Source organism: Pseudomonas sp. J380 (genome assembly GCF_009827115.1).
Taxonomy (GTDB): Bacteria; Pseudomonadota; Gammaproteobacteria; order Pseudomonadales; family Pseudomonadaceae; genus Aquipseudomonas; species Aquipseudomonas paracarnis.
The window spans coordinates 5748123-5974504 of record NZ_CP043060.1; the positions used below are offsets into that span (position 1 = coordinate 5748123).

A 226382-nucleotide genomic window follows, 5' to 3' on the forward strand; every position below is an offset into this window, starting at 1 on the left:
GCCTGCTCGGCCTTACCCGGGCCCTGGGCATCGAGTACGCGTCCAAGGGCATCCGCGTGAATGCCATCGCCCCCGGCTATATCGAAACCCAGCTCAACGTCGATTACTGGAACGGTTTCCCAGACCCCCACGCCGAACGCCAGCGTGCGTTCGACCTGCACCCGCCCAAACGCATTGGCCAGCCGATCGAAGTGGCCATGACAGCACTGTTCCTGGCGACCGACGAGGCGCCCTTTATCAACGCCACTTGCCTGATGATCGATGGCGGGCGGTCTGTGATGTACCACGACTAAAGCGTTTTCCAATAACAAGAAGGAGGTGGTCCATGTTCAAGCAAACACTCGGTGCCGTGGCACTGGCAATGGCGTTCTGCGGCTGGGTATCGGCTGAAGAAGTGAAGATCGGTTTCCTGGTCAAGCAGGCCGAGGAACCCTGGTTTCAAACGGAGTGGGCATTCGCGGAAAAAGCCGGCAAGGAGCATGGTTTTACTGTGATCAAGATCGCCGTGCCCGATGGCGAAAAGACCTTGTCGGCCATCGACAGCCTGGCCGCGAATGGCGCCAAGGGTTTTGTGATCTGCCCGCCGGACGTGTCCCTGGGCCCGGCCATCGTTGCCAAAGCCAAGGTCAACGGTTTGAAAGTGATGGCCGTGGATGATCGCTTTGTCGATGCCAAGGGCAACTTCATGGAAGACGTGCCATACCTGGGAATGGCCGCGTTTGAAGTGGGCCAGAAGCAGGGCGCCGCCATGGCCGCCGAAGCGAAAAAACGCGGTTGGGACTGGAAGGACACCTATGCGGTGATCAATACCTTCAACGAACTCGACACCGGTAAGAAGCGTACAGACGGCTCGATCAAATCCCTCGAGGAGGCCGGTATTCCCAAGGACCACATCCTCACCGCTGCGCTGAAAACCCTCGACGTACCTGGCAGCATGGACGCCACCAACTCGGCCTTGGTCAAGCTGCCGAGCGGAGCGAAGAACCTGATCATCGGTGGCATGAACGACAACACCGTGCTCGGCGGCGTGCGCGCCACCGAAAGTGCCGGCTTCAAGGCCGCCAACGTCATCGGCATCGGCATCAATGGCACCGACGCCATTGGCGAATTGAAGAAAGCCGACAGCGGTTTCTTCGGCTCCATGCTGCCCAGCCCGCATATCGAGGGCTATAACACCGCGCTGGCGATGTACGAGTGGGTCACCACCGGCAAGGAACCGGCCAAATACACCGCCATGGACGAAGTGACCTTGATCACCCGCGCCAATTTCCAGGAAGAACTGACCAAGATCGGCCTGTGGAAATGAGCGGTGCAGCCCTGCGTTTCAATGGCATCGGCAAGGAGTTTCCCGGTGTGAAAGCCCTGGCGCAGATCAGCTTTGAAGCGCGGCCGCATTCGGTGCACGCGCTGATGGGCGAGAACGGCGCAGGCAAGTCGACCCTGCTGAAAATCCTCGGCGGCGCCTACATTCCGTCCAGCGGTACGGTGCAGATCGGCGCGCAGACCATGGCCTTCAAATGCGCCGCCGACAGCATCGCCAGCGGTGTGGCGGTGATTCACCAGGAGCTGCACCTGGTGCCGGAAATGAGCGTGGCCGAGAACCTGTTCCTCGGGCATTTACCCACGCGCTTTGGCGTGGTCAACCGGCGCCTGCTGCGCAAGCAGGCCCTGGCCTGCCTCAAGGGGCTGGCCGATGAAATCGACCCCGACGAGAAACTCGGGCGCCTGTCCCTGGGCCAGCGCCAACTGGTAGAAATCGCCAAGGCGCTGTCCCGTGGCGCCCATGTGATCGCTTTTGACGAGCCGACCAGTAGCCTCTCGGCGCGGGAAATCGACCGCTTGATGGCGATCATCACGCGCCTGCGCGAGGAGGGCAAAGTGGTGCTCTACGTGTCGCACCGTATGGAAGAAGTGTTCCGTATCTGCGATGCGGTGACGGTCTTCAAGGACGGTCGCTACGTGCGCACGTTCGAGGACATGAACACGTTGACCCACGATCAGCTGGTGACCTGCATGGTCGGTCGCGATATCCAGGATATCTACGATTACCGACCGCGTGAGCAGGGCGAAGTGGCGCTCAAGGTGGACGGCTTGCTCGGCCCCGGCCTGCGTGAACCAATCAGTTTCCAGGTGCGCAAGGGCGAGATCCTGGGCCTGTTCGGGCTGGTGGGCGCGGGGCGTACCGAGCTGTTTCGCCTGCTCAGTGGGTTGGAGCGCGCCAGTGCCGGCAGCCTGGAACTGTGCGGGCAAGCGCTGCAACTGCGCTCACCCCGGGACGCCATCGCCGCCGGGGTATTGCTGTGTCCGGAAGACCGCAAAAAGGAAGGCATCATTCCGCTTTCCAGCGTGGCGGAAAATATCAACATCAGCGCCCGTAGTGCCCATGCCTCGTTCGGCTGGTTGCTGCGCGACGGCTGGGAGAAGGGCAACGCCGAACGGCAGATCCAGGCCATGAAGGTCAAGACGCCGAGTGCCGAGCAGAAAATCCTGTACCTGTCCGGTGGCAACCAACAGAAAGCCATCCTTGGCCGCTGGTTGTCGATGCCGATGAAGGTCCTGCTGCTGGACGAACCCACCCGGGGTATCGACATCGGCGCCAAGTCGGAGATCTACCAAATCATCCATAACCTGGCGGCCAGCGGCATAGCGGTGATCGTGGTGTCCAGTGACCTGATGGAAGTGATGGGCATCTCCGACCGCATCCTGGTGATGAGTGAAGGCGCCCTGACCGGTGAGTTGCCCCGCGCCCAAGCGGATGAAGCGCGCCTGCTGCAACTGGCGCTGCCACAGTCGCGGGCTTGAATAAGAACAAGAGGGTTTGGCTATGTCTGAGGTAAAAACTGCAAAGGGTTTCTGGCCGGGTTTCAATCAGCGCAAATTTCTCGATGACTGGGTGATGCTGCTGGCGGCACTGGGCATTTTTGTGCTCAGCGCGGTGTTCATCGACAACTTCCTGTCACCGCTGAATATGCGCGGTCTGGGCCTGGCGATTTCGACTGTCGGTATTGCTGCGTGCACCATGTTGTTCTGCCTGGCCTCAGGGCACTTCGACTTGTCGGTAGGCTCGGTGATCGCCTGCGCCGGGGTGGTGGCGGGCATCGTGATGCGTGACACCGACAGCGTGGTACTCGGCGTGTCGGCGGCCTTGGCCATGGGCCTGGTGGTAGGGCTGATCAACGGCATTGTGATCGCCAAGCTGCGCATCAATGCGTTGATTGCCACCCTGGCGACCATGCAGATCGTACGTGGCCTGGCCTACATCTTCTCCAACGGCAAGGCGGTGGGGGTGATGAACGAAGGGTTCTTCGTGTTCGGCAACGGCCAGCTGCTGGGCGTGCCGGTGCCGATCATCATCACCGTCCTGTGCTTTGTGTTTTTTGGCTGGCTGCTCAATTACACCACCTATGGGCGCAACACCATGGCCATTGGCGGCAACCAGGAAGCGGCGTTGCTCGCCGGGGTCAATGTCGATCGCACCAAGATCATCATCTTTGCCGTGCACGGTTTGATCGGCGCCTTGGCCGGGGTGATCCTCGCGTCACGCATGACCTCGGGCCAGCCGATGATTGGCCAGGGTTTCGAGCTGACGGTGATTTCGGCGTGCGTGCTGGGCGGGGTGTCGTTGAGCGGCGGTATCGGCATGATCCGCCATGTGATTGCCGGGGTGTTGATTCTGGCGATCATCGAGAATGCGATGAACCTGAAGAACATCGATACCTTTTACCAATATGTGATTCGTGGCTCGATCCTGTTGCTGGCGGTGATAATCGACCGCATGAAACAACGCTAATGGTCGCCCTGTGAAGATCAAACTGTGGGAGCTGGCTTGCTGTGGCGAGCAAGCTTGCTTGCGCTGGGGTGCGAAGCGCCCCCAAAAGCCGGCTCCAGCTGCGCTGTCGAACGGGAGCAAGCTCCCTCGCCACAGCAAGCCAGCTCCCACTTTGGATCTCCTGTGTTCAGGAGGGCGGTATTTGCCATAATGCCCCCGCTTTCATACTTATAGGCCCGATATGCAGGAAAACGCCCACACCCCCGTCAAAGACGCCGCCCCCACCGGCACCCAGACCCTGTTGCGCGGCCTGGGCGTGGTGCAAGCGGTGGCGGCTGGTGCGCGGGATCTCAAGGAGATCGCCCGGCGCATCGGCACCACCCGCAGCACAACGCACCGCCTGGCCAGTTGCCTGGTGGACGAGCGTTACCTGCGCGTGGTGCCCCAGGTCGGTTATCTGCTGGGGCCCAAGCTGATCGAGTTGGGGTTCCAGGCCCGTGAAGAGTTGCCCTTGGTGAACCTGGCGGTGCCCTACCTGGATGAGTTGTCGGCGCTGACCGGCGATACCATTCACCTGGCGATTCGTGAGTACGACGAGGTGCTTTACCTGCACAAGAACCCCGGCCGCAATGGGCCGGAAATGCGCTCGCGGGTCGGCCATCGCATGCCGCTGGCGCGCACCGGTATCGGCAAGGCGTTGATGCTGGATGATTCGCCGCAGGAGTGGCAGCGCTTGTATGAGGCGAGCTTGCCGGCGGTGGGCAAGAGCCTGCAATGGCCGCAGCACCCGGAGCAATCCTGGGCGCAGTTCGAACAGCGCATGCATGAGTATGTCGAGGGTGGCTACGCGTTTGACCTCGAAGACAACGAGCCTTCGATCCGCTGCGTGGCCGCACCGGTGCGCGATGCCAGCGGGCGCATTGTCGCCGGCATCAGCATTGCCAGTACGGTGCCCTACATGCCGCTGGAGAAAATGGCCGAACTGATCCCTGTGATCAAACAGGTCGCAGCCCGGCTGTCAGCGGAGTTGGGCGCCAAGGCCTGATCAGGCTTTCAGGCTCGCCATGTCGATGACAAAGCGGTACTTCACATCACCGGCAATCATGCGCGCATAAGCTTCGTTGATCTGGCGAATGTCGAGCATCTCGATGTCGCAGGTAATGCCATGCTCGGCGCAGAAATCCAGGACTTCCTGGGTTTCGGCAATGCCGCCGATCAGCGAGCCGGCCAAGACTTTACGACCCAGCACCAGCTTGGCAGCGTTGACGGGTGGGTCCACCGGCTCGATCAGGCCGACCAGGATATGCACGCCGTCAAAGCGCAGCACATCGAGGTAGGGGTTCAGGTCGTGCTGCACCGGGATGGTGTCCAGCAGGAAATCGAAGTGCCCCGCAGCGGCTTTCATCTGCTCGGCATCCGTGGACACGATCACATGGTCGGCGCCCTGGCGACGGCCTTCCTCGGCCTTGCTGGCCGAGCGCGTGAACAACGTGACTTCGGCGCCCATGGCTTTGGCGAACTTGATGCCCATGTGGCCCAGGCCACCCATGCCGAGGATCCCGACTTTATCGCCGGCTTTCACGCCGTAGTGCTTGAGGGGCGAGTAGGTGGTGATGCCTGCGCACAGGATCGGCGCAGCGCTGGCCAGGTCGAGCTTGGCCGGGATCTTCACCACAAAGTGTTCACTGACCACGATGCTGTCGGAGTAGCCACCCATGGTGTTGCTGCCATCCACGCGGTCCGGCGTGGCATAGGTCATGGTCGGGCCTTCGAGGCAGTATTGCTCAAGGTCTGATTGGCAGGCTTCGCAGTGACGGCACGAGTCGACCATGCAGCCTACGCCCACCAGGTCACCGACTTTATGCGCAGTGACGTTGGCGCCGACCGCGGTGACTTTGCCGACAATCTCGTGGCCCGGCATCAGCGGGTACACGGCGATGCCCCATTCGTTGCGCGCCTGGTGGATATCGGAGTGGCACACGCCGCAGTAGAGGATCTCGATGGCCACGTCATCGACGCGCGGGCTGCGGCGTTCAAATGACATCGGGGCGAGGGGCGTGGTGGCCGACTGGGCGGCGTAACCGATGGCGGTGTACATAGTAAACCTCACAAAAGCTTGGACTGCAGAGGCGGCAAATTCTGCGCGCCGGCCTGGGGGCGCGAACATGGCAATTGCTCCGAGTCTCATGCCTATTCGTCCGGCAGTGCCAGAGCTTTGGATATATTGGCCGCCAGACCTGCGATGATGCTGTCATCCCTCATTCGCGAAGTTTTTTGCCATGCTGTTGACCCGCCATTTGGACGCCAATGCCACGCTGGTTGCCTTGATCGAAGGGCTCACGCCCCGCGACGGTTTTTCCCCGACTCACCTGCCCGGCGTGCAGGTGCTGCGCGCCAGTTGCGATGTGGCGCGTGGGCCGCAGATCTATGAGCCAAGCCTGATGTTCGTGGCCCAGGGCAGCAAGGTCGCCTACCTCGGCCCGCGCACGTTGGAGTATGGCGCCGGGCATTACCTGATCCAGGCGATGCCGGTGCCGTTCGAATGCGAGACCTTTGCCATGGCCCCCGAGGCGCCGTTGTATGGCGTGACGGTAGGCATCGACCGCGTGGTGTTGGGCGAGTTGGTGATTGCCATGGGCATGCAAGCCGGGCCGCCGCCGACCGCGCAGACCTTGGAGTCGATGAGTTCGGTGGTGCTGGACGATACGATGCGCGGCTGCGTCGAGCGGTTGTTGCAGTGCCTGCACGATCCGCTGGAAAGCCGGATCATGGGGCCTGCGCGGGTGCGCGAATTGTTGTTCACCGCTTTGCGTGGGCCTCAGGCCGATGTGCTGCGTGCGCTGGTGGAACAACAGGGGCAGTTTTCGCGCATCGCCACCTCATTGAATCACCTGCATGCCCATTACGCCGAGCCGCTGAATATCGAGACGTTGGCCGGGTATGCGCACATGAGTGCGTCGACCTTTCATGAGCATTTCAAACGCTGCACCTTGTTATCGCCGGTGCAGTACCTCAAGCGCCTGCGGCTATTGAAGGCCCAGCAGTTGCTGCTGGTGGAAGGCATGAGCGTGGCGCAGGCGGCGCACAAGGTGGGGTACCAGAGCACGTCGCAGTTCAGTCGGGAGTACAAGCGCTATTTCCTGCGCAACCCGGGGGAAGAGCGGGCCGCCTGACACCACGAGGTTATTGTGGGAGCTGGCTTGCCTGCGATAACGGTGGGTCAGCTATACATTTGGCACCTGAAGACCGCCATCGCAGGCAAGCCAGCTCCCACATATTGATCGATGTCGCCCACAAAAAAGGCTCCCATTTCGGGTAATGCCAGTCAGTTAAGAGCTAGAGCAGACAACCAGTGACTTGTGGCGAGGGAGCTTGCTCCCGCTGGACTGCGTAGCAGTCCCATTTTTGGGGCCGCTTCGCGCCCCAGCGGGAGCAAGCTCCCTCGCCACAGTTACCGATTCTGTCTTAACTGACTGGCATTACCCATTTCGGGAGCCTTTTCTGGTTAAGCGAACGACTTACATATTCGGGTAAGTCGGCCCGCCCGCGCCTTCCGGCGTCACCCAGGTGATGTTCTGCGAGGGGTCCTTGATGTCACAGGTCTTGCAGTGCACGCAGTTCTGGGCGTTGATCTGGAAGCGTTTCTCGCCGTCTTCCTTGGTCACCACTTCATACACGCCTGCCGGGCAGTAGCGCTGCGCCGGTTCATCATAGAGCGGCAGGTTGGTGCCGATCGGGATGCTTGGGTCTTTGAGCTTCAAGTGGCACGGCTGCTCTTCTTCATGGTTGGTGCCGGAGATGAACACCGAGCTCAGTTTGTCGAAGCTCAGCTTGCCGTCGGGTTTGGGGTAGTCGATCTTCTGGCTGTCTTTGGCCAGCTTCAGGCAGGCGTAGTCCGGTTTGGTGTCGTGCAGGGTGAAAGGGATCTTGCCGCCGAAAATGTTCTGGTCGAGCCAGTTGAAACCGCCGCCGATGATTGCGCCGAACTTGTGCACGGCCGGGCCGAAATTACGGCTGGCGAACAGTTCTTCATACAGCCAGCTGGCTTTGAAGCTGTCGACATATGTGGTCAGCTCATCACCGCCCTCGGATTCGGCAAACAGGCGGTCGGCCACGGCGTCGGCGGCGAGCATGCCGGACTTCATCGCGGTGTGACTGCCTTTGATCTTGGCGAAGTTCAGGGTGCCCAGATCGCAACCGATCAGCGCGCCGCCCTTGAAGACCATCTTCGGCAGCGAATTCAGGCCACCTTTGCAGATCGCGCGGGCGCCGTAGCTGACCCGCTTGCCGCCTTCCAGGTACTGGGCCAGCACCGGGTGGTGCTTGAGGCGCTGGAATTCATCGAACGGCGACAGGAAGGTGTTGCTGTAGGACAGGTCGACGATCAGCCCGACCACGACTTGATTGTTTTCCAGGTGATAAAGGAACGAGCCACCGGTGTTCTCTTTACCCATGATGTCCAGCGGCCAACCGGCGGTGTGCACCACCAGGCCCGGCTGGTGCTTGGCTGGGTCGATTTCCCAGATTTCCTTCAGGCCAATGCCGTAGTGCTGGGCGTCGGCGTCGCTGTCCAGGTTGAAGCGCTGGATCAGTTGCTTGCCGATGTGGCCACGGCAACCTTCTGCGAACAGCGTGTACTTGCCACGCAGCTCCATGCCCGGGGTGTACAGGCCGTCTTTTGGCTTGCCTTCACGGTCGACGCCGAGGTCGCCGGTGATGATGCCGCGTACCACGCCGTTCTCGTCGAACAGCGCTTCCTGGGCGGCGAAGCCTGGGTAGATTTCCACGCCGAGGTTCTCGGCCTGCTGGGCCAGCCAGCGGCACAGGTTGCCCAGGGAAATGATGTAGTTGCCTTCGTTGTGCATGGTCTTGGGCACAAAGAAGTCGGGCACCTTGGTGGAGGCTTCCGGGCTGCGCAGTACATAGATGTCATCGCGCACCACGGGCGTGTTGAGCGGGGCGCCGAGTGCTTTCCAGTCCGGGAACAGCTCGTTCAGGGCACGTGGTTCAAACACGGCACCGGAGAGGATATGGGCGCCGACTTCGGAGCCTTTCTCGACCACGCAGACGCTGATTTCCTTACCGGCTTCGGCGGCCTTCTGCTTCAGTCGGCAGGCGGCAGACAGGCCAGCCGGGCCAGCGCCGACGATGACCACGTCGAATTCCATGTATTCGCGTTCCACAGGCTATCTCCTACTCAAGGCTCAACAGGCTTTTTTTTCTAATGGGTGGAGGTTCGGTGTGGTTCTGCGCGAAGGCAGCACCCACCTGTCTCTCTAGGTGGCGCATTATATATAGACCACTGACAGCGTCCAATACAAACGTTTGTTTGAATTGCCTGCAGCCTAGATAAATCAAAGCAACGGGGCTTATGACTGACCATTTTGCCGTATTGACCAGAATAGGCGTTCCGGTCAAGATACGGTCGGTTTTGCGCTTCCCGTAGGCAGACTGCAGGTTTCAAGAGCACGTCCAAAGACAGGCCGAAGGCAATGAAGGTGATGCGCCCCCAAACGTTGGAGCGCAGTTTACACGCCACGATAAAGAATGACCTCTCAGTCACCACTGACGAACGGTCGTCATTTCCCGTGTGCAAGGCCACTGCCGAGGTCTTTGGAGGTGCCCTTGTGTGCCGATGAGCATCAACCGCCAGGTTCGCCTAGGCGACTTTCTTTTCACCGGAGAGTAACGAGGAATCCATGAAGGTTCTTGTAGCTGTCAAACGCGTTGTCGATTACAACGTGAAAGTTCGCGTCAAGGCGGACAATTCCGGCGTCGACCTTGCTAACGTCAAGATGTCGATGAACCCTTTCTGCGAAATCGCTGTGGAAGAAGCCGTACGCCTGAAAGAGAAAGGCTTGGCGACGGAAATCGTCGTGGTGTCCATCGGGCCGACCACTGCCCAAGAGCAGTTGCGTACCGCTTTGGCCCTGGGCGCCGACCGCGCCATTCTGGTGGAGTCCGCTGAAGAGCTGACCTCCCTGGCCGTTGCCAAGCTGCTCAAGGCCGTTGTCGACAAGGAGCAGCCACAACTGGTGATCCTGGGCAAACAAGCCATCGACAGCGATAACAACCAGACTGGCCAGATGTTGGCTGCACTGACCGGTTACGGCCAGGGCACCTTTGCTTCGAAAGTCGAAGTGAGCGGCGACAGCGTTGCGGTCACCCGTGAAATCGACGGCGGCGCGCAGACGGTTTCCCTGAAACTGCCGGCCATCGTCACCACCGACCTGCGTTTGAACGAGCCGCGTTATGCGTCCCTGCCAAACATCATGAAAGCCAAGAAGAAGCCTCTGGAGACGCTGACTCCGGACGCTTTGGGCGTTTCCACCGCCTCTACCAACAAGACCGTCAAAGTCGAAGCGCCGGCTGCACGCAGCGCGGGTATCAAGGTCAAGTCGGTGGCTGAACTGGTCGAGAAACTGAAAAACGAAGCGAAGGTGATCTGATCATGACTATCCTCGTAATCGCCGAACACGATAACAAGGTGCTGGCCCCGGCCACCCTGAACACCGTGGCTGCTGCCGCCAAAATCGGTGGTGACATCCACGTCCTGGTAGCAGGGCAGGGCGCCGGCGCTGTGGCTGAAGCCGCTGCGAAAATCGCGGGCGTGAGCAAAGTCCTGAACGCTGACAATGCCGCTTACGCGCATCAGCTGCCGGAAAACGTTGCACCGCTGGTCGCCGAGCTTGGCGCTGGCTACAGCCACATCCTGGCCGCCGCTACCTCCAACGGCAAAAACATCCTGCCACGCGTTGCCGCGCAGCTGGATGTTGACCAGATCTCCGAGATCATCTCGGTAGAAAGCGCCGACACCTTCAAGCGCCCGATCTACGCCGGTAACGCCATCGCAACCGTGCAGTCCAATGCTTCGGTCAAGGTCATCACCGTGCGTGCCACCGGTTTCGACCCGGTTGCCGCCGAAGGTGGCTCGGCTGCCGTTGAAGCCGTCTCCGCTGCCCACGACGCTGGCACTTCCAGCTTCGTCGGTGAAGAGCTGGCCAAGTCGGATCGTCCTGAACTGACCGCTGCCAAGATCGTCGTTTCCGGCGGGCGTGGCATGCAGAACGGTGACAACTTCAAACACCTGTACGCCCTGGCCGACAAGCTGGGCGCTGCGGTCGGCGCTTCCCGCGCAGCCGTTGACGCAGGTTTCGTACCCAACGACATGCAGGTCGGCCAGACCGGCAAGATCGTTGCGCCACAGCTGTACATCGCCGTCGGTATCTCCGGCGCGATCCAGCACTTGGCCGGTATGAAAGACTCCAAAGTGATCGTTGCGATCAACAAGGACGAAGAAGCGCCGATCTTCCAGGTCGCCGATTATGGCCTGGTGGCGGACTTGTTCGAAGCGGTACCTGAGTTGGAGAAGCTGGTCTAATCCAGCCGCTTCACTTATAAAGAGCCCGGTCTTATGACCGGGTTTTTTTTACTGATCGGGAGAGTCTTGCCATGGAACTGCGCCCCTGGGCCTTACTGCTAGGCCTTACGCTGCTGCCGAGCCTGACGCTCGCCGCCGGCAAGTGCGAGCGCCTGGTGATCACCGGCAGCCCGGACGCACCGCCTTTACTCTGGCGCGACCCCCAGGACCCTACGCACCTGATCGGCGCGACCGCTGACGTGCTGCAACAAGTGGGCAAGGAGCTCGGGGTGAAAATCGACCTGCTCTACGGCGGCAAACGCTCCCTGGCCCTAGATGAAGCACGCAGCGGGCGCATGGACATTCTCGCCGACGCACCGCTGAACCTGGGTGAACTGGACCACTTCGACTACATCCATCCGGCGCTGATGCAGACCGACTACCTGGTATGGACGCGCAAGGATTCAGCCGTGGTCTATTCCACCGCCGCCGATTTGCACGGCCACAAAGGCGCAGTCTCGGAACGTGCGCGTTTGAGCACGGAGTTCGAAACCTTCGCCAGCCAGCAACTCAACCTGCAACGCCTGCCCAATTTGACGCCGGCTTTCCAGAAACTGTTGCTCGGTGAGGTGGACTACGTGCTGGCTGGGCGCTATTCCGGCATGGCCATGGCCCAGACCCTGGGCATGAGTAATGACCTGGTGGCCCATGAGGTGCCTGTCGATCAGCCTGGCCTGTACCTGGCGATTTCCCACAACTCGGCCTGCAATGATCCTTGGCTTCGCGGACAGCTGACGAAAAAGATGACAGAATTGCCCGCCTCCGGTGCCGCTCAAGCCGCGCTGCAGCGCAATCTGGAGCGTTGGAAAGCGCAACTGCAACAACCTGTCGGCACCCCAACAAAGTAGGGATTTACAGTGATTTTTCGAGCTCTTTTCGCGGCCCTTGCCGTTGTCGCGCTGGCGGGATGCGCAACCGATCCTGCGCCGATCGAACAAATGCGCCTGACCCAGCAAGCCTTGGAACAAGCCACCGCGGTCGGGGCCAACACCGATGAATCCCCCGAACTGAAGCTGGCCGAAGAAAAATTCGCCCGGGCCAAGGGCAACATGGCCGACCAATCCTACAAGCGAGCGCGGATGCGCGCCGAGCAGGCTGAGCTGGACGCACGCCTGGCCGAAGCCAAAGTGCTGACCGGCAAGAGCCAGGAACAATTGAACGTGCTCAATACCCGTATCACTCGCCTGCGTAAGCAGCTGCAGTTGGGAGAAGCACAATGAGCCCGATGATCCGTGGCCTGAGCTGTGTACTGCTGCTGGGCAGCGTGGCCTTGGGCGGCTGTGCGAGCCAACCCACGAGTGAGCAGGCGTTGCAGCAGGCCGGCGATGACTTTCAAAAGGTCAAGGAAGACGCCAACGTGCTGCGCTTCGCGCCCAAGGACGTGATCCGCGCCGGAGAGTCCCTGGCCCGCGCCGATCGCCTGTCCAGCTACTGGGGCAGCGGCTCCGATGTGGTGCATTACGCCTACCTGAGCCAGCGCTACAGCGCCATCGCCCGAGAGCACACCCAGCAGGGCCTGAATGCCGAGCGCGGCACCCAACTGGAGTTGGAACGTCAGCGCCTGCAACTGGCCTTGCGCGAAAACAAGCTGGCCAGCGTGCAACAGCAGGGCAAGTGGGTTGAAGCGCAAATCGCCAGCCTCACTACCCAGACCGACCGTGGCCTGGTGATGACCCTGGGCGACGTACTGTTCGACACCGGCGAAGCGGAGCTGCAGAACTCGGCCAACCGCACGGTGCTCAAGATCGTGCAATTCCTGCAATTGAACCCCAAGCGTCGGGTGCGCGTCGAGGGCTACACCGACAACACCGGTGGCGAGCAGGAAAACCTGAAACTGTCCTGCGACCGGGCTCAATCGGTGGCCGACCTGTTGATGGACCTGGGTATCGATGACAAACGCATTGAGGTCGAGGGGTATGGCGACCAATACCCGGTGGAAGCCAATGCCTCCGAGCGTGGTCGTGCACAGAATCGTCGGGTGGAAATTGTGTTCTCTGACGAGAAGGGCCAATTGGGCGCAGCGCGCTAATAGCTGACGCAGATCCAAATTGTGGGAGCGGGCTTGCTCGCGAATGCGGTGGCTCAGTACTGGATGTGCTGACTGACACACCGCCTTCGCGAGCAAGCCCGCTCCCACATTTCGTTTCGGCGATGCCCACCCCAGCTCCCCCGGCAGTTTTTACTGTCACTCCCGCCCACGCTCGACTATTGTGGCAACTGTCCCCGTACACTTCTAAACTGTGCCGGTATGTATGTTTCACACAAAAATAAAATGCCCGTGAAATCGAGTGCTGCGTCATGACCAATCTGTTGCTTTACCAACGTATTGCCCAGCAACTGGCTGAGGACATCCGCCGCGGTGTCTACCAACCGGGGGAGCGCGTGCCGTCGGTACGCAAGATGAGTTCCCAGCTCAATGTGAGCCATGCCACGGTGCTGCAGGCCTACGCCAACTTGGAAGACCAGGGGCTGATTCGGGCGCGGCCGCAGTCGGGCTACTACGTGCACCAGACGCCAGCACTCACGGCGCCTACGCCTGATATCGCACGGGTCGAGCGCCCAGGGTTGGTCACCCGTAGCAGTATCATCCAGCAGGTGCTGGTCGAGTCGCGCCGTGAAGGGGTGTTTCCCTTGGGCGCGGCGGTGCCGAGTGTCGACTACCTGCCGGTGCGGGCATTGCATCAGCAATTGGCCAAGGTCACGCGTTTCCAGAGCCCACGAGCCTTCAGCTACATGTTCAGCCCTGGCTTTGAACCCCTGCGGCGCCAGGTGGCGATCCGCATGCGCGATGCCGGGGTGGTAGTGGACCCTTCCGAAGTGGTGATTACCCACGGCTGTGTCGATGCCTTGCAAATGTCGTTGCGCGTGCTGACGCGCCCTGGCGACCTGATCGCGGCTGAATCACCGACCTATTACGGCTTGCTGCAATTGGCTGATCTGCTGGGCCTCAAGGTGATCGAGATCCCCAGCGACCCCGCCACGGGCATGAGCCTGGAAGCCCTGCAACTGGCCGCCAACCAATGGTCGATCAAAGCGCTGGTGCTGACCACGCGCTTGAGTAACCCGCTGGGCGGCACCATGCCGGAGGAGCGGCAGAAACAGTTGCTGCGCCTGGCGTCGGACTTCGATATCCAGATTGTCGAAGATGATATTTACGGCGAGTTGATGTTCGAACTCGGCCGCACCAAAGCCCTCAAGGCCTACGACCGCCTCGACCGGGTGATCTATTGCTCAAGCTTTTCCAAGACCTTGTCGCCGGGCGTACGCATTGGCTGGATGATTGCCGGCAAATACCAGCAGGAAATCCAGCGCCTGCAGATGTTCAGCACGCACTCGGCATGCAGCGTCACCCAGATGGGCGTCGCGGCTTATCTGGAAAACGGTGGCTACGACCGTCATTTGCGCTACATCCGCCAGGAATACCGCAAGAACCTCAGCGCCTTCCAATTGGCGGTGCAGCAGTATTTCCCCGAGGGCACCCAGATGACCCGCCCGACCGGCGGCTTTATCCTGTGGGTCAGTTTGCCGGGGCGGGTCAATACTCAGGAACTGCATGTGCGTGCCCTGCAACAAGGCATCAGCATTGCGCCAGGGCTGATTTTCAGTAATACCGAACAGTTCAACCACTGTATTCGCCTCAATTGCGGCACGCCGTGGAACCGCGAGGCGGAGAGGGCGTTGATGACCCTGGGAATGCTTGCCAGCCAGCTGTGCCAAGAGGCCGCAGCGGGTTTTTGAGGCGAGCAAAGGGGACAAGACTGATCTGTGCCCTTGTCATGCCGCGCACAACAAGCGAGCATATGGCCTTCTGCCGTTAATGCTGTTGGCGATATGACTTCTATTTTTCGCGTTACGTTGATGCTTGGTCTGCTGAGCCTGTGCAATGCCGGTAGCGTGCTGGCTGCGGCGCCGGTGGCTGAAGGCAAGCCTGTTGTCGGTGCCGAGCAAAAGACCTCAGCCAAGCAGCCAACGCCTGCGAAAAAATCCCCTGCCGCGCAAAAGAAAGCCGCTTCGACAAAAAAGCGTGCACCCGTGGCGAGCAAGTCCAAGTCGGCCCATGAGGTCGCCCAGACCAAACTGCCACCGGCACAGTTGGACCTGTCCCTGCCTTCGGACATGGTCAGGCACTTGCAACCCATCGGCACCATGCCCAAGCCCAAGAGCGTGCCTCTGTTGCCGCCGATGTTTGGTGAAAAGCCCACCGACAACAGTGCGTTCCAGATCAACGGCCGCTTGCTCAGCAATGAGATGAAGCTGCAACTGCGTAACGAAGAGCGCCGTGATGTAGAAGGCGCTGCGCTGGATTTCGAATTCAAGCAATAAACTTTCGGGCCACAGGTGACCCAGGTTGCCGACCATCTGTCGCAGACTGGTCGGTCATTTTTGTTTTGTGCGAAAAACCCCTGTTGAGCCATTTTAAAACGGCTGTTTAAGGGCGTACTCTAGCCCGGCCATCCCTATTGAGTCGTCGAGGACCTGCTGGTCATGAAATGCCGTGAAGGCTGTGGCGCCTGCTGCATTGCCCCCTCCATCAGTTCGCCACTACCCGGAATGCCCCAGGGCAAACCCGCTGGCGTCCGTTGCGTGCACCTGTCGGTGGAACAATTGTGCCAGTTGTTCGGTCAACCGCAGCGGCCCGCCGTGTGCAGTGATTTCAAGGCCGATATTGAGGTGTGCGGCAACGACCAGGCCGATGCCATCCGGCTGATCGGCTGGTGGGAGCAGATGACGGCGGCTTGATGGGCTTTACTATCGGAACTTCAACAATAAGGAATACAACGATGGGTTCGCTGAAACGAGTGGCTGTGCTGTGCGGTTTTACGCTGTTGTTTGCGGCCACTGCCCAGGCTGAGGATTGGCAAGTCGCCAAGGACGAAGACGGTATCAAGGTGTCCCTGAGCGAGATTGCCGGTTCCAAGTACAAGGCCTATCGCGGCGTGACCGTGATCAAGGCGCCTTTGGCCAAGGTCCAGGCGCTGCAGGAAGATGTGGTCGGTGCTTGCGCATGGATCCATGAATGCAAATCCCAGAAACTCGTCGACAAGAAAGGCGACGAGGCCTGGACCTACACCCAGTTCAAGGCCCCGTTCCCCGTGACGGACCGCGACTCGTACATCCACGTCACCACCACCAAAGCCGCTGACGGCACCGTCACGCGCAAACTGGAAGGTGTGCCGACCTACAAGCCCGAAGCAAAAGGCTACGTGCGGGTCGCCCAGGTGGAGGGTTTCTGGAAACTGGTGCCAAAGGGCGATAACCAGACCGAAGTCACCTACCAGGTACACACCGAGCCAGGCGGCAGCGTGCCGTCGTGGCTGGCCAACAAGTTTGTGGTGGACGCGCCGTTTAACACCTTGAAAGCCTTGAAAGAACACGCTGAAAAATAAGTGCAGTTGATCCGGTGCCTCCGGCCTTGAGTGGAACGTTTGGCGAGCCCTCACGGTCCAGATAGAAGTAAGCCCACCTATGGGTTTTATCGAGGAGGCACCGATGCCGAAGTGGAATGTTTCTTTCATCAACGACCGCGGCGAGCCGGTAGTCGAGCAATTCGACTGCGAGCATGAGCCGACGCTGGAAGAAGCCGCACAAATGGTGCGCGTGCGTGTGTCGCCGGTGTTGGAAAAGCTGGACCTTAACGATCTTGCCGACCGTGTCCCCGACCCCACGGTCAAGAGCCTGCATGATCAGAATGGTATCAAGGACCTCAAGGTCGAACCCGCGGCCTGAACATTTTCTATAGACCCTTCAAGCCCCTCTGGTGGTGGTGACAGCTTCACGCTACTCTGCAATCGAGATCAGCGAATGAATCGCTAAGGTCTGGTCTTGTCAGCTACATGCTTGTTTTCCTGCGGTGTTGTTATGCCGTGGTGCCCGCGCCAGCAGGGCGCGGGGCTTCAGGAAGCACGGAAAGTCTATCCATCGGTGTGAGGAGGACGTTTCATGAGCACAGCCTATCAAGAAGACATCAGCACCAACGTACTGCGCCGCATGAAAGAAGGCGGCTTTGATTTCTCGCGCTTTCACCCCATCGAGTTCTACGCCATTTTCCCGGATGAGGAACGGGCGCGCAGGGCTGCGGGTCGATTTCGTGGGGAGTCCCTCAACGCCCAGGTCAGCGCGCGCGACGATGGCGCCTGGTACCTGGAACTGAGCAAAATCATGTTCGCAACCTACGACGGCATAGGAGACTTCGAGCAAGACTTTGAAGCGGTGGTCGAGCCCCTGGGAGGGATCATCGAAGGATGGGGCGTCAAGCAGGAGGTGCGTGGGTTACCCATGTAGTTGGTATTTATGAGCAGCACAGCGTATCGGCTGACCTTTGGGTCGGCCGATTTTGTTTGGGCTACCGTCGCAACGGAAACTGCCGTTTCAGGCGCAAAAAAAAGCCACCCGGATGGGGTGGCGGAAAGGGAAGACCGAGGAGTCATCAGTACACGAGTCAATACGTTACTGAATGTGCAAAGGGTTTGGCTGTAGGACACGTCCTGTTCAACCGATGTGGGCGATTATCCGCATGTGCAGGCGGGCAGTGAAATCAACTCTGACTATGCTGTTGATAGCCAAACACCGCATTGCAACGGAGCGTACGGCGTGGCCCAGGCAATTGCGCGCACCAGGACGGTGCGGCAAATCCCCTCGGATTATGCAACTGTTTGATTATCAAGTGTTTATGCCGCTGGCACGGGCCTTGCGAAGGTTCTTGCGTCCGGGTGACAAGGAGTACGGCATGATCCGCACTTATTACGATGAAATGTACGATGGGGCAGGGCAGGTTCGCCCCCATTATCGCGAGTTCGCCCGTTGGTTGGCCGACACCCCTGCCGAACTGCTGGCCCAGCGCCGGCGTGAAGCCGATTTGCTGTTCCATCGCGCCGGCATCACCTTCACCCTCTACGGGGACGAACAAGGCACCGAGCGCCTGATCCCCTTCGATACCATCCCCCGCAGCATTCCGGCGAGTGAATGGCGGGTTGTCGAACGCGGTTGCATCCAGCGGGTCAAGGCGCTGAACCTGTTCCTCACCGACCTGTACCACGACCAACGCATCATCAAGGCCGGCATCATCCCCGCCGAGCAGGTATTGGCCAACGAGCAATACCAACTGGCAATGCGGGGCCTGGACTTGCACCGCGATATCTATTCGCACATCTCCGGGGTGGACCTCGTACGCGATGGCGACGGCACGTACTACGTGCTCGAAGACAACCTGCGCACGCCCAGCGGTGTCAGCTACATGCTCGAAGACCGCAAGATGATGATGCGTCTGTTCCCCGAGTTGTTCGCGGCCCAGCGCATCGCGCCCATCGACCATTACCCCAACCTGCTGCTCGACACCCTCAAAAGCGCCAGCCCCCTGGATAACCCCAGTGTGGTGGTACTGACGCCCGGGCGTTTCAATAGCGCGTTCTTCGAACATGCCTTCCTGGCTCGGGAAATGGGTGTGGAGTTGGTGGAAGGCGCGGATTTGTTCGTGCGCGATGACCGTGTGTTCATGCGCACCACCGATGGGCCCAAGGCTGTCGATGTGATCTACCGTCGCCTCGATGATGCATTTCTAGATCCCTTGGCATTCAACCCCGACTCGATGCTCGGTGTACCCGGCCTGCTCGCCGCCTACCGGTGCGGCAATGTGGTGCTGGCCAACGCCATTGGCACCGGAGTCGCGGACGACAAATCGGTTTACCCGTTCGTCACCGAGATGATCCGCTTCTACCTCGATGAAGAGCCGATCCTGCAGAACGTTCCGACTTTTCAATGCCGTAAGCCTGACGAGTTGTCCCACGTGCTGGCCAACCTGCCCGACCTGGTGGTCAAGGAAACCCAGGGCTCCGGTGGTTACGGCATGTTGGTTGGCCCGGCCTCTACAACCGCAGAAATCGAAGCGTTCCGGGCGCGTATCAAGGCCAAGCCACACGCCTATATCGCGCAGCCGACCCTGTGCTTGTCCACCTGCCCGACATTTGTCGAAAACGGCATCGCCCCGCGCCATATCGACCTGCGCCCCTTCGTGTTGTCCGGCAAGGACACCCGCGTGGTGCCGGGTGGCCTGACCCGTGTGGCGCTGCGCGAAGGCTCGCTGGTGGTCAACTCGTCCCAGGGCGGCGGAACCAAAGACACCTGGGTGGTCGAGGACTGATGCCATGTTGAGTAGAACTGCCTCGGATTTGTACTGGATGTCACGCTACCTGGAGCGTGCCGAAAACCTCGCACGCATGCTCGATGTCAGCTATTCGCTGTCGCTGATGCCCCAGGACGGGCGCGGCGATGGCCTGCATGAATTAGCCATGCCGCTGTTGATCACCGGCACTCTGGACGATTACCACGAGCGCCATGGCCCACTGCACGCTGAACGTTTGCTGCATTTTTTTGCCCTGGACGCGGCCAACCCGGCGAGCATTTACAGCTGTCTGGGTGCGGCGCGGGCCAGCGCCCATGCGGTACGTGGGCGGATCACCGCCGACATGTGGGAAAACATCAACGCCACTTGGCTGGACATTCGCGATATCGCCCAGCAGGGGCTCAGCCATTACGGCATGAGCCGGTTTTGTGAGTGGGTCAAGGAGCGTTCCCATCTGTTTCGGGGCGCCACGTACGGCACCATCATGCGCAACGATGCCTTCCGCTTTATCCGCCTGGGCACCTTTATTGAGCGCGCCGATAACACCCTGCGCCTGCTGGATGCCCGCTACGAAATGGCCGGCGAACAGGCGGCGGCGGTCAGCGATGGTACGGCTCACGCGTATTACCAATGGAGTGCGTTGCTGCGCGCTCTGTCGTCGTTCGAGGCGTACACCGAGATTTATCGCGATGCGCCAGGCGCTCGGCAAGTGGCCGAGCTGCTGCTCTTACGCGCCGATGTGCCGCGTTCGCTGCGTGCTTGCAGCGAAGAGATCGACCAGATCCTCGCGAGCCTGCCAGGCCTCAATGGTCGCCCGGCCCAGCGCCTGGCCGCCGAGATGGATGCGCGCCTGCGCTTTACGGCCATCGACGAAATCCTCGAGGAAGGCCTGCATGCCTGGCTGACCGACTTTATCCCCTTGGTCCGCCAGTTGGGCGACGCCATCTACAGTTCCTACCTGGAGGCGGCATGAGACTCTCCATCAGCCACGACACTACCTACCACTACGAAGACCAGGTGCGCGCCAGCATCCAGTACCTGCGACTGACCCCTCATGACAGCGAGCGCCAGCACGTGCTGAGCTGGCAACTCGACCTTCCACGCCCCGTGCGGGCGCAGGTGGACCCGTTCGGCAACATCCTGCATGTGCTTACGCTGGACGAGCCCCATGACGCCATCATCATTGGCGCCCGGGGCGTGGTGGAGATCGATGAATTGCGCGAGGCCGAACACGAAAGCCAGTCTGCCTTTCCGTTCCTGCGCTCCACGCGCCTCACCGAGCCCGACGACGCCCTGCGCGGGTTTGCCGAGCAAAACTGCCATCAGCGTCGCGACCGCACGGCGCTTATCGACTTGATGCAGGCGCTGAACCACACCATGGTCTACACCCCCGGCGCGACTGACGTCGATACCTGCGCCGCCCAAGCCTTCGCAGGGGCCGCTGGGGTGTGCCAGGACCATACCCATGCGTTCCTGGCCTGCGCACGTAGCCTGGGGATCCCGGCGCGGTATGTGTCGGGGTATTTGTACACCGAAGACAGCGCGCACCTGGCCAGTCATGCCTGGGCCGAAGCCTGGCTGGATGACGCCTGGTACAGCTTTGACGTGACCAACCAACTGGCCCGGCCGGAGCGGCACTTGAAGCTGGCCGTCGGCCTGGACTACCTCGACGCCTGTCCGGTACGCGGCATGCGCCGTGGCGGTGGGCATGAGCAGATGCACGCCAAGGTATTCGTGGCGCCGCAGCAATGACCGATAACTGTCGGAGCAAGCTTGCTTGATCGTTCCCACGCTCTGCGTGGGAATGCAGCCCAGGACGCTCCGCGTCCCATAGCGTGATGCAGAGCATCGCAAGAGGCGTTCCCACGCAGAGCGTGGGAACGATCGACGGTGCTCTCAGGCTTTTCGCGAGCAAGCTCGCCCCTACAACTTGCGGCCCGCCATATGCCGCAGATACCCCACCAGCAAGTCCAACTCATTGTCTGGCAATACACTGGCTGTAAACGCCGGCATCTTCGCCTGTGGCCAATGCCTCAGGCTTTGCGGGTCGCGGATGTAACGCCTGAGAAAATCGCCGCTGAAATACTCGGTGGGGTTGTAGGGCACATTCAGGTCCGGCCCCATCTGGGCATCACCGCCGCCATTGAGGCGATGGCACGCGAGGCAGTTCTTCTGGAACAACGCGAAGCCTTGGTTGATCGGGTCGTTCGCCGCCAGCTTCGGGTCGGGCAATAACGCCGGGAAACGCTCGCCAACCGTCTGCAACTGTTTGAACCTGGAGACCTGGAACGGCCACTGTTCCGGGCTGATACGTCCGGCTTGAGGGTTGGTCCAGACCAGATAGAACGGTCCGGCGCTGGGCTTGCCCTGTGCCAGTGGTGGCCATGGATGGGCCGGGTCTTCCACGGCCAGCCAGGCGCGGGCGCCGTTTTTTTCCAGCAACGGCGCGGCGGCAAGTTCGGCGGCAAAACCATCAAGGGCAACGGCTTGCAGGTGGTTCGCAGATTTAAGGCCCGGCAAGAGCACCGCGAGGGGCACCGCACGATAGGTCATGTTGCGCTTGTAGGACACATCATCAACGATCTGCACCGTCTGAGCGTCGGGATCCTTGAGCAGCTCGGCGGTCTCCCAGGTTTTGTGGGTGTGGTCCAACTCGATGGTCAACTGTGCCGCCGCCGCAGGCAGGCTCAGCAGCAGGGCAAAAAGGGCGAGGATCGGTTTCAAGGCACAGGCCCGTTGCGAGAGAGTGAGGGCGCACACGATAACGGAAAACGGCAGGTAAAAAGACAGCCCCTGCAACAGGAGCGCTAAGCGCAATGTCCTGGCAGGTGCTGCCAAAAGCTGCAGGCCTGGTGCGGTGTGTGCACGGAAGCTGGGAGTGTCACCCAATAACCTTGGTTAAATTGGGCAAGATCAGAATCAAGGTGGTGGCGAACAGGATAAGTCCCGCCTGACGTACTTTCGATTGTTTGAACATGGCTGACTGCCTTTTCTTTTGTTGTTATTCCTGAGCGTCAAATGCGTGCCGTTGAAGTCAGTATCGCGAGGTGACGTTGCACTTTTCTTACAGCTGCTCCAGCAAAACCCGGCAGCAGCGTCTTACAGATTCAACCTTAGAGCGCCCGTTCTTTCTGGCTTAGACTCATTTCATATCAGCTAAGAAGTATTTGCGCTAAAAACGGCATGAGGCTTATTGCCACCTTGGCGCCAGCCCTAGGGCTAGACAGCTAAAACGATTAATCAGGCATTTCCCGTAGGTACCTACCGTTCGTCCGAGCGAGGGGGTCAAAAGCAATGAGCGCATCCGTCATTGAAACCGTGTCAATCGGGCCTAAGGTAGGGGCACACACCCATAGCGGTTCGAGGATGTCATGACCCAAGCTTTGATCTTTGATGCGATACGCACGCCCCGGGGAAAAGGCAAGGGCGACGGTGCCCTGCACAGCGTCAAGCCGGTAAACCTGGTGGCCGGCTTGCTCACGGCGCTGGCGCAGCGCAGCGACCTCGACACCCGCCAAGTGGATGATATCGTCTTGGGCTGCGTCACCCCCGTGGGCGACCAGGGCGCCGATATCGCCAAGACCGCCGCGCTGGTGGCCGACTGGGATGTCAGTGTTGCCGGTGTGCAGGTCAATCGCTTCTGCGCGTCGGGCCTGGAGGCGGTGAACCTGGGGGCGATGAAGGTGCGCTCCGGCTTCGAAGACCTGGTGGTCGTCGGCGGCGTCGAATCCATGTCCCGCGTGCCCATGGGCAGCGATGGCGGCGCCTGGGTGCTCGACCCGCAAACCAATATGCACAGCCACTTCACGCCCCAAGGCATTGGCGCCGACCTGATCGCCACCCTGGAAGGCTTCACGCGCCAGGATGTCGACACCTTTGCCCTACAATCCCAGCAGAAAGCCGCCAGGGCGAGGGCAGACGGTTCCTTCAATAAGTCGCTAATCGCGGTGCACGACCAGAACGGCATCGTGCTGCTGGACCATGACGAATTTATCCGCGGCGACTCAACCCTCGAGGGCTTGGGCAAGCTCAAGCCGAGCTTCGAAATGATGGGCCAGATGGGCTTCGACGCCACCGCGTTGCGGGTCTATAGCCACGTGGAGCGCATCCACCATGTGCACACGCCGGGCAACAGTTCCGGCATCGTGGATGGTGCCGCGCTGATGCTGATCGGTTCCGAGGCCAAAGGCCGCGAGCTGGGCCTGCAACCGCGGGCGCGTATTGTCGCCACGGCGGTGACCAGTACCGACCCGACCATCATGCTCACCGGCCCCGCGCCGGCCACTCGCAAAGCACTGGCCAAAGCCGGCCTGCGGGTTGAAGACATCGACCTGTTCGAAGTCAACGAAGCCTTTGCTTCGGTCGTGCTCAAGTTCATCAAGGACATGGGCATCGACGCCGCACGGGTCAATGTCAACGGCGGCTCCATCGCCATGGGCCACCCCTTGGGCGCCACCGGCTGCGCGATTCTCGGCACCTTGCTCGACGAGCTCGAGGTGCGCCAGCAACGCTACGGCCTGGCCACCTTGTGTGTCGGCGGTGGCATGGGGATCGCCACCATTATCGAACGCCTCTGAGCCTAAGGAATTTGTCATGACCGATGCCATTCGTTACGAAAAAGGCCAGGACCAGATCGTGGTACTGACCCTGGACATGCCCGGCCAGAGCGCCAACACCATGAACGCCGCCTACCGTGAAGCCATGGCGGCCACCCTCGCGCGCCTGGAAGCGGAAAAGGACGAGATCGCCGGGGTGGTGATCACCTCGGCCAAGAAAACCTTTTTTGCCGGGGGTGACCTCAATGAGCTGATCAAGGTCGATAAAGCCCACGCCAAGTCGTTCTACGACAGTGTCTTGGTATTGAAAGCGCAATTGCGCCGCCTGGAAACCCTCGGCAAACCGGTGGTCGCCGCGATCAATGGCGCGGCCCTGGGAGGTGGTTGGGAGATTTGCCTGGCCTGCCATCACCGGGTCGCGCTGGACGACAAGTCCGTGCAACTGGGTTTGCCGGAAGTCACCCTTGGCCTGTTGCCCGGGGGCGGCGGCGTGGTGCGTATGGTGCGCATGCTTGGCCTGGAAAAAGCCTTGCCGTATTTGCTCGAAGGCAAAAAGGTGCGGCCCGCACAGGCCCTGCAAGCGGGTTTGATTGATGAGTTGGCGGCGGATCGCGAGGCATTGCTGGCCCAGGCCCGTGCCTGGATTCTGGCTAATCCGCAGGCCAGGCAACCCTGGGACACCAAGGGCTACGCGATTCCCGGCGGCACGCCATCCCACCCTAAAGTCGCACAGATGCTCGCCATTGCGCCGTCGATTTTGCGTAGCAAGACCCAGGGCTGCTTCCCTGCGCCGGAGAAAATCCTGTGTGCAGCGGTCGAGGGCGCCCAGGTGGAATTCGACACCGCGCACCTGATCGAAACCCGTTACTTCACCGAACTGGTGACCGGGCAAGTGGCGAAGAACATGATCGGCACCTTCTGGTTCCAGCTCAACCAAATCAACGCCGGCAGCTCGCGACCGCAGGGTTTTGCGCCTTATGTAACGCGCAAAGTCGGCGTGCTCGGCGCCGGGATGATGGGCGCGGGCATCGCCTATGTCAGTGCCTGTGCGGGGATCGAGGTGGTGCTCAAAGACATCACCCTGGCCGCCGCCGAAAAAGGCAAAGCCCATTCGGCCGCATTGCTGGACAAGAAACTCAGCCGTGGGCAATTGACCGCCGAACAGCGCGAAACCACCCTGGCGCGCATTCATCCTACGCAGGATGACGCCGACCTGGCCGGCTGCGACCTGATCATCGAGGCCGTATTTGAAGACCGCGCACTCAAGGCCAAGGTCTCGGCCGCAGCGCAAAGCGTGGTGGGGGCCGACGCGGTGATCGCCTCCAACACCTCCACCTTGCCCATCAGCGGTCTGGCCACGGCGGTGCCTGATCAAGCCAGGTTCATCGGCCTGCACTTCTTCAGCCCCGTGGACAAGATGCCCTTGGTGGAAATCATCAAGGGGGCGCGCACCAGCGACGAAACCCTGGCCCGAGGTTTTGACTTCGTACTGCAAATCAAGAAAACCCCGATTGTGGTCAACGACAGTCGCGGTTTCTTTACCTCGCGGGTATTCGGCACCTTTACCAACGAAGGCATCGCCATGCTCGGCGAAGGCGTGGCGGCGCCGATGATCGAGACCGAAGCGCGCAAGGCCGGCATGCCAGTGGGGCCGCTGGCGGTGTCCGATGAAGTGTCCCTCAGCCTGATGAGCCATATCCGACAGCAAACGGCCAAGGACCTGCAGGCCGAAGGCAAGGCTATGCCGAACCACCCGGCGACGGCGGTGATTGATCTGTTGGTGAACGAATACAAGCGCACGGGCAAGGCGGCCGGCGGTGGTTTTTACGACTATCCCGCTGGCGGCCAGAAGCACCTGTGGCCTGAGCTGAAAAACCGGTTCGAACAGCCCGGCAAGCAAATCTCTCCCCAGGATGTGCGTGACCGCTTGCTGTTTATCCAAGCCATCGAAACCGTGCGCTGTGTGGAGGAGGGCGTGTTGATGTCCACGGCGGATGCCAACGTCGGTTCAATCTTCGGCATCGGTTTTGCCGCTTGGAGTGGCGGCGCGTTGCAGTTTATCAACCAGTACGGGCTGAACGACTTCATCGCCCGCGCCCGCTACCTCGCCGAGGAGTACGGGGAGCGCTTCTCGCCGCCGGCGTTATTACTGGAAAAAGCCGCAAAAGGCGCGCTGTTTTAGACGTTCCACTGTAGGAGCGAGCTTGCTCGCGAAGAACGCACAGGCAACGCTTTTATCCAGGCTACCTGCGTTATCGTTGACGTTTTTCGCGAGCAAGCTCGCTCCTACAGTGAGTGTGGGCGGCCATTGAGGGCTTGCTTTGGGGAGGTATTTCAAGGCAGGCTCTGGGTGTGCAATATTCCCATCGCCGTGTCAGGTATTTTTTATGTCGCTACGCGTCTGCATCCTGGAAACCGATATTCTGCGTCCCGCTTTGATCGATGAGTACCAAGGCTATGGGCAGATGTTCAAGCGCCTGTTCGCCAAGCAACCGATAGCCGCCGAGTTTGTGGTCTACAACGTGGTGCAAGGCGAGTACCCGCCGGATGACGAAGTGTTTGATGCGTACCTGATCACCGGCAGCAAGGCCGATTCCTTCGGTACCGACCCCTGGATCCAGACGCTCAAGACCTACCTGCTCACGCGTTATGAGCGCGGCGACAAGCTGCTGGGCGTGTGCTTCGGCCATCAGTTGCTCGCGCTGCTGCTGGGCGGCAAGGCCGAACGTGCCAGCCAGGGCTGGGGCATGGGCACCCACGCCTACAAACTGGATGCCAAGACGCCATGGATGAGCCCCGAGGTGCCGGAGCTGACGCTATTGATCAGCCACCAGGACCAAGTCACCACCTTGCCGGAAAACGCCACCGTGATCGCCTCCAGCGAATTCTGCCCGTTTGCCGCGTATCACATTGGCGACCAAGTGCTGTGCTTCCAGGGCCATCCGGAGTTTGTTCACGACTATTCCCGTGAGTTGCTGGAAATACTTCAGACAACCTTGGGTGAAAAGGTCTACAGCAACGGCGTGGCCAGCCTGGAGCGCGACCACCACGGCGTGACCGTGGCGGAGTGGATGATGCGCTTTGTGGCGCACCAGCCTGAAGCCAAGGCTTAAAGCCAGCCCGAACGCTTGAAGCTGGCCCATAAACCGGTACAGCCCAAGGTAATAAAACCGAGCACCGCAAAATAGCCGTAGTGCCATTGCAGCTCGGGCATGTTCTGGAAGTTCATCCCGTAAATCCCCGCCACCGCCGTGGGGAACGCCAGGATCGCCGCCCACGCGGCGAACTTGCGCTGCACCACGCTCTGGCGCGAAGCCTCCAGCAACACACCGATCTCGATGGTCTGGCTGGCAATGTCGCGCAGGGTGGTGAGGTCTTCCATCTGTCGCGTAACGTGGATTTGAACATCACGAAAATACGGGCGCATGTTCTTGTCGATAAACGGGAAGCTCAGCTTCTGCAACTCCTGGCTGATCTCCACCATCGGCGCCACGTGCCGCTTGAGCCGCAACACATCGCGGCGCAGGCCGTGGAGGTGCTGGATATCGCGCTCGTTGAGCGAACTGCACAGTACGTTACGCTCCAGCTCATCAATCTCGGCGTGGATCGCCTCGCTCACCGGCTGATAGTTTTCGGTGACAAAATCCAGCAACGCATAGAGTACGAAATCTTCCCCATGCTCCAGCAACAACGGGCGCGCCTCACAACGCTGGCGCACAAAACCGTAGGACGCCGAGTGGCCGTTGCGTGCGGTGATGATGTAGCCGTTGCCGGCAAAGATATGGGTTTCGATAAACTCCAGCTTGCCGTTCTCGCGCACCGGTGAGTAGGTGACGATAAACAGCGCGTCGCCGAAGGTTTCCAGCTTCGGGCGGCTGTGTTTTTCCATGGCGTCTTCAATCGCCAGCTCGTGCAGGTTGAACTGGCGTTGCAGGTTGTTCAATTCCTGGGCGCTGGGTTCTTCCAGGCCGATCCACACAAAGTGCCCAGGTTTGGCGGCCCAGGCCGCGCCTTCATCGAGAGTGATATCCGAGACTTTCTTACCGGCGCTGTAGACGGCAGCCGCAACAACTCTACCCATGGTACTGATCACTTCTTATCAAGAGGACAGATGTTGGGCAGCTTAGCCTGAATGGCGTTCCGTTGTTGCTGGCTGATATCACTGATCGTTCCCACGCTCTGCGTGGGAATGCCGCCCGTGACGCTCCGCGTCACCCTAAGCGGGCGCCTACGCGCGTTGCAGTTCGCGATCCATCTGTGCGATGCACTCATCCATCTGCGTCTGACACGTCAGCAGCAACTGAGGGATGTCATCCACCGTCAAGCCACAGGTAGGAATCGGCGGCAACGAGCGTATCAGCACACTGCCGCTGTCCCAACGATTGAGCTTCATCTGCGTCACGTAATTGCTGACACACACCTGCACTATAGGCACACCGGCCGCAATCGCCATATGGAACGCGCCTTTCTTGAACGGCAACAACCCTTTGCCCAGGTTGCGCGTACCTTCCGGGAACACCCAGATTGACGTGTCCTCATGCTGCAAGGTATGCGTGGTCGTCAGCATCGCACGCCGGGCCTTGTGCGCATTGCCACGGTCGATCAGCACATTGCCCGCCAGCCAGAACAACTGGCCGAACAGTGGTACCCATTTCAGGCTTTTCTTGGCGATGCAGACCGTGCGGTGGGGCACTACATTGCCGAACACAAACAAATCGTAATTGGACTGATGGTTGGCGATCACCACGCAGGTACCGGGCTTGTCGCGCAGCGAGTCGACGTCGGTCTTTACGTTCAAGCCCAGGATCCGCATGGCCGGCAACGCATAGAGGCGAGCGCAGAGACGGCTGTTGTCCGGGTTGAACGGCCTGCACACACCGACCAGCACACCCAGCACGCCAGCGATCATAAAATGCAGGCCCATCAACAACATACGCAACAGAAAAAGCATCGACACGGCCCATACGGACAAAAGGTGGCGCAGTGTACGGATGTGCACTGTATTCGGCAATTGCCCCTACAGACGTAGGAGATAGCCGATGTTTAAGCGCATGTTTCCACATGAGCCGATAACGGCTAACTAGAGCGGCTACGGACGTTTCACATTTATAGGTAAGAAAAAGCCCGACTCAAGGTCGGGCTCAGGCACAGCAGGTGCAGGACTTAGCTCAGGCTATGGCCCTGATCCTGGATGATTGCATCATCCAGGGCTTCGAGCAGCGCGCGGCGTACTTTCAACTTAGTGTGTTTGTGCGCGTTCATATTGATCTTCTTCAGCTGCCGTGCTGCTTCCAGTGCTGCAGCGTGCAGTTCTTCGGGTGCCACCACCTTGTCGAGGAAACCGGCGTGCAAGGCGCCTTGCGGATCAAACATTTCGGCATTGATCACCGAACGCTGAAACGCCGACTTACGCAGGCGATCCCGCGCCAACTCGATACCGGCGTGGTGCATGGTCATGCCAATCGCCACTTCATTCAGGCCAATGCTGAACGGGCCTTCGACGCCAATCCGATAATCGGCCGACAATAACAGGAACGCGCCCTTGGCCACCGCATGCCCAGGGCAGGCCACAATCACCGGGAACGGATGCGCCAACATCCGCCGCGCCAGGGTCGAACCCGAGGTCACCAGGCTGATCGCCTCTTTAGGGCCGGCCGTCATCACCTTCAAATCATAACCACCCGACAAAATCCCCGGCGTGCCCGTGATGATCACCACCGCCCGATCCTTCTCGGCCTGATCCAGCGCCGCATTAAACTCACTGACCACCGCCGGAGAAATGGCATTCACCTTGCCGTTGCTCAGGGTCAGGGTCGCGATACCGTCTTCGAAGTGGTAGGCAATCAACTCACTCATGACGCGATTCCTTGTAGGGCTTGTTATAGAGATAGATGCGCAGACGTTACTCACCACGCCCGTGCGGGTAAAGCGCCGTGACTGACTACCCAGTCAGGCTTTTCCTGCATCCCCAAGGGTAGACGCCCCGGAGCAGGGCGCAGCAAGCGCTCCAGACGCGTGCCGCCGATGCCTGAGAATGGCACAATCACCACCCCTTGCCGGACGGTGAATGGCATAACGGTCTAACCGCATGAAAATTCTGAAAAAAACCTTTGCCATCAGAAAGGCTTTCGACTACATTAGCGCGCCTCGACAGACTGAACTGGTTTGACGAGATACGGTGAAGTGTCCGAGTGGCTTAAGGAGCACGCCTGGAAAGTGTGTATACAAGAAATTGTATCGAGAGTTCGAATCTCTCCTTCACCGCCAAATTCGATGTAAACAAAACCCCTGGTTTCGAAAGAAACCAGGGGTTTTGTGATTTCTGGGTTTGAAAAGTACAACTTTTATCAGCTCAGTTGTCTGGCCTTTCAGTCTGCGGCCCCATGATGTCACACCCTATGCCTAAGCCCGACCTCAATGCCTGTGCCGATGATGCACATCCGGAAAGTGCGCATGGCTATGCCTCATCACTCCATGTGCATGCACATGGCTATGAGGCACCTTCGAGTCCCACTCAAACCCATGCTCATGCTGATGATGCTCATCATGCACATGCCAGTGCCCATGTTGCGTTGCCTCATGCACATGCTCATGGGCATGCCGCTCCGTCAGGTGCAGCCACACGCCTACTGCCATCAGTGCCGAGGCAATCCAGAAGGCCGCGGTCACCGACTCGCCAAATACCAGCAACGCCACTGCAGCACCGAGAAAGGGTGCCGTGGAGAAGTAAGCGCCGGTGCGCGCGCTGCCCAGTCCGCGGAGGGCCAGCACGAACATCACCAGGCTGATGCCATAGCCGAGGAAACCTACCAGTAGAATCGGCGCCAGTTGCGCCATGCCGGGAATCTGCGCCCCGAGGTAAAGTGCCAGGCTGCAATTGACCAGCCCCGCAATCAAGCCTTTGGCTCCTGCGATAAACAATGCGTCAGACGCGGACACTTTGCGCGTGAGGTTGTTATCGATCCCCCAGCACAAACACGCCAGCGCAACGGCAAGCGGTCCGGTCCAGTCTTGGCGGCTGCCGTCGGCACCGGACCCTGACAACACCACGCCGCCCAGCACAATGGCGAGCATGCCGAGGACGATGCGTCGGTCGGCGTTTTCGCGGAACACGACCCAGGCGATCACGGCGGTCAGTACCGATTCAAGGTTGAGCATCAGGGAGGCGCTGGCGCTGGTGGTGCGGGTCAGGCCGAACATCAGTGCAACGGGGCCGAGGAGGCCGCCGAAGGCGATGGCGCCAAGTAGCCAGGGCCATTCCGATGGGGTTAGCCCGGTAGGTTTCCAGCCGCGATCACGGATCAAGCGCACACCGGCAAGGCCAATGCCGCTGCCGAGGTAGAGCAGGCCGGCGAGCAGGATGGGCGAGAGGCCCAGGCCAAGACTTTTGGCGAGCGGGGTGCTGGCGCCGAACAGGGCGGCGGCCGCGAGGGCGTAAATGATGCTGAGGTTCATGGGCCATCCTCGAAAGTCAGGCCCATGATACGTCGCTTGCCGGGGTCAGCGCCCTGGCAATTTCGTACTTTATTGCGCGGTTTTCAGCTTGATCACATCACCGGAGATTTTGGTGGTGTAACCGTTCAATACCCAAGCCCAGAACCACTTTTCCTGCACTTGTGTGTTGATCAACGCGTCGCCGCCCTTGGCCTTGATGGCTGCATCCTGGGCGCGTACGAAGCGGTTGTTCTGGCCGATGGGGATGACGCCCAGCAGCATGATGCCGGTGGCGCTGGCTTCGCTGTGGCCGAGGACGGTGTATTGGCTGGCGTCGTATTGCTGGGTTTTCATGGCGGTGCCGGTGCAACCTGCCAGGGTGAAACCAAGTACGGCTGCTGCAACGACTTTACTGACGTATTTCACTTATAACTCCATAAATTCAATCTCGAGATTCAATTCTCGGGGGGGCGACACTCTAAGCGCTCAGCTGGCAGATTGAAATCAATCAGCGAGGCTGGGTCGCAGTCTGGCGGGTACTGCGCGGTGATCCCATTGCAGCCTGGTTGGGGCTCGACAGCGCCCACATTTATTCTTCGGCGTGTCAGAGATGCAGCCACGCCAGGCCACCCAACATCACCGCCACCCCGCCGGCGGTGTACGACATGCGTTTGAGCCATTCCTTGCGCGTGAGCAGGGTAATCGCCGCCAATGAAATCGCGATCTGAATCGCCGTCATCGCCTGGGCCCAGCGATGGTGCTGGTGCAGCGCTTCCTCGGATTTGTGGTCCCAGTCCCGTGAAGTGGCCTCAAGCGTTTCGGCCTGTTTACGCACTTCTTCCTTCTGGCGCTTGTAGCGCTCGATCTCCGCCTGGTAATGCGCCGCATCCACGCCGGGAATATGGCTGGCCAGTTCTGCCAGGTTCTGGCGGCTGGATTTGGCCTGGTAGTAGTTCCACTGGTTAGCGGCTTCGGTCTTGATGATGGCGGCGTTGTTCTTGTCCATCGCAGCTTCACTTTCGCTGGAGCCGGCCTGATAGCTGAGCATGGCACCGACGGTCGCCATGATCGCGGTCATCACGGCGATACGACTGGCAAAGCTATCGCCGCGGCCGTGAGCATGCTCGGTGGTGTGTTCAAGGTGTTTTTCGTGGGGGCTGGGAACTTCGAAGGCTTCGGACATGGGGCGACCGCGAACGGATTGAGGTGCGCTGATTGTTCACCAGCGCAGCTGTCTCAAGCCTGTACGTAACGCTGCAAACCTGCCACCAGTGCATCGAATGTCACCCGGCAGCGTGGGCTGTTGCGCAGGTCTTCGTGCATGCTGACCCAAGTGTCCATTTTAAACGCGAAGCCGTCAGGCAGCACTCGGCGCAGACGTGGGTCGCGCTGGGCCAGTTGTACCTGGCACCCACCGATGCCGGCACCGGCGCGGATCATTGCCAGTTGCGCCAGGTCGCTGTCGCTACTGATGGCGAAGGCGTTGCGCTCAAAACCCTTGATTGCCAGGCTGCGGATAAATGCAGTGGCTTGATCAAAGCCGATGACGGAGTGGCCGGCCAGGTCGTGCATGTGTTGGGGGATGCCGTGTTGCTGCAGGTAATCGTCACGGGCATGCAGGCCGACTTCGATCAGGCCGATACGCCGCGCCAGCAGCTGCTCCTGGCTGGGGCGCACCATGCGCACGGCAATGTCGGCTTCCAGTTGCAGCAGGTCGCTCAAGCGGTTGGTCAGCACCAGTTCCACCTTAAGGTGCGGGTGTTCCCGGCGCAATTGCGTGATGATCGGCGGCAGTACCTCCACACCCACCACTTCACTGGCCGATACTCGTACCACGCCGCGCACCTCATCGCCTTGGGACGAGGCGGCGCGTTCAAGGGCGGCGGCGGTACGCGCCATGGTTTCTGCATGCGCCCGCAGTGTGTGGGCGACCGTAGTGGGTAATAAGCCTGAGGGCGAGCGGGTGAACAACACGACGCCCAGCGCCGTTTCCAGCGCGGCGATGTGCCGCCCTACCGTGGGTTGGGTGATGCCGAGCTGCCGTGCGGCCCCCGACAGCGATCCTTCCTTGAGTACACCGAGAAATGACCGGTAAAGCTCCCAACCGATATTCGTAGCCATACATAAATGTATAGCGGCTCGATACCCTTGGGCAATTCCTCTATAGCTGTTCCGCATCCAACATACCCTCATCAACCAACAGTGGGAGAGGGTGATGAGCAAGGTTCTGGTTTTGGGTGCAACCGGTGGCATTGGTGGCGAAGTGGCGCGGCAGTTGAGCGCGGCGGGCTGGGAGGTGCGGGCGTTGACTCGGGATCTGATCAAGGCTCGCAGCCAAAATCCTGTTTTTACGTGGCTAAAAGGCGATGCCCTGAATCGCGACGACGTGATCGCGGCCGCCCGGGGCTGCGCGGTAATCGTGCACGGCGTCAATCCGCCGGGTTATCGCAAATGGGCCGAGTGGGTGTTGCCGATGATCGACAACTCCATTGCGGCGGCCATCTGCGAAGGCGCGACAGTCGTGCTGCCCGGCACGGTCTACAACTTCGGGCCGGATGCATTCCCTGTGCTGCACGAAGACTCACCCCAGCACCCGCTGACTCGCAAGGGCGCGATCCGTGTGCAGATGGAGCAGCGCTTGCGAGCCGCTTCCACTCAGGGCGCCCGGGTGGTGATTGTGCGCGCTGGGGATTTTTTCGGCGCCAGGGTGGCCAATAACTGGTTTGCCCAAGGCTTGGTCAAACCCGGCAAACCGGTGCACACCATCCGCTACCCAGGCGATTACGGCGTGGCCCATCAATGGGCTTATCTGCCGGACGTAGCGCGTACAATGCTTGAGTTGATTGAGCGTCGTGCCAGTCTTGGCGCCTTCGCCTGCTTTCATATGGCTGGGTACATGGATGCGGACGGTACGCAGATGGCTAAGACGATCCAGCGTGTGGTGCTGCGCAGGACGGGCCAGCAATCCAGGGTCGGCGCGTTTCCCTGGTGGTTGTTGAACTGGGCGGCGCCTTTTGTCGTCACCGTGCGTGAGATGCAGGAGATGCGCTACCTGTGGCAAACACCGTTGCGCCTGGATAACCAGCGCCTGCTCGCGACGCTCGGCCATGAGCCCCACACACCGCTGGAACAGGCGGTGGAGGCCACCCTGGTTGGCCTGGGTTGCCTGCCTACTTGCGTTTGATCAGGCGTGCATACACGGCGAGGTTGACCACCACCACCACGGCCCCCAGCACTAATTGAGTATTCGCAGTCAGCCCGGCTGGGTAGATCATCGTCAGAATGTAATGCTCGATAAACCCACCGCCATAACCATCCTGCCCGGCCAAGTGGCGAAACAGGTTTTCCCAACGGGTGAGTGGGCAGGGCAGGTGCAGCACCTCCACCGCGATGCCCCAGGCAACGGCGGGCAGGTGCAGCCACATTACCCTGGGCCACTTCAGGGTGAGCAGGCCGCCGAACAGCACGAACAGGATAAAGGCCAGGTGGAACAGCACGAGGCCGTCGGCGGCTAGGCGGTAGAGCATGTTTGAGCTCGATGTGAGGTGAAGGGGTACGTGAATTTTTGCAGCGCGCCGTTATAGCTCCAGTTGACTGGCATTGATACCGAACGCTTTGGCTATCTTTTCTCGCGTGGTGCGGCGGGGTTTGCTGACCGCTTCCTGCTGGGCAAATGCCGATTGTGAAATACCCAGGCGTTTGGCGACTTCTTCCTGGGTCAGGCTCAGATGCTCGCGCCACGCGCGAATAGGTGTTGCGCCATCCACCAGGCGGCTGACTACCGCATGGGGTATCAGGTTTGGATCGTTTTGCTGCGCCACATAGTGTTCATAGGGAATCACCACATAGGCTGGCTCGCCCTGCGTATTGTGGATGATCTGTACGGCAGTAGGTTCGCTCGTCACGTTTTTTACCCTCTTGGATACTGACGACCTGGGTGCTGCCGTCCCAGTCGAAAAGGACCCGGTAATGACTTACCCGCAAGCGATAGCTGTGAGGATGGTTAACCAGCGCCTTGACGTTGATTGCATCGGGCATGTGTTCAAGAGCGGACACGGCATCGCGTACCTGTTGCTGATGATACGAATGCAACCGAAGCAATTGTTTGACGGCTTTTCGCGTCCATTGGATTGAATTCATGGGAGGTTAATAAGTCTTTTATAAGGTTTGCAATCGGTATTTTCAGATCCGCGTCAACGGGTCATGACGTTTTCCTTTCAAACCCTAGACGGCCGCCGTCAGCGCCGACGGGTAAAACTGTTGCGTGGTATGAATCAACGGAAGGCCCACGAAGGTTGCTTGCAGGCAATGAGGGCCGTTATTGTGCTGAATCCTTTTAGTCCTCGCCCCAAGGTTGTGTTGTGATGAATGCACCGCGTACCGCTGTCCCGATCAAAGCCGTTATTTTCGATATGGACGGGTTGTTGCTGGATACCGAAGGCATCTACACCGAAGTCACGCAGATCATTGCCGAACGCTATGGTCGTACCTACGACTGGAGCATCAAGCAGCACATCATCGGGCGGGGTGCCCAGGATTTGGCCGATTACGTGGTCAAGGCCCTGGACCTGCCGATCACGCCCGCCGAGTTTCTGGAAATACGCGAACCGCTGATGAGCGAGCGCTTTCCCAAGGCCCAGGGCATGCCCGGCGCCGAGGCGTTGGTGCGGCATTTGAAGGCGCACAATATTCCGATTGCGGTGGGCACCAGTTCATCGCGTAACTCGTTTGGCCACAAGACCACCCTGCACCGTGAATGGTTTGGCCTGTTCGACACCATCGTCACCGCTGACGACCCGGAAGTAGGCGCTGCCAAGCCCGCGCCGGATATCTTCCTCACCGCCGCGCGCCGGTTGGGTGTAGCGCCTGAGGATTGTCTGGTGTTCGAAGATTCGCCTTTTGGCGTGACGGCCGCTAAGGCTGCGCACATGACCGCTATTGCGGTGCCCGATGAGGCGATGGCTGACAGCAAGTACCAGCATGCTGACCAGATTATTCGCAAGCTCGCCGACTTTAATTTGGCCGCCTACGGCTTGCCCCCCATGGCCTGACCCCGCGCGGTCAAAAATGTGGGAGCTGGCTTGCTCGCGAATGCAGGGTGTCAGTCAGTAGATTTATCAACTGACTCACCGTATTCGCGAGCAAGCCCGCTCCCACATTTGGGTTGCGGTTCTGCAAAAATCAGGCGCTGAAACCACCATCGATGGTCAGGCTGGCGCCCGTGATATAGCCGGCTTCCGGCCCGGCCAGATAGGCCACAAAACTGGCAATCTCCTCCACATGCCCATACCGTCCCACCGCCATCAACCCGATCAGACTTTCGGCAAAATCACTGTTCGCCGGGTTCATATCGGTGTCCACCGGCCCAGGCTGCACGTTGTTGATGGTAATGCCCCGTGGCCCCAGGTCCCGCGCCAATCCCTTGGTCAACCCCACCAGCGCCGCCTTGCTCATGGCGTAGGGCCCGCCACCGCCAAAGGGCATGCGTTCGGCGTTGGTGCTGCCGATATTGATCACGCGGCCACCTTCGCCCATATGCTTGGCGGCTTCCTGGGTGGCGATAAACACGCTGCGTACGTTGATCGCCAAGGTCTGGTCGAAGTCTTCCAGCTTGAATTCGTCCAGCGGCGCGATGGCCAGCACGCCGGCGTTATTCACCAGGATATCCAGGCGTCCAAACGCCTCGACCGTGGCGTTGACCGCAGCGCGAATCGCCGTGGCATCGGCGCTGTCGGCGTGAATCGCCAGAGCCTGACCCCCTGCGCTGATCACCTCGTTCTGCAGTGTTTCAGCCTTGGCGGCCGAGCTGACGTAGGTAAAGGCAACCGCTGCCCCCTGGTCGGCGAGGCGCTTGACGATGGCGGCGCCGATGCCGCGGGAACCGCCTTGAATCAAGGCGACTTTGCCGGTGAGGTTGTGTGTGGTCATGTCGATCTCCGAGGTAGTTGATGGAGCGAGTATCGACCTCACCCGCGCTGCTCGGTAGCCCGTGGTTGCTATAGTCTGTGTAAACCAAAAGTTTAGAGTTTGGCGATATGGAAAGCTTTGGCAGTATCGAATGCTTTGTGCGCAGCGCCGAGGGTGGCAGCTTTGCCGAGGCTGCTCGGCACCTGAGCCTGACCCCGGCTGCGGTGGGTAAAAGCGTTGCCAAGTTGGAGGCGCGTCTCGGTGTGCGGCTGTTCCAGCGCAGCACTCGGCGTCTGGCGCTGACCGAAGCCGGCAAGATGTTCCTGGCGGAAGTCAGCGGCAGCCTCACCACCATTCAGAATGCGGTCGCCAACCTGGCCAGTGCCGAAGGGCGGCCGGTGGGCACGCTCAAGGTCAGCATGGGGCCAGTGTTCGGTAACCGGTACGTGGTGCCGTTGCTGGGCGAATTTATGCGGCGTTGTCCGGATATCAGCCCGGACTGGCATTTCGATAACCGCCAGGTCGACCTGATCGGGCAAGGCTTCGATGCGGCCATTGGCGGCGGGTTTGAGCTGCCCCAAGGCGTGGTAGCGCGCAAGTTGACCCCGGCGCACCGGGTGCTGGTGGCGTCGCCGGATTACCTGGCGCGACGCTTGCCGGTGCGGGTGCCCGATGACCTGTCGCACTGCCTTGGCATCTTGATCCGCTCGCCGCAGACAGGCCGGGTGCGTTCATGGCAACTGACCCACCGTGAGCGCGAGCACAGCCCTTTAGTGCTGAAACCGGCGATGACCATGAGCGACTCCGAAGCCGCTTGCTGCGCGAGTGCCCAGGGCCTTGGTATCGCGCTGGTGAGTATGCCGATGGCGGTGCCGTTCCTGGACAGCGGTGCGTTGGTGCGAGTGTTACCCGATTGGTATGTGGACGACGGCAATATTTCCATCTACTACGCCGAGCATAAATTGCTGCCGGGCAAGACGCGGGCGTTTGTGGATTTCATTATTGAGCAGTTCGCCGAGCAGAAACTGGCTCAACGGTTCAGTGCTATCTGAGCAGGGCCTTGCATCGAGTCGTGGCCATCGCGGGCAAGCCCGGCTCCCACAGTGATCGCAATCCAATGTGGGAGCCGGGCTTGCCCGCGATGCAGGCGCATCGGTCTACCGCCCGAACTTGCCCGGCCAGCCGATGACCTTCTTCGGCCGCGGTGTCGCATAAGTTCTGACCTTCGAGGTCGACAACCCCAACCGCACCAACGACTCGGCCACCATCACCGCCGCCGTCACCCCGTCCACCACTGGCACCCCGGTGCGCTGGCGAATCTGCTCGTCCAGCCCGGCCATGCCGCCGCAGCCCAGGCAGATCACTTCGGCCTTGTCGTCGCGAATGGCCAGTTCCGCCTGGTGCACGATGGCTTCCATGGCGCCCAGCGGGTCTTCTTCCAGCTCCAGCACCGCCATGCCGCTGGCACGCACCGAAGCGCAACGCTGGTAGAGGCCGGCGAGTTTCAGCCGGTCTTCAATCAGCGGCACCGTGCGGTCCAGGGTGGTCACCACCGAGTAGGCGTGCCCCAGGAACATCGCGGTGCTGGCCGCCGCTTCGGTGATATCCACCACCGGCACGTTGAGCAATTCCTGCAACCCTTCACGGCCATGCTCGCCATAACCGGCCTGGATCACCGCATCAAAGGGCTGGTCGTAGGCCATTACCCGATCCATCACCGCGATGGCTGCCAGATAACTTTCAAAGTTGCCTTCCACCGATTCTGCGCCGAAGTACGGGGTGAGCCCGACAATCTCGGTGCCCGGTGAAGCCACGGCCCGTGCTTGCTGGGCAATGGTGTCGGTGATGGATTCGGTGGTGTTGACGTTGACCACGAGGATACGCATGGAAAGTCCTTGTTTAATGACTGACGTTATCGACGGCAATGCTTTCGCCGCTGACATCGGCGTAGTGCGGCTGACGCTTGGCAATCAGCAGGTACAGCAACCCGGCAATGCCGGCGCCAAACAACCAGGAAAACGGCGAGACGCTGGCAAACCCCGGCAACAGCGCCAGCAGGATGGCGATCACTGCCGCCGGAATGAACGCGGCCACCGCACGCATATTCACCCCGCGGCTGTAGTAATAAATGCCTTGGGGGTCTTCGCTGTACAACTGCGGTACATCCACCTGGCTTCTACGAATCAGCCAGTAATCGACCATGATCACCCCGTACAACGGCCCCAGCAGCGCGCCGAGGCCAGAGAGGAAATACACGATCACCAGTGGGCTGTTATAGAGGTTCCACGGCAGGATCAGCACGGCAACGAAGGCGCTGATCAACCCGGCGCGCCGGAAGTTCAGGTACTTGGGCGCCAGGTTGCTCAGTACAAAGGCCGGGGCGACGAAGTTGGCCATGATGTTCACCGCCACGGTGACGATCAGGAAGGCCAGGCAACCGAGCACGAGAAAGAAGGTGTTGGGGATCGCCGCGATGATTTCGGTCGGGCTTTCGATCACGCGGCCATTGAGCTGGAACTGCCCGCCGCACAGCAGCACGGTAATCGCGGCGAACACCAGGATATTGACCGGCAGGCCCCAGAAGTTCCCGACCTGGATGGTCTTGCGGCACGGCGATGAACGCGCGAAGTCGCAGAAATTGAGGATCAGGGTGCCGTAGATGGCCAGCCACAGCGCGCCGCCGGCAAAGATATTGCGCCACATCTCGCCGCCACTCAGGGGCTCGCGGATCGACCAGGCGATCTGCCCGTTCGCCTGGAAGTACATCCAGCCGGCCAGTGCGGCCACGGTCAGCAGTATCACCGGCCCGGCGAAGCCTTCATAGCGACGTACCATTTCCATGCCATAGGCGAGGATCACCAACTGCACCAGCCAGATCGCCACAAAACACGCCCAGCCTAGGGTCGACAGGCCGAGAATCGAGTCGTGGTCATAATCGGCAAAGCCTGGATGAATGGCCGTCAGCAGCACGCGGAAAACTACCGAGGCCAGGTAGGTCTGGATCCCAAACCAGGCAATCGCAATTACCGCCCGAATCAACGCCGGAATCTGCGCCCCGTGAATGCCAAAACTGATGCGGCTGATAACCGGAAACGGCACACCGGTCTTCTGCCCCATGTAGCCCGACAAGTTCATGAAGAAGTACACCAGTGCTGCGCCGATCCCCAGGGACAGCAATATTTGCCAGCCGCCCAGGCCCAGGGCATAGAGCCCAATGGCGAATGAATAGTTGGCGATGTTGTGCACGTCATTGGTCCACAGCGCAAAGATGCTATAGCGCCCCCAGCGTCGGCCTTCGACCTTGGTGGGCGCCAGGTCCTTGTTGTGCAGGCGCGGGCTGAGTACCAGCGGGCCGGGGCCTGTGGCTGCAGGATTCAGGGGGGAGGAGGGCAGATCCAGTGCGAGGGTGTTCGAGAGACTTGTACGCATTCCGGCAGGCTCCAGCGCATCTGCAGCAAAGCGGCGGATGGCAAAGTGTATGTAGGTTTTGTATTGATTGTATACAAAGCGCACTTCTGCCTAAGCCATATGCGTGCCAATTCTCGATATATGAAAATCTTGGCTAATTTCGTTTTTATATAGGTCGCGAATAACTTACTGAATTAAGGGCACTATAAGTTGACCGTTTGAACAGGTATTTAGTTTTTCATTAATTGCAGGGTTATTTATATGCAGCGCCATTGGCGCAGGGAGATGTTACGTTTTGGTGCGTTGTACATTAAGTTGCACACAAAAATGGCACCTATGGTTACAAGGTTGTGTACAGGTTTACCCGACCCCCAAAGCAAATATCGCTTTATGTAGGAGCGAGCTTGCTCGCGAAAAACGTCAACGATAACGCGGGCTTCCTGAATAAACGCGGCGTCCGTGAGTTTTTCGCGAGCAAGCTCGCTCCTACAGAGGCGGTGGCATCGGAGGCTCAAGCCTTGCTGATGATATTCCCCGCATGCAGCCCGCATTCCTTCTGCGTGGCTTCTTCCCACCACCAGCGGCCTTCGCGCTCATGCTGGCGGGGCAGTACCGGCCGGGTGCAGGGCTCGCAGCCGATGCTGATGAACCCGCGCTCATGCAGGCTGTTGTACGGCAGCTCCAGCATGCGGATGTAGCCCCAGACCTCTTCGCTGGTCATCTGCGCCAGCGGGTTGAACTTGTACAGGGTGCGTTCCGGTGTGGAGAACGCCGTGTCGATTTCCAGCGCCGCCACCTGGCTGCGAGTGCCGGGGCTCTGGTCGCGGCGCTGGCCGGTGGCCCAGGCGCTGACGCCTGCGAGTTTGCGGCGCAGCGGTTCGATCTTGCGGATGCCGCAGCATTCGCCATGGCCGTCCTTATAGAAGCTGAACAGGCCTTTTTCTTTGACGAAGGGCTCCAGCTTGCTCGGGTCTGGCGAGATCAGCTCGATGTCGATCTTGTAGAACTCACGCACCTGCTCGATAAACCGGTAGGTCTCCGGGTGCAGGCGGCCGGTGTCGAGGCTGAACACCTTGACGTTTTTGTTCAGCTTCCAGGCCATGTCCACAAGGACCACATCCTCGGCACCGCTGAAGGAAATCCACAAGTCATCGCCGAACTGGCTGAACGCCAGCTTGAGAATGTCCTGGGCAGACTTGTTGGCATAAGTCGTGGCGAGTTCAACGACGTCGAAGGCTTGGTTCATCAGGACGGTTCCTACAGGTCAGTGGCGCTGAGCGCTCTCTAGGAGGGCGATGGTATCAAAAACTGTCCCGCGTTGCGGCGGCGGGCTTGAGTCGCTAGAGTTCGGCAGTCCTTTTGCTCGCTCAACTAACAATATCTAACAGGAGTGTCGTGTGGAAATTGCCTGCCTTGACCTGGAAGGGGTACTGGTTCCGGAAATCTGGATCGCCTTTGCCGAGAAAACCGGCATTGGGTCCCTGCGGGCCACCACCCGTGACATCCCCGACTACGACGTGCTGATGCAACAGCGCCTGCGCATCCTCGACGAGCATGGGCTCAAGCTGGCCGATATTCAGGCCGTTATCGCCACGCTCAAACCGCTGGACGGCGCCATTGAGTTCGTCAATTGGCTGCGCGAGCGCTTCCAGGTGGTGATCCTGTCCGACACCTTCTATGAGTTCTCCCAGCCGCTGATGCGTCAGCTGGGTTTCCCGACCTTGCTTTGCCACCGCTTGATCACCGATGAAAACGATCGGGTGGTGAGCTACCAACTGCGCCAGAAAGACCCCAAGCGCCAATCGGTGCTGGCATTCAAGACGCTCTACTACCGCGTGATCGCTGCCGGTGATTCCTACAACGACACCAGCATGCTGGGTGAAGCTGACCGTGGGATTCTGTTCCATGCGCCGGACAATGTGATTCGCGAATTCCCGCAGTTCCCGGCGGTGCATACGTTTGAAGACCTGAAGAAAGAGTTTATCAAGGCGTCGAATCGGCAGTTGAGCCTGTAAATTATGCGGCGCGGCTGATTGCCCCATCGCAGGCAAGCCAGCTCCCACCTTTGACCATGTAACGTCAAACGACGCGGTCAACTGTGGGAGTCGGGCTTGCCTGCGATGGCGTCGGCGCCGTCACACCTTACCCTCGGCCAGCAAGCGCTCATAAGGAATACGCAAGCCTTCATGCAGACGCTTGATCATCGACAGGCTCAGCTTGCGCTTGTGGTTCAGCACCTCTGACACCCGCCCACTGGTGCCGATAAACGGCTCCAGATCGCGGGCGGTCATGCCCAATTGCTCCATGCGAAACTTGATAGCCTCTACCGGATCCGAAGGGGGCATGGGGTAATGCTCGGCTTCGTACTTCTCGATGAGGACTGCCAGGATTTCCAGCTCATCACCTTCAGGCGAGCCGGGTGGTGCTCCCCATACCTGCTCGACTCGTACGAGTGCCGCAGTCAGGTCTTCCTGGGAGTGAATAGGTTTGATGTTCATCACGCAGTCTCCGCGTTGATCTGGTCGTACTGAGCGTGGGTCCCCACGAACCGTATAAACCCTAGTTGTCGCTGGTAGTCGATCGCCATGATCACTCGATACTTGTTGCCGCCAACGTTGAACACGACCCTGCCACCCTTAAGAATGCTCGCTGTTCTGAGTTCGGCCTTGAGTGCTTGCGGTGTTGGATAATTGGCCTTTTCCATGTGCCGATACAACTCGACCAGCGGTGTTCTGGCGTCGCTATAAGCTGAATGGCTTTCCCAGAATATTCGTAGGGTAGATAGAGCGATTATCCGCATCGCTTCAACCTCCCGTTTTGGGAGATCATAGGTGCGATTGCGTGGTTAGGCAATCTCGGAAATATTTCCAGACGAGGAGGTAGTCGCTTCATGTGATCCTTCACAGGTGGCGGTGGACGGTCGATCCGGACGCTATCTGCAAGCGTCTATTCCGTCCACAGCGGTTCTGATTCAGGCTTTTTCTATCGCATGGCGTTCTACTCGAACGCTAGGCAGGGGCTGTGCCCTACAGGTTTTCCAACGTTTGTAACAACACCCGCACCTTCGTCAGCGACTCCTGATACTCCGCCTGCCACTGCGAATCCGCCACAATCCCGCCGCCACCCCAGCAACACACCTGCCCATCCTTGACCAGCAAGCTGCGAATCGCGATGGAGCTGTCCATTTCGCCGCGCACGTCCAGGTACACCAGCGAGCCGCAATACAACCCGCGGCGGGTGGGCTCCAGCTCATCGATGATCTGCATGGCGCGAATCTTTGGCGCGCCGGTAATGGAGCCGCCAGGGAAGCTGCCGGCTATCAGGTCGAGGGCGTCTTTGTCGTCGGCCAATATGCCAGTGACACTGCTCACCAGGTGGTGCACGTTGGGGTAGCTTTCCAGGCTGAACAGCTCCGGCACTTTCACTGAGCCGATTCGGCAACTGCGGCCGAGGTCGTTGCGCAGCAGGTCAACGATCATCAGGTTTTCTGCGCGGTCCTTGGGGCTGGCGAGCAGCTCAGCGGCGTTGGCAGCGTCCTCTTCCGGTGTCAAACCGCGAGGGCGGGTGCCCTTGATCGGGCGGGTTTCGACCTGGCCTTCGCTGATGCGCACGAAGCGCTCCGGCGACAGGCTCAGCACCGCGCCGTCATCGGGCAAACTCTGGAACCCGGAAAACGGCGTCGGGCAGGCTTCGCGCAGCGCGCAGTAGGCTGCCCATGGATCGCCGATGCACGGCGCACGAAAGCGTTGGGCAAAGTTGACCTGGTAGCAGTCGCCGGCCTGGATGTAATCCTGGATACGCAGGATGGCCTGCTGGTACGCATCCACGCTGAGGTCCGGCGCCATGGTGCCCTGGAGCTTGAAGGTGGTGGGGGTGTCACCTGTTGCATGACTGAACAGGGCGATCAGACGTTGCCGCTCGCTATCGGCCAACACCGGGTGAAACACCAGTTGGCTGGTGTGCGCCAGGTGATCGCTGACCAGTGCCCAGGCATACAGCCCCAGGCGCGCATCCGGCAGATGCAGGTCGTCCACGGCCAGGCGCGAGACCTGTTCCAAGTGCCGGCCGAAGTCATAGCTCAAGTAACCGATCAAACCGCCGGCAAATGGCAATTCAACGCCAGCAGGCAGGGCCGCCTCACCCAACTGCGCCAGGTTCTCGCGCAGGCGTTGCAGGAAATCGCTGCCGCGTTCATCCGGCCCAACCGTCAAGGTCGCTTCGGGCCAGGCGCTGAGCAGGTCATAACGCCCCCGCTCGGCAGCCGGGCGGCCGCTGTCGAGCAGCACCGCGCCAGGCGCATGGCGAATAGCCGCAAAGTACTCGGCGGGGTTGGCCCGGTACGGTAAGGGGTAAACGGAGCAGGTCGACATGCGAGGGTGAATCAGCCAGTGGCGGGGGGGAGGGGATTGTAGTCCTCTGTAGGACTTGCTCCTAGAGGGGATGTCGGTGATAGCTCGATAGAGGGTATAGGCTGAGGGGCAACTGGCTTGTCAGAAAGCTATCGCAGGCAAGCCAGCTCCCACCTATTGAGCCCGGGCTTGCCTGCGATGCGCTGCTTAGCCTTCAACCGGCGGAATATGCCCGAACATCTCCTGCACGAACTTCACCCGTTCCTCGGGGGTTTCTGTCACCCCGGCTGCCTTGAGCTCTTCAAGCCGTGCCTCCACCGCATGGGTGCGCAAAGTCAGGCCGCAATCGTTGGCAATCTGGATGTTCAGCCCAGGCCGAGCGTTCAGCTCAAGGATCAATGGGCCTTTTTCCTGGTCCAGCACCATGTCCACGCCGATATAACCCAGCCCGCACAGCTCATAGCAGCCGGCGGCGAGCTTCATGAAACCGTCCCAGTTGGGCAGTTGCACGCCATCCACCGCGTTGGTGGTGTCGGGGTGCTTGGTGATGATGTTGTTCAGCCAGGTGCCGCGCAGGGTCAGGCCGGTGGCCAGGTCTACACCCACGCCGATCGCGCCCTGGTGCAGGTTGGCCTTGCCGCCGGACTGGCGGGTGGGCAAGCGCAGCATCGCCATCACCGGGTAGCCCATCAGCACGATGATGCGGATGTCCGGCACGCCTTCATAGCTGATGCTTTTGAAGATCTGGTCGGGCACCACGCGGTACTCGATCAACGCGCGGTCGCGGTGGCCGCCGAGGGAATACAGGCCGGTGAGGATGCTGGAAATCTGGTGCTCGATCTCCTCATGGCTGATGATTTTTCCGGACACCGTGCGGTAGCGCCCTTCAAACCGGTCGGCCACCACCAGGATGCCGTCGCCGCCAGCACCCTGGGCGGGCTTGATCACGAAGTCGCTGCGCCCACCGATGATCTCGTCGAGCTTGTCGATCTCCTTTTCGGTGGAGATCACCCCGTACATTTCCGGCACGTGGATGCCGGCCGCCAGGGCCCGTTCCTTGGTGATGATCTTGTCATCAACGATGGGGTACAGGCTGCGCTTGTTGTACTTGAGCACGTAGTCGGCATTACGCCGGTTAATGCCCATGATCCCCCGCGCTTCCAGGGCCTTCCAGGTCTTCCAGAAGCCGAACATCAAGAGTCAGCCTTCAGGAACGCCTTGAAACGCACCAGCTCGGTGAGGCGATAGCCGCGGTAGCGACCCATGGCCAGCATGAAGCCCACCAGGATCAACAGGATCGCCGGGAAGGTGAACACGAAGTAGACCAACTCCGGCACGCTCATGATCAGGTGCGCCAGGGACGCAGCGAACAGCGTGCCAATCGCCACTTTCAGCGCATGGTTGGCGCCACGCTCCTCCCAGGTGATCGAGAGGCGTTCGATGGTCATGGTCAGGATCACCATCGGGAACAGCGCCACCGACAAGCCGCGTTCCAGCCCGAGCTTGTGGCTGAACAGGCTGATGGCGGCAATCAGCACCACCACGAAGGTCAGCACCACCGACAGCCTCGGCAGCATCTGCAGTTTAAGGTGTTCAAGGTACGACCGGAGCGACAGGCCCAGTGCCGTGATGATCGTGAACAGCACAATCCCGAAGCCCAACTGGGTCTCGCGGAATGCCAGGGCGATCAGTACGGGGGTGAAGGTGCCCAGGGTCTGCAGGCCGATGAGGTTGCGCAGGATCAAGATCACCAGCACGCCTATCGGGATCATCACCATGATCATGAAGGTCTGCTGGGTTTGCAGCGGCAGGCCGTACAGCGAGTATTCGAGGAAGTTGGCGTCGGTGTTTTCGTCCGTCAGCTTGGCCAGGCGGATGGCGTTCATCTCGCTGTTGTTCAGGCTGAAGGTCACCATGGCTTTCTTGCCGCCATCGACGGTGATCAGGTTTTCATCGCCGGTCCACCACAGCAGGCGGTCGGCGGGCAGGCCCTGTTCGCCAGTCTCCGGGTTGAAGTACAGCCAGTCGTTGCCGTTGAAACTGCGCAGCCACAGTTCCGGGGTTTGCGGCTGGTCGGCCACCAGGCGGATGGTGTGGACTTTCTCTACCGGCACGTGGGCGATGGACAGCAGCAGTTCGACGATCTTGGCTTTGTGCGGTGTCGAGGGGTCGCCGGCCAGCAGCAACTTCACATTGTCGTCGTTGAGGTTGTTGGTGCGCTTGATGGCTTCACTGATAAAGGTCTCGACGTCGGCCGAGTGCTGGCGGATCGGGGCCAGCAAGGCTTCGGCGGCGATCTTCTCGGGGCCTTCCACGGCGATGCTGTCGCGGAAGGTCGGGCCTTTGATCTTGACCTTTTCGCCGCTGTAGCGCTTGGTCAGCACCAGGCGGTAATAGAGGGTCTGGTTGCCCTTGGCCCGACGCGCCGACCAGGTGACCTTGCGGTTGCCGTCGATGCGGTTGACGCTCACCCCGTAGTTGTTCGAGATAAAGCTCTCATTGAGGCTGACGAAGTCGCGGCTCAAGGGCGGCACGAACATCTGGATCTTGACCGGGTCTTTCGGATTGGCGACGAACTCGACCTTGGCGTCGATGTTCCACAAGTCGTCGGTGGCATCTTCGGTGACGGGAATTCCCAGCACGAAGATCTGATAGGCGGTGACCGAAATGCCCAGCACCACCAGCAAGGTGATCAGGATTTTCAGGTGCAGGGTCAAAGAGCGCATTCGGTTTACTCGGCGGTATTAAGCGTCGGCGGCGCAGGCGGGTTTGCCTGCTGCATATTTAAGACTGGGGTCGACCAGCGCATCAAAGCGTTTCAAGGCTTCGGAGCCAATCAGCAGCGGGTATTGGAATGCGCTGCGGTCAGTCAAGTTCACTTCGATGCTGCGTAAAGCACTGCCCATGCAGATATCCAGCGCAATCACTGGGCGGGCGGTGTAGTTCTTGTCCTCATCGGGGTCGTAGTCGCCGGCGCGGCGCTTGATCTTGCTGACACGCGCCAGGGGCAGTTCGATGGGGTGGGAATGGGCGGTGTCGATGGCCAGGTAGAAGCGTACCCAGGATTCGCCATTGCGCTTGAAGCGCTTGATATCGCGGGCACTCAACGAGGCGGTCTTGGCGCCGGTGTCGAGTTTGGCCGCCACTTCCAGGTCGATACCCGCAAGCTTGGCGTATTCATTCAGGCCGTACACGGTCTTCTCGGCGCCAGCGCCAAGGCTCGGTATGCACAGCAGGCACATCACTAGTAGGTAAGGCTTGAGTCTCATAAATCCTGAGGCAGGGCAGTGCACTGTTCATTTCATGGGGACTGGCATTGCTGCGCAATCTCGGGTGCGCCCTTTCATCATTTGATGTCAGGCAAAAGCGGCGGGCATTCTAACATGATGCTTTTTTGGCGCCAGCGCTGGCAGGCGGCCATGCCTTGGCAAGCGAATGAGGGGGTTATTAGACGATTGTCGACAATGTGTATTTATTCTTTGACTGTGAGAGGCTTATTGGCTAGTTTTTGCGGCATTGATTTTAAAGGTGTCGACAATATGCTGGGGCAACTGGAAAAACCATCGGTAGTACCAGACGATTCCCAGACCATGTCGGAGAACGTCTTCCGGCGTATCCAGGCCGCCATCGTCAAAGGCGAAATCGCCCCCGGCAGCAAGATTTCCGAGCCGGAGCTGGCGCGCACCTACGGCATCAGTCGCGGCCCGCTGCGCGAAGCGATCCATCGCCTGGAAGGTCAGCGCCTGCTGGTGCGGGTGCCTCATGTCGGCGCACGCGTGGTGTCTTTGAGTCATGCCGAGCTGGTCGAACTGTATGAGATTCGCGAGTCCCTGGAAGGCATGGCCTGTCGCCTGGCCGCCGAGCGCATGACTGACGCAGAGATCGAGGAGCTTCGCCAGGTGTTGCACACCCACGAACGGGATGCGGCGTTCCAGGCCGGTGTCGGCTATTACCAGCAGGAAGGCGACTTCGATTTTCACTACCGCATCATTCAAGGTGCCGGTAACCGCACCCTCACCCAAATGCTCTGCGGCGAGCTGTATCAACTGGTGCGCATGTACCGCATCCAGTTCTCCGCCACCCCCAATCGTCCACGCCAGGCCTTTGCCGAGCATCACCGCATTCTGGACGCGATTGCCGATCGCGACGGTGAACTGGCCGAACTGTTGATGCGCCGGCATATCGGCGCCTCCAAACGCAACATTGCCCGTCACTTCCCGGACGGTGCGCCTTCATCACGAGGTGAGTCATGAGTTCCAACAACAACAGCACTCCCGGCCAGCGTTTCCGTGACGCCGTCGCCAGTGAACAGCCCTTGCAAGTGGTGGGCGCCATCAACGCCAACCATGCGCTGTTGGCCAAGCGCGCCGGCTTCAAGGCGATTTATCTGTCAGGTGGCGGTGTAGCCGCCGGCTCCCTCGGCGTGCCGGACCTGGGTATCACCGGCCTGGATGACGTGCTCACCGACGTGCGCCGCATTACCGACGTGTGCGACCTGCCGCTGCTGGTGGACGTGGACACCGGTTTCGGCTCCTCGGCGTTCAACGTGGCGCGTACCGTCAAGTCGATGATCAAGTTCGGCGCCGCCGCCATCCATATCGAAGACCAGGTGGGCGCCAAGCGCTGCGGTCATCGCCCCAACAAAGAAATCGTGTCCCAGCAGGAAATGGTCGACCGCATCAAGGCCGCCGTGGATGCGCGCACCGATGACAGCTTCGTGATCATGGCGCGTACCGACGCCCTGGCAGTCGAGGGCCTGGAGTCCGCCCTGGAGCGTGCAGCCGCGTGCATCGAGGCCGGTGCCGACATGGTATTCCCGGAAGCCATCACTGAACTGGAGATGTACAAGCTGTTCGCCTCCCGCGTGAAGGCGCCGATCCTGGCGAACATCACCGAGTTCGGCGCGACACCGCTGTACACCACCGAACAGTTGAAATCTGCGGATGTTTCCATTGTGCTGTACCCGCTCTCGGCCTTCCGTGCCATGAACAAGGCCGCCGAGAATGTCTACACCGCGATTCGTCGCGACGGTACCCAGCAGAACGTGATCGACACCATGCAAACGCGCATGGAGCTTTACGATCGCATCGACTACCACACCTTCGAGCAGAAGCTCGACGCGCTGTTCGCCGCGAAAAAGTAATTGCACTGTAGGAGCGAGCTTGCTCGCGAAGATCGCCAACGATAACGCGAGAAACCTGGAGAAACGCGATGCCCTTGCGTTTTTCGCGAGCAAGCTCGCTCCTACAGGGTGTGAGCTGGACGGCTCCCTGAATAATTACAAAATTGGAGAAGAACCATGGCTGAAGCAAAAGTATTGAGTGGTGCTGGCCTGCGTGGCCAGGTCGCCGGGCAGACTGCACTGTCCACCGTGGGCCAGGCCGGCGCCGGCCTGACCTACCGTGGCTACGACGTACGCGAACTGGCCGCTGACGCCCAGTTTGAAGAAGTCGCCTACCTGCTGCTGTACGGTGAATTGCCAACCCAGGCAGAACTGGCCGCGTACAGCGACAAGCTGAGCAAACTGCGTGACTTGCCCCAGGCCCTGAAAGAAGTGCTCGAACGCATCCCCGCCGACGCCCACCCGATGGACGTGATGCGCACCGGGTGCTCGTTCCTGGGCAATATCGAGCCGGAGAAAGACTTCAGCGTGCAGCGCGATGTCACCGACCGCCTGCTCGCCGCGTTCCCGGCGATCATGTGCTACTGGTATCGCTTCAGCCACGACGGCCAGCGCATCGATTGCGTGACCGACGAGCCGAGCATCGGTGGCCACTTCCTGCACCTGCTGCATGGCAAGAAGCCGAGCGAGTTGCACGTCAAAGTGATGAACGTGTCACTGATCCTCTACGCCGAACACGAATTCAACGCTTCGACCTTCACCGCACGGGTGTGTGCATCGACATTGTCCGACCTGTATTCCTGCGTCACCGCTGCCATCGGCTCCCTGCGCGGCCCGCTGCATGGCGGTGCCAACGAAGCAGCGATGGAAATGATCGAGCGTTTCTCCTCGGCCCAGGAAGCGGTTGAAGGCACCCTTGGCATGTTGGCGCGCAAAGACAAGATCATGGGCTTTGGCCACGCGATCTATAAAGACAGCGATCCGCGCAATGAGGTGATCAAGGGCTGGTCGAAAAAACTCGCTGACGAAGTGGGCGACACCGTGTTGTTCCCGGTCTCCGAAGCCATCGACAAGACCATGTGGGAACAGAAGAAGCTGTTTCCCAACGCCGATTTCTACCATGCCTCGGCGTACCACTTCATGGGCATCCCGACCAAGTTGTTCACGCCGATCTTCGTATGCTCGCGCCTGACCGGCTGGGCTGCGCATGTGTTCGAGCAGCGCGCCAACAACCGCATCATCCGTCCAAGCGCCGAGTACACCGGCGTTGAGCAGCGCAAGTTCGTGCCAATCGAACGTCGCTGAATGGGATGGGCTGTGCCCGCTGGCTAATGTGCTTGTTTGTGGGAGCTGGCTTGCCTGCGATGGCATCACTGTGGTGTGACAGGTACACCGAGGTGATGCTATCGCAGGCAAGCCAGCTCCCACAGGAAACAAAGCCAGTGTCGACAGCTCACCTTTCGAACTTACCGTGACCGAGTCCTGACGATGAACACTGAATTTCGCAAACCACTCCCCGGCAGCCGCCTGGATTTCTTCGACGCCCGTGCGGCTGTCGAGGCAATCACCCCCGGCGCCTACGCCACGCTGCCCTACACCTCGCGCGTGCTCGCCGAGAACCTGGTGCGCCGTTGCGACTCGGCCACCCTCGACGCGTCCCTGAGCCAACTGATCGAGCGCAAGCGCGACCTCGACTTCCCGTGGTTCCCGGCCCGCGTGGTGTGCCATGACATCCTCGGCCAGACCGCTCTTGTCGACCTCGCCGGCCTGCGCGATGCCATCGCCCAGCAAGGCGGCGACCCGGCGCAGGTCAACCCGGTGGTGCCCACCCAACTGATCGTCGACCACTCCCTGGCCGTCGAGGCCGGTGGCTTTGACCCGCAAGCCTTCGAAAAAAACCGCGCCATTGAAGACCGTCGCAACGAAGACCGCTTCCACTTTATCGAGTGGACCAAAAAGGCCTTCAAGAACGTCGATGTGATCCCACCGGGCAACGGCATCATGCACCAGATCAATCTGGAGAAAATGTCCCCGGTGATTCAAGTGCGTGACGGCGTGGCCTTCCCGGATACCTGTGTCGGCACCGACAGCCATACACCTCACGTAGACGCCCTGGGTGTGATCGCCATCGGCGTCGGTGGCCTGGAAGCCGAGAGCGTGATGCTCGGCCGTGCGTCGTGGATGCGCCTGCCGGAAAGCGTTGGCGTGGAATTGACCGGCAAGCTGCAACCGGGCATCACCGCCACCGATATGGTGCTGGCGCTCACCGAATTCCTGCGCCAGCAAAAGGTGGTCGGCGCCTGGATGGAGTTCTTCGGCGAAGGGGCTTCGGCACTGACCTTGGGTGACCGTGCCACCATCTCCAACATGGCCCCGGAGTACGGCGCCACCGCCGCGATGTTCTACATCGACGCGCAAACCATCGCTTACCTCAAACTCACCGGTCGCGAAGACGAACAGGTCGCTCTGGTCGAGCAATACGCACGTCACACCGGCCTGTGGGCCGACGATCTGAAAGGCGCGCAATACGAGCGCAGCCTGAGCTTCGACCTCTCCAGCGTCGTGCGCAACATGGCCGGCCCGAGCAACCCCCATGCCCGTCTGGCCACCCGTGACCTGGCGTCAAAAGGCATTGCCGGCCAATGGGATGACGTGCCGGGGCAAATGCCCGACGGCGCGGTGATCATCGCCGCCATCACCAGTTGCACCAACACCAGCAACCCACGCAACGTGATCGCCGCCGGCCTGTTGGCACGTAACGCCAACAAGCTGGGGCTGACTCGCAAGCCGTGGGTCAAGTCGTCCCTGGCGCCGGGCTCGAAAACCGTGGCCATGTACCTGGAAGAAGCGGGACTTGGCCATGAGCTGGAAAAACTCGGCTTCGGCGTGGTGGCCTTTGCCTGCACCACCTGCAACGGCATGTCGGGCGCGCTCGACCCGGTGATCCAGCAAGAGATCATCGACCGCGACCTGTACGCCACCGCAGTGTTGTCGGGTAACCGCAACTTTGACGGGCGCATTCACCCTTACGCCAAGCAAGCCTTCCTGGCGTCGCCGCCGCTGGTGGTGGCCTATGCGATTGCCGGTACCATCCGTTTCGACATCGAGAAGGACGTGCTCGGCCTGGACGCCGACGGCAAGGAAATCCGCCTGCAGGACATCTGGCCGAGCGATGAAGAGATCGACGCGGTGGTCAAGGCTTCGGTAAAACCCGAGCAATTCCGTGCGGTGTATATCCCGATGTTCGCCATTCACGAAGACACCGGGCCCAAGGTCACGCCGCTGTACGACTGGCGCCCACAAAGCACCTATATCCGCCGCCCGCCGTACTGGGAAGGCGCGCTGGCCGGCGCACGACCGCTCAAGGGCATGCGCCCGCTGGCGGTGCTGCCGGACAACATCACCACCGACCACTTGTCGCCGTCCAACGCGATCATGCTGGACAGCGCCGCCGGTGAATACCTGGCGAAAATGGGCTTGCCCGAGGTCGACTTCAACTCCTACGCCACCCACAGGGGTGACCATCTGACGGCGCAGCGCGCCACCTTCGCCAACCCGAAACTGTTCAACGAAATGGTGCAGGAAAACGGCAAGGTCAAGCAGGGCTCTCTTGCGCGTATCGAGCCGGAAGGCAAAGTCACGCGGATGTGGGAAGCCATCGAGACTTACATGGAGCGCAAGCAACCGCTGATCATCATCGCCGGCGCCGACTATGGCCAGGGCTCGTCCCGTGACTGGGCGGCCAAGGGCGTACGCCTGGCCGGTGTGGAAGCGATTGCCGCCGAAGGCTTCGAGCGCATCCACCGCACCAACCTGGTGGGCATGGGCGTGCTGCCCCTGGAATTCCTGCCAGGCACCGACCGCCACACCCTCAAGATCGACGGCAGTGAAACCTATGATGTGGTCGGCGAGCGCACCCCGCGTGCGCAACTGACCCTGGTGATCAACCGCAAGAATGGCGAACGTGTCGAGGTGCCAGTGACCTGCCGCCTGGACACCGCCGAAGAAGTGTCGATCTACGAGGCCGGTGGCGTGTTGCAACGTTTCGCCCAGGACTTCCTGGAATCAAAGGCGACCGCCTGAAGAGGATAACCATGGCACACGTAGCGCAAATCAAGATCCCCGCCACCTACATGCGTGGCGGCACCAGCAAGGGCGTGTTCTTCAGCCTCCAGGACCTGCCCGCAGCGGCGCAGGTGCCGGGCCCTGCACGCGACGCCTTGTTGCTGCGGGTGATCGGCAGCCCCGACCCCTATGACAAGCAGATCGACGGCATGGGTGGGGCCACCTCGAGCACCAGCAAGACCGTGATCCTGGCCAAAAGCAGCCGCGCCGATCATGACGTGGATTACCTGTTTGGCCAAGTCTCCATCGACAAGCCATTTGTCGATTGGAGCGGCAACTGCGGCAACCTGTCGGCAGCGGTGGGTTCGTTCGCCATCAGTGCCGGCCTGGTCGATGCGGCCCGCGTGCCCCATAACGGCGTGGCCGTGGTGCGGGTGTGGCAGGCCAATATCGGCAAGACCATCATCGCCCACGTGCCGATCACTGACGGCGCGGTGCAGGAAACCGGCGACTTTGAACTGGACGGCGTGACCTTCCCGGCCGCCGAAGTGCAGTTGGAATTCATGGACCCAGCGGCGGAAGAAGAGGGCGGTGGTGGTTCGATGTTCCCCACCGGCAACCTCGTCGACGACCTGGAGGTGCCCGGCGTCGGTACCTTCAAGGCCACGTTGATCAACGCCGGTATTCCGACGATTTTCATCAATGCCCAAGACCTGGGCTACACCGGTACCGAGCTGCAAGGCGCGATCAACAGCGACCCCAAGGCCCTGGCGATGTTCGAGACCGTGCGGGCGTATGGCGCGTTGCGCATGGGCCTGATCAAACACCTGGACGAAGCCGCCCAGCGCCAGCACACGCCCAAGGTGGCATTCGTGGCCAAGCCTGCCGATTACGTGGCCTCCAGCGGCAAGGCGATCAAGGCCGGCGATGTGGACCTGCTGGTGCGCGCCTTGTCGATGGGCAAACTGCACCACGCGATGATGGGCACCGCGGCGGTGGCGATTGGCACCGCCGCGGCGATTTCCGGCACCTTGGTCAACCTGGCGGCGGGCGGCGTAGAGCGCAATGCCGTGCGCTTCGGGCACCCGTCCGGCACTTTGCGCGTAGGCGCCGAGGCCAGCCAGGTGGACGGTGAATGGGTGGTGAAGAAAGCCATCATGAGCCGCAGCGCACGGGTGTTAATGGAAGGCTATGTGCGCATCCCCGGCGACGCTTTCTAGCTTGATCGTTCCCACGCTCCGCGTGGGAACGCCGCCTGGGACGCTCTGCGTCCTGCTGTGACGCACAGCGTCACGGGTTGCATTCCCACGCGGAGCGTGGGAACGATCAACATCAACCTTGAGCTTGAGGAACAACCCCACCTTTTAGGAGAACCGCCATGAGCGCCAGCGTCGACCAGAACAACCGCCCCGACTACGACCCGGTTTTTCAGGGTATCGCCGACTACGTCCTCAACTACCGCATTGACTCCCAGGACGCCCTGGATACCGCCCGCAACTGCCTGATGGACACCCTCGGCTGTGGCCTGCTGGCCCTGCGCTTCCCCGAGTGCACCAAGCACCTGGGGCCGATGGTAGAGGGTACCGTGGTGCCGTTCGGTGCACGGGTGCCGGGCACTTCGTTTCGCCTGGACCCGGTCAAGGCCGCCTGGGATATCGGTTGCATCGTGCGCTGGCTCGACTACAACGACACCTGGCTTGCCGCCGAATGGGGCCACCCTTCAGACAATCTTGGCGGCATCCTCGCCGTGGCCGATCACCTGTCGCAAAAGCGCCTGGCCAATGGCGACGCGCCGCTGACAGTGCGTGCAGTGCTGGAAGCGATGATCATGGCTCACGAAATCCAAGGCGTGATTGCCTTGGAAAATTCCTTCAACCGGGTAGGCCTCGACCATGTGTTGCTGGTGAAAGTCGCTACCACGGCGGTCACCGCCAAGCTGATGGGCGCCAACCGCGAGCAGTTGCTATCGGCGTTGTCCCACGCTTTTGTCGATGGTCAGGCGCTACGCACCTATCGTCATGCACCGAATGCCGGCTCGCGCAAATCCTGGGCGGCGGGCGATGCGTCGAGCCGCGGCGTGCGCCTGGCAGACATCGCCCTGCGTGGCGAAATGGGCATCCCCGGCGTGTTGAGTGCGCCGCAGTGGGGCTTCTATGACGTGCTGTTCAGCCACACCAACAAGGACCTGGCGCTCAAGCCCGAGGACAAGCGAGCTTTCAGCCTGCCCCAAGCCTACGGCACCTATGTGATGGAAAACGTGCTGTTCAAGATCAGCTTTCCGGCCGAGTTTCACGCGCAAACCGCCTGTGAAGCGGCAGTCGCCCTGCATCCGCAGGTCAAGCATCGTTTACATGAAATCGACCGTATCGTGATCACTACCCATGAGTCGGCGATTCGCATTATTTCCAAGGTCGGCCCATTGGCGAATGCCGCCGATCGCGACCACTGCCTGCAATACATGACCGCCGTGCCCTTGGCGTTCGGCAATCTGGTGGCCGAGCAGTATGAAGATGATTTCCACGCGGCCCACCCGATCATCGATGAGCTGCGCGACAAGATGGTCGTCATCGAAGACCCGCGCTACAGCCGCGAATACCTGGAGGCCGACAAGCGCTCGATTGCCAACGCGGTGCAGGTGTTTTTCACGGATGGCACCTGCACCGAGCAGGTGGTGGTGGAGTACCCGATTGGCCATCGCCGCCGTCGGGTGGACGGCATTCCACTGCTGGAAGACAAGTTCAAGGCCAACCTGGCCACGCGGTTCACCGCGCAACGCAGCGCCGAAATCTTTGCGTTGTGCAAGGATCAGGCACGGCTTGAGGCTACTCCAGTCAACCGTTTCATGGACCTGCTCACTATCTGAAAAACAGCACAGTCACTGTAGGAGCGAGCTTGCTCGCGAAAAACGTCAACGATGCCGCGTGCTTCCTGAGTAAGCGCGGCGCCTATGGGTTTTTCGCGAGCAAGCTCGCTCCTACAGAGGCAATGACGCAGGCTCAAGCGTGTCCAAACCGCAGTATCACCCGGCGGTTGTGCTTGCTCTTTTTCTCGATCTTCTCGCAGAACACCCGGCCGATTTCCTCGGTATTGAGCACATGGGTACCGCCGCAGGGCTGGATATCGATGCCGGGGATTTCAATCACCCGTACCGAACCGGAGACCACCGGCGGCGCAACCGCCTGAGTGCGGGTGATCTGCAGCAGGGTCGCGTACTCGGTGGCAGGCATCGACAGCGTTTTCACCGCGTGGGCCTGCTCGATCAGGGCGTTGAGGTCACGGGTGAGGTCGTCTTTGTCCAGGGTCATCTCCGGCAGGTCGAAATCCAGTCGGCCTTTATCCGCACTGATGCTGCAACCGGTCACGGGCGCGTCGATGAGGGAGCACAGCAAGTGCAGGCAAGTGTGCATCTTCATGTGCTGGTAGCGCCGCTCCCAATCCAGCCCGGCGTCGACCTGGACGCCAGCGGCCAACTGTTCGGGGCAGTGATCCACCTGGTGCCAGATGATCGAGCGCAACACCGGATCGCGCACGGTGCCTGTCACCTCGACCCGTGTGCCATCGGCCAGGGTGAAGTGGCCGGTATCGCCTGGTTGCCCACCGCCGGTGGGGTAGAACAGGGTGTGCTCCAGGGCGATACCTTGTTCGCTGACGGCAATCACCCGGGCGCTGAAGGCGTTCTGGTAGGGCGCGCTGTCAAACAGCGCCAGGGTTTCCATGGTATGCACGGACATGTTCAACCTCCGACGATCAATGGGGTGGCTTGCAAGAGGTGGCGCACCAATGCGCTCAAGCCAGGGGGAGAGAGCAGGGTGATTTCAAATTCCGGCCCGCACACCTTCAGGTTCAGCGGCAGGCGTGGCAGTTGCTCGTCGTTGTCGAGGCGACGCAGGCGAAACTGCAGGTGGTGCCGCTCTTTCACCGTGGGTTCGAGCATCAGCCCTTGCAGCGGATGAAAGTCGGCGTCCAGCACGGTGACCTTGTGGCCGGCACTCACTTCGCCCACCACGTGCAAGCGCTCATCCAGGGCAAAGGCGCCGAGGTAGTTGCTGTGGTCCGATTCATCGTTTTTCTGCAGTTGGATCTGGTTGACCACCTTGACCTTGGTGCCTGCCGGCACGTCCTGGGTAATCACGCAGGAGGGGCTGATAAACACGTTATCGCCGATCGAAACATAGCCCAGCACCCGGGCGCCGGCGCCGACTTCGACGTTGTTGCCCAGGCGCGGGTGGCGTTTGCCGTCCGGGTTGTTGGCAATACCGCGCGCACCCAGGGTCACGCCGCAGAGGATGTAGCAGTCGTTGCCGATCACGCAGGTCTCGCCGATGACCGTGCCGTAGCCATGGTCCAGCACAAAGCGCCGGCCGATGCGCGCTGCCGGGTGAATCTCGGCGCCGGAGAGAATCTTGCCCTGGTTACTCAGTTTGAGGGCCATGCGCGAAAAATCGCCGTGGTCAGCGGCCTGGAAATGCCACACCAGGTGCGCAAGGCGGTAGAACAGCACGGCCTTGAACGAGGCGTAGGATTCCAGGATCAACTCACCGCGCCCACGGGACGCGGGGTCGCGATAGGCATAGGCAATCAGGTCCTCGGCCACCGCCTGGGCGGCGGTCTGGATCAACGGTGCCAGGTGCGGCTCCAGCTGCTTCATCTGTCTGGGCGTCAGGGTGGTGATGAGGTGGGTGAGCAACTCATCGTGCAGCTGTTGCATGTCGATAAAGCCCCCCATGGAGACACCCCCGTGCATTGAATGGTTGGAAGCCCCGTTATTCGAAACTGGGCAGGTAGCTGTCGGCATTGTCGTAGACCATGGTCAACACCACCGTTTCAGGCGGCAGTTCGGGGGCGAGTTGGGCGATGGCAACCATGTTGGCGGCCGAAGACAGCCCCAGGCTGATGGCATCGGTGCGCATGATGCGTTTGATCATGTCCAGGCAATCGGCGTGCGACACCTTGAGCATGCCGTCGATCACGTCCAGGTTGAGGATGCTGGGGATCAGGCCAATCGACAGGCCCTGGATCCCGTGCGCTGCGTGTTGGTCTTTGAGCAGGTCGCACTCTTCCGGTTCTACACCCATCACCCGCAGCGCCGGCCAGGCGGCCTTGAGGGTTTCGCCGATACCGGTGATGTGTCCACCGGTGCCAATGCCGCTGACGAAGTAGTCCACGCGCTGTTCACCGAAGGCGCGAAGGATTTCCGGGGCGGTGGTGTCGCGGTGGGTTTGGGGGTTGGCGCCATTGCGTTGCTGGTTGAGCATCACATAGTTGGGGTTCTCCAACTGCAGCTCCATGCACTTTTCGCCGTGGGAGTTATTGCCCAGGCGACTGTCGGACAGCACTACCCTGGCGCCATACAGACGCAGCAGTTTCTGTTTTTCCGGGCTGTAGTTGTCAGGGATCACCAGCACTACTTTGTAGCCCAGCACATTGCCGGCCATCGCCAGGCCAATGCCAGTGTTGCCGCCACTGGGTTCGATGATGGTCTGCCCGGAATCACGGATCAGCACGCCGCGGCGCTCGGCATCCAGGATCATGCCCAGGGCGATGCGCGCCTTGTGGCTGCCGCCGGGGTTGAGGGACTCCAGCTTGGCGTAGACCTCGATGCCGAGGTCTTCGGAAAACTGGGCCAGACGCACGATCGGCGTTTGGCCGATGACGTCGAGAATGGAGTTATGCAGCATCAGCACGTCCCCACTTTCAGTACAACGGCATGTCAGGTTCGACGTCGCGAACCCAATGTTTCATGCCACCCTGGAGGACTTTGGTGTTGGCAAAGCCGGCCGCCAACAGGGTGCTGGCGGCTTGCTCGGCACGGGCGCCTGCGTAGCAGATCAGGTAGTGGGTGTTGTCGCGGCTCAGGCTGGCGAGTTGCCCATCCAGTTCTGCCAACGGGATATGCACCACGCCCGGTAATTTGCACACTTCCAGTTCGCTGGCGTCCCGCACGTCGAGCAATACATCGGCGCTGCTGGGGTGTTCGAGCACTTGCTTGAGCACCTGGGGCTTGATGTAGCGTTCCGCGGCCAGGGAGGGCAGGCTCGGTACGGCATCGGCGCAGGTGGCCGGCGCGACGGTTTCGCTATGGCGCAGGTCCGAGCAGCAGGGGCAATCAGCGCGGCGCTTGAAGCGGATTTCGCTGAACTTCATCGCCAGCGCGTCGAAGCGCATCAAGCGGCCGGACAAGGGTTCGCCAATACCGATCAGCAATTTGATCGCCTCGGTGGCCTGGATCATACCGACCACGCCCGGCAACACGCCGATCACACCGCCCGCGCTGCAATTGGGTGCCAACTCTGCGGGTGGGGCCTTGGGGAACAGGCAGCGATAGCACGGCCCACCTTTATAGTTGAGCACGCTGATCTGCCCGTCGAAACGGTAGATAGCGCCGTACACCAAAGGTTTGCCCAACTGCACACAGGCGTCGTTGACCAGGTAGCGGGTGTCGAAATTGTCGGTTCCGTCGATCACCAGGTCATAGGCGCCCACCAGTTCCAGGGCGTTGTCGCTGTTGAGCGCGGTGTTGTACGCGTTGATCTGGATATGCGGATTGAGGTCCAGCAGGCGCTGCTTGGCGGACTCGACCTTGGGCATGCCCAGGGTGCTGTTGCCATGCACGATCTGGCGTTGCAGGTTGCTGCTTTCCACCACATCAAAGTCCACCAGCCCCAGGGTGCCGATGCCGGCCGCCGCCAGGTACAGGCTGATGGGCGAGCCCAGGCCGCCGGTACCGATGACCAGCACCTTGGCTTTCTTCAGGTTCAATTGGCCTTCGCGGCCGACGCCCGGCAGGGTGATGTGGCGCACATAGCGCTGCACTTCTTCGTTGCTCAGGGCGTCGATGTCCATGCCACCTGAAGTGGCGAGCAACACTTCGATCCGGGATTTCGGCGGCAGGGGTTCATCGGCGTCGATCAACTCCTCCTCGGCGGTAAACAGGAAGTGTTCCTTGAGCTGGTCGTTCTTTTCATGGAACAGGTGCTGACGCAATTGGGGGTGATGGGTGCAGAGATTTTCAATGACTTCGCGCAATGTCGATCCGGCGCCCTCAAGGGTCGATTCCGGCAGCTTGGCCACGCGAACCAGAATGTCGGGGAAAGAGACAGCGTTCATGGACAACTCCGTGTGCAGGTCGTTGAAAGGTTGAAGGGAGAAATGCTTGCCATCCCAGGCAAACAGCTTGGAGCCCAGGGCCTGGCCCTGGCGGACATCCACCACCAAATAGCTGACGGGGAAGATCGGCTCGCCCAGGAACAGTGCCTTGTCCTGGTCTTCGTCACTGAAATAGGCGCCCACATCCGGGTGTGAGTGGTAAATCACTACCACCGGGTTGTCACTGCGAAACGCCTTGTTCATCAGCAGGGTGTCGGCCACCGAAAAGGTGTAGCCATTGGCCGCGCTGCGTGGGTACATCTCGGGGTTCTTGCGGTGCAGCTCATTCTGGATATTGCTGCCCAGGTACACGCTGCCGTCGGCGAAGACGAAACCACAGCACTCCTCGGGATAGCTGCGGCTGGCGTGGGCGTAGATCTGTTCCAGGGCGGTAGGGCGGAGGACGTCCATGTTTCTCTCGCGTTGGTTGAGGGTCACTTTTTCTTGGCCATGAGTTTTTCGATCGGCAATTTGGTGATCGCAAAGCCGGCCAGCAGGATCGCCGAGTACAGCATCAGGTCGCGGGAAATTTCCACGCCTTCGTACCAGGCTCCGATGATGACCGCGAACACCGGGAAGATGATGAAGACGAACGACAGGATGATCGGGCTCAGGCGCTTGAGCAGCATGAAATACACAATGAACCCGCCCACCGAGGCCACCAGCCCCAGGTAGAACAGCGCGCTCCAGGAGCGCAGGGTAATGGCGTCGAACGTCGGTGTTTCAAACCACAGGCCGGCCAGGAACAGCATCAGCCCGGCAATGCCGATGGGCAGGGTGTTGTAGGTGATGACGCTGATGGCGCTGCCTTTTTGCTTGGTAATGACATAGCACAAGGCGTGCATGATCGCGGCGCTCAGAATGGCCAGTACCCCGAAGAACTCGGCGTGGTCCAGGTGCAGGCCCTGGCTCTTGATGATCATGTAAAGGCTGCCGAAACCAATGCCGATGCCGACCACCTGGGAGAAATAGATGCGCTCGCGCAGGAACAGCGCGGAGAAGATCAGGATGAACACTGGCATGCAGCTGAACAGCAGGGCCGTGAGGCCCGACGACACATGCATTTCGCCGTAATTGAGCAAATAGTAGGGAACGCTGAAGTAGGACAGGGTCACGAATACGAAGAACCAGCGGCTTTCCCGGGGAAACAGGATCGGCTCACGGCGCACCATGGCAAAACACAGGAACAGCGGAAACGCGATGAGAAAGCGCAGGCCGGCAGATGTCAGCGGCGGCACGCTCTCGACGGCGATCTTGATGCCCAGCCACGTAGTGCCCCAACTCAGGCACACGATAAGGAACATCACGCTGGTCACCAGCCCGGCGAGCCACTGTTTTTGCGTTTTTGTTTTTGCAGTGTTTTCGAGAACGGCGGACATTGGCATCGTTTATTGCTTCCCTGGGCCGAAATTGAACTCTATATTGAACTTGTAATGAGTTATGTTTATCGGCGATTGAACCCGTAAAAGCACACTATTAGGGCGAAAGATGGCTGTCAAAACAAATATTGACATGGTGTCAATTATGCGTGAGGGCCTGTCCAACGGGCAGGGCGTGAAGTACAAGCGCCTGTCTGATGTGATGGAACGGGGCATCCTCGAAGGCTTGATTGAACCGGGACGAAAACTGCCGCCCCATCGGGTGCTTTCCGACAATTTAGGCGTGACCATCGGCACCATCAGCCGGGCCTACGGTGAACTGGAACGCCTGGGCCTGGTGGTTGCACGGGTAGGTGACGGCACCTTCGTGCGCAAGCGTGGGATGGAGCGCCAGCGTGATGAGGGCTTTCGTAATTTCAGCGAGGAGCCGCGCCAGTACTTCGACATGAGCCGCAACATGCACATTCCCGGGCAAGAGACGGTGTTTCTCGCCCAGAGCTTTCAAACCCTGTCGACCAACGCCAAGTTCCTCCAGGACATCAGCGCCTACACCCCGGACGCCGGCCTGCCGCGTTACCGTGAAGCGGGTGCGCAATGGCTGGTGCAGCGCGAGTTTCATCCGATTCCCGAGCAGGTCATCTGCGTCAACGGCGGCCAGCACGGCTTGCTGTGCGCCATGATGGCGCTGCTGCGTGCTGGCGATACGGTGGTCACCGAGCAGTTGACTTATCCCGGGCTGATTACCGCCGCACGCATGTTGGGGGTGCGGCTGATCGGCCTGGAGATGGATGAGGAAGGCGTACTGCCCACGGCGCTGGATGAGGTCTGTCGCAATCACCGTATTTCGGCGTTGTACTGCACGCCGACTATCCAGAATCCGACCACCGCTGTGTTGTCGGTGGCGCGCCGCGAAGCCTTGGCCAGGGTGTGTCGCGAACATAACCTGCTGATTCTGGAGGACGAAGCCCACGGTGTGCTGGTGGAGGACCGTCCGCCGCCCCTCAGCTATTTCGCGCCTGAGCGTACGATCTTGATCAGCAGCCTGAGCAAGGCGGTATCGGCCGGTTTGCGGGTGGGCTACGTGCATGCGCCGCCGGCGCTGGTCAGCCGCATCTCGGCGGCGCTACGTTCGACCTGCTGGATGGCCACACCTGTGACCCTGGAACTGGCGACCCAGTGGATTGAAAACGGCACGGCGGAATATTTGTTGCGTCAGCAGATCAACGAGATCAGCCGACGCAAGACGCTGGTCGAAGATTTATTGACCGGCCTGGCCTATCGCACCCACCCCAATAGCCCGCACTTCTGGATCGAAGTACCGGAGCCCTGGCGCGCCTCGGAAATCGAGGCGGAGCTCAAGCAGAACAATTACCTGATCGCCACCGCCGAGGCGTTTGCCGTGGGGCAGACGGCGGTGCCGCAGTTTATTCGGGCGAGTATCTGCAACACGTCGGGTGATGATCAGTTATTGCGCGAGGGGTTTGATGCGCTGGCGACGGCGTTGGGGCAGGGGGGCGGGCGGTTTCATCTGTGAGACGGCGTTATTGCTCGTTCCCACGCTCTGCGTGGGAATCCATCTTGCGACGCTCCGCGTCGCTATTGCGGGACGCGGAGCGTCCCAGGCGGCGTTCCCACACAGAGCGTGGGAACGATCAGATCACTTGAAGCGCCGCTCCACACCCTTCTCCACCAGAATCTTCGCCGAAATCTCTTCCACCGAAAAATGCGTGGAATTGATGTGCGCAATATTCTCCCGGCGAAACAGATTTTCTACTTCACGCACTTCAAATTCGCACTGGGCATAGCTGGAGTAGCGGCTGTTGGGCTTGCGTTCGTTGCGGATGGCGGTCAGCCGGTCCGGGTCGATGGTCAGGCCGAACAGCTTGTGTGAATGCGCGCGCAAGGCGGCGGGCAGGGTCAGGTGCTCCATGTCGTCTTCGGTCAGCGGGTAGTTGGCCGCACGAATACCGAATTGCATGGCCATGTACAGGCAGGTCGGGGTCTTGCCGCAACGCGACACGCCCACCAGGATCAGGTCGGCCTTGTCGTAGTAGTGGGTGCGGGCACCGTCGTCGTTGTCGAGGGCGAAGTTCACCGCCTCGATACGCTCCATATAGTTGGAGTTATGCCCGATGGAATGGGACTTTCCGACCGAATAGGAGGAGTGTTCACTCAATTCCTGTTCCAGCGGCGCCAGGAAGGTAGAGAAAATGTCGATCATGAAACCATTCGACGTTGCGAGAATCTCACGAATGTCTTGATTGACGATGGTGTCGAAAATGATCGGGCGAAAACCGTCTTTTTCAGCCGCCAGATTGATTTGTTGTACCATGGCCCGCGCTTTATCCACGCTGTCTATATAAGGCCGGGTGAATTTGGCGAAGGTAATGTTTTCGAACTGCGCGAGCAGGCTCTGGCCCAATGTTTCGGCTGTGATGCCGGTGCCGTCGGAAATAAAGAAAGCAGATCGTTTCATTTGAGCCCTGGGCCTTAAGCTGATGGCGAATCTTGGATATGATAGGCGCGATTTTGCCGTCCCGCAGTGGGCCGCATTCTCACTTATTTTCCAGGTCCAGGCCACAAGCGCTGGCGTTAGCTCCTACTGAGCAACCCGCGTCCTGAGCTTTTCCAACACAGAAAGTGGAGAGATCACCTTGGTAGAGTACGTAGTTTCCCTCGATAAGCTCGGCGTCCATGATGTAGAGCATGTGGGGGGCAAGAACGCATCCCTCGGCGAGATGATCAGTAATCTTGCAGGCGCTGGTGTCTCGGTGCCCGGTGGTTTCGCCACCACGGCCCAGGCTTACCGCGACTTCCTCGAGCTGAGCGGCCTCAACGCCCAGATCCACGCCGCGCTGGACGCCCTGGACGTCGATGACGTCAACGCCCTGGCCAAGACCGGCGCTCAGATCCGCCAGTGGATCATGGAAGCCGAGTTCCCCGAGAAGCTCAACGAAGAAATTCGCACCGCCTTCGCCACTCTGTCGGCCGGTAACCCGGACATGGCCGTCGCCGTGCGTTCCTCTGCTACCGCCGAAGACTTGCCGGACGCCTCCTTTGCGGGCCAGCAGGAAACCTTCCTCAACATTCGCGGCGTCGAAAACGTGATCCGCGCGGCCAAGGAAGTGTTTGCCTCCCTCTTTAACGACCGTGCGATCTCCTACCGCGTACACCAGGGTTTCGACCACAAGCTGGTGGCCCTGTCTGCCGGCGTGCAGCGCATGGTGCGTTCGGAAACCGGCACTGCCGGTGTGATGTTCACCCTGGATACCGAATCCGGTTTCCGTGACGTGGTGTTTATCACCGGCGCCTACGGCCTGGGCGAAACCGTCGTACAAGGCGCGGTCAACCCGGACGAATTCTACGTACACAAGGGCACCCTCGAAGCGGGCCGCCCGGCCATCCTGCGCCGTAACCTGGGCAGCAAGGCCATCAAGATGATCTACGGCGACGAGGCCAAGGCCGGTCGCTCGGTCAAAACCGTTGAAGTCGACAAGGCCGAGCGTGCGCGTTTCTGCCTGACCGACGCTGAAGTCAGCGAGTTGGCCAAACAAGCGATGATCATCGAAAAGCACTACAAGTGCCCGATGGACATCGAGTGGGCCAAGGACGGTGACGACGGCAAGCTGTACATCGTGCAGGCTCGCCCGGAAACCGTGAAGAGCCGCACTTCGGCCAACGTCATGGAACGCTACCTGCTCAAGGAAACCGGCACCGTGCTGGTAGAAGGCCGTGCCATCGGCCAGCGCATTGGCGCAGGCAAGGTGCGGATCATCAAGGACGTGTCCGAGATGGACAAGGTCCAGCCGGGTGACGTACTGGTTTCCGACATGACCGACCCGGATTGGGAACCGGTGATGAAGCGCGCCAGTGCCATTGTCACCAACCGTGGCGGGCGTACCTGCCACGCGGCGATCATTGCCCGTGAGCTGGGAATTCCGGCAGTCGTGGGTTGCGGCAACGCCACCCAATTGCTCAAGGATGGCCAGGGCGTAACCGTTTCCTGCGCCGAAGGCGATACCGGCTTTATCTTCGAAGGAGAGCTGGGCTTCGATATCAAGCAAAATTCCATCGATGCCATGCCCGACCTGCCATTCAAGATCATGATGAACGTTGGCAACCCGGACCGCGCCTTTGATTTCGCCCAGTTGCCGAACGCCGGTGTGGGCCTGGCCCGCCTGGAATTCATCATCAACCGCATGATCGGCGTGCACCCCAAGGCACTGCTGAACTATGACGGGCTGCCGCTGGACATCAAGGAAAGCGTCGACAAGCGCATCGCCGGCTACAACGACCCGGTAGGTTTCTACGTCGAGAAACTGGTCGAAGGCATCAGCACCCTGGCTGCGGCGTTCTACCCGAAAAAGGTCATCGTGCGCCTGTCGGACTTCAAGTCCAATGAATACGCGAACCTGATCGGCGGCAAGCTCTACGAGCCGGAAGAAGAAAACCCGATGCTGGGTTTCCGCGGCGCCTCGCGTTACATCAGCGAAGCCTTCCGTGACTGCTTCGAGCTCGAATGCCGTGCGCTCAAGCGTGTGCGCAACGAGATGGGCCTGACCAACGTCGAGATCATGGTGCCGTTCGTGCGCACCCTGGGCGAAGCGAGCCAGGTGGTGGACCTGCTGGCAGAAAACGGCCTGACCCGCGGCGAGAACGGCCTGCGCGTGATCATGATGTGCGAATTGCCGTCCAACGCCATCCTGGCTGAAGAGTTCCTGGAGTTCTTCGACGGTTTCTCCATCGGCTCGAACGACCTGACCCAGTTGACCTTGGGCCTGGACCGCGATTCGGGGATCATCGCCCACCTGTTCGACGAACGTAACCCAGCGGTCAAGAAGCTGCTGGCCAACGCCATCCAGGCTTGTAACAAGGCTGGCAAGTACATCGGTATCTGCGGCCAAGGCCCTTCGGACCACCCTGACCTGGCCAAATGGCTGATGGAGCAGGGGATCGAGAGCGTCTCGCTGAACCCCGATTCCGTGCTGGAAACCTGGTTCTTCCTGGCTGAAGGCCAAGCGTCCGCCTAAGGTCGCGTGGTCAAAAGTGCCGGTCACTCGTTGCGGGTGACCGGCATTCTTATCTGTACAGGGCGGGAATCCTTGCGGACGCCGCCCTTTTTTGTGCAAGAGCATTATGCAAAGCAGCAGCCATCTGTTTCCTGTCGCCCTGATCAGTGCTGAACGTCGCGGCGACCTGAGTGAAGACGTCTACCGGCTCAAACCCGGTAACAGCCCGGACGGCACCGTCGAGTTGGCGGTTACCCGTTTGGGCCTGGCCGATGTCCCGGAAAACCGGGGCACGCCGATTATTTTGTTGCATGGCAGTTTTTCCAATCGGCGTTTCTGGTATTCGCCCAAAGGTATCGGCCTGGGGGCTTACCTGGCGCGTCGCGGATTTGATGTGTGGATCCCGGAAATGCGCGGCCATGGTTTGTCCAAGCGCAATCACGACTACGTCAGAAACCGTGTCGCCGATTACGCGCGCTACGATTTGCCGGCCGTGGGGGCGTTTGTGTGTGAGCAAAGTGGGCAAATTCCGCACTGGATCGGGCATTCCCTCGGTGCCACTACCCTGGCTGCGGCCTTGGGTGGGCAGCACTTGGATGCATCAGCGGTGGCCTCGGTGGCGTTGTTCGGCTGCCAGGTCAGTCGCACCCACTGGCCGTTGAAAATTCCACCGGTGGAGTGGAGCGGTCGCTTTATCCTCAAGCGCCTTGCCCATCTGTCCGGCCCGCGCTTCAAGCGTGGGCCCGAGGACGAGCCGGCCGGCGTGATGATCGAAGCGATGCGTTGGAACGGCCTGTTCGGCCGGTTTGGCGATGCCGAGCATGACTGGTGGAAAGGCTTGGCGCAGGTCGATGTGCCGCTGTTGGCGGTGAGCGCAGCGGGCGACCGGCAAGACCCGGACTGGGCCTGCCGCAAGCTCTTCGAGCAAGTGGGCAGCGAGCATCGCCAGTACCTGTGCCTGGGACGTCAGCAGGGTTTCAGCGAGGATTTCGGCCATGTGCAGATGCTGGTCAGCAAAGCCGCACAGGCCCAAGTGTGGCCTTTGGTCGAGCGCTGGGTGAACGACCCGCTGACACCCTTGCTGGGTAAGCAGCCCGAAGTGTCCGCAGTGGTTTGACGAAACGCTCTACCAAGGGCGTTTCACTCTTGAATGGTTGCGGCTAAGATATGACGCGCCACGCGCTTCTGGTCATATTCAGTCGCGTAACGTGTATTGCGTTGCGCTGATCGTGGTTTGATCATGGCCGCCGCCCACCCGCAGGCGCTTAAAGAATGCCTGTCGCGGGGCGTTTTCTTGATGTACACCGTGGATGTTCGACCTCTTCTTTGATGACAGGAGTTTCTCGATGAACCATTACGTGACCCCCGACCTGTGTGACGCCTACCCGGAGCTGGTGCAGGTAGTGGAGCCGATGTTCAGCAACTTCGGTGGCCGAGACTCCTTTGGTGGCGAGATAGTCACCCTCAAATGCTTCGAGGATAACTCGCTGGTCAAGGCGCAGGCTGACCTGCCGGGCGCTGGTAAAGTGCTGGTGGTAGATGGTGGTGGTTCGCTGCGCTGCGCGTTGCTGGGTGACATGATTGCCGAGAAAGCCGCGAAAAATGGTTGGGAAGGGCTGGTGATTTACGGGTGCATCCGTGACGTAGACGTCATCGCCCAGACCGACCTGGGTGTGCAGGCCCTGGCCTCTCATCCGAAAAAAACCGACAAGCGCGGCCTTGGCGACCTGAACGTGCCGGTGACATTCGCAGGCGTGACGTTCCGCCCCGGTGAGTACATTTATGCCGATAACAACGGGGTGATCGTGTCACCCAGCCCGCTGAAAATGCCTGAATAAACTGCCGCAACCGATCGGGGTGAGGATGTTCGAAGAAGAAAACGCGCAATGGGGGCTGGTGCATGCCCTGGTGCTGGACGGTAAAGGCGGTGCGCGTTCGATTGCCCGGACTGAGCTCGACGATTTGCAGTTGCAGCCCCAGGAAAGCCTGTGGCTGCACTGGGATCGCAGCCATCCTCAAACCCAGACCTGGCTGCGTAAATCCAGCGGCCTGAGCGAGTTTGCCTGTGACTTGCTGCTGGAGGAAAACACCCGCCCACGCCTGTTGCCGCTGCCGGACGCCGAATTGCTGTTGTTTCTGCGCGGGATCAATCTCAACCCAGGCGCGGAGCCGGAAGACATGGTGTCGGTGCGCATCTTCGCCGCCGCCAACCGAGTGATTTCCCTGCGTTTGCGCCCCTTGCGCGCTACCGATGAGTTGCTGGTGCAGTTGGCAGACGGCAAAGGCCCCAGGACGGCGTCTGAACTCATCCTTTATATGGCTCAGTACCTGACCAACAAAGTGCAGGATCTGGTCGCTGGCTTGTCTGAAATCGTCGATTCCGAGGAAGAAAAACTCGATGCCGACGAACGGTATACCCCGGAGCACGGCAGCGTTCTGCAGATCCGTCGAAGAGCCGCCGGACTCAAGCGCTTCCTGGCCCCACAGCGGGATATTTTCGCCCAGCTGACACGAATCAAATTGGCGTGGTTCTGCGACGACGATGCCGACTATTGGAACGAACTGCACAACAGCCTGACCCGTTACCTGGAAGAGCTGGAATTGGCCAGAGAGCGCGTGGGGCTTGTGCTGGAGGCTGAAGACCGGCGCTTGAGCCTGCGCATGAACCGCACCATGTACCGCTTCGGGATCATCACCGGGATCTTCTTGCCGATGAGTTTTCTTACCGGTTTGCTCGGTATCAATGTGGGCGGCATTCCGTTCTCTGCCAGCCCTTATGGATTCATGATTGCGTGCCTGTTGATGGTGTCTGTGGCACTGGGGCAATGGTGGCTGTTTCGGCGATTGCGCTGGGTTTGACCTGAATATGACCTGAACGTAAGAAACGGCCGATGTGACCCGATGAATTTTACCCTCGTCTTTTAAATCACTTGCGAGAGGTCTCTATGCACGATCCGTTCGAACAGTCTTTGCGTGACATGCTCAATGCTTCGCCATCCAACCGTGATGACGATGCCTGCCTGGGCCGCGTACTGAAAACCGCCAACCGTCAGGTAGGGGCGGGTGACCTGTTCGGTCTGCTCGGGCGTTGGTTGCCGGCGTTGATGATGGCCCTGAACAACGGTTCGGCCCATGTGTCACCGGTTTCCCGTCGTAAACCTCTTGCTAGCACTGCTGATAAGGCTGATTGAATATGGAACTTGATCTCTGGACCCAGAGCCTGGTCACCGCGATGACCGCATTGTGGACCAAGGTGGCGAATTTCATTCCCAACCTGTTTGGTGCCCTGGTCCTGGTATTGCTGGGTTTTGTCGTGGCCAAGCTGCTCGATACCCTGCTGTCCAAATTGCTCGCCAAACTGGGGCTCGATCGCCTGATGGCGGGCACTGGCCTGACCAAATTGCTCGGCCGCGCGGGGTTGCAAGTACCGATTTCGACCCTGATCGGCAAGATCGTCTATTGGTTTGTTCTACTTATTTTTCTGGTTTCTGCAGCGCAGTCCCTTGGACTTGAGCGAGTTTCAGCTACGCTCGACATGCTGGCACTGTATTTGCCGAAAGTTTTCGGCGGCGCGCTGGTGCTGCTGGTGGGGGTTTTACTCGCGCAACTGGCCAACGGGCTGGTGCGCGGGGCCGCCGAAGGCGTGGGGTTGGACTACGCGGCAGGCCTGGGGCGAATCGCACAGGGGCTGGTGATCATCATCAGTATTTCCGTCGCGATCAGCCAGTTGGAGGTCAAGACTGACCTGCTCAACCACGTTATTGTGATTGTTTTGATTACCGTTGGTCTGGCAGTTGCGCTGGCCATGGGGTTGGGAAGCCGGGAAATTGCCGGTCAGATTCTTGCGGGAATCTATGTGCGTGAGCTGTATCAAGTTGGGCAACAGGTGCGTGTGGGCGAGGTCGAAGGGCAAATCGAGGAGATCGGCACAGTCAAGACGACCGTGCTGACCGATGACGGGGAACTGGTGTCGCTGTCGAACCGGATTCTCCTGGAGCAGCAGGTCAGTAGCCGCTAATCCGGCAAATCCTGCTAATGTACGCCGCCGCAAACCCGGGTGACCGGGTTGCAGCGGACATTGACCTGACTGTCGGCACGACTTGTTTTGAATAAAGCCCAAACGCTGTCCACGCGCTATGACCCCCGTGAGCTCTCTGATGAGGAGTTGGTCGCGCGCTCGCACACGGAGCTGTTTCACGTAACACGCGCGTACGAAGAATTGATGCGCAGGTATCAACGCACTCTGTTCAACGTTTGTTCAAGGTATTTGGGGAACGATAGAGACGCGGATGATGTCTGTCAGGAAGTGATGCTCAAGGTGCTATACGGCCTGAAGAACTTCGAGGGCAAATCGAAGTTCAAGACCTGGCTGTACAGCATCACGTACAACGAGTGCATCACGCAGTATCGGAAGGAACGGCGAAAGCGTCGCTTGATGGACGCTTTGAGTCTGGACCCCCTTGAGGAGGCGTCTGAAGAGAAGGCGCCGGCACCCGAGGAAAAGGGCGGACTTGATCGCTGGTTGGTGCATGTGAACCCGATTGACCGCGAAATTCTGGTGCTTCGATTTGTCGCAGAGCTGGAATTTCAGGAAATCGCTGACATCATGCATATGGGTTTGAGTGCTACAAAAATGCGGTACAAGCGTGCTCTTGATAAATTACGTGAGAAATTTGCGGGCGAGACTGAAACTTAGTGCGTAGCAAATATCTCTTACGTGTAGGCAAGTTCTGTTAGACTTGTCGCCGAGTTGTCCCCCGGTTTGTGGGACTGCTTTACAATCACCAGATGGGGATTTAACGGATGAAACTGAAAAACACCTTGGGCTTGGCCATTGGTTCTCTTATTGCCGCTACTTCTTTCGGCGTTCTGGCACAAGGCCAAGGCGCAGTTGAAGGCGAGCTGTTCTACAAGAAGCAGTACAACGATAGCGTTAAGCACATCGAAGACGGCTTCAACCCAGGCGCTCGCATTGGTTACTTCCTGACCGACGATCTGTCGTTGAATCTGTCGTACGACAAGACCAACCACACCCGTTCGAACGACGGCACTGGCAACCAGAAGATCAAAGGTGACACTGGCAGCCTCGTTGCTCAGTACCACTTCGGTCAGGCTGGCGTTGATAGCCTGCGTCCATACGTTGAAGGCGGTTTCGGCCACCAGAGCCGTACCAACGTTCAGGCTGACGGCCACAGCGGTCGCGACCAGACCACTTTCGCTACCATCGGTACCGGCGTGAAGTACTACTTCACCAACAACCTGTACGCTCGTGCTGGTGTTGAAGCTGACTACGGTCTGGACAACGGCAAGTGGGACTACTCCGCACTGGTTGGCCTGGGCGTGAACTTCGGCGGTAACGCTGGCGCAGCTGCTCCAGCTCCTACCCCAGCACCAGCTCCAGAGCCAGTTCCAGAGCCAGAAGCTCCGGTTGCTCAGGTTGTTCGTGTTGAGCTGGACGTTAAGTTCGACTTCGACAAGGCCGTTGTTAAGCCTAACAGCTACGGCGACGTTAAAAACCTGGCCGACTTCATGGCTCAGTACCCAGCTACCAACGTAGAAGTTGCTGGTCACACTGACTCCGTAGGTCCAGACGCTTACAACCAGAAGCTGTCCCAGCGTCGTGCTGACGCTGTTAAGCAAGTCCTGGTTAAAGACGGCGTTGCTCCTAGCCGTGTAACTGCTGTTGGTTACGGCGAATCCCGCCCAGTTGCTGACAACGCAACTGAAGCTGGTCGCGCTGTTAACCGTCGCGTAGAAGCGTCGGTTGAAGCTACCGCTCAGTAATTACTGAGTAGTAAAGAAAAGCCCGGCTCAGGCCGGGCTTTTTTTCGCCTGCGATTTGCCTCAGGCGCTTGCCGCAGCGGCGATGCTAGCCATCTGTGCGGCGCCGGCAACCTGGCCAATCACCAGGATGGCCGGGCTCTTCAGTGCAAAGGCTTTTGCAGCTTCATGCATGGCCGCCAGGGAGCTGCGGCATTCGCGTTGCTGGGGCAATGAAGCGTTTTCGATCATTGCCACCGGCATATCCGCAGCCATGCCGCCGTTGAGCAGCTGTTCGCGGATTTCTTCCAGCTTGGCCACGCCCATATACACCACCAGCGTGGTTCCACCCTCCGCCAGCGCACGCCAGTTCAAGCTACTGTCATCCTGGGTATGCGCGGTGACCAAGGTCACTCCACGGCTCACCCCGCGCAAGGTCAAAGGGATGTCACACTGGGTCGCCCCGGCCAGCCCTGAGGTGATGCCATTGACCAATTCCACCTCGATTCCACGCTCGCGCAGCCAGGTTGCCTCCTCGCCACCGCGGCCAAAAATACACGGGTCACCGCCTTTAAGGCGTACCACGCACTTGCCCTGGCGTGCATAACGCAACATCAGGCGGTGAATAAAATCCTGCGGGGTAGAACGACATCCCCCGCGCTTGCCGACGGTAATTACCCGAGCGCTGGTGCAGTGTTCCAGTACTGTCGGGTTGACCAGATCATCAATCAGCACGACGTCCGCTGCCTGCAGAGCCCGGACCGCTTTCAGGGTCAGCAACTCCGGGTCACCCGGTCCTGCGCCTACCAGCCACACTTTTGCGCTCATGTTGTTCCCCTTAAACACTGATGGCGATTGGCTGCGGGTTGCTGGCCAAAAGACGTTTGATTTCCGGCACGCAGGAGCCGCATTGGGTGCCGCAGCCCAGGGCCTGTTTGAGGCCATCCAGGTCCAGGCCGCTGCCGATACCGGCACACACGGCGTTTTCGCTGATGTTCTTGCAGTTGCACACAATCTTGTTGCTGGCCGTGGTACCGCCCGGCGGCGCGCTCAAGGGCGCCAGTAACCAGCGCCGCAGTTGCCCATCGGCCCGGCCTTCCAGCCACAGGCTTTGCAGCCAGTGACGGGCCAGGGTTTCGCCGGCCAGGCGCAGGGCGGTGATGCGACCTTTCTCGATTTTTACGCGCTTGCCGATTGAGCGGCGCGGGTCGTCATAGGCCATTACCGGGCCGTCGTTGAGGCCCAGCAGTTGGTCGATACGGGTCAAGAGTTGCAGGTCGGGCGCCTCGGTATGCGCGGCGCGCACCAGCAGCGCGGGGCGTTCACGGCCAGCCAGGCTCAGGCTGACGTAGGCAAAGGTTTCACACAGTGGGCGCAAGGCTTCGAAGTGCTGCTGTACATCGCCTTCGATCAGCGCAAACAGCTGCCACGGCAGTTGCACTGCTTCCAGGCGCACACCGCTGTGCTTGAGCTCCGGCTGCTTGGACAAAGGGTCGAACGCCGGTTGAGTGAGGGTATTGACGCCGCCCTTGAGAAAGCGGTCGCCCCAGTGCATGGGCAGAAACGCTTGGCCGGGACGCACACTGTCATCGCTGCCGACGGCGACGATCACGCTGCCGCGACGGCTTTTCAGGCTGACCAGGTCACCCTCTTTGAAGCGGTGGCGGCGTAGCTCATCCGGATGCAGGCTCAACAATGCTTCACTGACGTGCCCGAACAGCTGCGCTGCCGTGCCGGTGCGGCTCATCCCGTGCCATTGATCACGCAGGCGACCGGTGATCAGGGTCAGGGGGAATCGCGCATCGCGCTGTTCCTTGGCGGCGCGGTAAGGCTCGGCGACAAATCGCGCCCGGCCCGTGTCAGTAGGGAAAATGCCGTCGGTGTACAGGCGCGACGTACCCGCTTGCGCACCCTCGGGAAAGGGCCACTGCTGCGGGCCGAGCCGGTCGAGCAGGGCGTGGCTGATGCCGGACATATCCAGGTCACGGCCTTGGGTCAGTGACTTGAATTCATCAAACAGCTGCGCCGCTTGCTCAAAGGCGAACAGGCTCGGCAACCCCGGACGCAGACGACGCTCCAGGCGCTGTGCGAAATCCACCGTGATCGCCCAATCCGCGCGTGCTTCACCCGGTGGGTTGATGGCACGGCGCACGTGGGAAATACGCCGCTCGGAGTTGGTCACCGTGCCGTCTTTTTCACCCCAGCTGGCGGCGGGCAGTAGCAGGTCGGCATAGGCGGCGGTTTCGGTGGTACGAAACGCTTCCTGCAACACCACGAACGGGCACGCTGCCAAAGCGGCGCGCACCGCATTCTGGTCGGGCAGCGATTGGGCAGGGTTGGTACAGGCAATCCACAACGCCTTGATCTTGCCAGCCTGCACCTGTTCAAACAGTTCGATGGCGGTAAGGCCCGTAGTCGCGGGCAGTTGTTCCACGCCCCAATAGGCCGCCACTTCAGCGCGGTGTTCAGGGTTGGCCGCTTCGCGGTGGCCCGGCAGCAAGTTGGACAGGCTGCCGGTTTCGCGCCCGCCCATGGCGTTCGGTTGGCCGGTCAGGGAAAACGGCCCGCAGCCCGGCCGGCCAATGGTCCCCGTGGCTAGATGCAGGTTGATCAACGCGCTGTTTTTGGCGCTGCCGGCGGTGGATTGGTTAAGCCCCATGCACCACAGCGACAAAAAGCTGCTGGAGGTGCCGACCCACTGCGCACACAGGCGCAGTTGTTCGACGCTGATGCCGCACAGCTGCGTGACCATCTGCGGCGTGTAGTCATGCACCAGGCGCTTGAGTTCGGCCAGGCCGTCGGTATGGGCCTGGATAAACGCACGGTCGATCCAGTCTTCCCACAGCAGTAAATGCAAAATCCCGTGGAACAACGCCACATCCGTTCCCGGCAAGATGGCCAAGTGCAGGTCGGCCAAGTCGCAGGTGTCGGTACGCCGAGGGTCAATCACCAGCACTTTCATCTGCGGGCGTTGCGCCTTGGCTTGCTCCAGGCGTCGGAACAATACCGGGTGGGCGTAGGCCATATTGCTGCCGACGATCATCACGCAGTCGCTGTTTTCCAGGTCTTCATAGCTGCACGGCGGCGCATCGGCGCCCAGGCTGCGCTTGTAGCCGACCACCGCCGAAGACATGCACAGCCGAGAATTGCTGTCGATATTATTGGTGCCCACCAATGCGCGGGCCAGCTTGTTGAAGCTGTAGTAGTCCTCGGTCAGCAGTTGCCCGGAGATATAGAACGCCACACTGTCGGGCCCGTGTTCGGCAATAGTATCGGCGAACACGTTGGCCGCGTGGTCCAGGGCGGTGTCCCAGTCGGTGCGGGTGCGCGCCAGTTCTTTGCCCAAGCGCAATTGCGGGTAAAGAGCACGGGCGCTCAAGTCGCCGGTCAGGTGCAGGCTCGCGCCTTTGCTGCACAACTTGCCGAAGTTGGCCGGATGGCTGGGGTCGCCTTGCACCCCCAGGATCTGTTCGCCGTCATGCTCGATCAGCACGCCGCAGCCCACCCCGCAATAACAACAGGTGGACGCGGTGGTCTGGCGGTTCATCAACCCGCGTCCCGCAGAGCCAGCATCACCCGGCCGTTTTCGACCCGGGCTTGATGATGGTGGGCGCAGCCGATATCCGGGGCCTGGGCTTGGCCAGTCGCCAGGTCGATCTGCCAGTTGTGCAGCGGGCAGGCCACCCGCTTGCCGTAGATCAAGCCTTGGGACAGCGGCCCGCCTTTGTGTGGGCAGCGGTCGTCGAGGGCAAAGACTTCATCGTCACTGGTGCGAAAAATCGCAATGTCACCTTTCGGCCCGCTGATGATGCGCGAGCCCAGGGCGTTGATTTCATCGAGCGCGCAGATATCCAGCCAGTTCATAGCGAGACCTCCAGTTGTTTGACGGGGATCACGTCGAATTCCTTTTTCAGCAGCGGCTGTTCCAGGCGTTCTTTCCACGGGTCCTGCTCGAATGACAACGAGAACTGCAAACGCTCATTGAGGGCCTGGCGGCGGGCCGGGTCTTCCAGCACAGCCTTCTTGATATGCTCCATGCCCACCCGCTGCAGGTAGTGCACGGTGCGCTCCAGGTAGAAGGCTTCTTCGCGGTATAGCTGCAGGAATGCGCCGTTGTATTCGCGCACTTCCTCTGCGGTCTTCACCTTGACGAAGAACTCCGCGACTTCGGTCTTGATCCCGCCGTTGCCACCGATGTACATCTCCCAGCCCGAGTCGACACCGATAATGCCTACGTCCTTGATGCCCGCTTCCGAGCAGTTGCGTGGGCACCCGGAGACCGCCAACTTGACCTTGTGGGGCGACCACATATTGAACAGGTCATGCTCCAGCTCGATGCCCAGTTGCGTCGAGTTCTGCGTGCCAAACCGGCAGAACTCGCTGCCCACACAGGTTTTGACGGTGCGGATGGATTTGCCATAGGCATGCCCGGACGGCATATCCAGGTCCTTCCATACCCCTGGCAAGTCCTGCTTCTTGATACCGAGCAAGTCAATGCGCTGGCCGCCGGTGACCTTGACCATCGGCACGTTGTACTTGTCGGCCACATCGGCGATGCGGCGCAACTCCGAAGGATTGGTCACGCCGCCCCACATCCGTGGGACCACAGAGTAGGTGCCGTCTTTTTGAATATTGGCGTGGGCCCGTTCGTTGATCAGCCGCGATTGCGGGTCGTCCTTGGCTTCGCCGGGCCAGGTGGAGATCAGGTAATAGTTGAGGGCCGGGCGGCAGGTGGCGCAGCCATTGGGGGTGCGCCAGTTCAGGTAGCGCATGGTGCTGTCGATGGTCAGCAGGTGCTGCTCGCGGATGGCCTGGCGGATCTGCCCGTGGTTGAGGTCGCTGCAGCCACAGATGGCTTTTTCACTTTTGGGTTTGACGTCGGCGGCGCCGCCCACGGTGTTGATCAGGATCTGCTCGACCAGCCCGGCACAGGAGCCGCAGGAACTGGCGGCCTTGGTGTGTTTTTTCACCTCATCGACACTGAACAGCCCTTGTTCCTGGATCGCCTTGACGATGGTGCCCTTGCACACGCCGTTGCAGCCGCAGACTTCGGCGCTGTCGGCCATGCTCATGGCTTTGTCCTGGCCTTGGTGGCCGACATCGCCGAGTGCATTTTCACCGAACATCAGATGATCGCGGATTTCACCGATGGCGTGGTTCTCACGGATCTGGCGGAAATACCAGCCGCCATCGGCGGTATCGCCGTACAGGCAGGCGCCGACCAGGATGTCGTCCTTGATCACCAGCTTCTTGTACACGCCGCCAATCGGGTCGGAGAGCGTGATGGTCTCGGTGCCTTCGCCGCCCATGAAGTCGCCGGCGGAGAACAGGTCGATGCCGGTGACTTTCAGCTTGGTCGAGGTCACCGAGCCTTTGTAAGTGGCAAAGCCCAATTGGGCCAGGTGGTTGGCGCAGACCTTGGCCTGTTCGAACAAGGGTGCCACCAGGCCATAGGCGATGCCGCGATGGCTGGCGCATTCACCGATCGCATAGATACGCGGGTCGTAGGTTTGCATTGTGTCGTTGACCAGGATCCCACGGTTGCAGGGGATGCCGGACTTTTCCGCGAGTTCGGTATTGGGGCGGATGCCGGCAGCCATCACCACCAGGTCGGCCGGGATGATGTCGCCATTCTTGAACTGCACCGAGCCGACGCGGCCATTGCCGGCATCGTGCAGGGCCTGGGTTTGCTCGCACAGGCGAAACACCAGGCCGCGACTTTCCAGTTCGGTTTGCAGTAGCTGGCCGCTGGTCTTGTCCAGTTGCCGCTCCAGCAGCCATTCACCGATGTGCACCACCGTCACGTGCATGCCGCGCAGCATCAGGCCGTTGGCCGCTTCCAGGCCGAGCAGGCCGCCGCCGATCACCACCGCATGCTTGTGGGTCTTGGCGGTGTCGATCATCGCCTGTGTATCGGCAATGTCGCGGTAACCAATCACGCCCTGCAAGCTGTTGCCGGGAATTGGCAGGATAAACGGCGTGGACCCGGTAGCGATCAGCAGGCGGTCATATTCGGCCTCGGTGCCGTCTTCGGCGATGACTTTGCGCTTGACTCGGTCGATCTGCACCACTTTGCGGTTGAGCAGCAGTTTGACGTTGTTGTCCAGGTACCAATCCAGGTCGTTGAGCACGATCTCTTCGAAGGTTTGTTCACCGGCCAGTACCGGCGACAGCAGGATGCGGTTGTAGTTGGTGTGAGGCTCGGCGCCGAACACGGTGATGTCGTACAGCTCGTTGCTCAGCTTGAGCAGTTCTTCAAGGGTGCGAACCCCGGCCATGCCGTTGCCGATCATCACCAGTTTGAGTTTTTTCATGTCGTTCTCCGCAATGGCTCGACAAATCGTGCGCAAACAAAAAAGGCATCCCCGCTAGTCAGCTAGCGAGGACGCCTTTGTCCTGGTCCCGTTCTCTCGGGAAGCTCGGCCCTTCGTCGTTGAAGGAGCGGCTATATGTGGGGTGTTGAAAACGTTAATGCAGCAGCTGTGCCAAGTCCCTATAGCCCAGGTTTACTGAGCGTTTACACAGAGAGTCGGCGCATTCTGCCCGTTAGTGGTGCATCAGCCAGTACAGCAGCACCAGATTGAGTAGCAGCGAAGCCAACGCCAGGGTCTGCCAGACTTTCAAGGGTTCGCGTTCGAGCAAAGGGCGTGGGCGTACGCTCAATTCGCGGCGATCGGCCTGTTCCAGCACCAACAGCCATTCTTCGGCGGTTTCATAACGTTGGGCCGAGACAGCGGTCACCGCTCGTTCCAGGCTGTGTGGCAACCATTCCGGCAAGTCGGGGCGATAACGGCTGGCGCTGACGGGTTGGGAAAACCTGGGCCGTTGGAAGGCCTCGATTTCACCGTAGGGGTAATGCCCAGTCAGCAGGTAATACAAGGTCACGCCGACGCTATATAAGTCCTGTTGTGCCGTAGGCTGCTCGCCAGCGAACGCCTCGGGCGCGATGAAACTCGGTGTGCCGGGCAGCAGGTGCGCACGGTCCTCGGAGAGCCCGGGGCAATAGGCCAGGCCGAAGTCCAGCACCCGCAGTTCGCCATCTTCTCCCAGCAGCAGGTTTTCTGGCTTGATGTCGCGGTGCAGGATCTGCCGGCGATGCAACAGGCCCACGGCGCGCAGCAAGCGTTCGGCAATCGACTGCCATTGTGCCAACGGCAGCGGGCCCTGTTGTTGGAACAGTTGGGCCAGGGTTTGCCCGGCGTATTCGCGCATCACGTAGTACAAATGCTGACGGCCACTGGCGGCATGCACTTCGGGAAAGGCCCGGCCGGCGACCCGGCGCAGAAACCATTCCTCCGATAACAAGGCCTGGGCGGCTTCGGTATCGTCGCAACGCAACGGCAAGGTCTTGAGCAGCCAGGGTTGCCCCTGGGCGTCGTGCACGCGGTACAGCAACGACTGCCGACTCTGCGCCAGCACGCTTTGCACCTGCCAGCCTTCAAAGGTTTGCCCGACTTTCAGCGGTGGCGGCAGCGGCCATTGCTGCAACTGCACCAAGGCGTCGCCGAGGGTGGCCGCGCCGAGTTGATCGATGCGCACCAGCAATGCGCTGGCGTTGTCTTGACTACCCGCCAGGTGGGCGGCGTTGACCAGGGTGTTGACGGCCAGCTCGAGGTCGCTTTGTTCGCGCAGGATCGCGCCGATGCTGTGATCGCCCAGCGTCGCCCACACCCCATCGCTGAGTAGCAGGAAACACTCGCCCTCGCGCAATGGACCATCGAGGAAATCCAGCACCAGGTGCTGATCCAGGCCGAGGGCGCGCTTGAGTACATGCTGCATGCCCGGCTGTTCCCACACATGGTCTTCGCTGATGCGTTGCAACTCGCCGTCAAGCCAACGATACGCCCGGCAATCACCGACATGGGCCAGGGTGAAGCGTTGGCCGCGAAACACCAGGGCGCTGAGGGTGGTGAGCAACGGTTGGCCGCCGCCGTTGGCTTGCAACCAGCGATTCTGCGCCAGTAACAAGCGCTCCAGCGCCTGGGCCACGCCCCAGGTCTGTGGTGTAGCGTAGTAGTCCAGGGCCAGGGCCTGCAGGGTCGAGCGTGCGGCCAGGCCACCGTCGGCGCACTGGCTGACGCCGTCGGCCAGTGCGCACAGGTAGCCTTTGCTCGCGGCCAGTTCCGCCATGGGCGTGACCACCCGCAGCGCATCCTGGTTCTCGCTGCGCGGGCCGATGGCACTGGCCTGGGCGACGCTCAGTTGTAAGCTCATCAGACGCGTGCGGCGGTCACGGCGGCCGAACCCCAGGTGGTTCTCCAGCGCCGTTTCACCCCATGCAGGCCGAACCAGGCCAGCACACCGAGGCTGGCGAACAACCACAGGGCCAGTTGATAGCTGCCAGTACTCTGCTTGATGGCGCCCATGCCCGCCGCAAGGGCGAAGCCACCGATGCCGCCGGCCATGCCGATCAGGCCGGTCATGACGCCGATCTCACTGCGAAAACGCTGCGGCACCAGTTGGAATACCGCCCCATTGCCAGCGCCCAGGCCGAGCATGGTGCAGACGAAAAGCGCCAGCGCGGCGTAGGAACTGGGCAGGTTGAACCCCACCGCCGCAATGCAGATCACCGCCACGCTGTACATGCCGAGCAGGGTCTTGATCCCGCCGAACCGGTCTGCCAGGGCGCCGCCCAATGGGCGCATCAGGCTGCCGCCGAACACACAGGCGGCGGTGTAGTAGCCGGCGGTCACCGGGCTCAGGCCATATTGGTCGTTGAAGTAGCCGGGCAGGGCGCTGGCCAGGCCGATAAAGCCGCCGAAGGTCACGCTGTAGAAGAACATGAACCACCAACTGTCGCGGTCGCCCAAGGCCTTGAAGTAGTCGGCCATGGCTTTGGCTTTCGGCCGTTCAGGCGCATTGCGCGCAAGCCAGGCGAATACGATCAGGGTCAGCACCAGTGGGATCAGTGCAAAGCCGAACACATTGCTCCAACCAAAGGCGGCCGCCAGCACGGGCGCCAGCAACGCCGCAAACACGGTGCCGGAGTTACCGGCGCCGGCGATGCCCATGGCCTTGCCTTGGTGCTCCGCCGGGTACCACTGTGACGCCAAGGGCAGGGCGACCGCGAAGGACGCACCGGCCATGCCCAGGAACATGCCCAGCAGCAGCGCTTGTTCGTAGCTGTGGATCCCCAGTTTCCAGGCGCAGAACAGCGCCACGATCACAATCACCTGGCCAATCAGCCCGGCGGTCTTGGGCGACAGCTTGTCGGCCAGCATCCCCATCAAGAAGCGCAGTACCGCGCCCGCCAGGATTGGGGTGGCCACCACCAGGCCGCGCTGTTGGGTGGTCAGGTGCAAATCAGCGGCAATCTGCACCGCCAGGGGGCCCAGCAGGTACCAGACCATGAAGCTCAGGTCGAAATACAGGAACGCGGCAAACAGGGTCGGGGTGTGCCCGGATTTCCAGAAGCTTGATTTCATCACGCACCTCAACGGTTGGGGGTCTAGAAACGAAAAAACGCCGCCACCGGGTTCGCAAGGGCAAACCGGGTGGGCGACGTCTTTGTCGTGAAGGGGCAACCGCCGTTGGCTACCTGTGATAATTCTTTAGCAAGAGCTGAGCCAGATCAGCCGAGCAACTCGCTCATGGCAATAATCTGCTCCGCCACCTGGATCAGTTTCTGTTGACGGCTCATGGCCTGGCGGCGCATCAGGGTGTAGGCCTCTTCCTCGTTGCAGCTCTTCATCTTCATCAGCAGGCCCTTGGCCAACTCGATGCGCTTGCGTTCGGCCAGTTGCTGGTCGCGGGCATGAAGCTGGGCGCGCAGGGCCTGGTCACTCTCGAAGCGCGCCATTGCCACATCGAGGATCGGTTGCAGGCGCTGGGCCTGGATACCTTCGACGATATAGGCACTGACGCCGGACTTGATGGCCTGGCGCATTACATTCGGGTCGTGCTCGTCGGTGAACATCACGATGGGCCGTGGCTGATCGCGGCTGACCAGCACCACTTGCTCCATCACATCGCGCCCGGGTGACTCGGTATCGATCAGGATCACATCAGGACGCACTGTTTCGACGCGTGCGGGCAGGTCGATGGTCAAGCCGGACTCATCGATCACCTCGAAGCCGGCCTCGGTCAATGCGGCCTTGAGGCGCCCGACCTTGCGCGGGGTGTCGTTGATCAACAGGATTCGCAGCATCGTCGGGCTCCTGTCAGCGCAGCGCTTGGCGATTGGCATCATCGGCCAGGGCATGCAGGTGGAAGCTGCGGGCGTAGCCAGCGGGGTCGCTGCCGTCCCAGGTCTTGCCATCGAGCAACTGGCTGCGACGCATGTCCGAGTCGCCTGCGGTAATGCCCAGCGCCTCGGCAGCCTGGCGATACAGTGCCAATTGCTGAACTTGCCGGGCAACGCCCAGGTAGTCAGGGTCTTCCCGCAGCAAGCCCCAGCGCCGGAACTGGGTCATGAACCACATGCCATCGCTGAGGTAAGGCAGGTTCACCTCGCCGTCGGCGAAAAAGCGCAGTGCATGGGGATCCTGCCAGTGGTTGCCCAGGCCATCGTCATAGTGCCCCAGCAGGCGCGGTTCGATGCAGCCCACAGGTGCGTCGAGGTATTCACTGGCACTGAGCAACTGGGCGGTAGAGCGGCGGTTTTCACGGCTCTGCTCGATAAACCGACTGGCCTCGAGGATCGCCATGACCAGTACGCGTGCGGTATTGGGGTACGCGTCAGCGAAGGCTTGGGTGCAGCCCAGGACTTTTTCCGGGTGGTCCGGCCAGATTGCCTGGCTAGTCGCCAGGGTAAAGCCCTGGTTTTGTTGCACTGCGCTGGCGCACCAGGGTTCACCCACGCAAAGTCCGTCGATGCGTCCGGCTTGCAGGTGCGCCACCATTTGCGGCGGCGGCACCACCACACTGTTCACATCCTGCAATGGATGAATGCCTTGGCTCGCCAGCCAGTAGTACAACCACATGGCATGGGTGCCGGTGGGAAACGTCTGAGCGAAGGTCAGTTTTGTCCGGCTTTGGTGCACATGGCCTTTCAACGCCTCAGGAGTGATCACGCCTTGCTGTTGCAGGCCGTGGGACAGGTTGATGCCCTGGCCATTCTGGTTAAGCCCCATCAGCACTGCCATGGGGCTGGCGGCGACGCCGCCGATGCCCAGGTGTACGGAATAAATCAGCCCGTAGAGACTGTGGGCGGCGTCGAGTTCACCGCTGACCAGCTTATCGCGCAGGTTGGCCCAGGACGCCTGGCGCTTGAGGTTGAGTGTGAGGCCGTAAGGTTGGGCGAAGCCCTGGGTGGCGGCGACCACCAACGAGGCGCAATCGGTCAGGGCCATGAACCCAAGGTCCAGGCTGCTCTTTTCCGGGGCATCGCTGCCGTGTACCCAAGCCAGCGGATCGTTCATCAATACCTGCCTTTTCTGAAAAAAAAGCGCCGTTTCCCAGGCTGGCGTTACAGGCCATTGCAGGGAAACGACGCCTCTGTCCGTAGGCCCGTACCGCCGTTGGTGCGAGCCTGATACAGAGTGCATAGCAAGGCACATGCCATGGGTGGGCCGGTGCAACTGGCCGTCAACTTTCCATCATGATTGAACCTTGTGCGCCTCGCAGTATGGCCGCTTCCTCAGGCCAGACCGCCAGGCATTCCCACGGTGCACGCTGATTTCCTCGCAACCCTCAATTGCCGCTGGCTGTACAGCGTGCTGCTGTGCGCCGCGCTGTTGCTGGGCAGTCGCACGGCCTGTGGCGAGGTGTACCAGGCACAGGATGAGGGGCTGCCGGCTTTCTTTGCTGCGTTGTCTGTGTCATTGGGCCTGCCCGTGGTGACCAGCCGTGCCGTGGCTAGTAGGCAGGTGAGCGGAGCGTTCGATTTTGCGGCGCCGCAACAGGTCATTGAAACGCTCACCGCGCGCGAAGGCTTGATCTGGCACAGCGATGGCCAAGTGTTGCACGTCTACGCTGCCGACGAAGCGAGAAGCTCGGCGGTGGCGCTGCAACATATTAGTGTCGACAGGCTGCGTGGCATCATGCGACGTACAGGGCTGGATGAGCCGCGTTATCCGCTGCGCGCAAACGGGGCGCGCATGTTCTACGTGTCCGGGCCTCCCAGCTATGTCGATCATATATTGCGGCTGACGCAACTGATGGATCGGCCCCCTCGCAAGGCGCCAGAGCGCCCGCCTGCATTTGGCGTGGTGCAAGTGGCCAATTTCCCGGTGGAAGATCACCCGCACGGCGTGGGTACCAACAGGGGCCGGGTACCAGGCATGCTCTCGATGATCCAGGCCCGGCTATCCCAGGCGCAGAGGGACCAGTTGGCCGACGGCCGCCTTGCGTTGCTGGCCTATCCGGATACCAACAGTGTGTTGATCAAGGGCTCGCCTGCCCAAGTGAAAGTTATCGAGAAACTGCTCGCCGAGCTGGATGTGGCCCAGGTGCTGAATGAAACCTTGCCGGGGCAGGCGCATGCCGGTGGTGGCGACCCGCAGGCCGGGCCACCTCAGTTGACCGCCGCGCAATATGAGCGTGTGCAACGTGCGTTCCTACGGACGGAGCGCGAGTTTTCCCCCTGAAAAGGCATTTGTCCATGCACCTGGAAATACTGCTGCAGGAGCAATTGATCAGCCGCAAGCGTTTGGCCGCGTTCGCGCCGGGAAAAGTGCTTCCCTTGGACCCAGGCGTCACACGATGTGTGGAGGTGCGGGTCAATGGACAATTGATGGCGTTAGGTGAGTTGGTGCAGTTGGAGGACCGGCTAGGGGTCGAGTTGCAGGAGACCTTTCAGGAATGGCTGTCGCGATAAGGGGGCAAGCGATTTGTCTGACCGGCAGCGGCCCAAAAAAAACCATTGAATGGGTTTTTTCCTAACGCGAGTCTGCGGGGCGGTTTTTATAGTCGTGCCAATGGCAGGTGAGCCGGTTCACACAGTAAGGATTTGAATGTCAGTAGTCGATACAGAGGTGCGTATGGCCGTCGTGACGCAAGAAGCGGCGGCATCCCTGGTCTTCGCTCGCTGGACCTTGCACGGCGATGGTCGTTTGATAGGCGCGGATGCGGATATACAGCTGCCTCCCAAGGAGGGGCAGGTGCTGAGGTTGCTGCTGGCCTCCGGTGGCGCACTGATGACCAAGGACCGCTTGCTGGAACTGGCCTGGCCTCGGGGCGAGGTAGCCGATGAGTCACTTACGCGTTGTATTTATTCCCTGCGCAAGCATTTGAGGGCCGACAAAGGCTTTATCAAGACTATTTATGGCAAGGGCTATCGCTTTACATGCCCGGTACGGGTGGGTGATCAACCGAGGGCTGTCCTGCACCTGTGCGCCGTCTGTGGTCAGGCCAGTAATGTTAAAAGTTAGGGTCGGGGGCAGAGGCCTGTTGTTCAGTGTGCTGATGGGCTGTAACCCGGCATGGGCCTATTGCTGGGAAGAGGCGGCCAGCCGCTACGATCTCGAGCCAGAGTTACTGCAGGCTATCGCCTCAGTCGAGTCGGGTTCCCGTGCGCAAGCGATGAACTACAGCAACCGAAACGGCACACGGGATATTGGCTTGATGCAGATAAACAGCATTCACCTGCCTCGTTTGCTCAAGCAGGGTATTACCGAAGAGCGGTTGTTGAACGAACCTTGCCTGTCGGTGGAAGTAGGCGCCTCGATTCTTGCCGATTTTATACAGCGTTTTGGCTACAACTGGACGGCAGTGGGCGCTTACAACGTTGGGCCCGGCCCCGGCCCTCAGCGTGAGGCATTACGCCTGCGCTACGCCGAGAGGATCTGGGTGCGCTATGAGGCCTTGATGGCGCAGCGTCAATGAGATCGAGTGTCATGCCTCGCATGCAACCCACCGCCGCGGCTATAATCACCGCCACCTTTTACCGCCATCCGAGTCTAGCCCGCCCATGTATAACCTGGCCCGCCAGCTGTTGTTCAAACTCTCCCCGGAAACCTCCCACGATCTGTCCCTGGACCTGATCGGTGCTGGTGGCCGCCTGGGGCTCAATGGCCTGGTATGCAAGGCACCGGCGAAAATGCCGGTGTCGGTGATGGGGCTCGACTTCCCCAACCCGGTCGGGCTGGCAGCCGGCCTGGACAAGAACGGCGCCGCCATCGACGGGTTTGCGCAGTTGGGTTTCGGCTTTGTCGAAATCGGCACCGTGACCCCACGGCCGCAACCGGGCAACCCCAAGCCCCGCATTTTCCGCCTGCCGGAAGCGGAGGCGATCATTAATCGCATGGGCTTCAATAACCTCGGCGTCGACCACCTGCTGTCGCGGGTTCAGGCGGCGAAATACACCGGCATCCTGGGTATCAACATCGGCAAGAACTTTGACACCCCTGTGGAACGTGCGGTGGATGACTACCTGATATGCCTGGACAAGGTCTACGCCCACGCCAGCTATGTCACCGTCAACGTCAGCTCGCCCAACACTCCGGGCCTGCGCAGCCTGCAATTTGGCGATTCCCTCAAGCAACTGCTCGAAGCCTTGCGTCAGCGCCAGGAAGACCTGGCCGTGCGTCATGGCAAGCGTGTGCCGCTGGCCATCAAGATCGCGCCGGACATGAGCGATGAAGAAACCGTCCTGGTGGCCCAGGCCCTGGTGGATTCAGGGATGGACGCGGTGATTGCAACCAATACCACCCTCAGCCGCATGGGTGTCGAGGGCCTGGCCCATGGTGACGAGGCGGGCGGCCTGTCGGGCGCGCCAGTGCGTGACAAGAGCACCCATATCGTCAAGGTGCTGGCGGCCGAGTTGGCCGGGCGTTTGCCGATCATCGCGGTGGGCGGTATCACCGAAGGCAAACACGCGGCTGAGAAGATCGCGGCCGGCGCCAGCCTGGTGCAGTTGTACTCCGGCTTCATCTACAAAGGCCCGGCATTGATTCGCCAGTCGGTGGATGCCATCGCTGCCTTGCGCTGACAATCTGCTGGGCAATAAAAAGGGCTCCATAAAGGAGCCCCTGGGCCGAAGCCCGCCGCCCGGATGGGGCGCGCGTGGTTAAGTCGTTACTCGTTCAGAGATGTGTGTCGGAATAAAGTGCCCCTGATTAGCCGACGGCGTGAAGTTCGTTGAGTCTGTGGATGCCCGCAGTGCCAGTCATACCGTCCCAGTTGTCGCCGCGTCCTTCTCGCCAGCCGTTGATCCAGGCTTGGCGTACCGACGGTAGAGTAAATGGGCAAAGCTCACGGGATTTTCCATGAACGCCATATTGATATCCGCGTAAAAATGCTCTTTCCAACGGATCACGCTTAAGTCTTCTCATAGGGTGTTTCCCTCACTTGTTGACTGTCTAGATATCCTTCGGCCTTGTCCAAGGCCGGGCAGAGTTTTTCTGCCGTTGGTGGGCTCGCTGCCGGCGTGGCGAGCCGATGTGTCGGCACCGTTACGGCGCCAACCTGTGTTGAGTTCTAACCAATAGGTCACATGTATTCAATGATCGTTTTGTCATAAGCACGTAACGATAACGATGCTATAGCCATAAGCTGGGATGGTTATTCGCCCCTTTTATAGGGCAAAGCCAGCTATGATGTGCCCTGCACAGAGGAAAGGTTTAATCCCTTGGTGAGAATGACCGCCTGTTGCAGTCGGTTATTATTCGACGAAGGGTCGGAATATTTCTTTTTATTGCACAACATTCTTCTTCTGCCTCGCCAATAAAGGCTCAAGGGCCCGTCAGACGGGGTGGAACGGCACATTCGTGCCACGCGAGCACTCTTCGAGAAAAGTGCTTGATTGAAAACCGAACCGGCGATGCGTCGCCTGTTCACTTATTGCTGAAAAGCCTGGAATGCCCCATGTCGGACCGTTTTGAACTCTTCCTCACCTGCCCCAAGGGCCTCGAAGGCCTGCTGATCGAGGAAGCCGTCGGGCTTGGCCTTGAGGAAGCCCGCGAGCACACCTCGGCCGTGCGCGGCATGGCCGACATGGAAACCGCCTACCGCCTGTGCCTCTGGTCGCGCCTGGCCAACCGTGTGTTGCTGGTGCTCAAGCGCTTCCCGATGAAGGACGCCGAGGATCTTTACCACGGCGTGCTGGACATCGAATGGGCTGACCACATGGTCCCCGACGGTACCCTCGCGGTGGAGTTCAGCGGGCACGGCTCGGGCATCGACAACACCCACTTCGGCGCCCTGAAGGTCAAGGATGCGATCGTCGACAAACTGCGCACCCCGACCGGCGAACGTCCGTCCATCGACAAGATCAACCCTGACCTGCGCATTCACCTGCGCCTGGACCGTGGCGAAGCCATCCTGTCCCTGGATCTTTCCGGCCACAGCCTGCACCAGCGCGGCTACCGCCTGCAGCAGGGTGCGGCACCGCTGAAGGAAAACCTGGCGGCGGCGATCCTGATCCGCGCCGGCTGGCCGCGTATTGCGGCCGAAGGCGGCGCGCTGACAGACCCGATGTGCGGTGTGGGTACCTTTCTGGTCGAGGGCGCGATGATCGCCGCCGACATGGCCCCCAACCTCAATCGTGAACTGTGGGGGTTCACCACCTGGCTGGGCCACGTCCCGGCGCTGTGGAAAAAACTGCACGCAGAAGCCACTGAGCGCGCCGCTATCGGCATGAACAAGCCTCCGTTGTGGGTGCGTGGCTATGAAGCCGACCCACGCTTGATCCAGCCTGCTCGCAATAACATCGAGCGCGCCGGGCTGAGCCATTGGATCAAGGTGTACCAAGGCGAAGTCGGTACTTTCGAGCCGCGCCCGGACCAGAACCAGAAAGGCCTGGTCATCTGCAACCCACCTTACGGCGAGCGCCTGGGTGATGAAGCCAGCCTGTTGTACCTCTACCAGAACCTCGGCGAGCGCCTGCGCCAGGCCTGCATGGGCTGGGAAGCGGCGGTGTTTACCGGCGCGCCGGACCTGGGCAAGCGCATGGGTATCCGTAGCCACAAACAGTATTCGTTCTGGAACGGCGCATTGCCGTGCAAGTTGCTGCTGATCAAGGTCAACCCGGATCAGTTCGTCACGGGCGAGCGCCGCACTCCTGAACAGCGTCAGGCCGAACGTGAGCAAGCGGCCTACGACCAGGCCCCGAGCGAGCCGGCAGAGCGTCAGTACAACAAGAACGGCAACCCGATCAAGCCCGCCCCGGCCCCCGTGGTGGAACAGGCGCGCTTGAGCGAAGGCGGGCAGATGTTCGCCAACCGCCTGCAGAAGAACCTCAAGCTGTTGGGCAAATGGGCCAAGCGCGAAGGGGTGGATTGCTACCGTGTGTATGACGCCGACATGCCTGAATACTCCATGGCCATCGACCTGTACCACGATTGGGTGCACGTACAGGAATACGCCGCGCCTAAATCCATCGACCCGGAAAAAGCCTCGGCCCGCATGTTCGATGCCCTGGCGGCAATTCCCCAGGCACTGAACGTCGACAAGAGCCGTGTGGTGGTCAAGCGTCGTGAGCGTCAGAGCGGCACCAAGCAATACGAGCGTCAGAGTGCCCAAGGTAAATTCACCGAGGTCAGTGAAGGCGGCGTTAAGTTGCTGGTCAACCTCACTGATTACCTGGACACCGGCCTGTTCCTCGACCATCGCCCAATGCGCATGCGCATCCAGAAGGAAGCGGCGGGCAAGCGCTTCCTCAATCTGTATTGCTACACCGCCACAGCCAGTGTGCATGCTGCCAAGGGCGGCGCGCGCAGCACCACCAGCGTCGACCTGTCCAAGACCTACCTGGACTGGGCGCGTCGCAATTTCTCCCTCAACGGCTTCTCCGACAAGAACCGCCTGGAACAGGGTGACGTGATGGCGTGGCTGGAAGCGAGCCGCGATGAATTCGACATGATTTTCATCGACCCGCCGACCTTCTCCAACTCCAAGCGCATGGAAGGCATCTTCGACGTGCAGCGTGACCATGTGCAGTTGCTCGACCTGGCCATGGCGCGCCTGGCGCCGGGTGGCGTGCTGTACTTCTCCAACAACTTCCGCAAGTTCCAGCTGGAAGACAACCTCAGCGAACGCTATGCGGTCGAGGAGATCAGCGACAAGACCATCGACCCGGATTTTGCGCGCAATGCCAAGATCCACCGCGCCTGGAAAATCACCGCACGCTGATTTCCCCCTATAGGAGCGAGCTTCTGTGGCGAGGGAGCTTGCTCCCGCTGGGCTGCGCAGCGGCCCCGGAAACTTGCGGGCGCTTCGCACCCGAGCGGGAGCAAGCTCCCTCGCCACAATAAGCCAGTTGACGGTTTTGCGCTGGTCAAACCCATGACCGATGGCTATAACTTAAGCCCTAGCCAAAGTGACACCCCCGCACACTGGCGCTGTGAGTGTTGCCTATGCCGATGCAAGTCGTTCGCCCGAAAATCCTTGGTTTTATCAGTGAGCAGGCATCGGCTTGGCTGGTGGCATTGGTGGTGTTAGTGGTTGGTAGCGCGCTGACGGTGGTCGTCGCGTGGGCGGCGTCCGACCTGTATCAGCAACAGGTGCGCCAGCGGTTCCAGTTGCTGGTCAACGAGCGCTACAGCCGCATCCAGGAACGTTTTGAAGACCAGGAACAACGCCTGGGCAGCCTGCAGCGTTTCTTCGTCAATTCCGGCGAGGTGTCCCGCAACGAGTTCGACGGTTTCGCCAAACCGCTGTTGTTGCATGCCCGTGCTTATGCCTGGGCACCACGGATATTTCGCACGCAGCGCAGCCTGTTTGAACAGGACATTTCTCGCCAGCGTGGCATTCCCTTCAGTATCCGCGAACTGAATACCTCCGGTGAATTGGCGCCAGCGGCCGAGCGCGATGAATACGTACCGGTGCTGTACAGCCAGACGCAGAGTTTGCTGGGCTCGCCGCTGGGCTTTGATTTGCTGGCGCAGCCCCTGCGCCGTGCAGCGCTGGAGCGTGCACAACAAAGCGGCCAGTTGGCGGTGTCACAGCCCATGCAATTGGTGGGGGTGGAGCCCGCTTATGCGGCAGGCGTGTTATTGGTGGCGCCCGTGAGCAAAGTCGCGGGGGCCGAGCCTTATGGTTTTGTGATGGCGGTGATCAGCATGCGCCAGCTGGTGGCCGAGGGGTTGCCCAGGCCCAACCGTGACAACCTGGTGATGCAGATCGTAGACACCTCCGACACCCAGCAACGGGTGTTATATGCGTCCAGTAACGCGTTGGGCAGCAGTGGCTTGACGGCTGCACGCCGCCTCTCCCTGGGCGATCATGTCTACGCTCTTAGCCTGAGCGCCAGCGAAGTGTTCGACAGGGCCAACCATTCTTCGATGCACGCCATTCTGGCGATGGGCGTGTTGCTCAGCGCCTTGCTCAGTGCGCTGCTTTACATGTTGGTCAGCCAGCGCCAGCGCGCACTGAAACTGGTGGAGCAACGCACCGTTCAATTGCGTGCCCGTGAGCAGGAGTTGCGTGGCGCCCATGGGCAACTGCGCAGCGTGTTGAATGCGGCGACTCAAGTGGCGATCATTGCCACTGACCTGCGCGGTGTGATCAACACCTTCAATGCCGGTGCCGAACAGATGTTGGGCTTCAAGGCCGAGGAGGTGCTTGGGCATATGACCTTGGACCGTCTGCATGTGGCCGTGGAACTCGACGCCCGCGCCGAGGCGTTGAGCAGGGCGCTGGGCAAGCGCATTCCAGCGAGTCAGGCGATGCTGGTGGAGAGCCCGGACAGTCAACATGAAGGACGTGAGTGGACGCTGGTGCGCAAGGATGGCAGCCAGTTGACGGTCAACATGTTGCCGACCGTGCTCTTGGATGACCATGGCCTATGGGTCGGGCACCTGGCGATTTACCTGGATGTCACCGAGCAAAAGCGCGCCTATGAGGCCCTTGCCGTCCGCGACCGCCTGCTGAAAAAACTCAGCGCCCATGTGCCTGGTGGCATCTTCCAGTTCACCCTGGAGCCCCAGGACAACGGGCGTTTCATCTATGCCAGCGAAGGCATGCGCGATATCTATGAAATCGAGCTGGGCATGCTGCAGAAGGATGCGCGCACGGTCCTGGAGCGCATTCACCCTTTGGATCTGGAGCGAGTGCGTGCGTCGATACGCCTTTCTGCGTTGCAAATGAGCCATTGGCGAGAAGAGTACCGCGTGCAATTACCCCAGCGAGGCCTGCGCTGGATTCGCGGCGAAGCGACGCCGGAAGAGTTGCCGGGAGGCGGTACGCTTTGGCACGGTTATGTATCGGATATTTCTGATCTCAAACGGGTCGAGGAAGAACTGCGCGCGCTGTCCATCACCGACTCCCTGACAGGGATCTATAACCGGCGCTATTTCCAGGATCGTCTCAAGGGCGAAATGCTTCGGCTCAACCGTATATCTGGCGCGCTGTCGTTGATCATGCTCGATATCGACCACTTCAAGCGCATCAACGATCAGCACGGCCATGCCGTGGGCGACAGCGTGTTGCAGGAGTTGTGCAAGCGTATCGGCCAACGCTTGCGCCGCACCGATGTGTTTTGCCGGATCGGCGGGGAAGAGTTCGTGGTGCTGTGCCCCAACACCGATAGCGCTCAGGCCTACAGCCTGGCGATACAGTTGTGGCAGTCGTTACGCGATGCGGCGATGGAACCGGTGGGAGTGGTCACCGCCAGCTTCGGCGTGGCCAGTTGGCGGGTTGACGAAGGCATCGATGGGTTGCTGCTGCGCGCTGATTCGGCGGTGTATGTGGCCAAGCAGGCGGGCAGGGATCGGGTCGAGGAAGCCCTGATGCTTGAATGATCGTTCCCACGCTCCGCGTGGGAATCCATCCTAAGACGCTCCGCGTCACGCCTTGAGCGCGGACGCAGAGCGTCCAAAAAAGCATTCCCACGCAGAGCGTGGGAACGATCAGAGGGGTGCTTAGAGGACCGGCGCGGCCGCAACGGCCTTCGGCTGGCGATACAGGTCTAGCAGCACCTGATCCAACACCGACGAGGCTCCCCAAGGCTTGGAGTCGTTGAGAATCGCCACCACCGCCCAGGTATTGCCATTGTTGTCGCGGCTGTAGCCGGCGATGGCGCGAACGGTGTTCAAGGTGCCGGTCTTCACATGGGCTTCGCCGCGCAGGGCTGTGGTTTTCAGGCGTTTACGCATGGTGCCGTCGGTGCCGGCGATCGGCATCGAGCTGATGTACTCCGCCGCATAAGGACTTTTCCAAGCCGCTTGCAGCATCGCCGCCATTTCGCGGGCGCTGACCCGTTCGGCGCGGGACAGGCCGGAGCCGTTTTCCATCACCAGGTGCGGCGCGGTGATGCCTTTCTTGGCCAGCCACTGGCGCACGACGCGTTGCGCGGCCTTGGCATCGTCGCCATCGGCATCGTTGCGAAACTGCGCACCCAGGCTCAGGAATAACTGCTGGGCCATGGTGTTGTTACTGTACTTGTTGATGTCGCGGATGATTTCCGCCAGGTCCGGCGAGAAGGCGCGCGCCAGCACCTTGGCATCCTTGGGCACCGGTGCCTGGATATCACGGCCCTGGATGGTACCGCCCAACTCCTTCCAGATCGCCCGCACGGCGCCTGCTGTGTAGGTGGCGTGGTCGAGCAGCGACAGGTAAGTCTGCGAGCTGCAGCCATCACCCAGTTGGCCGCTGACGGTCACGGTCACGCTGCCGTCGGCGGCGGTCACCGGGCTGTAGCGCACGTCACCGGTGCACTGCTTGGCGTTGGTGACTTTCACCTGGTTGTCGATGCGAATGCTGGCAATCGGCGGCTCGACCGATACGATCACCCGCCCCGAATCATTGCGGGTCACGAAGCGCAGGGCCTTTAGGTTGACCAGCAAGGCGTCGGGCTTGACCAGAAACGGCTTGTTCTCATCGTTGCCGTCGTCGTTGAACTCGGGTAATTGCGGCTGGTTGAAGAAGTTACGGTCCAGCACCAGGTCGCCGGTGACTTGCTGCACGCCATTGGCGCGCAGGTCGCGCATCAGCAGCCAGAGCTTTTCCATGTTCAGCTTGGGATCGCCGCCGCCCTTGAGGTACAGGTTGCCACGCAATACGCCGCCGCTGAGGGCGCCATCGGTGTAGAACTCGGTCTTCCACTGATGGTTGGGGCCGAGCATTTCCAGGGCCGCGTAAGTGGTGACCAGCTTCATGGTGGAAGCCGGGTTCACCGAGACGTCCGCGTTGAAAACCGTAGGGGTACCAGGGCCGTTCAGGGGCAGCATCACCAGGGACAGCGCGGTATTTTGCAGCTTGGCCTTCTGCAAGGCCTGCGCAACGCTGGGTGGCAGGGTGTTATTGACGGGAGCAGCGGAAACGGAAAAGGCCAGGGGCAAGACAACACTGGCAAGTAACACTGAACGCAAAGATTTGATCATAAGAAATAAAACCCTACTGCTGAGGAGGGTGAAAAAGGCGAGGGGTACGGAAGAAAATCCCTCATTGGTCACGAAAGTGTCGGCATTATGCCCCAAGCTGGCGCTGCTTGTAGCTGAACGATAGCCGCTAATTGCGGTTTTTTTGCGCGCATTTGCCCGTCGGTCCCAGAGAGTCGGGCAATTGCCGCCTTAAACTGCTAAAGTGCCGCCCGTTAATACTTATGAGGATTGTTCCAATGGCGACTAACCGTTCCCAGCGTCTGCGCAAAAAACTGTGCGTTGATGAATTTCAAGAGCTGGGTTTCGAACTGAACCTGGACTTCAACGAAGGCCTGAGTGAAGAAGCTATCGACGCTTTCCTCGAAGCATTCATCAAAGAAGCCATGGAAGCCAATGGCCTGGGCTATGTCGGCGGCGATGACTACGGTCTGGTTTGCCTGCAAAAGCGTGGCTCGGTCTCCGAAGAGCAGCGTGCTGCGGTCGAAGCCTGGCTGAAAACCCGTTCCGAGCTGACCAAGGCTGAAGTCAGCCCGTTGCTGGACGTGTGGTATCCGGAAAAGCCGATCAACGCGGCTAAGTGATACTGAAAAAAACGGCGACCTGAGGGTCGCCGTTTTTTTATGCCTTGCGCCAATTCAGAATCAGCAGCGTCAACACCCCCGCCACAATCCCCCAGAACGCCGAACCGATGGAAAACAACGTCAAGCCTGACGCCGTGACCATAAAGGTAATCAGCGCCGCTTCCCGTTCCTTCGGCTCATTCATGGCGATGCTCAAGCCATTGATGATCGAGCCAAACAACGCCAACGCCGCAATCGACAGCACCAGTTCCTTGGGCAGGGCTGCGAACAGTGCTGCCAGCGTGGCGCCGAATACCCCGGCAATCCCATAGAACACCCCACACCACACCGCAGCGGTGTAGCGCTTGTTGCGGTCTTCATGGGCGTGCGGCCCGGTGCAGATCGCGGCGCTGATCGCCGCCAGGTTGATGCCGTGGGAGCCGAACGGTGCCAGCACCAGTGACGCCAGGCCGGTGATGGTGATCAACGGCGAAGCCGGCACGGTGTAGCCATCGGCCCGCAGCACGGCTACGCCGGGCATGTTCTGCGAGGTCATGGCCACCACGAACAGCGGGATGCCGATGCTGATGGTCGCCGCCAGCGAGAAATGCGGCGTGGTCCACACAGGCGTCGCCACCTCCAGATGAAAGCCGCTGAAATCCAGCAGCCCCATCAGTCCTGACAAGGCGGTGCCGATGAGCAAGGCGGCCAGCACGGCATAACGCGGCGACAGGCGCTTGATGATCAGGTAGGTGAAGAACATCCCCAGCACCAGCCCGGTACGATGCTGGGCGGCGACAAAAATTTCGCTGCCGATCTTGAACAGAATCCCGGCCAACAGCGCCGCCGCCAATGACGCCGGAATCCGCTTGACCAGCTTCTCAAAGCTGCCGGTCAACCCGCAGAGCGTCACCAGTACCGCACAGGTGATGTAGGCACCGATCGCCTCGCCATAGCTCACCCCACCCAGGCTTGTGATCAGCAGCGCCGCCCCAGGGGTAGACCAGGCGATGGTGATCGGTGTGCGATAGCGCAGGGACAGGCCGATGCTGCACACCGCCATGCCGATGGAAATCGCCCAGATCCACGAAGAAATCTGCGCGGTGGTCAAGCCGGCGGCCTGGCCGGCCTGGAACATCAGCACCAGGGAGCTGGTATAGCCGGTCATCATGGCGATAAAGCCGGCGACGACGGCTGACGCAGAGGTGTCGGCCAGCGGGCGCAAGGGCGCTTGGGTGGCGTCGGTCATGGAGAGGTGTTCCTTTTTACCTGACTCCGCACGCTGTAGGAGCGAGCTTGCTCGCGAAAATCGCCAACGATAACGCGGGCAATCAGATTAAACGCGGCGCCCTTGGGTTCTTCGCGAGCAAGCTCGCTCCTACAGTGGGATGTCGTTCATGGGAAATCGTGGAATCAAGCCTAAACTCAAACGTAACGAGTCATTGCAATACAGCCGAGGCCGCAAACAGCCGTACAGTGTGTTGGCGCAGTGGGTTGTGTACAATGTGCGCTGTTTTTAGGTGATACTTGCCAGCGACACGCTGTTGCCGTATTACCGTTAATTCGCCGTTCTCAAACCCGAGTGCTCATGAACGAACAGTTGCAACCTCTCATGAAACAACCGCGAGCCGGCAAGGCCGGTCGCAGCGGAACCCAGGACGATATCGTCTATGCGCATATCTTCGAGGCGATCCTTGAACAACGCCTGGCGCCCGGAACCAAATTGAGTGAAGAGGCACTGGGCGAGATCTTCGGCGTGAGCCGCACCATCATTCGCCGCGCGCTGTCGCGCCTGGCCCATGAAAGCGTGGTACTGCTGCGGCCCAATCGCGGTGCGGTGGTTGCCAGCCCAAGCGTTGAAGAAGCACGCCAGGTGTTCATGGCCCGGCGCCTGGTGGAGCGGGCGATCACAGAATTGGCGGTGCAGCACGCCACGGCCGAGCAGTTGGCCGAGTTGCGCCAGATGGTCAACGACGAGCGAGACAGCTTCTCGCGCGGTGACCGTGGCGCCGGTATCCGTCTCTCTGGCGAGTTCCACTTGAAGCTGGCCGAAGCCGCGAAGAACGCGCCGCTGATCAGCTTCCAGCGCAGCCTGGTGTCCCAGACGTCATTGATCATCGCCCAGTACGAAAGCGGCAACCGCTCGCACTGTTCCTACGATGAGCACACCCAGTTGATCGACGCGATCGAAGCCCGGGATGCGACGTTGGCGGTGAACTTGATGATGCATCACATGGATCACATCGACAGCAAGCTCAACCTCGATGAAGAGAGTGCGTCGGATGATTTGCATGCGGTGTTTTCGCATCTTTTACAGACTAAAAAACCTGGGCGCTCGTCTGTAAAGTTGTAAACCAATCAAATGTGGGAGCAGGCTTGTATGGGAGCCGGGCTTGCCCGCGATGCAGGCGCCGCGGTGTATCAGTTACACCGCGGTGATGCTATCGCAGGCAAGCCAGCTCCCACACAAGCCAGCTCCCACTTTGGTTGTGTAGCTTGAATCAGCGCTGGTGCACCAGCTGCCCGGCTGCATAGGTCTGCAGCACCGTCCGGTCATCCCCCAACGTCATCAGCACAAACAACGTCTCGGCAATGTTATTGGCCTGTTTCAGGCGATAGCTCAGCAGCGGCGTGGCGTTGTAATCCAATACCAGGAAGTCTGCATCGGTACCCGGCTGCAACGTGCCGATCTTGTCTTCCAGGCGCAACGCCCGTGCGCCGCCCAGGGTTGCCAGGTACAGCGACTTGAACGGGCTCAAGCGCGCACCTTGCAGCTGCATGACCTTGTACGCTTCGTTGAGGGTTTGCAGCAGCGAGAAGCTGGTGCCGCCGCCCACGTCGGTGCCCAGGCCCACGTTCAAGTTGTGTTTCTCGGCCATCGGCAGGTTGAACAACCCACTACCGAGGAAGAAGTTCGAAGTCGGGCAGAACGCCACCGCCGAACCAGTCTCTGCCAGCCGTGCGCATTCGTCGTCGCACAGGTGTACGCCGTGGGCAAACACCGAGCGCTCGCCGAGCAGCTTGTAATGGTCGTAGACATCCAGGTAGCCGTTGCGCTCCGGGAACAGCTCATTGACCCACTCGATTTCCTGCTTGTTCTCGCTGATGTGGGTCTGCATGTACAAATCCGGGTACTCGCCCAGCAGCTGACCGGCCAGCGTCAGTTGCTCCGGCGTGCTCGTAGGGGCGAAGCGTGGCGTCACCGCGTAATGCAGGCGCCCCTTGCCGTGCCAGCGTTCGATCAGCGCCTTGCTTTCCTGGTAGCCGGATTCGGCGGTGTCGGTGAGGTAGTCCGGCGCGTTGCGGTCCATCATCACCTTGCCGGCGATCATGCGCAGGTCGAGTTTCTCGGCCGCTTCAAAGAATGCATTCACCGATTGCGGGTGCACGCTGCCGAACACCAGCGCTGTGGTGGTGCCGTTGCGCAGCAGTTCCTTGATGAAGATGTCGGCGACTTCTTCGGCGTGAGCCTTGTCGGCAAACTGGCTTTCACAGGGGAAGGTGTAGGTGTTGAGCCAGTCCAGCAACTGCTCGCCATAGGCGCCGACCATACCGGTCTGCGGCAGGTGGATATGGGTGTCGATCAAGCCAGGGGTGATCAGCGCGTCTTTGTAATGGGTGATGTCGATATCAGCGGGCAGGCTCGGCAGCAGGTCGCTGGCGTGGCCAAGGGCGCTGATCTGGCCGTTGTCGATCACCAGCAGGCCGTCCTCGAAATATTCATAGGAGGCTTCGATCCCCATGATGGCAGGGTCGGCGATGCTGTGCAGGATGGCGGCACGGTAGGCTTTGCGAGTCAAAGGCATGATCGTCTCAATTCAGATAGCGTGGCTGCGGCGCGAAGCCGGCAGCAGTTTGGCAATAGGTTCGGCGCCGGCAAGATGCTGGCCGAAATTGGCGTTATAGGTGGCGATGATTTCGCCGGCGATGGAGATGGCGATCTCCACCGGAAGCTTGCCCTTGACCTCGGGGAGGCCCATGGGGCAACGCATGCGTTGCAACTGCGCGGCGTCAAAGCCGCGATCACGCAGGCGGTGTTCGAATTTGACCCGCTTGGTTTTCGAGCCGATCAGGCCGAAGTAGGCGAAGTCGTTGCGCTTGAGCAGGGCGGCGGTCAGTTCCAGGTCCAGCGCGTGGTTGTGGGTCATGACGATGCAGTAGCTGCCTGCAGGCAGGTCGGCAATTTCGTCGACCGGCTCTTCGCTGACAATTTTACGCACGCCTTCGGGGATGTGCTGCGGGAATTCCTGCTCGCGGGAATCGATCCAGCGCACCCGGCAGGGCAGACTCGCCAGCAATGGTACCAACGCACGGCCGACGTGGCCGGCGCCAAACACGGCGATGTGCGCTTGCGCCTGGTCCATGGGTTCGAACAGCAGCACGGTCACGCCGCCGCAGCACTGGCCCAGGCTGGCGCCGAGGCTGAAGCGCTCCAGATGGGTGTTCTGCTGGCCGCGCACCAGCATGTCCCGGGCGATCTGCATCGCCTTGTATTCCAGGTGCCCGCCGCCGATGGTGTCGAAGGTGTGCGCGGCGCTGATGACCATCTTGGAACCGGCGTTGCGCGGGGTTGAGCCGAGTTCTTCGATGATGGTGACGAGCACGCAGGGTTCGCCCTGGTTTTGCAGGGTGGCGAGGGCGCTGATCCAGTTGTCCATGTCTACCTCCAGTCAGATCGTTCCCACGCTCCGCGTGGGAATGCATACCGTGACGCTCAGCGTCACTAGAGCGGACGCACAGCGTCCAGGGCGGCATTCCCACGCGGAGCGTGGGAACGATCAACAGCCTTTAGCGCCCGCAACTGCCGCATCTGTTCACACCCCCACAACACCCGCTCGGGCGTGGCCGGCGCATCGATCCTGGGCTGCTGGCGATAGTCAGCCAAGCTCGCCACCGCATCCTTGATTGCACACCACGAAGCAATCCCGAGCATGAACGGCGGCTCGCCCACGGCCTTGGAATGGAACACCGTGTCCTCCGGGTTCTTGCGGTTCTCTACCAGCCTCACCCGCAAGTCCAGCGGCATGTCGGCCACTGCCGGGATCTTGTAGCTCGCCGGGCCGTTGGTCATCAGCTTGCCCTTGTTGTTCCACACCAGCTCTTCCATGGTCAGCCAGCCCATGCCCTGGATGAAGCCGCCTTCCACCTGGCCGATGTCGATGGCCGGGTTCAGCGAAGCGCCGACGTCATGCAGGATGTCGGTGCGTAGCATCTTGTATTCACCGGTCAGAGTGTCGACGATCACTTCGCAGCAAGCCGCCCCGAAGGCGTAGTAGTAGAACGGTCGCCCGCGTGACTGGCTGCGGTCGTAGAAAATTTTCGGGGTTTTGTAGAAACCTGTGCTGGAGAGCGATACCTGGGCGAAATACGCCTGCTGGATCAACGCCTCGAAGCTCAGGATCTGCTCGCGCACGCGCACATGGCCGTTGCGAAACTCCACGTCCGCCTCGCTTACGTCGTACTTGCGCGCCGCAAACTCCACCAGGCGCTGCTTGATGGTTTCGGCCGCATTCTGCGCGGCCTTGCCGTTCAGGTCGGCGCCGCTGGAGGCAGCGGTGGGCGAGGTGTTGGGTACCTTGTCGGTGTTGGTGGCGGTGATCTGGACGCGGTCGATTTCTACCTGGAATACCTCGGCCACGACTTGCGCGACCTTGGTATTCAAGCCCTGGCCCATCTCGGTGCCGCCGTGGTTCAGGTGGATGCTGCCATCAGTGTAGATATGGATCAGCGCGCCGGCCTGGTTGAGGAAGCTGGCGGTGAACGAAATACCGAATTTCACCGGGGTCAGCGCCAGGCCTTTTTTCAGGATCGGGCTGTGGGCGTTGTACAGGCGGATTGCTTCGCGGCGCTCGGCATATTGGCTGCTGGCTTCCAGTTCGGCGGTCATTTCTTCGAGCATGTTGTGCTCGACGGTCTGGTAGTAGTGGGTGACGTTGCGCTCGGTCTTGCCGTAGTAGTTGGCCTTGCGCACCGCCAGCGGGTCTTGGCCCAGATGGCGCGCGATGGCGTCCATTACCTCTTCGATGGCGACCATGCCTTGGGGGCCGCCGAAGCCGCGATAGGCCGTGTTGGAGGCCGTGTTGGTCTTGCAGCGATGGCCATTGACCGTGGCGTCGCCCAGGTAATATGAGTTGTCGGCGTGGAACATGGCGCGGTCGACAATCGAGTTGGACAGGTCCGGCGAACAACCGCAGTTACCCGCCAGCTCCAGGTTGATGCCGTGCAGTCGGCCGTTGTCGTCAAACCCCACGTCGTATTCGATATAGAAGGGGTGGCGCTTGCCGGTCATCAGCATGTCTTCGACCCGTGGCAGGCGCATCTTGGTCGGCTGGCCAGTGAGGCGTGCCACCACGGCGCACAGGCATGCCGGGCTGGCGGCCTGGGTTTCCTTGCCGCCAAAGCCACCGCCCATGCGGCGCATGTCGACCACGATCTTGTTCATCGACACATCCAGCACTTCGGCCACCAGCTTCTGCACTTCGGTGGGGTTTTGCGTGGAACAGTAGACGATCATGCCTCCGTCTTCGGTGGGCATCACCGAAGAGATCTGGGTTTCCAGATAAAAGTGTTCCTGGCCACCGATATGCAAGGTGCCCTGGATACGGTGCTTGGCACTCGCCAGCGCAGTGGCCGAATCGCCGCGCTGGTGGGTGTGGCTGTCGAGCACGAAGTGCTTGTTGCGAAACGCCTCGACCACATCCAGTACCGGTTCCAGGTCTTCATATTCGATCACCGCCGCCATCGCCGCCTTGCGGGCGGTCTCCAGGTCGCGGGCGGCCACGGCCAGTACCACCTGGCCCACGAACTGCACGGTGTCGATGGCCAGCAGCGGGTCGCCGGGCATCAACGGGCCAATGTCTTTCAGTCCCGGTACGTCTTCATGGGTGATGGCAATGCGTACGCCGTCGAAGGCGTAGCAGGGCGCGGTGTCGATGCTGATGATCCGGGCATGGGCGCGGTCGGACATGCGCGCATACAGGTGCAACTGGTTGGGAAATTCCAGGCGGTCGTCGATGTACTGCGCTTCACCGCTGACGTGCTTGGCGGCGCTGTCATGCTTGACGCTGCGACCTACCCCGGTGGTGAGGTCCTGGGCAAAGAGTGCGGCAAGTTCAGCCTCGGTTTTTACCACGGCGTGATGGTTAGACATAAGCGGTCACCCGAGTCTCGATGTGCGGCGTTTGCAGTTCGATGAAGTATTTGCGCAGCAGGTTTTGCGCGCTGAGCAGGCGATATTCCTTGCTGGCGCGGAAGTCCGAGAGTGGGGTGAAGTCCTGTGCCAGGGCGGCGCAGGCTTTCTCGACCGTGGCCAAGTTCCAGATGGCGCCCACCAACGCGGCCTCGCAATTTTTTGCGCGTTTTGGCGTGGCGGCCATGCCTCCGAAGGCAACGCGAGCCGCGCTGATCACACCGTTGTCGATGTTCAGGTTGAACGCTGCGCACACCGCGGAAATATCGTCGTCCAGGCGCTTGGACACTTTGTAGGCCCGGAACAGCGTGTGGCCCTTGGGCACGATGATGGTCTCGATGAACTCGCTGTCCTGGCGGGCGGTGACGCGGTAGTCGATGAAGTAGTCTTCCAGCGCCAGGGTGCGGCGGGTGTTGCCTTTGCACAGCACGATCTGTGCGCCCAGGGCAATCAGCAGCGGCGGCGAATCACCAATGGGCGAAGCGTTGCCAATATTGCCGCCCAGGGTGCCCTGGTTGCGGATTTGCAGGGAGGCGAAGCGCTGCAGCAGTTCGCCGAAGTCCGGGTATTCGTGGTGCAGCGCGGCGTAGCAGTCGGAGAGGGCGGTGGCCGCGCCGATTTCCAGGCGGTCGTCGAACTGCTCGATGCGCTTCATGGCTTCAATGTTGCCGACGTAGATCATCACCGGCAGGGTGCGGTGGAACTGGGTGACCTCCAGCGCCAGGTCAGTGCCGCCGGCCAGCAGGCGGGCTTGCGGGTAGGCGTCATAGAGGTCGGCCAGGTCGGCGACGGTCAGTGGCACCAGGCAGCGCTTGTCACCGCTGTTGAGTTCACCGGTTTGCGTCGGCGCGATGGCTTTGAGGCGGGCGATGGTTTCAGCCTGGCGGCTGTCGAATTGATCCTGGGGCTTGTTGCAGCAGGCCTGTTCGGCGGCGGCGAGGATCGGGCGATAACCGGTGCAACGACACAGGTTGCCGGCCAGGGCTTCATGGGCTTTCTGGCTGTCGGGGGCATCGCTGTTCTTTTGCAGGGCAAACAGCGACATCACGAAACCTGGGGTACAAAAGCCGCACTGCGAACCGTGGCACTCGACCATGGCCTGTTGCACGCTGTGCAGTTGGCCCTGGTGCTTGAGGTCTTCGACGCTGATCAGTTGTTTGCCGTGCAGTGACGACACGAACGTCAGGCAGGAATTGAGGCTGCGATAACGAATCTGCTCGACACCTTGCTCGTCGGTGCGCAACTCGCCGACCACCACGGTGCACGCGCCACAGTCGCCGCTGGCGCAGCCTTCCTTGGTACCGGATTTGCCCACATGCTCGCGCAGATAGTTGAGCACGGTCAGGTTGGGGTCCAGGGCGTGCTCGCTACGGAGTTCCTGGTTAAGTAAAAACTGGATCACGGAAGGCCTCGCAGACTCATTATTGTTGTTAACCGCTTTGCGCCGAATCTAGTCATGTCTGACTTTTCGGTCAATGGTTTTCTGACCTAAGGGTCAAGAAAATACGATCACAACACTTTCAATTATGGTTCAGTCTTCTGGAACCGGCGTTTTTGGCGGCTTACAGGCTTTCAACGTTGCTTATTTCGTGCCAAATTCGCCAAGGTTGGCGTAGCGCCATCAGCGGGCCAATGCGCTACACTGCCGCGCTTGTACCGATAGCAGATTTCGAAGGGAAAACATGACGTTCAAGGCGCCGGACAGTCTCGCCGAGCAAATTGCTCACCACCTCGCCGAACGTATCATTCGCGGCGATCTCATGCCTGGGGAGCGAATCCAGGAACAGAAAGTCACGCTGGCGCTCAACGTCAGCCGTGGTTCCGTGCGCGAAGCTTTGCTGATCCTTGAGCGCCGCCATCTGATTGCGATCCTGCCGCGCCGTGGCGCCCACGTCACCGAACTCACCGCGCACAAGGTGCAGAGCCTGTGTACGTTGATGGGCGAGATGTACATCCTGCTCGGCAATGCGGTTGCCGAAGGCTGGCAGACCCAGGCCGACATGGCGCCGTTTCTGCAGATCCAGCAACGCCTTCAATTGAGCCTGGAGCGTGAGGACATCCGCGCTTTCGTCGAAGAAAGCTTCAATGTGATGCGCGCTGCGTACCCCTTCGCCAACAACCCGTATTTGCAGGAAACCGTCGAAAACCTGCAACCGGCGATGAACCGCGCCTATTACCTGGCGCTGGATCAGCGCAAGGCGTCCATGAGCGAGTTCCTGGCGCTGTTCGAGCAATTGCTCGCCGCAGTACTGGCCCGTGACCTGGTGCAGATTCGCCTGGTGCTCACAGCCTATTGCCAGCGCAGCAGTTCGCTGGTCATCGCAGCCTTGGCGGACGCCTAAGCGTGCGGCTCAAGTGCATCAAGTTGGCGGGGTTCAAATCCTTTGTCGACCCGACCACCGTCAACTTCCCCAGCAACATGGCGGCGGTGGTGGGGCCCAATGGCTGCGGCAAGTCGAACATCATCGACGCCGTGCGCTGGGTGATGGGCGAGAGCTCGGCGAAAAACCTGCGCGGCGAGTCGATGACCGACGTCATCTTCAACGGCTCCACCAGCCGCAAGCCGGTGAGCCAGGCCAGTATCGAACTGGTATTCGATAATTCCGACGGCACCCTGATCGGCGAATACGCAGCCTACGCGGAAATTTCCATCCGTCGTAAAGTCACCCGCGACAGCCAGAACAGTTACTTCCTCAACGGCACCAAGTGTCGCCGTCGCGATATCACCGATATCTTCCTTGGCACTGGCCTGGGCCCGCGCAGCTACTCGATCATCGAGCAGGGCATGATCTCCAAGCTGATCGAAGCCAAGCCCGAAGACCTGCGCAACTTTATCGAAGAAGCGGCTGGCATCTCCAAATACAAGGAGCGCCGCCGCGAGACTGAAAACCGTATCCGCCGCACCCACGAAAACCTCGCCCGGCTGACCGACCTGCGCGAAGAGCTGGAGCGCCAGCTCGAACGCCTGCACCGCCAGGCCCAGGCCGCCGAGAAGTATCAGGAATACAAGGGTGAAGAGCGCCAGCTCAAGGCGCAATTGTCGGCCCTGCGCTGGCAAGCATTGAATGACCAGGTGGGCCAGCGCGAAGCGATTATTGGCACCCAGGAAGTCAGTTTTGAAGCATTGGTGGCCGAGCAGCGTAATGCCGACGCCAGCATTGAGCGCCTGCGTGACGGTCACCATGAGTTGTCCGAACGCTTCAATCTGGTGCAAGGCCGCTTCTATTCGGTCGGCGGTGACATTGCCCGGGTCGAGCAGAGTATCCAGCACGGCCAGCAGCGTTTGCGCCAGTTGCAGGATGACTTGAAGGAAGCCGAGCGCGCACGCCTGGAGACCGAGTCGCACCTGGGCCATGACCGTACCTTGCTGCTGACCCTGGGCGAAGAGCTGGACATGCTCACCCCCGAGCAGGAAATCACCAGCGCCGCCGCCGAAGAAGCCGCCGCCGCCCTGGAAGAATCCGAAGCCACCATGCACGGCTGGCAGGAACAGTGGGACGCCTTCAACCTGCGATCCGCCGAGCCACGCCGCCAGGCCGAGGTGCAGCAGTCGCGCATCCAGCAGTTGGAAACCAGCATGGAACGTCTGGCCGAGCGCCAGCGTCGGTTGCAGGAGGAGCGCGTATTGCTCGCTGCCGATCCGGAAGACGCGGCGATCATGGCGCTGAGCGAACAGCTGGCCGAAAGCGAAATGACCCTGGAAGAGCTGGAGGCCAGCGAAGAACAGCAAGTGGAGCGCCTGGAGCAACTGCGCCAGCAATTGCACACCGCGACCCAGGCGCAGCAGCAAGCCCAGGGCGACTTGCAGCGGCTCAATGGTCGGTTGGCTTCGTTGGAAGCCTTGCAGCAGGCCGCGCTCGACCCAGGCACCGGCACCGCCGAATGGCTGCGCGACCAGCATTTGGCCGAGCGCCAGCGCCTGGCTGAAGGCTTGAAAGTCGAAGCCGGCTGGGAACTGGCGGTGGAAACCGTGTTGGGTGCCGATCTGCAAGCGGTGCTGGTGGATGATTTTGCGGGTTTCGACCTGGTCGGGTTTGCCCAGGGCGATTTGCGCCTGCTCAGCCCGGCGCCCGAGGGTGCACGGGTGCCGGGCAGCTTGCTGGACAAGGTCGAGGCGGCGATGGATCTGTCGCCATGGCTGGGCCAGGTCAGGCCCGTGGAGACCCTTGAGCAAGCCTTGGCCCAACGCGGCCAATTGGCGACCGGCGAAAGCTTGATCAGCCGCGATGGTTATTGGGTCGGCCGCCACTTCCTGCGCGTGCGCCGCGCCAGTGAGGCGGAAAGTGGCGTATTGGCCCGTGGCCAGGAAATCGTCAACCTGAGCGCCGAGCGTGAAGAACGCGAAGCCACACTGGAAAGCCTGGAAACCGAACTGCAAACCCTGCGCGCTACCCAGCGCCAGCAGGAAACCGGCCGCGAACACCTGCGTCGGCTGTTGCAGGACGAAGCGCGCCAGCAAGGCGAGTTGAAAGCCCAACTTTCCGCGAGCAGAGCCAAGGTCGAGCAATTGACCCTGCGCCGCACCCGTCTTGACGAAGAAGTGGCCGAGATGGGCGAACAGCGCGCCCTGGAACATGAACAGATCGGTGAAGCGCGCCTGCACTTGCAGGAAGCCCTCGACAGCATGGCCCTGGACACCGAACAGCGCGAGTTGCTGCTGGCCCAGCGCGACAGCCTGCGCGAGCGCCTTGACCGCGTGCGCCAGGAAGCCCGGCAGCACAAGGACCACGCCCATCAGTTGGCCGTACGCCTGGGCTCGTTGCGCGCCCAGCATGATTCCACGCGCCAGGCCCTTGAGCGCCTGGAGATGCAGTCCGAACGCCTGACCGAAAAGCGCGAGCAACTGAGCCTCAACCTGGAGGAGGGCGAGGTGCCGCTGGAAGAGCTGCGCCTCAAGCTTGAGGAATTGCTCGACAAGCGCATGACCGTCGATGTCGAACTCAAGACCGCCCAGATCGCCCTGGAAGACGCCGACCGTGAACTGCGCGACGCCGAAAAGCGTCGCACCATGGCCGAGCAGCAATCGCAGTTGATCCGCGGCCAGCTCGAACAACAGCGTATGGAATGGCAAGCCCTCACCGTGCGCCGCAAGACCTTGCAAGACCAATTGCTGGAAGACGGCTATGACCTGCACGGCGTGCTCAACACCCTGACCGCCCAGGCCAACGAGAAAGACGCCGAAGAAGAACTTGAACGGATTGCCGCACGTATTCAACGCCTGGGCGCGATCAACCTCGCCGCTATCGATGAGTACCAGCAGCAGTCCGAGCGTAAACGTTATCTGGATGCCCAGGACGCCGATCTGGTTGAAGCCCTGGACACCCTGGAAAACGTGATCCGCAAGATCGACAAGGAAACCCGCAACCGCTTCAAAGATACCTTTGATCAGATTAATGGCGGTTTACAGGCGTTATTCCCAAAAGTTTTCGGTGGTGGCAGCGCCTACTTGGAACTGACGGGCGAAGATCTACTCGATACAGGGGTAACGATCATGGCGCGGCCTCCGGGCAAGAAGAACAGCACCATCCATTTATTGTCTGGCGGCGAAAAAGCCCTGACCGCATTGGCCCTGGTATTTGCCATCTTCAAGTTGAACCCGGCGCCGTTCTGCATGCTCGACGAAGTTGACGCGCCGCTGGATGACGCTAACGTTGGACGCTACGCTCGGTTGGTCAAAGAGATGTCCCAGACCGTGCAGTTCATCTATATCACCCACAACAAGATCGCCATGGAAATGGCCGACCAGTTGATGGGGGTGACGATGCATGAGCCTGGATGTTCGCGATTGGTAGCGGTGGATGTGGAAGAGGCGATGGCGATGGTGGAATCCTGAGCCACGCCGGGAGAGAGAATTTACAGCACGCTGTAGGGCGATTTACCGGTCTGGGGAAAGTGGCAAATGGACATATTTGTTCAAGGCATTTTGACAGACGGTGTAAAGTTATCTTTGGTCGTGCTAGTTTAATGTCAATTTTTCGTGTGCGTGGGCAAAACGTCAGTCAGAACATAGAGTTGGCGCCACGTTTTAAAGCGGTTTGCACGGTGCTAAACCCCTTATTTTTCAGCATTTTTTATTAGAGGCACGGGATTACATGGAAATCGGTCTGCGCGAGTGGCTGATCGTCATCGGCATTATTGTCATTGCCGGTATTCTTTTTGATGGCTGGCGCCGCATGCGCGGTGGCAAGGGCAAGCTCAAGTTCCGGCTGGACCGAAACCTGTCCAACTTGCCTGATGACGACGGCGCCGCCGAGCTGCTGGGGCCGCCCCGTGTGCTGGATACCCATAAAGAGCCGCAACTGGACGAGCACGACCTGCCGTCGATGAGCGCCCCGCTGCGTGAAGCCCGCGAGCCGTCGTCCAAGCGTGGCAAGCGCGGTAGCGCGGCGGTTGCCGAGCCGCACCAGGGCGACCTGAACCTCGACGTCGATGATGGCCCGAGCTTCAGCAGCCGCGATGACGATTTCCCGGACGAGACGTCCGCCAAGAGTGCGGCGCGCCAATCGGTCAACGATCAGCCGGCTGCCGAAGAAGTCCTGGTCATCAGCGTGATCTGCCGCGATGCCGGTGGCTTCAAGGGCCCTGCGCTGTTGCAGAACATTCTCGAAAGCGGCCTGCGTTTTGGCGAGATGGATATCTTCCATCGTCACGAAAGCATGGCCGGTAACGGCGAAGTGCTGTTCTCCATGGCCAACGCGGTCAAGCCGGGCACGTTCGATCTGGACGATATCGACCTGTTCAGCACCCCGGCGGTGAGTTTCTTCCTTGGCCTGCCAGGCCCGCGTCACCCCAAACAAGCGTTCGACGTGATGGTGGCCGCTGCCCGCAAGCTGTCCCAGGAGCTCAACGGCGAGCTCAAGGACGACCAGCGCAGCGTGCTCACCGCCCAGACCATCGAACACTACCGTCAGCGCATCGTCGAGTTCGAGCGTCGCGCCCTGACACAGAAACGCTGAGGATCGATCTTAAGCGTTGTCTGTAGAATCCGTGCACTAACATATTGAGCAGCTTCGGCTGCTCTTTTGCTTTATGAGAGAACACCCATGACCGCCGCCCAAACCCGCATCCTCGAACTGCGCGCTGAGCTGGATCAGCACAACTATCGCTACCACGTCCTCGACGAGCCGAGCATTCCGGACGCCGAATACGACCGCCTGTTCCACGAGCTCAAGGCCCTGGAGGCCGAGCACCCGGAACTGGTGACGCGTGACTCACCGACGCAGCGGGTCGGCAGTGCGGCATTGTCGGCGTTCACCCAGGTCAAGCACGAGATCCCGATGCTCAGCCTGGGCAACGCCTTCGATGAAACCACCATGCTGGAGTTTGATCGCCGGGTCACCGAGGGCCTTGATCTGCCGGTGGGCGATCTATTTGGCGCTGGCGCGGCGGTGGAATACAGCTGCGAGCCGAAGCTGGATGGCCTGGCGGTCAGCCTGCTGTACCAGGATGGCGAGCTGGTGCGCGGTGCCACCCGGGGCGACGGCACCACCGGCGAGGACATCAGCGTCAATGTGCGCACCGTGCGCAATATCCCCCTGAAACTGCACGGCACTGGCTGGCCAGCCACCCTGGAAGTGCGCGGTGAAGTGTTCATGTCCAAGGCCGGTTTCGAGCGGTTGAACGCCTCGCAACTGGAAGTGGGCGGCAAGACCTTCGCCAACCCGCGCAACGCCGCGGCGGGCAGCCTGCGCCAACTGGATTCGAAGATCACCGCCAGTCGCCCGCTGGAATTCTGCTGCTATGGCATCGGCCAGGTGACCGCGGATATCAGCGACACCCATATCGGCAACCTCAAGCAGTTGCAGAAGTGGGGTATGCCGATCAGCCACGAATTGAAGCTGGCCAAGGGTATCCAGGAATGTCTGGACTACTACCGCGACATCGGCGAGCGCCGCAATGCGCTGGGCTATGAAATCGACGGCGTGGTGTTCAAGGTCAACAGCATTGCCTACCAGCGTGAACTGGGCTTCCGTGCCCGCGAGCCGCGCTGGGCGATCGCGCACAAATTCCCGGCCATGGAAGAACTCACTGAGCTGCTCGACGTGGAGTTCCAGGTCGGTCGTACCGGTGCGGTCACGCCGGTGGCGCGCCTCAAGCCGGTCAAGGTGGCCGGCGTGACCGTGTCCAATGCCACCCTGCATAACATGGACGAAGTGGCACGCTTGGGGCTGATGATTGGCGACACCGTGATCATCCGCCGCGCCGGTGATGTGATTCCGCAGGTGGTCTCGGTGGTCACCGAGCGCCGCCCGGAAAACGCCCGCGCCGTGCAGATCCCGCAGAATTGCCCGGTGTGCGGTTCCCATGTGGAGCGCACGCAACTGGTCAAGCGTAGCAAGGGCAAGGAAACCGTCAGCGAAGGCGCGGTGTACCGTTGCGTCGGGCGCCTGGCCTGCGGTGCGCAACTCAAGCAGGCAATCATTCATTTCGTCTCGCGCCGGGCCATGGACATCGACGGCCTGGGCGACAAGACCATCGAGCAACTGGTGGATGAACAGCTCATCGGTTCGCCGGCCGATCTCTACAAACTCAAATATGAACAGATCATCGACCTGGAAGGCTTTGCCGATATCTCCAGCAAGAAGCTGATCAGCGCCATCGAAAACAGCAAGACCCCGACCCTGGCACGCTTTATCTACGCCTTGGGCATTCCCGATGTGGGCGAGGAGACGGCCAAGGTCCTGGCGCGCTCGCTGGCGTCCCTGGAGCGCGTTCAAAAGGCGTTGCCAGAGGTGCTGACGTACTTGCCGGATGTAGGTCTGGAAGTGGCCCATGAGATCCATAGCTTCTTTGAAGACGGGCACAACCAGCAGGTGATTGGCGCGCTATTGTCACCGGACGAATGCGGTTTGCAATTGCAGGAGCAGGGCGAACTCAGCGCGGAATTCGCCGCCAGCACCACCTTGGGCGGTTTGCTCGACAAGCTGCACGTTCCGTCGGTGGGTCCAGGTGCTGCGCAGAAACTCGCGGACAAGTTCGGTTCGCTGGAAGGCGTCATCAAGGCTGACTGGCTCGATATGCGCCAGGCGCTGCCCGAGAAGCAAGCCAAGGCTGTGCGGGACTTTTTCGATAATGCCGACAACGCCAGCCATGCCTTGGCCATCGAGCAGCAGCTCAAGGACTTTGGTATGCATTGGCAGAGCGAGAAAAAGGTCGTTGAAGGCTTGCCCGAAGCCGGGCACACCTGGGTACTCACGGGCTCCCTGGAGCTGATGAGCCGCGATGTGGCCAAGGACAAGCTCGAAAGCCTGGGGGCCAAGGTGGCCGGTTCCGTTTCGGCGAAAACCCACTGTGTGGTGGCGGGACCGGGCGCTGGCTCGAAACTGGCCAAGGCCAATGAGCTGGGCCTGAAAGTACTGGACGAAGAGGCCTTCGTCGCCTTCCTGGCCAAGCACAACATCACCGTCTGATTGATCGTCCCCACGCTCCGCGTGGGAACGCATCCTGTGACACTCCGCGTCACGGCCTTCGCGCAGACGCAGAGCGTCCAAGGCGGCATTCCCACGCGGAGCGTGGGAACGATCTCTCAACACTGTAGGAGCGAGCTTGCTCGCGAAGAACCGGAGGACGCCGCTGTGAACCAGGCAGCCCGCGTTATCGTTAACGATCTTCGCGAGCAAGCTCGCTCCTACAGGGAGCAGTTGAACGATCCCGAGCGAGAAATGATCTAGTCTCTGTCACCCAGGGAGAGATCGCCATGTTCCGCTACTTCGAGCAACTCAGCACGCGCATCGCCGCTCCGTTCATGGCCGAAACCTCGCGCAACAGCAAGGTGTGGCAATGCCGGTGTGGCCAGTCGCTGTTCTTTCGCAACAGCCAGTGCCTGGCCTGCCAGGCGGCATTGGGTTACCAGCCGCAGCAAAGCCGCCTGTCGTCCTTGCAACCTGGGCCGGCGGTCGGTACTTGGCTGGCGGACGATAATCTCGATGCCGGCGCATTCCGGCGCTGTGCAAACCTCGATTCACCCGCCGCCTGCAACTGGCTGATTCCTGCCCACAGCACCGCGCCGTTGTGCGTGGCCTGTAGCCTGAACCGCACCATTCCTGATCTCTCGGTTCCGGAAAACCCCGAACGCTGGCGCAAGGTTGAAACCGCCAAGCGCCGCTTGGTGGCGCAACTGATCAGTCTAGGCCTGCAAGTGGTGCCCAAAAGCGTTGACGAAGAGGCTGGCCTGGCCTTCGACTTCATCGGTATCGACCAGGAAGGCAACGCGCCCACCACCGGCCACGCCAATGGGCTGATCACCCTGGACATCAAGGAAGCCGACGACGCCCACCGCGAAAAAGTCCGTGTACAGATGCGCGAGCCATACCGGACCTTGCTTGGCCATTTTCGCCATGAAGTCGGCCATTACTACTGGGATCGCCTGATCGCCAACAGTCACTGGCTCACACCTTTTCGCAACCTGTTCGGCGACGAACGCGCCAGTTATGCCGAGGCCCTCGACCGGCACTACCAGAACGGCCCGCGCCCGGATTGGCAACTCACCTGCGTGAGCGCCTACGCCACCATGCACCCCTGGGAAGACTGGGCCGAAACCTGGGCTCACTACCTGCACATGATGGACGCCGTGGACACGGCCCTGGGCTTTGGTATGAGCGCCCGCGAGATGGACCTGGATTACCAGCCATTCCCCCTGACCACGCTCTACGACCCTCAACACCCTGGCGGCCCGGCATTCCTCTGCTTCGTCAATGCCTGGATCGAACTGGCCGGCATGCTCAACGAACTGTCCCGCGCCATGGGCCAGCCGGATTTCTACCCCTTCGTGCTGCCGCCCGCGGTGATTGCCAAGCTGCACTTTATTCACCTGGTCATCCAGGAAGAGGGCGGCAGGGCCGATGGGGTTATGGCAAGTGCTTGAGCCTTCTCATTTTTTAATCCGGAACCAACGGTTGTAACTTCCGATGAGATGGGTACAATGGCGCGGCTTGCCGAGAGGCAGCGTCGTTATGGTGACCCCATCGGTCCCTCCGCAACGATTACCCGTGAACCTGGTCAGAGCCGGAAGGCAGCAGCCACAGCGGGAACATTGTGTGCCGGGGTGTGGCTGGTGGGGTTGCCTCCATAACGCTCCCTCCTGCAGTCCCTTCTAAAACTCAAGTTATTTTCAGCCAGTCATCTGTGATGCTTCCTGCACAGTGCATGACGGTCATTTCGCGTCTAGTGGCATACTCCCAAGCGTCTCTTCCCCAGGCTACGAGGCTCTATGCACTCGGAACATTTCGACTTATCCAGCCCCGTATTCTTGCCGATCACCGAGCACACCTGTGCGGGTTTGTTGGGCGGCGAGGGTTTCGATGCGCTTGTAGCCCTGAGTGAGCCCGAATTGGCGGCGGTGCTGGTGATCCAGAACCTGGCGCAGGTGCCGGAAAGCGAGCTGAGCGCCAATGGTGCTGAAAAAGTGTTGGCCAAACTGGTTGACTGGGCAGTCGATGCCAGCCATTCGGCCAGTGTGTCCCTGCTCTCTGAAGCGCAGCGGCTGTTCGATCAGAGGAAGCTGTACTTCGGCCTCAATGTGGTCAAAAGCCTGAAGCTGCGCTTTCTGCTGGAGGAGGAAGTACAGGCTCGGGACTATCTGTTGCCCAGTGGCAAATGGGACGTCGAGTATAAAGTCCGCCACCTCAAGGCCAATGATCCGTTCAGCCAGCAGGTAATCACGCCCAGGCATCGCGAGCGCTGGTTGAGCGCTGAGCAAGACAAGCTGCTCAGAACCTTCCGCGCTAACCTGAACGAAGACCTGCATGTTCAAGGCTATGCAGGCATTGGCAAGAGTCACCTGCTGGTGGCCTTGCTGGAGCACCTGCGCCCGGAAAAGACCTTACTGTTGGCACGCACCCCGGCAAAACTCGAAACCCTGCGTGCGCGCATGGTGGGAGCGCGGGAGCGTAAGGTCGGGCATACCTTCCAGGACTTCGCCCATGCTCTGTTGCATGGCCCGAGGCCAAAGCCGCTGAATACGCCGGTGAGGGTGCCGACCAAGCAGGCGCTCGCTCAAGAACTGAATATCTTTGGTTTCCGCCGCCTGGAAGGGCAAGCGGTGGTGGAGGTGTGCCTCAAGGTGCTTGAGGCCTACTGCCGCTCCTGGGAGTACAGCTTGTCGGCCCAGCATTTGCCACATTTCAAGCAACCGCTCGCCGGCGTCGATGCCAGGGCGCTGCTCGAATATGCCAGCCGGTTATGGGGCTACCTAGAGGCGAACCCGGCCTGGGGCCGGCATACCGGGTTTGAAGCCTTGTTGATGATCAAGCGCGCCAGCCTTGCAGGCTGCGTGGTGCCCGAGCGCTATACCCACGTGCTCATCGATGAGAGCCAGGACATCCCGGCGCCGCTGTTGCAAATCATCGAGCGCGGGCGCCAGGTGCTGATCACTTTGGGGGATGAATATCAGCAGGCCAGTGGCGGCGTGGTCAAGCGTGCCCGTGAGGTTCGCCATACCGACGTGTGCTACTCCGTGCGTTCCGGGCGCAATGTCGAGCGCCTGGTCAACCCGTTGATCAGCTTGCACTCGGAAAAAAGCAAATCGCTTTTCGAGGGCGCGCGCGATGCCGATGTCGGCATTGAGTTTTATCCGCAGGGTTTCGTGCCCCCGCAAGGTTGCGTGGTGTTGACCGCTTCCCATTGGGACACCATGCAGTGGGCGATCCAGTTGAGCCACGCCCGCTGTGCGTTCGGCCTCGCGAGCAAAGAGGCCCAGCAGTCGCTCAAGCATTTCATGGACACGGTTATCGCGTTGTTCAAACCCGATTTCTATAGCAATGAGTTCAATGACCTCGGCCCCCATGCGTTTTTCAGCGACATGGCCGATTGGCAGCAGGTGCGCGAAGCCTGCCAGTTCGATGAGGCGTTTCTGTGGGTCGAGGCCGAGCTGGAAAAAGGCTTTAACGTGGCGGATGTCACGCGTTTGAACAGGTTGATTGGCCATCCGGACGAGCGCGTCCTGTTGATGCTGGCGCAGGATGCGGGCGGCATGGAGTTCGACCGGGTACTGCTCACCCCGGAATTGTTGACCAATGTGAAGTTCCAGGACGCTTACGCGTTCGATCAACGACTCTGTGCGGTGTATATCGCGATTTCACGGGCCAGGGTGCAGTTGTACCTGCCCTACGATGTGGTCGAGTGGCTCGACTATCACAAGTATCAAAAGACCCGTGAATCCCACGGTTACTGACGGATTTAATCCGGCTGTTTCACAACTTTCATAACGTCCTCTGGACAATCCGCAGACCGCCTTGTTAGCTTGCGCCGGCCACTTGTTTCAGAATATGACAAGGGCTTGGATTTGATATTGAAGTGCTATCACTTCTTTCACTCACAAGGATGTCTGTCATGAAAAGCCTGCAAGGGTTGCCTCGTCTTATCAGCGCGTCGGTAGGGACGCCCGGCAAAGCCCGCAACTTGCCCGCCGATGTTCAGTGCATCCAGTATTTATTCAATTTGATCATTCCCAAGATGGGGTTTGCCTTGCTGGAAAACGGCAAGTGCGACGGCCAGTTGGTGCAATGCATCAGCCAGTATCAGTTTCGCCATCTCAAGTACGCCCATCCCGATGGCGTGATCGACCCCACCGGGCGGACGTTCAACAGTCTGATCGAAGAGGCGCTGAAGGTACCGGTGCGGGCTTTTCCCAATACGCGCATTCCGACGTTTCTCAACATTTTCGGCAATAACAACGTCGATGCGGTACAGGCCACGGTCAATGTGTACCTGGACCGCGTGCGTGCGGTGATCGAGGCCGAGCGGCGTAACCGGCAGTTGATGATGCAGTCCACCTGCGATGGCGGGACGACATTGAGCGACACGGATTTCCAGAACGCCGCCAAGCAATTGGGCAACGGCATTTCGGTGAATGTGGTCAAGGCGTTCGCCACGGTGGAGTCGGGCGGGAAGGTGGGGTTCGGGCCCGCCAAGTTGCCGATCATCGCTTTTGAAGGGCACCACTTTCGCAAGTACACCAAGCACATCTACGACCAGTCGCAGCCGTTGCTGTCGTATATCTACAAGAAAAAAGCCGGCCCGCAATGGCAGACGAACAATAAGGATCAGGTCAAGGCCTGGGAGACCATGGCCACCGCCTTTGCGCTGGACCAGGAAGCCGCCTTGATGTCGGCCTCCTGGGGCATGTTTCAAATCATGGGGTTCAATTTTGCTGCGTGCGGATTCAAGACGGTGTTTGAGTTCGTGGCGTCATTAAAGATCAATGCCGGTAACCAACTCAAAGCCTATCTCAGCCTTTGCAGCCACAACTCGGCATTATTGAGCGCCATGAAAAACAAGGATTTTACCGCCATGGCCCGAAACTATAACGGCGATGATTACGGCAACTATGACGTCCTGATGAAACAAGCCTACGAAGCCTTTGAAGGGAAGAAATAAGATGATTCGTTATCTGGCGATGGGAGTGTTGTCGTGGTGCGCCGTGGCGCCTGCGTTGGCCGGCTCGGCGGCGTTGCATTCAGGCAAATATGAAGGGCTGATGCTGGCGGTGACGCCGGGGCATCAGGTGGAGGGTTTCTACCAGGAATCGATGGGCGAGGGTGTGGCACGTGGTTGCACGTTCTACTTGCAAGGCAAGCCCGAAGCGCTCACCACCTGGCTGGACGCTGCCTACCCAGGCAGTGTGGCAGCGGCGTCCGACGGGGTGACCCTGACCGTGGCGCAGGGCCGTCAACACCCCGGCTGCATCAATGTGCTGATGCCGGAAATCGCCACCGGCCTGGAGCTGAGCCAGACCGCCAGCAAACAATGGATCGGCTTGGTGACGGTGTCTGCCGACAAGGCTTACTTGCTGAAAACGCCGGGCGCCAAAGCGGCAAAGCGGCCTTACATCGTCAAGCATGACGTGGTGGGCGTACTGGCGTTCAAGGACGGCTGGGCGCAGGTGGAGTTCATCAACGCTGATGACCGTTCGTTCACAGGCTGGATCAGCCAGGGCCAGTACGCACGGTTGGCTGCGCCGAAGCCCTGAATTGTAGGAGCGAGCTTGCTCGCGAAAAACGTCAACGATAACGCGTGCCTCCTGAATAAACGCGGCGCTTGTGATTTTTTCGCGAGCAAGCTCGCTCCTACTTGGTATCAGGGCGATTTTCGTCGCACATTTAGGACTGTGTCAGCCAAAGGTCTCGCGCAGTAGCCCGGCAAACGCATCTCGCGCCAGGTGCCGCTGGGTGTCCGTGTGCCAGAACAACAGGTTGTCCACGGGCGCCAGTGCTTCAAAGCGATACGATGCCAGTTGATTGGCCTGTTCATAGCGCGCCAGGATCCCCTCGGGTGCCAACGCCACGCCAATCCCCGCGCTCACGCATCCGATGATCGTGCCCCAACTGGCGTAGCTGGCGATTGCTGGCTTGATGTCATGGGGCTTGAGCCAGTTTTCCAGGGCGGCGCGATAAGGGCAGCCCGGCGGCCACACCAGCAGGGTTCGGCCGGCCAGGTCCTCGGCACTGTTGATAGGTGCGCTGCACGCGCTGGCGATCAGCACCAGGCGCTCGCTGTAGACCACGCTCTGTTCCAGCTTCGTGCGTTTGCCGCCGGCAGCCACCAGCGCCACATCCAGGCGGTGGTGCTGCAGGTCGTCCAGCAGTTGCGCCCAGGCACCGGTGACCAGTTCCAGGCTGACATCGGGATAACGCCGGTGGTATTCCGCCAGTAGCGGCGGCAAGCGCCCGCTGGCGCTGGATTCCACCGCACCGATGCGCAAGGTGCCACGGGGAATGGCGCTGGCATCCACGGCGCGTTTGGATTCATCCACCAAGGCCAGGATACGTTCGCAGTAATCCAGGAAGATCTCTCCCGCGGCGCTGATCGCCAGCCCTCGGCCAGCACGGATAAACAGCGGTGTGCCCAACTCGCTTTCCAGCTGCTTGATGCGCGTGGTGATATTGGACGGCACGCAGTGCAATTGCAGCGCAGCCTGGGCCACGCTGCCGGTTTGCGCCACGGCTCGCACCATTTTCAGTTGGGCCAGTTCCATTGCTCAGTTCCAATGATTTCAGAAGTCAGAAACGCTTAATTGTCCTATGCCTTGCCTGGGCCAAGACTGGCAGCATTCCTTTTGCGTGGATGCTGTCGATGAATACTCCGTCACCTCTGAAGCTTACGCTAGTCATTGCCAGCGTCATCCTCTGTTGGGCGTATTCCCCCATCGGCGTGCACATGGGGCTGCACAGTTACAGCCCCGGCCAATTGGCGCTGCTGCGGTTTTTGATCGCGTCGGTATTCATGGGCGGCGTGGCCTCGGTGTTGGGAATTGGACGGCCACCATTGCGCGACCTGCCGTGGTTGTTGGTGCTGGGCTTTTTCGGGGTGTTCCTGCACCACACCAGTCTCAATTACGGGCAGCAATGGGTGACGGCGGCAGCGTCGAGTGTGTTGGCACAGTCGGCGCCGTTGTTCAGTGTGTTGATTGCGTTTTTGTGCTTGAAGGAGCAGGTCAGCGCCTGGCGCTGGGGCTGCGTGCTGTTGGGGTTGGCCGGCGTAGTGGTGGTGATCTGGGGCGACCGGGGCATAGGCGATATCAACCCACGGGGTTTGCTGATCTTGTTGGCGGCTTGCTCATGGAGTGTGTACTTCGCCATTCAGCGACATTACGCCCATCGCTACAGCCCGTTGACGATGGCGTGCTACATGGTGTGGTCCGGCACCCTGATGCTGTGCGTGAACCTGCCGGGCCTGCCCGTCGCCATCGTGCAGGCACCGATGGTGGAGAATCTTGCCGTGCTGGTGCTGGGCATTTTTCCCAGTGCCTTGGCCTATCTGGCCTGGGGTTACGTGTTGAAGCACGTCGAGGTCAGTCGTGCGTCGGTGGCGATGTACCTGATTCCACCGGTTGCCATGCTGATGGCCGCCACGCTGCTTGGCGAACACGTCACCCTGCAGGTGATGCTGGGCGCGGTGATCGTGCTGGCAAGTGTCGCCGCTATCAGTCTGGAAGGGAATTGGCGCCCCAAGGTGCCAGCAAAACGCCCGCAGGTGCCCTCCGGGAGGCCAATCGAACAAGCTTCGTCAGATTAGAAGAGCGTGCCGGATGCAATTTCCCCCTTGCTCCGCTAGCATTACCGGCTTCTGCTTCCCAGTTGCGACGGTTTTCGATGAGTTATCAGGTTCTTGCACGTAAATGGCGCCCGCGCTCGTTCCGCGAAATGGTCGGCCAGACCCATGTGCTCAAGGCTCTGATCAATGCCTTGGACAGCCAACGGCTGCACCATGCCTACCTGTTCACCGGTACGCGTGGGGTGGGCAAGACCACGATTGCGCGCATCATCGCCAAGTGCCTGAATTGTGAAACCGGTATTACCTCGACGCCTTGTGGCACCTGTTCGGTGTGCCGTGAGATCGACGAAGGGCGTTTCGTCGACCTGATCGAGATCGATGCCGCGAGCCGAACCAAGGTCGAAGACACCCGCGAGCTGCTGGACAACGTGCAGTACGCGCCGAGCCGTGGCCGCTTCAAGGTCTACCTGATCGACGAAGTGCACATGCTGTCCAGCCACTCCTTCAACGCCTTGTTGAAAACCCTGGAAGAGCCGCCGCCCTACGTCAAGTTCATCCTGGCCACCACCGACCCGCAGAAACTTCCGGCAACGATTTTGTCGCGGTGCCTGCAGTTCTCCCTGAAAAACATGACCCCCGAGCGTGTGGTCGAGCATTTGACCCATGTGCTGGGCGTCGAGAACGTACCGTTCGAAGACGACGCGCTGTGGTTGCTGGGCCGCGCCGCTGATGGTTCGATGCGCGATGCCATGAGCCTCACCGACCAGGCCATCGCGTTTGGTGAAGGCAAGGTCATGGCCGCCGACGTGCGCGCCATGCTCGGTACCCTGGACCACGGCCAGGTGTTCGACGTGCTGCACGCGCTGATCGAAGGAGACGCCAAGGCGTTGCTCGAAGCGGTGCGCCACCTGTCGGAGCAAGGCCCGGACTGGAATGGCGTGCTTTCGGAAATCCTCAACGTATTGCATCGCGTCGCCATCGCCCAGGCCCTGCCGGAAGGCGTGGACAACGGCCATGGCGACCGAGATCGCGTATTGGCCCTGGCCCAGGCCTTGCCGGCCGAAGACGTACAGTTCTACTACCAGATGGGCCTCATCGGTCGCCGCGACCTGCCCCTGGCACCCGACCCTCGGGGTGGCTTTGAAATGGTGCTGCTGCGCATGCTGGCATTCCGGCCGGCAGATTCGGCAGACGCACCGAGACAGCCGCTAAAGCCAGTGGGGATCAGCCAGGCCACAGTTGATTCCGCCAAACCAGTGGCTGGCGCGGCCGTTGTCGCGCCAGTAGTTACTGCGCCTGCGGTTGCTGTGCCTGAGCCGGTTGCGCCGGCACCTGAGCCCGAACCTGCGCCGGTTGCCGTCGCACCGGTGGTCGAGCCCGAGCCGGTCATCGAGCCCGAGCCCGTGGTCGACTTGCCTTGGAATGACCCGGTCGAAGCGCAAGTAGAGCCCGAGCAACAGCCCGCCGTGGAGCCCGTGCTGGAAACCACCGGCGAGCAACCCGAGCTGACGCCGATGCCTGCGCCGACTCCGGACAGCGTGGTGCCGGATGCCCCTGAGTGGGTATCGGCCCCCGTTCCTGAACCGACGGTCGCCCAGGTCGACGCGGCCACTCCCGGCATTGACCTGGACGACGAACCGCCGCTGGACGAAGACTACATCGAGCCGGACATGGATTCGGCCTACAGCTACCTGGACGATTTGGCCAGTGAGCACACCGCGGAACCTGCGCCCGAGCCCGAGGCAGAACCTGCCGCGGCCCCGGCTACCGGCCTGGCCCTGCAATGGCTGGAATTGTTTCCGAAATTGCCGATCTCCGGCATGACCGGCAGTATCGCCGCCAACTGCACCCTGATTTCCATCGAAGGCGACCACTGGCTGCTGCACCTGGACCCGGCCCATAGCGCCTTGTTCAACGCCACCCAGCAGCGCCGGCTCAACGACGCACTCAACCAGTACCATGGGCGCACGCTGACCATCGCCATCGAGCTGATCAAGCCCGAGCAGGAAACCCCGGCCCAGGCAGCGACCCGTCGGCGCCTTAACCGCCAGCGCGAGGCCGAGGACTCGATCCACGCAGATCCGCTTATCCAACAAATGATGCAACAGTTCGGTGCGGTCGTCCGCCACGATACTATTGAACCTGTCGAAGCCCCGGTGCCCCAAGCGTCATGACACCGGGCTACTCATTGATCCACGTACTTTTGAGGTGATTCCCATGATGAAAGGTGGCATGGCCGGCCTGATGAAGCAGGCGCAGCAGATGCAGGAAAAAATGGCCAAGATGCAGGAAGAGCTGGCCAACGCCGAAGTCACCGGTAAAGCCGGTGGCGATATGGTCAGCGTGGTGATGACCGGTCGTCACGACATCAAGCGTGTCAGCATCGACCCAAGCGTATTGCCGGGCGTGGGTGAAGATGACCTGGAAATGCTCGAAGCGCTGTTCGCCGCAGCCGTCAACGACGCTGTGCGCAAGATCGAAGCCAACAGCCAGGACAAAATGTCCGGCGTGACCGCTGGCATGCAACTGCCACCGGGCATGAAACTGCCGTTCTGATACACGCTTTAGCTAGACTCAAATGCCAGGCATCGCGCCTGGCATTTTTTTGGCCGGTCGAAACATCGAACCCCAGGCCTTCACCGATGGTCTGCACCCTATACCGTTGAAACCACTCACCGATAAAGGAGCCCCGCTGATGCCTCAAGAAATGACGCTCAACCAACGCATCGTTCTGGTCTCACGCCCTCAAGGCGCACCCACGCCGGAAAACTTTCGCCTGGAACGTGTGAGCCTGCCGGACCTGGCAGACGGTCAGGTGTTGCTCAAGACCCTGTACCTGTCCCTGGACCCTTACATGCGTGGACGCATGAGTGACGCGCCTTCCTACGCCGCGCCCGTGGAAATCGGCGAGGTGATGACCGGTGGGGCTGTCAGCCGTGTCGAGCAATCGCGCAACCCGAAATTCGAAGTGGGCGACCTGGTGGTCGGCGCCACCGGCTGGCAAAGCCACTGCATTTGCGAAGGCCATAACCTGATCCCGCTGCCCAAGGGCCTGCCGAGTCCGTCGATGGCCTTGGGCGTACTGGGTATGCCGGGCATGACGGCCTATATGGGCTTGATGGATATCGGCCAGCCCAAGGCCGGGGAAACCCTGGTGGTGGCGGCTGCGTCTGGCGCGGTGGGGTCGGTGGTGGGCCAAGTGGCCAAGCTCAAGGGCTTGCGCGTGGTGGGCATTGCCGGTGGCGCAGACAAGTGCCGCTACGTGGTGGGTGAGTTGGGCTTTGACGCCTGTATCGACCACAAGAGCGAAGATTTCGCCCATGAGCTGGCCCTGGCCTGTTTCAAAGGCGTGGACATTTATTTCGAAAACGTCGGCGGTAAAGTCTTCGATGCCGTGCTGCCTTTGCTCAACCCCAAAGCGCGCGTGCCGCTGTGCGGGTTGATTGCCGGCTATAACGCCCATGAAGCGCCCAGCGGCCCTGACCGTTTGCCGGCCCTGCAACGCACCTTGCTGACCAAGCGGGTGCGCATCCAGGGCTTTATCGTGTTCGATGACTACGGCGACCGCCAACCGGAGTTCCTCAGTGCCATGGCGCCTTGGGTGCGCGAGGGCAAGATCAAGTTCCGCGAGGACGTGGTCGACGGCCTGGAGCAGGCGCCCGAAGCCTTTATCGGCCTGCTCGAAGGGCGCAACTTCGGCAAGTTGGTGGTGCGCGTCGCGCAGGATTGAGTATTTGACGCTAATCCGGGGCGCGGGTATAAACCGCGTCTCGTTGTTTTGTCGGACCCTTCGCCCATGAGCTTCAGCCCCCTGATTCGCCAACTGATCGACGCCTTGCGCACCTTGCCCGGCGTTGGCCAGAAAACTGCCCAGCGCATGGCGCTGCAACTGCTGGAGCGTGACCGCAGCGGCGGCACCCGCCTGGCCCAGGCCCTGAGCCAGGCCATGGAGGGCGTGGGCCACTGCCGCCAGTGCCGCACCCTCACCGAAGAAGAACTCTGCCCGCAATGCGCCGACCCGCGTCGCGACGACACGTTGCTGTGCGTGGTGGAAGGGCCGATGGATGTGTACGCCGTGGAGCAAACCGGTTACCGCGGGCGTTACTTTGTGCTCAAGGGCCACCTGTCGCCGCTCGACGGTTTGGGGCCGGAAGCCATCGGTATTCCACAACTGGTGGCGCGAATCGAAGAGCAGGGCACCTTTACCGAAGTGATCCTGGCAACCAACCCGACGGTGGAAGGTGAAGCCACCGCGCACTACATCGCCCAGTTGCTGACCAATAAAGGTTTGATTACTTCACGGATCGCCCATGGCGTACCGTTGGGGGGCGAGCTGGAATTGGTGGACGGCGGCACCCTGGCGCACTCGTTCGCAGGCCGCAAACCCATCGCCCTCTAAAAGCCACTGCAATCTGGAGCTTCCTAACCCTGTAGGAGCGAGCTTGCTCGCGAAAAACTAATAGGCGCCGCGTTCACTCAGGAAGCACGCGTTATCGTTGACGTTTTTCGCGATCAAGCTCGCTCCTACAGGATTAGCGCAGACACAGTCCCTGTGTATGACTTGATAACCAAGCAAGCGCTTGGTAAGTTCGCTCCATCTCGCCATGGAGCTTGCCGATGTCTGCCTATCAGGAATACTTCGACCCCAGCCACCAATTGGTCCGCGACAGCGTGCGCCGGTTTGTCGAGCGCGAGATGCTGCCGGGCATCGAGCACTGGGAGGAAGCTGAGAGCTTTCCCCGTGAGCTTTACCTCAAGGCCGGTGCGGCGGGCATTCTGGGCATCGGCTACCCCGAAACGCTGGGTGGCAGCCACGAAGGCGATCTGTTCGCCAAGGTCGCCGCCAGCGAAGAGCTGATGCGCTGCGGCTCCGGCGGCGTGGTGGCAGGGCTCGGCTCCCTGGATATCGGCCTGCCGCCCATCGTCAAATGGGCCCGGCCCGACGTGCGTGAGCGCATAGCGCCTCTGGTGCTCGCCGGCGAGAAGATCATCGCCCTGGCGGCCACCGAGCCCAGCGGCGGCTCGGATGTAGCCAACCTGCAAACCCGCGCCGTACGTGAAGGCGAGCATTACCGCGTGAGCGGTGCCAAGACCTTTATCACCAGCGGCATTCGCGCTGATTTCTACACCGTGGCCGTGCGCACGGGTGGGCCGGGCTTTGGTGGCATCAGCCTGCTGCTGATTGAAAAAGACACGCCCGGTTTTACCGTCGGCCAGCCACTGAAGAAGATGGGCTGGTGGGCGTCGGACACCGCCGAGTTATTCTTCGATGACTGCCGCGTGCCTGTGGGCAATCTCGTCGGTGTCGAGAACATGGGCTTTGCCTGCATCATGGGCAACTTCCAGAGCGAGCGCCTGGCCTTGGCCCTCATGGCCAACATGACCGCGCAACTGGCCTTGGAGGAAAGCCTCCAGTGGGCCGCCCAGCGCGAAGCATTCGGCAAACCCATCGGCAAATTCCAGGTGCTCAAGCATCGCCTGGCGGAAATGGCTACCGCCGTGGAGGTTTCCCGCGAGTTCACCTATCGCCAGGCCGCGAAGATGGCCGCCGGCAAGAGCGTAATCAAAGAGATTTCCATGGCCAAGAATCTGGCCACCGATACCGCTGATCGGGTGACGTATGACGCGGTGCAGATATTGGGCGGGCAGGGATATATGCGTGGCAGTCTGGTGGAGCGGCTGTATCGCGATAACCGGATTTTGTCGATTGGTGGCGGGACGCGCGAAGTGATGAATGAAATCATCAGTAAGCAGATGGGGTTGTAAGCCGGGGTGTTCTTTCGGCCTCATCGCGGGCAAGCCCGGCTCCCACAGGAGAATGCATTCCAAGGTGGGAGCCGGGCTTGCCCGCGATGGCGTCAGTACTGACGACGCTTATCTCTCAGTCAGCCCGAACTGCGTCAGGCAATACGTCGGAATCCCCATGTCTGCCAACCGCTGCGAGCCACCCAGCTCCGGCAAATCAATAATCGCCGCGGCTTCAAAGATCTTTGCCCCCATGCGCCGCACCAGGTTCGCCGCCGCAATCAGGGTGCCGCCGGTGGCGATCAGGTCATCGAACATCAGCACGGAGTCGCCTTCGCACAGGCTGTCGGCGTGCACTTCCAGGAACGCTTCGCCGTACTCGGTCTGGTAACCCTCGGCCAGCACGTCCGCCGGCAGCTTGCCTTGCTTGCGGAACAGGATGAGCGGCTTGTTGAGTTGGTAGGCGATGATCGAGCCGATCAGGAAGCCACGGGCATCCATTGCACCGATATGGGTGAAATCGGCTTCGACATAGCGTTGGGCAAAGCTGTCGGCCACCAGGCGCAGGGCGCGGGGCGATTGAAACAGCGGCGTGATGTCACGAAAGATCACACCCGGCTTGGGGAAGTCGATAACGGGGCGAATCAGGGATTTGATGTCGAACGAATCAAAAGTCATCGTCGAGGAGTCCAGAGCGGAAAACGGACTCGAAGTATACCTGCGGCCTCGCCGATTGGCGCGGCCGCAGCCTGGATCAGACCTCCAGCGAACCGCCAGCCAATGCACACAGCTGGATCGGGTCGAGGATATGCACTTCTTTACCCTCGGCGGCAATCAACTGGTTCTGCTGGAAACGGGTAAACACGCGGGACACGGTCTCCACTGCCAGGCCCAGGTAATTACCGATCTCATTGCGCGACATGCTCAGGCGGAACTGGTTGGCCGAGAACCCACGGGCGCGAAAGCGCGCCGACAGGTTGACCAGGAACGTGGCGATGCGCTCGTCGGCGGTTTTCTTCGACAGCAGCAGCATCATTTGCTGGTCGTCACGAATCTCGCGGCTCATCACGCGCATCAATTGGCGGCGCAATTGCGGCAGTTGCAGGGCCAGTTCATCCAGGCGCTCGAAAGGAATTTCGCACACCGACGTGGTTTCCAGGGCCTGGGCCGACACCGGATGAATCTCGGTGTCCATCCCCGACAGCCCGACCAACTCGCTTGGCAGGTGGAAACCGGTGATTTGCTCTTCGCCGCCGTCGCTGAGGCTGAAGGTCTTCAACGCGCCCGAGCGTACTGCATAGACGGAATCAAACTTGTCGCCCTGGCGAAACAGAAACTCGCCTTTTTTCAGTGGGCGGCCGCGTTTGACGATGTCGTCCAGCGCATCCATGTCTTCCAGATTCAACGAAAGTGGCAGGCAGAGGGGGGCCAGGCTGCAATCCTTGCAATGGGCCTGGCTGTGAGCGCGCAGTTTGACTGGCTCGGACATTTCTTAAATCCTTGTGGGAAAACACACATAAGACGTAAGGGTAACGCACTGGGGGGCAGCGAGGCCAGCGTGTACAGAAAACCTGCACAGGTATAAAGATTTGTTGCTTGAGGTCGATACAGAGAGCACATCTCTTAGACGGAGCTCGGATCATGTCTGTTATAGCGGCCTACAACCCGGCTATTCGCATCCCTGTTGTGCCTGACGCGAAGCCGGTTACTGCGCTCAAGGACGAAGGTCCCACCCTTGAAAAATCTTCTGAAACCAAGGTCGTGGAAGGTGTGACAGTGACTATTTCCGCTGCGGCATTCAAAGCTGCAGGCGTGGAGCAGCGCAGCAATGCGGACATCGATGACAGTGGCCTGGAAGACAACGTCAAACAGGTATTGAAAATGATCCGCCAACTGAAGCAACAGATCGCCGAAAAACAGGCCGAACTGGCGGCGGTGGCCGCGGACAGTAATCTTTCCCCTGAAGAGGCGCGTGCCAAGGCCAGCGCGCTGCAGACCGAGATCGGTTCGCTGCAGGCTGGCCTGATGTCGGCTCAGACGTCGCTGGCCAAGGCGATGAAAGGCATGAGTGCCGAGGATTCGATGAAAGCTGCCTCCCTGGCGATGTAATCAAATCACCCGCGAAAACCGTTGCCTGTTCTGGTGCTCCAGGTAGGCATCGAACACCATGCACACCGAGCGCACCAACAAGCGCCCGGCTGGCAGCACGCGAATGCCCTGAGCGTCCAGTTCGATCAAGCCATCATCGGCCATTGTCTGCAATTGCGGCCATGACTCGGCAAAATAGCCGCGAAAATCGATGTTGTACGCCTGTTCGATTCCCTCGAATGCCAGGCTGAAATTGCAGATCAACTGCTGGATCACGTCCCGTCGCAACCGGTCGTCCGTAGTGCAGACCAGGCCGCGGCTGGTCGCCAGTTGCGCGCCCGCCAAGGCATTCTGGTACTGGTTCAGGTCACTGCTGTTCTGGCAATACAGGTCGCCGATCTGGCTGATCGCCGACACCCCCAGCCCAATCAGGTCGCAGTGCCCGTGGGTGGTGTAACCCTGGAAGTTGCGCTGCAGCTTGCCTTCTTCCTGGGCCACCGCCAGTTCGTCGTCCGGCAGCGCAAAGTGGTCCATGCCGATGTAGCGGTAACCGGCCTGGGTCAGTTGTTCGATGGTGGTTTGCAGCATCAGCAGTTTTTCTGCCGGCGAGGGCAGGTCGTCGGTGTTGATCCGCCGCTGGGGCATGAAGCGTTCCGGCAGGTGCGCGTAGTTGAATACCGACAGGCGGTCAGGCTGCAAGCGGATAACTTCCTCCACGGTGCGCGCAAAGTTCAACGGCGACTGCTTGGGCAGGCCGTAGATCAGGTCGATATTGATCGAGCGAAATTGCAAGGTGCGCGCTGCATCGATCACGGCGCGGGTTTCCTCCAGGCTTTGCAGGCGGTTGACCGCCCGTTGCACCTCGGGGTCGAGGTCTTGCAGGCCGATGCTCACGCGGTTGAAGCCCAGTTCGCGTAGCAGGCCCATGGTGGCCCAGTCGGCTTCGCGCGGGTCGATTTCGATGCCGTAGTCGCCCGAGTCATCATCCAGCAAATTGAAATGCTGGCGCAGGCGTGTCATCACCTGGCGCAGTTCATCGTGGCTGAGAAACGTTGGCGTACCGCCGCCGAAATGCAGTTGCTCAACGGGTTGCTGCGGGTCGAGGTGGCAGGCCACCAATTGGATCTCCTGCTCCAGGCGCTGTAGGTAGGCCTGGGCGCGCCCCCGGTCCTTGGTGATCACCTTGTTGCAGGCGCAGTAGTAGCAAATGTTGGCGCAGAAGGGTACATGCACGTACAGCGACAGTGGCCGCACTGCCTTTCGGCTGTCACGCAGGGCGTGGAGCAGGTCGAAGGTGCCGACCTGGCTGTCAAATTGTACGGCGGTGGGGTAGGACGTGTAGCGCGGCCCCGCCAAGTCGTAGCGGTGAATCAGATCTGTGTCCCAACGAATGGCGTCGAGCATGCGGGCGGTCCCCCGGATTGGCTAGTGGGCCGAGTCTAGGGGCAGGGCAGGCAAGGCATGTTGATTTGCATCAACGGGGAGCGGCGCTATGCCACAGGGCCTGTTAATGCCCCATTAGCCAGTGCTGATGGGGGCCGGGCAAGGTCCAGAGGCCGAAGATCATCACCAGCACCCCGCCGGCCACCCGCACGCTGCGCTTGCGCAACAACGCCGTCACCCGTTCGGCGGCCAGCCCGGTGGCCAGCAGCACCGGCCAGGTGCCCAGCCCGAACGCCAGCATCAGCAAGGCGCTGTCCAGTGCATTGCCCTGGCTCGCCGCCCATAGCAGGGTGCTGTAGACGAGCCCGCACGGCAACCAGCCCCACAGCGCACCCAGCAACAAGGCGCGGGGCAGGCTGGACACCGGCAGCAAACGGTTGGCCACTGGCTGCAGATGCCGCCACAGGCCGCGCCCCAGGCTTTCGATACGGGTGAGGCCGCTCCACCAGCCGGCCAGGTACAGGCCCATGCAGACCAACAGCAGGCCGGCGAGCACACGCATGAACATCGCTGCCGGGCTGTTGGCCACCGCCCAGCCGGCCAGGCCGATCAATAAACCGGCGGTGGCATAGCTGAGGATGCGCCCCAGGTTGTACGCCAGCAGCAGGCGAAAACGGCGGCTGCGTTGTTCCTTGGGAATCGCCAGGGTCAGCGCGGCCATCAACCCACCGCACATGCCCAGGCAGTGGCCACCACCGAGCAGGCCGAGGATCAGCGCCGAGACCAGCAAGGGCATCAGCTCAAGCATGAGGGGGCTCTTTGGGCGGTTGCTCGGGGTTGTTGGCTTCATCGATGGCGGCCAGGTGGTTCGGGTCCTGGTCATCGAACAGCACGCTGTGGGCCGGGCCATCGAGGTCTTCGTACTGGCCGCTGTCCACGGCCCAGAAGAAGATGTAGATGGCCACGCCCACTAACAGCAGTGCTGCCGGAATCATCACATAGAGAGCTGGCATCTGTACTCCATGCCCACGCGGCTCAGGCCGGCAGCGGGCGGGTTGCTGGGGCGGTACCCGGGGCTTGCGCGCTCGGCAGGCGAGTCAGGCGCAACGCGTTGAGTACCACGGTCAACGAACTGAGGGACATGCCGATGGCCGCCCAGATCGGAGTGATCCAACCCAGGGCGGCGAACGGCAGCATAAGGCCATTGTACAACCCGGCCCACAACAGGTTCTCGATGATCACTCGGCGGGTGCGCCGCGCGAGGCTGAAGGCCTGCACCAGCGCATCCAGGCGGTTGGACAACAGCACCGCATCGGCGCTGGTTTTTGCCAGGTCGGTGGCCGAGCCCATCGCCACACTGATATCGGCAGCAGCCAACACCGGCACATCATTGACCCCATCGCCCAGCATCAGCACTTTGCGACCTTCCTTGTGCAGGTTTTGCAGTACCTGCAGCTTGTCGTCAGGGCGCAGGCTGCCGTGGGCTTCGTCGATACCCAGCTCAGAGGCGACACTGGCTACCATCGGCGAACTGTCGCCGGAGAGCAACAGCGTGCGCCAGCCCCGCGCCTTGCATGCGGCCAGCAAGGCGGGGGCGTCGCTGCGCAGACGGTCGTCGAGTACGAACCAGGCCAGCGCCCCGCTGCGGTCGCCCAGCAGCAGCCATTGCCCGGCTTCGTCCGGCGAGGCGGGAATCGCGCAGCCACTGAGTTCACAGACAAAACCCGGCTGGCCGATGCGCAACAGACGTTCTCCCACACGACCCTCCAGGCCCAGCCCTTGCGTGCTCAGCACTTCATCGGCGGCCAGCGGCGCACGGCCGAAGGCACGGGCAATCGGGTGTTCGGAGCGGTTCTCCAGGGCGGCGGCAAGGCCCAGGCATTGGTCGCTGTCCAGCGCGCCGAGGGGCCGGATGGCGCGCAACGCCAGGCGCCCTTCGGTGAGGGTGCCGGTCTTGTCGAAAATCACCGTATCAATCTGGTTCAGGCCCTCCAGCACATGGCCGCGGGTCAGCAGTAACCCGAGACTGTGCAAGGTACCGGTGGCGGCGGTAAGGGCGGTGGGCGTGGCCAGCGACAGGGCGCACGGACAGGTCGCCACCAGCATCGCCAGCACAATCCAGAACGCCCGGGTGGGGTCCAGCTCCCACCACAGCAGGCCGATCAGTGCGGCGGCGATCAGCGAGCACAACAAGAACCACTGCGCAGCGCGGTCGGCGATCTGCGCCAGGCGCGGCTTCTCGGCCTGGGCGCGCTCCAGCAGGCGCACGATGGCGGACAGGCGCGTGTCATGCCCCAGGGCGCGTACTTGGACGGTCAGCGCGCCTTCGACATTCAGCGTGCCGGCCGTGACGCTCTCACCCGTGCGCCGAGGTTGCGGCAGGTACTCGCCGGTCAGCAGGGATTCATCAATGCTGGATTGGCCGTCGAGAATCACCCCATCCGCCGGCAGCACCGCACCGGGATGCACCAGCACACGATCACCCAGTGCCAACTCGCTGAGCAGGATGCGTTCGCTCTGGCCATTGTCCTTGAGGCGCAGGCAGGAGGCGGGCAACAGGTTGACCAGTTGGGCGGTGGCTGCGGCAGTACGCTCCCGGGCGCGGCGCTCAAGGTAGCGTCCGGCCAGCAGGAACAGGGCAAACATGCCCACGGCATCGAAATACAACTCGCCTACGCCAGTGATCGCGGTCCAGATGCCGGCCAGGTACGCGCCGCCAATCGCCAGGGACACCGACACGTCCATGGTCAGGTGGCGCGTGCGCAGGTCACGCAGGGCGCCTTTGAAGAAGGGCGCGCAGCTGTAGAACACGATGGGCGTGGTGAGAAACATTGCGACCCAGCGCAGGATGATGTGCAGCTCCGGGCTCAGGTCAATATTGAATTCCGGCCAGGTGGCCATGGTTGCCATCATGGCTTGGAACCACAGCAAGCCGGCGACTCCCAGTTGTCGCAGGGCCAGTCGATTCTCGCTGGCCAATTGTTCGGCGGCGCGGTCGGCCTGGTAAGGGTGGGCGGCGTAACCGATATGGCGCAGCTCGCTGAGCAGTTGGCTCAACGGCAATTGCCCATCGGCCCAGCGCACGTGCAGGCGGTGGTTGGACAGGTTCAATCGCGCTTCGGCCACCGCAGGCAGGCTGCGCAGGTGTTTCTCGATCAACCAGCCGCAGGCGGCGCAACTGATGCCTTCCATCAGCAAGGTGGTTTCGGCCAGGTCGCCTTGATGGCGGACAAAGGGTTTTTGCACATCGGCGCGATCGTACAGCGCCAGCTCGTCCACCAATTGCACGGGGAGCGCCTCGGGGTTGGCCGAGGCTTCGCTGCGGTGTTGGTAATAGCTTTCCAGCCCGCCGGCCACTATCGCCTCGGCCACGGCCTGGCAGCCCGGGCAGCAGAGTTCGCGGCGTTCGCCGAGGATCTGGGCGGTGAACCGGCTTCCGGAGGGGACGGGTAGGGCGCAGTGGTAGCAGGGGGTGGGTTGGGTCATTACTCGGTTCCGCAGATCGTTCCCACGCTTTGCGTGGGAATGTTGCCCGTGACGCTCTGCGTCACAAAGCGGACGCAGAGCGTCCAGCAAGGCGTTACCACGCAGAGCGTGGGAACGATCATCGTCTACTTCTTCAAGTCTTCAGCGCCCTGCAACGGTTCGTCACCCAGCAACAAATCCTTGTCATGGCTGACCTCTTCCTCTTCGAACAGGCGCCAGGTGTTGCCGCCTTCCACGCCAAGCAGTTCCACGAAACGGCGACCTTCGACCTTGTCGGTGACCTGGCCAATGTAGCGGCCGGGCTCGCTGTCGCTGCGGGTGAGGTTGATCTTGCGATCCTTCTCTGGCTGGGTCGGGGAGATCAGGTTCAGCTCCAGGGTATTTGGATTGCTGTAGCCAGTCAGTTGCAGCTCGACCTCGCCGGTCAGTTCGTCCAGGTGCAGCTTGCCGCGCAGTTGCAGGGTCTGGGCCAGGCGTTCGCGGTCCAGGGAACGGTTGATGCCTTTGCCGGCCTCGTAGTAGTTGTCGTTGACCAGATTGTCCGGGTTGTTCACTGCGATGGTCACCATGGACAAGGTCAGGGTCACCGAGCAGGCCAGAATCGCGATGATGATCCAGGGCCAGAGGTGCTTGTACCAAGGGCTGGCGGCAGTAGTTGCGGGCATGCGTATGTTCCCTGTTAACGGACTTGTGGGCCGATGAATCGGCTCTTGGCTTCAATATGGACGCTGGTGTCATCGGCGTCTTCGAGGATGAAGGTCACCTCGTTGGTGCTCGACGGCAACTGCTCGGGCGCACTCGACAACTCCACCGGCATGCTGACGATATCGCCGGCGGCCACTTTGATTTCGCGCCGGCCTTGCAGCTTGAGGTCTGGCAGGCCAGCGGCGTCGAGCACGTAGGTGTGGTCGCGCTGGTCTTTGTTCATGATCTTCAGGCTGTAGACGTTTTCGATGCGCCCTTCGGCGTTCTCGCGATACAGCACGCGGTCTTTGCTGACGTCGAAACCTACCAGCGAGCGCATGAAGAAGGCCGACACCAACAGGCTGATCATCGCCAGCAACACCAGGGCGTAACCGATCAGGCGCGGGCGCAGCTTATGGGTTTTCTGCCCCGAAAGGTTGTGTTCGGTGGTGTAGCTGATCAGGCCGCGTGGGTACTCCATCTTGTCCATGATGTTGTCGCAGGCATCGATACAGGCGGCGCAACCGATGCACTCGATTTGCAGCCCGTCGCGGATATCGATACCGGTAGGGCACACCTGCACGCACATCGTGCAGTCGATGCAGTCGCCCAGGCCCTGGGCCTTGTAGTCGGTACCCTTTTTACGTGGGCCACGCACTTCGCCACGGCGCGGATCATAGGACACGATCAAGGTGTCCTTGTCGAACATCACGCTCTGGAAGCGCGCATAGGGGCACATGTAGATGCACACCTGCTCACGCAGCCAGCCGGCGTTGCCGTAGGTGGCGAGGGTGAAGAAACCCACCCAGAAATACGACCAGCCATCGGCCTGGCCAGTGAAAAAGTCGAACACCAGTTCGCGAATCGGCGAGAAGTAGCCGACGAAGGTGATGCCGGTGGCAAAGCCGATCAGCAGCCACAGGCTGTGCTTGCTGAACTTGCGCAGGAATTTGTTGGCGCTCATGGGCGCTTTGTCGAGCTTGATGCGCTGGTTGCGGTCGCCTTCGGTGACCTTTTCGCACCACATGAAGATCCATGTCCACACGCTCTGTGGGCAGGTATAGCCGCACCACACACGCCCGGCGTATACGGTGATAAAGAACAGGCCAAATGCCGCGACAATGAGAATGCCCGACAGCAGGATGAAATCCTGAGGCCAGAACGTTGCGCCGAAAATAAAGAATTTACGCTCCGGCAGGTTCCACCACACCGCCTGGTGACCGCCCCAATTCAGCCACACCGTGCCGAAGTACAACAGGAACAGAGCGGCACCGCCGACCATGCGCAAGTTGCGGAACAAGCCAGTGAAGGCGCGGGTGTAGATCTTCTCTCTCGAAGCGTAGAGGTCGACGGTCTTGGCAGGCGGGGTAACGTCATGTACCGGTATCTGGTCGCTCATCATTGCATCCCACGGCGGTGGAGATTTGCCTCGGCCAGTACGTGCCAGCCGGGGTCAAATTAAGGGTGTTGCAGTGGCCTAATGATACGCCCCCGATGGTGCGCAAAGGGTGCGACCTTTGGTCGCGTTGGGGGAAATCAATTGATGGTGTACGTGACCTGGATCAATTGACTTGGCAAGTATGGACGGTTTTTGTCGGTAAGCCGGTCATTCGTCCCATGGATTGATCAGTGCAACGCCGCTCGATTGGAAGTCGCTGATGTTGCGCGTGACGACGGTGAGCCCATGAACCAGCGCAGTTGCGGCAATCAATGAATCACTTTCGTTGGCTCGGTCGGGTACATGCAAGTGTGCGCAACGCAACGCGACCGCTGCATCGACGGGCAGGATTCTGGCATCAAAGGCGGGCATCACATGACGCTTGAGCCAGGCTCTCAGCACCTTCCCCTGCGCCGGGTCTCGCCGCTCAATTCGCAGGACTCCGGTTTCCAATTCCTTCAGCGTGATCGCCGAAATAAACATACGTGGAGCCACCACACTTTTTGCCCACGCCACGACATTTGAATCAGCCTGAGGTTTACGCAGTTCAGAGATCACATTCGTGTCGAGTAAATACATCAAGAAAAGTCCACGGGTCGATGAATGATCACGGCACGTTCGGTTTCGAAGTCGATAGCGGCCGCTTCCGGCATCACCAACAGGTCAACGATGTCGGCATTCAGACCTGTCAGCTTCTGGTAGTCCTCAATGCTTAGCAGTACATGGGCAGGCTTGCCGCGATCAGTGATAAAAACCGGCCCTTTGCGGGCGGCTTTTTTGGCACCACTTGTGTCTTGGTTGAATTCGCGGCTGGAAATGGTCGTGATGGTCATGGGGTAGGTCCCCTTCGCTGGAGTGAATGTAGTTACGTTACTACTTGGCGAGTGCGCGCGGCAAGGTTGAGGCTACGAACGGTAGATTTGGCTTTGAAAGTTTCGCAGCTAAAACAAAAAAGCCCCGCCAGCATTCGCTGCGCGGGGCTCCATTATTGTTTCAGAGGTCTTACTGCTCCTCAGCCTTCTTATCCCCATGCGACAAGCTATACACATACGCCGCAAGCAAGTGCACCTTGTCATTGCCCTGCAACTGCTCCTGCGCGGGCATCTGGCCCTGGCGGCCATAACGGATGGTCTGCTGCAGTTGCGCAAAGCTTGAACCGTAGATGAACGCCCCCGGATGCGTCAGGTCCGGCGCGCCCATGGCGGGGGTGCCTTTACCGGCCGGGCCGTGGCAGGCCACGCAGTTGGCGGCGAAGAGTTTCTCACCGTTGGCCACATCGGCCTTGGCACCTTCCGGCAGTTTGCGACCATCGAGTTGGGTCACCACAAAGCCTGCTACGTCAGCCACGCCTTGCTCGCCGATGACTTCGGCCCAGCCTGGCATCACCGCGTGGCGGCCCTTCATGATGGTTTCCTTGATGGTGTTGGGTTCGCCACCCCAGCGCCAGTCGGCGTCGGTCAGGTTGGGAAAGCCGTAGGCGCCCTTGGCGTCGGAGCCGTGGCACACCGAGCAGTTGGAGGCAAACAGCCGACCGCCCATCTTCAAGGCTTGCGGGTCCTTGGCGACTTCTTCAATGGGCATCGATGCGAACTTGGCGAAGATCGGCCCGAACTTGGCCTCCGACCTGGCCATTTCCTTTTCCCATTCGTGCACGCCGGTCCAGCCGGTCTGGCCGTTGGCGAACGGGGTTTGCTTGTCGTTGTCGAGGTAGTTGTAGCCTGGCAGCAGACCCTTCCAGTTGCCCAGGCCAGGGTAGAGCACCAGGTAACCAAGGGCGAAGACGATGGTGCCGACAAACAGCATGAACCACCACTTAGGCAGCGGGTTGTCGTACTCCTCGATGCCGTCAAACGAGTGGCCGACGGTCTCGTCCGTCTGTTCGGTGCGCTGGCCCTTGCGGGTCGACAGCAGCAGCCAGGTCAGGGCGAAGATGGTACCCAGACTGAGGACTGTGACGTACAGACTCCAGAACGTAGTCATTCTTTGTTACTCCTAGAAGCTTGCTCGACGTGCTTGATGGCTTCGGGATCATCTGCAAAGGGCAGCATGGTCGCGTCGTCAAACTCCGACTTGCGCCGTGGGCTGAACACCCACAACGCCAGGCCGATAAAGGCCACCATCACCACAACGGTGCCCAGGCCACGAATCATCCCGATATCCATGTAGGTCACCGTTTGCTTTTGATGATGGTGCCAAGGCCTTGCAGGTAGGCCACCAATGCGTCCATTTCGGTCTTGCCCTTCACGGCTGCGGCTGCGCCGGCGATGTCTTCGTCGGTGTAGGGCACGCCCAGGGTGCGCAAGACTTCCATCTTCTTCGCGGTGTCCTTGCCGTCGAGCTTGTTTTCCACGAGGAACGGGTACGCCGGCATTTTCGACTCAGGCACCACGTTGCGCGGGTTGTACAGGTGCGCACGCTGCCAGTCATCGGAGTAACGCCCACCCACACGGGCCAGGTCCGGGCCGGTGCGCTTGGAACCCCACAGGAACGGGTGGTCCCACACGCTTTCACCGGCGACCGAGTAGTGGCCGTAGCGTTCGGTTTCGGCGCGGAACGGGCGGATCATCTGCGAGTGGCAGCCCACGCAACCGTTGGCGATGTAGACGTCGCGGCCTTCCAGTTCGAGGGCGGTGCGCGGCTTCATGCCTTCGACCGGCTTGTTGGTCACGTCCTGGAAAAACAGTGGGACGATTTGGGTCAGGCCGCCGATGCTCACGGCGATGACCATGAAGAAGGCCAGCAGGCCGATGTTCTTCTCGACTACTTCATGCTTCATCAGTGAGCTCCCACAACGGCGATCTTGGCGGCGGCTTCGGCTTCTACAGGGTCGCTGGCACGCACGGTGCGCCAGACGTTGTAGGCCATCAACAGCATGCCGCTGGCAAAGAACGCACCGCCCAGGGCACGTACGATAAAGCCCGGGTGGCTGGCTTGCAGCGCTTCGACGAAGGAGTAGGTGAGGGTGCCGTCATCGTTGATCGCACGCCACATCAGGCCCTGGGTGATGCCGTTGACCCACATCGAGGCGATGTAGAGCACGGTGCCGATAGTGGCCAGCCAGAAGTGTGCGTTGATCAGCCCGACGCTGTGCATCTGCACGCGGCCGAACAGTTTGGGGATCATGTGGTACAGCGCGCCGATGGAGATCATCGCCACCCAGCCCAGCGCCCCGGCGTGTACATGGCCGATGGTCCAGTCGGTGTAGTGGGACAGCGAGTTGACGGTCTTGATCGCCATCATCGGACCTTCAAAGGTCGACATGCCGTAGAACGCCAGGGACACCACCAGAAACCGCAGGATCGGGTCGGTGCGCAGCTTATGCCAGGCGCCCGAGAGGGTCATCATGCCGTTGATCATGCCGCCCCAGCTTGGCGCCAGCAGGATGATCGACATCGCCATGCCCAGGGACTGTGCCCAATCCGGCAGGGCGGTGTAGTGCAAGTGGTGAGGGCCGGCCCAGATGTAGAGGGTGATCAGCGCCCAGAAGTGCACGATGGACAGGCGATAAGAGTAGATCGGACGCTCGGCCTGCTTGGGCACGAAGTAGTACATCATCCCCAGGAAACCGGTGGTGAGGAAGAAGCCTACGGCGTTGTGGCCGTACCACCACTGGATCATCGCGTCCGTTGCGCCGGAATAGGCCGAATAGGACTTGAACAGGTTCACCGGCAGGGAGGCGTGGTTGACGATGTGCAGCATCGCCGTGACCACGATAAAGGCCCCGTAGAACCAGTTGCCCACGTAGATGTGCTTGGTCTTGCGCTTGACGATGGTGCCGAAGAACACCAGGCCGTAGGTCACCCACACGATGGCAAGCAAAATGGCGATCGGCCATTCCAGCTCGGCGTATTCCTTGGTAGTGGTGTAGCCCAGGGGCAGGCTGATGATGGCGCCGACGATGACGGCCTGCCAGCCCCAGAAGGTGAAGGCGGCCAGACCATCGGAAATCAGTCGCGTCTGGCAGGTGCGCTGCACGACATAGTAGGAGGTGGCAAACAGTGCACATCCGCCGAAGGCGAAGATCACCAGGTTGGTGTGCAGTGGGCGCAGGCGGCCGAAAGTCGTCCAGGGCAGGTCGAAATTCAATTGCGGCCAAACCAGTTGCGAGGCGATGAACACCCCGAGCCCCATGCCAAGGATCCCCCAGACCACCGTCATGATGGCGAACTGGCGGACTACCTTATAGTTATAAGCAGTCGGACTGATTGCTGTGCTCATTCTAAGGTTCCACGGTTTAGGTTTTTTTATAGGTAAAATCGGCCGCAAGTATGTAGAAACCGAGGGGCCATTGCAACGCAATGGCTGACCTGTATCAATGCGTTCCACGCCAGATTCTGCGCCCTTTCCATGTTTGGTGTAAGGATAAAGACCGAAATAGAAAGCTGATCAAGTGGACAGGAATTTTAGAGGGCGCAACGGATACCGTCGCCTACGCCAGAATTGCTCCACTGTGGGAACAAGCGTAGACCCGAATAGGAGGAGGGGAAAGTTGGGTTTGGAAGGGGTGCGACACTTGGTCGCGACTTATGCCTGTGGCGAGGGCGCTTGCTCCCGTTGGGCTGCGTAGCGGCCCCAAAATCGTGGGAGCGCTTCGCACTCCAGCGGGAGCAAGCTCCCTCGCCACAGGTAGAGCTTTTACTGCGGTTGGCTGTCTGGCGTTGCGCCTTCAGCGTTATGGGACAGGCTGTACACGTAAGCCGCCAGCAAGTGCACCTTGTCATTGCCTTGCAGCACGTCCTGGGCCGGCATCTGGCCCTGGCGACCATGGCGGATGGTCTGCTGCAACTGCGCCAGGCTGGTGCCGTAGATAAAGCCGGCAGGCTCGGTCAGGTTGGGCGCACCCATGGCTTCCACGCCGTGACCTTGCGGACCATGACACGCCACGCAAGTGGTGCTGAAGGCGGCTTGCCCGGCGGCCAGGTCGGCGGTGTTGTCGGCGGGCAACGGCAGCTTGGCCAGGTCGTGACGCACATAGGCGGCGACGTTCTTCACCCCGTCCTCGCCCAGCACTTCACCCCAGGCCGGCATCGCCGCGTGGCGACCGTTCAGGATGGTGGCCTTGATGGCCTCGGCCGAACCGCCCCAGCGCCAGTTGTTGTCGGCCAGGTTGGGGAAGCCATAGGCGCCCTTGGCGTCCGAGCCGTGGCACACCGCACAGTTGGAGGCAAACAGGCGACCGCCCATCTTCAACGCTTGCGGGTCCTTGGCGACTTCTTCCACCGGCATGGCCGCGAACTTGGCGAAGATCGGCCCGAACCTGGCGTCGGCCTTGGCCATTTCCTTGTCCCATTCCTTGGTCTGGGTCCAGCCGTCTTCATAGCCCGGCAGTACGCCTTTCCAGTTGCCCAGGCCCGGGTAGAGGATCAGGTAGCCGACGGCAAACACCAGGGTGCCGGCGAACAACATGAACCACCACTGGGGCAGCGGGTTGTCGTATTCCTCGATACCGTCGAAGGCGTGGCCCATGGTCTGGTCGACGCTGCCCTTGGTCTCGCCCTTGCGGGTGCCGACCAACAGCCAGGTCAGGCCGATCAGGCTGCCCAGGGTCAATACGCAGATCCATGTACTCCAGAACGTAGTCATGGCCGAGTGCTCCTTGTGGCTGGCTCTGCATGAGCGTCGGGTGGGGCAGGTTCATCGGCAAACGGCAGCAGGCGGGCCTGCTCGAATTCCGCGTTGCGGCGGTTGTTGAACACCCACAGCGACAGGCCGATAAAGGCGATAGCGACCACCAGCGTGCCAAGGCCGCGGATGGTGCCTGCATCGAATTCAAATCCCATGGCTCACCTCTTGCTCTTGATGGCAGTGCCGAGCACTTGCAGGTAGGAAACCAGCGCGTCCATCTCGGTCTTGCCCTTGAGGCTGGCGACGGCGCCATTGATGTCGTCGTCGGTGTACGGCACGCCGAGGGTGCGCATCACTTTCAACTTGGTCTCGGTGTGGCTGCTGTCGACGGCGGCGGTGACCAGCCAGGGGTAGGCCGGCATTTTCGACTCTGGCACCACGTTGCGCGGGTTGTACAAGTGCGCGCGGTGCCAGTCGTCCGAGTAGCGCGCGCCGACGCGGGCCAGGTCCGGCCCGGTACGCTTGGAGCCCCACAAGAACGGGTGGTCCCACACGCTTTCGCCAGCCACCGAGTAGTGGCCGTAGCGCTCGGTCTCGGCGCGGAACGGGCGGATCATCTGCGAGTGGCACTGCACGCAGCCTTCGCGGATGTAGATGTCGCGGCCTTCCAGTTGCAGTGCGGTGTAGGGCTTCATGCCTTCGACCGGCTTGTTGGTCACGTCCTGGAAGAACAGCGGGACGATCTGCGTCAGGCCACCGATGCTCACGGCGAGCACCATCAGCAGCATCAACAGGCCGACGTTCTTTTCAATCGTTTCGTGTTTCATCATCGACTCCTCAGGCCATCTGCGCGGCAGCGGTGACTTCGGCAGGTTGCGCCGAACGCACGGTGCGCCATGTGTTGTAAGCCATCAGGAACATGCCGCTGAGGAAGATCGCACCGCCCACCAGACGCACGATGAAGCCTGGGTGGCTGGCCACCAGGGTTTCGACGAAGGAGTAGGTAAGGGTGCCGTCTTCGTTGACCGCACGCCACATCAGGCCCTGGGCGATGCCGTTGACCCACATCGAGGCGATGTAGAGCACGGTGCCGATGGTGGCCAGCCAGAAGTGCGCGTTGATCAGGCCGAGGCTGTACATCTGCTCGCGACCGAAGACTTTCGGGATCATGTGGTACAGCGCGCCGATGGAGATCATCGCCACCCAGCCCAGCGCCCCGGCGTGTACGTGGCCGATGGTCCAGTCGGTGTAGTGGGAGAGGGCGTTGACGGTCTTGATCGCCATCATCGGGCCTTCGAAGGTCGACATGCCGTAGAAGGCCAGGGAGACGACGAGGAAGCGCAGGATCGGGTCGCTGCGCAACTTATGCCAGGCACCCGAGAGGGTCATCATGCCGTTGATCATGCCGCCCCAGCTTGGCGCCAGCAGCACCAGTGACATCACCATGCCCAGGGACTGCGCCCAGTCCGGCAAGGCGGTGTAGTGCAAGTGGTGCGGGCCGGCCCAGATGTACAGGGTGATCAACGCCCAGAAGTGCACGATCGACAAACGATAGGAATACACCGGGCGCTCGGCCTGTTTGGGCACGAAGTAGTACATCATCCCCAGAAAACCCGCAGTCAGGAAAAAGCCTACCGCGTTGTGCCCATACCACCACTGCACCATGGCATCCGTCGCACCGCCGTACAGCGAGTAGGACTTCGTCAGGCTGACCGGGATTTCCAGGTTATTGACGATATGCAAGATGGCCACGGTGATGATGAACGCGCCGAAGAACCAGTTGCCCACATAGATGTGCTTGGTCTTGCGTTTCATGATCGTGCCGAAGAACACGATGGCGTAGGCGACCCAGACAATGGTGATCAGGATGTCGATCGGCCATTCCAGCTCGGCGTATTCCTTGGAGCTGGTGTAGCCCAGTGGCAGGCTGATGGCGGCCAGCAGGATCACAAGCTGCCAGCCCCAGAAGCAGAACGCGGCGACTTTCGGCGCGAACAGCTGCGTCTGGCAGGTGCGTTGCACCGAGTAAAAGGAGCTGGCGAACAGCGCACAGCCACCGAACGCGAAAATCACCGCATTGGTGTGCAATGGGCGCAGACGGCCGAAGCTGGTCCAGGGCAAATCGAAGTTGAGCGCAGGCCAAACCAATTGGGCCGCGAGAAAAACCCCGAGCCCCATGCCGACGATGCCCCACACCACCGTCATAATGGCGAATTGGCGGACCACCTTGTAGTTATAGGCGGTACTTAAAGTAGTGTTCATGGTTCCCCATCCACGGTTCAACCCAAGCAAGTGCGGCACTTGGGCTGGAGTTATAGGCAGACTAAAAAGCGAGGCAAGCATGGGCAAAGAGCACAAGGCCAGTATTGACGGGGATCAATGGGCGCAGTGTGTACGGGAACATGGCTGGTTGTGGGATGTCGCCACGGGCAAGCGTTCGGGCGAGCCGGTCACGCTGATTCTGGCCCATGGCGCCGGTGCACCGATGGACTCGGCGTTCATGCCCGACATGGCTGCACGCCTTGCCGGGCATGGTGTGAACGTGTTGCGCTTCGAGTTCCCGTACATGGCCCAGCGCCGCTTGGACGGGGGCAAACGCCCGCCGAATCCGGCGCCGAAACTGCTGGAGGCGTGGCGTGAGGTGTATGACCAGGTGCGACGTCATGTCGCTGGGAAACTGGCGATTGGCGGCAAGTCCATGGGCGGGCGCATGGCCAGTTTGTTGGCCGATGAGCTGGGCGCAGATGGGTTGGTGTGCCTGGGCTATCCGTTTTATGCGGTGGGCAAGCCGCAAAAGCCTCGGGTGGAGCATCTGGCTGCGCTTGCGACGCCGACGCTGATAGTGCAGGGCGAGCGTGATGCCTTGGGCAATCGAGCGGCGGTGGAGGGGTATGCGTTATCGCCGAGCATTGAGGTGATGTGGCTGGTGGCGGGGGATCATGATTTGAAGCCGTTGAAGGCGTCGGGGTTCAGTCATGAGCAGCATTTGGAGGCGGCGGCCATCAAAGCGTCAGGTTTTCTCGCCTGACGCTTTGTGAGGAGGTTGGGTGTTGCAAAGGTGATGAGTTTTTTAAAGGTATTCTTTTTGAATATAGTACATTTCGAAATCACCTGTAACATTCATGTGGGCCGACTGTTCTCTAAAGGTTGCTTTGAAAGAACCTGTTGCTCTTTCGGTAAACGTATTGATGCTAATCGTTACTTCGGCCTCCTCAGCTCTGTAAGTTTGAGTTTCATGACCTGGAGAGTCGGTGGAGTGGTAAGCTCCAAATTCACTTGTGAGGTTATAGGTTTTAGTTATATCCCCTTCTTCATAAGGGATCTTGAAATGATAACCCAGCAGGTTCCTATCCTTGTAAGATCCTATTAATCCTTCGATAGCCCATTGCGTTTTATCTTTGTTGTGGTAAAAATACACTTTTTGCGCAGATGTACTTTCGTTGCATTTAATCCACGTAAACGTATTTTTAGACGTGGAGTTTTCTTGGTTTTCCAAGGAGTAGAGGTCGGTCGACATTATAACGCTCCTTTATATCGGGGTGGGTTTAAGTTTGTCAGGGGGTTGAGGTCTCACTGTACGAACATCCGTGAAAATGATGTGGCTACGGGCAGTCTTTTATAGGCATAAACGTGCCGTTAGTCATGTCTACACGGTCGCGGATTTTATTTTTAAAGGTGGCTTCGCAGCGCAACGGCTGCTGAGTCAGTGTAAGCGTTACATTGTATTCGTCTTCATAGGTGCCACCGCCGAAGGGAGCATAGTAAAAATTCGATTTCTCATCACCGTTTTTAAATGTTTCATCGATGATCTGTTCATTTTCATCGTCGCAGTAAATAAAAATAGCCCACTCACGGTATTGAGGCGTACCCCATTCTCCCTCCTCGCTGGTCAGATACCATGCCTTGCTTGAACTGGAGTAGGCCAACCAGCCCTCCGTTTTGTATTGAGTTTGTCCTTCTGTCCACTTAAAGATCGAATGTTGTGAGGCAAGGGTAGTTGCAGGCCACTCACAGCAGCATTTTATTTCGCGTAATTCCGACGCTGTGTCAGTGAAAGAACCTTCGAAATTCAGCGTTGTGTTCCCTGTGCTTTCGTCAACGGTTACTTCAATGTCGCCGACAGGTTTAATACGTTCTTCCGTTTCAGGTACGTTATTGTTTGCACCTTGAATGTACACGTGGGTGAAGGCTTCCGGGTTTTGCTTGATTGATTTGTTAGGTGATGTACTTATGGAGTCGCAAGGTATTTTCAGTAACAGTGATTGTTGAGTGTCTGGGGACTGGAGCGTCAACTTGACCCAATACTGATTATTGTATTCGGATAGGTGCAGTGGGAGAGCCCAGCCTTCCAATGTTCTTTCGTTGTTCGATGATTTTTCAGTCCATTGCACACGCCCCATGGTTTTTGGGAAGGGATGCAGGGCGCTATTTGAGTCGGTAGACCGGGACATAACGGTGTGCTCCTGTTTGACAGGTTCACACTATAAGGAGGGAGGCGTTCAAAGGTTAACTGTGAGAATTGACAGTTTTATAGAATGCTTGGTGATAAAAAGATGATGAGTGATAGCCATCTGCAAGGGGCTCACTTGTTGGAGAAAGTGAGCCCTTGAAGTTCTACCGGTTAAAACGCTCCACCAGCGAGTACTGAGTATTCGCCGTATGAGTCAGTTCTTCACTCAACTGCGCCGAGTTCATCGCCTGCTCTGAGGTCTGGTCTGCCAACAGCGCAATAGTGCTGATGTTACGGCTGATCTCCTCGGCCACGGCGCTTTGCTCTTCGGTGGCCGCGGCAATCTGGGTGGTCATGTCGGTGATATTGGCCACCGCCTCACTGATGCCCACCAACGCCTGGTCCGCTTCCATCACCCGCGCCACACCTTCTTCGGCCTGGCGATGCCCGGCGTCCATGGTTTGCACGGCCGCAGCCGCCGTGTGTTGCAGCTTGGCGATCAGGGCATGGATCTGCCCGGTGGATTCGGCCGTACGCTGCGCCAGTTGGCGCACTTCATCGGCGACCACCGCAAAGCCACGGCCCATCTCACCGGCACGCGCGGCTTCGATAGCGGCGTTGAGCGCCAGCAAGTTGGTCTGGTCGGCGATGCCCTTGATTACATCGACAACGCCGCCAATTTCATCGCTGTCCTTGGCCAGTTGAGTGACGGTCACGCCGGTCTCGCCAACCGCTGCCGAAAGCCGCTGAATCGCCTCGCGGGTTTCCCCGGCGATATCGCGGCCGCGACCGGTCAGGCGGTTGGCTTCCTGGGTGGCGTCGGCGGTGCGCTGCACATGGCTGGCAACTTCCTGGGTGGTTGCAGCCATTTGGTTGACGGCGGTGGCCACCTGTTCGGTTTCCACACGCTGACGTTCCAGGCCGCTGGAGCTGCTGTGCGCCAGGGTGTTGGACTGTGCCGCCTGATCGTTGAGGTGCTCGGCAGTGTCCTGCAAGCGGGTCAGGCAGGTCTTCAGACGCGCTTCCTGGCTGAGAATCGACATTTCCAGTCGGGCCTGGGCGCCACGGCTGTCGGTGTACATCTGCGCAATCAGCGGGTCGGACGTGGTCTGTTCGGCCAGGCGCAGCAAGCGCTTGAGGCCGCGCTGTTGCCAGCTCAGCCCCAGCAGGCCCAACGGCACCGACAACGCTGCCGCCAAGGCAAAGCCCCACTGGGAGGTGAGGGTGGCGCCGATCATGAAGCTCAGTTGGCTGACCAGGATAAACGGCAGCCAGTCCTGCAGCACCGGCAGCCATTTGTCGCGCTGGGGAATCGCCGACTTGCCCTGGTTGATGCGTTGATAAAGCGCCTCGGCCCGGCGGATCTGCTCGGCGGTGGGCTTGATGCGCACCGATTCGTAGCCGATCACCTGGTTACCGTCGAATACCGGTGTTACATAGGCGTTAACCCAGTAGTGGTCGCCGGTCTTGCAGCGATTCTTGACAATGCCCATCCATGGCAAGCCTTGTTTGAGCGTGGACCACATGTGTGCGAACACCGCCGAGGGCACATCCGGGTGACGCACCAGGTTGTGCGGAGCACGGACCAGTTCGTCGCGGGTGAACCCACTGATTTCGACAAACGCGTCGTTGCAGTAGGTAATGACACCCTTGGCATCTGTGGTGGAGATCAACCGTTGCTGAGCAGGGAAGGTACGTTCGCGCTGGGTAACGGGTTGGTTATTACGCATGATTGTTCAATCCGCAAGGCTTTCAGGGGTTATCGGCCATGCTGGGCATTTATTTAACTTATTTTTGCAACAATCCTGGGAGCAGAGTGCCGACTGTGGCGAGGGAGCTTGCTCCCGCTGGGCTGCGAAGCGGCCCCAAACAACTTGCGGGCGCTACGCACCGGAGCGGGAGCAAGCTCCGTCGCCACAACAGCTCGTTCTTACAGTCGGGCAGGCTTAGCTGGCCAGCATTGGGTAGGTGAACAAGCCGAAGTGCAGCAGATTCAAGCCAAAATGCGTGGCAATCGCTGCGCCGAGCCCGCCAAAGCGATACGCCAGGCCGTAACCGACCCCGGCAATACTGGCCAGCGTCACCCATTGCCAACCCGCACCGAAATGCATCAGGCCGAATAACAGCGAAGCCAGCAGCAGCGCAAGGTTCTCGCCGTAGGGCAAGTGTTTGAAACGTTGGCTCAGGCCGCCCTGAACATAGCCACGAAACAGCGCTTCTTCCACCAGCGTCACCAGCAGCAGGTTATTGAGTACCCACAGCCATGCCTGGTCCGGCCATTTCGGCGCCCAACTGATCATTCCCATCAGTGCGGCACCACCCAGTGCGACGATGGCGGTCAGGGTCAGTGCCAGGGCGGTGACGCAGATCGACAGGCGCAATGAGCGTCGCGCCACAATCCACGGGCAGGCCAGCAACAGCCAGAAGCCTATCAGGGGCTTGTCCTGGTTCAGGTACATCGAGAAGGGCACTGAGTCCGGAGTTAAACGCTGGGGCGCAATACCGCGGCCGTTATAGAAACCCGGCAGCCAGTGCATCACCAGGCCCAGGGCCAGTACGATAAACAAGCCTTGGCCCAAGTAGCGTGCCCAAGGGTTGCGTTGCTGGCGCACGGCGTACCCGGCCACCAGCAGCAGTGCGATGGAGACCGCCGCCAGTACGCCCAGTTGGCCGTAGATCAAAGCCACGACATAGCCAATGGAAAGTAGGGTGAGGTACAGCCAGGGCAAAGCAATCATGTGAAATCCTTCGAAAAATCCGGGCGGCATTATAGCGAGTGGCCAGGTTCCAGGGCATGAAAACGCCTCCATGTACAAGGCAAGGGGGAAAGGATTGCAAAGTATGTTTGCGGCTGGTTATAGTCGTCGCGTCTTTATATCCCTTCAAAAAGATCAGCACATGCCAGCTTCCCAGCGCATAGCGGTAGTCGATTCAGCGGTCAACGCCGTGGTCGTGCCGTGCCGTGGCAAGCAGCCTGCGCAGATCAGTCATTACCCCCCACCTGTCAGTAGCACGCCGGTGTACGCAGTCGTATCACCGCCGGGTGTTGGCATTTCGGGCTGATCAGCGATTCGCTGTTGCCCGTGCCTGCCTGAAAAAACCTACTGAAATTCAGTTTTTTACTGAGTCGGCTTTTTTGCCTGATAACAGGTGGTAACCATGTCTGTGCTTTCGAAACAATCCGTGGCCGCGGCGGCCTCGACGAGCGTGTTTGTCTTGCTGTGGAGCAGCGGGGCGATCTTCTCCAAGTTGGGCCTGGCCCATGCGTCGCCCTTTGCCTTTCTGTTGATCCGGTTTGCCATTGCCCTGATGGGGTTGGTAGTGCTGGTCCCGCTCCTCAAGTTGAAGCTGCCACGTCCCGGCAAGCCGCTGCTGTATGCGGCGGCGACGGGCCTGGTCTTGCTGGGGGCCTATCAGATTTTCTATCTGCTGGCCCTGGACCTCAACGTCACCCCTGGGGTGATGGCGACCATCATGGGTGTGCAGCCGATCCTTACCGTGGTACTGATGGAGCGCCAACGCTCCTGGCGCCGGCTGTTCGGCCTGGGGTTGGGGCTGGCTGGCTTGATTATGGTGGTGTATCAGGGCATCGGGCTGGCGGGCATGTCCCTGGCGGGGATGCTGTTCGGGCTGCTGGCGCTGGCGAGCATGACGTTTGGCTCGATCATGCAAAAGCGCATCACCGACAATCCTTTGGGCACGCTGCCACTGCAATACTTGGCCGGGCTGTTGCTGTGCGGAGTGTTCGTGCCGTTCCAGCCGTTCCACTTCGAGCACAGTGCAGGTTTTTACCTGCCGGTGCTGTGGATGGGCTTGGTGGTGTCGGTGCTGGCGACGCTGTTGCTGTATCGGCTGATTGCCCGCGGCAACCTGGTGAATGTCACCAGTTTGTTCTATCTGGTGCCGGCGGTGACCGCGGTGATGGACTACCTGATCTTCGGTAACCGCCTGGCGCTGTTGAGCGTGCTGGGAATGGCGTTGATCATCGTCGGCTTGGTCTTCGTGTTCCGTAAGAGCTAGAAACCACCCCTGTAGGAGCGAGCTAGCTGTTGCGAGCAAGCTTGCTTGCGCTGGGGTGCGAAGCGCCCCCAGGAGCTTGCGACTGCTACGCAGTCGAGCGGGAGCAAGCTCCCTCGCCACAGGGGCGCTCCTACAGTTTTTGCGGGCGCAACACCAACCACAACGCCCCGGCAATCAATACACCACCATACAGATGAGCCATGGACAGCGGCTCATCCAACAACAACGCCCCCCACAACACGCCGAACGGCGGAATCATGAAGGTCACGGTCATTGACTTGACCGGGCCGATGGATGACAGCAGGCGGAAGTACAGGATGTAGGCGAACGCCGTACATACCAGCCCCAATCCCAGCAGCGACACCCACACCTGCCAGCCGCCCCAACTCGCCGGTGGCTGGGTGATGGCGCTGAAGGCGAAGAACGGCAGCAAAAACAACGTAGCACCCAGCATACTGCCCAAGGCAGAGAGACGACTGTCCAACCCGCCGCGCTGATCCAGCCAGCGTCGCGCCAGGAAACCGGCGAAGCCATAGCAGGTGGTCGCCAGCAGGCATGCTAATGCGCCTATTAACAGTTCCAGATCAAATGCCACCGGCCCTGCGCGGGTGAGCACGGCAACACCAAGCAGACCCAAGGCCACACCCGCTATTTTTGCCGGCGTCAGGCGTTCGCTGAAAAACAACCCGCCGATCAGCACACCCATCAGCGGTGTAGTGGCGTTGAAAATCGCCGAATAACCCGCCGGCAGTACCTGCGCCGCCACCGAGTACATCGTCGCGGGAATCCCCGAGTTGATCACGCCCAGCAGCAGGACCGTCTTGAACTTGCCCTGGAAATCCCAGCTCACGCGCAGCATCGCCAGGATCACCAGTAAACCCGCGGCGGCAATCGACACGCGGAAAAACGCGGTGGGCACCGTGCCGATTTCCGGCGCGATGATGCGCATGAACAGGAAACTCGCGCCCCAGATGGCAGCCAGCCCCAGCAGATACAGGGTGTCAACAGGTCTCACGGAAAACTCCTATGCCAATCGGGCGCAGAAGTGTTGCCCAGCGGGCAGGTCGGCACAATGGCTAATTGCAGTCAGTTTGCCCCCGTGCAAAATCATTCTTCTCCTGCCTCGGTTCACTGGCTAAGCTCTGGGCTTCCAGATACCCGTTCGAGGTTTCCCGCATGTCGCAGTCCGCCCTCGCTATCGCCCGGATGATCCTCGACGGTTTCGACGATTACCGTGAGCACTTCCGCCAGATCACCGATGGCGCCCGTGAGCGTTTCGAGAAGGCCCAGTGGCAGCAGGGGCAGGCCGCGTCGGCGGCGCGCATCAATCTCTATGAGGAGAAAGTCGCTGAGGTGACTACCCGTCTGCGCGCCAGTTTCGACCCTGCTGGATTGCAGGACATCGGCCAGTGGCCCTTGGTAAAAAGCGCTTATATTGGCTTGATCGACCTGCGCTTTGACGATGAGCTGTCCGAGACCTGGTACAACTCGATCTTCTGCGGCCTGTTCAGCCATGACCTGATCAGTGACGGCTGCATGTTCATCCATACCACCCGGCCTAGCCTGCGCCGGGCGCGGGCGGCGCAAACCCGTATCTACACGCCGGCCGGTAAAATAGCGGACATGCTGGCGCAGGTCTTCTCTGACTACAGCTTCAGCGAGCCCTACGCCGACCTGCCCGCCGACCTGCGCCGCCTCGAAGCCCAGTTGCGGGAAAACCTGCCGGATTGGGTGTGCAAGGACCCGGACCTCAAGGTCGAGTTGTTTTCCTCAGTGCTGTACCGCAACAAAGGCGCCTACCTCGTGGGGCGCATCTACACCCGCGACGAACAATGGCCGTTGGTGATTCCGCTGCTGCACCGCGAAGGGCGTGGCATCCAGATCGATGCGTTGATCACTGACGAAGCCGACGTGTCGATCATCTTCTCGTTCACCCGTTCCTATTTCATGGTCGATGTACCCGTGCCAGCGGAATTCATTGGCTTTCTCAAGCGCATCCTGCCGGGCAAGCACATTGCCGAGTTGTACACCTCCATCGGTTTCTACAAGCACGGCAAATCCGAGTTCTACCGTGCGCTGATCAACCACCTGGCCACCACCGACGACCAGTTCATCATGGCCCCCGGCGTGCGCGGCATGGTCATGAGCGTGTTCACGCTGCCGGGTTTCAATACGGTGTTCAAGATCATCAAGGACCGCTTCTCGCCGTCAAAAAACGTCAACCGCGCCACGGTGATCGAAAAGTACCGCCTGGTGAAAAGCGTCGACCGGGTAGGGCGCATGGCCGACACCCAGGAGTTCGCCGACTTCCGCTTCCCCTTGAGCAAGTTCGAGCCCGAGTGCCTGGCCGAGCTGCTGGAAGTCGCCGCCGGTACCGTCGAAGTGGAGGGCGACACCGTGCTCATCCGCCACTGCTGGACCGAGCGACGCATGACCCCGCTCAACCTCTACCTCGACAACGCCAACCCCGCCCAGGTGCGCGAAGCATTGGAGGATTACGGCCTGGCGATCAAGCAACTGGCGGCGGCGAATATCTTCCCCGGCGACATGTTGCTGAAGAACTTTGGCGTCACCCGCCACGGCCGCGTGGTGTTCTACGACTACGACGAAATCTGCTTTCTCACCGAAGCCAACTTCCGCCATATCCCCGCGCCGCGCACCCCCGAGGATGAAATGGCCTCCGAGCCCTGGTACTCCATCGGCCCGCTGGATGTGTTCCCCGAAGAGTTCCCGCCGTTCCTGTTTGCCGACGCCGGGCAACGCCGGTTGTTCGATGAGCTGCATGGCGAGTTGTACAACGCTGACTACTGGAAGGGCCTGCAGGACGCGATTCGTGCCGGCAAGGTGATCGACGTGTTCCCTTATAAGAGGAAAGAGCAGCCATAAGCTGCAAGCTGCAAGGGGCAAGTGAAAGTAGGTCTGCCCTTACTTGCTGCTTGAAGCTTGCCGCTAGCAGCTGCTTTTCTGCGACAATCCGCCCCCTGCATAAATAGACGACCCAAACGCACCTGATGACTGACCAAGCACCCACCATCGACCAACTGCTCAAAACCCTCGATCACGCCATGCTCGCCGACCGCCACCGCTTGCGCCGGCAGTTGCTTGAGCTGCGCAAGAAGCCCGACGAGGACAAGTTGGCGCAGTGGGTGGCGCGCATGCAGGCATCGTGCGCGCAGGTCACGGCGCGGCGCGCCAGCCTGCCGGTGATTCGCTACGACGACAGCCTGCCGATTGCCGCCAAGCGCGATGAGATCAAGGACGCGCTGAACAAGCACCAAGTACTGATCATCGCCGGTGAGACCGGTTCGGGTAAAACCACGCAGTTGCCGAAAATCTGCCTGGAAATCGGCCGCGGCCAGTTCGGCCTGATCGGCCACACCCAGCCACGCCGGATCGCAGCGCGCAGTGTCGCCAGCCGTGTCGCTGAAGAGCTGGCCACGCCATTAGGTGCGCTGGTCGGTTACCAAGTGCGCTTCGAAGACCAGAGTGACTCCAACACCCTGATCAAGCTGATGACCGACGGCATCCTGCTGGCCGAAACCCAGAACGACCGCTACCTCGAGCGCTACGACACGATCATCGTCGACGAAGCCCACGAACGCAGCCTGAACATCGATTTCCTGCTCGGCTACCTCAAGACCCTGTTGCCGCGTCGCCCCGACCTGAAAGTCATCATCACCTCGGCCACCATCGACCTGGAGCGCTTTTCCAAGCACTTCGACGATGCGCCGATTGTCGAGGTGTCGGGCCGTACCTTCCCGGTGGACACCTGGTATCGCCCACTCACCCTGGAACAGGACGAGGAGGGCAACCGCGTCGAGGACGACCTGACCGTCGACCAGGCGATCCTTGCCACCCTTGATGAAATCGCCGCCTATGAGCGCAGCGAACGGCGCAGTCCTGGCGACGTATTGGTGTTCCTGCCCGGCGAGCGCGAGATTCGTGACGCGGCCGACATGCTGCGCAAGGCCCAGCTCAAGCACACCGAGATTTTGCCGTTGTACGCACGGCTGTCGCCGGCCGAGCAGCAGCGCATTTTCCAGTCCCACCCGGGCCGGCGCGTGGTACTGGCGACCAACGTCGCGGAAACCTCGCTGACCGTGCCGGGCATTCGCTACGTGATCGACAGCGGCACGGCGCGCATCAGCCGCTACAGCTACCGCGCCAAGGTGCAGCGTTTGCCCATCGAGGCGATCTCCCAGGCCAGCGCCAACCAGCGTAAAGGCCGTTGCGGCCGGGTTGAGCCGGGCATTTGCGTGCGCTTGTACAGCGAAGAAGATTTTATCGGGCGCCCGGAATTTACCGACCCGGAGATCCTGCGCACTAACCTCGCTGCCGTGATCCTGCAGATGCTGCACCTGCGCCTGGGCGAGATCACCGATTTCCCGTTTATCGAACCGCCGGATGGCAAGGCCATCAGCGACGGTTTCAACCTGCTGCAAGAACTCTCGGCGGTAGACCGCAACAGCCAGCTCACGCCGGTGGGCCGCCAGCTTGCCCGCTTGCCGGTGGACCCGCGCATGGGCCGCATGTTGCTGGAAGCGGCCAAGCTGGGCAGTTTGCAGGAAGTGTTGATCGTCGCCAGTGCCATGTCGATCCAGGACCCGCGCGAGCGCCCACCGGAGCGTCAACAAGCGGCCGACCAGGCCCACGCACAGTGGAAAGATCCGGATTCGGACTTCGCCGGGCTGGTCAACCTGTGGCGCGGTTTCGAGGAGCAGCGCCAGGAACTGACCGCCAGCCCGTTGCGCAACTGGTGCCGCAAAAACTTCCTCAACTACTTGCGCCTGCGCGAGTGGCGCGACTCCCATCGTCAATTGAGCCTGATCTGCCGCGACATGCAGCTGAGCCTCAACAAAGAGCCCGCGGACTATCCGAAGCTGCATAAAGCGGTACTGTCCGGCTTGCTCAGCCAGATCGGCCAAAAGACCGAAGACGGCGATTACCTCGGCGCGCGCCAGCGTCGCTTCTGGATTCACCCGTCTTCGGGCATCGGCAAGAAGCGCCCGCAATGGCTGATGACCGCCGAACTGGTGGAAACCACCAAGCTCTATGCACGCATGGTGGCGAAAATCGACGCCGACTGGATCGAGCCGCTGGCCGGGCATCTGATCAAGAAAAACCACTTCGAACCCCATTGGGAGAAGAAGCGCGGCCAGGTGGTGGCCTTTGAGCAGATCACCTTGTTTGGGCTGATCGTGGTCGGGCGCCGGCCGGTGCATTACGGGCCGATTGACCCGGTGGTGTCCCGTGAGTTGTTTATTCGTGAAGGCCTGGTGCGCGGCGAGATTCAGTCCCGTGCCAAGTGCCTGACGGCCAACCAGAAACTGCTGGAGCAACTCGACGAGCTGGAAGCCAAGGCCCGCCGTCGCGACATCCTGGCCGACGAAGAAACCCTGTACGCCTTTTACGATGCGCGCCTGCCCGCAGAGATTCACCAGACCGCCACCTTTGACAGTTGGTATAAGGTCAACAGCCAGAAAGACCCGCAACTGCTGATCATGCGTGAAGAAGACGTACTGGCCCGCGAGGCCAGTGAAGTCACCGCCGCGCATTACCCGGACACCTTGCACTTGGGTGACCTGGCCCTGGCCTTGAGTTACCACTTCGAACCCAACCACCCCCGTGACGGCGTGACCCTGCGGGTGCCGGCGCCTTTGTTGCCGGCGTTGCCAGCCGAGCGCCTGGAGTGGCTGGTGCCGGGGTTGATCGAAGCCAAGTGCATCGCTCTGGTGCGCAACTTGCCCAAGGCGTTGCGCAAAAACTTCGTGCCGGTGCCGGACTTCGTCAAGGCCGCGCTGCAACGCATCGAATTCGGCCAGGGCTCGCTGCCCCAGGCGCTGGGGCGTGAATTGCTGCGCATGACCGGTGCGCGGGTCAGCGATGAGGCCTGGGCCGAAGCGGCGCAACAGGTGGAGAATCACCTGAAGATGAACCTGGAAGTGGTCGACGGCCAGGGCAAATTCCTCGGCGAAGGCCGTGACCTGGCCGAGCTCACCGCACGGTTTGCCGAAGCCAGCCAGGCGGCTTTGGCCGTGCCGCAAACCGCGAAAAGCCAGCAGCCGGTGGAGGCCAAGGTGTTTGCGGCGGTGGCGGAAAAAACCCAGCAGAACATCGCCGGCCTATCGATGACGGTGTACCCGGCACTGGTGGAAGAGAACGGCACGGTCAAGGAGGGGCGCTTCTCGACTGCCGCCGAAGCCGAGTTCCAGCACCGTCGCGCCTTGCAGCGCCTACTGATGCAGCAATTGGCGGAACCGGCGAAATTCCTGCGCGGCAAATTGCCGGGCTTGACCGAGTTGGGCTTGATGTACCGTGAACTGGGGCGTATCGACGCGCTGGTGGAAGACATCCTGCTGGCCAGCCTCGATACCTGCGTACTTGAAGGCGAAGATAGCCTGCCACGGGACGGCGCTGGCCTGGCAGCCTTGGCTGAACGCAAGCGCGGCAGTTGGACTGAGCACGCCGAACGCTTGGCGCGCCTGACCCTGGAAGTGCTGAAGCTCTGGCACGGCCTGCAAAAACGCTTCAAAGGCAAGATCGACCTGGCCCAGGCCGTGGCCTTGAACGATATCAAGCAGCAACTGAGCAACCTGGTGTATCCAGGTTTTGTGCGGGAAACCCCGGCCCAGTGGTTCAAGGAACTGCCGCGTTTCCTCAAGGCCATCGAACTGCGCCTGGAAAAACTGCCGAGCCAGGTGCAAAAGGACCGCGTGTGGAGCAGCGAATTGGGCGGCCTGTGGGCGCAGTACCAGAACCGCCTGAACAAACACACCCAGGAAGGCAAGCGCGACCCGCAGTTGGAGCTATACCGCTGGTGGCTGGAGGAATACCGGGTGTCGCTGTTTGCTCAGCAGTTGGGCACCAAAGTGCCGATTTCCGATAAGCGCTTGAGCAAGCAGTGGAGTCAGGTAGAGCCCTGATTCCGGAGCTGAACAGACCCAACTGTAGGAGCGAGCTGGCTCGCGAAAAACATCAACGATAACGCGGCTCTCCTGAATAAACGCGGCGCCTGTGAGTTTTTCGCGAGCAAGCTCGCTCCTACAGGTATGAGGACAAACCTCTCCCACAATTGGATGTTTGTCTGGCATATGGCGCCAAATCACCGGCGTTGTGGCAAACTTCGCGGCTACAAGATTAGATAAAGCGTTGCCAGTTTGATGCCTGCTGGACGGAATCAAACGACTTACAGTTTGGTACGACGGTACCAATATCTTCTGCCTGACAGATTTAGAGGAACGACCGTGCATAACGTCGTCATCAGCGGCACCGGCCTGTACACCCCGGCCAACAGCATCTCCAACGAAGAGCTGGTGCAGTCTTTCAATGCCTACGTACAACAGTTCAACGCCGACAACGCCGCCGCTATCGAACGTGGCGAGGTGCAGGCGCTGACCGAGTCGAGCGCGGCATTCATCGAAAAGGCATCCGGCATCAAGAGCCGTTTTGTGATGGACAAGGACGGCATCCTCGATCCGCAGCGCATGGCGCCGCGCCTGCCCGAGCGCAGCAACGACGAATGGTCGGTGCTTTGTCAGATGGCCATCGGTGCCGCCGAACAAGCCCTGCAGCGCGCCGGCAAGACTGCCGCCGACATTGATGGCGTGATTGTCGCCTGCTCCAACCTGCAACGCGCCTACCCGGCGATCGCCATCGAAGTCCAGGAAGCCTTGGGTATCCAGGGTTTCGGCTTCGACATGAACGTGGCGTGTTCCTCGGCCACCTTCGGCATTCAGAACGCGGCCAATAGCATCCAGTTGGGCCAGGCCCGGGCGATCCTGATGGTCAACCCGGAAGTCTGCACCGGCCACCTGAACTTTCGTGACCGTGACAGCCATTTCATCTTCGGTGATGCCGCCACGGCGGTGATCCTGGAGCGTGCTGACCTGGCGACGTCCGAACATCAGTTCGACGTGGTGAGCACCAAGCTGCTGACCAAGTTTTCCAACAACATTCGCAACAACTTCGGCTTTCTCAACCGCACGGCGGAAGAGGGCATCGGCGCCCCCGACAAGCTGTTCGTGCAGGAAGGCCGCAAGGTATTCCGTGATGTTTGCCCGATGGTGGCCGAATTGATCGGCGAGCACTTGGCAGAAAACCAGCTGAGTGTCACTGATGTGAAGCGTTTCTGGCTGCACCAGGCCAACCTGAGCATGAATCACTTGATCGTGAAAAAACTGCTGGGGCGCGAGGCATCGGTGGAAGAAGCGCCGGTGATCCTCGATACTTACGCCAATACCAGCTCGGCCGGCTCGGTGATTGCGTTTCACACTTATCAGGATGACCTGCCCAAGGGCGCGGTTGCCGTACTCAGCTCCTTTGGCGCCGGGTATTCGATTGGCAGTGTGATCCTGCGCAAACGCTGAGTGTGTGGCCGGACGCGATCTACTGTGGGAGCTGGCTTGCCTGCGAAGGCATCGGCTCGGTGTGCCTGAATCACCGAGTTGTCTGGATCGCAGGCAAGCCAGCTCCCACATTGAGCGTATTTCCACGGCAATATTGAGGTAATCGATGGCAGCAGCGGACGATGCGCACCTGCTTGAACGCCTGCTCAAGGGTGAGCAGCGGGCTTATAAGGATTTGGTCAACACTTACCAGAGTGCGATGCGCGCAGTGGCGTATGCCATCGTCGGCCAGCGCCATGCCGAGGAGGTGGTGCAAGATGCCTGGCTCTCGGTGGTGCGCAACCTGGCCAAGTTCGAAGGGCGATCGAGCCTCAAGACATGGTTATTGACGATCACTGCCAACTCCGCAAAGAGCCGTTACAAACAAAATCGTCGGGAAGTCCTTCTCGACGATTTGCCCTCACCCCACGGCACCATTGGCGATGACCGCTTCAGCCCGGATGATGGCCATTGGGCTGTCGCCCCTTACGCTTGGCACCAAGACACCCCGGAAGCGCTGCTGACCGAAGATGAACTGCGCAAATGCCTGGAGCATACGATTCTGAGTTTGTCCGAATTGCAAAGCAGTGTGCTGGTCCTGCGTGAACGCCAGGGCCTGGAACTGGAAGAAATCTGTAATCTTCTGACCCTTTCACTCTCCAACGTCCGTGTGCTGTTGCATCGAGCGCGGCTTAAAGTCTTCGCCACGGTGGAGCATTTTGAGGAAACGGGCGAATGTTGACCTGTAAAGAACAAGTAGCGCGTTCCAGTGACTATCTCGATGGGCAATTGACCTTTCGGGAGCGTCTGCTGGTGCGTCATCACTTGATGTTTTGTCCGAACTGCCGGCGCTTTATCCGTCAGATGCGCCTGATGCAGGCAACGCTCAAGCGTATGCCGCAGGAGCCGGTGGAGGGTGTTGATGCGCTGGCCGAACAACTGGCCGCCGAGCGGCGTAAAGACATCATGTAGGAGCGAGCTTGCTGTGGCGAGGGAGCTTGCTCCCGCTCGACTGCGCAGCAGTCGCAGGCTTTTGGGGGCGCTTCGCACCCCAGCGCAAGCAAGCTTGCTCGCCACAGCAAGCTCGCTCCTACATGCTAAGCGTTAGAACTTGGCTTCAGCATCCAGCTGCAAGGTGTTGGTATCGGCATCCCGCTGGGTCCGGCTGGCGAAGTCAGCCTTGGTCAGGAAGTAGGTGGCGCCGATGGCGAAGTTCTTGTCGATGTCATAGCTGACTTTCATCTTGTGACCGCGCGAGCCGGTGGTGCCGTTGGCGAAGTCCGAATCGGTGAAGGCGCCTACGACGGCGTTACGTTGAACGTCGCGGTAGTTGTAGTCCAGGTTCAAACCGAACACCTTGGACTTGGCACCCAGCAACCAGGCGGTGTCCTGGTCGGTCACCGCATCGTTGTTTTTCACGTACTGGCCGTAGAACGACAGCGGCACGGCCAGGCCACCGATGTCTGCTTGCGCAAAGCCTTCGTACAAGCGGAATTCATTGTTGGCCGAGTTGCCGTTGACCGCCAATGCGCAAGGCGTGGTGGTGGTTGTGCAGCGGCTGTCTTCGTCATTCTTGTAGGCGTAGATGCTGCCGCCCAAGGTCATTTTCAGGTTGTCGGTGACCGAGAACCGCGTGCCCAACTGGCCGGACGTCAGGCGCAGGTCATGGCGAAATTGCACGCCGTCACCGTCCACGTTGTCCTTGAGGTTGTAGTTACCCAGGCTGCCGAACAGCTCAGCGCTGCTACCCAGTGGGTATTTGTAGGTGACGGCCAGGCCTTCAGGGTTGATGTCGCTATCCCAGATCACATCGCCCATGTTCACCCACGGCTGCAGCATCTTGCCGCCGATCACGTGCAGGTTCTTGATCTGGTCCGGGTGGTAGTCGATGTAGCCGAGGTCCAGCCAGATCGACTTCTTATCGAAGTAACCATCCTGGTCTTGGTTGGTGGAGCGTGCATCATCGCCGCCGCCGGTGGCGATACGGATACCAGTGTCCACCTGCGGGTTGATTTCGGTGTAGGCACCCAGGCGGGCACGAATGCGTTGACGGTCTTTGTCACGCCCACCGTTGTTGGGCTCGCCGTCGATCTTGATGGTTTCCTGGCGGAAGCGCACGTCACCCTTGAACTGGGTCTTGGCTGCCCAAGCCAATTTCTGGTCGAAGCTGCTCAGCTCGTTGGTTTTTTTCGCAGTGGCCGCGATCTGCTCGTTGGTCTCTTGTTGAGCCTGGCGTGCGATCTGCTGCTCTTTCTGATCCCTGGCCAGTTCCATTTGCAGTTCGGTGTACTGCGCCGCGGTGATCTGGCCGTTGGCCTTGAGCATGTCGAGCAATTTAGCGTCGACTGCAGCGCTGGCCGGAACGCTCAGTGCCAGCAACAGGCCGCCACACAGGACCGCCGCAGTTTTAGTGGAAGCAAGACGCATATCAATCTCCGAAAGTGAGGAGGGAGGGCAACACCCTCCAGGACACAACCGACCCATGACGGACGGAAAAAATGTCGCCCGGTAGACCCGGACGCTCTAAAAACTGGCGTCAGTATCGCGACCGTTTATGACGGAGTAGTGGCTAAGTGATTTCATCTAGATGACAAATCGTTACGCAACGGAACTAAGGGTTTTGACGTCTGTCCGCGTGTTTTGAGGATGTGTGCGCGGCTGTGATCAGCGATACTCCCCAGGTTTTCATGCCAAGAAACAATGAGGATGCCGATGCCGCTGCAACGCCTGGACAGCCTGTCCGATATCGCTGCGCACACGTGGGATGCCCTGATGCCACAGGCCCAGCCGTTTATGCAGCATGGGTTTCTCAGTGCGCTGGAAGACAGCGCCAGCATCGGCCCGCATTCGGGCTGGCAGACGGAGCACTTGCTGCACTGGGAAGGCGACCGGTTGATGGCGGCATTGCCGGGTTATCGCAAGTGGCATTCTTATGGCGAGTACGTGTTCGATCACGGCTGGGCCGACGCTTGCGAGCGCGCCGGCATCGACTATTACCCCAAGTTGCTGACGGCCGTGCCGTTCAGCCCGGTCGGTGGGCCGCGCGTATTGGCTGCCAGTGCCGCAGACGCTTTCGAATTGCTTAATAGCCTGCCGGGGTATCTGGAGATCGAGGGCCTGTCGAGCGCCCATATCAACTTTACCGATGCCCTCGCCGATGAAGCCATGGCCCAACACCCCGGCTGGTTGCAACGCCTGGGTTGTCAGTTTCATTGGCAGAACCGTGGTTACCGCGACTTCCAGGATTTCCTCGACGCCCTGAGTTCACGCAAGCGCAAACAGATGCGCAAAGAGCGCGAACAAGTGGCAGGGCAGGGTATCGAGTTCGAGTGGTTGCAAGGCCATGAGCTGAGCGAATCCCAGTGGGATTTTGTTTACGCCTGCTACGCCAACACCTACGCGGTGCGTCGGCAATCGCCCTACCTGACCCGCGCATTTTTCAGCCTGTTGGCTGAGCGCATGCCCACAGCCATACGCGTAGTCTTGGCCAAACAAGGCACGCGCCCGGTGGCGATGGCCTTCAGCCTGATCGGTGGCGACAGCTTCTACGGCCGCTACTGGGGTTGCCTGGCGGAATTCGACCGCCTGCATTTCGAGACCTGTTTCTACCAAGGCATGGACTACGCCATCGCCCACGGCCTGCAACGCTTCGATGCGGGTGCCCAGGGCGAGCACAAATTGATTCGCGGGTTTGAGCCGGTGATTACGCGGTCATGGCACTACCTGCGCCACCCGGGGTTGAAGAACGCTGTGGAAGATTTTCTTGAGCGCGAACGGGTGGGGGTTCTGGCGTATGCCGAAGAGGCGAGGGCGGCCCTGCCTTATCGGCACTCTGACGGCACGTGAAACACCCTGTAGGAGCGAGCTTGCTCGCGAAGAACGTGCAGACGACGCGGGATTACAGCTGTATGCACCGCGTCATCGTTGGCGTTTTTCGCGAGCAAGCTCGCTCCTGCAGGGATTGGGTCAAGCTGTTTTTTCTGCACCCACCCATCGGTACGTAATGCCGCCGATCACCGCGCCGAGGATGGGCGCGAGCCAGAACAGCCACAATTGCTGCAGCGCCCAGCCGCCGACAATCAACGCAGGCCCTGTGCTGCGGGCCGGGTTGACCGAGGTGTTGGTCACCGGGATGGAGATAAGGTGGATCAGCGTCAGCCCCAGGCCAATGGCGATGGGCGCGAAGCCTGCCGGGGCTCGACGGTCGGTGGCGCCAAGGATGATCAGCACGAACATCGCCGTCATCACCAGCTCACAGACAAAGCCTGCCGCCATTGAATAACCACCGGGTGAATGCTCGCCATAACCATTGCTTGCCAGCCCGGAGGCCAGTTCGAACCCGGGTTTGCCGCTGGCGATGAAGTACAGCAGTGCGGCGGCGATGGCGCCACCGATCACTTGCGACACGATGTAGGCCGGCAACTCCCTGGCCGGGAATCTGCCGCCGACCACCAACCCCACCGAGACGGCCGGGTTAAGGTGACAGCCGCTGATATGCCCGATGGCAAATGCCATGGTCAGCACCGTGAGCCCAAAAGCCAGGGACACCCCGAGCAGGCCGATGCCAACGTTGGGGAACGCTGCGGCCAATACCGCACTCCCGCAGCCACCCAACACCAGCCAAAACGTACCCAGTCCTTCCGTTACGGAACGTTTGAACAGTGACATGAACACTTCCTTAGATTGCTCTATCTGATTAACGGTCTGTGTGGCTTCCCTGCCGCCTTAAATCAGGGCCCTCCTGGGGCCTGATTGCAGTACAGCAGGATTGTCTCGCAAGACCAGCCAGATAGAGAAAGCTGTCAGAATTGTTCGGAATTGAGCGGGGCTTTACCCAGCGAAATCAGTCTATGCCGACAAAACCCCCGGTCTGATGCTGCCATAACCGCGAATAAAGCCCGCCGTATGCCAACAACTCTGAATGGCTGCCGCTTTCGGCAATCTGGCCTTTTTCCAGCACCACTAGGCGGTCCATTCGTGCGATGGTCGACAACCGGTGCGCAATCGCAATCACCGTCTTGCCCTGCATCAGGGTTTCCAGGCTCTCCTGGATCGCCGCTTCCACTTCAGAGTCCAGCGCGGAGGTGGCTTCGTCCATGATCAGGATCGGTGCGTCCTTGAGCAGCACGCGGGCGATAGCGATACGCTGGCGTTGCCCGCCGGAGAGTTTCACCCCGCGTTCACCCACATGGGCATCCAGCCCGGTGCGGCCCTCGGAGTCCGACAGCAGCGGGATGAATTCATCGGCGCGGGCCTTGTGCACTGCCCCCCACAGTTCTTCGTCAGTCGCGTCGGGCTTGCCATACAGCAGGTTGTCGCGGATCGAGCGGTGCAGCAACGAGGTGTCTTGGGTGATCATGCCGATTTGTGCGCGCAGGCTCTCCTGGGCGACCTCGGCGATGTCCTGGCCGTCGATGAGGATGCGCCCGCCCTGCAGGTCGTAAAGGCGCAGCAGCAGGTTGACCAGCGTCGACTTGCCCGCGCCGGATGGGCCGATCAAGCCGATCTTTTCCCCGGCCTTGATCTCAAGGTTGAGGCCGCCAATGATTCCGCTCTTCTTGCCGTAGTGGAAGTCCACTTGCTCAAAGCGTACCTGGCCGTGGGGCACCGTCAGGCGCGGAGCGTTTTCACGATCGATAGCGGCCAGTGGCTGGGCGATGGTCTTCAGGCCGTCTTGCACAATGCCGATGTTTTCGAAGATGCCGTTGACCACCCACATGATCCAGCCGGACATGTTGACGATGCGGATCACCAGGCCGGTGGCGAGGGCAATCGCGCCCACGGAAATCAGCGACTGGGTCCACAGCCACAGGGCCAGGCCAGTAGTGGTGACGATCAGCAGGCCGTTCAGAATACAGATCACGGTGTCCATGCTGGTGAGCACGCGGGCGGCCAGTTGGGTTTTTTCGGTCTGCTCGATGATCGCTTGCTTGGCGTATTCCTGTTCGTTCTGCGTATGGGCGAACAGCTTCAAAGTGGTGATATTGGTGTAGCCGTCGACGATTCGGCCCATCAGTTTGGAGCGCGCCTCGGAGGAAATCACCGAGCGTTCTTTCACCCGAGGTACGAAGTAACGCAGGGCCAGGCTGTAGCAAACGATCCAGGTGATCAGCGGAATCATCAGCCGCCAGTCGGCCTCGGCAAACAACACCAGGGCACTGATGGCGTAGATCGACACGTGCCAGATAGCCTCCGCGGTCGCCACCGCCGAGTCACGCAAGGAGTTGCCGGTTTGCATGATCCGCTGGGCGATGCGCCCGGCGAAATCGTTTTGAAAGAAATTCAGGCTCTGCTTGAGCACGTAGCTGTGGTTCTGCCAGCGAATCAGGCTGGTCATGCCAGGGTTGATGGTCTGGTGCACCAGCAAGTCATGCAGTCCGTTGAAGAGCGGGCGCAACAACAGGGCGACCACGGCCATCCAGATCAGCTCGGCGCTGTGGATCTGGAAAAAATTCGCCGGTGGCGTGCCCTGGGCCAGGTCGATGATGCGGCTCAGGTAGCTGAACAACGCAACTTCGATCAGGGCGCCGACCAGCCCCACCACCAGCAGCGCGGCGAAGCACGGCCACACCTGGCGCAGGTAATAGAGATAGAAGGGCAGGACTTTTTCGGGAGGGGCCGCGCTGGGGGCGTCGCGGAAAATATCGATCAGTTGTTCAAAACGACGATAGAGCATTAGGTTTGACGCCCGCCGGGCGGGCTCTCCTTTCAAAGGTGCACGGTGCCATGCGGGCACCGTGCAAAGCTGCCTGCGGACCTCAGTCGATGCGCTTGGCCGACTTGATGATCACAGGATCGATAGGCACGTTCTGCATGCCTTGCTTGGTGGTGGTCTGGGAGTTGACGATGATGTCGACCACGTCCATGCCCTTGACCACTTTGGCGAACACGGCATAACCGGCATCGCGGCCCGGGTCGAGGAAGGCATTGTCGGCCACGTTGATGAAGAATTGGCTGGTGGCCGAGTTCGGGTCATTGGTGCGAGCCATGGACAAGGTGCCACGCACGTTATGCAGGCCATTGCTGGCTTCGTTCTTGATCGGTGCTTCGGTCGGCTTTTGCGCCATTTGCTGGGTGAACCCGCCGCCCTGGACCATGAAGCCGGGGATCACGCGGTGAAAGATCGTGTTGGTGTAGAAGCCCTTGTCGACATAGGCCAGGAAGTTCTTGGTGCTGATCGGCGCCTTGACCGGGTCCAGTTCGATTTCAATCTGGCCGTTGGTGGTGTCGAGCAACACGTGTGGCGCCTTGGCCGGCTCGGCCGCCATCAGGTTGGCAGCGAACAGGGCGGAACCGGCAAAGAAGGCGATTTTTTTCAGCATGGGTCAGTGATCCTGGGTAGTGGTTTCGACGGTCTTTAGAAACTCGAGCAAGGTCGCGTTAAAGACCTCGGGTTGATCCAAGGGCGTGGCATGGCGGGAATCTTCGATGACCACCAGCCGCGCATCGGGCAGCAGTTTTACATAGATTTCTTTCTGCGCCACGGGGGTGTAGTCATGGTCGGCGCTGATGACCAGGGTTGGACAGGCAATTCTCGACAGTTGTTCCTGCACGCCCCAGCCCACGATGGCGTCGAAGCTGGCGAGATAAGCACGTTTGTCGTTGCTTGCCCAGCGTTCGGCCATCTTGCGGCGCAGGTCGGCCTGCTCAGGTTTTGGGAACAGCCGATCGCCCAAGGCCTTGCCGATGGTGCCCAGGCTGAGCACGCGGGCCAGGGTCCAGCGTTTGGCCCACTGCCAATAGTCGTCGGCACTGCGCACCTTGACCTCAGGCGCGCTGTTGACGATGCACAGGCTTTTGACCCGCAGGGGTTCATCCACCGCCAGTTGGAAGGCGATCATGCCGCCCATGGATAAACCCACCACGTGGGCCGCTGGCAGGTCCAGGTGTTCGATCAGGGCGACCAGGTCGAAGGTAAACCCTTTGATGCTGTAGCGCTCCCGGGGTTTGTCCGAGCGACCATGGCCGCGCACGTCAACCACGATCAGGCGGTAGTGCCGGGCGAGTACCGGTATTTGCAGTTCCCAATCCTGGCTGCTGGAGCCCAGGCCGTGGATCAGGATCAGGGGGTTGCCATGGCCGTATTCCTCGTAATGCAGGCTGCAGCCTTCATGATCGAACCAGGCCATGGATGAACTCCGTTTCAGGCTTGTTGGGGAGCGGCGAAGGGCGCGTCCAGGGGAGCGGTGTCAAAGGTGCGCAGCAATTCCACGAGGATCTGCGTGGCGGGCCCCAAGGGTTTGTCTTTGTTGGAGTACAGGTAAAACGTCGGGTTGCGACTGCCACCTTTTTCCAGGGGAAGCTGCTTGAGCACGCCTTCCTTGAGTTCGCGCTCGATCATGTGCCGGGGCAGCCAGGCAAAGCCCAGGCCGCTGCCGACGAAGGTGGCGGCGGTAGCGAGGCTGCCGACGGTCCAGCGCTGTTCGGCGCCTAGCCAGCCGACGTCGCGCGGTTGTTGGCGGCCCGAGTCACGGATCACCACCTGCATCTGGCTCTCCAGGTCGTGGAAACTCAGCTCACGGTTGAGGCGATGCAGCGAGTGATCGGGGTGGGCCACGGCGACGAACTCCACATCGCTCATTTCCGTGCCCAGGTAGCCCGGGATGATAAACCCGCAAATGGCCAGGTCCGCCATGCCGTCGAGCAGCAACTCTTCGACGCCGGACAGCACTTCTTCGCGCAGGCGCACCCGGCAGCCACGGCTTTGGGGCATAAAGGCGGTCAGCGCGCGAACGAGGCGTGCGCTGGGGTAGGCGGCATCCACCACCAGGCGCACTTCGGCTTCCCAGCCCTGCTCCATGTGATGGGCGAGGTCTTCCAGTTGGCTGGCGTTTTTCACCAGTTGGCGGGAGCGGCGCAGCAGCACTTCACCGGCTTCGGTCAGCACCGCCTTGCGCCCGTCGATACGCAGCAAGGGGACACCGAGTTGGTCCTGCATGCGCGCTACGGTGTAGCTCACTGAAGATTGCGAACGGTGCAGCGCTTCGGCGGCTTGGGCAAAGCCGCCATGATCGACCACGGCTTGCAAGGTGCGCCATTGATCGAGGGTAACGCGGGGCGCTTTCAAGATGAGCTCCTCTTGTCCTAAGCTGGCGGTCCTTATTGGAGACTGCCGAATGAGAAAATTGTGTTGTGTGTTGCTGGCGCTGCTGCCGATGAGCGCGTTTGCCTACCCTATCGATGTGACGAAAAAGATCGATGGCGTGAGCATTGATTACACCGCCTCCGATGTGGACGGCGACATCAGTTCGATCCAGCTGAACAACTACGGTACCCAGGACGCGGTGTGCAAGGTTACCTTCACCAACGGCCCGGAATCGCCACGCCGTCGCACCGTGACTGTGCCGGCAGGCAAAAGCACCAACACCACGGTCAAGTTCAACCGCGCCATCATCAAGATGCGCATTGCCTTGGACTGCGCCCCAAAATAAAGCGGTAGCGGGGCATGCCCACAGGAATACTCCGCTTATAAACGAATTTCTAGATGGGTTGTAGCAGTTTTTTGCGCTTTTTTATCGAATGGGCCCTGGTTAACCTTCTCTCCATCGACTTACAGCAATTACCGATGGAGCCTACGAAGCCATGTCCAATGTCCTGATCATCGAAAGCAGTGCGCGCCAGCAGGATTCCATTTCCCGCCAGCTCACCCAACAGTTCATCAGCCAATGGCAAGTCGCCCATCCGGCAGACCACATCACCGTGCGCGACGTCGCGCTCAATCCGGTACCCCATTTGGATGCCAACCTGCTGGGCGGTTGGATGAAACCGGCGGAGCAGCGTAACGACGACGAACAGGTGTCCCTGGACCGCTCCAACGAGTTGACTGACGAACTACTGGCCGCCGACGTGTTGGTGATGGCCGCGCCGATGTACAACTTCGCTATCCCCAGCACCCTCAAAGCCTGGCTGGATCACGTGTTGCGGGCCGGTGTGACTTTCAAATACACCGCCACTGGGCCCCAGGGCCTGTTGACCGGCAAGCGCGCCATCGTGCTCACCGCTCGCGGCGGTATTCACACGGGTGCTACCTCGGATCACCAGGAACCGTACCTGCGCCAGGTCATGGCATTTATTGGCATTCATGACGTCACCTTCATTCACGCCGAAGGCGTCAACCTGGGCGGCGACTTCCAGGAGAAGGGCGTCAATCACGCCAAGGCACTGCTGGCCCAGGTGGCCTGAGGCGTTAATCGTCAGATAATCCCGTGCTGCTTATATAGCCCCACGCAAACCCTTCAAGTACGCGTATCGAACCTCCCTTTGCACTTTTTGCTCCTGAGTGCTCCTGCCCGACTGCCGCTTTAGCGAGGTCGGGTTTTTTTTGCGCCGAGTTTCTTCAACCTCCAAAAAGCTTTAATGTCGCGCCCATTCGAAACGAGGCGCGCATGGGCTATTTACTGGTTGTCACCCTGATTCAGGCATTTTCCTTCAGCTTGATTGGCGAATACCTCGCCGGTCACGTCGACAGCTACTTTGCGGTGCTGGTGCGCGTGGTGCTGGCCGGGCTGATCTTTATCCCGCTGACGCGCTGGCGCTCGGTGGAGCCCGCGTTCATGCGCGGCATGTTGGTGATCGGTGCATTGCAGTTCGGCGTGACCTACGTCTGCCTGTACCTGAGCTTTCGCGTGCTGACGGTGCCGGAAGTGCTGCTATTCACCATCCTCACGCCGCTGCATGTGACCCTGATCGAGGACGCGCTTAATCGCCGCTTCAATCCCTGGGCGCTGGTGGCGGCCCTGGTGGCGGTGGGCGGTGCGGCGGTGATTCGTTTCGATCAGATCACCCCGCATTTCCTGATGGGGTTCTTGCTGCTGCAATTGGCCAATTTCACCTACGCCGCCGGGCAAGTCATGTACAAGCACCTGGTGGCGCGTTATCCCAGTGACCAGCCGCACTTCCGGCGTTTCGGTTATTTCTACCTGGGCGCCTTGTTGGTGGTGTTGCCGGCGTTCCTGCTGTTCGGCAAGGCTGACTTCCTGCCGCAAGCGCCGCTGCAATGGGGTGTGCTGGTGTTCCTCGGGTTGGTCAGCACTGCGCTGGGCATGTACTGGTGGAACAAGGGCGCCTGCCTGGTCAATGGCGGCACCCTGGCGGTGATGAACAACCTGCATGTGCCGGTGGGGTTGCTGCTGAACCTGCTGATCTGGAACCAGCACGAACCGCTGGGCCGTTTGGCCCTGGGCGGTCTGGTGATTCTGGGGGCGGTGTGGATCAGCCGGCTGGGTGTGCGTCGGGCGGTATCGTCCCCATCGTGATCACCACCTTGCCTTTGGCGCGGCCTTGTTCGACATAGTCCAGGGCCGCCGCTGTGAATTCGAACGGAAAGGTACGGTCGATAACCGGCCGGATACTGCCGGACTCGACCAGCGCGGTGATTTCATCCAGTTGTGCGCCACTGGCACGCATGAAGACAAACTCATAGCTCACGCCTTGCTTGCGTGCTTTCCTGCGGATACCGCTGCTCAACACACCCATGACCAGGCCCAATAACCAGGGCAGGTTCTGGGCGCGGGCGAAGGCGGGTGTCGGCGGCCCGGAGATGGAGATGAGCTGACCGCCGGGCTTGAGAATCTTCAGTGACTTGGCCAGCGCATCCGGGCCCAGGCTGTTCAGCACCACATCGTAATCCCGCAGCACGGCCTCGAAGGCTTGCTGTTTGTAGTCGATCACTACATCCGCGCCCAACGCCTTGACCCACTCCACATTGGCGGTGCTGGTGGTGGTGGCGACAAAAGCGCCCAAATGCTTGGCCAGCTGGATGGCGATACTGCCCACCCCGCCTGAGCCCGCATGAATGAACACCTTCTGGCCTTTCTTCAGCTTCGCGGTTTCCACCAGCACCTGCCACGCCGTGAGCGCGACCAGGGGCAGGGACGCGGCTTGCTCCATGGTGATGTTGTCGGGTTTGCGCGCCAGTGCGTCTTCGTGCACGGCAATCCGCTCGGCGAAGGTGCCGATACGTTGCTGGGGCGGACGAGCGTAGACTTCGTCCCCCGGCTTGAAGCGTCGTACCGCAGCGCCGACGCTGAGCACCACGCCGGCCAGGTCGTTGCCCAGTGTCAACGGCAATGCATAGGGCAGGATCAGTTTGAATTCGCCCTTGGCGATCTTTGCATCCAGCACATTGACGCTGCTGGCCCGCACCTGGACCAGCACGTCATGTTCACCCACAACAGGCGCGGGGGTCTCGATGAGGCGGCCGGGCTGCTTGCCGTACCGTTCGATGGAAAATGCCTTCATGGTTCAACGCTCGTTGCTTCGGTGAGAAGGGCAGGCGCGGAGCACGCCTGCTACCGGTTGATCAGGCGTTGGCCAGGTAACGCTCGGCAACCTGGGACTGCTTGATCTGCGCCAGCAAGCCTTGCCGCGCAGCCTGCAACGCGTCCCAACGGGCGCCGTCCTGCAACGGCGGAATGGTCACCGGCTCGCGGCGGTCGAAACCGACCAGCGCTGCGTCCACCAGATCACCCACTTCCATCACGTCCGTGAGGGTGTTGATATCAATGCCCGCACGCTCCCAGATCTCGGTACGCGTGGCAGCGGGCAGCACGGCTTGCACGTACACGCCTTTGGGCGCCAGTTCCAGGCTCATGCCTTGGGACAGGAACAGCACGAACGCCTTGGTCGCGCCGTACACCGTCATGCCGAATTCCGGGGCCAGGCCCACTACCGAGCCAATGTTGATGATAGCGCCGTTGCCGACTGCCGCCAGGCGCGGGGCGATGGCACTGGCCAGGCGCACCAGTGCAGTGGTGTTGAGGGCGACCAACTGCGCGACGCTGTCGGTGGACTGCTCGATAAAACCGCCGGACTGCGCGGCGCCGGCATTGTTGACCAGGGTGCCAATGCTGGCGTCATCACGCAGGCGCGCTTCAACTGCTGCCAGGTCAGCGGTCTGGGTCAAGTCGGCGGGGAGGATATCAACGCTGACGGCGTGGTGCTCACGCAACCTGGCGGCGAGCGCTTCCAGGCGCGTGATGTCACGGGCGACCAGTACGAGGTCGTGGCCGCGTGCGGCAAAGCGTTCGGCGTAGGCGGCGCCAATGCCGGTCGAAGCGCCAGTGATCAGAACGGTGTTGGAAGTACTCATGGTGTGATGCTCTGTGAGTGCGAGGAGGTTTTATGATGTCGATCATAATCAAAGCTGTCAACGGTTTTGATTATGATCGACATCATAGTAATATGCCTATCTCGCACGCTGTCAGGACCACAGACATGAAGATCACCAAGGCGCAGTCACAGAGCAATCGGGCCCATATCGTCGCGACAGCTTCGGAGCTGTTCCGCGAGCGGGGTTTCGATGGGGTGGGCGTGGCCGAGTTGATGGCTGCGGCCGGTTTTACCCAAGGCGGCTTTTACAAGCACTTCGGTTCCAAGGCGGACTTGATGGCGGAAGCAGCCGCCAACAGTCTGGCGCAGTCACTGGCCGACAGTGCGGAGATGGAGGTGGAGCAGTTTTTCGAGGTTTACCTGTCCAGGCAGCACCGCGACCATCGCGGCGGCGGATGCACATTGGCGGCGTTGTGTGCCGATGCCGCCCGTCAATCGGACACGCTGAAGGCGACCTTTGCCGACGGTTTGGAAAATACCCTGCAGGCCCTGGAAGCAAAGTACAACGCAGCTCATGAGACGCCACAAGAAGGCGTGCGCGCGAAAATGCTCGACAGCATGGCCCATGCCATCGGCGCAATCATGCTGTCGCGGGCGTGCCCGGATGATTCCGCACTGGCCGATGAAGTGCTTGAGGTTTGCCGCCAGGAGATTACGGCGTCACTGCCGTAATCCCGTTTGCATCACCTCATGCCGTTTCGGCGATGGGTACCTGCGTGGCCCCGGCCAATGCCGGCAGCACGCCGGCGCGCAGGTCGTTGCCGCTCGGCTGCTGATACAGGCTCAGCCCGAACTCCGGCAACACCGCCAACAGATAATCGAAGATATCGCCCTGGATCCGCTCGTAATCGCCCCACGCCGTGGTGCGGGTGAAGCAGTAGATCTCCAGCGGCACGCCCTGGGCGGTAGTTTGCATCTGGCGCACCATGCAGGTCATGTTCGGCTGGATGTCCGGGTGGCTTTGCAGGTATGCCAGTGCGTAGGCGCGGAAGGTGCCGAGGTTGGTCATGCGCCGACGGTTGGCCGACAGTTGCGCGCTGTGGCCCTGAGCCTCGTTCCAGGCCTTGAGTTCGGCCTGCTTGCGGCTGATATAGCCGCTGAGCAAGTGCACCTGGGTCATGCGCACTTCCTCCTCGTCGTTCAGGAAGCGTACGCCGCTGGCGTCGATGTACAGGCTGCGCTTGATACGGCGCCCACCGGAGGCCTGCATGCCACGCCAGTTCTTGAACGACTCGGACATCAGGCGCCAGGTGGGGATGGAAACGATGGTCTTGTCGAAGTTCTGCACCTTCACCGTGTGCAGGGTGATGTCCACCACATCGCCATCGGCACCCACCTGGGGCATTTCGATCCAGTCACCGACGCGCAGCATGTCGTTGCTGGTCAATTGCACACTGGCGACGAACGACAGCAGCGTGTCCTTGTACACCAACAGAATCACCGCCGACATCGCACCCAGGCCCGACAGCAGCAACAGCGGCGAGCGGTCGATCAGGGTGGCGACGATGATGATCGCGCCGAACACGAACAGCACCATTTTCGCCAGTTGCACATAGCCCTTGATCGAGCGGGTGCGTGCGTGTTCGGTGCGTGCGTAGATATCCAGCAGCGCGTTGAGCAGGGCACTCATGGCCAAAACCATGAACAGAATGGTGATCGCCAGGGCGACGTTGCCGATAAACAGAATGGCGGTCTTGCTCAGGTCCGGCACCAGGTACAGGCCGAACTGGACCACCAGCGATGGCGTCATCTGCGCCAGGCGATGGAAGACTTTGTTATGCCGCAGGTCGTTCAGCCAGTGCAGGGCCGGCTGCCGGCCGAGCAATTTGACCGCGTGCAGGATGAGGTAACGGGCGACCCTTCCCACCACCAATGCCACCACCAGCAACACCAGCAAGCCTAGGCTGGAATGCAGGACCGGGTGTTCATCGAGGGCGCCCCAAAGGTCTTGGACGTTGAGCCAGAGCTGTTTGATATCCATGAGTGAACCGATTCTTCTGTAAGACAACACGGGGCGATTAGAGCATTTAAGTGCAACAAAGTTGACGCTCTGGACAAAATCGCTGACAAAAAAGCAGCTGATTAGCCCCGTTCGCGTAAAGAAACTCGGTTTGGGCGCCCGAAACCGGTAACCTATGCAGCTGATATTTTGTATTTCTTCGAGGTAGCACCCGTGTTTTCCCAATTCGCCCTGCACGAACGCCTGCTTAAAGCCGTGGCCGAGCTTAAATTTGTCGAGCCTACGCCTGTGCAAGCAGCGGCCATCCCGCTCGCGCTGCAAGGGCGTGACCTGCGGGTGACGGCGCAAACCGGCAGCGGCAAGACCGCCGCTTTCGTCCTTCCGGTACTTAACCGCCTGATCGGCCCGGCCAAAGTGCGCGTCAGCATCAAGACCCTGATCCTGCTGCCGACCCGCGAGCTGGCCCAGCAGACCCTGAAGGAAGTCGAGCGCTTCTCGCAGTTCACCTTCATCAAGTCCGGCATCATTACCGGTGGCGAAGACTTCAAGGTCCAGGCCGCGATGTTGCGCAAGGTACCGGACATCCTGATCGGCACCCCAGGGCGCATGATCGAGCAGCTCAACGCTGGCAACCTCGACCTCAAGGAAGTCGAAGTGCTGGTGCTCGACGAAGCCGACCGCATGCTCGACATGGGCTTTGCCGATGATGTGCAACGTCTGGTCGGTGAGTGCGTCAACCGCCAGCAGACCATGCTGTTCTCCGCCACCACCGGTGGTTCGACCCTGCGCGATATGGTCGCCAAGGTGCTGAACAACCCTGAGCACTTGCAGGTCAACAACGTCAGCGACCTGAACGCCACCACGCGCCAGCAGATCGTCACCGCTGACCATAACGTGCACAAAGAACAGATCCTGAACTGGTTGTTGGCCAACGAGACCTACCAGAAGGCCATCGTGTTCACCAACACCCGTGCCGCCGCCGACCGTATCTACGGGCGCCTGGTTGCGCAGGAATACAAGGCGTTCGTGCTGCACGGCGAGAAAGACCAGAAGGACCGCAAGCTGGCCATCGACCGTCTCAAGGCGGGCGGCGTGAAGATCCTGGTGGCCACCGATGTTGCCGCACGCGGCCTCGACGTCGACGGTCTGGACCTGGTGATCAACTTCGACATGCCCCGCAGCGGCGACGAATACGTGCACCGTATCGGCCGTACCGGACGGGCCGGCAACGATGGCCTGGCTATCTCGCTGATCTGCCACGGCGACTGGAACCTGATGTCGAGCATCGAACGCTACCTGAAGCAGTCGTTCGAGCGCCGCACCATCAAGGAAGTCAAAGGCACGTACACCGGGCCGAAGAAGGTCAAGGCGTCGGGCAAGGCCGTTGGCGTGAAGAAGAAAAAGACCGACGCCAAGGGCGACAAGAAGAAAACCGGCGCCAAGTCGCCGACCAAGCGCAAGATCGCCAACCGGCCGAAGACCGACAATCTGTCGCTCGTCAGCAAGGACGGCATGGCGCCGCTCAAGCGCCGCAAGCCAGAAGCTCCGGCTGCCGAATAAGCAGGCGGGCATAAAAAAACCGGACAATGTCCGGTTTTTTTTCGCCATGATCGTTCCCACGCTCCGCGTGGGAATGCCTCCAGAGACGCTCTGCGTCGCGCTGTGCTCAATGCTTCCGCGCAGCCTCTCTGAGCTCCTTGAGCCGCGCATCGATCAACTGGCACTTGTCGGGAAACTCGGCGCTTTCGGTATCCAGGTCCATCTTCTGTAACTGGTCATTCATCTCCTTGGCCTTGGTCGGGTTCTGCTCTGTGAGCTTGGTCACTTCCTTGGCCAGCTCTTCCCGCTTGGCCGTGGCCTCCTCGGGCGTGCAGGCCCAGGCGGGCAGGGCGCTCAACAGCGTGGCGGCGAGGGTCAGCTTCATCAAGGTTTTCATGGTCGGACTTCCTTGGCAGTGATGTGCAGTTGAGGCGGCGAACCTCTGGAAAGTTCAGAGAAATGACGCCCGTCCGTTCGGTTGAACGGCCAGTGCCGGAACGTGTCACTCCCTTAGACGGGCTAACTCCATCGGCCTGCAGGAGGAATCAGGATGACGACTTACAATTGGGATCTGATCGAACGTCTGCTGCATGAAGTGCAGAACGGCGAAGGCAGCTTTGCCCCGCGCAAATACGCCGAACAAGAAGCGGCCGAGAAGGCGACGGCCGGCGAGGACACTGGCAACCTGGACGCACTCAAGAAGACCGCTGCCGATTACGAGGCGCTGCTGTTCAAGCGTGGCTTTATCGAGTCGCGGCCTGAGGAAGAGGGCGGCAATGGCGAGAATTTCATTCTGACGGCGCTGGGTGCGCAATTGCTGGCGCTGATCGACAGTTCGATTCCAGGCAATGATCATCCACGTCAGGTGTTGGATGAGCAGGAGGACGCGCTTGATCCGGCAACGTTCGCTGAAGTGGCCTCCAAAGCCCAGATCGCCTGATCTTCTTGTCCCCGGCGCCCCGAGGGAGCCGGGTGAACCTGTCGAATCGGTAATCCGTCGCTAAGGTTGCTGACAGCCGGCGACTCCTAATCTGCTGCCATTCAACTCACGGACTTGAATTGGCATGCACTCCACAACCTCCAGACGCACATTCGTCAAAGGCCTGGCCGCAGGCGGCCTGCTGGGTGGGCTCGGGCTTTGGCGCCCCCCTGTGTGGGCACTGACCAGCCCCGGCCAGCCCACGGTGCTCGCCGGCAGCGAATTTGACCTGTTTATTGACCAGACTCCCGTCAACCTGACCGGCCGTGCGCGCACCGCGTTGACCGTCAACGGCAGCCTGCCCGGCCCGCTGTTACGCTGGCGCGAAGGCGACACCGTGACCCTGCGCGTGAAAAACCGTCTTGGCGAGCCCACCTCGATCCACTGGCACGGCATCCTGTTGCCATCGACCATGGACGGCGTGCCCGGCCTGAGCTTCAAGGGCATCGAACCGGGCGGCCTTTACGTTTACCAATTCAAGGTCAAGCAGCACGGCACCTACTGGTACCACAGCCATTCCGGGCTTCAGGAGCAGCAGGGCGTGTACGGCCCGCTGGTTATCGATCCCAAGGAACCCGAGCCTTATAGCTACCAGCGCGATTACGTGGTGATGCTGTCGGACTGGACCGACGAAGACCCCATCGCCCTGATGAAGACCCTCAAGAAGCAGTCCGATTACTACAACCTGCACAAACCCACCCTGGGCGATTTTATCCGGGATGTGGGCAAGCAGGGCTGGTCGGCCACGGCTGCCGACCGGCTGATGTGGGCGCAAATGAAGATGAACCCCACCGACCTTGCGGACGTCAGCGGCGAGACCTACACCTACTTGCTCAACGGCCAGCCGCCTGGGCAGAACTGGACCGGAGTGTTCAAGGCGGGGGAAACGATTCGCCTGCGTTTTATCAATGGCTCGGCGATGACCTATTTTGATGTGCGCATTCCAGGGTTGAAGATGACCGTCATCGCCGCGGATGGCCAGCCGGTAAAGCCGGTAAGCGTCGACGAGTTCCGTATCGCCGTGGCGGAAACCTACGATGTGCTGGTCGAGCCTGTGGCAGAGGCCTATACCCTGTTTGCCCAGTCCATGGACCGCACAGGCTATGCCCGTGGCACCCTCGCCCGGCAGATGGGTGCGACCGCCTCAGTACCGCCGCTTGATCCGCGCCCGTGGCTGACGATGGATGACATGGGCATGGGCGGCATGGACCACGGTGCCATGGCCCATATGCCGGGCATGGAAGGCATGGATCACAGCGCCATGGGCGCGATGGCGATGCAGAAACACCCCGCCAGCGAGCAGAACAACCCGCTGGTAGACATGCAGGCGATGAACCCGATGCCCAAGCTGGACGACCCTGGAATCGGCCTGCGCAACAATGGCCGCCGGGTGCTCACCTATGCCGACCTGCGCAGTACCTTTGAAGACCCCGATGGCCGCGATCCCTCGCGCACCGTCGAATTGCATCTCACCGGGCATATGGAAAAGTTCGCCTGGTCGTTCAATGGCGTGAAGTTTTCCGATGCCGAGCCTTTGCAACTGACTTATGGCGAGCGCGTGCGGGTGGTGCTGGTCAACGACACCATGATGGCCCACCCGATTCACCTGCATGGCTTATGGAGCGATCTGGAGGACGAAAACGGCCAGTTCCAGGTGCGCAAGCACACCATCGACATGCCACCGGGCTCCCGGCGCAGTTACCGCGTCACCGCTGATGCCCTGGGGCGCTGGGCCTATCACTGCCACCTGCTGTACCACATGGAAATGGGCATGTTCCGCGAGGTGCGCGTGCATGAATAAGGAAGCGAGCATGAACCGTTGCGTCTCGTCCCTTTGCATCGTTTTCGCCACGCTGGGGTTCGCCCCATGGACGTTGGCGGCCGAGGATGCATTTCAGGGCATGAGCCCGGCGACGCCCGCGCTGACGCAAAGCCGTACGCCGATTCCGGCGCTGACCGACGCAGACCGTGCAGCGGTCTACAACGCGCCGGGAGGGCATCAGGTGCACGACAGCGGCGTGAACTCGATGCTGCTGATCAACCAGTTGGAATGGCAGGGCGGCGACGGCAACGCGCAGAGTTGGGACATCAAGGGTTGGGTCGGCGGTGACATCGACCGGCTGTGGCTACGCAGCGAAGGCGAACGCAGCGCCGGCCGCACTGAAAGCGCCGAAGCCCAAGCGTTATGGGGGCACGCTATCGGCCCGTGGTGGGACGTGGTCGGCGGCGTGCGCCAGGACTTCAAACCCGGTGCCAGCCAGAGCTGGGCGGCCTTTGGCCTACAAGGCATGGCGCTCTACAACTTCGAGGCCGAAGCCACGTTGTTTGTCGGCGAATCGGGGCATACCGCCGCACGCCTTGAGGGTGACTACGACATTCTGCTCACCAATCGCCTGATCCTGCAGCCGACCGCCGAACTCAACTTCTATGCGCAGAACGATCCGCAACGCGGCGTTGGTTCGGGCTTGGCGGAAAGTGAACTGGGCCTGCGCTTGCGCTACGAAGTTCGCCGCGAGTTTGCGCCTTATGTCGGTCTCAGCTGGAACCGCACTTATGGCCAGACCGCGCAATACGCACGGGACGAAGACGAAGACATCAATCAACTGCGCTGGGTCGTCGGCGTGCGCTTGTGGTTCTGACGGGTTTCCCTTTTTATTATTCGCCGCCTGGCGCGGCCTGGAGTCTTGCATGTCTATGTTGAAAACCACGCTGCTGGGTGCTGCGCTGTGGGTAGGTTTAAGTCTTAGCCTGCCCGCTTCGGCCCACCCCAAGCTGCTGTCATCCATTCCGGCGGCAGGCGCACAGGGCGCCGCTCCCGCAGTGATTGAATTGCATTTCTCAGAAAACCTGCTGACCCAGTTTTCCGGGGCCAAGTTGATCATGACCGACATGCCGGGCATGCCCAATTCGCCGATGCCGGTGAAGGCCAGCGTGTCGGCGAGCAGCGACCCCAAGGTGATGTTGATCAAGCCGGTCTCCGCACTTACCACCGGCAGCTATCGGGTGGATTGGCGTGCCGTGTCGTCCGATACACATCCGATCACCGGTAATGTGGTGTTCAGCGTGCAGCCATGAGTGAGCTGATCTCCATCGCATTGCGCTTCGCGCTCTATCTCGACCTGATGATGCTATTTGGATTGGGACTGTTCGGCCTTTATGGTCTGCACGCTGAGCAACGTAGATGGCTCAATCTAAGGGCATGGATGGGATTGACGGGCGGCTTGGGGCTGGCGTTTTCGGTGGCGTCGCTATTGGTCATGACCCAATCCATGAGCGGCGCCACTGATTGGCAGGCGCTATGGCCGCATGTGCAGATGATGCTGTGGCAGACCGACTTGGGGCTGACGTGGTGGGTGCGTATCGCGGCGCTGGTCCTGGCGGCACTGAGCACTCATCTGGCGCTGGCCACGCTGTCGGCTGGCGTGGCGTTGGCCACCCTGGTGTGGACAGGGCACGGCGTAATGCACGAAGGCGTGCAAGGTGTGTGGCATATCGTCAGCGACAGTGCACACCTGTTGGCAGCGGCGGGTTGGGTGGGGGCGTTGGCGGCATTCGGTTTGTTGTTGATGCCTGCGCCGTTGCCACAGGATGATCGAGTGCAGGTTCTGGCCAGCGCATTGGCAGGCTTTGAGCGCATTGGCGCGGGATTTGTCTTGGTGCTGATCGGCACTGGCGTTGCCAATTATCTGTTTGTTGTCGGGCCGAATCTGGGGGGCATCAACGGCGGAGTCTATGCGGTGCTGCTATGCCTGAAGCTGGGGTTGTTCGGCGTGATGCTGGCCTTGGCGGCGCTCAATCGCTTTCACCTGACGCCGCTTCTGCAACAATCTATCGCGGCGGGCGATTATAACGTGGCGATCCGTGCGTTACGGCGCAGCATGGCCCTGGAGTTTGGCGCTGTGGTGCTCATCCTTGGCCTGGTGGCCTGGCTGGGCACCTTGGCGCCTGACTAAGACTGTGCGCTTTTCAGGCATTTAAGCGCCTGGAAGTCGCTGCGGACCTTGTCGATTTTTTGGGTGAGTTTCAGGCGCTGCGCTGGGGAGCTTTGGGCCATCACGTCCACGAGCAAGCCGCGCGCGGCGGCTTCGGTCTGTGCGTAGGCGGCGCGGTATTGCGGGGTCCACAGGCTTTCGCGATCCACCAGCAGTTGCTGGATTTTCTGCGGGAAATCGGCATTGTGGCGTTGTTGCAGCGCCTCGATAAATTGCGCCTGCCAATGGGCGCGGTTGCCGATCCACGCTTGGTTTTGCGCGCCCAACTCGGCCGACCAGGCCGTGACGCGGTTTTGCTGGCCTGGGCTCAACGGGCCGATCCAGGCGTCCAGGCGCTTGCTCATGCGCTGGGCGCGTTCCTTGATCTGCTGGGTCAGCGGCGGCTTGAGGTATTCGTCCTGGCGTTTGCGCAGGTCCTTGGCCAGAGCATCGCTCATGTCCTTGACCTGCTGATCGTCCAGGCCTTGCAGCAATTGCACAGCTGAGGGCGTGATTTCCCGCGCAATCTCGGCAATTGCCTGTTTGGCTTCGACTGTACGGGTTTGCAATGCGGCGTCGGTGACCTGGTTACTGTCGACCATCTGCTGCAGGCGGTCGAGCCAGTCCAGGTAGCCAGGCAATTGCGTGGTGCAGTGCCAGGCCAGGTGTTCCTTGAGGGTGTCGTTGAACCAGCTCTTTTGCCCGGCATTCATGTCCAGGTAGTCGTTGAGGGTCCAGGGGATGATCACGTCGAGGTTACGGTAGGCAAGGCCCACGCGATTGCAGCCGGCGAGCACCAGGCTCAGGGTCAGCAGTACCATCAGGAATTTGAGCCGGCGCAACATGGGCAGGTCCTTGCATGGAGGGCGTTAATGCATGTGAACCTGCGCGGGGTGCGACAGTTCAGCCCATCAATAAAACGACCGCGCGGCCTTCAAGGTCAACAGCCCATCACATTGCGAGTTGTGTCCGGAGTAGGCCGAGCAGTCACTGCCGCTGAGGCTGGAGCCGCTGTAGATCAGGTCCAGGTCAATGCCTTTCCAGGCCCGGGAAAACTGTACCGACCAATCGCTGAAACTGCTGATGGCGCCGTTCTCTACCGAGACCGGTGTGCCCAGTTGATGGGTGGTGTATTTCATGCTGACGCCGATGCCGAAAGGCTGGGTGCCGCCCAGGTCTGCAAACAGGGTGCTGTCCTGGCGGTCGGGGTCGTTGCTGAAAGACACGCCAAAGCGGTTGCCCAACAGGTTCAGCCCGCCGTAGAACTCCTGGCTGTCGAGGGGGCTGAGCTTGGGGTAGCTGTAGTGGATCAAGCCGACTTCATAGCCCAGGGTCTGGTCGAACGGACGCTTGAAGCCCATGTAGGAGTCGACTTCAAGGTTATTGGCCGACGACAGGCCCATGTTCGGGGAAAACTGGCCGAAATACAGGCCGCTGTCGTGGGTAAGGTCCAGGCCTCCGTGGAACGAGTCGCTGCCAGGGGCGGTCGGCTTGACCAGGCCCTGGGCCATGGTGCGGCTGGGGGTTGTACCTAATTTCAGGTCGAAGTCACCCAATTCGCGCTGGAAGATATGCGCTTCGGCCAAAGGGCTGGCGACCAGGATGCTGACCACGAAAATACAGCGTTTAAGCATGCTTCACTCCATGAAAAGCGAGGAGCAGTAACGGAAAGATTCAGGCAGATGCCCGTGCTAGACGTGTGCAAGGATACCGGCGAATGCCAGGCATTGAGGCCCGTTCGTCGATTAGCTGCGTATTGAGGGTGTCGGGAGGGGGTGGCAACTCTAGTCCTAGCGCCTCGAAGGCAAGACGCTTAGGGACCAGATGCAGTGCGCGGGTATGACTATTACTTCTTGCCCAGGCTGATCTGCTTGGACGGGCCGAAAGTCTGGCCGCTCACGCCCTTGGCAATTTGCTGGATTTCGCCGCCGGACTTGAGGAACGCAGCAATCTGGCTGTTGATCGATTCGCTGGTTTCAACGGCGGGAGCTGGCTTTGCTTTGCTGTTGGATGCTTTTACACGCATGGCGGCCACTAACCTGTAGAAAATTAACTTGGCCAGCTATCGTACAGGAAATACTTGACAATTGCTTGGCAAATATCCCTCGAGAATAAGTGCTCGCGGCTGGAAATAGCCGAAGTTCAGCGCTGAAATAAAGCGCTAACTTACTGTTTTAGCTGGAAACCCAACGCCTTTGGACACGCTGATGGCCTGCTCAAAGTGAACCGAACGATCAGACGAGTGGGGCGATGCCACTGGAACGCCATGCCAGCCGCGATTTTTCAGGCGCGTGCGCGTGCAGGGCACAACTCGGGTAGAATGCCGCCCACGCAATGAGGGTATTGGAAATGGCTTTAGTCGGGCGCTACAACAGCTTGCAAGTGGTCAAGCACACTAACTTTGGTTTGTACCTCGATGGTGCGCAAGATGGCGAAATCCTCTTGCCTAATCGGTATATCCCTAAAGATATTCCCAGTGAAGATGAAGACTGGCTCAACGTTTTCATTTATCTGGACAGCGATGACAAACTTATCGCCACCACCGAAAAGCCCAAAGTTCAAGTCGGTGAATTCGCCAGTTTGAAAGTTGTGGAAGTCAACAGCATTGGCGTCTTCCTTGATTGGGGTTTGCCCAAGGATCTGCTGCTGCCTTATTCGGAAGAAAAACGCCAGATGACCGCGGGTGAATATTGCGTGGTGCACGTCTACCTCGACAAGCACACCAAGCGCATCACCGCCACCGCTCGCCTTGACCGTTACCTGGACAAGACGCCGGCGAACTATCAGGTGGGCCAGGAAGTCGACCTGCTGGTGGCCGAAGCCACTGACATGGGCTTCAAGGCGATCATCAACAACAAGCACTGGGGCTTGATCCACAAGAACGAAGTGTTCAAGTTCCTGCGCCCGGGCAAGGAAGAGAAGGGCTTTATCAAAGAGATCCGCGCCGATGGCAACATCAGCCTGAGCCTGCAGCCGGTGGGCCAGGAAGCGGCCTCCAGCCTGAACTCGAAGATCCTCGCCAAGTTGCGCGACAACAATGGCAGCCTGCCGGTCAGCGACAAAAGCGACCCGGCGGTGATCAGTAACTTGTTCGGCGTGAGCAAGGGCAACTTCAAGAAGGCCATTGGTGCGCTCTACAAGCAGGGCCAGATCGTGATTCATGCGGATCGCATTGAACTAAGCTGAGTACGCTTCGCTCTCCTGTAGGAGCGAGCTTGTTGTGGCGAGGGAGCTTGCTCCCGCTCGACTGCGTAGCAGTCGCAAGCTTTTTTGGGGGCGCTTCGCACCCCAACGCAAGCAAGCTTGCTCGCCACAACAAGCTTGCCTTCACAGTAGGGCTTGCTCATGTCCAGAAAGTCGTTGTATGCCTACCTCGGTACCTTGCTCGCCTTCCTGGTCCTCGACGGCCTTTGGCTCGGCGTGCTCATGGGGCCCACCTACAAATCCCTGCTTGGCGCGCTGATGCTTGATCAGCCACGCCTGTTGCCTGCGGTATTGTTCTATCTCCTGTATGTCCTCGGTTGCGTGGTGCTGGTTATCTTGCCCAGCGCCAGTTGGCAGCGCGCTGCGCGTTTGGGCGCCTTGCTTGGCCTGGTGGCCTACGGCACCTATGACCTGAGCAACTGGGCCACGCTTCAAGGCTGGTCCGCTGGGTTGGCGCTGATGGACATGGCGTGGGGCACGTGCCTAACCGCCATTTGCTGCACTGTTGGCCATTTGTGTGCAAATCGGCTGTGGCGGTAGAGGGCGGTTGATCAGTATTGAACCTGCTAATAACAACCCGGTACCGGCAGCGACCAACGCCGGTTGCAGGCCGCCACGGAGGTGGCTGCTGACCGACGCCAATAGTGGCCCGCTCAATTGGCCGACGGCGAAGCTGGCGGTCAGCAGCCCCGTGCTGCGTTGGTAGCCATGGGGTGCGACCTCCCTTAATCGCGCCATCACCAACTGCATGCAGGCCAAAAATGGCGCACCGCACAGCAACACGCCCAGCGCCAAGCCCCAGCCATTGCCCAGCAGGCAGGCAAATACCCCGGCCGCTTGCAGCCATAAAGTCGCCATCAGCCAGCGACGGGTGGTGTTCGGGTGCTTGCGGCGCAGGCTGGCCACCCCCACTCCCAGCGCGGCCGCCAGGCCAAAGCAGGGCCAGAACAGATCGGCCTGCCAGGCCCCGTTGAATTGAGCGCTGGCCATCTGCGACAGAAAAGTCGCCGGGATGATGTAGCCCAGGCCGTACAGGAAATAAATCCAGCACAGGTGCGCGATGCTGCCGTTGCTCCCCGCGCTGGAGACCTGGGTAACAGTGACGGCCGGCTTGGGTAAAAACGGCAGGATCGCCAGCAGCATCACCAGCGCCACCGTCCCGTAGATCAACCACAGCGCGGCAGAGCTTTGCCCTAATAGGTTCGACACCAGCGCCAGCAGCCCCGTCAGCACAATCCCCAACCCCGGCCCGGCAAACACCAGCGCACCCAGGCGCGGGCGGCCGGCGGCAATCGCCAGTGGCTGGCTCAGGCTGGTAATCATCACCAGGGCCCAGGCACTGGCGACCCCGGTGCCAAAGCGCAGCAACAAGTGCGGCCAGAACCCGTTAGCCCAGTAGGACGCCAGGGTCAGCAATACGCACAGCCACAAGCCGCCGTAGAGGCGCCCGCGCACATGCTGATGGCTACGGGCAAAGATCGAGTCCACCGCGCCGACGAAATAACCCAGGTAATTGGCGGCAGCGAGCAGGCCAGCGCCGGTCAGGTCGATCTGGCCTTCACTGAGCAAATGCGGCATTTGCGGAGTCAGGGCGAAGCGGCCAATGCCCATGGCCATCATCAGGGCGACGGAGCTGGCGAGTAAACGAATCAGCGGGGACATGTTCAGGTTTCCTGCAAAGAAGCGAATGCCTTGCAGGCTAAGATGGATTGACTTTCTGTAAAATTGAATAATAGTGAGTAACTTGTTCAGTTTTGGAGAAAGTAATGGAGTTCAGTCAATTGCGCATTTTCCAGGCTGTGGCGGAAGAGGGCTCCATTACCCGTGCCGCCGAGCGCCTGCACCGCGTGCCGTCCAACCTGTCGACCCGGCTTAAACAAATGGAAGAGCAATTGGGTGTCGACCTGTTCGTGCGCGAGCGCCAGCGTTTGCAGCTTTCTCCGGCGGGCAAGGTACTGCTGGACTACAGCACTCGCCTGCTGGCGCTGCATGATGAAGCACACGGCGCCGTACAAGGCGGGCAACCGGCCGGTGATTTCGTATTGGGCAGCATGTACAGCACCGCCGCAGTTCATTTGCCGAAGCTGCTGGCGCGCTATCACAAGACTTACTCCATGGTGAACCTTCAGGTGCAGTCGGCACCCAGTGGGGAGTTGCTGGAAGGGCTGATTACCGGGCGCCTGGATGCAGCCTTCGTCGACGGCCCGCTGACCATCGCCACCCTGGATGGCGTACCGCTGTGCGAAGAGCGCCTGGTGCTGATTTGCGAGGCCGATCATCCGCCGGTGCGTGGCCCCCAGGATGTGGCGGGCCGTGCGGTGTTCACGTTTCGGCGCAGTTGCGCCTACCGCACGCGCCTGGAAACCTGGTTTTCCCATGAGCGAGTGGCGATGGGGCGGGCGATCGAGATCGAGTCCTACCAAGGCATGCTCGCTTGCGTGATTGCAGGTTCCGGCGTGGCGTTGATGTCTGAGTCCATGCTCGCAAGCCTGCCCGGCAAGGACAGCGTATCCGTTCATCCGCTGACTGGGCCTTTTGCCACTGCGACCACCTGGCTGATGTGGCGAAAGGGCATGCTCGGCGCTAACCTCAATGCATGGATCGACCTGCAGCAAGACGGCAACCCACTGTGCGTGCAAGACACTCGCGCGATTGCTTGAACGATCCGTCAGGATTCGGATCAATTCAGTAATAGTTCGTTGTGGTTTCCTTCAAGCATTACCTAGGACTTAGGGCTACTATCACTGTAGGAAACGGCGACAGAACTCACGCCGGCCAGCACTACCCTCAAAGGGGGCAATCATGAAAGAGAAAATCCAAAACTGGCTCCACGACCTTGGCGTTGCGTTGGGCTTGATCGAGCCTCCGCTGCAACCGGTGCCGATTCGCACGGATGACGAGCAACGTCGGCCCCGTCGCCGCTAAAAAATGTGGGAGCGGGCTTGCTCGCGAAAGCGGTGTATCAGCCAACGGAAAGGTTGAATGACACACCGCTTTCGCGAGCAAGCCCGCTCCCACAGTTGTATTGCACTAGGCGAAAAAAACGGGCGCGACCTCCGACGTCGCGCCCGCTGAAGAAAATATCCCCGTTCCTGTTATAGCTCAAACCACCGCAGCCGCCACCTTGGCCGGCCGACGCGACAGCAAACTCACCAGTACAAAGCTCACCAGCGCCACCGCCAGGCTGTAGTAGATCGGCGTATTTGCATCCAACCCATCCTTGAACATAAATACCAGCGCGGTCACAAAGCCCAGGCTCATGGACGTGATTGCGCCCGAGGTGGTCGCGCGCTTCCAGAAGATCGCGCCGATCAAGGGCACCAACATACCGCCCACCAACAGGTTATAGGCCAGGGTCAGGGCGCTGATCACATCGTTCACCACCAATGCGATACCCAGCACGGCAACGCCGGTCAACAGGGTGAACAGGCGGTTGATGCGCAGGCTCGACGCCTTGCCGCCGCGCAGGCGGGGCAGCAGGTCTTCGGTTAACACAGTGGAGGCGGCGAGCAGGCCGGCGCTGGCGGTGGACATCATGGCGGCCAGCGCGGCGGCGATGACCAGGCCGCGAATGCCGTCCGGCAGCGAGGCTTTGACGATCGCGGCGAAGGCATTGTTGACGTTGTCCAGGTCCGGGATCAGCACATGGGCAGCCATGCCGATCAGCGCACAGGCCAGGCCGTACAGGATGCAATAGAAGCCGGCAAAAGTGCCTGCGTACTGGGCGACCTTTTCGTCACGGGCGGTGAAGACCCGTTGCCAGATATCCTGGCCGATCAGGATGCCGAAGAAGTAGATCATGAAGTAGGTGATGATCGTGTCCCAGCCGATCGCGGTGAAGCTGAAGTTTGACGCTGGTAGCTTGGCCACCAGTTCATCCCAGCCGCCGACGCGGTACAGGCAGATCGGCAACAGGATGAACATCAGGCCGACGGTCTTGATCACGAATTGCACAATATCGGTGAGGGTCAGCGACCACATGCCACCGATGGTCGAATACACCACCACCACGCCGCCGCCCACCAGTACCGACATCCAGAACGGCAGGTCGAACAGCACTTGCAGCACGGTGCCGATGGCCAGGATCGAGGTCACGCCGATCATCAGGGCGTAGGCCAGCATGATCACCGCGCTGGCCTGGCGGGCCATGGGGTTGTAGCGTTTTTCCAGGACCTGGGTGACGGTGAAGATTTTCAGCTTCAACAGGGGCTTGGCCAGGAACAGGTTCAGGGCAATGATGCCCGCGCCGAGCGCGGCGCACAGCCAGAAACCCGAAATACCATGCACATATCCCAGGCGCACGGTGCCGACGGTGGAGGCACCGCCCAGCACCGTGGCGGCCATGGTGCCCATGTACAGCGATGGGCCGAGGTTGCGGCCGGCGACCAGGTAGTCTTCGTGGGTCTTGGCGCGACGCATGCCGTAGTAGCCGAGCACCAGCATGCCGGCGGCGTAGATGAGTACGACGAATAAATCCAAAGCCATGACGGCGGTTCTCCGATTATATTTTTTATGGGCGATCAGGCGGCAGCTGGCTCGGTAAACACGCGAGCGAAAGTCAGGTACATCGTTGTCGGGGATCTGTGCGACCCCCTTGGTTGTGAGTGTGAAGACGCGGTTTTTATTGTTCTCAGCGCGTTCGCCTTATCAGCGATGCGCGACGCCAGGCAGTACGCAGAGCATCTCGTACAGCAAGTTGGCGCCCAGCAACGAGGTATTGCCGGTGGTGTCGTAAGGCGGCGAAACTTCTACCAGGTCGCAACCAATCAGATCGAGGCCCTGGCAGCCACGGATGATTTCGATGGCCTGGATGGTGGTCAGCCCGCCGATTTCCGGGGTGCCGGTGCCGGGCGCCCAGGCGGGGTCGATGCCGTCGATGTCGAAGCTCAGGTACACCGGGCCACCGCCGACTTTTTCTCGCACTTCGGCCATCAGCGACGCGAGGGAGTGATGCCAGCATTCTTCGGCCTGGACCACGCGGAAGCCTTGCTTGCGGCTCCAGTTGAAGTCTTCGGCGGTATACCCCTGGGCGCGCAGGCCGATCTGCACCACGCGGTCGCAATCGAGCAAGCCTTCTTCCACGGCGCGGCGGAAGGTGGTGCCGTGGGCAATTTTCTCGCCGAACATATGGTCGTTGACGTCGGCGTGGGCATCGATGTGCACCAGCCCGACCTTGCCATGTTTTTTGTGGATCGCCCGCAGGATCGGCAGGGTGATGGTGTGGTCGCCACCCAGGGTCAGGGGGATGGCGTCGTGCTCGAGGATCTCGTCGTAGGCCTCTTCGATGATCCGCACCGCGTCGAGCAGGTTAAAGGTATTGATCGCCACGTCGCCGATATCGGCCACCGACAGTGAGTCGAAGGGTGCGGCGCCGGTGGCCATGTTGTAGGGACGGATCATCACCGACTCGGCGCGGATTTCCCTAGGGCCAAAGCGTGTACCGGCGCGCAGCGAGGTGCCGATATCCAGAGGCACGCCGACGAAGGCGGCATCCAGGCCCTTGGCGGTTTGCAGGTGGGGAAGACGCATCATGGTGGCGATGCCGGCGAAGCGCGGCATTTCGTTGCCGCCCAGTGGTTGGTGGAAAATCTTGTCCACGGGATTGCCTCATCGTTGTTTTGTTTATTGATGGCCGATTCTGCGAAAAGCCTGGCTTAGGAAGAATCGGCAGAGGCAAATACTTAGTTCAGATTTTTCTAAACTAAAGCCTGAGTTAAACTCCCTGATCCCTGTAGGAGCGAGCTTGCTCGCGAAAAACGTCAACGATGATGCGCAGCCCCAGAATGTACGCGGCGTCCTCAGGTTTTTCGCGAGCAAGCTCGCTCCTACAGTTGATCGTTCCCACGCTCTGCGTGGGGATGCATCCTGTGATGCTCTGCGTCACGCTTCACTGGAGCCCCCATGGCCAACGCCTTGCCCGACCTGAAACTCCTGCGCATCTTCGTCAGCGTCGTGCGCCACCAAGGGTTTGCCAACGCCCAGCATGAGCTCAACCTGTCGACGTCGGCCATCAGCACCTACATGAGCCAACTCGAGTCAGCCTTGGGCCTGGTGCTGTGCCATCGTGGCCGTGGCGGCTTCAGCCTGACCAGCAAGGGTGAGCTGTTTCATCAGGAAACCCTGCGCCTGTTGGGCGAACTCGAAGGTTTCGAGCAATACGCCGCTGCGTTGAAAGGCGAATTGCGCGGCACCCTCAAGCTCGGAGTGCTCGACTCCACCGTCAGCGACAAGGCCTTGCCGTTCGCCGAAGTGATTGGCGCCTACAGCCTGGAGCACCCGGCAGTGCATTTGCACCTGTCGGTGATGAGCCCCTACGAATTGCAACTGGGGGTGCAGGACAACCGCCTGGACCTGGCCATCGGTGCGTTTTCCAACCGCATGAGCGGGCTGGTCTACATGCCGCTGTACCGCGAACAGCACTGGTTGTATTGCAGCACCCGGCACCCATTGTTCAACGAGCGGCGCATCCCGGAACAAGTGATCACCCAGCAACGCATGGTCGGGCGGGGTTACTGGAGCCAGGCGGAGTTGGCGCGCCACGGCTTCAAGCACAGCGCTGCCACGGTGGAAAGTATGGAGGCGCAACTGATTCTGGTGCTTTCGGGCGCTTATATTGGCTACCTGCCCGAACACTACGCCCAGGCCTGGGCTGACAAGGGCGACCTGCGCGTTTTGCTGCCGGCGACCTTCGGCTACCAGGCGCCGTTTTCGCTGATCATGCGCCGTGGCCGCAGCCGCGAGCCACTGATCCAGACCTTCCGCGATTTGCTCAAGACCCAGCTCAACCAGGCCTGAACACACCATGTCCCGACCCCATTGCCCGCGCTGCCTGCGCCCGACCACGCACTGCCTTTGTGCGCTGATCCCCCACCTCGACAGCCGCACCCGCGTGTTGCTGTTGCAGCACCCGAGCGAGGTCGGCCATGCGCTCAATACTGCACGGTTGGCGGCGTTGGGCCTGAACAACGCGCAGTTGGTGGTGGGGGAGGTGTTTGATGACCTGCCGACGCTATTGAACCCGCCTGGCTATCGGCCACGCCTGTTGTTTCCGGCGGATGAAGCCGAGCCGCTGCACGCCTACGCACCTGACGATCAGCCACTGCTGTTGGTGGTTCCCGATGGCACCTGGCGCAAGGCGCGCAAACTGCTGCACCTCAACCCCTTGCTGGCGGCGTTGCCCCGGGTGACATTGGCCGAAGGCGGCGTTTCCCGCTATCGCTTGCGCAAGGCGCCGGGGCCTGGCGCCTTGTCGACGGTCGAAGCGATCACGCAAGCGTTGCAGGTATTGGAAGCGCCGACGTCGTTTGAGCCACTGCTCAAACCCTTTGAAGCGCTGATCGAAGGGCAGATTGCTGCGATGGGCGATGAAGTATTCCAGCGCAACCATGGCGACCCGACATAAACCCGGCTTATGCCTTTAAGCCATAAGCACCACACTTTGCGTGATATGGCCCGCCGGCCTTTCCCGGTATGATGTGCGCCCCGCAGTCTGGATTGCGAATACGCCATGACCTTGCAGTACCCAACAATCGCCGATTGTGTCGGCAACACGCCCCTGGTCCGCTTGCAACGCATGGCGGGTGAAACCAGCAATACCCTGTTGCTCAAACTTGAGGGCAACAACCCGGCCGGCTCCGTCAAAGACCGCCCGGCACTGTCGATGATCGCCCGCGCCGAGTTGCGTGGGCAGATCAAACCCGGCGACACCCTGATCGAAGCCACCTCGGGTAACACCGGGATCGCCCTGGCCATGGCCGCAGCGATCAAGGGTTACAAGATGGTGCTGATCATGCCCGACAACGGCAGCGCCGAGCGCAAGGCGGCGATGACCGCCTATGGCGCCCAGCTGATCCTGGTGACCCAGGAAGAAGGCATGGAAGGTGCCCGCGATCTTGCCGAGCGCATGGCCGCCGAAGGCCGTGGCGTGGTGCTCGATCAGTTCGCCAACGGCGACAACCCCGAGGCGCACTACACCAGCACCGGCCCGGAGATCTGGCGCCAGACCCAGGGCACCATCACCCACTTCGTCAGCTCCATGGGCACCACCGGTACCATCATGGGCAACTCGCGCTACCTCAAGGAGCAGAACCCGGCGATCCAGATTGTCGGCCTGCAACCGATGGAAGGCGCGGCCATCCCGGGTATTCGCCGCTGGCCCGAAGAGTATTTGCCGAAGATCTACAACGCCACGCGGGTAGACCGCATCATCGACATGGCCCAGCGCGAAGCCGAAGACACAACCCGCCGCCTGGCCCGTGAAGAAGGCATCTTCTGCGGTGTGTCCTCCGGCGGCGCCGTGGCCGGTATGTTGCGCTTGTCCAAAGAAGTGGAAAACGCGGTGATCGTCGCGATCATCTGTGACCGAGGCGACCGTTACCTGTCGACCGGCATTTTCGACGAACCCAACTGATGGCCAAGCACGAGAGAGGCCTGCGCTTCCAACCGACGGGCGGCAGCCGGGCCCCACAGATACCCGTGGGCAAGAAACAGCGCCTGACCATTGAGCGCCTGGCCAATGATGGCCGGGGCATCGTGTTCTTTGAAGGCCGCACCTGGTTTGTGAACGGTGCGTTGGCCGGAGAAGAGGTGGAAGCACGGGTGTTGGGCGCCCATGGCAAAGTGGTCGAGGCGCGCACCGAGCGGGTGTTCCAGGCCAGCGAGTTGCGTCGCCCGGCACCCTGCGCCCATGTTGGCCGCTGCGGCGGTTGCAGCGTGCAGCACCTCCCCCATGAAGAACAACTTGCCCTGAAACAGCGCATGCTTGCCGAGCAATTGTCCCGGGTGGCCGGTGTCGAGCCACAGGAGTGGGCAGCGCCGTTGAGCGGGCCGGAGTTCGGTTATCGGCGCCGCGCCCGCGTGGCCGTACGTTGGGACGCCAAGGCGAAGAAACTCGAAGTGGGTTTTCGCGCCGTGGCCAGTCAGGACATCGTCGCTATCGATGATTGCCCGGTGCTGGTACAGGCCTTGCAACCGATCATGCAGCGTTTGCCAACGATGCTGCGTCGCTTGAGCAAACCGCAGGCGTTGGGGCATGTCGAGTTGTTCAGCGGTTCGTCCATCGCCGTGTTGCTGCGGCATATGGCGCCGTTGTCCGAGGCTGACCTGCAGATCCTCAAGGAATTCTGCACCTTCCATGACGCCCAATTGTGGCTGCACGGGGAAGGGCAGCCGGAGCCCGTCGAGCCGGGTCAGGCCTTGGGCTTCCGTTTGGAGGCGTGGGATCTGGAGCTGGCGTACCGGCCGGGCGACTTTGTGCAGGTCAACGCCGGGGTCAACCAGGCGATGGTCGCCCAAGCGCTGCAATGGCTGGCGCCACAAGCCGACGAACGGGTACTGGACCTGTTTTGCGGCCTGGGCAACTTCGCCCTGCCACTGGCTCGCCACGTACGCGAAGTGGTGGCGGTGGAGGGTGTACAGGCCATGGTGGACCGCGCGGCCCTCAATGCCGTCAGCAACCATTTGCATAACGCACAGTTTTTTCAGGCCGATTTGTCCCAGCCTTTGACCGACGCAGAATGGGCCAAACAGGGCTTTTCTGCGGTACTCTTGGACCCACCCCGCGATGGTGCCCTGGAGGTTGTGCGCAAACTTGCAGCCTTGGGGGCCAAGCGCCTGGTGTATGTGTCCTGCAACCCAGCCACGCTGGCGCGGGACACGGTTGAGTTGGTCAAGCAAGGCTACCGGCTAAAGCGTGCCGGGATCCTCGACATGTTTCCGCAGACCGCGCATGTCGAGGCCATGGCGTTATTTGAAGCGGGCTAGGATGCCCGTTTAATCCGACTGGCCTGCGTTCTCCAGGGCCTGAACACTGCCACGGAGCTCGCAGTAAAGTCGGCGATGATTTTGGCGCATCGAAGGTGCGTCGTAGGGAAGGTAAGCAAGATGGTACAGGTGAGAGCACACCAGCCGATCAACACCGACGGCAGTATCAATCTCGAGGCATGGCTGGATCATGCCGTCAGTGTCGACCCGGCACTGGACCGTGAAGCCTTGAAAGCAGCCTGCGAGTTCGCTCGTGAGTCTGAACAGCAAGACAATGCGGCCAAGAACCTGTGGGCCGAAGGCACTTCAAGTTTTCGCACTGGCCTGGAAATCGCCGAGATCCTCGCCGATCTCAAGCTGGACCAGGATTCGCTGATCGCCGCCGTGCTCTATCGCGGCGTACGCGAAGGGCACATTGCGTTGCCGCTGGTCAGCCAGCGTTTCGGCGCGGTGGTGGCCAAGCTGATCGACGGCGTGCTGCGCATGGCGGCCATTAGCGCCAGCCTCAGCCCGCGGCAGTCGATGGTGTTGGGCACCCAGGGCCAGGTAGAGAACCTGCGCAAAATGCTGGTAGCGATGGTCGACGATGTGCGCGTCGCCCTGATCAAGCTGGCCGAGCGTACCTGCGCGATCCGTGCGGTGAAGACCGCCGATGATGAAAAGCGCAACCGTGTGGCCCGCGAAGTCTTCGACATCTACGCGCCACTGGCCCATCGCCTGGGCATCGGCCATATCAAGTGGGAGCTGGAGGATTTGTCCTTCCGCTACCTGGAACCTGACCAGTACAAACAGATCGCCACGCTGCTGCATGAGCGGCGCCTGGACCGCGAGCGCTTTATCAGCGACGTGATGGGCCAGTTGCGTTCGGAGCTGCAGGCCACCGGCGTGGACGCGGACATCAGCGGCCGCGCCAAGCACATCTATTCCATCTGGCGCAAAATGCAGCGCAAGGGCCTGGCCTTCAGCCAGATCTACGACGTGCGTGCGGTGCGCGTGCTGGTGCCGGAAATGCGCGACTGCTACACCGCGCTGGGTATCGTCCACACCCTGTGGCGGCACATTCCCAAGGAATTTGACGACTATATCGCCAACCCCAAGGAAAACGGCTACCGCTCGCTGCACACCGCCGTGATCGGCCCTGAAGGCAAGGTGCTGGAAGTGCAGATCCGCACCCACGCCATGCACGAAGAGGCCGAGCTGGGGGTGTGCGCGCACTGGCGCTACAAGGGCACCGACGTCAAGGCCGGGTCCAACCAGTACGAAGAGAAGATCTCCTGGCTGCGCCAAGTGCTGGAATGGCACGAAGAACTCGGCGACATCGGCGGCCTGGCCGAACAACTGCGGGTGGATATCGAGCCGGACCGGGTCTATATCTTCACGCCTGACGGCCACGCCATCGACTTGCCCAAGGGCGCCACGCCGCTGGACTTCGCCTACCGCGTGCACACCGAAATCGGGCATAACTGCCGCGGCGCCAAGATCAACGGGCGCATCGTGCCGCTCAACTACAGCCTGCAAACCGGTGAACAGGTCGAGATCATCACCAGCAAGCACGGTACGCCGAGCCGCGACTGGCTGAACCCGAACCTGGGTTACATCACCACTTCGCGGGCGCGGGCGAAGATCGTCCATTGGTTCAAGCTACAGGCGCGTGACCAGAACGTCGCCGCCGGCAAGACCTTGCTTGAACGCGAACTGGCGCGCCTGGGCCTGCCTCAGGTGGACTTCGACAAGCTGGCCGAAAAGGCCAACATGAAGATCGCCGAAGACATGTTCGCCGCCCTCGGCGCGGGCGACCTGCGCCTGGCGCAACTGGTCAACCTGGCCCAGCAACTGGTCGAGCCGGAGCGCGGCAACGAACAGCTGGAGCTGATCCCGCGCAAAGCCACTGGCTACAAGCCGGGCAAGCGTGGCGATATCCAGATCCAGGGCGTGGGCAACCTGATGACGCAAATGGCCGGCTGCTGCCAGCCGTTGCCGGGCGACGCCATTGTCGGCTACATCACCCAGGGCCGTGGCGTGAGCATTCACCGCCAGGATTGCGCCTCGGTGCTGCAACTGGGCGGGCGCGAACCGGAGCGGATCATCCAGGTCAGCTGGGGTCCGGTGCCGGTGCTCACTTACCCTGTCGACATCATCATCCGTGCCTACGACCGTTCCGGCTTGCTGCGTGACGTCTCGCAAGTGCTGCTCAACGAGCGGATCAACGTGCTGGCGGTCAACACCCGTTCGAACAAGGAAGACAACACTGCATTGATGTCCCTGACCATCGAGATTCCGGGGCTGGACGCACTGGGACGGTTGCTGGGGCGGATTTCCCAGTTGCCGAACATCATCGAAACCCGGCGCAACCGCACCCCATGATTAGCAGGATGACAGCCGACTGACATGTGGAGTTGTTTTCTGTGGGAACTGGCTTGCCTGCGATAGCATCACCTCGGTTTAACTGAAGCACCGAGTCGCAAGCATCGCAGGCAAGCCAGCTCCCACATTGGATTTTCAGCGGAAAGAGATACGATGTATTCACTCGAAGACCTGCTGCACCTGATGAGCCGCCTGCGCGACCCGCAGTACGGCTGCCCGTGGGACATCAAGCAAACCTACGCGACCATCGTCCCGCACACGCTGGAGGAGGCCTATGAAGTGGCCGACGCCATCGAGCGCGGCGACTTTGACCATCTGCAAGGCGAACTGGGCGATCTGCTGTTCCAGGTGGTGTATTACAGCCAACTGGCCCGGGAAGAAGGGCGCTTCGAATTTGCCGGCGTGATCGACAGCATCACTCGTAAGTTGATTCGCCGGCATCCTCACGTGTTCCCAACCGGCGACCTGTACGCACCGCTGGATATCCCGCAGTTGAGCGAAGAACAGGTCAAGGAGCGCTGGGAGCAGATCAAAGCTGAGGAGCGCGCAGAAAAGTCCGACGTTCCCGAGCAACTCTCCCTACTCGATGATGTGCCCACCGCCTTACCCTCGTTGTCCCGTGCGGCCAAATTGCAAAAGCGCGCCAGCCAGGTTGGTTTCGACTGGCCTTCCGCGTTGCCGGTGGTGGACAACGTGCGCGAAGAGTTGGACGAAGTGCTCGAAGCCATGGCCGATAACGATGCGGCGGCCATCGCCGATGAAGTCGGCGACCTGCTGTTTGCCGCGGTCAACCTGGCCCGTCACCTCAAGGTCGACCCGGAAACTGCCTTGCGCGGTGCCAATGCCAAGTTCGAACGACGTTTCCGATTTATCGAACAGGCATTGCGCGATACACACCAACCCATAGAAGATTGCACCCTCGAAGAGTTGGACGCCCTCTGGGGTGAAGCCAAACGTCAGGAAAAGAATGTGTCCAGCTGCGGTTGAGCAGTTGCCTAAGTGAGTAAGCACCATGAGCCTTTCCCTTCGCGACCAGTTGCTCAAAGCAGGTCTGGTCAACCAAAAGCAGGCCAAGCAGGTCGGCAAAGAGAAACAGAAACAGCAGCGCCTGGTCCACAAGGGCCAGGCCGAAGTCGATGATACCCAGGCGCGCCTGGCTGCTGAGGCACACGCCGAGAAGGTCAAGCGTGACCAGGAGCTGAACCGTCAGCAGCAGGAAAAAGCCGAAGCCAAGGCGCGTACCGCCCAGGTCAAGCAACTGATCGAGACCTCGCGCCTGCCCAAGCTGACCACCGAGGACTACTACAACTTCGTGGATGACAAGAAGGTCAAGCGCCTGTCGGTCAACACGCTGATGCGCAACAAGCTGAGCAACGGCTCCCTGGCTATCGTGCACCACGGCGGCGGCTACGAGGTGATCCCGCGGGAAGCGGCGCTTAAAATCCAGGAGCGCGCTCCGGAGCGTATCGTGCAGCTCAACATCCTCACCGAAAGCCAGGTGCCGGACGAGGATGATCCGTACGCCGCTTACCAGATCCCTGATGATCTGATGTGGTAAGCCGCTGGAAATGACAAACCCCGCCAAAAGGCGGGGTTTGTGTTTTAAGCGTGCAGCACCAACCGGTTACCAATCCACTGCGTAACTCAGGCTGAAGGTACGACCCTCGGCATTCGGGTACGGTGCGCGGGCGTTGGCCTGGGCGAACATGTTCTGGTAGTTGCGGTTGGTGAGGTTGTACACCGCACCTTCGAGGCGGCCTACCGGTAGCCTTACCGAGCCCAGCAGGTCGACCAGGGTGTAGCCCTGGATATCGCGACCGTTGTTGTCCTTTGCCGCAGCGTCATAATTGGCCAGGCGCATACCCTGCAAGCGCAGGCTGTAGTCGTCACGCTCATAGCCGACAAAGGCTGTGGTCTTGGCGGGGGAGATGCGGGTGGCAGGCAGGTCGATCCACTTGCCGTTCTGCTGGGTCTCGCCTTTGGCGTAAGCGTAAGTACCGCCGACGGACCATTGGTCGGTGATGTTATAGGTCAGGCCGGTTTCGACGCCACGCACGCGTTCTTTCTGATTGATCAGGCGCAGCACACGATCATTGGCATCATAGAACTGCGTGACATCCGAGGTGTTTTCGTACGCGGTGACACTGGCCTGCCACTTGTCCCAGTCGCCACGCCAGCCCAGCTCGTAGCTATCGACTTTCAAGGCCTGGGCATTGAGGTCCTGGATATCGTATTTGCTGTTCACGTCACGCAGGAAGCGCTGGATATCCGGTAGGGAAAAGCCCTGGCTGAAGTTGACGAACACATCCTGGTTGTCGGTCAGGTGGTACACCGCACCGAGGTTATACAGCGTGTCATCGTATTTGAGCGTGCCACCGGGCAGTGTCGCGCGGTTGCCGGTCTGGACGATTTCGCCATACGCGATGCTGTCGGAGACTTTACTCTCAATCCATTCGCGACGTACGCCACCGCGCAAGGTCCAGTTGTCGATGTCGTAGGAGAGCTGGCCAAAGATGGCTTTGGTGGTGGTCTCGATATCTGGACCCAGTTCGAACGTGGTACCGGTTTTCGTGTAGGTCAGGCCATTGACCCGGTATTGGTCGCCACGCTGGCGTGAGGTTTCATGGTCGTAGTCCGCGCCCCATACCAGGTTGCCCGTTGCCGGGCCGATGTCCGGCATCTGGGTCTCGATCGCCGCACGCAGGCCGTAGACGTCCTGCACGCTGTTGTTATCTGACACGCCTGCCCGGCCTCGGGACAGGTCTGGAAAGAATAGGGCGTCGGCCCGCCGCCAGTAGCTTTCGATCTGCAGGCCCTGGCCGTAGAAATCCTTGTCGGCGTAGTTGAGGTTGACCGCCTGGTTGTGGGTGTAGGGTTGGTCGCCCAGGTCCAGGCCTTTTACGGCGACTGCGTTGCTGGTGATGCGGGGGTTCTTGGTGTAGCGGGTGTCTTGTTCGTCCTTGTAGTCTTGCAGCGACAGGCTGATCTTCTTGTCGTCATCAAGCTCATAGCCGAAGCGACCTTGCAGGTCGTAGGTATCGGTGTCCATGTTGCTGCCCTGGGACGTGTCCTGGGGAATGCGCTTGCCATTACCGTCGAACTGATCGTTGCGCTGCACGGTGTTGCCCGAGAGGTACCAGTCCACCGGGCCTTTGCGCCCGGTGGCGCTTTGGAACGCCTGGTAAGCGAACCCCTTGTGGCTGAGGTTGTTGCCGGCGGTCATGCCGATCTTGCTGCTGAACGCCAGGTCTTCACCTTGGTTGCGTTTGGTGATGATGTTGATGATGCCGCCCGATGCGCCTGCGCCGTAGACACTGCTGGCGCCGGAGATCACTTCGATACGCTCGATGCTTTCCGGTGCCACGCTGTTGAGCTGGCGGAAGTTATCGCGCGTGGCGTTTTGCGAAACCCCGTCGATCAGGATCAGGGTATTGCGCCCGCGAAGCGTCTGGCCGAAGTTGCTCATGCCGCCGCTGGAAGGGGCAATGCCAGGCACCAGTTGGCCGAGGATATCTGCAACCCGACGTCCTGCCCCGGTCTGCTGGCGGATTTGCGCTTCATTGATCACCTGCACTGAGCCTGGAATCTGCGCAATGCTGGTTTCGCTGCGCGTGGCCGATACCACTGTCGCCTGCAGTTGCAGACTGGTCGGGGCTGCCTGTGTCTGCTCTGTCTGATCGGCCCAGGCAGGGGCACTTATTGACCCAAGAAGTGGCAGCAGTACTGCCCATTGCGATGTGTTCATGATCATGTCTCAGAGTTATTAGAAGTATTGACAGAAAAATCGGATGTCTCAGGCGCTCGCGCAAACGAACGGATGGCGCGGATACTCACGGCGGCCAAGGCATAGGTCAGTGCGACCAGCCAGAAGCTGTGTGCCAGGCCTACCCACCCCATGCCGATACCGCCCAACAATGCGCCGCACAGCGCACCAGCTTTCGCGGCGCTGTTGCCCATGCCCAGGGCAAAACCCTGCTGGCTGTGCGCTACGGTAGTGGCGATCAGTGTGTAGGCCACGGGCAACAAAGCCCCCTGCCACACGCCCCACAGCAGCCTGCTGGCGATGAACCCCAACCACTCACTGGCCAGCGCCGTGCAGGCCAGCGTGAGCGCGCAGGCCCAGGTGACCCACTCGATGATGCGCAGCGTATGGGCTGGCTGATGTCGATCGAACAGGCGGCCCCACAATGGCGCGGACAGTGCCAGGGTCAAGGCACTGGCGCCATAGCTGGCGCCGATCAGCCACACGGGCGCGTGCAAAACCTGGGCGACATATAAGGCGTAAAACGGTTGCGGCATCATCCTGGCTGCCTGGATCAATACGATGATCCCCAGCATCGCGCCAATCCAGCCTCTGGGGAGTGCGGCAGGCTTGGACGTGCGGGCAGGTCTCGATCGTGGTGAGTCGCTGGGTAAAAACACGCTGATTATCGCGCACAACAGGCAGACGACGGTGGCGCTGTAGCACAGCAATGCGAAACCGGATATGTCCATGAGCCAGCCGCCCAATACCGGTCCGGCCAGGGAGCCTACAGCGGTGGCTGATTGCAGTCGTGCAAGAATGTGCCCGCGCCCACCCTCGCCGCAGCAGGCCAGTGCGTAGGCTTGGGCCGCTGCAATGAAGCCGGCCAACGCACCTTGCACCACGCGGATGACCACCAGCCACCACGGATCAGGCGTTATCGCAGCCAGCGCCTGGCACACCGCCAGTGCCAGCAACGCGCGGATGATCATGGGCTTATGGCCGGTACGGTCGCCCAGCTTCCCCCACATGGGTGTGAGAATCATCGCTGCCATCATCGGCCCGGCATACACCAGCGAAGACAGCAGGCCGGTGTACTGGGCATTTGCAGTGCCCAGCAACTTCTGGATTTGCAGCGGCCAGAACGGGCCGCTCATTTCCATCGCCCCCATCGACACCAACTGAATCACCACCAGCAGCCGCAGCGCTGTGTTGTTAGTCGGCATTGGCGGCCGCGCTCAACGGGTTAGGCAACCGCCCGACGATATCGGCATGACTCTCCAGCAGGCGCATGCGCATGAACGACTTGGCCGGCCATGCTTGCTCCAGCAGTGCTTCGCGCTCGGTGGCCCAGCGCTGCGGATCAACCTGCGAGCGCATGTCGTCAAAACACTGGCTGACCTGAGCTGACAGTTCATTCCAGAGCAGCGCCTGGGGGATGTCGAAGTGGCGCGCGGCAAGCAGGATGAGCTCGCCCAGATGGCACATGAAAACGGTGTGCAGCAGCTTGTCCCGTACGAAACCTGCGTCGTCGTACAGCGTCATCTTCGGGTCGTGCAGTTCAATGTCCAGGCCGTGGGCGTGCAAGGTTTTGCGGTCGATTCGGATATCGCCGAAGTCGCGCAACAGAAGACGGCTCAATTGTCCGTCTGCGGCCATGACCATAAAAGAGTTCTGCTGATGGGCCTCGAATGCAACGCCGTAGCGCAAATACATGCCCAGCAGCGCCGGCACACTGATCGCCGCGTACTCATGGAAGAAGGCGAGCATGGCCGCCGCGTCATCCTTGCCTTGGCTCAGGCGCACCCATTGGCGCAGCAGCGGCTGGCCGTGTTGATCAATGGCAAACAGGCTGCCCACCGGCACGGCCATTTCCCCGGGCTGGAGCTGGCTATGGGGATTGTCGCGATAGAGCACCGCCAGGTGGCGGGAGTGCTCGTCATTGGCCAGCTGTGGCTTGAAATGCACACCGATACGCTCGGGAACGATGCTGAGGATTTTCTGAATCGCAGGCTCGCGCTCCAGGATGGCCAGCAGCAAATGGCTGATCCGTGGGCCCATGCGCGCTGAGCGCGGTGAGACGGTGCGCTGCACGCTGGTCAGTCGCAGCGACACGGGCAGTTTGACCATAGGCGCATCGCAACGCCCTTCAGGCAACACGGTTCTGAATGACATGGTGGGGTGGGCGGTAAACGCGACGATATCGGTCAGCACCAGCAGTTTGTCGCCGATTTCGTTGGCGAACAGTTGGGGCAGTTCCTGGCGTGCCTGCCAGGGGTGGGCGGGCAATGGCAGATAATCGCCTGCCTGAAGGCCCTGTGCTTGCAGGACTGCGGTCAATTGCTGTGCCGCTTGCGGGAAGTGCTCGCTCCACCACTGCCAGTAATCGGCGGTACCGGCCAACTTTTCGACATGGGCAAATTGGCGATGCAGCGCGCACAGCAGCACCGGGAAGCGTGCTTCGAACTCTGGCGAATAGTCGATGACTTGCTCGGTATTCAGGCCCAGCTTGGTCTTGTAATTGGGATGCCATGGGTGACCCAGTGTTCCCCACTGTTCAAGCACGGAAGTCGGGTTGATAACGCTCGGGCTGTTTTTGAGATGACTCAGCAGATTGTCTTGATGCTCCGGGCCCAGGGATGCATGCAGCTTGAGCGTCCATTGCTCATGGAAGGCCAGGCACAAGGTGTCGTTGATGAAGCTGTCGTCGATCTCTACGTTGAGGCGGTTTAGCACTTCCCGGTCGGCAGGCGACTCGAGGCTGGCGTTAAGCAACGTCAACAACTGTGAGGGGAACTGGATTTTCTGTTCGGGCTGGCCTTCGCGCAACAGGATGACTTCGCCACGCAGGTCCCAGCTTGCCATGCGGCCAGGGTGCAAATGTTCGAAACGCAATCGGGCCTGGCAAGCCAGTGTCAGCGAGCAATGGCCATGTTCGTCATAAAGGAGAGTGCTGGGGTCCAGCAGGCTTTCACGAAACAATGCTTGGATCAGGCGTTGGAAGCTACGTTCGGCGGCAGGTGCCAGCGTATTGATCAGGGCTTCGAGGCTGACGTGGCTGGCCTTAAATTGCGCAGTGGCAAGTGCTTCGCTCCAGCGTTCCAGTAACGCGTTTTCTGGCTTGCTGCTATTTCCATGCATCTAATTGATTCCCTGATTCGTGAGCCTGAATGAAAAGCGAACGAATGATATCGAGAATCATTATTTGTGTGTGTTTTTGTTACATTAATTTATGGCGATTATTGACAAAAAAACCGCGCCCCAAAGGCGCGGTTTCTCGTAAACGGCCCGGCTGCGTGGGCCGGGCGTCCACATGATTTCAGAGCTTCAGGAGCTTTTTGCCTGGCGTTGCAGTTCGAGAGTTTCGAGCTCGTTTTTATAGTTGTGGGCGTCGCTCTCGTTGTGAAACATGCCGACCAATACGTCTTGCTGATGGACATCCCAGATGTGAATCCCGTGGCCTACTGCTTCATGGGACATATGTTCATCGTCGCGTTCAGTTACTTTTACAGTCATCTGCTTGCTCCAATCTCTGGTTGATCTGCGGCAAGTCGTCGCAGGCCTCTGTTATATGATTTGTTAGCTTGCTAAGTAAACTGATTTTGCGCGCAATAATTCATTGCGGGGAACGCAACAATGCTGCAAGCCTTGTAAACCAAGGCATTGCGTCGCCATCGCAGCGGCTTTATGACAAAAGTTTCATGTTCAGGTTGGCTAGGTTGACCTCGGCACCGCTATCGCAGGCAAGCCAGCTCCCACCTTGGAATGCATTCCACCGTGGGAGCTGGCTTGCCTGCGATAGCGGGAGTGTCGTCCCCTAAAAATCCCAGGCAAAAAAAAGCCCCGCATTCAGCGAGGCTCTTTTCGGTGCATCAGCAATCAGCTGCCTTTGACGGCCTTACCGTCAACGGTGCCATCCTGCAGCATGATGTTGTATTCCTTGCCGTCAGTCTCGACCTGACGCAGGGCAACCAGAATGCCGCCCTGGTCCTTGGCAAACCACATCTGCGTGATGCGCTTGCTCTGCGACGGGTCGCGCACGCGCTCGACCTTGATCGCGTCGATCGAACCGACCTTGGTCTGGACCTTTTCCGAGCCGATCACGCGGAAGTCGTAGGTATCGGTATCAGTACCCTCAACCACGCGGTAGCTCATGCTCTTCTTGCCCGCGGCAACATCGCGTTGCAGAGCAAGTTGGTAGGTGGACTTGTCGAGCATGCCGCTTTCGAGCGTGACATTGACCGGGTCTTTGTTTTCAAAGCCGGTGACTTTCTTGGCGCTCTGGTCGAAGTCCAGGTTGATCTTCTTCGCCTTGCCCAGGCCGCCGCGTTCGAAGCTGTAGCTCTTGGGTTGCAGGGTGTCCTTGTCGAACAGGATCACACTGGTTTCGGTCAGGCTGGCAATCATCATCGAGGCCTTGAAATTCAAGGTCCAGGTACCGTCGCCATTCTTGCTCAGGCTGCGTTCAGCCGAACCGCTCATGGGCAGTTGTTTCCAGTCGGCGGTGTAGCTGACGGAGAAGGGGTGAAGGTCTGCCGCTTGTACGGCAGGCAAAGCGAACAGCGCAAAAGCGAAAAGCAGGGCGCGACGCATAAAATCTCCTAGGTTCGAATCAAGTGGCCGCTGGCCGCGAGTAACTGGCCGTCCAATAATGCACCCTGGTCGCCAAGAATCAACCGTCCTTCGGCAAACCAGCGAACAGCCAGCGGGTAAATCCTGTGTTCCTGGGTATGAACCCGTTGCGCAAGCGTCTGCGCCGAGTCGCCTGACTCTACCGGAACCACTGCCTGTACGACCAGAGGCCCGCCATCGAGTTCCTCGGTCACAAAGTGCACGCTGCAGCCATGTTCACGGTCGCCGGCGTCGAGAGCGCGCTGGTGGGTGTGCATGCCTTTGTACTTGGGCAGCAGGGAGGGGTGGATATTGAGCAGGCGCCCTTCGTAGTGCCGGACGAAGTCTGCGCTGAGGATGCGCATGAAACCGGCAAGGACAACAAGTTTGGGGTTGAAGGCGTCGATCAGTTCGATCAAGGCGCTGTCGAAGGCCTCGCGACCTTCGAACGCCTTGTGATCCAGGGCGCGGGTGTCGATACCCGCGTCTCGGGCGCGTTGCAGACCGTAGGCGTCGCTGCGGTTGGAAATCACCGCAGCGATGCGCACCGGGCTGTCGCCGGTGCGCGTGCTGTCGATCAGGGCCTGCAAGTTACTGCCGGTGCCGGAAAGCAGCACCACGACATCACAGGTCTGGGGCATCAGTGAGCCTTGAGGTTCTTCAGTTCAACCTGGGCTGCGCCTTCGGCAGCAGTGGCGATCTGGCCAATGACCCAAGGTTGTTCGCCGGCTTCACGCAGCACGTTCAACGCGGTTTCAACGTGTTCCTGCGCGACGCAGATCACCATGCCTACGCCGCAGTTCAGCACGCGGTGCATTTCGGTTTCGTTGACGTTGCCTTTTTCCTGCAGCCAATCGAAGACTGCCGGGCGCTGCCAGCTGGCCACGTCGACAATCGCCTGGGCGCCTTTTGGCAGGACGCGCGGGATGTTGTCCAGCAGGCCGCCACCGGTGATGTGGGCCATGGCCTTGACAGCGCCGGTGTCCTTGATCAGCTTGAGCAGTGGCTTGACGTAGATGCGGGTGGGCGCCATCAACAGGTCGGTCAGTGGCTTGCCGTCGAGCTGGATGTTCTCGATGTCGGCGCCGGACACTTCGATGATCTTGCGGATCAGCGAGTAGCCGTTGGAGTGCGGGCCGGACGATGGCAGGGCGAGCAGGGCGTCACCAGCAGCTACTTTGGAGCCGTCGATGATCTCGGCTTTTTCCACCACACCGACACAGAAGCCGGCCAGGTCGTAGTCTTCGCCTTCGTACATGCCTGGCATTTCAGCGGTTTCACCGCCGACCAGGGAGCAACCCGACAATTCGCAGCCGGCGCCGATGCCGGTCACGACCTGGGTCGCGGTCTCGACATTGAGCTTGCCGGTGGCGTAGTAGTCGAGGAAGAACAGCGGCTCGGCGCCGCACACCACCAGGTCGTTGACGCACATGGCGACCAGATCGATGCCGATGCTGTCGTGCTTGTTCAGGTTCAGGGCCAGGCGCAGCTTGGTGCCTACGCCGTCGGTGCCGGACACCAGTACAGGCTGCTTGTAGCCGGCCGGGATTTCGCAGAGGGCGCCAAAACCGCCCAGGCCACCCATGACTTCAGGGCGCGCAGTGCGCTTGGCGACGCTCTTGATGCGTTCGACCAATGCTTCACCGGCGTCGATGTCTACACCGGCGTCCTTGTAGCTCAGGGAGGGTTGCTTGCTCATGATCCAGGCCTTTAGGGGGGATTTCTGGGTAACGACCGGGCGGGCGGGGGCTTTTGGAAAGGGCCCTGCCGTTGACGGTCTGCGAAGGCGCGCGATTTTATCAGGCTTGAGGGGCAGCGGCCATCCTCGGGCCGACGGGCAGGGCATATGAGCTCAAAAAAATGCAAATCGGGCCGGTAATCGTGCGTATTAAGGTATAGCCTTGAGCTCGCTAGCGTTATGACAGTATGAAAACTTACCGGGACCCTGTGAATGTTTTACCGGTCGCTGTGTCACAGCCTTGCCAAACCGAGATCACGCGGTCTGTTCCAACCGCTAAATTTGTCGTTCGGGAATCTTCCATGCGTCTGTGTAAATTCTTCTTTGTGGGCTGTTTGTCGTTGGTCAGCCTGGCGAGTCATGCCGAAACCCTCAATGGCCTCTATCAAGTACTTGAACCGGTCAGCAGCCAGTCGCCCCAAGAGCGCGACCAGGCCACCCAGCGTGCCGTGCAGACCCTGGTGATCCGCCTGACCGGCGACGCCAAGGCCGCCGATGGCCCGGGCCTGGCAGCGATCCGCAAAGACCCGCAACAAATCATCAGCCAGTACGGCTACGACGCCGGCCCGCCGGAAAGCCTGCAAGTGGACTTCGACCCGGTCAGCACCGATCGCGCCTTGCGTGATGCCGGCCTGTCGATCTGGGGCAGCAACCGGCCGTCGATCCTGGGTTGGTGGCTGAACGATTCAACTGAAGGCAGCAGCCTGGTCGGCGATGGCCAGGCCGTTGCCCAGGCCCTGCGCCGAGCCGCGCAACACAGGGGGCTGCCGCTGCGCTTGCCGTTGGGAGACCTGGATGAACAGGTAGTCGCCACCGCGCCGAATCTTGAAAGCCCCGACGCCACGCCTTTGCGCGCAGCCTCCGAGCGTTACGGTGCCGATGCTTTGCTGGCGGTGCATGCGCGCCAGGAAGGCAGTCAATGGCAGGCCAAATGGCGCCTGTGGCTGGGCGACAAGGCTGAGGAGGGCACCGCCCAAGGCGCTGACACTGCCGCGCTCGCCGATGCGGTATTGCTGGCGGTCAGCCAAAAGCTGGCGCCACGCTTTGCGGTCAAGCCGGGCGTGAGCACTGAGCAATTGCTTGAAGTACAAGGCATGAACCTTGAGCGCTACGCCGCCCTGGGTCGTTTGTTGGAGCCCTTTGGCGGCCAGCCGCAGTGGGTGGATGGCAACCGGATTGTGTATCGCGTCAATGGCAGCGCCGAACAATTGCGCACCCAATTGAGCCTGGCCAAGCTGCAGGAAATTCCTGCTGGCGAAGCCCCGGCCCAGCCAGCCGTGATCGGTGGCACGCAATCGGCTGTTGCACCTGAGCCCCAGGCGCAACTGCGTTTTCGTTGGTAACTAGTGGTCCTCCTTCTATATAGAAGAAGGGCGTAAAAAACAGATGGAGTGGTTTATGGCGGATACGCGTCGTTGGGTGTGGCTTGGCGGGATTGTCCTGCTGTGCGGTTTTGTGTTCTTGCTGCATTCGATCCTGACGCCGTTCCTGGTGGCGCTACTGCTCGCCTATCTGTTCGATCCCGTGGTGGATCGCCTGGAAAAAGTCGGCATGTCGCGCACCTGGGGCGTGATCACGGTGTTTGCGCTGTTCACGTTGATCATCACGGCGCTGGTGTTGATATTGGTGCCAATGTTGGCCAAGCAGTTGTTTCGCCTCTATGAGCTGGCGCCGCAGATGCTCGACTGGTTGCAGCACACGGCGATGCCGTGGGCCCAGTCCAAGTTCGGGCTGGCGGATGGCTTCTGGAAGTTCGACAAGGTCAAGGCAGCTATCAGCGAGCACATGGACAAGACCACCGATATCGTCACGGTGGTGCTCAGCCAGGCGACTGCGTCGAGCCTGGCGCTGATCGGCTGGTTGACCAACCTGGTGCTGATCCCGGTGGTGGCGTTCTACCTGCTGCGAGACTGGGACATAATGATGGCCAAGATCCGCAGCCTGCTCCCCCGCGACCGGGAAGAGCGTGTTGTTTCCCTGGCAGCGGAGTGTCATGAGGTATTGGGGGCGTTCGTACGTGGCCAGTTGCTGGTGATGCTGGCCCTGGGAGTGATTTACGCTGCCGGCCTGATGGCGATCGGCCTGGAGCTGGGGCTGTTGATCGGCTTGATCGCGGGCCTGGCGGCCATCGTGCCCTACATGGGCTTTGTGATCGGCATCGGTGCGGCGCTGGTGGCCGGGCTGTTCCAGTTCGGCGGCGACCTGTACCCGATGCTGGGGATTGTCGCAGTGTTCATGGTGGGCCAGGCCTTGGAAGGCATGGTGCTGACGCCACTGCTGGTGGGCGATCGGATCGGCCTGCACCCTGTGGCAGTGATCTTTGCGATTTTGGCGGGTGGCGAGCTGTTCGGCTTCACCGGCATCCTGTTGGCGCTGCCGGTGGCGGCGGTGATCATGGTGCTGGTGCGCCATGTGCACGACCTGTACAAGGATTCGGACGTGTATACCGGGGTGGATGAGCCCGAGTTGTAATCGCGGTGTCACAAACCCGGCCCTGGCCGGGTTTGTTGTTTCTGGCCCCGGCGTGCGTCAAACAAACTGCGTAAAACCTCCGGGTTAACGCAAACCTTTGATTTTGCTTGTGGTCTGCTGCATTGTGCGCCCGGCGTCACGGGTATAAACTTTGCAAACTTTACATAGAGGCCACTAACGGTTCGATGGGAGCCGTTCAGTCAGCATGAAACCGATTCAGCTGCCCCTAGGTGTGCGTCTGCGTGATGACGCTACCTTTATCAACTACTACCCAGGCGCCAATGCCGCTGCACTCGGCTATGTGGAGCGGCTTTGCGAAGCCGACGCCGGGTGGACTGAAAGCCTGATCTATCTGTGGGGCAAGCATGGCGTGGGGCGTACCCACCTGCTGCAGGCCGCGTGCCTGCGTTTCGAGCAGACGGGCGAGCCGGCGGTCTACCTGCCCTTGGCCGAGTTGATGGACCGCGGGATCGGCATCTTCGATAACCTTGAGCAATATGAACTGGTGTGTCTCGACGACCTGCAGGCAGTGGCCGGCAAGCCGGAGTGGGAAGAGGCGCTGTTTCATCTGTTCAACCGCCTCCGCGACAGCGGCCGGCGCTTGCTGATCGCCGCGTCCACCTCGCCGCGTGAACTGCCGGTGAAGCTGGCTGACCTCAAGTCGCGCCTGACCCTGGCGTTGATCTTCCAGATGCGTCCGTTATCCGATGAGGACAAGCTGCGTGCGCTGCAACTGCGCGCTTCCCGTCGTGGCCTGCACCTGACCGACGAAGTCGGGCACTTTATCCTCACCCGTGGCACCCGCAGCATGAGCGCGCTGTTCGATTTGCTTGAGCAACTCGACCAGGCTTCCTTGCAGGCACAAAGAAAATTGACGATCCCTTTCCTGAAAGAAACCTTGGGCTGGTAAGGTCTTGATTTTCCGTGTATCGGCATTTTCAAGGCGTCAGAAAACCTGCGTTTGAGCCCGAAGGGCTACGCAACTGAAGCGAGAAATGGAATCACGGCTTAGATGGCATAGTCGAAACGATAAGTCACATAGATCGCGATTGAATTTGCAAATCGATGTGATAGAGGGCATAGTCTCGGCTTCTTTACACATCAGCCACGGTCGTGCCCATGCTAAATCGCTTCGCACCCCTCGTGCCTCTCGCACTCGTTACCCTGTTGTTTGGTTGCGCCTCCCACCCTCAGCAGGTGGCAGAACAGCAAAAACCACAGGTTCAAAATCAGGCAAAGTTCGTTGCTGCACAGTCTGCTTCTGTTTATGAAGAAGAGGTGGCAACCGAAAAAGAACTCGCCGAGTTCTCTGACAGCAAGCCTTACCAACTGCCTCTTCTGGCCGATAGCATCCTTGAGCGCGGCATGTCCTTGATCGGTACCCGTTACCGTTTCGGCGGCACCTCTGAAGCCGGTTTTGATTGCAGTGGGTTCATTGGCTACCTGTTTCGTGAAGAAGCCGGCATGAATCTGCCGCGCTCTACACGCGAGATGATCAACGTGAATGCACCGTTGGTCGCACGCAACAACCTCAAGCCCGGTGATCTGCTTTTCTTTAGTACCAGTGGCCGCGGTCGTGTCAGTCACGCCGGTATCTACCTGGGCGATAACCAATTTATCCACTCCAGCAGCCGCCGCAGTGGTGGTGTTCGGGTCGATAACCTGGGTGACAGCTACTGGAGCAAAACCTTCATCGAAGCCAAGCGTGCACTCGCCATGGCTCCGACTACGGTTACCGCTAGTAAGTAAAGTTAAAGTGATACTTGAAGTTTGACGTGTAAGCGCTAGAATCCCTGGACATTGTTGTCATCCGTTCGCGCGAGCTTTGCTTGCGCGTTCTGGTTTTCAACGTTCGGCAGCGAAAGCCGCATCCAGACCAGGATTGTTCTGCACATGTCGACCTCGGCCCGCCTGATGCTTATTGTTTGCGCCGCGCTGCTCAGCGCCTGCGCCAGTCGTACACCGCCGCCCGCGCCTGTCGCGGTCAAGCCTAAGCCAGTGTTCAACTATGCCACCCAGAATTTCTCGCCTGCTGCCGAAGACGTGCTCTTTCGTGCGCTGGGCCTGGTCGGCACACCTTACCGCTGGGGCGGCAACACACCGGACTCGGGGTTTGATTGCAGTGGCCTGATCGGCTTTGTATTCCGCGACGCTGCCGGCATCTCATTGCCGCGCACTACCCGTGAATTGATCGTGATGCGTGCCCAGGACGTCAGCGAACAAAACCTGCAAACCGGCGACCTGCTGTTCTTCGCCACCGGTGGTGGTTCGCGGGTCAGCCATGCGGGCATCTATGTGGGCGAAGGGCGCTTCGTGCATGCACCGCAGACCGGCGGTACGGTGAAGCTGGATACGCTATCCAAAGCGTATTGGCAGAATGCCTACCTGAGCGCCAAGCGCGTGTTGCCAGGGAATCTGGCGCGTAATCCCTGAATCAATAAAACTCCAAAATGTGGGAGCGGGCTTGCCCGCGAATGCAGTGTGTCAGTCAACGGCTTAGTTGGCTGGGTCACCGTAATCGCGGGCAAGCCCGCTCCCACATTGGTATGTGGTTATTTACTTAACAGCCGACACCCGCCAAACCTTATTGCCCACATCATCGGCCACCAGCAAATCCCCCTGCTGATCTATCACCACGCCGACCGGCCGGCCCATGGCTTTCTCATCGCTATCAAGAAACCCCGTCAGCACATCCACCGGTTGCCCTTTCGGCTGGCCCCCTTCGAAGGGAACGAAAATCACCTTGTAGCCACTGTGCGGCTTGCGGTTCCAGGAACCATGCTGGCCGATAAATGCGCCATTACTGAAGGGAGCGGGCAGTTTGCTGCCCTCGGCGAAGGTCAGCCCCAGCGACGCAGTATGAGGGCCTACCGCATAGTCGGGAGCGATGGCCTTGGCGACCATGTCCAGGTTCTGCGGGGTGACACGCACATCCACATGCTGGCCGTAATAACTGAAAGGCCAGCCGTAGAAGCCGCCATCCTTGACCGAGGTGATGTAATCCGGCACCAGGTCACTGCCGATCTCATCGCGTTCGTTGACCGCCGTCCACAGCTTGCCGCTCTGTGGCTCCCACGCCATGCCGTTGGGGTTGCGCAGGCCGGAGGCAAAAATGCGGTGTTGGCCGCTGGCGCGGTCGACTTCCCAAATGGCGGCGCGGCCCTGTTCGGCTTCCAGGCCGTTTTCGCCGACGTTGCTGTTGGAGCCGACGCTCACGTACAGCTTGCTGCCGTCCTGGCTGGCCACCACATTTTTGGTCCAGTGGTGGTTCAAGGGGCCACCGGGTAAATCCACCACCTTGGTGCCTGGGGAGGTGATTGCGGTTTCACCCGGCTGATAGGGGAAGCGCAGCAACTTATCCGAATCGGCCACATACAGGTCGTTGCCCACCAAGGTCATGCCAAACGGCGAATTGAGGTTCTCCAGGAACACCGTGCGAGTTTCTGCCACACCGTCATGGTCGGCATCGCGCAGCAAGGTAATACGGTTCGGGCTCGGCACCCCGGCGCCAGCGCGATCCATGACCTTTTCCATCACCCAGCCACGTACGCCTTTGGCATCGTCCGGCTTGGGCGGTGCATTGGTCTCGGCCACCAGCACGTCGCCGTTGGGCAGCACGTAGAGCCAGCGCGGATGATCCAGGCCTTCGGCGAACGCGGCCACTTGGGTACCGGCGGCGGCGATGGGCTTGGCGCCTTCGGGCCAGCCGATGGCCGGGGCGATATTGACGGTGGGGATCAGCGTCTTGTTCGGCTCCGGCAGCCTGGGCGAGGGCCCGGTGCCATCGGCGACCTGCAGGGTCGAGCTTTCGCCGCACGCGGCGAGGCTGCCTGCAAGCATGATCAGTAGGGCGAGTCGGGTTTTAGGCATGGTTTTCTCCTTGATACCTGTAGGGGTAGAGAAGCACGAACGGCAGATGGTTCAAGTACAAGGCCAGCTTTAATTGACGCTCCACCCCCAACCCACTAACCTTCGCGGCTTGTTCCAGGTGCTCTGTGGCGCGCGCGTCGACAGAGTGAAACAGGGAAGCCGGTGAGTGAGCGCACTTGTACACAGTGCCGCCGCGATTCCGGCGCTGCCCCCGCAACGGTAAATGAGTCAAGACGGTGCTGTTTGCCACTGTATCGCGTGCGATATGGGAAGGCGCACCCTCGGCTGCTTGCTATCAAAAGCGCCACTCATGAGCCCGGAGACCGGCCTGGATCATCCAACAGCATCACGGTGGGCGATGCTTGGCTGTCTGTTTTTTCTTTTTCCTGCCCGCCGTTTTTGTCCAGCCCCAACGGAGAGCTGCCATGACTGATTCCCCCGACCGCGACGAACGCCACTTGGCGCGCATGCTGCGCAAAAAAGCCGTGATTGACGAGCGCATCGCCAATTCCCCCAATGAGTGCGGCCTGCTGCTGGTGCTGACCGGCAACGGCAAAGGCAAGAGCAGTTCGGCGTTCGGCATGTTGGCCCGGGCCATGGGGCATGGCATGCAATGCGGTGTGGTGCAGTTCATCAAGGGGCGTAACAGCACCGGCGAAGAATTGTTTTTCCGCCGCTTCCCCGAGCAGGTGCACTTTCATGTGATGGGCGAAGGCTTCACCTGGGAAACCCAGGATCGCCAGCGCGATATCGCCGCTGCCGAAGCGGCTTGGGCGGTGTCCCGGGCCATGTTGAATGACCCCTCTATCGGCTTGGTGGTGCTGGATGAACTGAACATCGCCCTCAAGCACGGTTACCTTGACCTGGACCAGGTACTCAGCGACCTGCAAGCCCGCCCGCCCATGCAGCATGTGGTGGTCACCGGCCGTGGCGCCAAGCCTGAGCTGATCGAAATGGGCGACACCGTCACCGAAATGGGCATGCTCAAGCACGCGTTCCAGGCCGGTATCAAGGCACAGAAAGGCGTCGAACTTTGAATCAGCCCCGTCATTGCCCGGCCGTATTGATCGCCGCTCCGGCGTCCGGCCAGGGCAAAACCACGGTCACCGCCGCGCTCGCCCGTTTGCACCGCAACCTGGGACGCAAGGTGCGCGTGTTCAAATGCGGGCCGGACTTTCTCGACCCGATGATCCACGAGCGTGCCAGTGGCGCGCCGGTGTACCAGTTGGACATGTGGATGGTGGGCGAGCAGGAAAGCCGCCGCCTGCTCTGGGAGGCAGCGGGGGAGGCTGACCTGATCCTCATCGAAGGCGTGATGGGCCTGTTCGACGGCACGCCTTCCAGCGCTGACCTGGCGCGGCACTTCGGTGTACCGGTGCTGGGCGTGATCGATGGCACCGCCATGGCCCAGACGTTCGGCGCTTTGGCGCTGGGGCTGGCGCGCTATCAGCCCGACCTGCCGTTCGCCGGCGTGCTGGCCAATCGCGTCGGCACCCTGCGCCATGCGCAATTGCTTGAAGGCAGCCTCACCGAGGGCTTGCGTTGGTACGGCGCGTTATCCCGTGAGACCGGCATCGAACTGCCCAGCCGCCACCTGGGCCTGGTGCAAGCCAGCGAACTGAATGACCTTGATATACGCTTGGATGCTGCCGCCCAGGCGTTGGGCAGCAGTTGCGAAGTGGCCCTGCCGCCGCCGGTGACCTTTGCCGCGCCGCAAGTGGTCGAGGCCGAGCCCTTGCTGGCCGGTGTGCGGATTGCCGTGGCCCGTGACGAAGCCTTTGCCTTTACCTACGGCGCCAGCCTGGATTTGCTGCGGGCGATGGGCGCCGAGTTGAAGTTCTTTTCACCGATCCATGATCGCCAATTGCCTCAAGCTGACAGCCTCTATCTGCCCGGCGGCTATCCGGAACTGCACCACCAGGCATTGTCGGCCAATACCTCGATGCTGGGCGCAATTCGTGCTCATCACGCCGCTGGCAAGCCACTGCTCGCTGAATGTGGCGGCATGCTCTATCTGCTCGACTCCTTGACCGATGTGGACGGTACACGCGCCGAACTGGTTGGCTTGTTGCAAGGCGATGCGGTGATGCAGAAGAAACTCGCGGCCCTGGCGCTGCAAAGTGTCGAGCTGCCGGAGGGGACCTTGCGTGGGCATACCTATCATCATTCTCTGACCAGTACCGAATGGGAGCCGATTGCCCGTGGGCTTAGCCCTAACGGTGGGCGCGGTGCCGAGGCGGTCTATCGACAAGGGCGGATGACGGCGTCCTATGTGCACTTTTATTTTCCGTCGAATCCTGGCGCGGTGGCCGCGTTGTTCGCGCCAGACCTTGAGACAGCTATCGCAGGCAAGCCAGCTCCCACAGGGGAATGCATTCCAAATGTGGGTGGGGGCTTGCCCCCGATGAGGCCATGACTGAAAACGCTTTCCCCCAAGCCGATCGCGAGGCCGTCTATCGCGCCATCGCCGAACGCCGCGACATGCGCCACTTCCGCGGTGGCAGCGTCGCGCCTGAACTGCTGCAACGCCTGCTCCACGCCGCGCACCAGGCGCCAAGTGTCGGCCTGATGCAGCCGTGGCGTTTTATCCGCATCAGCGACCGTTCGTTGCGCAGCCAGATTCAACAGTTGGTGGAAGAAGAGCGCGTGCGCACCGCCGAAGCTTTGGGCGAGCGCTCCGATGCGTTCATGAAGCTCAAGGTCGAAGGCATCAGCGACTGCGCCGAGGTACTGGTCGCCGCCTTGATGGACGATCGTGAGCGCCACATTTTCGGGCGCCGCACCTTGCCGGAAATGGACATGGCCTCGCTCTCCTGCGCCATCCAGAACCTGTGGCTGGCGGCGCGCGTGGAAGGGTTGGGCATGGGCTGGGTTTCGCTGTTCGACCCCCAGGCCCTGGCCGAGTTGCTGGGTTTGCCACCCGGTGCAAAGCCCCTGGCGGTGTTGTGCCTGGGCCCGGTGGCAGAGTTTTACCCGGCACCGATGTTGCAGCTCGAGGGCTGGGCCGAGCCGCGACCGCTAAGTGACATGCTGTATGAAAACAAGTGGGGAGTGAGTCAATGAGTGTGGCCTTGCTGTGTGTCGCTGCGGTGGCGCTGGATGCGCTGCTGGGTGAGCCCAGGCGCTGGCATCCGCTGGTGGCGTTCGGCAATTTCGCCGGGCGCATCGAGCAACGTTTCAATACTGGCGGGCGTGGCTGGCGCAGCCATGGTGTGACCGCGTGGTTTATCGCGGTGGTGCCGCTGACCCTGCTGGCCACGGCGTTGTCTTGGGCGCCTTATATCGGCTGGCTGCTGGAGATCCTGGCGCTGTACTGCGCCTTGGGCATGCGCAGCCTGGGCGAGCACGTGATGCCAGTGGCCCAGGCTCTGCGCCGTGATGACCTGGACGAAGCGCGCACGCGTGTGAGTTACCTGGTCAGCCGCCAGACCAGCGAACTGGACCGTACTGAAGTCGCGCGCGCAGCCACCGAATCGGTGCTGGAGAACGGCAGCGATGCGGTATTCGCCGCGTTGTTCTGGTTCGTGGTGGCCGGTGTGCCGGGCGTGGTGCTCTATCGTCTGAGCAACACCCTGGACGCCATGTGGGGCTATCGCAATGAGCGCTTTGAGCGCTTCGGTTGGGCAGCCGCCAGGATCGATGATGTGCTCAACTATATTCCTGCGCGCTTGGTGGCTTTAACCTACGCGCTATTGGGTAAAACCCGCCTGGCGCTCAAATGCTGGCGCACCCAGGGGCCGACCTGGGACAGCCCCAACGCCGGCCCGGTGATGGCGGCAGGGGCCGGTGCCTTGGGTGTGGAGCTCGGCGGCGCGGCGATTTATCACGGCGAGGTGCATCAGCGCCCGCCATTGGGCGAAGGCCCGCCGGCCGACGCCGATTCCATTGATCGCGGCTGGCAACTGGTGCAGCGCGGCGTGTGGCTGTGGCTGCTGGTCCTGTGCGTGGGGGCGCAAATCTATGCTTGAACATGGTGGTCGGCTGCGTAAGGCCGCGATTGAGTACGGCATTGCCGAAGCGGATTGGCTCGACCTGTCCAGCGGCCTGGCGCCCTGGCCGTGGCCGATTCCCCAGATTCCCTTGCGTGCCTGGGCGCGCTTGCCGGAAACCGATGACGGCTTGGAGAAGGCTGCCAGCGAGTATTACGGTGCCGGCCCGTTGCTGCCGGTGCCGGGTTCCCAGGCAGCGATCCAACTGCTGCCGCGACTGCGTCGTTCCGGTAAGGTCGGCGTGCTTTCGCCCTGTTACGCCGAGCACGCCGAAGCCTGGCGCCGTGCCGGTTATGTGGTGCGTGAAGTGCAGGAGCAGGAAGTCGACTTCTTTCTCGACAGCCTCGACGTGCTGGTCGTGGTCAACCCCAACAACCCCACCGGCTTGAGCCTGAGCCCGCAACGCCTGCTGGACTGGCATGCGCGGCTGGCCCAGCGCGGTGGCTGGCTGGTGGTGGACGAGGCATTCATTGACGTGACCCCGGACTTGAGCCTGGCCAGCCATGCCGATCAGGTCGGCTTGATCGTGCTGCGCTCATTCGGCAAGTTCTTCGGCCTGGCCGGCGTGCGCCTGGGCTTTGTGCTGGCCGAGCGCAAGTTGCTCAAGCTGTTGGCCGAACAGGTCGGGCCCTGGGCTGTCAGTGGTCCGACGCGGGTGCTGGGCCAAGTGTGCCTGCGCGACACCGACGGGCATGCGCGCCAGCGCAGTCGTTGCATCGCAGCCGGCCAGCGTCTGTTCGAGTTGCTTGAGCGCCGCGGCCTTCAACCTCACGGTGGCTGCGCATTGTTCCAGTGGTTGATTACCCCCCACGCTGAACGGCTGTACGAGTTCATGGCCCAACGCGGCATCCTGCTGCGCTTGTTTGTGCACAACAGCAGCGTGCGCTTGGGCCTGCCCGGCACCGACGCCGACTGGCTGCGCCTTGACGAAGCCCTGGCCGCCTACAAGGACGCCACATGACCACGTTGATGGTGCAGGGCACCACCTCCGACGCCGGTAAAAGCACCCTGGTGACTGCGCTGTGTCGCTGGCTGGTACGCCAGGGCGTCGCGGTGGCGCCGTTCAAGCCGCAGAACATGGCGCTCAACAGCGCGGTGACCGCCGAAGGCGGCGAGATCGGCCGTGCCCAGGCGGTGCAGGCCCAGGCTGCCAACCTGGCACCCCACACCGACATGAACCCGGTGTTGCTCAAGCCCAACAGCGACACTGGCTCCCAAGTGATCATCCATGGCCGTGCTGTCACCAGCATGAATGCTGTGGCCTATCACGACTACAAAGCCATTGCGATGCAAGCGGTGCTGGCCTCCCACACGCGTTTGAGCCAGGCCTACCCGGTGGTGATCGTCGAAGGCGCGGGCTCACCGGCCGAGATCAACCTGCGTGCCAATGACATTGCCAACATGGGCTTCGCCGAAGCGGTGGACTGCCCGGTGCTGTTGATCTCGGACATCAACCGCGGCGGCGTGTTCGCCCATCTGGTCGGCACCCTGGAGCTGCTGTCGCCCAGTGAGCAGGCGCGGGTCAAGGGCTTCATCATCAACCGTTTTCGCGGCGATATCGCGTTGCTGCAACCAGGCCTGGACTGGCTCGAAGCGCGCACCGGCAAACCGGTCGTCGGCGTGCTGCCCTACGTGATGGACCTGCACCTGGAGGCGGAAGACGGCATCGACCAGCGCCAGATCGACAAGGCCGCCCAGGTGCTCAAGGTGGTGGTGCCGGTGCTGCCGCGCATCAGCAACCATACCGACTTCGACCCGCTGCGCTTGCACCCCCAGGTGGACTTGCAGTTCGTCGGGCCGGGCCAGGCGATACCTGCTGCTGACCTGATCATCCTGCCGGGCTCGAAAAGCGTGCGCAGTGACCTGGCCTATCTGCGTGCCAACGGCTGGGATACTGCCGTGGCGCGGCATATGCGTTATGGCGGCAAGGTACTGGGGATCTGCGGCGGCTTGCAGATGCTCGGCGAGCAAGTCCATGACCCATTGGGCCTGGAGGGGCTTGCGGGCTCCAGTGCCGGCCTTGGGTTGCTGGCGTTCAGCACCACCCTGGAACAAGAGAAACAACTGCGCAATGTGCGTGGGCGTCTGGTATTGGAAGGTGCCGACGTCAGCGGTTATGAAATCCATGCGGGGGTGACCTGCGGCGCTGCCTTGGCAAGCGCTGCGGTATTGCTGGACGATGGCCGCAGCGATGGCGCGCAGAGCCCCGATGGGCAAATTCTAGGCACCTACCTGCACGGCCTGTTCGAGACCCCGGCTGCGTGCAGCGCGTTGCTGCGTTGGGCCGGGTTGCAGGATGTGCAAGAGGTGGATTATCACGGCTTGCGCGAGCGCGATATCGAGCGGTTGGCGGACTTGGTGGAGCACCACTTGGACACCGATTTGTTGCGCAAGCTATGTGGGATCTGACGGTGTTCACACCATCCAACTGTGGGAGCTGGCTTGCCTGCGATAGCCATGTGTATCTGCACAACGCTGTAGTGCTCAACGGTAACCACGATGCGAAGCGAGCCGCTCTTGATCTGCTTTTGATCTTAGGCGCCCCGTTAAACCACGCTGGCCGGAATTCGACAGGGATTTGGGGGGTAAACCGGCAGGGATGCCGGTTTAGCCGCCCCGCGCCATGGATGGCGCGTGGCGGCGGCCCCCAAAATCCCTGTCGGATTACGGGCACACCGAGCCTAGGCGAGGTGCCGAGTGGTGGGGCAAGAGCGTTTTGCTTACTTTTGCGCTTTTCAAAAGTGAGCCGCTGTAAAAGCGGAACCCTAAGTGGCCGTTACCGCAGAAATGGATATGTACACGGTCCAACTGTGTTGACTGTCAGGCCGTCTTCGCAGGCAAGCCAGCTCCCACATTTGGGTCGCGGTGCGTCAGCTGGATCAGCGTCGGCTGTCAGGCCGTCACGGGAGCAAGCTCCCTCGCCACATCGTTTGCCAGGGGCCTTTGCATGTATCAATTGATCCTCGGCGGCGCCCGTTCGGGCAAGAGCCGCCTGGCCGAAAAGCTTGCCGCAGAGAGCGGGCTTGCCGTCATTTATATCGCCACCAGCCAGCCGCTCGACGGTGAGATGAACGAGCGTGTCACTTTGCACCGCCAGCGTCGTCCCGACCATTGGGGCCTGGTTGAAGAGCCCATCGACCTAGCGCGTGTGCTACAGGAAAACGCCGCCACTGATCGCTGCCTGCTGGTGGATTGCCTGACCTTATGGCTCACCAATCTTCTGATGCTCGAAGACCCGGCGCGCCTTGCGTGCGAGCGTGATCAACTGTTGCAAACCCTGGCTTCGCTGCCGGGAGAAATCATTTTTGTCAGCAACGAGACCGGTCTGGGTGTCGTGCCGCTGGGCGAATTGACTCGCCGTTATGTGGATGAAGCCGGTTGGCTGCATCAAGCCTTGGCCGAGCAATGTCAGCGCGTTGTGCTGACGGTTGCCGGCCTGCCCCTGACTTTGAAAGGTACTGCGTTATGACCGACTCCTGGTGGCTCAACCCCTGCAAGACGGTGAATGCCACAGCCCACGAACAGGCGCTGGCGCGTCAGCAGCAGTTGACCAAGCCCGCTGGCTCCCTCGGCCAGTTGGAGGCCCTGGCGGTGCGGTTGGCGGGTTTGCAGGGCCAGGTCAAACCGTCGGTGGATCACCTGTGGATCGTGATTTTTGCCGGCGATCACGGCGTGGTCGCTGAAGGCGTGTCGGCATTTCCCCAGGCGGTGACCGGGCAGATGCTGCAAAACTTTGTCACCGGTGGTGCGGCAATCAGTGTGTTGGCGCGGCAACTGGAAGCGCAATTGGAAGTGGTTGACCTTGGGACGGTCACGCCGTCCCTGGATTTGCCCGGCGTTCGTCACCTGAATATCGGCGCGGGCACGGCCAATTTCGTGCATGGCCCGGCGATGACTCAGTCTCAGGGGCAACTGGCCCTGCAAGCCGGGCGAGACAGCGCACACCGCGCCCTGGCAGGCGGCGCGCAGCTGTTTATCGGCGGCGAGATGGGCATCGGTAACACCACCGCCGCCAGTGCCTTGGCCTGCGCATTGCTGGATTGCCAGGTCACTGACCTTACAGGCCCTGGTACCGGTTTGAACGCCGCAGGGGTCAGCCATAAGGTCGCGGTCATCGAGCGCGCCTTGGCGTTGCACGCCGGTCAGCGCGGCGATGCGTTGCAAACCCTGTTCAATCTCGGCGGTTTTGAAATTGCAGCCTTGGTTGGCGCCTACCTGGCCTGCGCCCAGGAAGGCATGGTGGTGCTGGTGGATGGGTTCATCTGCAGCGTGGCCGCGCTGGTGGCGGTGCGCTTGAACCCGGCATGCCGCGAATGGCTGGTGTTCGGCCATCGGGGTGCCGAGCCGGGTCATCGCCATGTGCTGCACAGCCTCGATGCGCAACCGTTGCTGGAACTGGGCCTGCGGCTGGGCGAAGGCAGCGGCGCGGCGTTGGCGGTGCCCTTGTTGCGTCTGGCATGCGCGCTGCACGGGCAGATGGCGACCTTCGCCGAAGCCGCCGTGGCGGATCGCCCCGCATGACCTTGCGCCTGGACCTGCTGCGCCACGGCGAAACCGAGCTGGGCGGCGGCCTGCGTGGCAGCCTGGACGATGCGCTGACCGCCAACGGCTGGCAGCAGATGCGCGACGCAGTGGTGGGGCAAGGGCCCTGGGATCGGCTGATCAGCTCGCCGCTGCAACGCTGCGCTCTGTTCGCCCGGGAGCTGGGGACGCAACTTGATTTGCCGGTGAGTCTGGAGCCTGACTTGCAGGAGCTTCACTTCGGCGCCTGGGAAGGGCAGAGTGCGGCCGCGTTGATGGATACCGATGCCGAAGGGCTGGGCTTGTTCTGGGCCAACCCCTATGGCTTCACGCCGCCGGAGGGTGAGCCTGTCATCCAGTTTTCCGAGCGCGTGCTTGGCGCTGTCGCCCGGCTGCATCAGGCGTACGCGGGCCAGCGGGTGCTGTTGGTCAGTCATGGCGGTGTGATGCGCCTGCTGCTGGCTCAGGCGCGAGGGTTGCCCCGTGAGCAACTGCTGAATGTTGAAGTGGGTCACGGTGCCTTGTTCGGCCTGCAGGTTGAAGCCGATGGTGTGTTGAAGGAAGGACTCTGACGATGCTGCCGTTCTGGATCGCCCTGCAATTTCTCAGCAGCCTGCCCATTCGCTTGCCGGGCATGCCGCAACCTCAAGAACTGGGCCGTTCGTTGTTGTTTTATCCGCTGGTTGGGTTGCTGTTCGGCGTGCTGTTATGGGGCCTCAACCAGGTGTTGCAGGGCGCCCCGTTGCTGTTGCACGCCGCGTTGCTGCTCACAGCCTGGGTGTTGCTCAGCGGTGGCCTGCACCTGGACGGCCTGGCCGACAGCGCCGATGCTTGGCTGGGTGGTTTTGGCGACCGCGAGCGCACCCTCAGCATCATGAAAGACCCGCGCAGCGGCCCGATTGCGGTGGTCACCCTGGGCTTGGTGCTGCTACTCAAGTTCAGCGCGCTGGTGGCATTGATCGAACAACACAATGGCGCCGCGTTGATCCTGGCGCCCCTGATCGGACGCGCTTCGATGCTGGCGCTGTTTCTCAGCACGCGCTATGTGCGGGCGGGCGGATTGGGTCAGGCACTGTCAGACCATCTGCCGCGAATTGTCGGCCAACAGGTGCTGATCCTCAGCGGGTTGGCCTGCATTCTGATCGGCGGTTTCAGCGGCGGCATCGCGGTGTTGCTGGCGGCACTGTGTTTCGTGTGGCTGCGCCAGTTGATGGTCAAGCGTCTGGGCGGTACCACGGGCGACACTGCTGGCGCACTGCTGGAGCTGCTTGAAGTCGCGGTGCTGGTCGGGCTGGCGTTGTAACGCTTTCTTGCAATTGATTAACTCCGGGTATATACACGCTCTATGCTTGCCTCCCAATGTTTATGCACCAACCTGCGACGCGCTGCCCGTGGCGTCAGCAGGCACTACGACGGCGCTCTCGACGGCTTCGGGATCAACGTTGCCCAGTATTCTCTGTTGTGCAACCTGCAGCGTCTCGACCAGCCGAGCATTTCCAGCCTGGCGGACGCCATGGGCCTGGATCGCAGCACCCTGGGGCGCAACCTGCGCGTCCTGGAAGGTGAGGGGCTGGTGCAGTTGGTCGAGGGTGACGATTTGCGCAACCGCCTGGTGGTGTTGACTGCCACAGGGCAAGAGCGGCTGACTGCCGCGTTACCGGCTTGGGAAGCGGCGCAACAGAAATTGATTGATAAGCTCGGCGCCGAAAAGCGCGAAATGTTGTTGGCCTTGCTGGATGAACTCGCCTGAATGGCGGTTTGTTCGACTACAAGCGGGTATATACCCGCGAACGGAGAATAAGAAATGACCTCGATGTGGCGCACCAGTGGTTGGGTCCTTTTAGGGAGTGCGCTGATCCTGGCGTTGTCCTTGGGCGTACGGCATGGCTTTGGCCTGTTCCTGGCGCCGATGAGCAGCGAATTCGGTTGGGGGCGTGAAACCTTTGCCTTTGCCATCGCCTTGCAGAATCTGATCTGGGGCTTGGCGCAGCCATTTACCGGGGCCTTGGCCGACCGTTTCGGCGCGACCAAGGCGGTGTTTGTCGGCGGGGTGTTGTACGCCGTCGGCCTGGTGCTCATGGGCATGTCCGACTCCGCGTGGTCACTGTCGTTGAGCGCAGGTTTGCTGATTGGCATTGGCCTGTCCGGCACCTCGTTCTCGGTGATTCTCGGCGTGGTTGGCCGCGCCGTTGCGCCAGAAAAACGCAGCATGGCCATGGGCATTGCCAGCGCCGCCGGCTCGTTCGGCCAGTTCGCCATGGTGCCCGGCACCCTCGGCTTGATTGGTTGGCTGGGCTGGTCGGCCGCCTTGCTGGCGCTGGGCTTGATGGTGGCGTTGATCCTGCCGCTGGTCGCCATGCTCAAGGACCGGCCGCTGGCGGTCACGGTGGGCCAGCAAACCCTGGGCGAAGCGCTGAAAGAGGCCTGCTCCCACTCCGGCTTCTGGCTGCTGTCCTTCGGCTTTTTTGTGTGCGGTTTCCAAGTGGTTTTTATCGGTGTGCACTTGCCGGCGTACCTGGTCGACCAGCACCTGCCGGCCACGGTGGGCACCACGGTGCTGGCCTTGATTGGCCTGTTCAACGTATTTGGCACCTACACGGCGGGTTGGCTCGGTGGCCGCATGTCCAAGCCGCGTCTGCTCACCGGCTTGTATCTGTTGCGGGCGGTAGTGATTGTGTTGTTCCTGTGGGCGCCGGTCACCGAAGTCACGGCGTATCTGTTTGGCATGGCGATGGGATTCCTGTGGTTGTCCACGGTGCCGCTGACCAATGGCACCGTCGCGACCCTGTTTGGGGTGCGCAACCTCTCGATGCTCGGCGGGATCGTGTTCCTGTTCCACCAACTGGGCTCGTTCCTCGGCGGGTGGCTGGGCGGGGTGGTCTATGATCGAACCGGCAGCTACGATTTGATCTGGCAGGTGGCAATTTTGCTCAGCCTGCTTGCCGCCGCGCTGAATTGGCCGGTGCGTGAGCGGCCGGTGGCGCGCATTCAGGCGCAGATGGAGGCGGCATGAGCATGACAGCGCGTCTTATGCTGTTGGCTGTGGGGCTGGGGTTGTTGCTGCTGGCCTGGTGGGGTTGGCAAGGGGGCGGCCTGGCGTTGATGCAACTGGGCATGGCGATCTGCTAAGTTGTGGGTCTGAACTGACTCAAGGACTTTTGACATGCAGATGCGCTGGCTCGCTGTACCCGTCCTGATGGCTATTGGCAGCGTGGCGATGGCCGCCAGTTGCCCACCGTTGCTGGAGGGCCAACTGCCCAAGCTGCGGGCCAAGGAATCCATCGACCTGTGCCAGCAATTCGCTGGCAAACCCTTGGTGATCGTCAACACGGCGAGCTTCTGCGGCTTTGCCCCGCAATTCAAGGGCCTGGAAGCGTTGTATCAGCGCTACAAGGGCGAAGGTCTGGAAGTGATCGGCGTGCCGTCCGATGACTTCAAACAGGAAGCCAAGACCGGGGAAGAAACCGCCAAGGTCTGCTACGTGAATTATGGCGTGACCTTCACCATGACCGAGCCGCAGAAGGTCAAGGGGCCGGATGCGGTGCACCTGTTCAAGGTGCTTGCACAGCAGGCCGACGCCGCGCCCAAGTGGAACTTCTACAAGTATGTAGTGGATCGCCAGGGCAATCTGGTTGCCAGTTTTTCCAGCCTGACCAAGCCGGACAGTCCGGAGCTGATCAAGGCGGTGGAACAGGCATTGGCTTCCAAACCCTGACCGCCAGCCAAACAAAAGCCCCGCCTCCTTCACAGGAGAGCGGGGCTTTTTTATACGACTGCGGTTAGAACTTGTAGGTCATGCCCAAGCCGAAACCGTTGGCGCTGTTTTCATACTTGGCGTTGTAGCTGGCCAATTGGTTGGAGCGCGAGATCTTGACGTCCTCTTCCTTCAGGTAGGAGTAGGCCAGGTCGATGGTCATGTTATCCATGACCTGGTAGCCCAGGCCCAGGCTGAAGATAGTACGGTCGCCGGTCGGGATGCGCGGTGAGCGATCCGTGTTGTTGGTAGGCGACTGGTCGAATGTCAGGCCGGTACGCAGTACCACTTGCTTGGTGAGCTGGTACGAAGTACCTACGGCGTAGGCCCAGGTGTCGTGCCAGTTCTGGTCTTCCTTGATTGTGCTGACCAAGCCTGGGGCAAGCGCGCCGCCAGTAGCGCCGCTGACGCCTTCGTTCTTGACGGTGATGTCTTTCAGGCGGCTCCAGCGTGTCCAGGTTGCACCGGCATAGAGTTTCCACGCGTCGGTCAGGTCTTGAGTGACGGACAGGTCGTAGGACTCAGGTGTGTCGATTTTCAGCGAGGCGTCATAGCGGTTGCTGCGCAGGAACGGCGAGGTCGCGGTCGGTGCGGTGACTTCGGTGTGGCCGTCCAGCTTGTAGCTGACCTTGGAGTGGTAGGTCAGGCCGACACGGGTGGTATCGGTGGCTTGGACCAGTACGCCGATGTTGAAGCCCAGCGCGGTGTCGTCACCCTTGATCTTGATATTGGTGTCTGGCGCGCGAGGGTTCAGCGTCAGGTCCGATTCCAGGGTGCCGGCAATGCGGTTGATGGTCGGGCCAAAACCCACGGAAACGCGGTCGTTGAAGGCGTAGCTGACGGTCGGTTGCAAGGTGATGACTTTCACTTCGCTCTTGCTGCCAAAGCCACGGCCCTGGAAGCCGCTTTCGTAGTCGGTTACCAGGCCGAACGGCGCATAGACGCCGAAGCCGACAGCCCACTGGTCGTTGAGCTTATTGGTGTAGAAACCGAAAGGCACGGCAGTGAAAGGCACCATATCGCCTTTGTTGCTGCCAGCGGAGCGGCCGCTGACATTGCTGATATCGGTGGAGGCATCAATGGCTGCAACGCCACCGGTGATCTGTTGGCCTTCCAGGCGTGCCATACCGGCAGGGTTACCGAACACAGTGCTCGCATCATCGGCAGAAGAAGAGCGACCTGCGAAACCGGTACCCATCCCGCTGACGCTCTGTTCGTTGAGGGCAAAGCCGCTGGCGAACAATTGGGAGGATGCCATGGCAACGGCGAGGCTAAGTGTGGTCTTGAGCATTACTTTTTTCATTATTAGAACTCCGTGTGATCACCGCTGCGGAAAGTATCAATAAATTTCACATCGCGCTATAGGCTGTAATGCAGGAGATAGAGCGGTTTTGTAGGACAATCCGACCAAAATTGCCGTTTTTTGCCGAATCTTGCAATTTGCCCGGTCAGCAAGCTGCCTGTTTCAGGGGGCTTACACAGGTTTGCCACGCTTGGGTGAAATCTCGCAGGCGGCCTTGTGGATGGAATATTTCTTTCCAGATACGCGCCATGGCCAGCACATCGCCGGGTGCGGGAAGGGCAGGGCGTTGTTGTTCCACCAGTAACCAGGCGATGGCCGTGGCGTAGCGCAGGTTCACGGTCAACTCCAACTGAGGCGCGCTGAGGAACGCATGTTGGCTGGCCAGCCCGCGCACCAGGCTGGCGCGTTCCGGGTCAAGGGCCAGGTAGTCATCCCAGAGGGCGCGGTGACGTGGTTCGGTGATGCTGTAGAGGCCATGGCCGCGCCGGTCATGCAGCGCCGAGCCCAGTTCTGACTGGCTGGCGGCAATGCCCAGCAGCAGGGATTCGGCTGTCGAGCTGTGACGGCCGAGGTACATCAGCGTCGGCCGGATCACATAGCGACACAATTCACTGGCGGCAATACCCATACGAGCCTCAGTCCTTACAAAGAGTGGACGAGCCTGAGAAGGGGGGCTTGGCAGCAATGAATCGGATCTCAGGCCCGTCGTAAGCGGATCATGCCGCTTGACTTGAAGTGTAGTGTCATATTCCTGATGTAAAGGACTGTTTTTAAAACATCTTCTGCAATCGGTTATAACGTTTATATCGATTTGTACTTAGCGCCACGGACTCAAGGCCAAATTCCAGGCAATAAAAAACCCTGTTGTTCAAACAGGGTTTTTGAGGTTTCAGCGACGCGGGTCGATCAGGCGGTCAGTGCCTGACGGGTACGATCGATCACGGCCTGCAGCGGTTCTGCGCTGGAGTATTGATCGGGGTACAGGCGTTCGCTGTGACGAGCGATGCCGTGTTCGTTGACCAGGGTGAAGCTGAAGCAGCCTTTGCGAGCAGCCATGATCAGGCAGTTCATTGGGGCAAAAGCGTTGGTGAGGGCGCGAATGGCATCCTGAGTGTGGATTTGAGCGTTCATATTATTGGTGTTCCTACAAATGACACGGATAAGAACCGTGCAACGTTAAAACGTTCCAGTAACGCTGATCACCATTGATCAAACGAAGAACCCGACTGGAACAAAGCAGCCAGTTTGAAGCGCTATGGAATTAGGCGCGCTTGGGCTGGCAGGTAGGTACTTAGGAGGGCAGGCAACACAACAGGGGCAAAGGTTCTGGGCCCGGGGTGAAGATCCTGATCAATTTGCAGGTTGGTTCGGTCAGAGTATTGGAACTTCGCGCCACCCTTTGCTTGTTCAAAGGCAGTGTCGTCGCAAGGAATACCTGGAAACCATCGAGGTGGCCGATCCCATGTGGTTCAGGGGACGTATTCGACCAGAATTGACTTTCAGCTTGGTACTAACGCCGCGGATAGTAACGGATTGAAACAGGGAAGGGAAGGCCGATTTCAAAAAAAACTTCGATCAGCCGCCGAGCAACTCGCGATAGACCAGTACGGTCATGGACGCGGCCAGGGCGCACCCCAGCCCATAGGCGGCGAGCGTCAATCGCAAGGACTGGCCGGTCTCGATCATGTGGATCACTTCGCGCATGTCATTGATCTTTCCGTCACTGAGTTCGATGCACAGGACCACGGCGGTAAAGGCGGCTGACAGCAAGATAGCAATGGCGAACAGTGCGCCGTCCGGAGAGGGGAGCGCAGCATTGATTCCCAGGGAGGTCGCGCAGATGGCCAGTAGCAGCCCGGCGAATAAC

The 226382-nt window shown here is 60.6% G+C and carries 209 protein-coding genes, 1 tRNA gene, 1 other RNA gene, 3 pseudogenes and 1 riboswitch (2 of these 215 cut by a window edge); of the genes and pseudogenes, 116 read left to right on the forward strand and 98 right to left on the reverse strand.

Features of this window, described 5'->3' with window-relative positions:
* The 5 genes from FXO12_RS26290 to FXO12_RS26310 form a co-directional block, all read left to right on the forward strand.
* A protein-coding gene (locus FXO12_RS26290) for an SDR family oxidoreductase (RefSeq protein ID WP_057976373.1) crosses the window boundary here: on the forward strand, positions 1-293 show its final stretch. It extends 529 nt beyond the left edge of the window; the window shows 293 of its 822 coding nt (coding positions 530-822); its start codon lies beyond the left edge, outside the window; the stop codon is at positions 291-293.
* Between the two features lie 32 nt (positions 294-325).
* On the forward strand, positions 326-1306 hold the full coding sequence (locus FXO12_RS26295; protein ID WP_014719544.1) for a substrate-binding domain-containing protein: 981 nt from the start codon (positions 326-328) through the stop codon (positions 1304-1306).
* Positions 1303-2802: an L-arabinose ABC transporter ATP-binding protein AraG gene (araG, locus tag FXO12_RS26300; RefSeq protein ID WP_057976371.1), complete on the forward strand. Its 1500-nt coding sequence runs from the start codon at positions 1303-1305 to the stop codon at positions 2800-2802. Before FXO12_RS26295 ends, araG begins: the two co-directional genes overlap by 4 nt.
* A 22-nt stretch (positions 2803-2824) precedes the next feature.
* A complete protein-coding gene (araH, locus tag FXO12_RS26305) occupies positions 2825-3790 on the forward strand; it encodes an L-arabinose ABC transporter permease AraH (RefSeq protein ID WP_034126745.1) in 966 nt (321 codons plus the stop codon).
* A gap of 220 nt (positions 3791-4010) precedes the next feature.
* Positions 4011-4814, forward strand: a complete 804-nt coding sequence (locus tag FXO12_RS26310) for an IclR family transcriptional regulator (protein ID WP_034126746.1) — start codon at positions 4011-4013, stop codon at positions 4812-4814.
* Here the strand turns inward: FXO12_RS26310 and FXO12_RS26315 are convergent, their stop codons facing one another.
* Positions 4815-5867, reverse strand: a complete 1053-nt coding sequence (locus FXO12_RS26315; RefSeq protein WP_054897943.1) for an NAD(P)-dependent alcohol dehydrogenase — start codon at positions 5865-5867, stop codon at positions 4815-4817.
* Between the two features lie 181 nt (positions 5868-6048).
* Here FXO12_RS26315 and FXO12_RS26320 point away from each other — a divergent pair, with 181 nt between their 5' ends.
* Positions 6049-6942 (forward strand): AraC family transcriptional regulator, encoded by an 894-nt coding sequence (locus tag FXO12_RS26320; protein WP_054922615.1) that lies wholly within the window; start codon positions 6049-6051, stop codon positions 6940-6942.
* Positions 6943-7287: 345 nt separating this feature from the next.
* Here FXO12_RS26320 and FXO12_RS26325 read toward each other — a convergent pair whose 3' ends face one another.
* On the reverse strand, positions 7288-8952 hold the full coding sequence (locus FXO12_RS26325; RefSeq protein ID WP_034126749.1) for an electron transfer flavoprotein-ubiquinone oxidoreductase: 1665 nt from the start codon (positions 8950-8952) through the stop codon (positions 7288-7290).
* Between the two features lie 516 nt (positions 8953-9468).
* Here FXO12_RS26325 and FXO12_RS26330 point away from each other — a divergent pair.
* The 14 genes from FXO12_RS26330 (at position 9469) to FXO12_RS26395 (ending at position 21060) form a co-directional block, all read left to right on the forward strand.
* Positions 9469-10218, forward strand: coding sequence for an electron transfer flavoprotein subunit beta/FixA family protein (locus FXO12_RS26330; protein ID WP_057976370.1), 750 nt, complete (start codon positions 9469-9471; stop codon positions 10216-10218).
* A gap of 2 nt (positions 10219-10220) precedes the next feature.
* A complete protein-coding gene (locus FXO12_RS26335; protein WP_034120769.1) occupies positions 10221-11150 on the forward strand; it encodes an electron transfer flavoprotein subunit alpha/FixB family protein in 930 nt (309 codons plus the stop codon).
* A 71-nt stretch (positions 11151-11221) separates the two neighbouring features.
* A complete protein-coding gene (locus tag FXO12_RS26340) occupies positions 11222-12037 on the forward strand; it encodes an ABC transporter substrate-binding protein (RefSeq protein WP_060772987.1) in 816 nt (271 codons plus the stop codon).
* A 9-nt stretch (positions 12038-12046) separates the two neighbouring features.
* Entirely contained in the window at positions 12047-12409 is a 363-nt protein-coding gene (locus FXO12_RS26345; protein ID WP_003193475.1) for a DUF4398 domain-containing protein, read from the forward strand.
* Complete coding sequence (locus tag FXO12_RS26350; RefSeq protein ID WP_057976366.1) at positions 12406-13218, forward strand: OmpA family protein; 813 nt, start codon at positions 12406-12408, stop codon at positions 13216-13218. Before FXO12_RS26345 ends, FXO12_RS26350 begins: the two co-directional genes overlap by 4 nt.
* Positions 13219-13487: 269 nt before the next feature.
* On the forward strand, positions 13488-14927 hold the full coding sequence (locus FXO12_RS26355) for a PLP-dependent aminotransferase family protein (RefSeq protein ID WP_003193472.1): 1440 nt from the start codon (positions 13488-13490) through the stop codon (positions 14925-14927).
* Positions 14928-15020: 93 nt separating this feature from the next.
* On the forward strand, positions 15021-15512 hold the full coding sequence (locus FXO12_RS26360) for a hypothetical protein (RefSeq protein ID WP_034126752.1): 492 nt from the start codon (positions 15021-15023) through the stop codon (positions 15510-15512).
* 162 nt (positions 15513-15674) lie between these two features.
* A complete protein-coding gene (locus FXO12_RS26365; RefSeq protein WP_034126753.1) occupies positions 15675-15929 on the forward strand; it encodes a YkgJ family cysteine cluster protein in 255 nt (84 codons plus the stop codon).
* 41 nt (positions 15930-15970) lie between these two features.
* The gene (locus tag FXO12_RS26370; protein ID WP_034126754.1) at positions 15971-16576 is read left to right on the forward strand and encodes an START domain-containing protein; all 606 of its coding nucleotides are present in this window, start codon (positions 15971-15973) and stop codon (positions 16574-16576) included.
* A gap of 79 nt (positions 16577-16655) precedes the next feature.
* Positions 16656-16916 (forward strand): hypothetical protein, encoded by a 261-nt coding sequence (locus tag FXO12_RS26375; RefSeq protein ID WP_034126755.1) that lies wholly within the window; start codon positions 16656-16658, stop codon positions 16914-16916.
* Between the two features lie 213 nt (positions 16917-17129).
* Positions 17130-17471: a ribonuclease E inhibitor RraB gene (locus tag FXO12_RS26380; RefSeq protein ID WP_003193463.1), complete on the forward strand. Its 342-nt coding sequence runs from the start codon at positions 17130-17132 to the stop codon at positions 17469-17471.
* 445 nt (positions 17472-17916) lie between these two features.
* Entirely contained in the window at positions 17917-19326 is a 1410-nt protein-coding gene (locus FXO12_RS26385; protein ID WP_054897219.1) for a circularly permuted type 2 ATP-grasp protein, read from the forward strand.
* Between the two features lie 4 nt (positions 19327-19330).
* The gene (locus FXO12_RS26390) at positions 19331-20281 is read left to right on the forward strand and encodes an alpha-E domain-containing protein (RefSeq protein ID WP_034126756.1); all 951 of its coding nucleotides are present in this window, start codon (positions 19331-19333) and stop codon (positions 20279-20281) included.
* Complete coding sequence (locus FXO12_RS26395; RefSeq protein WP_054920491.1) at positions 20278-21060, forward strand: transglutaminase family protein; 783 nt, start codon at positions 20278-20280, stop codon at positions 21058-21060. Before FXO12_RS26390 ends, FXO12_RS26395 begins: the two co-directional genes overlap by 4 nt.
* Before the next feature lie 171 nt (positions 21061-21231).
* Here the strand turns inward: FXO12_RS26395 and FXO12_RS26400 are convergent, their stop codons facing one another.
* On the reverse strand, positions 21232-22032 hold the full coding sequence (locus FXO12_RS26400) for a cytochrome c (RefSeq protein ID WP_057976410.1): 801 nt from the start codon (positions 22030-22032) through the stop codon (positions 21232-21234).
* A 647-nt stretch (positions 22033-22679) separates the two neighbouring features.
* Here FXO12_RS26400 and FXO12_RS26405 point away from each other — a divergent pair.
* From FXO12_RS26405 to FXO12_RS26415, 3 genes are all read left to right on the forward strand, one after another.
* On the forward strand, positions 22680-23885 hold the full coding sequence (locus FXO12_RS26405) for an acetyl-CoA C-acetyltransferase (protein WP_057976364.1): 1206 nt from the start codon (positions 22680-22682) through the stop codon (positions 23883-23885).
* Between the two features lie 16 nt (positions 23886-23901).
* Positions 23902-26046, forward strand: coding sequence for a 3-hydroxyacyl-CoA dehydrogenase NAD-binding domain-containing protein (locus tag FXO12_RS26410; protein ID WP_057976362.1), 2145 nt, complete (start codon positions 23902-23904; stop codon positions 26044-26046).
* A gap of 205 nt (positions 26047-26251) precedes the next feature.
* Positions 26252-26977, forward strand: coding sequence for an amidotransferase (locus tag FXO12_RS26415; RefSeq protein ID WP_014719523.1), 726 nt, complete (start codon positions 26252-26254; stop codon positions 26975-26977).
* On the opposite strand, the gene FXO12_RS26420 is transcribed toward FXO12_RS26415, so the two are convergent.
* From FXO12_RS26420 to FXO12_RS26435, 4 genes are all read right to left on the reverse strand, one after another.
* Complete coding sequence (locus tag FXO12_RS26420) at positions 26974-27945, reverse strand: magnesium and cobalt transport protein CorA (protein WP_003193449.1); 972 nt, start codon at positions 27943-27945, stop codon at positions 26974-26976. The genes FXO12_RS26415 and FXO12_RS26420 overlap by 4 nt on opposite strands.
* A 147-nt stretch (positions 27946-28092) precedes the next feature.
* The gene (locus FXO12_RS26425; protein ID WP_057976361.1) at positions 28093-28815 is read right to left on the reverse strand and encodes a 1-acylglycerol-3-phosphate O-acyltransferase; all 723 of its coding nucleotides are present in this window, start codon (positions 28813-28815) and stop codon (positions 28093-28095) included.
* Positions 28816-29027: 212 nt separating this feature from the next.
* Positions 29028-29720 carry a crotonase/enoyl-CoA hydratase family protein gene (locus tag FXO12_RS26430; RefSeq protein WP_014719521.1) on the reverse strand — a complete coding sequence of 231 codons (693 nt, stop codon included), beginning with the start codon at positions 29718-29720 and terminating at the stop codon, positions 29028-29030.
* 50 nt (positions 29721-29770) lie between these two features.
* On the reverse strand, positions 29771-29938 hold the full coding sequence (locus tag FXO12_RS26435) for a hypothetical protein (RefSeq protein WP_155290843.1): 168 nt from the start codon (positions 29936-29938) through the stop codon (positions 29771-29773).
* Positions 29939-30041: 103 nt separating this feature from the next.
* Here FXO12_RS26435 and FXO12_RS26440 point away from each other — a divergent pair.
* Positions 30042-30131, forward strand: a tRNA-Ser gene (locus tag FXO12_RS26440).
* 147 nt (positions 30132-30278) lie between these two features.
* On the opposite strand, the gene FXO12_RS26445 is transcribed toward FXO12_RS26440, so the two are convergent.
* The 4 genes from FXO12_RS26445 to FXO12_RS26460 form a co-directional block, all read right to left on the reverse strand.
* The gene (locus tag FXO12_RS26445) at positions 30279-31319 is read right to left on the reverse strand and encodes a DMT family transporter (RefSeq protein ID WP_057976287.1); all 1041 of its coding nucleotides are present in this window, start codon (positions 31317-31319) and stop codon (positions 30279-30281) included.
* 69 nt (positions 31320-31388) lie between these two features.
* A complete protein-coding gene (locus FXO12_RS26450; protein WP_003193349.1) occupies positions 31389-31724 on the reverse strand; it encodes a hypothetical protein in 336 nt (111 codons plus the stop codon).
* Positions 31725-31902: 178 nt separating this feature from the next.
* Positions 31903-32481, reverse strand: a complete 579-nt coding sequence (locus FXO12_RS26455) for a DUF4337 domain-containing protein (RefSeq protein ID WP_003193347.1) — start codon at positions 32479-32481, stop codon at positions 31903-31905.
* Positions 32482-32534: 53 nt separating this feature from the next.
* Positions 32535-33419, reverse strand: coding sequence for a LysR family transcriptional regulator (locus tag FXO12_RS26460; RefSeq protein ID WP_014719515.1), 885 nt, complete (start codon positions 33417-33419; stop codon positions 32535-32537).
* A 94-nt stretch (positions 33420-33513) separates the two neighbouring features.
* On the opposite strand from FXO12_RS26460, the gene FXO12_RS26465 reads away from it, so the two are divergent.
* Positions 33514-34482 carry an NAD-dependent epimerase/dehydratase family protein gene (locus FXO12_RS26465; RefSeq protein WP_057976286.1) on the forward strand — a complete coding sequence of 323 codons (969 nt, stop codon included), beginning with the start codon at positions 33514-33516 and terminating at the stop codon, positions 34480-34482.
* Here the strand turns inward: FXO12_RS26465 and FXO12_RS26470 are convergent.
* The 3 genes and pseudogenes from FXO12_RS26470 to FXO12_RS26480 all read right to left on the reverse strand — a co-directional run.
* Positions 34469-34825, reverse strand: coding sequence for a DUF2784 domain-containing protein (locus FXO12_RS26470; protein WP_014719513.1), 357 nt, complete (start codon positions 34823-34825; stop codon positions 34469-34471). The two genes, FXO12_RS26465 and FXO12_RS26470, sit on opposite strands and share 14 nt — an antisense overlap.
* 51 nt (positions 34826-34876) lie before the next feature.
* Complete coding sequence (locus FXO12_RS26475) at positions 34877-35203, reverse strand: helix-turn-helix domain-containing protein (RefSeq protein ID WP_014719512.1); 327 nt, start codon at positions 35201-35203, stop codon at positions 34877-34879.
* Positions 35187-35438, reverse strand: a pseudogene (locus tag FXO12_RS26480) (type II toxin-antitoxin system RelE/ParE family toxin); the annotation flags it as partial. The pseudogene FXO12_RS26480 and the gene FXO12_RS26475, both read right to left, overlap by 17 nt.
* A 224-nt stretch (positions 35439-35662) precedes the next feature.
* Between FXO12_RS26480 and FXO12_RS26485 the strand changes: the two are divergent.
* On the forward strand, positions 35663-36349 hold the full coding sequence (locus FXO12_RS26485; protein WP_057976284.1) for an HAD-IA family hydrolase: 687 nt from the start codon (positions 35663-35665) through the stop codon (positions 36347-36349).
* Between the two features lie 130 nt (positions 36350-36479).
* On the opposite strand, the gene FXO12_RS26490 is transcribed toward FXO12_RS26485, so the two are convergent.
* A complete protein-coding gene (locus FXO12_RS26490; RefSeq protein WP_057976282.1) occupies positions 36480-37226 on the reverse strand; it encodes a 3-oxoacyl-ACP reductase family protein in 747 nt (248 codons plus the stop codon).
* A gap of 107 nt (positions 37227-37333) precedes the next feature.
* On the opposite strand from FXO12_RS26490, the gene FXO12_RS26495 reads away from it, so the two are divergent.
* Entirely contained in the window at positions 37334-38257 is a 924-nt protein-coding gene (locus FXO12_RS26495) for a LysR family transcriptional regulator (protein WP_057976281.1), read from the forward strand.
* A gap of 105 nt (positions 38258-38362) precedes the next feature.
* On the opposite strand, the gene FXO12_RS26500 is transcribed toward FXO12_RS26495, so the two are convergent.
* From FXO12_RS26500 to FXO12_RS26510, 3 genes are all read right to left on the reverse strand, one after another.
* Positions 38363-39091 carry an aspartate/glutamate racemase family protein gene (locus FXO12_RS26500; RefSeq protein ID WP_034126767.1) on the reverse strand — a complete coding sequence of 243 codons (729 nt, stop codon included), beginning with the start codon at positions 39089-39091 and terminating at the stop codon, positions 38363-38365.
* Positions 39092-39104: 13 nt separating this feature from the next.
* Positions 39105-40634, reverse strand: coding sequence for an NCS1 family nucleobase:cation symporter-1 (locus FXO12_RS26505; protein WP_057976279.1), 1530 nt, complete (start codon positions 40632-40634; stop codon positions 39105-39107).
* Positions 40635-41124: 490 nt separating this feature from the next.
* Positions 41125-41859, reverse strand: a complete 735-nt coding sequence (locus tag FXO12_RS26510) for a phosphoadenylyl-sulfate reductase (protein ID WP_014719506.1) — start codon at positions 41857-41859, stop codon at positions 41125-41127.
* Between the two features lie 151 nt (positions 41860-42010).
* Here FXO12_RS26510 and thrH point away from each other — a divergent pair, with 151 nt between their 5' ends.
* Positions 42011-42628 carry a bifunctional phosphoserine phosphatase/homoserine phosphotransferase ThrH gene (thrH, locus tag FXO12_RS26515; protein WP_057976277.1) on the forward strand — a complete coding sequence of 206 codons (618 nt, stop codon included), beginning with the start codon at positions 42011-42013 and terminating at the stop codon, positions 42626-42628.
* 120 nt (positions 42629-42748) lie between these two features.
* Here thrH and FXO12_RS26520 read toward each other — a convergent pair whose 3' ends face one another.
* From FXO12_RS26520 to FXO12_RS26545, 6 genes are all read right to left on the reverse strand, one after another.
* Complete coding sequence (locus tag FXO12_RS26520; RefSeq protein ID WP_034128345.1) at positions 42749-43111, reverse strand: type II toxin-antitoxin system HigA family antitoxin; 363 nt, start codon at positions 43109-43111, stop codon at positions 42749-42751.
* Positions 43111-43413, reverse strand: coding sequence for a type II toxin-antitoxin system HigB family toxin (locus FXO12_RS26525; protein WP_034128346.1), 303 nt, complete (start codon positions 43411-43413; stop codon positions 43111-43113). Before FXO12_RS26525 ends, FXO12_RS26520 begins: the two co-directional genes overlap by 1 nt.
* Before the next feature lie 226 nt (positions 43414-43639).
* Entirely contained in the window at positions 43640-44983 is a 1344-nt protein-coding gene (pabB, locus tag FXO12_RS26530) for an aminodeoxychorismate synthase component I (RefSeq protein ID WP_057976275.1), read from the reverse strand.
* Positions 44984-45169: 186 nt separating this feature from the next.
* Entirely contained in the window at positions 45170-46156 is a 987-nt protein-coding gene (locus FXO12_RS26535; protein WP_003193326.1) for an alpha-L-glutamate ligase-like protein, read from the reverse strand.
* Positions 46156-47688, reverse strand: a complete 1533-nt coding sequence (locus FXO12_RS26540) for an inactive transglutaminase family protein (RefSeq protein WP_003193324.1) — start codon at positions 47686-47688, stop codon at positions 46156-46158. The genes FXO12_RS26535 and FXO12_RS26540 overlap by 1 nt, the downstream gene beginning before the upstream one ends.
* A gap of 18 nt (positions 47689-47706) precedes the next feature.
* Positions 47707-48231 (reverse strand): ATP-dependent zinc protease, encoded by a 525-nt coding sequence (locus FXO12_RS26545; RefSeq protein ID WP_014719501.1) that lies wholly within the window; start codon positions 48229-48231, stop codon positions 47707-47709.
* A 270-nt stretch (positions 48232-48501) separates the two neighbouring features.
* Here FXO12_RS26545 and FXO12_RS26550 point away from each other — a divergent pair, with 270 nt between their 5' ends.
* From FXO12_RS26550 to prpD, 6 genes are all read left to right on the forward strand, one after another.
* Positions 48502-49215 (forward strand): GntR family transcriptional regulator, encoded by a 714-nt coding sequence (locus FXO12_RS26550; protein ID WP_057976273.1) that lies wholly within the window; start codon positions 48502-48504, stop codon positions 49213-49215.
* Positions 49212-50105, forward strand: a complete 894-nt coding sequence (gene prpB, locus FXO12_RS26555; RefSeq protein ID WP_003193320.1) for a methylisocitrate lyase — start codon at positions 49212-49214, stop codon at positions 50103-50105. Before FXO12_RS26550 ends, prpB begins: the two co-directional genes overlap by 4 nt.
* A 156-nt stretch (positions 50106-50261) precedes the next feature.
* A complete protein-coding gene (gene prpC, locus FXO12_RS26560) occupies positions 50262-51389 on the forward strand; it encodes a 2-methylcitrate synthase (protein WP_054920630.1) in 1128 nt (375 codons plus the stop codon).
* 183 nt (positions 51390-51572) lie between these two features.
* Positions 51573-54167 carry a Fe/S-dependent 2-methylisocitrate dehydratase AcnD gene (acnD, locus tag FXO12_RS26565; RefSeq protein WP_057976272.1) on the forward strand — a complete coding sequence of 865 codons (2595 nt, stop codon included), beginning with the start codon at positions 51573-51575 and terminating at the stop codon, positions 54165-54167.
* Positions 54168-54178: 11 nt separating this feature from the next.
* Complete coding sequence (prpF, locus tag FXO12_RS26570) at positions 54179-55369, forward strand: 2-methylaconitate cis-trans isomerase PrpF (RefSeq protein WP_020302624.1); 1191 nt, start codon at positions 54179-54181, stop codon at positions 55367-55369.
* A gap of 158 nt (positions 55370-55527) precedes the next feature.
* Entirely contained in the window at positions 55528-57012 is a 1485-nt protein-coding gene (gene prpD, locus FXO12_RS26575; protein WP_057976270.1) for a 2-methylcitrate dehydratase, read from the forward strand.
* A gap of 133 nt (positions 57013-57145) precedes the next feature.
* Here the strand turns inward: prpD and FXO12_RS26580 are convergent, their stop codons facing one another.
* From FXO12_RS26580 to FXO12_RS26600, 5 genes are read right to left on the reverse strand one after another with little or no spacing between them, the layout of a single operon-like run.
* Positions 57146-57880, reverse strand: coding sequence for an alanyl-tRNA editing protein (locus tag FXO12_RS26580; RefSeq protein WP_054920641.1), 735 nt, complete (start codon positions 57878-57880; stop codon positions 57146-57148).
* A gap of 2 nt (positions 57881-57882) precedes the next feature.
* Positions 57883-58875, reverse strand: a complete 993-nt coding sequence (locus FXO12_RS26585; RefSeq protein ID WP_034128354.1) for a serine O-acetyltransferase — start codon at positions 58873-58875, stop codon at positions 57883-57885.
* 37 nt (positions 58876-58912) lie between these two features.
* Positions 58913-59827 (reverse strand): PLP-dependent cysteine synthase family protein, encoded by a 915-nt coding sequence (locus FXO12_RS26590; RefSeq protein WP_034128415.1) that lies wholly within the window; start codon positions 59825-59827, stop codon positions 58913-58915.
* A 16-nt stretch (positions 59828-59843) separates the two neighbouring features.
* On the reverse strand, positions 59844-61706 hold the full coding sequence (gene moeB / locus FXO12_RS26595) for a molybdopterin-synthase adenylyltransferase MoeB (protein WP_057976268.1): 1863 nt from the start codon (positions 61704-61706) through the stop codon (positions 59844-59846).
* A 23-nt stretch (positions 61707-61729) separates the two neighbouring features.
* Complete coding sequence (locus FXO12_RS26600) at positions 61730-62674, reverse strand: DMT family transporter (protein WP_019820549.1); 945 nt, start codon at positions 62672-62674, stop codon at positions 61730-61732.
* Between the two features lie 109 nt (positions 62675-62783).
* On the opposite strand from FXO12_RS26600, the gene FXO12_RS26605 reads away from it, so the two are divergent.
* The gene (locus FXO12_RS26605; protein ID WP_034128356.1) at positions 62784-64208 is read left to right on the forward strand and encodes a PLP-dependent aminotransferase family protein; all 1425 of its coding nucleotides are present in this window, start codon (positions 62784-62786) and stop codon (positions 64206-64208) included.
* Between the two features lie 123 nt (positions 64209-64331).
* Here FXO12_RS26605 and FXO12_RS26610 read toward each other — a convergent pair whose 3' ends face one another.
* The gene (locus FXO12_RS26610) at positions 64332-65150 is read right to left on the reverse strand and encodes a pyruvate, water dikinase regulatory protein (protein ID WP_003193298.1); all 819 of its coding nucleotides are present in this window, start codon (positions 65148-65150) and stop codon (positions 64332-64334) included.
* A 178-nt stretch (positions 65151-65328) separates the two neighbouring features.
* Between FXO12_RS26610 and ppsA the strand changes: the two genes are divergently transcribed.
* From ppsA to FXO12_RS26650, 8 genes are all read left to right on the forward strand, one after another.
* Positions 65329-67704, forward strand: a complete 2376-nt coding sequence (gene ppsA / locus FXO12_RS26615; RefSeq protein ID WP_003193296.1) for a phosphoenolpyruvate synthase — start codon at positions 65329-65331, stop codon at positions 67702-67704.
* 106 nt (positions 67705-67810) lie between these two features.
* Complete coding sequence (locus tag FXO12_RS26620) at positions 67811-68800, forward strand: alpha/beta fold hydrolase (RefSeq protein WP_057976266.1); 990 nt, start codon at positions 67811-67813, stop codon at positions 68798-68800.
* 229 nt (positions 68801-69029) lie between these two features.
* A complete protein-coding gene (gene rraA, locus FXO12_RS26625) occupies positions 69030-69521 on the forward strand; it encodes a ribonuclease E activity regulator RraA (protein ID WP_014719488.1) in 492 nt (163 codons plus the stop codon).
* Positions 69522-69546: 25 nt separating this feature from the next.
* Entirely contained in the window at positions 69547-70542 is a 996-nt protein-coding gene (locus FXO12_RS26630; RefSeq protein WP_054897192.1) for a zinc transporter ZntB, read from the forward strand.
* Between the two features lie 86 nt (positions 70543-70628).
* On the forward strand, positions 70629-70874 hold the full coding sequence (locus FXO12_RS26635; protein WP_014719486.1) for a hypothetical protein: 246 nt from the start codon (positions 70629-70631) through the stop codon (positions 70872-70874).
* A gap of 2 nt (positions 70875-70876) precedes the next feature.
* Positions 70877-71701, forward strand: a complete 825-nt coding sequence (locus tag FXO12_RS26640; protein WP_003193288.1) for a mechanosensitive ion channel domain-containing protein — start codon at positions 70877-70879, stop codon at positions 71699-71701.
* Positions 71702-71788: 87 nt separating this feature from the next.
* On the forward strand, positions 71789-72379 hold the full coding sequence (sigX, locus tag FXO12_RS26645) for an RNA polymerase sigma factor SigX (protein WP_003193286.1): 591 nt from the start codon (positions 71789-71791) through the stop codon (positions 72377-72379).
* A gap of 107 nt (positions 72380-72486) precedes the next feature.
* The gene (locus tag FXO12_RS26650) at positions 72487-73467 is read left to right on the forward strand and encodes an OmpA family protein (RefSeq protein ID WP_019820540.1); all 981 of its coding nucleotides are present in this window, start codon (positions 72487-72489) and stop codon (positions 73465-73467) included.
* Between the two features lie 60 nt (positions 73468-73527).
* On the opposite strand, the gene cobA is transcribed toward FXO12_RS26650, so the two are convergent.
* The 8 genes from cobA to FXO12_RS26690 form a co-directional block, all read right to left on the reverse strand.
* The gene (gene cobA, locus FXO12_RS26655; RefSeq protein ID WP_057976264.1) at positions 73528-74271 is read right to left on the reverse strand and encodes a uroporphyrinogen-III C-methyltransferase; all 744 of its coding nucleotides are present in this window, start codon (positions 74269-74271) and stop codon (positions 73528-73530) included.
* Positions 74272-74281: 10 nt separating this feature from the next.
* Positions 74282-76990, reverse strand: coding sequence for a nitrate reductase (locus tag FXO12_RS26660; RefSeq protein WP_057976263.1), 2709 nt, complete (start codon positions 76988-76990; stop codon positions 74282-74284).
* Entirely contained in the window at positions 76990-77307 is a 318-nt protein-coding gene (nirD, locus tag FXO12_RS26665) for a nitrite reductase small subunit NirD (protein ID WP_014719483.1), read from the reverse strand. Before nirD ends, FXO12_RS26660 begins: the two co-directional genes overlap by 1 nt.
* Entirely contained in the window at positions 77304-79757 is a 2454-nt protein-coding gene (gene nirB / locus FXO12_RS26670) for a nitrite reductase large subunit NirB (protein WP_034128365.1), read from the reverse strand. Before nirB ends, nirD begins: the two co-directional genes overlap by 4 nt.
* A gap of 232 nt (positions 79758-79989) precedes the next feature.
* Positions 79990-81657, reverse strand: a complete 1668-nt coding sequence (locus FXO12_RS26675) for a bifunctional protein-serine/threonine kinase/phosphatase (RefSeq protein ID WP_057976261.1) — start codon at positions 81655-81657, stop codon at positions 79990-79992.
* A complete protein-coding gene (locus FXO12_RS26680; RefSeq protein WP_014719480.1) occupies positions 81657-82868 on the reverse strand; it encodes a NarK/NasA family nitrate transporter in 1212 nt (403 codons plus the stop codon). The genes FXO12_RS26675 and FXO12_RS26680 overlap by 1 nt, the downstream gene beginning before the upstream one ends.
* Before the next feature lie 146 nt (positions 82869-83014).
* A complete protein-coding gene (locus FXO12_RS26685) occupies positions 83015-83590 on the reverse strand; it encodes an ANTAR domain-containing response regulator (RefSeq protein WP_003193274.1) in 576 nt (191 codons plus the stop codon).
* Between the two features lie 13 nt (positions 83591-83603).
* Entirely contained in the window at positions 83604-84803 is a 1200-nt protein-coding gene (locus FXO12_RS26690; protein ID WP_057976258.1) for a CmpA/NrtA family ABC transporter substrate-binding protein, read from the reverse strand.
* Between the two features lie 246 nt (positions 84804-85049).
* Between FXO12_RS26690 and FXO12_RS26700 the strand changes: the two genes are divergently transcribed.
* From FXO12_RS26700 to FXO12_RS26720, 5 genes are all read left to right on the forward strand, one after another.
* Positions 85050-85970, forward strand: coding sequence for a secretin N-terminal domain-containing protein (locus tag FXO12_RS26700; RefSeq protein WP_232458757.1), 921 nt, complete (start codon positions 85050-85052; stop codon positions 85968-85970).
* Positions 85971-85984: 14 nt separating this feature from the next.
* On the forward strand, positions 85985-86200 hold the full coding sequence (locus FXO12_RS26705; RefSeq protein ID WP_034128368.1) for a FliM/FliN family flagellar motor switch protein: 216 nt from the start codon (positions 85985-85987) through the stop codon (positions 86198-86200).
* 163 nt (positions 86201-86363) lie between these two features.
* Positions 86364-86753, forward strand: a complete 390-nt coding sequence (locus FXO12_RS26710; RefSeq protein WP_054897216.1) for a winged helix-turn-helix domain-containing protein — start codon at positions 86364-86366, stop codon at positions 86751-86753.
* Positions 86740-87207, forward strand: coding sequence for a transglycosylase SLT domain-containing protein (locus tag FXO12_RS26715; RefSeq protein ID WP_054897185.1), 468 nt, complete (start codon positions 86740-86742; stop codon positions 87205-87207). The genes FXO12_RS26710 and FXO12_RS26715 overlap by 14 nt, the downstream gene beginning before the upstream one ends.
* An 85-nt stretch (positions 87208-87292) precedes the next feature.
* A complete protein-coding gene (locus FXO12_RS26720; RefSeq protein WP_034128370.1) occupies positions 87293-88312 on the forward strand; it encodes a quinone-dependent dihydroorotate dehydrogenase in 1020 nt (339 codons plus the stop codon).
* A 127-nt stretch (positions 88313-88439) separates the two neighbouring features.
* On the opposite strand, the gene rmf is transcribed toward FXO12_RS26720, so the two are convergent.
* Positions 88440-88655: a ribosome modulation factor gene (gene rmf / locus FXO12_RS26725; protein ID WP_002553055.1), complete on the reverse strand. Its 216-nt coding sequence runs from the start codon at positions 88653-88655 to the stop codon at positions 88440-88442.
* Positions 88656-89187: 532 nt separating this feature from the next.
* Here rmf and rlmKL point away from each other — a divergent pair.
* Together rlmKL and FXO12_RS26735 are read left to right on the forward strand one after the other, a co-directional pair.
* On the forward strand, positions 89188-91452 hold the full coding sequence (rlmKL, locus tag FXO12_RS26730) for a bifunctional 23S rRNA (guanine(2069)-N(7))-methyltransferase RlmK/23S rRNA (guanine(2445)-N(2))-methyltransferase RlmL (RefSeq protein WP_034128371.1): 2265 nt from the start codon (positions 89188-89190) through the stop codon (positions 91450-91452).
* Positions 91453-91676: 224 nt separating this feature from the next.
* Positions 91677-94061: a GGDEF domain-containing protein gene (locus tag FXO12_RS26735; protein WP_057976254.1), complete on the forward strand. Its 2385-nt coding sequence runs from the start codon at positions 91677-91679 to the stop codon at positions 94059-94061.
* Between the two features lie 120 nt (positions 94062-94181).
* Here FXO12_RS26735 and dacB read toward each other — a convergent pair whose 3' ends face one another.
* Positions 94182-95642, reverse strand: coding sequence for a D-alanyl-D-alanine carboxypeptidase/D-alanyl-D-alanine-endopeptidase (dacB, locus tag FXO12_RS26740; protein ID WP_054921721.1), 1461 nt, complete (start codon positions 95640-95642; stop codon positions 94182-94184).
* 236 nt (positions 95643-95878) lie between these two features.
* Between dacB and FXO12_RS26745 the strand changes: the two genes are divergently transcribed.
* A complete protein-coding gene (locus FXO12_RS26745; protein ID WP_003193255.1) occupies positions 95879-96223 on the forward strand; it encodes a YggL family protein in 345 nt (114 codons plus the stop codon).
* A 37-nt stretch (positions 96224-96260) separates the two neighbouring features.
* Here FXO12_RS26745 and FXO12_RS26750 read toward each other — a convergent pair whose 3' ends face one another.
* Complete coding sequence (locus FXO12_RS26750) at positions 96261-97451, reverse strand: benzoate/H(+) symporter BenE family transporter (protein ID WP_057976252.1); 1191 nt, start codon at positions 97449-97451, stop codon at positions 96261-96263.
* Positions 97452-97790: 339 nt separating this feature from the next.
* Between FXO12_RS26750 and FXO12_RS26755 the strand changes: the two genes are divergently transcribed.
* Positions 97791-98555 (forward strand): GntR family transcriptional regulator, encoded by a 765-nt coding sequence (locus FXO12_RS26755; RefSeq protein ID WP_160049778.1) that lies wholly within the window; start codon positions 97791-97793, stop codon positions 98553-98555.
* A gap of 148 nt (positions 98556-98703) precedes the next feature.
* Here the strand turns inward: FXO12_RS26755 and guaD are convergent, their stop codons facing one another.
* The 4 genes from guaD to xdhA all read right to left on the reverse strand — a co-directional run bounded on the left by guaD (position 98704) and on the right by xdhA (position 104793).
* A complete protein-coding gene (guaD, locus tag FXO12_RS26760; RefSeq protein WP_057976250.1) occupies positions 98704-100008 on the reverse strand; it encodes a guanine deaminase in 1305 nt (434 codons plus the stop codon).
* 12 nt (positions 100009-100020) lie between these two features.
* On the reverse strand, positions 100021-100860 hold the full coding sequence (gene xdhC / locus FXO12_RS26765; protein ID WP_057976248.1) for a xanthine dehydrogenase accessory protein XdhC: 840 nt from the start codon (positions 100858-100860) through the stop codon (positions 100021-100023).
* 65 nt (positions 100861-100925) lie between these two features.
* Positions 100926-103352, reverse strand: coding sequence for a xanthine dehydrogenase molybdopterin binding subunit (gene xdhB, locus FXO12_RS26770; protein WP_057976246.1), 2427 nt, complete (start codon positions 103350-103352; stop codon positions 100926-100928).
* Complete coding sequence (gene xdhA / locus FXO12_RS26775; RefSeq protein ID WP_057976245.1) at positions 103345-104793, reverse strand: xanthine dehydrogenase small subunit; 1449 nt, start codon at positions 104791-104793, stop codon at positions 103345-103347. Before xdhA ends, xdhB begins: the two co-directional genes overlap by 8 nt.
* Before the next feature lie 280 nt (positions 104794-105073).
* Here xdhA and FXO12_RS26780 point away from each other — a divergent pair, with 280 nt between their 5' ends.
* The 4 genes from FXO12_RS26780 (at position 105074) to ligA (ending at position 112801) form a co-directional block, all read left to right on the forward strand.
* Positions 105074-105733: a GntR family transcriptional regulator gene (locus FXO12_RS26780; RefSeq protein ID WP_034128379.1), complete on the forward strand. Its 660-nt coding sequence runs from the start codon at positions 105074-105076 to the stop codon at positions 105731-105733.
* A gap of 2 nt (positions 105734-105735) precedes the next feature.
* A complete protein-coding gene (smc, locus tag FXO12_RS26785; RefSeq protein ID WP_057976243.1) occupies positions 105736-109224 on the forward strand; it encodes a chromosome segregation protein SMC in 3489 nt (1162 codons plus the stop codon).
* Between the two features lie 259 nt (positions 109225-109483).
* Positions 109484-110347 carry a cell division protein ZipA gene (gene zipA, locus FXO12_RS26790; protein ID WP_054898611.1) on the forward strand — a complete coding sequence of 288 codons (864 nt, stop codon included), beginning with the start codon at positions 109484-109486 and terminating at the stop codon, positions 110345-110347.
* 87 nt (positions 110348-110434) lie between these two features.
* On the forward strand, positions 110435-112801 hold the full coding sequence (gene ligA / locus FXO12_RS26795) for an NAD-dependent DNA ligase LigA (protein ID WP_034128382.1): 2367 nt from the start codon (positions 110435-110437) through the stop codon (positions 112799-112801).
* Between the two features lie 120 nt (positions 112802-112921).
* Here ligA and FXO12_RS29240 read toward each other — a convergent pair.
* Positions 112922-113011: pseudogene (locus FXO12_RS29240) on the reverse strand (outer membrane lipoprotein carrier protein LolA); the annotation flags it as partial.
* 77 nt (positions 113012-113088) lie between these two features.
* On the opposite strand from FXO12_RS29240, the gene FXO12_RS26800 reads away from it, so the two are divergent.
* From FXO12_RS26800 to FXO12_RS26820, 5 genes are all read left to right on the forward strand, one after another.
* Positions 113089-114255, forward strand: coding sequence for a putative zinc-binding metallopeptidase (locus tag FXO12_RS26800; RefSeq protein WP_057976240.1), 1167 nt, complete (start codon positions 113089-113091; stop codon positions 114253-114255).
* Positions 114256-114353: 98 nt separating this feature from the next.
* An RNA gene (gene ffs / locus FXO12_RS26805) (signal recognition particle sRNA small type) lies at positions 114354-114450 on the forward strand.
* 150 nt (positions 114451-114600) lie between these two features.
* Complete coding sequence (locus FXO12_RS26810; protein WP_057976239.1) at positions 114601-116562, forward strand: hypothetical protein; 1962 nt, start codon at positions 114601-114603, stop codon at positions 116560-116562.
* Positions 116563-116720: 158 nt separating this feature from the next.
* On the forward strand, positions 116721-117767 hold the full coding sequence (locus tag FXO12_RS26815; RefSeq protein ID WP_034128386.1) for an N-acetylmuramidase family protein: 1047 nt from the start codon (positions 116721-116723) through the stop codon (positions 117765-117767).
* Position 117768: 1 nt separating this feature from the next.
* Positions 117769-118359: a hypothetical protein gene (locus FXO12_RS26820; RefSeq protein ID WP_034128387.1), complete on the forward strand. Its 591-nt coding sequence runs from the start codon at positions 117769-117771 to the stop codon at positions 118357-118359.
* 141 nt (positions 118360-118500) lie between these two features.
* On the opposite strand, the gene FXO12_RS26825 is transcribed toward FXO12_RS26820, so the two are convergent.
* The gene (locus FXO12_RS26825) at positions 118501-119364 is read right to left on the reverse strand and encodes a LysR family transcriptional regulator (protein ID WP_060772981.1); all 864 of its coding nucleotides are present in this window, start codon (positions 119362-119364) and stop codon (positions 118501-118503) included.
* A gap of 98 nt (positions 119365-119462) precedes the next feature.
* On the opposite strand from FXO12_RS26825, the gene FXO12_RS26830 reads away from it, so the two are divergent.
* From FXO12_RS26830 to FXO12_RS26855, 6 genes are all read left to right on the forward strand, one after another.
* The gene (locus tag FXO12_RS26830; RefSeq protein ID WP_057976235.1) at positions 119463-120404 is read left to right on the forward strand and encodes a DMT family transporter; all 942 of its coding nucleotides are present in this window, start codon (positions 119463-119465) and stop codon (positions 120402-120404) included.
* 77 nt (positions 120405-120481) lie between these two features.
* On the forward strand, positions 120482-122557 hold the full coding sequence (gene dnaX, locus FXO12_RS26835; protein WP_054898606.1) for a DNA polymerase III subunit gamma/tau: 2076 nt from the start codon (positions 120482-120484) through the stop codon (positions 122555-122557).
* Positions 122558-122600: 43 nt separating this feature from the next.
* On the forward strand, positions 122601-122939 hold the full coding sequence (locus FXO12_RS26840; RefSeq protein WP_003193199.1) for a YbaB/EbfC family nucleoid-associated protein: 339 nt from the start codon (positions 122601-122603) through the stop codon (positions 122937-122939).
* Between the two features lie 139 nt (positions 122940-123078).
* Complete coding sequence (locus FXO12_RS26845; protein ID WP_057976405.1) at positions 123079-124113, forward strand: NADP-dependent oxidoreductase; 1035 nt, start codon at positions 123079-123081, stop codon at positions 124111-124113.
* 66 nt (positions 124114-124179) lie between these two features.
* The gene (gene recR / locus FXO12_RS26850) at positions 124180-124782 is read left to right on the forward strand and encodes a recombination mediator RecR (protein ID WP_014719453.1); all 603 of its coding nucleotides are present in this window, start codon (positions 124180-124182) and stop codon (positions 124780-124782) included.
* Between the two features lie 218 nt (positions 124783-125000).
* Positions 125001-126149 (forward strand): acyl-CoA dehydrogenase family protein, encoded by a 1149-nt coding sequence (locus FXO12_RS26855; protein ID WP_057976231.1) that lies wholly within the window; start codon positions 125001-125003, stop codon positions 126147-126149.
* 108 nt (positions 126150-126257) lie between these two features.
* On the opposite strand, the gene FXO12_RS26860 is transcribed toward FXO12_RS26855, so the two are convergent.
* Together FXO12_RS26860 and fnr are read right to left on the reverse strand one after the other, a co-directional pair.
* The gene (locus FXO12_RS26860; RefSeq protein ID WP_034128393.1) at positions 126258-126806 is read right to left on the reverse strand and encodes an adenine phosphoribosyltransferase; all 549 of its coding nucleotides are present in this window, start codon (positions 126804-126806) and stop codon (positions 126258-126260) included.
* 76 nt (positions 126807-126882) lie between these two features.
* Complete coding sequence (fnr, locus tag FXO12_RS26865; RefSeq protein ID WP_005790290.1) at positions 126883-127617, reverse strand: fumarate/nitrate reduction transcriptional regulator Fnr; 735 nt, start codon at positions 127615-127617, stop codon at positions 126883-126885.
* 152 nt (positions 127618-127769) lie between these two features.
* On the opposite strand from fnr, the gene FXO12_RS26870 reads away from it, so the two are divergent.
* Positions 127770-128237, forward strand: coding sequence for a FlxA-like family protein (locus FXO12_RS26870; RefSeq protein ID WP_080757733.1), 468 nt, complete (start codon positions 127770-127772; stop codon positions 128235-128237).
* Here the strand turns inward: FXO12_RS26870 and hemN are convergent, their stop codons facing one another.
* The 16 genes from hemN to ccoN (FXO12_RS26950) form a co-directional block, all read right to left on the reverse strand.
* Positions 128238-129620, reverse strand: a complete 1383-nt coding sequence (gene hemN / locus FXO12_RS26875) for an oxygen-independent coproporphyrinogen III oxidase (protein WP_034128394.1) — start codon at positions 129618-129620, stop codon at positions 128238-128240.
* A 103-nt stretch (positions 129621-129723) separates the two neighbouring features.
* On the reverse strand, positions 129724-130407 hold the full coding sequence (locus tag FXO12_RS26880) for a sulfite exporter TauE/SafE family protein (protein ID WP_057976230.1): 684 nt from the start codon (positions 130405-130407) through the stop codon (positions 129724-129726).
* A complete protein-coding gene (gene ccoS, locus FXO12_RS26885) occupies positions 130400-130612 on the reverse strand; it encodes a cbb3-type cytochrome oxidase assembly protein CcoS (protein ID WP_054898601.1) in 213 nt (70 codons plus the stop codon). Before ccoS ends, FXO12_RS26880 begins: the two co-directional genes overlap by 8 nt.
* 22 nt (positions 130613-130634) lie before the next feature.
* On the reverse strand, positions 130635-133085 hold the full coding sequence (locus FXO12_RS26890) for a heavy metal translocating P-type ATPase (protein WP_057976228.1): 2451 nt from the start codon (positions 133083-133085) through the stop codon (positions 130635-130637).
* 125 nt (positions 133086-133210) lie between these two features.
* On the reverse strand, positions 133211-133750 hold the full coding sequence (locus FXO12_RS26895) for a FixH family protein (protein ID WP_014719446.1): 540 nt from the start codon (positions 133748-133750) through the stop codon (positions 133211-133213).
* A 14-nt stretch (positions 133751-133764) separates the two neighbouring features.
* Positions 133765-135168 (reverse strand): cytochrome c oxidase accessory protein CcoG, encoded by a 1404-nt coding sequence (ccoG, locus tag FXO12_RS26900; protein ID WP_057976226.1) that lies wholly within the window; start codon positions 135166-135168, stop codon positions 133765-133767.
* A 207-nt stretch (positions 135169-135375) separates the two neighbouring features.
* The gene (locus tag FXO12_RS26905) at positions 135376-135786 is read right to left on the reverse strand and encodes a type II toxin-antitoxin system VapC family toxin (RefSeq protein WP_057976224.1); all 411 of its coding nucleotides are present in this window, start codon (positions 135784-135786) and stop codon (positions 135376-135378) included.
* Positions 135786-136040 carry a type II toxin-antitoxin system Phd/YefM family antitoxin gene (locus FXO12_RS26910; protein ID WP_057976223.1) on the reverse strand — a complete coding sequence of 85 codons (255 nt, stop codon included), beginning with the start codon at positions 136038-136040 and terminating at the stop codon, positions 135786-135788. The genes FXO12_RS26905 and FXO12_RS26910 overlap by 1 nt, the downstream gene beginning before the upstream one ends.
* Positions 136041-136209: 169 nt before the next feature.
* Complete coding sequence (gene ccoP / locus FXO12_RS26915) at positions 136210-137187, reverse strand: cytochrome-c oxidase, cbb3-type subunit III (protein WP_014719444.1); 978 nt, start codon at positions 137185-137187, stop codon at positions 136210-136212.
* A complete protein-coding gene (locus FXO12_RS26920) occupies positions 137184-137369 on the reverse strand; it encodes a CcoQ/FixQ family Cbb3-type cytochrome c oxidase assembly chaperone (protein WP_003193169.1) in 186 nt (61 codons plus the stop codon). Before FXO12_RS26920 ends, ccoP (FXO12_RS26915) begins: the two co-directional genes overlap by 4 nt.
* A 5-nt stretch (positions 137370-137374) precedes the next feature.
* The gene (gene ccoO / locus FXO12_RS26925) at positions 137375-137983 is read right to left on the reverse strand and encodes a cytochrome-c oxidase, cbb3-type subunit II (protein WP_003193167.1); all 609 of its coding nucleotides are present in this window, start codon (positions 137981-137983) and stop codon (positions 137375-137377) included.
* Positions 137983-139425 carry a cytochrome-c oxidase, cbb3-type subunit I gene (gene ccoN / locus FXO12_RS26930; protein WP_014719443.1) on the reverse strand — a complete coding sequence of 481 codons (1443 nt, stop codon included), beginning with the start codon at positions 139423-139425 and terminating at the stop codon, positions 137983-137985. The genes ccoO (FXO12_RS26925) and ccoN (FXO12_RS26930) overlap by 1 nt, the downstream gene beginning before the upstream one ends.
* Positions 139426-139842: 417 nt before the next feature.
* On the reverse strand, positions 139843-140790 hold the full coding sequence (gene ccoP, locus FXO12_RS26935) for a cytochrome-c oxidase, cbb3-type subunit III (protein ID WP_054897851.1): 948 nt from the start codon (positions 140788-140790) through the stop codon (positions 139843-139845).
* Entirely contained in the window at positions 140787-140987 is a 201-nt protein-coding gene (locus FXO12_RS26940) for a cbb3-type cytochrome c oxidase subunit 3 (RefSeq protein ID WP_057976221.1), read from the reverse strand. Before FXO12_RS26940 ends, ccoP (FXO12_RS26935) begins: the two co-directional genes overlap by 4 nt.
* Positions 140988-140990: 3 nt before the next feature.
* Positions 140991-141599, reverse strand: coding sequence for a cytochrome-c oxidase, cbb3-type subunit II (ccoO, locus tag FXO12_RS26945; protein WP_003193159.1), 609 nt, complete (start codon positions 141597-141599; stop codon positions 140991-140993).
* Between the two features lie 10 nt (positions 141600-141609).
* A complete protein-coding gene (ccoN, locus tag FXO12_RS26950) occupies positions 141610-143034 on the reverse strand; it encodes a cytochrome-c oxidase, cbb3-type subunit I (protein WP_034128402.1) in 1425 nt (474 codons plus the stop codon).
* A gap of 79 nt (positions 143035-143113) precedes the next feature.
* On the opposite strand from ccoN (FXO12_RS26950), the gene FXO12_RS26955 reads away from it, so the two are divergent.
* Positions 143114-143800 carry an alpha/beta family hydrolase gene (locus FXO12_RS26955; RefSeq protein ID WP_160049779.1) on the forward strand — a complete coding sequence of 229 codons (687 nt, stop codon included), beginning with the start codon at positions 143114-143116 and terminating at the stop codon, positions 143798-143800.
* A 42-nt stretch (positions 143801-143842) separates the two neighbouring features.
* Here FXO12_RS26955 and FXO12_RS26960 read toward each other — a convergent pair whose 3' ends face one another.
* The 4 genes from FXO12_RS26960 to FXO12_RS26975 form a co-directional block, all read right to left on the reverse strand.
* A complete protein-coding gene (locus tag FXO12_RS26960; protein WP_057976219.1) occupies positions 143843-144289 on the reverse strand; it encodes a hypothetical protein in 447 nt (148 codons plus the stop codon).
* Between the two features lie 85 nt (positions 144290-144374).
* Positions 144375-145223, reverse strand: a complete 849-nt coding sequence (locus FXO12_RS26965) for a hypothetical protein (protein WP_057976217.1) — start codon at positions 145221-145223, stop codon at positions 144375-144377.
* Between the two features lie 163 nt (positions 145224-145386).
* Positions 145387-146952 (reverse strand): PAS domain-containing methyl-accepting chemotaxis protein, encoded by a 1566-nt coding sequence (locus tag FXO12_RS26970; RefSeq protein ID WP_034128405.1) that lies wholly within the window; start codon positions 146950-146952, stop codon positions 145387-145389.
* Between the two features lie 216 nt (positions 146953-147168).
* Positions 147169-147960, reverse strand: a complete 792-nt coding sequence (locus FXO12_RS26975) for a CPBP family intramembrane glutamic endopeptidase (RefSeq protein ID WP_054921757.1) — start codon at positions 147958-147960, stop codon at positions 147169-147171.
* A gap of 421 nt (positions 147961-148381) precedes the next feature.
* Here FXO12_RS26975 and FXO12_RS26980 point away from each other — a divergent pair, with 421 nt between their 5' ends.
* A complete protein-coding gene (locus FXO12_RS26980) occupies positions 148382-149242 on the forward strand; it encodes a DMT family transporter (RefSeq protein WP_054921759.1) in 861 nt (286 codons plus the stop codon).
* A gap of 130 nt (positions 149243-149372) precedes the next feature.
* On the opposite strand, the gene FXO12_RS26985 is transcribed toward FXO12_RS26980, so the two are convergent.
* On the reverse strand, positions 149373-150257 hold the full coding sequence (locus tag FXO12_RS26985; protein WP_054897844.1) for a DMT family transporter: 885 nt from the start codon (positions 150255-150257) through the stop codon (positions 149373-149375).
* Between the two features lie 161 nt (positions 150258-150418).
* On the opposite strand from FXO12_RS26985, the gene aceK reads away from it, so the two are divergent.
* From aceK to FXO12_RS27010, 5 genes are all read left to right on the forward strand, one after another.
* Complete coding sequence (gene aceK / locus FXO12_RS26990; RefSeq protein ID WP_034128409.1) at positions 150419-152128, forward strand: bifunctional isocitrate dehydrogenase kinase/phosphatase; 1710 nt, start codon at positions 150419-150421, stop codon at positions 152126-152128.
* Between the two features lie 125 nt (positions 152129-152253).
* Positions 152254-156165, forward strand: coding sequence for an ATP-dependent RNA helicase HrpA (gene hrpA, locus FXO12_RS26995; RefSeq protein WP_057976215.1), 3912 nt, complete (start codon positions 152254-152256; stop codon positions 156163-156165).
* 321 nt (positions 156166-156486) lie between these two features.
* Complete coding sequence (locus tag FXO12_RS27000) at positions 156487-157608, forward strand: beta-ketoacyl-ACP synthase III (protein WP_034128411.1); 1122 nt, start codon at positions 156487-156489, stop codon at positions 157606-157608.
* A 145-nt stretch (positions 157609-157753) separates the two neighbouring features.
* Positions 157754-158368: an RNA polymerase sigma factor gene (locus FXO12_RS27005; RefSeq protein ID WP_057976213.1), complete on the forward strand. Its 615-nt coding sequence runs from the start codon at positions 157754-157756 to the stop codon at positions 158366-158368.
* Positions 158362-158598 carry an anti-sigma factor gene (locus FXO12_RS27010; RefSeq protein ID WP_014719432.1) on the forward strand — a complete coding sequence of 79 codons (237 nt, stop codon included), beginning with the start codon at positions 158362-158364 and terminating at the stop codon, positions 158596-158598. The genes FXO12_RS27005 and FXO12_RS27010 overlap by 7 nt, the downstream gene beginning before the upstream one ends.
* A 132-nt stretch (positions 158599-158730) precedes the next feature.
* Here FXO12_RS27010 and FXO12_RS27015 read toward each other — a convergent pair whose 3' ends face one another.
* The gene (locus FXO12_RS27015) at positions 158731-160053 is read right to left on the reverse strand and encodes a putative porin (RefSeq protein ID WP_003193136.1); all 1323 of its coding nucleotides are present in this window, start codon (positions 160051-160053) and stop codon (positions 158731-158733) included.
* A 285-nt stretch (positions 160054-160338) separates the two neighbouring features.
* Between FXO12_RS27015 and FXO12_RS27020 the strand changes: the two genes are divergently transcribed.
* Complete coding sequence (locus FXO12_RS27020) at positions 160339-161472, forward strand: GNAT family N-acetyltransferase (RefSeq protein ID WP_060772935.1); 1134 nt, start codon at positions 160339-160341, stop codon at positions 161470-161472.
* A 120-nt stretch (positions 161473-161592) separates the two neighbouring features.
* Here the strand turns inward: FXO12_RS27020 and aqpZ are convergent, their stop codons facing one another.
* The 5 genes from aqpZ to FXO12_RS27045 all read right to left on the reverse strand — a co-directional run bounded on the left by aqpZ (position 161593) and on the right by FXO12_RS27045 (position 166693).
* Positions 161593-162294, reverse strand: coding sequence for an aquaporin Z (gene aqpZ, locus FXO12_RS27025; RefSeq protein WP_054897841.1), 702 nt, complete (start codon positions 162292-162294; stop codon positions 161593-161595).
* A gap of 175 nt (positions 162295-162469) precedes the next feature.
* Positions 162470-164302: an ABC transporter ATP-binding protein gene (locus FXO12_RS27030; protein ID WP_057976210.1), complete on the reverse strand. Its 1833-nt coding sequence runs from the start codon at positions 164300-164302 to the stop codon at positions 162470-162472.
* An 82-nt stretch (positions 164303-164384) separates the two neighbouring features.
* Positions 164385-164948, reverse strand: coding sequence for a peptidylprolyl isomerase (locus FXO12_RS27035; RefSeq protein WP_034128293.1), 564 nt, complete (start codon positions 164946-164948; stop codon positions 164385-164387).
* Positions 164949-164951: 3 nt separating this feature from the next.
* Positions 164952-165755, reverse strand: coding sequence for an alpha/beta fold hydrolase (locus tag FXO12_RS27040; RefSeq protein ID WP_054920239.1), 804 nt, complete (start codon positions 165753-165755; stop codon positions 164952-164954).
* Between the two features lie 14 nt (positions 165756-165769).
* Positions 165770-166693, reverse strand: coding sequence for a LysR family transcriptional regulator (locus tag FXO12_RS27045; RefSeq protein WP_003193120.1), 924 nt, complete (start codon positions 166691-166693; stop codon positions 165770-165772).
* Positions 166694-166742: 49 nt separating this feature from the next.
* Here FXO12_RS27045 and FXO12_RS27050 point away from each other — a divergent pair, with 49 nt between their 5' ends.
* From FXO12_RS27050 to FXO12_RS27060, 3 genes are all read left to right on the forward strand, one after another.
* Positions 166743-167057, forward strand: coding sequence for a 3-phosphoglycerate kinase (locus FXO12_RS27050; protein ID WP_034128295.1), 315 nt, complete (start codon positions 166743-166745; stop codon positions 167055-167057).
* Between the two features lie 151 nt (positions 167058-167208).
* The gene (locus tag FXO12_RS27055) at positions 167209-167808 is read left to right on the forward strand and encodes an FMN-dependent NADH-azoreductase (protein ID WP_044275035.1); all 600 of its coding nucleotides are present in this window, start codon (positions 167209-167211) and stop codon (positions 167806-167808) included.
* Positions 167809-168011: 203 nt separating this feature from the next.
* Entirely contained in the window at positions 168012-168881 is an 870-nt protein-coding gene (locus FXO12_RS27060) for a carboxylate/amino acid/amine transporter (protein WP_034128297.1), read from the forward strand.
* On the opposite strand, the gene FXO12_RS27065 is transcribed toward FXO12_RS27060, so the two are convergent.
* Together FXO12_RS27065 and FXO12_RS27070 are read right to left on the reverse strand one after the other, a co-directional pair.
* Entirely contained in the window at positions 168838-169866 is a 1029-nt protein-coding gene (locus tag FXO12_RS27065) for an NADP-dependent oxidoreductase (RefSeq protein WP_057976208.1), read from the reverse strand. The genes FXO12_RS27060 and FXO12_RS27065 overlap by 44 nt on opposite strands.
* Before the next feature lie 61 nt (positions 169867-169927).
* Positions 169928-170716 carry an SDR family oxidoreductase gene (locus FXO12_RS27070; protein WP_057976206.1) on the reverse strand — a complete coding sequence of 263 codons (789 nt, stop codon included), beginning with the start codon at positions 170714-170716 and terminating at the stop codon, positions 169928-169930.
* A 125-nt stretch (positions 170717-170841) separates the two neighbouring features.
* On the opposite strand from FXO12_RS27070, the gene FXO12_RS27075 reads away from it, so the two are divergent.
* Positions 170842-171408, forward strand: a complete 567-nt coding sequence (locus FXO12_RS27075; RefSeq protein WP_057976204.1) for a TetR/AcrR family transcriptional regulator — start codon at positions 170842-170844, stop codon at positions 171406-171408.
* A gap of 16 nt (positions 171409-171424) precedes the next feature.
* On the opposite strand, the gene FXO12_RS27080 is transcribed toward FXO12_RS27075, so the two are convergent.
* Positions 171425-172717: a mechanosensitive ion channel family protein gene (locus FXO12_RS27080; protein ID WP_054920228.1), complete on the reverse strand. Its 1293-nt coding sequence runs from the start codon at positions 172715-172717 to the stop codon at positions 171425-171427.
* Between the two features lie 192 nt (positions 172718-172909).
* On the opposite strand from FXO12_RS27080, the gene FXO12_RS27085 reads away from it, so the two are divergent.
* On the forward strand, positions 172910-174256 hold the full coding sequence (locus tag FXO12_RS27085; protein WP_003193110.1) for a DEAD/DEAH box helicase: 1347 nt from the start codon (positions 172910-172912) through the stop codon (positions 174254-174256).
* 106 nt (positions 174257-174362) lie between these two features.
* Here the strand turns inward: FXO12_RS27085 and FXO12_RS27090 are convergent, their stop codons facing one another.
* Positions 174363-174632, reverse strand: a complete 270-nt coding sequence (locus FXO12_RS27090; RefSeq protein ID WP_054920226.1) for a hypothetical protein — start codon at positions 174630-174632, stop codon at positions 174363-174365.
* A 153-nt stretch (positions 174633-174785) separates the two neighbouring features.
* On the opposite strand from FXO12_RS27090, the gene FXO12_RS27095 reads away from it, so the two are divergent.
* From FXO12_RS27095 to copD, 5 genes are all read left to right on the forward strand, one after another.
* Positions 174786-175175 carry a hypothetical protein gene (locus tag FXO12_RS27095; protein ID WP_034128303.1) on the forward strand — a complete coding sequence of 130 codons (390 nt, stop codon included), beginning with the start codon at positions 174786-174788 and terminating at the stop codon, positions 175173-175175.
* A 124-nt stretch (positions 175176-175299) separates the two neighbouring features.
* Positions 175300-177015, forward strand: coding sequence for a copper resistance system multicopper oxidase (locus tag FXO12_RS27100; protein ID WP_057976202.1), 1716 nt, complete (start codon positions 175300-175302; stop codon positions 177013-177015).
* Positions 177016-177025: 10 nt separating this feature from the next.
* Entirely contained in the window at positions 177026-177853 is an 828-nt protein-coding gene (locus tag FXO12_RS27105; protein WP_057976200.1) for a copper resistance protein B, read from the forward strand.
* A 49-nt stretch (positions 177854-177902) separates the two neighbouring features.
* Positions 177903-178289 carry a copper homeostasis periplasmic binding protein CopC gene (gene copC / locus FXO12_RS27110; protein ID WP_003193103.1) on the forward strand — a complete coding sequence of 129 codons (387 nt, stop codon included), beginning with the start codon at positions 177903-177905 and terminating at the stop codon, positions 178287-178289.
* Positions 178286-179167, forward strand: a complete 882-nt coding sequence (gene copD / locus FXO12_RS27115; RefSeq protein ID WP_003193101.1) for a copper homeostasis membrane protein CopD — start codon at positions 178286-178288, stop codon at positions 179165-179167. Before copC ends, copD begins: the two co-directional genes overlap by 4 nt.
* On the opposite strand, the gene FXO12_RS27120 is transcribed toward copD, so the two are convergent.
* The 3 genes from FXO12_RS27120 to FXO12_RS27130 all read right to left on the reverse strand — a co-directional run bounded on the left by FXO12_RS27120 (position 179164) and on the right by FXO12_RS27130 (position 181211).
* Positions 179164-180030, reverse strand: coding sequence for a DUF6279 family lipoprotein (locus tag FXO12_RS27120; RefSeq protein WP_057976198.1), 867 nt, complete (start codon positions 180028-180030; stop codon positions 179164-179166). The genes copD and FXO12_RS27120 overlap by 4 nt on opposite strands.
* A gap of 66 nt (positions 180031-180096) precedes the next feature.
* Positions 180097-180819, reverse strand: a complete 723-nt coding sequence (locus tag FXO12_RS27125; RefSeq protein ID WP_057976196.1) for a TorF family putative porin — start codon at positions 180817-180819, stop codon at positions 180097-180099.
* Between the two features lie 212 nt (positions 180820-181031).
* Entirely contained in the window at positions 181032-181211 is a 180-nt protein-coding gene (locus tag FXO12_RS27130; RefSeq protein WP_003193095.1) for a hypothetical protein, read from the reverse strand.
* Between the two features lie 323 nt (positions 181212-181534).
* Between FXO12_RS27130 and FXO12_RS27135 the strand changes: the two genes are divergently transcribed.
* Together FXO12_RS27135 and FXO12_RS27140 are read left to right on the forward strand one after the other, a co-directional pair.
* On the forward strand, positions 181535-182371 hold the full coding sequence (locus tag FXO12_RS27135) for a S1 RNA-binding domain-containing protein (RefSeq protein WP_054897831.1): 837 nt from the start codon (positions 181535-181537) through the stop codon (positions 182369-182371).
* Positions 182372-182530: 159 nt separating this feature from the next.
* Entirely contained in the window at positions 182531-182929 is a 399-nt protein-coding gene (locus FXO12_RS27140) for a DUF2177 family protein (protein WP_080757723.1), read from the forward strand.
* Here FXO12_RS27140 and FXO12_RS27145 read toward each other — a convergent pair.
* The gene (locus FXO12_RS27145) at positions 182873-184051 is read right to left on the reverse strand and encodes an MFS transporter (protein ID WP_160049780.1); all 1179 of its coding nucleotides are present in this window, start codon (positions 184049-184051) and stop codon (positions 182873-182875) included. The two genes, FXO12_RS27140 and FXO12_RS27145, sit on opposite strands and share 57 nt — an antisense overlap.
* 104 nt (positions 184052-184155) lie before the next feature.
* Here FXO12_RS27145 and FXO12_RS27150 point away from each other — a divergent pair, with 104 nt between their 5' ends.
* Together FXO12_RS27150 and FXO12_RS29245 are read left to right on the forward strand one after the other, a co-directional pair.
* The gene (locus tag FXO12_RS27150; protein WP_057976191.1) at positions 184156-185049 is read left to right on the forward strand and encodes a LysR family transcriptional regulator; all 894 of its coding nucleotides are present in this window, start codon (positions 184156-184158) and stop codon (positions 185047-185049) included.
* A gap of 142 nt (positions 185050-185191) precedes the next feature.
* Positions 185192-185314, forward strand: coding sequence for a PA1414 family protein (locus FXO12_RS29245; RefSeq protein WP_003193089.1), 123 nt, complete (start codon positions 185192-185194; stop codon positions 185312-185314).
* 177 nt (positions 185315-185491) lie between these two features.
* Here FXO12_RS29245 and FXO12_RS27155 read toward each other — a convergent pair whose 3' ends face one another.
* Positions 185492-186874 carry a sodium:solute symporter gene (locus FXO12_RS27155; protein WP_057976190.1) on the reverse strand — a complete coding sequence of 461 codons (1383 nt, stop codon included), beginning with the start codon at positions 186872-186874 and terminating at the stop codon, positions 185492-185494.
* Positions 186875-187036: 162 nt separating this feature from the next.
* Entirely contained in the window at positions 187037-187987 is a 951-nt protein-coding gene (gene speB, locus FXO12_RS27160) for an agmatinase (RefSeq protein ID WP_160049781.1), read from the reverse strand.
* Positions 187988-188111: 124 nt separating this feature from the next.
* Between speB and FXO12_RS29250 the strand changes: the two are divergent.
* From FXO12_RS29250 to FXO12_RS27195, 8 genes and pseudogenes are all read left to right on the forward strand, one after another.
* A pseudogene (locus tag FXO12_RS29250) lies at positions 188112-188222 on the forward strand (outer membrane lipoprotein carrier protein LolA); the annotation flags it as partial.
* A 68-nt stretch (positions 188223-188290) separates the two neighbouring features.
* Positions 188291-189184 (forward strand): LysR family transcriptional regulator, encoded by an 894-nt coding sequence (locus FXO12_RS27165; protein ID WP_034128316.1) that lies wholly within the window; start codon positions 188291-188293, stop codon positions 189182-189184.
* Between the two features lie 7 nt (positions 189185-189191).
* The gene (locus FXO12_RS27170) at positions 189192-189791 is read left to right on the forward strand and encodes a tRNA-uridine aminocarboxypropyltransferase (protein WP_057976188.1); all 600 of its coding nucleotides are present in this window, start codon (positions 189192-189194) and stop codon (positions 189789-189791) included.
* A gap of 105 nt (positions 189792-189896) precedes the next feature.
* Positions 189897-190799 (forward strand): cysteine synthase CysM, encoded by a 903-nt coding sequence (cysM, locus tag FXO12_RS27175; RefSeq protein WP_003193080.1) that lies wholly within the window; start codon positions 189897-189899, stop codon positions 190797-190799.
* A complete protein-coding gene (gene rlmD / locus FXO12_RS27180) occupies positions 190799-192151 on the forward strand; it encodes a 23S rRNA (uracil(1939)-C(5))-methyltransferase RlmD (RefSeq protein ID WP_034128319.1) in 1353 nt (450 codons plus the stop codon). The genes cysM and rlmD overlap by 1 nt, the downstream gene beginning before the upstream one ends.
* A 120-nt stretch (positions 192152-192271) precedes the next feature.
* Complete coding sequence (gene relA / locus FXO12_RS27185) at positions 192272-194515, forward strand: GTP diphosphokinase (protein ID WP_003193076.1); 2244 nt, start codon at positions 192272-192274, stop codon at positions 194513-194515.
* Positions 194516-194668: 153 nt separating this feature from the next.
* Positions 194669-195502, forward strand: a complete 834-nt coding sequence (gene mazG, locus FXO12_RS27190) for a nucleoside triphosphate pyrophosphohydrolase (RefSeq protein ID WP_034128320.1) — start codon at positions 194669-194671, stop codon at positions 195500-195502.
* A 25-nt stretch (positions 195503-195527) separates the two neighbouring features.
* Positions 195528-196073, forward strand: a complete 546-nt coding sequence (locus FXO12_RS27195) for a DUF2058 domain-containing protein (RefSeq protein ID WP_014719402.1) — start codon at positions 195528-195530, stop codon at positions 196071-196073.
* A gap of 66 nt (positions 196074-196139) precedes the next feature.
* Here FXO12_RS27195 and FXO12_RS27200 read toward each other — a convergent pair whose 3' ends face one another.
* The 7 genes from FXO12_RS27200 to purM all read right to left on the reverse strand — a co-directional run bounded on the left by FXO12_RS27200 (position 196140) and on the right by purM (position 204567).
* The gene (locus FXO12_RS27200) at positions 196140-198260 is read right to left on the reverse strand and encodes a TonB-dependent receptor (protein ID WP_057976909.1); all 2121 of its coding nucleotides are present in this window, start codon (positions 198258-198260) and stop codon (positions 196140-196142) included.
* Positions 198261-198262: 2 nt separating this feature from the next.
* Positions 198263-199483: an MFS transporter gene (locus FXO12_RS27205; protein ID WP_054897823.1), complete on the reverse strand. Its 1221-nt coding sequence runs from the start codon at positions 199481-199483 to the stop codon at positions 198263-198265.
* A complete protein-coding gene (locus FXO12_RS27210; RefSeq protein ID WP_057976911.1) occupies positions 199473-201398 on the reverse strand; it encodes an IucA/IucC family siderophore biosynthesis protein in 1926 nt (641 codons plus the stop codon). The genes FXO12_RS27205 and FXO12_RS27210 overlap by 11 nt, the downstream gene beginning before the upstream one ends.
* Before the next feature lie 186 nt (positions 201399-201584).
* The gene (locus FXO12_RS27215; RefSeq protein ID WP_003193064.1) at positions 201585-201773 is read right to left on the reverse strand and encodes a hypothetical protein; all 189 of its coding nucleotides are present in this window, start codon (positions 201771-201773) and stop codon (positions 201585-201587) included.
* Between the two features lie 363 nt (positions 201774-202136).
* Complete coding sequence (locus tag FXO12_RS27220) at positions 202137-202850, reverse strand: DUF3108 domain-containing protein (protein WP_014719399.1); 714 nt, start codon at positions 202848-202850, stop codon at positions 202137-202139.
* An 8-nt stretch (positions 202851-202858) separates the two neighbouring features.
* Complete coding sequence (purN, locus tag FXO12_RS27225) at positions 202859-203509, reverse strand: phosphoribosylglycinamide formyltransferase (RefSeq protein ID WP_057976913.1); 651 nt, start codon at positions 203507-203509, stop codon at positions 202859-202861.
* A complete protein-coding gene (gene purM, locus FXO12_RS27230; protein ID WP_014719398.1) occupies positions 203509-204567 on the reverse strand; it encodes a phosphoribosylformylglycinamidine cyclo-ligase in 1059 nt (352 codons plus the stop codon). Before purM ends, purN begins: the two co-directional genes overlap by 1 nt.
* 341 nt (positions 204568-204908) lie before the next feature.
* On the opposite strand from purM, the gene FXO12_RS27235 reads away from it, so the two are divergent.
* From FXO12_RS27235 to FXO12_RS27255, 5 genes are all read left to right on the forward strand, one after another.
* Positions 204909-205949, forward strand: a complete 1041-nt coding sequence (locus FXO12_RS27235; RefSeq protein ID WP_057976915.1) for a DUF2066 domain-containing protein — start codon at positions 204909-204911, stop codon at positions 205947-205949.
* 55 nt (positions 205950-206004) lie between these two features.
* Positions 206005-207078 carry an AI-2E family transporter gene (locus FXO12_RS27240; protein ID WP_014719396.1) on the forward strand — a complete coding sequence of 358 codons (1074 nt, stop codon included), beginning with the start codon at positions 206005-206007 and terminating at the stop codon, positions 207076-207078.
* Between the two features lie 205 nt (positions 207079-207283).
* Positions 207284-207988 (forward strand): DnaA regulatory inactivator Hda, encoded by a 705-nt coding sequence (hda, locus tag FXO12_RS27245; protein ID WP_014719395.1) that lies wholly within the window; start codon positions 207284-207286, stop codon positions 207986-207988.
* 209 nt (positions 207989-208197) lie between these two features.
* Entirely contained in the window at positions 208198-208827 is a 630-nt protein-coding gene (locus FXO12_RS27250) for a C40 family peptidase (protein WP_003193051.1), read from the forward strand.
* A 144-nt stretch (positions 208828-208971) separates the two neighbouring features.
* Entirely contained in the window at positions 208972-209511 is a 540-nt protein-coding gene (locus FXO12_RS27255) for a C40 family peptidase (protein ID WP_003193049.1), read from the forward strand.
* Positions 209512-209634: 123 nt separating this feature from the next.
* Here the strand turns inward: FXO12_RS27255 and FXO12_RS27260 are convergent, their stop codons facing one another.
* Positions 209635-210948 carry a sorbosone dehydrogenase family protein gene (locus FXO12_RS27260; protein ID WP_057976917.1) on the reverse strand — a complete coding sequence of 438 codons (1314 nt, stop codon included), beginning with the start codon at positions 210946-210948 and terminating at the stop codon, positions 209635-209637.
* Positions 210949-211047: 99 nt separating this feature from the next.
* A riboswitch (cobalamin riboswitch) is annotated at positions 211048-211295 on the forward strand.
* Positions 211296-211373: 78 nt separating this feature from the next.
* Between FXO12_RS27260 and cobO the strand changes: the two genes are divergently transcribed.
* The 13 genes from cobO to FXO12_RS27325 all read left to right on the forward strand — a co-directional run bounded on the left by cobO (position 211374) and on the right by FXO12_RS27325 (position 223173).
* Positions 211374-211985 carry a cob(I)yrinic acid a,c-diamide adenosyltransferase gene (cobO, locus tag FXO12_RS27265; RefSeq protein ID WP_034128326.1) on the forward strand — a complete coding sequence of 204 codons (612 nt, stop codon included), beginning with the start codon at positions 211374-211376 and terminating at the stop codon, positions 211983-211985.
* A complete protein-coding gene (locus tag FXO12_RS27270) occupies positions 211982-213364 on the forward strand; it encodes a cobyrinate a,c-diamide synthase (protein WP_057976918.1) in 1383 nt (460 codons plus the stop codon). Before cobO ends, FXO12_RS27270 begins: the two co-directional genes overlap by 4 nt.
* Positions 213361-214011: a 5,6-dimethylbenzimidazole synthase gene (gene bluB, locus FXO12_RS27275; RefSeq protein WP_057976920.1), complete on the forward strand. Its 651-nt coding sequence runs from the start codon at positions 213361-213363 to the stop codon at positions 214009-214011. Before FXO12_RS27270 ends, bluB begins: the two co-directional genes overlap by 4 nt.
* The gene (cbiB, locus tag FXO12_RS27280) at positions 214008-214916 is read left to right on the forward strand and encodes an adenosylcobinamide-phosphate synthase CbiB (protein WP_054899034.1); all 909 of its coding nucleotides are present in this window, start codon (positions 214008-214010) and stop codon (positions 214914-214916) included. The genes bluB and cbiB overlap by 4 nt, the downstream gene beginning before the upstream one ends.
* Complete coding sequence (gene cobD, locus FXO12_RS27285; RefSeq protein ID WP_057976922.1) at positions 214909-215898, forward strand: threonine-phosphate decarboxylase CobD; 990 nt, start codon at positions 214909-214911, stop codon at positions 215896-215898. The genes cbiB and cobD overlap by 8 nt, the downstream gene beginning before the upstream one ends.
* The gene (locus tag FXO12_RS27290; protein WP_057976924.1) at positions 215895-217346 is read left to right on the forward strand and encodes a cobyric acid synthase; all 1452 of its coding nucleotides are present in this window, start codon (positions 215895-215897) and stop codon (positions 217344-217346) included. The genes cobD and FXO12_RS27290 overlap by 4 nt, the downstream gene beginning before the upstream one ends.
* Before the next feature lie 538 nt (positions 217347-217884).
* Positions 217885-218406: a bifunctional adenosylcobinamide kinase/adenosylcobinamide-phosphate guanylyltransferase gene (gene cobU, locus FXO12_RS27295; RefSeq protein ID WP_034128332.1), complete on the forward strand. Its 522-nt coding sequence runs from the start codon at positions 217885-217887 to the stop codon at positions 218404-218406.
* Positions 218403-219458, forward strand: coding sequence for a nicotinate-nucleotide--dimethylbenzimidazole phosphoribosyltransferase (cobT, locus tag FXO12_RS27300; RefSeq protein WP_057976926.1), 1056 nt, complete (start codon positions 218403-218405; stop codon positions 219456-219458). Before cobU ends, cobT begins: the two co-directional genes overlap by 4 nt.
* Positions 219455-220030: an alpha-ribazole phosphatase family protein gene (cobC, locus tag FXO12_RS27305; protein WP_034128334.1), complete on the forward strand. Its 576-nt coding sequence runs from the start codon at positions 219455-219457 to the stop codon at positions 220028-220030. The genes cobT and cobC overlap by 4 nt, the downstream gene beginning before the upstream one ends.
* Before the next feature lie 2 nt (positions 220031-220032).
* Positions 220033-220761 (forward strand): adenosylcobinamide-GDP ribazoletransferase, encoded by a 729-nt coding sequence (locus tag FXO12_RS27310; RefSeq protein WP_054920193.1) that lies wholly within the window; start codon positions 220033-220035, stop codon positions 220759-220761.
* A gap of 42 nt (positions 220762-220803) precedes the next feature.
* Entirely contained in the window at positions 220804-221208 is a 405-nt protein-coding gene (locus tag FXO12_RS27315) for a MarR family winged helix-turn-helix transcriptional regulator (protein ID WP_034128336.1), read from the forward strand.
* Between the two features lie 54 nt (positions 221209-221262).
* Entirely contained in the window at positions 221263-222471 is a 1209-nt protein-coding gene (locus FXO12_RS27320; RefSeq protein ID WP_014719382.1) for an MFS transporter, read from the forward strand.
* A gap of 150 nt (positions 222472-222621) precedes the next feature.
* Positions 222622-223173 (forward strand): glutathione peroxidase, encoded by a 552-nt coding sequence (locus FXO12_RS27325; protein ID WP_034128338.1) that lies wholly within the window; start codon positions 222622-222624, stop codon positions 223171-223173.
* A 64-nt stretch (positions 223174-223237) separates the two neighbouring features.
* Here FXO12_RS27325 and FXO12_RS27330 read toward each other — a convergent pair whose 3' ends face one another.
* The 4 genes from FXO12_RS27330 to FXO12_RS27345 form a co-directional block, all read right to left on the reverse strand.
* Positions 223238-224515, reverse strand: coding sequence for an OmpP1/FadL family transporter (locus FXO12_RS27330; RefSeq protein WP_003193026.1), 1278 nt, complete (start codon positions 224513-224515; stop codon positions 223238-223240).
* A 145-nt stretch (positions 224516-224660) separates the two neighbouring features.
* The gene (locus tag FXO12_RS27335; RefSeq protein WP_034128339.1) at positions 224661-225143 is read right to left on the reverse strand and encodes a hypothetical protein; all 483 of its coding nucleotides are present in this window, start codon (positions 225141-225143) and stop codon (positions 224661-224663) included.
* Between the two features lie 278 nt (positions 225144-225421).
* A complete protein-coding gene (locus FXO12_RS27340; protein ID WP_034128340.1) occupies positions 225422-225646 on the reverse strand; it encodes a hypothetical protein in 225 nt (74 codons plus the stop codon).
* A gap of 444 nt (positions 225647-226090) precedes the next feature.
* A protein-coding gene (locus FXO12_RS27345) for a hypothetical protein (RefSeq protein ID WP_034128341.1) crosses the window boundary here: on the reverse strand, positions 226091-226382 show its 3' portion. Its footprint extends 14 nt past the window's final position; only the last 292 of its 306 coding nucleotides appear in the window; its start codon lies beyond the right edge, outside the window; its stop codon occupies positions 226091-226093.

Bases quoted from the DNA above. Each gene is read 5' to 3' on its own strand.
- FXO12_RS26295 (WP_014719544.1), top strand. From the start codon at position 326: ATGTTCAAGCAAACACTCGGTGCCGTGGCACTGGCAATGGCGTTCTGC.
- araG (WP_057976371.1), top strand. From the start codon at position 1,303: ATGAGCGGTGCAGCCCTGCGTTTCAATGGCATCGGCAAGGAGTTTCCC.
- araH (WP_034126745.1), top strand. From the start codon at position 2,825: ATGTCTGAGGTAAAAACTGCAAAGGGTTTCTGGCCGGGTTTCAATCAG.
- FXO12_RS26310 (WP_034126746.1), top strand. From the start codon at position 4,011: ATGCAGGAAAACGCCCACACCCCCGTCAAAGACGCCGCCCCCACCGGC.
- FXO12_RS26315 (WP_054897943.1), bottom strand. From the start codon at position 5,867: ATGTACACCGCCATCGGTTACGCCGCCCAGTCGGCCACCACGCCCCTC.
- FXO12_RS26320 (WP_054922615.1), top strand. From the start codon at position 6,049: ATGCTGTTGACCCGCCATTTGGACGCCAATGCCACGCTGGTTGCCTTG.
- FXO12_RS26330 (WP_057976370.1), top strand. From the start codon at position 9,469: ATGAAGGTTCTTGTAGCTGTCAAACGCGTTGTCGATTACAACGTGAAA.
- FXO12_RS26335 (WP_034120769.1), top strand. From the start codon at position 10,221: ATGACTATCCTCGTAATCGCCGAACACGATAACAAGGTGCTGGCCCCG.
- FXO12_RS26340 (WP_060772987.1), top strand. From the start codon at position 11,222: ATGGAACTGCGCCCCTGGGCCTTACTGCTAGGCCTTACGCTGCTGCCG.
- FXO12_RS26350 (WP_057976366.1), top strand. From the start codon at position 12,406: ATGAGCCCGATGATCCGTGGCCTGAGCTGTGTACTGCTGCTGGGCAGC.
- FXO12_RS26355 (WP_003193472.1), top strand. From the start codon at position 13,488: ATGACCAATCTGTTGCTTTACCAACGTATTGCCCAGCAACTGGCTGAG.
- FXO12_RS26360 (WP_034126752.1), top strand. From the start codon at position 15,021: ATGACTTCTATTTTTCGCGTTACGTTGATGCTTGGTCTGCTGAGCCTG.
- FXO12_RS26365 (WP_034126753.1), top strand. From the start codon at position 15,675: ATGAAATGCCGTGAAGGCTGTGGCGCCTGCTGCATTGCCCCCTCCATC.
- FXO12_RS26370 (WP_034126754.1), top strand. From the start codon at position 15,971: ATGGGTTCGCTGAAACGAGTGGCTGTGCTGTGCGGTTTTACGCTGTTG.
- FXO12_RS26375 (WP_034126755.1), top strand. From the start codon at position 16,656: ATGGGTTTTATCGAGGAGGCACCGATGCCGAAGTGGAATGTTTCTTTC.
- FXO12_RS26380 (WP_003193463.1), top strand. From the start codon at position 17,130: ATGAGCACAGCCTATCAAGAAGACATCAGCACCAACGTACTGCGCCGC.
- FXO12_RS26385 (WP_054897219.1), top strand. From the start codon at position 17,917: ATGATCCGCACTTATTACGATGAAATGTACGATGGGGCAGGGCAGGTT.
- FXO12_RS26390 (WP_034126756.1), top strand. From the start codon at position 19,331: ATGTTGAGTAGAACTGCCTCGGATTTGTACTGGATGTCACGCTACCTG.
- FXO12_RS26395 (WP_054920491.1), top strand. From the start codon at position 20,278: ATGAGACTCTCCATCAGCCACGACACTACCTACCACTACGAAGACCAG.
- FXO12_RS26405 (WP_057976364.1), top strand. From the start codon at position 22,680: ATGACCCAAGCTTTGATCTTTGATGCGATACGCACGCCCCGGGGAAAA.
- FXO12_RS26410 (WP_057976362.1), top strand. From the start codon at position 23,902: ATGACCGATGCCATTCGTTACGAAAAAGGCCAGGACCAGATCGTGGTA.
- FXO12_RS26415 (WP_014719523.1), top strand. From the start codon at position 26,252: ATGTCGCTACGCGTCTGCATCCTGGAAACCGATATTCTGCGTCCCGCT.
- FXO12_RS26420 (WP_003193449.1), bottom strand. From the start codon at position 27,945: ATGGGTAGAGTTGTTGCGGCTGCCGTCTACAGCGCCGGTAAGAAAGTC.
- FXO12_RS26425 (WP_057976361.1), bottom strand. From the start codon at position 28,815: ATGCTTTTTCTGTTGCGTATGTTGTTGATGGGCCTGCATTTTATGATC.
- FXO12_RS26430 (WP_014719521.1), bottom strand. From the start codon at position 29,720: ATGAGTGAGTTGATTGCCTACCACTTCGAAGACGGTATCGCGACCCTG.
- FXO12_RS26435 (WP_155290843.1), bottom strand. From the start codon at position 29,938: ATGCCATTCACCGTCCGGCAAGGGGTGGTGATTGTGCCATTCTCAGGC.
- FXO12_RS26445 (WP_057976287.1), bottom strand. From the start codon at position 31,319: ATGAACCTCAGCATCATTTACGCCCTCGCGGCCGCCGCCCTGTTCGGC.
- FXO12_RS26455 (WP_003193347.1), bottom strand. From the start codon at position 32,481: ATGTCCGAAGCCTTCGAAGTTCCCAGCCCCCACGAAAAACACCTTGAA.
- FXO12_RS26460 (WP_014719515.1), bottom strand. From the start codon at position 33,419: ATGGCTACGAATATCGGTTGGGAGCTTTACCGGTCATTTCTCGGTGTA.
- FXO12_RS26465 (WP_057976286.1), top strand. From the start codon at position 33,514: ATGAGCAAGGTTCTGGTTTTGGGTGCAACCGGTGGCATTGGTGGCGAA.
- FXO12_RS26470 (WP_014719513.1), bottom strand. From the start codon at position 34,825: ATGCTCTACCGCCTAGCCGCCGACGGCCTCGTGCTGTTCCACCTGGCC.
- FXO12_RS26485 (WP_057976284.1), top strand. From the start codon at position 35,663: ATGAATGCACCGCGTACCGCTGTCCCGATCAAAGCCGTTATTTTCGAT.
- FXO12_RS26490 (WP_057976282.1), bottom strand. From the start codon at position 37,226: ATGACCACACACAACCTCACCGGCAAAGTCGCCTTGATTCAAGGCGGT.
- FXO12_RS26495 (WP_057976281.1), top strand. From the start codon at position 37,334: ATGGAAAGCTTTGGCAGTATCGAATGCTTTGTGCGCAGCGCCGAGGGT.
- FXO12_RS26500 (WP_034126767.1), bottom strand. From the start codon at position 39,091: ATGCGTATCCTCGTGGTCAACGTCAACACCACCGAATCCATCACCGAC.
- FXO12_RS26505 (WP_057976279.1), bottom strand. From the start codon at position 40,634: ATGCGTACAAGTCTCTCGAACACCCTCGCACTGGATCTGCCCTCCTCC.
- FXO12_RS26510 (WP_014719506.1), bottom strand. From the start codon at position 41,859: ATGAACCAAGCCTTCGACGTCGTTGAACTCGCCACGACTTATGCCAAC.
- FXO12_RS26520 (WP_034128345.1), bottom strand. From the start codon at position 43,111: ATGAACATCAAACCTATTCACTCCCAGGAAGACCTGACTGCGGCACTC.
- FXO12_RS26525 (WP_034128346.1), bottom strand. From the start codon at position 43,413: ATGCGGATAATCGCTCTATCTACCCTACGAATATTCTGGGAAAGCCAT.
- pabB (WP_057976275.1), bottom strand. From the start codon at position 44,983: ATGTCGACCTGCTCCGTTTACCCCTTACCGTACCGGGCCAACCCCGCC.
- FXO12_RS26535 (WP_003193326.1), bottom strand. From the start codon at position 46,156: ATGTTCGGCTTCTGGAAGACCTGGAAGGCCCTGGAAGCGCGGGGGATC.
- FXO12_RS26540 (WP_003193324.1), bottom strand. From the start codon at position 47,688: ATGCGCTCTTTGACCCTGCACCTGAAAATCCTGATCACCTTGCTGGTG.
- FXO12_RS26545 (WP_014719501.1), bottom strand. From the start codon at position 48,231: ATGAGACTCAAGCCTTACCTACTAGTGATGTGCCTGCTGTGCATACCG.
- FXO12_RS26550 (WP_057976273.1), top strand. From the start codon at position 48,502: ATGCTGGGGCAACTGGAAAAACCATCGGTAGTACCAGACGATTCCCAG.
- prpB (WP_003193320.1), top strand. From the start codon at position 49,212: ATGAGTTCCAACAACAACAGCACTCCCGGCCAGCGTTTCCGTGACGCC.
- prpC (WP_054920630.1), top strand. From the start codon at position 50,262: ATGGCTGAAGCAAAAGTATTGAGTGGTGCTGGCCTGCGTGGCCAGGTC.
- acnD (WP_057976272.1), top strand. From the start codon at position 51,573: ATGAACACTGAATTTCGCAAACCACTCCCCGGCAGCCGCCTGGATTTC.
- prpF (WP_020302624.1), top strand. From the start codon at position 54,179: ATGGCACACGTAGCGCAAATCAAGATCCCCGCCACCTACATGCGTGGC.
- prpD (WP_057976270.1), top strand. From the start codon at position 55,528: ATGAGCGCCAGCGTCGACCAGAACAACCGCCCCGACTACGACCCGGTT.
- FXO12_RS26580 (WP_054920641.1), bottom strand. From the start codon at position 57,880: ATGTCCGTGCATACCATGGAAACCCTGGCGCTGTTTGACAGCGCGCCC.
- FXO12_RS26585 (WP_034128354.1), bottom strand. From the start codon at position 58,875: ATGGGGGGCTTTATCGACATGCAACAGCTGCACGATGAGTTGCTCACC.
- FXO12_RS26590 (WP_034128415.1), bottom strand. From the start codon at position 59,827: ATGCTGCATAACTCCATTCTCGACGTCATCGGCCAAACGCCGATCGTG.
- moeB (WP_057976268.1), bottom strand. From the start codon at position 61,706: ATGGACGTCCTCCGCCCTACCGCCCTGGAACAGATCTACGCCCACGCC.
- FXO12_RS26600 (WP_019820549.1), bottom strand. From the start codon at position 62,674: ATGTCCGCCGTTCTCGAAAACACTGCAAAAACAAAAACGCAAAAACAG.
- FXO12_RS26605 (WP_034128356.1), top strand. From the start codon at position 62,784: ATGGCTGTCAAAACAAATATTGACATGGTGTCAATTATGCGTGAGGGC.
- FXO12_RS26610 (WP_003193298.1), bottom strand. From the start codon at position 65,150: ATGAAACGATCTGCTTTCTTTATTTCCGACGGCACCGGCATCACAGCC.
- FXO12_RS26620 (WP_057976266.1), top strand. From the start codon at position 67,811: ATGCAAAGCAGCAGCCATCTGTTTCCTGTCGCCCTGATCAGTGCTGAA.
- rraA (WP_014719488.1), top strand. From the start codon at position 69,030: ATGAACCATTACGTGACCCCCGACCTGTGTGACGCCTACCCGGAGCTG.
- FXO12_RS26630 (WP_054897192.1), top strand. From the start codon at position 69,547: ATGTTCGAAGAAGAAAACGCGCAATGGGGGCTGGTGCATGCCCTGGTG.
- FXO12_RS26635 (WP_014719486.1), top strand. From the start codon at position 70,629: ATGCACGATCCGTTCGAACAGTCTTTGCGTGACATGCTCAATGCTTCG.
- FXO12_RS26640 (WP_003193288.1), top strand. From the start codon at position 70,877: ATGGAACTTGATCTCTGGACCCAGAGCCTGGTCACCGCGATGACCGCA.
- FXO12_RS26650 (WP_019820540.1), top strand. From the start codon at position 72,487: ATGAAACTGAAAAACACCTTGGGCTTGGCCATTGGTTCTCTTATTGCC.
- cobA (WP_057976264.1), bottom strand. From the start codon at position 74,271: ATGAGCGCAAAAGTGTGGCTGGTAGGCGCAGGACCGGGTGACCCGGAG.
- FXO12_RS26660 (WP_057976263.1), bottom strand. From the start codon at position 76,990: ATGAACCGCCAGACCACCGCGTCCACCTGTTGTTATTGCGGGGTGGGC.
- nirD (WP_014719483.1), bottom strand. From the start codon at position 77,307: ATGAACTGGCTGGATATCTGCGCGCTCGATGAAATCAACGCCCTGGGC.
- nirB (WP_034128365.1), bottom strand. From the start codon at position 79,757: ATGAAAAAACTCAAACTGGTGATGATCGGCAACGGCATGGCCGGGGTT.
- FXO12_RS26675 (WP_057976261.1), bottom strand. From the start codon at position 81,657: ATGAGCTTACAACTGAGCGTCGCCCAGGCCAGTGCCATCGGCCCGCGC.
- FXO12_RS26680 (WP_014719480.1), bottom strand. From the start codon at position 82,868: ATGAAATCAAGCTTCTGGAAATCCGGGCACACCCCGACCCTGTTTGCC.
- FXO12_RS26685 (WP_003193274.1), bottom strand. From the start codon at position 83,590: ATGCTGCGAATCCTGTTGATCAACGACACCCCGCGCAAGGTCGGGCGC.
- FXO12_RS26690 (WP_057976258.1), bottom strand. From the start codon at position 84,803: ATGAACGATCCGCTGGCTTGGGTACACGGCAGCGATGCCCCGGAAAAG.
- FXO12_RS26705 (WP_034128368.1), top strand. From the start codon at position 85,985: ATGCACCTGGAAATACTGCTGCAGGAGCAATTGATCAGCCGCAAGCGT.
- FXO12_RS26710 (WP_054897216.1), top strand. From the start codon at position 86,364: ATGGCCGTCGTGACGCAAGAAGCGGCGGCATCCCTGGTCTTCGCTCGC.
- FXO12_RS26715 (WP_054897185.1), top strand. From the start codon at position 86,740: ATGTTAAAAGTTAGGGTCGGGGGCAGAGGCCTGTTGTTCAGTGTGCTG.
- FXO12_RS26720 (WP_034128370.1), top strand. From the start codon at position 87,293: ATGTATAACCTGGCCCGCCAGCTGTTGTTCAAACTCTCCCCGGAAACC.
- rmf (WP_002553055.1), bottom strand. From the start codon at position 88,655: ATGAGAAGACTTAAGCGTGATCCGTTGGAAAGAGCATTTTTACGCGGA.
- rlmKL (WP_034128371.1), top strand. From the start codon at position 89,188: ATGTCGGACCGTTTTGAACTCTTCCTCACCTGCCCCAAGGGCCTCGAA.
- FXO12_RS26735 (WP_057976254.1), top strand. From the start codon at position 91,677: ATGCCGATGCAAGTCGTTCGCCCGAAAATCCTTGGTTTTATCAGTGAG.
- dacB (WP_054921721.1), bottom strand. From the start codon at position 95,642: ATGATCAAATCTTTGCGTTCAGTGTTACTTGCCAGTGTTGTCTTGCCC.
- FXO12_RS26745 (WP_003193255.1), top strand. From the start codon at position 95,879: ATGGCGACTAACCGTTCCCAGCGTCTGCGCAAAAAACTGTGCGTTGAT.
- FXO12_RS26750 (WP_057976252.1), bottom strand. From the start codon at position 97,451: ATGACCGACGCCACCCAAGCGCCCTTGCGCCCGCTGGCCGACACCTCT.
- FXO12_RS26755 (WP_160049778.1), top strand. From the start codon at position 97,791: ATGAACGAACAGTTGCAACCTCTCATGAAACAACCGCGAGCCGGCAAG.
- guaD (WP_057976250.1), bottom strand. From the start codon at position 100,008: ATGCCTTTGACTCGCAAAGCCTACCGTGCCGCCATCCTGCACAGCATC.
- xdhC (WP_057976248.1), bottom strand. From the start codon at position 100,860: ATGGACAACTGGATCAGCGCCCTCGCCACCCTGCAAAACCAGGGCGAA.
- xdhB (WP_057976246.1), bottom strand. From the start codon at position 103,352: ATGTCTAACCATCACGCCGTGGTAAAAACCGAGGCTGAACTTGCCGCA.
- FXO12_RS26780 (WP_034128379.1), top strand. From the start codon at position 105,074: ATGACGTTCAAGGCGCCGGACAGTCTCGCCGAGCAAATTGCTCACCAC.
- zipA (WP_054898611.1), top strand. From the start codon at position 109,484: ATGGAAATCGGTCTGCGCGAGTGGCTGATCGTCATCGGCATTATTGTC.
- ligA (WP_034128382.1), top strand. From the start codon at position 110,435: ATGACCGCCGCCCAAACCCGCATCCTCGAACTGCGCGCTGAGCTGGAT.
- FXO12_RS26800 (WP_057976240.1), top strand. From the start codon at position 113,089: ATGTTCCGCTACTTCGAGCAACTCAGCACGCGCATCGCCGCTCCGTTC.
- FXO12_RS26810 (WP_057976239.1), top strand. From the start codon at position 114,601: ATGCACTCGGAACATTTCGACTTATCCAGCCCCGTATTCTTGCCGATC.
- FXO12_RS26815 (WP_034128386.1), top strand. From the start codon at position 116,721: ATGAAAAGCCTGCAAGGGTTGCCTCGTCTTATCAGCGCGTCGGTAGGG.
- FXO12_RS26820 (WP_034128387.1), top strand. From the start codon at position 117,769: ATGATTCGTTATCTGGCGATGGGAGTGTTGTCGTGGTGCGCCGTGGCG.
- FXO12_RS26825 (WP_060772981.1), bottom strand. From the start codon at position 119,364: ATGGAACTGGCCCAACTGAAAATGGTGCGAGCCGTGGCGCAAACCGGC.
- FXO12_RS26830 (WP_057976235.1), top strand. From the start codon at position 119,463: ATGAATACTCCGTCACCTCTGAAGCTTACGCTAGTCATTGCCAGCGTC.
- dnaX (WP_054898606.1), top strand. From the start codon at position 120,482: ATGAGTTATCAGGTTCTTGCACGTAAATGGCGCCCGCGCTCGTTCCGC.
- FXO12_RS26840 (WP_003193199.1), top strand. From the start codon at position 122,601: ATGATGAAAGGTGGCATGGCCGGCCTGATGAAGCAGGCGCAGCAGATG.
- FXO12_RS26845 (WP_057976405.1), top strand. From the start codon at position 123,079: ATGCCTCAAGAAATGACGCTCAACCAACGCATCGTTCTGGTCTCACGC.
- recR (WP_014719453.1), top strand. From the start codon at position 124,180: ATGAGCTTCAGCCCCCTGATTCGCCAACTGATCGACGCCTTGCGCACC.
- FXO12_RS26855 (WP_057976231.1), top strand. From the start codon at position 125,001: ATGTCTGCCTATCAGGAATACTTCGACCCCAGCCACCAATTGGTCCGC.
- FXO12_RS26860 (WP_034128393.1), bottom strand. From the start codon at position 126,806: ATGACTTTTGATTCGTTCGACATCAAATCCCTGATTCGCCCCGTTATC.
- fnr (WP_005790290.1), bottom strand. From the start codon at position 127,617: ATGTCCGAGCCAGTCAAACTGCGCGCTCACAGCCAGGCCCATTGCAAG.
- FXO12_RS26870 (WP_080757733.1), top strand. From the start codon at position 127,770: ATGTCTGTTATAGCGGCCTACAACCCGGCTATTCGCATCCCTGTTGTG.
- hemN (WP_034128394.1), bottom strand. From the start codon at position 129,620: ATGCTCGACGCCATTCGTTGGGACACAGATCTGATTCACCGCTACGAC.
- FXO12_RS26880 (WP_057976230.1), bottom strand. From the start codon at position 130,407: ATGCTTGAGCTGATGCCCTTGCTGGTCTCGGCGCTGATCCTCGGCCTG.
- ccoS (WP_054898601.1), bottom strand. From the start codon at position 130,612: ATGCCAGCTCTCTATGTGATGATTCCGGCAGCACTGCTGTTAGTGGGC.
- FXO12_RS26890 (WP_057976228.1), bottom strand. From the start codon at position 133,085: ATGACCCAACCCACCCCCTGCTACCACTGCGCCCTACCCGTCCCCTCC.
- FXO12_RS26895 (WP_014719446.1), bottom strand. From the start codon at position 133,750: ATGCCCGCAACTACTGCCGCCAGCCCTTGGTACAAGCACCTCTGGCCC.
- ccoG (WP_057976226.1), bottom strand. From the start codon at position 135,168: ATGAGCGACCAGATACCGGTACATGACGTTACCCCGCCTGCCAAGACC.
- FXO12_RS26905 (WP_057976224.1), bottom strand. From the start codon at position 135,786: ATGTATTTACTCGACACGAATGTGATCTCTGAACTGCGTAAACCTCAG.
- FXO12_RS26910 (WP_057976223.1), bottom strand. From the start codon at position 136,040: ATGACCATCACGACCATTTCCAGCCGCGAATTCAACCAAGACACAAGT.
- ccoP (WP_014719444.1), bottom strand. From the start codon at position 137,187: ATGACTACGTTCTGGAGTCTGTACGTCACAGTCCTCAGTCTGGGTACC.
- FXO12_RS26920 (WP_003193169.1), bottom strand. From the start codon at position 137,369: ATGGATATCGGGATGATTCGTGGCCTGGGCACCGTTGTGGTGATGGTG.
- ccoO (WP_003193167.1), bottom strand. From the start codon at position 137,983: ATGAAGCATGAAGTAGTCGAGAAGAACATCGGCCTGCTGGCCTTCTTC.
- ccoN (WP_014719443.1), bottom strand. From the start codon at position 139,425: ATGAGCACAGCAATCAGTCCGACTGCTTATAACTATAAGGTAGTCCGC.
- ccoP (WP_054897851.1), bottom strand. From the start codon at position 140,790: ATGACTACGTTCTGGAGTACATGGATCTGCGTATTGACCCTGGGCAGC.
- FXO12_RS26940 (WP_057976221.1), bottom strand. From the start codon at position 140,987: ATGGGATTTGAATTCGATGCAGGCACCATCCGCGGCCTTGGCACGCTG.
- ccoO (WP_003193159.1), bottom strand. From the start codon at position 141,599: ATGAAACACGAAACGATTGAAAAGAACGTCGGCCTGTTGATGCTGCTG.
- ccoN (WP_034128402.1), bottom strand. From the start codon at position 143,034: ATGAACACTACTTTAAGTACCGCCTATAACTACAAGGTGGTCCGCCAA.
- FXO12_RS26955 (WP_160049779.1), top strand. From the start codon at position 143,114: ATGGGCAAAGAGCACAAGGCCAGTATTGACGGGGATCAATGGGCGCAG.
- FXO12_RS26960 (WP_057976219.1), bottom strand. From the start codon at position 144,289: ATGTCGACCGACCTCTACTCCTTGGAAAACCAAGAAAACTCCACGTCT.
- FXO12_RS26965 (WP_057976217.1), bottom strand. From the start codon at position 145,223: ATGTCCCGGTCTACCGACTCAAATAGCGCCCTGCATCCCTTCCCAAAA.
- FXO12_RS26970 (WP_034128405.1), bottom strand. From the start codon at position 146,952: ATGCGTAATAACCAACCCGTTACCCAGCGCGAACGTACCTTCCCTGCT.
- FXO12_RS26975 (WP_054921757.1), bottom strand. From the start codon at position 147,960: ATGATTGCTTTGCCCTGGCTGTACCTCACCCTACTTTCCATTGGCTAT.
- FXO12_RS26980 (WP_054921759.1), top strand. From the start codon at position 148,382: ATGTCTGTGCTTTCGAAACAATCCGTGGCCGCGGCGGCCTCGACGAGC.
- aceK (WP_034128409.1), top strand. From the start codon at position 150,419: ATGTCGCAGTCCGCCCTCGCTATCGCCCGGATGATCCTCGACGGTTTC.
- hrpA (WP_057976215.1), top strand. From the start codon at position 152,254: ATGACTGACCAAGCACCCACCATCGACCAACTGCTCAAAACCCTCGAT.
- FXO12_RS27005 (WP_057976213.1), top strand. From the start codon at position 157,754: ATGGCAGCAGCGGACGATGCGCACCTGCTTGAACGCCTGCTCAAGGGT.
- FXO12_RS27010 (WP_014719432.1), top strand. From the start codon at position 158,362: ATGTTGACCTGTAAAGAACAAGTAGCGCGTTCCAGTGACTATCTCGAT.
- FXO12_RS27015 (WP_003193136.1), bottom strand. From the start codon at position 160,053: ATGCGTCTTGCTTCCACTAAAACTGCGGCGGTCCTGTGTGGCGGCCTG.
- FXO12_RS27020 (WP_060772935.1), top strand. From the start codon at position 160,339: ATGCCGCTGCAACGCCTGGACAGCCTGTCCGATATCGCTGCGCACACG.
- aqpZ (WP_054897841.1), bottom strand. From the start codon at position 162,294: ATGTCACTGTTCAAACGTTCCGTAACGGAAGGACTGGGTACGTTTTGG.
- FXO12_RS27030 (WP_057976210.1), bottom strand. From the start codon at position 164,302: ATGCTCTATCGTCGTTTTGAACAACTGATCGATATTTTCCGCGACGCC.
- FXO12_RS27035 (WP_034128293.1), bottom strand. From the start codon at position 164,948: ATGCTGAAAAAAATCGCCTTCTTTGCCGGTTCCGCCCTGTTCGCTGCC.
- FXO12_RS27040 (WP_054920239.1), bottom strand. From the start codon at position 165,755: ATGGCCTGGTTCGATCATGAAGGCTGCAGCCTGCATTACGAGGAATAC.
- FXO12_RS27050 (WP_034128295.1), top strand. From the start codon at position 166,743: ATGAGAAAATTGTGTTGTGTGTTGCTGGCGCTGCTGCCGATGAGCGCG.
- FXO12_RS27055 (WP_044275035.1), top strand. From the start codon at position 167,209: ATGTCCAATGTCCTGATCATCGAAAGCAGTGCGCGCCAGCAGGATTCC.
- FXO12_RS27060 (WP_034128297.1), top strand. From the start codon at position 168,012: ATGGGCTATTTACTGGTTGTCACCCTGATTCAGGCATTTTCCTTCAGC.
- FXO12_RS27065 (WP_057976208.1), bottom strand. From the start codon at position 169,866: ATGAAGGCATTTTCCATCGAACGGTACGGCAAGCAGCCCGGCCGCCTC.
- FXO12_RS27070 (WP_057976206.1), bottom strand. From the start codon at position 170,716: ATGAGTACTTCCAACACCGTTCTGATCACTGGCGCTTCGACCGGCATT.
- FXO12_RS27075 (WP_057976204.1), top strand. From the start codon at position 170,842: ATGAAGATCACCAAGGCGCAGTCACAGAGCAATCGGGCCCATATCGTC.
- FXO12_RS27080 (WP_054920228.1), bottom strand. From the start codon at position 172,717: ATGGATATCAAACAGCTCTGGCTCAACGTCCAAGACCTTTGGGGCGCC.
- FXO12_RS27090 (WP_054920226.1), bottom strand. From the start codon at position 174,632: ATGAAAACCTTGATGAAGCTGACCCTCGCCGCCACGCTGTTGAGCGCC.
- FXO12_RS27095 (WP_034128303.1), top strand. From the start codon at position 174,786: ATGACGACTTACAATTGGGATCTGATCGAACGTCTGCTGCATGAAGTG.
- FXO12_RS27100 (WP_057976202.1), top strand. From the start codon at position 175,300: ATGCACTCCACAACCTCCAGACGCACATTCGTCAAAGGCCTGGCCGCA.
- FXO12_RS27105 (WP_057976200.1), top strand. From the start codon at position 177,026: ATGAACCGTTGCGTCTCGTCCCTTTGCATCGTTTTCGCCACGCTGGGG.
- copC (WP_003193103.1), top strand. From the start codon at position 177,903: ATGTCTATGTTGAAAACCACGCTGCTGGGTGCTGCGCTGTGGGTAGGT.
- copD (WP_003193101.1), top strand. From the start codon at position 178,286: ATGAGTGAGCTGATCTCCATCGCATTGCGCTTCGCGCTCTATCTCGAC.
- FXO12_RS27120 (WP_057976198.1), bottom strand. From the start codon at position 180,030: ATGTTGCGCCGGCTCAAATTCCTGATGGTACTGCTGACCCTGAGCCTG.
- FXO12_RS27125 (WP_057976196.1), bottom strand. From the start codon at position 180,819: ATGCTTAAACGCTGTATTTTCGTGGTCAGCATCCTGGTCGCCAGCCCT.
- FXO12_RS27130 (WP_003193095.1), bottom strand. From the start codon at position 181,211: ATGCGTGTAAAAGCATCCAACAGCAAAGCAAAGCCAGCTCCCGCCGTT.
- FXO12_RS27135 (WP_054897831.1), top strand. From the start codon at position 181,535: ATGGCTTTAGTCGGGCGCTACAACAGCTTGCAAGTGGTCAAGCACACT.
- FXO12_RS27140 (WP_080757723.1), top strand. From the start codon at position 182,531: ATGTCCAGAAAGTCGTTGTATGCCTACCTCGGTACCTTGCTCGCCTTC.
- FXO12_RS27145 (WP_160049780.1), bottom strand. From the start codon at position 184,051: ATGTCCCCGCTGATTCGTTTACTCGCCAGCTCCGTCGCCCTGATGATG.
- FXO12_RS27150 (WP_057976191.1), top strand. From the start codon at position 184,156: ATGGAGTTCAGTCAATTGCGCATTTTCCAGGCTGTGGCGGAAGAGGGC.
- FXO12_RS29245 (WP_003193089.1), top strand. From the start codon at position 185,192: ATGAAAGAGAAAATCCAAAACTGGCTCCACGACCTTGGCGTTGCGTTG.
- FXO12_RS27155 (WP_057976190.1), bottom strand. From the start codon at position 186,874: ATGGCTTTGGATTTATTCGTCGTACTCATCTACGCCGCCGGCATGCTG.
- FXO12_RS27165 (WP_034128316.1), top strand. From the start codon at position 188,291: ATGGCCAACGCCTTGCCCGACCTGAAACTCCTGCGCATCTTCGTCAGC.
- FXO12_RS27170 (WP_057976188.1), top strand. From the start codon at position 189,192: ATGTCCCGACCCCATTGCCCGCGCTGCCTGCGCCCGACCACGCACTGC.
- cysM (WP_003193080.1), top strand. From the start codon at position 189,897: ATGACCTTGCAGTACCCAACAATCGCCGATTGTGTCGGCAACACGCCC.
- rlmD (WP_034128319.1), top strand. From the start codon at position 190,799: ATGGCCAAGCACGAGAGAGGCCTGCGCTTCCAACCGACGGGCGGCAGC.
- relA (WP_003193076.1), top strand. From the start codon at position 192,272: ATGGTACAGGTGAGAGCACACCAGCCGATCAACACCGACGGCAGTATC.
- mazG (WP_034128320.1), top strand. From the start codon at position 194,669: ATGTATTCACTCGAAGACCTGCTGCACCTGATGAGCCGCCTGCGCGAC.
- FXO12_RS27195 (WP_014719402.1), top strand. From the start codon at position 195,528: ATGAGCCTTTCCCTTCGCGACCAGTTGCTCAAAGCAGGTCTGGTCAAC.
- FXO12_RS27200 (WP_057976909.1), bottom strand. From the start codon at position 198,260: ATGAACACATCGCAATGGGCAGTACTGCTGCCACTTCTTGGGTCAATA.
- FXO12_RS27205 (WP_054897823.1), bottom strand. From the start codon at position 199,483: ATGCCGACTAACAACACAGCGCTGCGGCTGCTGGTGGTGATTCAGTTG.
- FXO12_RS27210 (WP_057976911.1), bottom strand. From the start codon at position 201,398: ATGCATGGAAATAGCAGCAAGCCAGAAAACGCGTTACTGGAACGCTGG.
- FXO12_RS27215 (WP_003193064.1), bottom strand. From the start codon at position 201,773: ATGACTGTAAAAGTAACTGAACGCGACGATGAACATATGTCCCATGAA.
- FXO12_RS27220 (WP_014719399.1), bottom strand. From the start codon at position 202,850: ATGCGTCGCGCCCTGCTTTTCGCTTTTGCGCTGTTCGCTTTGCCTGCC.
- purN (WP_057976913.1), bottom strand. From the start codon at position 203,509: ATGCCCCAGACCTGTGATGTCGTGGTGCTGCTTTCCGGCACCGGCAGT.
- purM (WP_014719398.1), bottom strand. From the start codon at position 204,567: ATGAGCAAGCAACCCTCCCTGAGCTACAAGGACGCCGGTGTAGACATC.
- FXO12_RS27235 (WP_057976915.1), top strand. From the start codon at position 204,909: ATGCGTCTGTGTAAATTCTTCTTTGTGGGCTGTTTGTCGTTGGTCAGC.
- FXO12_RS27240 (WP_014719396.1), top strand. From the start codon at position 206,005: ATGGCGGATACGCGTCGTTGGGTGTGGCTTGGCGGGATTGTCCTGCTG.
- hda (WP_014719395.1), top strand. From the start codon at position 207,284: ATGAAACCGATTCAGCTGCCCCTAGGTGTGCGTCTGCGTGATGACGCT.
- FXO12_RS27250 (WP_003193051.1), top strand. From the start codon at position 208,198: ATGCTAAATCGCTTCGCACCCCTCGTGCCTCTCGCACTCGTTACCCTG.
- FXO12_RS27255 (WP_003193049.1), top strand. From the start codon at position 208,972: ATGTCGACCTCGGCCCGCCTGATGCTTATTGTTTGCGCCGCGCTGCTC.
- FXO12_RS27260 (WP_057976917.1), bottom strand. From the start codon at position 210,948: ATGCCTAAAACCCGACTCGCCCTACTGATCATGCTTGCAGGCAGCCTC.
- cobO (WP_034128326.1), top strand. From the start codon at position 211,374: ATGACTGATTCCCCCGACCGCGACGAACGCCACTTGGCGCGCATGCTG.
- bluB (WP_057976920.1), top strand. From the start codon at position 213,361: ATGACTGAAAACGCTTTCCCCCAAGCCGATCGCGAGGCCGTCTATCGC.
- cbiB (WP_054899034.1), top strand. From the start codon at position 214,008: ATGAGTGTGGCCTTGCTGTGTGTCGCTGCGGTGGCGCTGGATGCGCTG.
- cobD (WP_057976922.1), top strand. From the start codon at position 214,909: ATGCTTGAACATGGTGGTCGGCTGCGTAAGGCCGCGATTGAGTACGGC.
- FXO12_RS27290 (WP_057976924.1), top strand. From the start codon at position 215,895: ATGACCACGTTGATGGTGCAGGGCACCACCTCCGACGCCGGTAAAAGC.
- cobU (WP_034128332.1), top strand. From the start codon at position 217,885: ATGTATCAATTGATCCTCGGCGGCGCCCGTTCGGGCAAGAGCCGCCTG.
- cobT (WP_057976926.1), top strand. From the start codon at position 218,403: ATGACCGACTCCTGGTGGCTCAACCCCTGCAAGACGGTGAATGCCACA.
- cobC (WP_034128334.1), top strand. From the start codon at position 219,455: ATGACCTTGCGCCTGGACCTGCTGCGCCACGGCGAAACCGAGCTGGGC.
- FXO12_RS27310 (WP_054920193.1), top strand. From the start codon at position 220,033: ATGCTGCCGTTCTGGATCGCCCTGCAATTTCTCAGCAGCCTGCCCATT.
- FXO12_RS27315 (WP_034128336.1), top strand. From the start codon at position 220,804: ATGCTTGCCTCCCAATGTTTATGCACCAACCTGCGACGCGCTGCCCGT.
- FXO12_RS27320 (WP_014719382.1), top strand. From the start codon at position 221,263: ATGACCTCGATGTGGCGCACCAGTGGTTGGGTCCTTTTAGGGAGTGCG.
- FXO12_RS27325 (WP_034128338.1), top strand. From the start codon at position 222,622: ATGCAGATGCGCTGGCTCGCTGTACCCGTCCTGATGGCTATTGGCAGC.
- FXO12_RS27330 (WP_003193026.1), bottom strand. From the start codon at position 224,515: ATGAAAAAAGTAATGCTCAAGACCACACTTAGCCTCGCCGTTGCCATG.
- FXO12_RS27335 (WP_034128339.1), bottom strand. From the start codon at position 225,143: ATGGGTATTGCCGCCAGTGAATTGTGTCGCTATGTGATCCGGCCGACG.
- FXO12_RS27340 (WP_034128340.1), bottom strand. From the start codon at position 225,646: ATGAACGCTCAAATCCACACTCAGGATGCCATTCGCGCCCTCACCAAC.